The 227321-nt window shown below is 63.6% G+C and carries 205 protein-coding genes, 3 tRNA genes, 3 rRNA genes and 3 pseudogenes (2 of these 214 only partly in view); 124 read left to right on the top strand and 90 right to left on the bottom strand.

Annotated features, from left to right (window positions below; all coding sequences use genetic code 11):
• Positions 1 to 1018: the 3' portion of an FUSC family protein gene (locus tag LDZ27_RS20505; protein ID WP_244816684.1), read on the top strand. The gene continues 269 nt to the left of window position 1, outside the view; the window shows 1018 of its 1287 coding nt (coding positions 270-1287); its start codon lies beyond the left edge, outside the window; its stop codon occupies positions 1016 to 1018.
• 6 nt (positions 1019 to 1024) lie between these two features.
• Here LDZ27_RS20505 and zwf read toward each other — a convergent pair whose 3' ends face one another.
• The 4 genes from zwf to LDZ27_RS20485 all read right to left on the bottom strand — a co-directional run bounded on the left by zwf (position 1025) and on the right by LDZ27_RS20485 (position 6311).
• Entirely contained in the window at positions 1025 to 2500 is a 1476-nt protein-coding gene (gene zwf, locus LDZ27_RS20500; RefSeq protein ID WP_244816683.1) for a glucose-6-phosphate dehydrogenase, read from the bottom strand.
• 137 nt (positions 2501 to 2637) lie between these two features.
• Positions 2638 to 3537 (bottom strand): LysR family transcriptional regulator, encoded by a 900-nt coding sequence (locus LDZ27_RS20495; protein WP_244816682.1) that lies wholly within the window; start codon positions 3535 to 3537, stop codon positions 2638 to 2640.
• 74 nt (positions 3538 to 3611) lie between these two features.
• A complete protein-coding gene (locus LDZ27_RS20490) occupies positions 3612 to 5678 on the bottom strand; it encodes a pyridoxamine 5'-phosphate oxidase family protein (protein ID WP_244816681.1) in 2067 nt (688 codons plus the stop codon).
• 12 nt (positions 5679 to 5690) lie between these two features.
• On the bottom strand, positions 5691 to 6311 hold the full coding sequence (locus tag LDZ27_RS20485) for a glutathione S-transferase family protein (protein ID WP_244816680.1): 621 nt from the start codon (positions 6309 to 6311) through the stop codon (positions 5691 to 5693).
• Positions 6312 to 6466: 155 nt separating this feature from the next.
• Here LDZ27_RS20485 and LDZ27_RS20480 point away from each other — a divergent pair, with 155 nt between their 5' ends.
• Complete coding sequence (locus tag LDZ27_RS20480) at positions 6467 to 8521, top strand: AI-2E family transporter (protein ID WP_370653423.1); 2055 nt, start codon at positions 6467 to 6469, stop codon at positions 8519 to 8521.
• Positions 8522 to 8539: 18 nt separating this feature from the next.
• Here the strand turns inward: LDZ27_RS20480 and LDZ27_RS20475 are convergent, their stop codons facing one another.
• The 3 genes from LDZ27_RS20475 to LDZ27_RS20465 all read right to left on the bottom strand — a co-directional run bounded on the left by LDZ27_RS20475 (position 8540) and on the right by LDZ27_RS20465 (position 11133).
• A complete protein-coding gene (locus LDZ27_RS20475) occupies positions 8540 to 8773 on the bottom strand; it encodes a hypothetical protein (RefSeq protein ID WP_244816679.1) in 234 nt (77 codons plus the stop codon).
• Positions 8774 to 8916: 143 nt separating this feature from the next.
• The gene (locus LDZ27_RS20470) at positions 8917 to 9708 is read right to left on the bottom strand and encodes a 3-hydroxybutyrate dehydrogenase (RefSeq protein ID WP_244816678.1); all 792 of its coding nucleotides are present in this window, start codon (positions 9706 to 9708) and stop codon (positions 8917 to 8919) included.
• A 24-nt stretch (positions 9709 to 9732) separates the two neighbouring features.
• Positions 9733 to 11133 carry a GntP family permease gene (locus tag LDZ27_RS20465; protein ID WP_244816677.1) on the bottom strand — a complete coding sequence of 467 codons (1401 nt, stop codon included), beginning with the start codon at positions 11131 to 11133 and terminating at the stop codon, positions 9733 to 9735.
• Positions 11134 to 11412: 279 nt separating this feature from the next.
• Here LDZ27_RS20465 and LDZ27_RS20460 point away from each other — a divergent pair, with 279 nt between their 5' ends.
• Entirely contained in the window at positions 11413 to 12855 is a 1443-nt protein-coding gene (locus LDZ27_RS20460) for a sigma-54-dependent Fis family transcriptional regulator (RefSeq protein WP_244816676.1), read from the top strand.
• Positions 12856 to 12959: 104 nt separating this feature from the next.
• The gene (locus LDZ27_RS20455; protein WP_244816675.1) at positions 12960 to 13217 is read left to right on the top strand and encodes a hypothetical protein; all 258 of its coding nucleotides are present in this window, start codon (positions 12960 to 12962) and stop codon (positions 13215 to 13217) included.
• Positions 13218 to 13223: 6 nt separating this feature from the next.
• Here the strand turns inward: LDZ27_RS20455 and LDZ27_RS20450 are convergent, their stop codons facing one another.
• The gene (locus LDZ27_RS20450) at positions 13224 to 13793 is read right to left on the bottom strand and encodes a lipocalin family protein (protein ID WP_244816674.1); all 570 of its coding nucleotides are present in this window, start codon (positions 13791 to 13793) and stop codon (positions 13224 to 13226) included.
• A gap of 453 nt (positions 13794 to 14246) precedes the next feature.
• On the opposite strand from LDZ27_RS20450, the gene LDZ27_RS20445 reads away from it, so the two are divergent.
• Positions 14247 to 15221 carry an AEC family transporter gene (locus LDZ27_RS20445; RefSeq protein ID WP_244816673.1) on the top strand — a complete coding sequence of 325 codons (975 nt, stop codon included), beginning with the start codon at positions 14247 to 14249 and terminating at the stop codon, positions 15219 to 15221.
• 112 nt (positions 15222 to 15333) lie between these two features.
• Here LDZ27_RS20445 and LDZ27_RS20440 read toward each other — a convergent pair whose 3' ends face one another.
• The gene (locus tag LDZ27_RS20440) at positions 15334 to 15579 is read right to left on the bottom strand and encodes a DUF4148 domain-containing protein (protein WP_244816672.1); all 246 of its coding nucleotides are present in this window, start codon (positions 15577 to 15579) and stop codon (positions 15334 to 15336) included.
• Positions 15580 to 15856: 277 nt separating this feature from the next.
• On the opposite strand from LDZ27_RS20440, the gene LDZ27_RS28875 reads away from it, so the two are divergent.
• Positions 15857 to 15991 (top strand): hypothetical protein, encoded by a 135-nt coding sequence (locus LDZ27_RS28875; protein ID WP_255751457.1) that lies wholly within the window; start codon positions 15857 to 15859, stop codon positions 15989 to 15991.
• Between the two features lie 309 nt (positions 15992 to 16300).
• A complete protein-coding gene (locus tag LDZ27_RS20435) occupies positions 16301 to 16861 on the top strand; it encodes an NADPH-dependent FMN reductase (RefSeq protein WP_244816671.1) in 561 nt (186 codons plus the stop codon).
• Between the two features lie 79 nt (positions 16862 to 16940).
• On the opposite strand, the gene LDZ27_RS20430 is transcribed toward LDZ27_RS20435, so the two are convergent.
• The gene (locus LDZ27_RS20430; protein ID WP_244816670.1) at positions 16941 to 18434 is read right to left on the bottom strand and encodes a hypothetical protein; all 1494 of its coding nucleotides are present in this window, start codon (positions 18432 to 18434) and stop codon (positions 16941 to 16943) included.
• Positions 18435 to 18612: 178 nt separating this feature from the next.
• Positions 18613 to 20862: a hybrid sensor histidine kinase/response regulator gene (locus tag LDZ27_RS20425; RefSeq protein WP_244816669.1), complete on the bottom strand. Its 2250-nt coding sequence runs from the start codon at positions 20860 to 20862 to the stop codon at positions 18613 to 18615.
• A 693-nt stretch (positions 20863 to 21555) separates the two neighbouring features.
• Between LDZ27_RS20425 and LDZ27_RS20420 the strand changes: the two genes are divergently transcribed.
• From LDZ27_RS20420 to LDZ27_RS20390, 7 genes are all read left to right on the top strand, one after another.
• A complete protein-coding gene (locus LDZ27_RS20420) occupies positions 21556 to 21924 on the top strand; it encodes a response regulator (RefSeq protein ID WP_244816668.1) in 369 nt (122 codons plus the stop codon).
• A complete protein-coding gene (locus LDZ27_RS20415) occupies positions 21917 to 22540 on the top strand; it encodes a chemotaxis protein CheC (RefSeq protein ID WP_244816667.1) in 624 nt (207 codons plus the stop codon). The genes LDZ27_RS20420 and LDZ27_RS20415 overlap by 8 nt, the downstream gene beginning before the upstream one ends.
• Before the next feature lie 8 nt (positions 22541 to 22548).
• Complete coding sequence (locus LDZ27_RS20410; RefSeq protein ID WP_244816666.1) at positions 22549 to 23490, top strand: GGDEF domain-containing protein; 942 nt, start codon at positions 22549 to 22551, stop codon at positions 23488 to 23490.
• 214 nt (positions 23491 to 23704) lie between these two features.
• Positions 23705 to 24553 (top strand): presqualene diphosphate synthase HpnD, encoded by an 849-nt coding sequence (gene hpnD / locus LDZ27_RS20405; RefSeq protein ID WP_244816665.1) that lies wholly within the window; start codon positions 23705 to 23707, stop codon positions 24551 to 24553.
• Complete coding sequence (hpnE, locus tag LDZ27_RS20400; RefSeq protein ID WP_244816664.1) at positions 24553 to 25845, top strand: hydroxysqualene dehydroxylase HpnE; 1293 nt, start codon at positions 24553 to 24555, stop codon at positions 25843 to 25845. Before hpnD ends, hpnE begins: the two co-directional genes overlap by 1 nt.
• On the top strand, positions 25845 to 27824 hold the full coding sequence (gene shc / locus LDZ27_RS20395) for a squalene--hopene cyclase (protein ID WP_244816663.1): 1980 nt from the start codon (positions 25845 to 25847) through the stop codon (positions 27822 to 27824). Before hpnE ends, shc begins: the two co-directional genes overlap by 1 nt.
• Before the next feature lie 71 nt (positions 27825 to 27895).
• On the top strand, positions 27896 to 28552 hold the full coding sequence (locus LDZ27_RS20390) for a phosphorylase (protein WP_244817276.1): 657 nt from the start codon (positions 27896 to 27898) through the stop codon (positions 28550 to 28552).
• A gap of 635 nt (positions 28553 to 29187) precedes the next feature.
• Here the strand turns inward: LDZ27_RS20390 and LDZ27_RS20385 are convergent.
• Entirely contained in the window at positions 29188 to 30141 is a 954-nt protein-coding gene (locus LDZ27_RS20385) for an IS5 family transposase (RefSeq protein WP_244816423.1), read from the bottom strand.
• 393 nt (positions 30142 to 30534) lie between these two features.
• Here LDZ27_RS20385 and LDZ27_RS20380 point away from each other — a divergent pair, with 393 nt between their 5' ends.
• Positions 30535 to 32868: a filamentous hemagglutinin N-terminal domain-containing protein gene (locus tag LDZ27_RS20380; protein ID WP_244816662.1), complete on the top strand. Its 2334-nt coding sequence runs from the start codon at positions 30535 to 30537 to the stop codon at positions 32866 to 32868.
• Between the two features lie 164 nt (positions 32869 to 33032).
• Here LDZ27_RS20380 and LDZ27_RS20375 read toward each other — a convergent pair whose 3' ends face one another.
• Positions 33033 to 34037, bottom strand: coding sequence for a hypothetical protein (locus tag LDZ27_RS20375; RefSeq protein ID WP_244816661.1), 1005 nt, complete (start codon positions 34035 to 34037; stop codon positions 33033 to 33035).
• A gap of 290 nt (positions 34038 to 34327) precedes the next feature.
• Between LDZ27_RS20375 and LDZ27_RS20370 the strand changes: the two genes are divergently transcribed.
• Positions 34328 to 34693, top strand: a complete 366-nt coding sequence (locus LDZ27_RS20370; RefSeq protein WP_244816660.1) for a hypothetical protein — start codon at positions 34328 to 34330, stop codon at positions 34691 to 34693.
• Positions 34694 to 34957: 264 nt separating this feature from the next.
• Here LDZ27_RS20370 and LDZ27_RS20365 read toward each other — a convergent pair whose 3' ends face one another.
• Positions 34958 to 35944: a VacJ family lipoprotein gene (locus tag LDZ27_RS20365; protein ID WP_244816659.1), complete on the bottom strand. Its 987-nt coding sequence runs from the start codon at positions 35942 to 35944 to the stop codon at positions 34958 to 34960.
• Positions 35941 to 38601 carry an MMPL family transporter gene (locus tag LDZ27_RS20360; protein ID WP_244816658.1) on the bottom strand — a complete coding sequence of 887 codons (2661 nt, stop codon included), beginning with the start codon at positions 38599 to 38601 and terminating at the stop codon, positions 35941 to 35943. Before LDZ27_RS20360 ends, LDZ27_RS20365 begins: the two co-directional genes overlap by 4 nt.
• 249 nt (positions 38602 to 38850) lie before the next feature.
• On the opposite strand from LDZ27_RS20360, the gene LDZ27_RS20355 reads away from it, so the two are divergent.
• The gene (locus LDZ27_RS20355) at positions 38851 to 39468 is read left to right on the top strand and encodes a phospholipid-binding protein MlaC (protein WP_244816657.1); all 618 of its coding nucleotides are present in this window, start codon (positions 38851 to 38853) and stop codon (positions 39466 to 39468) included.
• 7 nt (positions 39469 to 39475) lie between these two features.
• Here LDZ27_RS20355 and LDZ27_RS29055 read toward each other — a convergent pair whose 3' ends face one another.
• From LDZ27_RS29055 to LDZ27_RS20345, 3 genes and pseudogenes are all read right to left on the bottom strand, one after another.
• Positions 39476 to 39682: a LuxR C-terminal-related transcriptional regulator gene (locus LDZ27_RS29055; RefSeq protein ID WP_370653447.1), complete on the bottom strand. Its 207-nt coding sequence runs from the start codon at positions 39680 to 39682 to the stop codon at positions 39476 to 39478.
• Positions 39683 to 39811: 129 nt separating this feature from the next.
• A pseudogene (locus tag LDZ27_RS29050) lies at positions 39812 to 40033 on the bottom strand (response regulator transcription factor); the annotation flags it as partial.
• A gap of 105 nt (positions 40034 to 40138) precedes the next feature.
• Positions 40139 to 41515: pseudogene (locus tag LDZ27_RS20345) on the bottom strand (cache domain-containing protein); the annotation flags it as partial.
• Between the two features lie 161 nt (positions 41516 to 41676).
• On the opposite strand from LDZ27_RS20345, the gene LDZ27_RS20340 reads away from it, so the two are divergent.
• The 4 genes from LDZ27_RS20340 to LDZ27_RS20325 all read left to right on the top strand — a co-directional run bounded on the left by LDZ27_RS20340 (position 41677) and on the right by LDZ27_RS20325 (position 44754).
• Entirely contained in the window at positions 41677 to 43761 is a 2085-nt protein-coding gene (locus LDZ27_RS20340; protein ID WP_244816656.1) for a carbon starvation CstA family protein, read from the top strand.
• A gap of 26 nt (positions 43762 to 43787) precedes the next feature.
• A complete protein-coding gene (locus tag LDZ27_RS20335) occupies positions 43788 to 43982 on the top strand; it encodes a YbdD/YjiX family protein (RefSeq protein ID WP_244816655.1) in 195 nt (64 codons plus the stop codon).
• Between the two features lie 146 nt (positions 43983 to 44128).
• Positions 44129 to 44362: a type II toxin-antitoxin system Phd/YefM family antitoxin gene (locus tag LDZ27_RS20330; protein ID WP_244816654.1), complete on the top strand. Its 234-nt coding sequence runs from the start codon at positions 44129 to 44131 to the stop codon at positions 44360 to 44362.
• Positions 44359 to 44754 carry a type II toxin-antitoxin system VapC family toxin gene (locus LDZ27_RS20325; protein ID WP_244816653.1) on the top strand — a complete coding sequence of 132 codons (396 nt, stop codon included), beginning with the start codon at positions 44359 to 44361 and terminating at the stop codon, positions 44752 to 44754. Before LDZ27_RS20330 ends, LDZ27_RS20325 begins: the two co-directional genes overlap by 4 nt.
• Before the next feature lie 68 nt (positions 44755 to 44822).
• Here the strand turns inward: LDZ27_RS20325 and hpnH are convergent, their stop codons facing one another.
• Positions 44823 to 45977 (bottom strand): adenosyl-hopene transferase HpnH, encoded by a 1155-nt coding sequence (gene hpnH / locus LDZ27_RS20320; RefSeq protein WP_244816652.1) that lies wholly within the window; start codon positions 45975 to 45977, stop codon positions 44823 to 44825.
• A gap of 13 nt (positions 45978 to 45990) precedes the next feature.
• Positions 45991 to 46959 (bottom strand): 4-hydroxy-3-methylbut-2-enyl diphosphate reductase, encoded by a 969-nt coding sequence (ispH, locus tag LDZ27_RS20315; RefSeq protein ID WP_244816651.1) that lies wholly within the window; start codon positions 46957 to 46959, stop codon positions 45991 to 45993.
• A 379-nt stretch (positions 46960 to 47338) separates the two neighbouring features.
• Here ispH and LDZ27_RS20310 point away from each other — a divergent pair, with 379 nt between their 5' ends.
• A complete protein-coding gene (locus tag LDZ27_RS20310; RefSeq protein WP_244816650.1) occupies positions 47339 to 48541 on the top strand; it encodes a glycosyltransferase in 1203 nt (400 codons plus the stop codon).
• A 27-nt stretch (positions 48542 to 48568) separates the two neighbouring features.
• Here the strand turns inward: LDZ27_RS20310 and LDZ27_RS20305 are convergent, their stop codons facing one another.
• Positions 48569 to 49093, bottom strand: a complete 525-nt coding sequence (locus LDZ27_RS20305; protein ID WP_244816649.1) for a hypothetical protein — start codon at positions 49091 to 49093, stop codon at positions 48569 to 48571.
• Positions 49094 to 49343: 250 nt separating this feature from the next.
• Complete coding sequence (locus LDZ27_RS20300; RefSeq protein WP_244816648.1) at positions 49344 to 51590, bottom strand: NADP-dependent isocitrate dehydrogenase; 2247 nt, start codon at positions 51588 to 51590, stop codon at positions 49344 to 49346.
• 26 nt (positions 51591 to 51616) lie between these two features.
• On the opposite strand from LDZ27_RS20300, the gene LDZ27_RS20295 reads away from it, so the two are divergent.
• Positions 51617 to 51784 (top strand): hypothetical protein, encoded by a 168-nt coding sequence (locus tag LDZ27_RS20295; protein ID WP_244816647.1) that lies wholly within the window; start codon positions 51617 to 51619, stop codon positions 51782 to 51784.
• 31 nt (positions 51785 to 51815) lie between these two features.
• On the opposite strand, the gene hpnA is transcribed toward LDZ27_RS20295, so the two are convergent.
• Complete coding sequence (gene hpnA, locus LDZ27_RS20290) at positions 51816 to 52826, bottom strand: hopanoid-associated sugar epimerase (protein ID WP_244816646.1); 1011 nt, start codon at positions 52824 to 52826, stop codon at positions 51816 to 51818.
• 169 nt (positions 52827 to 52995) lie between these two features.
• On the opposite strand from hpnA, the gene LDZ27_RS20285 reads away from it, so the two are divergent.
• From LDZ27_RS20285 to LDZ27_RS20265, 5 genes are all read left to right on the top strand, one after another.
• Entirely contained in the window at positions 52996 to 56178 is a 3183-nt protein-coding gene (locus LDZ27_RS20285; RefSeq protein ID WP_244816645.1) for a response regulator, read from the top strand.
• Between the two features lie 16 nt (positions 56179 to 56194).
• Positions 56195 to 57031 carry a protein-glutamate O-methyltransferase CheR gene (locus LDZ27_RS20280; protein WP_244816644.1) on the top strand — a complete coding sequence of 279 codons (837 nt, stop codon included), beginning with the start codon at positions 56195 to 56197 and terminating at the stop codon, positions 57029 to 57031.
• A gap of 2 nt (positions 57032 to 57033) precedes the next feature.
• Positions 57034 to 57654 (top strand): chemotaxis protein CheB, encoded by a 621-nt coding sequence (locus tag LDZ27_RS20275; protein ID WP_244816643.1) that lies wholly within the window; start codon positions 57034 to 57036, stop codon positions 57652 to 57654.
• Positions 57655 to 57674: 20 nt separating this feature from the next.
• A complete protein-coding gene (locus tag LDZ27_RS20270) occupies positions 57675 to 58814 on the top strand; it encodes a hybrid sensor histidine kinase/response regulator (RefSeq protein WP_244816642.1) in 1140 nt (379 codons plus the stop codon).
• Positions 58815 to 58897: 83 nt separating this feature from the next.
• Positions 58898 to 59194 (top strand): acylphosphatase, encoded by a 297-nt coding sequence (locus tag LDZ27_RS20265; RefSeq protein WP_244816641.1) that lies wholly within the window; start codon positions 58898 to 58900, stop codon positions 59192 to 59194.
• A gap of 125 nt (positions 59195 to 59319) precedes the next feature.
• On the opposite strand, the gene LDZ27_RS20260 is transcribed toward LDZ27_RS20265, so the two are convergent.
• The 3 genes and pseudogenes from LDZ27_RS20260 to egtD form a co-directional block, all read right to left on the bottom strand.
• Positions 59320 to 60951: a tetratricopeptide repeat protein gene (locus LDZ27_RS20260; protein WP_244816640.1), complete on the bottom strand. Its 1632-nt coding sequence runs from the start codon at positions 60949 to 60951 to the stop codon at positions 59320 to 59322.
• Between the two features lie 246 nt (positions 60952 to 61197).
• A pseudogene (locus LDZ27_RS20255) lies at positions 61198 to 62580 on the bottom strand (IS5 family transposase); the annotation flags it as partial.
• Between the two features lie 356 nt (positions 62581 to 62936).
• Positions 62937 to 63905: an L-histidine N(alpha)-methyltransferase gene (egtD, locus tag LDZ27_RS20250; protein WP_244816638.1), complete on the bottom strand. Its 969-nt coding sequence runs from the start codon at positions 63903 to 63905 to the stop codon at positions 62937 to 62939.
• Between the two features lie 277 nt (positions 63906 to 64182).
• Between egtD and rarD the strand changes: the two genes are divergently transcribed.
• On the top strand, positions 64183 to 65160 hold the full coding sequence (gene rarD, locus LDZ27_RS20245; RefSeq protein WP_244816637.1) for an EamA family transporter RarD: 978 nt from the start codon (positions 64183 to 64185) through the stop codon (positions 65158 to 65160).
• Positions 65161 to 65264: 104 nt separating this feature from the next.
• Here rarD and LDZ27_RS20240 read toward each other — a convergent pair whose 3' ends face one another.
• Positions 65265 to 65651: a hypothetical protein gene (locus LDZ27_RS20240; protein WP_244816636.1), complete on the bottom strand. Its 387-nt coding sequence runs from the start codon at positions 65649 to 65651 to the stop codon at positions 65265 to 65267.
• A gap of 319 nt (positions 65652 to 65970) precedes the next feature.
• Between LDZ27_RS20240 and LDZ27_RS20235 the strand changes: the two genes are divergently transcribed.
• Positions 65971 to 66285: a hypothetical protein gene (locus LDZ27_RS20235; RefSeq protein WP_244816635.1), complete on the top strand. Its 315-nt coding sequence runs from the start codon at positions 65971 to 65973 to the stop codon at positions 66283 to 66285.
• Between the two features lie 98 nt (positions 66286 to 66383).
• Positions 66384 to 66782 carry a hypothetical protein gene (locus LDZ27_RS20230; protein ID WP_244816634.1) on the top strand — a complete coding sequence of 133 codons (399 nt, stop codon included), beginning with the start codon at positions 66384 to 66386 and terminating at the stop codon, positions 66780 to 66782.
• 140 nt (positions 66783 to 66922) lie between these two features.
• Here the strand turns inward: LDZ27_RS20230 and LDZ27_RS20225 are convergent, their stop codons facing one another.
• The 3 genes from LDZ27_RS20225 to LDZ27_RS20215 all read right to left on the bottom strand — a co-directional run bounded on the left by LDZ27_RS20225 (position 66923) and on the right by LDZ27_RS20215 (position 69677).
• The gene (locus tag LDZ27_RS20225) at positions 66923 to 67309 is read right to left on the bottom strand and encodes a transglycosylase SLT domain-containing protein (RefSeq protein ID WP_370653422.1); all 387 of its coding nucleotides are present in this window, start codon (positions 67307 to 67309) and stop codon (positions 66923 to 66925) included.
• Positions 67310 to 67617: 308 nt separating this feature from the next.
• Complete coding sequence (locus LDZ27_RS20220; protein WP_244816633.1) at positions 67618 to 69027, bottom strand: DHA2 family efflux MFS transporter permease subunit; 1410 nt, start codon at positions 69025 to 69027, stop codon at positions 67618 to 67620.
• 101 nt (positions 69028 to 69128) lie between these two features.
• A complete protein-coding gene (locus LDZ27_RS20215) occupies positions 69129 to 69677 on the bottom strand; it encodes a phosphonate degradation HD-domain oxygenase (RefSeq protein ID WP_244816632.1) in 549 nt (182 codons plus the stop codon).
• A gap of 96 nt (positions 69678 to 69773) precedes the next feature.
• Here LDZ27_RS20215 and LDZ27_RS20210 point away from each other — a divergent pair, with 96 nt between their 5' ends.
• Positions 69774 to 70100, top strand: a complete 327-nt coding sequence (locus tag LDZ27_RS20210; protein WP_244816631.1) for a hypothetical protein — start codon at positions 69774 to 69776, stop codon at positions 70098 to 70100.
• 61 nt (positions 70101 to 70161) lie between these two features.
• Positions 70162 to 70719 carry a J domain-containing protein gene (locus tag LDZ27_RS20205; RefSeq protein ID WP_244817274.1) on the top strand — a complete coding sequence of 186 codons (558 nt, stop codon included), beginning with the start codon at positions 70162 to 70164 and terminating at the stop codon, positions 70717 to 70719.
• An 8-nt stretch (positions 70720 to 70727) separates the two neighbouring features.
• On the opposite strand, the gene LDZ27_RS20200 is transcribed toward LDZ27_RS20205, so the two are convergent.
• The 4 genes from LDZ27_RS20200 to LDZ27_RS20185 all read right to left on the bottom strand — a co-directional run bounded on the left by LDZ27_RS20200 (position 70728) and on the right by LDZ27_RS20185 (position 72364).
• On the bottom strand, positions 70728 to 70976 hold the full coding sequence (locus LDZ27_RS20200) for a hypothetical protein (RefSeq protein WP_244816630.1): 249 nt from the start codon (positions 70974 to 70976) through the stop codon (positions 70728 to 70730).
• A gap of 297 nt (positions 70977 to 71273) precedes the next feature.
• Positions 71274 to 71648, bottom strand: a complete 375-nt coding sequence (locus LDZ27_RS20195; protein ID WP_244816629.1) for a VOC family protein — start codon at positions 71646 to 71648, stop codon at positions 71274 to 71276.
• An 11-nt stretch (positions 71649 to 71659) separates the two neighbouring features.
• Positions 71660 to 71986: a hypothetical protein gene (locus LDZ27_RS20190; protein ID WP_244816628.1), complete on the bottom strand. Its 327-nt coding sequence runs from the start codon at positions 71984 to 71986 to the stop codon at positions 71660 to 71662.
• A 168-nt stretch (positions 71987 to 72154) separates the two neighbouring features.
• A complete protein-coding gene (locus LDZ27_RS20185; RefSeq protein WP_244816627.1) occupies positions 72155 to 72364 on the bottom strand; it encodes a hypothetical protein in 210 nt (69 codons plus the stop codon).
• Positions 72365 to 72589: 225 nt separating this feature from the next.
• Between LDZ27_RS20185 and LDZ27_RS20180 the strand changes: the two genes are divergently transcribed.
• From LDZ27_RS20180 to LDZ27_RS20170, 3 genes are all read left to right on the top strand, one after another.
• A complete protein-coding gene (locus tag LDZ27_RS20180) occupies positions 72590 to 73123 on the top strand; it encodes a DUF3280 domain-containing protein (RefSeq protein ID WP_244816626.1) in 534 nt (177 codons plus the stop codon).
• 130 nt (positions 73124 to 73253) lie between these two features.
• Positions 73254 to 74333: a beta-propeller fold lactonase family protein gene (locus tag LDZ27_RS20175; protein WP_244816625.1), complete on the top strand. Its 1080-nt coding sequence runs from the start codon at positions 73254 to 73256 to the stop codon at positions 74331 to 74333.
• Between the two features lie 121 nt (positions 74334 to 74454).
• Positions 74455 to 74865, top strand: a complete 411-nt coding sequence (locus LDZ27_RS20170; RefSeq protein WP_244816624.1) for a hypothetical protein — start codon at positions 74455 to 74457, stop codon at positions 74863 to 74865.
• Positions 74866 to 74888: 23 nt separating this feature from the next.
• Here LDZ27_RS20170 and LDZ27_RS20165 read toward each other — a convergent pair whose 3' ends face one another.
• Positions 74889 to 77234, bottom strand: coding sequence for a TonB-dependent receptor (locus tag LDZ27_RS20165; protein WP_244816623.1), 2346 nt, complete (start codon positions 77232 to 77234; stop codon positions 74889 to 74891).
• Between the two features lie 187 nt (positions 77235 to 77421).
• On the opposite strand from LDZ27_RS20165, the gene LDZ27_RS20160 reads away from it, so the two are divergent.
• Entirely contained in the window at positions 77422 to 78471 is a 1050-nt protein-coding gene (locus LDZ27_RS20160; protein ID WP_244816622.1) for a histidine kinase, read from the top strand.
• On the opposite strand, the gene LDZ27_RS20155 is transcribed toward LDZ27_RS20160, so the two are convergent.
• From LDZ27_RS20155 to LDZ27_RS20100, 12 genes are all read right to left on the bottom strand, one after another.
• The gene (locus LDZ27_RS20155; RefSeq protein WP_244816621.1) at positions 78402 to 79100 is read right to left on the bottom strand and encodes a response regulator transcription factor; all 699 of its coding nucleotides are present in this window, start codon (positions 79098 to 79100) and stop codon (positions 78402 to 78404) included. The two genes, LDZ27_RS20160 and LDZ27_RS20155, sit on opposite strands and share 70 nt — an antisense overlap.
• Position 79101: 1 nt before the next feature.
• Positions 79102 to 80292, bottom strand: coding sequence for a pyrroloquinoline quinone biosynthesis protein PqqE (gene pqqE / locus LDZ27_RS20150; protein WP_244816620.1), 1191 nt, complete (start codon positions 80290 to 80292; stop codon positions 79102 to 79104).
• Between the two features lie 12 nt (positions 80293 to 80304).
• Complete coding sequence (gene pqqD / locus LDZ27_RS20145; protein ID WP_244816619.1) at positions 80305 to 80613, bottom strand: pyrroloquinoline quinone biosynthesis peptide chaperone PqqD; 309 nt, start codon at positions 80611 to 80613, stop codon at positions 80305 to 80307.
• On the bottom strand, positions 80610 to 81344 hold the full coding sequence (gene pqqC, locus LDZ27_RS20140; protein WP_244817273.1) for a pyrroloquinoline-quinone synthase PqqC: 735 nt from the start codon (positions 81342 to 81344) through the stop codon (positions 80610 to 80612). The genes pqqD and pqqC overlap by 4 nt, the downstream gene beginning before the upstream one ends.
• Positions 81345 to 81389: 45 nt before the next feature.
• Complete coding sequence (gene pqqB / locus LDZ27_RS20135) at positions 81390 to 82310, bottom strand: pyrroloquinoline quinone biosynthesis protein PqqB (RefSeq protein WP_244816618.1); 921 nt, start codon at positions 82308 to 82310, stop codon at positions 81390 to 81392.
• Positions 82311 to 82341: 31 nt separating this feature from the next.
• Complete coding sequence (locus LDZ27_RS20130) at positions 82342 to 82911, bottom strand: cytochrome b (RefSeq protein ID WP_244816617.1); 570 nt, start codon at positions 82909 to 82911, stop codon at positions 82342 to 82344.
• Between the two features lie 62 nt (positions 82912 to 82973).
• Positions 82974 to 83795: a formylmethanofuran dehydrogenase subunit C gene (locus LDZ27_RS20125; protein ID WP_244816616.1), complete on the bottom strand. Its 822-nt coding sequence runs from the start codon at positions 83793 to 83795 to the stop codon at positions 82974 to 82976.
• On the bottom strand, positions 83792 to 84733 hold the full coding sequence (gene fhcD / locus LDZ27_RS20120; protein WP_244817272.1) for a formylmethanofuran--tetrahydromethanopterin N-formyltransferase: 942 nt from the start codon (positions 84731 to 84733) through the stop codon (positions 83792 to 83794). The genes LDZ27_RS20125 and fhcD overlap by 4 nt, the downstream gene beginning before the upstream one ends.
• A 5-nt stretch (positions 84734 to 84738) precedes the next feature.
• On the bottom strand, positions 84739 to 86448 hold the full coding sequence (locus LDZ27_RS20115; RefSeq protein WP_244816615.1) for a formylmethanofuran dehydrogenase subunit A: 1710 nt from the start codon (positions 86446 to 86448) through the stop codon (positions 84739 to 84741).
• Complete coding sequence (locus LDZ27_RS20110) at positions 86445 to 87740, bottom strand: formylmethanofuran dehydrogenase (protein ID WP_244817271.1); 1296 nt, start codon at positions 87738 to 87740, stop codon at positions 86445 to 86447. Before LDZ27_RS20110 ends, LDZ27_RS20115 begins: the two co-directional genes overlap by 4 nt.
• 215 nt (positions 87741 to 87955) lie before the next feature.
• Entirely contained in the window at positions 87956 to 89227 is a 1272-nt protein-coding gene (locus LDZ27_RS20105) for an IS256 family transposase (RefSeq protein WP_370653380.1), read from the bottom strand.
• 599 nt (positions 89228 to 89826) lie between these two features.
• The gene (locus tag LDZ27_RS20100) at positions 89827 to 90546 is read right to left on the bottom strand and encodes a HisA/HisF-related TIM barrel protein (RefSeq protein WP_244816614.1); all 720 of its coding nucleotides are present in this window, start codon (positions 90544 to 90546) and stop codon (positions 89827 to 89829) included.
• 13 nt (positions 90547 to 90559) lie between these two features.
• On the opposite strand from LDZ27_RS20100, the gene LDZ27_RS20095 reads away from it, so the two are divergent.
• The 3 genes from LDZ27_RS20095 to LDZ27_RS20085 are packed head-to-tail and all read left to right on the top strand — an operon-like array spanning position 90560 to position 93277.
• A complete protein-coding gene (locus LDZ27_RS20095; protein ID WP_244816613.1) occupies positions 90560 to 91597 on the top strand; it encodes an ATP-grasp domain-containing protein in 1038 nt (345 codons plus the stop codon).
• A complete protein-coding gene (locus tag LDZ27_RS20090; RefSeq protein WP_244816612.1) occupies positions 91594 to 92685 on the top strand; it encodes a hydantoinase/oxoprolinase family protein in 1092 nt (363 codons plus the stop codon). The genes LDZ27_RS20095 and LDZ27_RS20090 overlap by 4 nt, the downstream gene beginning before the upstream one ends.
• A gap of 4 nt (positions 92686 to 92689) precedes the next feature.
• A complete protein-coding gene (locus LDZ27_RS20085) occupies positions 92690 to 93277 on the top strand; it encodes an aspartate kinase (protein ID WP_244816611.1) in 588 nt (195 codons plus the stop codon).
• Here LDZ27_RS20085 and LDZ27_RS20080 read toward each other — a convergent pair.
• Genes LDZ27_RS20080 through pqqA form a run of 3 tightly spaced genes read right to left on the bottom strand, consistent with a single transcriptional unit; the run spans position 93268 to position 94690 of the window.
• On the bottom strand, positions 93268 to 93984 hold the full coding sequence (locus LDZ27_RS20080; RefSeq protein ID WP_244816610.1) for a (5-formylfuran-3-yl)methyl phosphate synthase: 717 nt from the start codon (positions 93982 to 93984) through the stop codon (positions 93268 to 93270). The genes LDZ27_RS20085 and LDZ27_RS20080 overlap by 10 nt on opposite strands.
• The gene (locus LDZ27_RS20075) at positions 93981 to 94565 is read right to left on the bottom strand and encodes a DUF447 domain-containing protein (protein ID WP_244816609.1); all 585 of its coding nucleotides are present in this window, start codon (positions 94563 to 94565) and stop codon (positions 93981 to 93983) included. Before LDZ27_RS20075 ends, LDZ27_RS20080 begins: the two co-directional genes overlap by 4 nt.
• A gap of 50 nt (positions 94566 to 94615) precedes the next feature.
• Positions 94616 to 94690 (bottom strand): pyrroloquinoline quinone precursor peptide PqqA, encoded by a 75-nt coding sequence (pqqA, locus tag LDZ27_RS28945; protein WP_008354335.1) that lies wholly within the window; start codon positions 94688 to 94690, stop codon positions 94616 to 94618.
• Between the two features lie 342 nt (positions 94691 to 95032).
• On the opposite strand from pqqA, the gene LDZ27_RS20065 reads away from it, so the two are divergent.
• Genes LDZ27_RS20065 through LDZ27_RS20030 form a run of 8 tightly spaced genes read left to right on the top strand, consistent with a single transcriptional unit; the run spans position 95033 to position 103629 of the window.
• On the top strand, positions 95033 to 96532 hold the full coding sequence (locus tag LDZ27_RS20065) for a form I ribulose bisphosphate carboxylase large subunit (RefSeq protein ID WP_244816607.1): 1500 nt from the start codon (positions 95033 to 95035) through the stop codon (positions 96530 to 96532).
• Positions 96533 to 96550: 18 nt separating this feature from the next.
• Complete coding sequence (locus tag LDZ27_RS20060) at positions 96551 to 96967, top strand: ribulose bisphosphate carboxylase small subunit (protein WP_244816606.1); 417 nt, start codon at positions 96551 to 96553, stop codon at positions 96965 to 96967.
• A 15-nt stretch (positions 96968 to 96982) separates the two neighbouring features.
• Positions 96983 to 97888: a CbbX protein gene (cbbX, locus tag LDZ27_RS20055; RefSeq protein WP_244816605.1), complete on the top strand. Its 906-nt coding sequence runs from the start codon at positions 96983 to 96985 to the stop codon at positions 97886 to 97888.
• Positions 97889 to 97899: 11 nt separating this feature from the next.
• Complete coding sequence (locus LDZ27_RS20050; RefSeq protein ID WP_244816604.1) at positions 97900 to 98994, top strand: class 1 fructose-bisphosphatase; 1095 nt, start codon at positions 97900 to 97902, stop codon at positions 98992 to 98994.
• 30 nt (positions 98995 to 99024) lie between these two features.
• A complete protein-coding gene (locus LDZ27_RS20045; protein ID WP_244816603.1) occupies positions 99025 to 99897 on the top strand; it encodes a phosphoribulokinase in 873 nt (290 codons plus the stop codon).
• Positions 99898 to 99938: 41 nt separating this feature from the next.
• Complete coding sequence (tkt, locus tag LDZ27_RS20040) at positions 99939 to 101996, top strand: transketolase (protein WP_244816602.1); 2058 nt, start codon at positions 99939 to 99941, stop codon at positions 101994 to 101996.
• A 10-nt stretch (positions 101997 to 102006) separates the two neighbouring features.
• Complete coding sequence (gene fba / locus LDZ27_RS20035) at positions 102007 to 103044, top strand: class II fructose-bisphosphate aldolase (protein ID WP_244816601.1); 1038 nt, start codon at positions 102007 to 102009, stop codon at positions 103042 to 103044.
• A 33-nt stretch (positions 103045 to 103077) separates the two neighbouring features.
• Positions 103078 to 103629 carry a thioredoxin family protein gene (locus LDZ27_RS20030; protein ID WP_244816600.1) on the top strand — a complete coding sequence of 184 codons (552 nt, stop codon included), beginning with the start codon at positions 103078 to 103080 and terminating at the stop codon, positions 103627 to 103629.
• Here the strand turns inward: LDZ27_RS20030 and LDZ27_RS20025 are convergent, their stop codons facing one another.
• The 3 genes from LDZ27_RS20025 to LDZ27_RS20015 are packed head-to-tail and all read right to left on the bottom strand — an operon-like array spanning position 103630 to position 107644.
• On the bottom strand, positions 103630 to 105030 hold the full coding sequence (locus tag LDZ27_RS20025) for a DUF6513 domain-containing protein (protein ID WP_244816599.1): 1401 nt from the start codon (positions 105028 to 105030) through the stop codon (positions 103630 to 103632).
• Complete coding sequence (locus tag LDZ27_RS20020) at positions 105009 to 105614, bottom strand: flavoprotein (RefSeq protein WP_244816598.1); 606 nt, start codon at positions 105612 to 105614, stop codon at positions 105009 to 105011. Before LDZ27_RS20020 ends, LDZ27_RS20025 begins: the two co-directional genes overlap by 22 nt.
• On the bottom strand, positions 105611 to 107644 hold the full coding sequence (locus tag LDZ27_RS20015) for a sigma-54-dependent Fis family transcriptional regulator (RefSeq protein ID WP_244816597.1): 2034 nt from the start codon (positions 107642 to 107644) through the stop codon (positions 105611 to 105613). The genes LDZ27_RS20020 and LDZ27_RS20015 overlap by 4 nt, the downstream gene beginning before the upstream one ends.
• Before the next feature lie 334 nt (positions 107645 to 107978).
• Between LDZ27_RS20015 and LDZ27_RS20010 the strand changes: the two genes are divergently transcribed.
• Positions 107979 to 108440: a dihydroneopterin aldolase gene (locus tag LDZ27_RS20010; RefSeq protein WP_244816596.1), complete on the top strand. Its 462-nt coding sequence runs from the start codon at positions 107979 to 107981 to the stop codon at positions 108438 to 108440.
• 15 nt (positions 108441 to 108455) lie between these two features.
• Here the strand turns inward: LDZ27_RS20010 and LDZ27_RS20005 are convergent, their stop codons facing one another.
• From LDZ27_RS20005 to LDZ27_RS19965, 9 genes are all read right to left on the bottom strand, one after another.
• Positions 108456 to 108854, bottom strand: coding sequence for a hypothetical protein (locus tag LDZ27_RS20005; protein ID WP_244816595.1), 399 nt, complete (start codon positions 108852 to 108854; stop codon positions 108456 to 108458).
• 85 nt (positions 108855 to 108939) lie between these two features.
• Positions 108940 to 109449 (bottom strand): formaldehyde-activating enzyme, encoded by a 510-nt coding sequence (gene fae / locus LDZ27_RS20000; RefSeq protein ID WP_244816594.1) that lies wholly within the window; start codon positions 109447 to 109449, stop codon positions 108940 to 108942.
• Between the two features lie 151 nt (positions 109450 to 109600).
• Positions 109601 to 110446 (bottom strand): triphosphoribosyl-dephospho-CoA synthase, encoded by an 846-nt coding sequence (locus tag LDZ27_RS19995; RefSeq protein WP_244816593.1) that lies wholly within the window; start codon positions 110444 to 110446, stop codon positions 109601 to 109603.
• Complete coding sequence (locus tag LDZ27_RS19990) at positions 110433 to 111380, bottom strand: RimK family alpha-L-glutamate ligase (protein WP_370653421.1); 948 nt, start codon at positions 111378 to 111380, stop codon at positions 110433 to 110435. The genes LDZ27_RS19995 and LDZ27_RS19990 overlap by 14 nt, the downstream gene beginning before the upstream one ends.
• A complete protein-coding gene (gene mch / locus LDZ27_RS19985; RefSeq protein WP_244816591.1) occupies positions 111353 to 112363 on the bottom strand; it encodes a methenyltetrahydromethanopterin cyclohydrolase in 1011 nt (336 codons plus the stop codon). Before mch ends, LDZ27_RS19990 begins: the two co-directional genes overlap by 28 nt.
• Positions 112364 to 112366: 3 nt before the next feature.
• The gene (locus LDZ27_RS19980) at positions 112367 to 113530 is read right to left on the bottom strand and encodes an ATP-grasp domain-containing protein (RefSeq protein ID WP_244816590.1); all 1164 of its coding nucleotides are present in this window, start codon (positions 113528 to 113530) and stop codon (positions 112367 to 112369) included.
• Positions 113527 to 114456 (bottom strand): NAD(P)-dependent methylenetetrahydromethanopterin dehydrogenase, encoded by a 930-nt coding sequence (locus LDZ27_RS19975; RefSeq protein ID WP_244816589.1) that lies wholly within the window; start codon positions 114454 to 114456, stop codon positions 113527 to 113529. The genes LDZ27_RS19980 and LDZ27_RS19975 overlap by 4 nt, the downstream gene beginning before the upstream one ends.
• A 45-nt stretch (positions 114457 to 114501) precedes the next feature.
• On the bottom strand, positions 114502 to 115530 hold the full coding sequence (locus LDZ27_RS19970) for a beta-ribofuranosylaminobenzene 5'-phosphate synthase family protein (RefSeq protein WP_244816588.1): 1029 nt from the start codon (positions 115528 to 115530) through the stop codon (positions 114502 to 114504).
• Between the two features lie 159 nt (positions 115531 to 115689).
• On the bottom strand, positions 115690 to 116073 hold the full coding sequence (locus LDZ27_RS19965; protein ID WP_244816587.1) for a 4a-hydroxytetrahydrobiopterin dehydratase: 384 nt from the start codon (positions 116071 to 116073) through the stop codon (positions 115690 to 115692).
• A 374-nt stretch (positions 116074 to 116447) separates the two neighbouring features.
• Between LDZ27_RS19965 and LDZ27_RS19960 the strand changes: the two genes are divergently transcribed.
• From LDZ27_RS19960 to LDZ27_RS19920, 9 genes are all read left to right on the top strand, one after another.
• Positions 116448 to 118256, top strand: a complete 1809-nt coding sequence (locus LDZ27_RS19960) for a methanol/ethanol family PQQ-dependent dehydrogenase (RefSeq protein ID WP_244816586.1) — start codon at positions 116448 to 116450, stop codon at positions 118254 to 118256.
• 126 nt (positions 118257 to 118382) lie between these two features.
• The gene (locus LDZ27_RS19955; RefSeq protein WP_370653446.1) at positions 118383 to 118766 is read left to right on the top strand and encodes a cytochrome c; all 384 of its coding nucleotides are present in this window, start codon (positions 118383 to 118385) and stop codon (positions 118764 to 118766) included.
• 60 nt (positions 118767 to 118826) lie between these two features.
• Positions 118827 to 119738: a substrate-binding domain-containing protein gene (locus LDZ27_RS19950; protein WP_244816584.1), complete on the top strand. Its 912-nt coding sequence runs from the start codon at positions 118827 to 118829 to the stop codon at positions 119736 to 119738.
• On the top strand, positions 119735 to 120499 hold the full coding sequence (locus LDZ27_RS19945; RefSeq protein ID WP_244816583.1) for a hypothetical protein: 765 nt from the start codon (positions 119735 to 119737) through the stop codon (positions 120497 to 120499). Before LDZ27_RS19950 ends, LDZ27_RS19945 begins: the two co-directional genes overlap by 4 nt.
• A 24-nt stretch (positions 120500 to 120523) precedes the next feature.
• A complete protein-coding gene (locus LDZ27_RS19940; RefSeq protein ID WP_244816582.1) occupies positions 120524 to 121498 on the top strand; it encodes a LysR family transcriptional regulator in 975 nt (324 codons plus the stop codon).
• On the top strand, positions 121495 to 122421 hold the full coding sequence (locus LDZ27_RS19935; RefSeq protein ID WP_244816581.1) for a quinoprotein relay system zinc metallohydrolase 2: 927 nt from the start codon (positions 121495 to 121497) through the stop codon (positions 122419 to 122421). The genes LDZ27_RS19940 and LDZ27_RS19935 overlap by 4 nt, the downstream gene beginning before the upstream one ends.
• A gap of 23 nt (positions 122422 to 122444) precedes the next feature.
• Positions 122445 to 123314: a quinoprotein dehydrogenase-associated SoxYZ-like carrier gene (locus LDZ27_RS19930; RefSeq protein ID WP_244816580.1), complete on the top strand. Its 870-nt coding sequence runs from the start codon at positions 122445 to 122447 to the stop codon at positions 123312 to 123314.
• Entirely contained in the window at positions 123311 to 124252 is a 942-nt protein-coding gene (locus LDZ27_RS19925) for an MBL fold metallo-hydrolase (RefSeq protein ID WP_244816579.1), read from the top strand. The genes LDZ27_RS19930 and LDZ27_RS19925 overlap by 4 nt, the downstream gene beginning before the upstream one ends.
• A gap of 43 nt (positions 124253 to 124295) precedes the next feature.
• Positions 124296 to 124604 carry an EthD family reductase gene (locus tag LDZ27_RS19920; RefSeq protein ID WP_244816578.1) on the top strand — a complete coding sequence of 103 codons (309 nt, stop codon included), beginning with the start codon at positions 124296 to 124298 and terminating at the stop codon, positions 124602 to 124604.
• A gap of 7 nt (positions 124605 to 124611) precedes the next feature.
• Here LDZ27_RS19920 and LDZ27_RS19915 read toward each other — a convergent pair whose 3' ends face one another.
• Positions 124612 to 125361, bottom strand: a complete 750-nt coding sequence (locus tag LDZ27_RS19915; RefSeq protein ID WP_244816577.1) for a Pr6Pr family membrane protein — start codon at positions 125359 to 125361, stop codon at positions 124612 to 124614.
• A gap of 145 nt (positions 125362 to 125506) precedes the next feature.
• On the opposite strand from LDZ27_RS19915, the gene phnC reads away from it, so the two are divergent.
• The 3 genes from phnC (at position 125507) to phnE (ending at position 128189) form a co-directional block, all read left to right on the top strand.
• Positions 125507 to 126361 (top strand): phosphonate ABC transporter ATP-binding protein, encoded by an 855-nt coding sequence (gene phnC, locus LDZ27_RS19910; RefSeq protein ID WP_244816576.1) that lies wholly within the window; start codon positions 125507 to 125509, stop codon positions 126359 to 126361.
• Positions 126362 to 126390: 29 nt separating this feature from the next.
• A complete protein-coding gene (gene phnD, locus LDZ27_RS19905) occupies positions 126391 to 127362 on the top strand; it encodes a phosphonate ABC transporter substrate-binding protein (protein ID WP_244816575.1) in 972 nt (323 codons plus the stop codon).
• Between the two features lie 86 nt (positions 127363 to 127448).
• On the top strand, positions 127449 to 128189 hold the full coding sequence (gene phnE / locus LDZ27_RS19900) for a phosphonate ABC transporter, permease protein PhnE (RefSeq protein WP_244817270.1): 741 nt from the start codon (positions 127449 to 127451) through the stop codon (positions 128187 to 128189).
• 35 nt (positions 128190 to 128224) lie between these two features.
• Here phnE and phnN read toward each other — a convergent pair whose 3' ends face one another.
• Genes phnN through phnF form a run of 3 tightly spaced genes read right to left on the bottom strand, consistent with a single transcriptional unit; the run spans position 128225 to position 130253 of the window.
• Entirely contained in the window at positions 128225 to 128782 is a 558-nt protein-coding gene (gene phnN, locus LDZ27_RS19895; protein ID WP_244816574.1) for a phosphonate metabolism protein/1,5-bisphosphokinase (PRPP-forming) PhnN, read from the bottom strand.
• A complete protein-coding gene (locus LDZ27_RS19890) occupies positions 128779 to 129498 on the bottom strand; it encodes a DUF1045 domain-containing protein (protein WP_244816573.1) in 720 nt (239 codons plus the stop codon). The genes phnN and LDZ27_RS19890 overlap by 4 nt, the downstream gene beginning before the upstream one ends.
• Entirely contained in the window at positions 129495 to 130253 is a 759-nt protein-coding gene (gene phnF, locus LDZ27_RS19885) for a phosphonate metabolism transcriptional regulator PhnF (RefSeq protein ID WP_244816572.1), read from the bottom strand. Before phnF ends, LDZ27_RS19890 begins: the two co-directional genes overlap by 4 nt.
• 157 nt (positions 130254 to 130410) lie before the next feature.
• Here phnF and phnG point away from each other — a divergent pair, with 157 nt between their 5' ends.
• The 9 genes from phnG to LDZ27_RS19840 all read left to right on the top strand — a co-directional run bounded on the left by phnG (position 130411) and on the right by LDZ27_RS19840 (position 138310).
• Positions 130411 to 130902, top strand: a complete 492-nt coding sequence (gene phnG / locus LDZ27_RS19880) for a phosphonate C-P lyase system protein PhnG (RefSeq protein ID WP_244816571.1) — start codon at positions 130411 to 130413, stop codon at positions 130900 to 130902.
• Positions 130899 to 131531 carry a phosphonate C-P lyase system protein PhnH gene (phnH, locus tag LDZ27_RS19875; RefSeq protein ID WP_244816570.1) on the top strand — a complete coding sequence of 211 codons (633 nt, stop codon included), beginning with the start codon at positions 130899 to 130901 and terminating at the stop codon, positions 131529 to 131531. The genes phnG and phnH overlap by 4 nt, the downstream gene beginning before the upstream one ends.
• Positions 131531 to 132628, top strand: coding sequence for a carbon-phosphorus lyase complex subunit PhnI (locus tag LDZ27_RS19870; RefSeq protein WP_244816569.1), 1098 nt, complete (start codon positions 131531 to 131533; stop codon positions 132626 to 132628). The genes phnH and LDZ27_RS19870 overlap by 1 nt, the downstream gene beginning before the upstream one ends.
• Positions 132625 to 133503 (top strand): alpha-D-ribose 1-methylphosphonate 5-phosphate C-P-lyase PhnJ, encoded by an 879-nt coding sequence (locus LDZ27_RS19865; RefSeq protein WP_244816568.1) that lies wholly within the window; start codon positions 132625 to 132627, stop codon positions 133501 to 133503. The genes LDZ27_RS19870 and LDZ27_RS19865 overlap by 4 nt, the downstream gene beginning before the upstream one ends.
• On the top strand, positions 133500 to 134270 hold the full coding sequence (phnK, locus tag LDZ27_RS19860; protein WP_244816567.1) for a phosphonate C-P lyase system protein PhnK: 771 nt from the start codon (positions 133500 to 133502) through the stop codon (positions 134268 to 134270). Before LDZ27_RS19865 ends, phnK begins: the two co-directional genes overlap by 4 nt.
• Before the next feature lie 10 nt (positions 134271 to 134280).
• Positions 134281 to 135057, top strand: coding sequence for a phosphonate C-P lyase system protein PhnL (gene phnL, locus LDZ27_RS19855; RefSeq protein ID WP_244816566.1), 777 nt, complete (start codon positions 134281 to 134283; stop codon positions 135055 to 135057).
• On the top strand, positions 135051 to 136184 hold the full coding sequence (locus tag LDZ27_RS19850) for an alpha-D-ribose 1-methylphosphonate 5-triphosphate diphosphatase (RefSeq protein WP_244816565.1): 1134 nt from the start codon (positions 135051 to 135053) through the stop codon (positions 136182 to 136184). The genes phnL and LDZ27_RS19850 overlap by 7 nt, the downstream gene beginning before the upstream one ends.
• 141 nt (positions 136185 to 136325) lie before the next feature.
• A complete protein-coding gene (locus LDZ27_RS19845) occupies positions 136326 to 137690 on the top strand; it encodes an MFS transporter (RefSeq protein WP_244816564.1) in 1365 nt (454 codons plus the stop codon).
• A 329-nt stretch (positions 137691 to 138019) separates the two neighbouring features.
• A complete protein-coding gene (locus LDZ27_RS19840; protein ID WP_244816563.1) occupies positions 138020 to 138310 on the top strand; it encodes a hypothetical protein in 291 nt (96 codons plus the stop codon).
• A gap of 97 nt (positions 138311 to 138407) precedes the next feature.
• Here the strand turns inward: LDZ27_RS19840 and LDZ27_RS19835 are convergent, their stop codons facing one another.
• A complete protein-coding gene (locus tag LDZ27_RS19835; RefSeq protein ID WP_244816562.1) occupies positions 138408 to 138842 on the bottom strand; it encodes a VOC family protein in 435 nt (144 codons plus the stop codon).
• Positions 138843 to 138951: 109 nt separating this feature from the next.
• Here LDZ27_RS19835 and LDZ27_RS19830 point away from each other — a divergent pair, with 109 nt between their 5' ends.
• Positions 138952 to 139878: a LysR family transcriptional regulator gene (locus tag LDZ27_RS19830; RefSeq protein ID WP_244816561.1), complete on the top strand. Its 927-nt coding sequence runs from the start codon at positions 138952 to 138954 to the stop codon at positions 139876 to 139878.
• 48 nt (positions 139879 to 139926) lie between these two features.
• On the top strand, positions 139927 to 141012 hold the full coding sequence (locus LDZ27_RS19825) for an FUSC family protein (protein ID WP_244816560.1): 1086 nt from the start codon (positions 139927 to 139929) through the stop codon (positions 141010 to 141012).
• A 12-nt stretch (positions 141013 to 141024) separates the two neighbouring features.
• On the opposite strand, the gene LDZ27_RS19820 is transcribed toward LDZ27_RS19825, so the two are convergent.
• Positions 141025 to 142920 carry a PAS domain S-box protein gene (locus LDZ27_RS19820; RefSeq protein WP_244816559.1) on the bottom strand — a complete coding sequence of 632 codons (1896 nt, stop codon included), beginning with the start codon at positions 142918 to 142920 and terminating at the stop codon, positions 141025 to 141027.
• Between the two features lie 388 nt (positions 142921 to 143308).
• On the opposite strand from LDZ27_RS19820, the gene LDZ27_RS19815 reads away from it, so the two are divergent.
• Complete coding sequence (locus LDZ27_RS19815) at positions 143309 to 145135, top strand: alkaline phosphatase (protein WP_244816558.1); 1827 nt, start codon at positions 143309 to 143311, stop codon at positions 145133 to 145135.
• 175 nt (positions 145136 to 145310) lie between these two features.
• Positions 145311 to 145547 carry a hypothetical protein gene (locus LDZ27_RS19810; RefSeq protein WP_244816557.1) on the top strand — a complete coding sequence of 79 codons (237 nt, stop codon included), beginning with the start codon at positions 145311 to 145313 and terminating at the stop codon, positions 145545 to 145547.
• Positions 145548 to 145580: 33 nt separating this feature from the next.
• Here LDZ27_RS19810 and LDZ27_RS19805 read toward each other — a convergent pair whose 3' ends face one another.
• Entirely contained in the window at positions 145581 to 147098 is a 1518-nt protein-coding gene (locus tag LDZ27_RS19805) for an MDR family MFS transporter (RefSeq protein ID WP_244816556.1), read from the bottom strand.
• A gap of 197 nt (positions 147099 to 147295) precedes the next feature.
• Here LDZ27_RS19805 and LDZ27_RS19800 point away from each other — a divergent pair, with 197 nt between their 5' ends.
• Both LDZ27_RS19800 and LDZ27_RS19795 read left to right on the top strand, forming a co-directional pair.
• Positions 147296 to 148651 (top strand): ATP-binding protein, encoded by a 1356-nt coding sequence (locus LDZ27_RS19800; RefSeq protein WP_244816555.1) that lies wholly within the window; start codon positions 147296 to 147298, stop codon positions 148649 to 148651.
• Positions 148652 to 148781: 130 nt separating this feature from the next.
• Positions 148782 to 149477: a response regulator transcription factor gene (locus tag LDZ27_RS19795; RefSeq protein WP_244816554.1), complete on the top strand. Its 696-nt coding sequence runs from the start codon at positions 148782 to 148784 to the stop codon at positions 149475 to 149477.
• 5 nt (positions 149478 to 149482) lie between these two features.
• Here LDZ27_RS19795 and LDZ27_RS19790 read toward each other — a convergent pair whose 3' ends face one another.
• The 3 genes from LDZ27_RS19790 to LDZ27_RS19780 form a co-directional block, all read right to left on the bottom strand.
• A complete protein-coding gene (locus LDZ27_RS19790) occupies positions 149483 to 149680 on the bottom strand; it encodes a DUF3563 family protein (RefSeq protein WP_244816553.1) in 198 nt (65 codons plus the stop codon).
• A 66-nt stretch (positions 149681 to 149746) separates the two neighbouring features.
• A protein-coding gene (locus LDZ27_RS19785) for an IS5 family transposase (protein WP_244816175.1) occupies positions 149747 to 150564 on the bottom strand; the annotation gives its coding sequence in 2 pieces (ribosomal slippage) (positions 149747 to 150216 and positions 150216 to 150564; 819 coding nt in all).
• 29 nt (positions 150565 to 150593) lie between these two features.
• Positions 150594 to 150788, bottom strand: coding sequence for a hypothetical protein (locus LDZ27_RS19780; RefSeq protein ID WP_244816552.1), 195 nt, complete (start codon positions 150786 to 150788; stop codon positions 150594 to 150596).
• A gap of 72 nt (positions 150789 to 150860) precedes the next feature.
• Between LDZ27_RS19780 and LDZ27_RS19775 the strand changes: the two genes are divergently transcribed.
• The 7 genes from LDZ27_RS19775 to LDZ27_RS19745 all read left to right on the top strand — a co-directional run bounded on the left by LDZ27_RS19775 (position 150861) and on the right by LDZ27_RS19745 (position 157264).
• Positions 150861 to 151226 carry a hypothetical protein gene (locus LDZ27_RS19775; protein WP_244816551.1) on the top strand — a complete coding sequence of 122 codons (366 nt, stop codon included), beginning with the start codon at positions 150861 to 150863 and terminating at the stop codon, positions 151224 to 151226.
• Positions 151227 to 151401: 175 nt separating this feature from the next.
• Positions 151402 to 152532, top strand: coding sequence for a DNA polymerase IV (gene dinB / locus LDZ27_RS19770; RefSeq protein WP_370653420.1), 1131 nt, complete (start codon positions 151402 to 151404; stop codon positions 152530 to 152532).
• Positions 152533 to 152720: 188 nt separating this feature from the next.
• On the top strand, positions 152721 to 153380 hold the full coding sequence (locus LDZ27_RS19765; RefSeq protein ID WP_244816549.1) for a hypothetical protein: 660 nt from the start codon (positions 152721 to 152723) through the stop codon (positions 153378 to 153380).
• A gap of 107 nt (positions 153381 to 153487) precedes the next feature.
• Positions 153488 to 154387 carry a TauD/TfdA family dioxygenase gene (locus LDZ27_RS19760; protein WP_244816548.1) on the top strand — a complete coding sequence of 300 codons (900 nt, stop codon included), beginning with the start codon at positions 153488 to 153490 and terminating at the stop codon, positions 154385 to 154387.
• Positions 154388 to 154424: 37 nt separating this feature from the next.
• A complete protein-coding gene (locus tag LDZ27_RS19755; protein ID WP_244816547.1) occupies positions 154425 to 155444 on the top strand; it encodes an ABC transporter substrate-binding protein in 1020 nt (339 codons plus the stop codon).
• A 120-nt stretch (positions 155445 to 155564) separates the two neighbouring features.
• Positions 155565 to 156389: an ABC transporter ATP-binding protein gene (locus LDZ27_RS19750; protein ID WP_244816546.1), complete on the top strand. Its 825-nt coding sequence runs from the start codon at positions 155565 to 155567 to the stop codon at positions 156387 to 156389.
• Positions 156386 to 157264 (top strand): ABC transporter permease, encoded by an 879-nt coding sequence (locus LDZ27_RS19745; RefSeq protein ID WP_244816545.1) that lies wholly within the window; start codon positions 156386 to 156388, stop codon positions 157262 to 157264. The genes LDZ27_RS19750 and LDZ27_RS19745 overlap by 4 nt, the downstream gene beginning before the upstream one ends.
• On the opposite strand, the gene LDZ27_RS19740 is transcribed toward LDZ27_RS19745, so the two are convergent.
• Positions 157259 to 158485: an MFS transporter gene (locus tag LDZ27_RS19740; RefSeq protein WP_244816544.1), complete on the bottom strand. Its 1227-nt coding sequence runs from the start codon at positions 158483 to 158485 to the stop codon at positions 157259 to 157261. The two genes, LDZ27_RS19745 and LDZ27_RS19740, sit on opposite strands and share 6 nt — an antisense overlap.
• A gap of 100 nt (positions 158486 to 158585) precedes the next feature.
• On the opposite strand from LDZ27_RS19740, the gene LDZ27_RS19735 reads away from it, so the two are divergent.
• Positions 158586 to 159389 carry an exodeoxyribonuclease III gene (locus LDZ27_RS19735; RefSeq protein ID WP_244816543.1) on the top strand — a complete coding sequence of 268 codons (804 nt, stop codon included), beginning with the start codon at positions 158586 to 158588 and terminating at the stop codon, positions 159387 to 159389.
• A 17-nt stretch (positions 159390 to 159406) separates the two neighbouring features.
• Here the strand turns inward: LDZ27_RS19735 and LDZ27_RS19730 are convergent, their stop codons facing one another.
• The 3 genes from LDZ27_RS19730 to LDZ27_RS19720 all read right to left on the bottom strand — a co-directional run bounded on the left by LDZ27_RS19730 (position 159407) and on the right by LDZ27_RS19720 (position 162410).
• Positions 159407 to 160012: a phasin family protein gene (locus LDZ27_RS19730; protein WP_244816542.1), complete on the bottom strand. Its 606-nt coding sequence runs from the start codon at positions 160010 to 160012 to the stop codon at positions 159407 to 159409.
• 138 nt (positions 160013 to 160150) lie between these two features.
• Positions 160151 to 160984 carry an alpha/beta hydrolase gene (locus tag LDZ27_RS19725; protein WP_244816541.1) on the bottom strand — a complete coding sequence of 278 codons (834 nt, stop codon included), beginning with the start codon at positions 160982 to 160984 and terminating at the stop codon, positions 160151 to 160153.
• Between the two features lie 46 nt (positions 160985 to 161030).
• Positions 161031 to 162410, bottom strand: a complete 1380-nt coding sequence (locus LDZ27_RS19720) for a nucleobase:cation symporter-2 family protein (protein WP_244816540.1) — start codon at positions 162408 to 162410, stop codon at positions 161031 to 161033.
• Between the two features lie 417 nt (positions 162411 to 162827).
• Between LDZ27_RS19720 and LDZ27_RS19715 the strand changes: the two genes are divergently transcribed.
• Genes LDZ27_RS19715 through LDZ27_RS19690 form a run of 6 tightly spaced genes read left to right on the top strand, consistent with a single transcriptional unit; the run spans position 162828 to position 169341 of the window.
• The gene (locus LDZ27_RS19715; protein ID WP_244816539.1) at positions 162828 to 163745 is read left to right on the top strand and encodes an STAS domain-containing protein; all 918 of its coding nucleotides are present in this window, start codon (positions 162828 to 162830) and stop codon (positions 163743 to 163745) included.
• A gap of 51 nt (positions 163746 to 163796) precedes the next feature.
• Positions 163797 to 164156 carry an STAS domain-containing protein gene (locus tag LDZ27_RS19710; RefSeq protein WP_244816538.1) on the top strand — a complete coding sequence of 120 codons (360 nt, stop codon included), beginning with the start codon at positions 163797 to 163799 and terminating at the stop codon, positions 164154 to 164156.
• Positions 164157 to 164178: 22 nt separating this feature from the next.
• The gene (locus LDZ27_RS19705; RefSeq protein WP_244816537.1) at positions 164179 to 164619 is read left to right on the top strand and encodes an anti-sigma regulatory factor; all 441 of its coding nucleotides are present in this window, start codon (positions 164179 to 164181) and stop codon (positions 164617 to 164619) included.
• Positions 164604 to 165671, top strand: a complete 1068-nt coding sequence (locus tag LDZ27_RS19700) for an ATP-binding SpoIIE family protein phosphatase (RefSeq protein WP_244816536.1) — start codon at positions 164604 to 164606, stop codon at positions 165669 to 165671. Before LDZ27_RS19705 ends, LDZ27_RS19700 begins: the two co-directional genes overlap by 16 nt.
• Positions 165671 to 167431, top strand: a complete 1761-nt coding sequence (locus LDZ27_RS19695; RefSeq protein WP_244816535.1) for an ATP-binding protein — start codon at positions 165671 to 165673, stop codon at positions 167429 to 167431. The genes LDZ27_RS19700 and LDZ27_RS19695 overlap by 1 nt, the downstream gene beginning before the upstream one ends.
• The gene (locus LDZ27_RS19690; protein WP_244816534.1) at positions 167428 to 169341 is read left to right on the top strand and encodes a response regulator; all 1914 of its coding nucleotides are present in this window, start codon (positions 167428 to 167430) and stop codon (positions 169339 to 169341) included. The genes LDZ27_RS19695 and LDZ27_RS19690 overlap by 4 nt, the downstream gene beginning before the upstream one ends.
• A gap of 32 nt (positions 169342 to 169373) precedes the next feature.
• Here LDZ27_RS19690 and LDZ27_RS19685 read toward each other — a convergent pair whose 3' ends face one another.
• Positions 169374 to 170168, bottom strand: coding sequence for a DUF1835 domain-containing protein (locus LDZ27_RS19685; RefSeq protein ID WP_244816533.1), 795 nt, complete (start codon positions 170166 to 170168; stop codon positions 169374 to 169376).
• A 225-nt stretch (positions 170169 to 170393) separates the two neighbouring features.
• On the opposite strand from LDZ27_RS19685, the gene LDZ27_RS19680 reads away from it, so the two are divergent.
• From LDZ27_RS19680 to LDZ27_RS19595, 18 genes are all read left to right on the top strand, one after another.
• Positions 170394 to 170852, top strand: a complete 459-nt coding sequence (locus tag LDZ27_RS19680) for a response regulator transcription factor (protein WP_244816532.1) — start codon at positions 170394 to 170396, stop codon at positions 170850 to 170852.
• The gene (locus LDZ27_RS19675) at positions 170845 to 171363 is read left to right on the top strand and encodes a glycine zipper domain-containing protein (RefSeq protein ID WP_244816531.1); all 519 of its coding nucleotides are present in this window, start codon (positions 170845 to 170847) and stop codon (positions 171361 to 171363) included. Before LDZ27_RS19680 ends, LDZ27_RS19675 begins: the two co-directional genes overlap by 8 nt.
• Positions 171364 to 171421: 58 nt before the next feature.
• Positions 171422 to 172669: an efflux RND transporter periplasmic adaptor subunit gene (locus tag LDZ27_RS19670; protein WP_244816530.1), complete on the top strand. Its 1248-nt coding sequence runs from the start codon at positions 171422 to 171424 to the stop codon at positions 172667 to 172669.
• 13 nt (positions 172670 to 172682) lie between these two features.
• A complete protein-coding gene (locus tag LDZ27_RS19665) occupies positions 172683 to 175868 on the top strand; it encodes an efflux RND transporter permease subunit (RefSeq protein WP_244816529.1) in 3186 nt (1061 codons plus the stop codon).
• Between the two features lies 1 nt (position 175869).
• On the top strand, positions 175870 to 177330 hold the full coding sequence (locus LDZ27_RS19660) for an efflux transporter outer membrane subunit (protein ID WP_244816528.1): 1461 nt from the start codon (positions 175870 to 175872) through the stop codon (positions 177328 to 177330).
• Positions 177327 to 178589: a paraquat-inducible protein A gene (locus LDZ27_RS19655; RefSeq protein WP_244816527.1), complete on the top strand. Its 1263-nt coding sequence runs from the start codon at positions 177327 to 177329 to the stop codon at positions 178587 to 178589. The genes LDZ27_RS19660 and LDZ27_RS19655 overlap by 4 nt, the downstream gene beginning before the upstream one ends.
• Positions 178582 to 180234: an intermembrane transport protein PqiB gene (locus LDZ27_RS19650; RefSeq protein ID WP_244816526.1), complete on the top strand. Its 1653-nt coding sequence runs from the start codon at positions 178582 to 178584 to the stop codon at positions 180232 to 180234. The genes LDZ27_RS19655 and LDZ27_RS19650 overlap by 8 nt, the downstream gene beginning before the upstream one ends.
• Positions 180234 to 180818 carry a membrane integrity-associated transporter subunit PqiC gene (locus tag LDZ27_RS19645; protein ID WP_244816525.1) on the top strand — a complete coding sequence of 195 codons (585 nt, stop codon included), beginning with the start codon at positions 180234 to 180236 and terminating at the stop codon, positions 180816 to 180818. Before LDZ27_RS19650 ends, LDZ27_RS19645 begins: the two co-directional genes overlap by 1 nt.
• 170 nt (positions 180819 to 180988) lie before the next feature.
• Positions 180989 to 183403 (top strand): penicillin acylase family protein, encoded by a 2415-nt coding sequence (locus LDZ27_RS19640; protein ID WP_370653419.1) that lies wholly within the window; start codon positions 180989 to 180991, stop codon positions 183401 to 183403.
• A gap of 183 nt (positions 183404 to 183586) precedes the next feature.
• Entirely contained in the window at positions 183587 to 183943 is a 357-nt protein-coding gene (locus LDZ27_RS19635; RefSeq protein ID WP_244816524.1) for a DUF4148 domain-containing protein, read from the top strand.
• 402 nt (positions 183944 to 184345) lie between these two features.
• Positions 184346 to 185879, top strand: a 16S ribosomal RNA gene (locus tag LDZ27_RS19630).
• A 65-nt stretch (positions 185880 to 185944) separates the two neighbouring features.
• Positions 185945 to 186021: transfer RNA gene (locus tag LDZ27_RS19625), tRNA-Ile, on the top strand.
• Positions 186022 to 186039: 18 nt separating this feature from the next.
• Positions 186040 to 186115 (top strand) — tRNA-Ala (locus LDZ27_RS19620).
• A gap of 346 nt (positions 186116 to 186461) precedes the next feature.
• Positions 186462 to 189343, top strand: a 23S ribosomal RNA gene (locus LDZ27_RS19615).
• A gap of 122 nt (positions 189344 to 189465) precedes the next feature.
• Positions 189466 to 189578: ribosomal RNA gene (gene rrf / locus LDZ27_RS19610) — 5S ribosomal RNA — on the top strand.
• Together the 16S, 23S and 5S rRNA genes with 2 tRNA genes alongside form the textbook arrangement of a ribosomal RNA operon.
• A gap of 166 nt (positions 189579 to 189744) precedes the next feature.
• Entirely contained in the window at positions 189745 to 190413 is a 669-nt protein-coding gene (locus LDZ27_RS19605) for a hypothetical protein (protein WP_244816523.1), read from the top strand.
• Positions 190414 to 190460: 47 nt separating this feature from the next.
• Positions 190461 to 191459, top strand: coding sequence for a LacI family DNA-binding transcriptional regulator (locus tag LDZ27_RS19600; RefSeq protein WP_244817268.1), 999 nt, complete (start codon positions 190461 to 190463; stop codon positions 191457 to 191459).
• 107 nt (positions 191460 to 191566) lie between these two features.
• Positions 191567 to 193351, top strand: coding sequence for an IlvD/Edd family dehydratase (locus LDZ27_RS19595; protein ID WP_244816522.1), 1785 nt, complete (start codon positions 191567 to 191569; stop codon positions 193349 to 193351).
• A 9-nt stretch (positions 193352 to 193360) separates the two neighbouring features.
• Here the strand turns inward: LDZ27_RS19595 and LDZ27_RS19590 are convergent, their stop codons facing one another.
• On the bottom strand, positions 193361 to 193699 hold the full coding sequence (locus LDZ27_RS19590) for a hypothetical protein (RefSeq protein WP_244816521.1): 339 nt from the start codon (positions 193697 to 193699) through the stop codon (positions 193361 to 193363).
• A 205-nt stretch (positions 193700 to 193904) separates the two neighbouring features.
• Between LDZ27_RS19590 and LDZ27_RS19585 the strand changes: the two genes are divergently transcribed.
• Positions 193905 to 195017, top strand: a complete 1113-nt coding sequence (locus tag LDZ27_RS19585) for an MBL fold metallo-hydrolase (protein ID WP_244816520.1) — start codon at positions 193905 to 193907, stop codon at positions 195015 to 195017.
• Between the two features lie 75 nt (positions 195018 to 195092).
• Here LDZ27_RS19585 and LDZ27_RS19580 read toward each other — a convergent pair whose 3' ends face one another.
• From LDZ27_RS19580 to LDZ27_RS19565, 4 genes are all read right to left on the bottom strand, one after another.
• Positions 195093 to 195254: a DUF1328 family protein gene (locus tag LDZ27_RS19580; RefSeq protein WP_035509367.1), complete on the bottom strand. Its 162-nt coding sequence runs from the start codon at positions 195252 to 195254 to the stop codon at positions 195093 to 195095.
• A gap of 249 nt (positions 195255 to 195503) precedes the next feature.
• The gene (locus LDZ27_RS19575; RefSeq protein ID WP_244816519.1) at positions 195504 to 195671 is read right to left on the bottom strand and encodes a hypothetical protein; all 168 of its coding nucleotides are present in this window, start codon (positions 195669 to 195671) and stop codon (positions 195504 to 195506) included.
• Positions 195672 to 196016: 345 nt separating this feature from the next.
• Positions 196017 to 196631, bottom strand: a complete 615-nt coding sequence (locus LDZ27_RS19570) for a LysE family translocator (RefSeq protein ID WP_244816518.1) — start codon at positions 196629 to 196631, stop codon at positions 196017 to 196019.
• A gap of 110 nt (positions 196632 to 196741) precedes the next feature.
• Entirely contained in the window at positions 196742 to 197770 is a 1029-nt protein-coding gene (locus LDZ27_RS19565; protein WP_244816517.1) for an aldo/keto reductase, read from the bottom strand.
• Between the two features lie 214 nt (positions 197771 to 197984).
• On the opposite strand from LDZ27_RS19565, the gene LDZ27_RS19560 reads away from it, so the two are divergent.
• The 3 genes from LDZ27_RS19560 (at position 197985) to LDZ27_RS19550 (ending at position 201684) form a co-directional block, all read left to right on the top strand.
• Positions 197985 to 200279, top strand: a complete 2295-nt coding sequence (locus LDZ27_RS19560; protein ID WP_370653445.1) for a VTT domain-containing protein — start codon at positions 197985 to 197987, stop codon at positions 200277 to 200279.
• The gene (locus LDZ27_RS19555; RefSeq protein ID WP_244816516.1) at positions 200276 to 201034 is read left to right on the top strand and encodes an endonuclease/exonuclease/phosphatase family protein; all 759 of its coding nucleotides are present in this window, start codon (positions 200276 to 200278) and stop codon (positions 201032 to 201034) included. Before LDZ27_RS19560 ends, LDZ27_RS19555 begins: the two co-directional genes overlap by 4 nt.
• Before the next feature lie 182 nt (positions 201035 to 201216).
• A complete protein-coding gene (locus LDZ27_RS19550; RefSeq protein WP_244816515.1) occupies positions 201217 to 201684 on the top strand; it encodes an HU family DNA-binding protein in 468 nt (155 codons plus the stop codon).
• Positions 201685 to 201773: 89 nt separating this feature from the next.
• On the opposite strand, the gene LDZ27_RS19545 is transcribed toward LDZ27_RS19550, so the two are convergent.
• On the bottom strand, positions 201774 to 202673 hold the full coding sequence (locus tag LDZ27_RS19545) for a LysR family transcriptional regulator (protein ID WP_244816514.1): 900 nt from the start codon (positions 202671 to 202673) through the stop codon (positions 201774 to 201776).
• A 133-nt stretch (positions 202674 to 202806) separates the two neighbouring features.
• Between LDZ27_RS19545 and LDZ27_RS19540 the strand changes: the two genes are divergently transcribed.
• Positions 202807 to 203538, top strand: a complete 732-nt coding sequence (locus LDZ27_RS19540) for an SDR family oxidoreductase (protein ID WP_244816513.1) — start codon at positions 202807 to 202809, stop codon at positions 203536 to 203538.
• Here the strand turns inward: LDZ27_RS19540 and LDZ27_RS19535 are convergent.
• Positions 203535 to 205097, bottom strand: coding sequence for a 3'-5' exonuclease family protein (locus LDZ27_RS19535; protein ID WP_244816512.1), 1563 nt, complete (start codon positions 205095 to 205097; stop codon positions 203535 to 203537). The genes LDZ27_RS19540 and LDZ27_RS19535 overlap by 4 nt on opposite strands.
• 179 nt (positions 205098 to 205276) lie before the next feature.
• On the opposite strand from LDZ27_RS19535, the gene LDZ27_RS19530 reads away from it, so the two are divergent.
• Positions 205277 to 206146 carry a proteasome-type protease gene (locus LDZ27_RS19530; protein ID WP_244816511.1) on the top strand — a complete coding sequence of 290 codons (870 nt, stop codon included), beginning with the start codon at positions 205277 to 205279 and terminating at the stop codon, positions 206144 to 206146.
• 1 nt (position 206147) lies between these two features.
• Here the strand turns inward: LDZ27_RS19530 and LDZ27_RS19525 are convergent, their stop codons facing one another.
• Positions 206148 to 207137, bottom strand: a complete 990-nt coding sequence (locus LDZ27_RS19525) for a glycerophosphodiester phosphodiesterase family protein (protein ID WP_244816510.1) — start codon at positions 207135 to 207137, stop codon at positions 206148 to 206150.
• 206 nt (positions 207138 to 207343) lie between these two features.
• The gene (locus LDZ27_RS19520; protein ID WP_244816509.1) at positions 207344 to 208513 is read right to left on the bottom strand and encodes a porin; all 1170 of its coding nucleotides are present in this window, start codon (positions 208511 to 208513) and stop codon (positions 207344 to 207346) included.
• Between the two features lie 16 nt (positions 208514 to 208529).
• Here LDZ27_RS19520 and LDZ27_RS19515 point away from each other — a divergent pair, with 16 nt between their 5' ends.
• A complete protein-coding gene (locus LDZ27_RS19515; RefSeq protein WP_244816508.1) occupies positions 208530 to 208811 on the top strand; it encodes a hypothetical protein in 282 nt (93 codons plus the stop codon).
• A 30-nt stretch (positions 208812 to 208841) separates the two neighbouring features.
• On the opposite strand, the gene LDZ27_RS19510 is transcribed toward LDZ27_RS19515, so the two are convergent.
• Entirely contained in the window at positions 208842 to 210152 is a 1311-nt protein-coding gene (locus tag LDZ27_RS19510; RefSeq protein ID WP_244816507.1) for a YihY/virulence factor BrkB family protein, read from the bottom strand.
• Positions 210153 to 210457: 305 nt separating this feature from the next.
• Between LDZ27_RS19510 and fdnG the strand changes: the two genes are divergently transcribed.
• The 9 genes from fdnG (at position 210458) to LDZ27_RS19465 (ending at position 222595) form a co-directional block, all read left to right on the top strand.
• Positions 210458 to 213526 carry a formate dehydrogenase-N subunit alpha gene (fdnG, locus tag LDZ27_RS19505; RefSeq protein ID WP_244816506.1) on the top strand — a complete coding sequence of 1023 codons (3069 nt, stop codon included), beginning with the start codon at positions 210458 to 210460 and terminating at the stop codon, positions 213524 to 213526.
• Positions 213527 to 213535: 9 nt separating this feature from the next.
• Positions 213536 to 214468 carry a formate dehydrogenase subunit beta gene (gene fdxH, locus LDZ27_RS19500; protein WP_244816505.1) on the top strand — a complete coding sequence of 311 codons (933 nt, stop codon included), beginning with the start codon at positions 213536 to 213538 and terminating at the stop codon, positions 214466 to 214468.
• Positions 214455 to 215105, top strand: coding sequence for a formate dehydrogenase subunit gamma (locus LDZ27_RS19495; RefSeq protein WP_244816504.1), 651 nt, complete (start codon positions 214455 to 214457; stop codon positions 215103 to 215105). The genes fdxH and LDZ27_RS19495 overlap by 14 nt, the downstream gene beginning before the upstream one ends.
• 212 nt (positions 215106 to 215317) lie before the next feature.
• Positions 215318 to 216358, top strand: a complete 1041-nt coding sequence (gene fdhE / locus LDZ27_RS19490) for a formate dehydrogenase accessory protein FdhE (protein WP_244816503.1) — start codon at positions 215318 to 215320, stop codon at positions 216356 to 216358.
• A complete protein-coding gene (gene selA / locus LDZ27_RS19485) occupies positions 216355 to 217812 on the top strand; it encodes an L-seryl-tRNA(Sec) selenium transferase (protein ID WP_244816502.1) in 1458 nt (485 codons plus the stop codon). The genes fdhE and selA overlap by 4 nt, the downstream gene beginning before the upstream one ends.
• Positions 217809 to 219734, top strand: coding sequence for a selenocysteine-specific translation elongation factor (gene selB, locus LDZ27_RS19480; RefSeq protein ID WP_244816501.1), 1926 nt, complete (start codon positions 217809 to 217811; stop codon positions 219732 to 219734). The genes selA and selB overlap by 4 nt, the downstream gene beginning before the upstream one ends.
• Before the next feature lie 37 nt (positions 219735 to 219771).
• On the top strand, positions 219772 to 221775 hold the full coding sequence (locus tag LDZ27_RS19475; protein WP_244816500.1) for a bifunctional DedA family/phosphatase PAP2 family protein: 2004 nt from the start codon (positions 219772 to 219774) through the stop codon (positions 221773 to 221775).
• A gap of 46 nt (positions 221776 to 221821) precedes the next feature.
• Entirely contained in the window at positions 221822 to 222445 is a 624-nt protein-coding gene (locus tag LDZ27_RS19470) for a DedA family protein (RefSeq protein WP_244816499.1), read from the top strand.
• 54 nt (positions 222446 to 222499) lie between these two features.
• Positions 222500 to 222595: transfer RNA gene (locus tag LDZ27_RS19465), tRNA-Sec, on the top strand.
• Positions 222596 to 223108: 513 nt separating this feature from the next.
• Here LDZ27_RS19465 and LDZ27_RS19460 read toward each other — a convergent pair.
• The 3 genes from LDZ27_RS19460 to LDZ27_RS19450 all read right to left on the bottom strand — a co-directional run.
• The gene (locus tag LDZ27_RS19460; protein ID WP_244816498.1) at positions 223109 to 224383 is read right to left on the bottom strand and encodes a CaiB/BaiF CoA-transferase family protein; all 1275 of its coding nucleotides are present in this window, start codon (positions 224381 to 224383) and stop codon (positions 223109 to 223111) included.
• Positions 224380 to 225363, bottom strand: a complete 984-nt coding sequence (locus LDZ27_RS19455) for a hydroxymethylglutaryl-CoA lyase (RefSeq protein WP_244816497.1) — start codon at positions 225361 to 225363, stop codon at positions 224380 to 224382. The genes LDZ27_RS19460 and LDZ27_RS19455 overlap by 4 nt, the downstream gene beginning before the upstream one ends.
• Positions 225364 to 225755: 392 nt before the next feature.
• Positions 225756 to 227321 carry the 3' portion of an FGGY-family carbohydrate kinase gene (locus tag LDZ27_RS19450; protein WP_244816496.1) on the bottom strand. The gene runs 63 nt beyond the window's last position, so 1566 of the gene's 1629 nt are visible here — the last part of the coding sequence; the start codon falls outside the window, past its right edge — the gene reads right to left on this strand; the stop codon is at positions 225756 to 225758.

Raw genomic sequence — 227321 nt, 5'->3', positions numbered from 1 at the left:
TGCACAGCGCGGCGTGCATCGCGTGCTCGGCACGGTGGCGGGCGGGTTGCTCGGCGCGACGGCGGGACCGCTGATCGGCGATGCGCCGTGGCTCTTCGTGCCGCTGCTCGGGCTGATTGCGGGCGTGTCGGTGTATCGCGCGCTGGTGTCGGATGCGGGCTACGCGTGGGTGCTGGGCGCGGTGACGGCGCTGATGGTGACGTTCGAAGCGCACCGGCTGATGTCGGCATCGGCGACGGCGTCGTTCGCGCTGCTGCGCGTGGCCGAAGTCGTCGCCGGCACGTTCGCGAGCGTGGCCGTGTCCGCGCTCTTTCATGCGGGCGTGCAGCACTATCGCGCCTCGCGCGGCGCGGCGACGGTATCGGGCGCGGCATCGACGGCGGATCGCGTGGACGGCGCACCGCACGATGCGCCGTCCGTCGCGGCGATGCCATCGGATGCGGCGCCGCCCGCGCGAACGCTCACCGCGACGCACGCGGCGCGCGCGGCACAGGCGGCGCTCGCGACTAGAAAGCGCCTCGCGTGGCATGCGGCGTGGGCCGTCGCGATACTGGCGGCGCTCGCGTATGCGTTGAATCTGCCGGGCTTCGCGCAGGCGATGGTGACCGCGATCGCCGTGCTGATTCTGCCCGCATCGGCGCTCGGCAAGCCGACGCAGCGGCCCGTCGCGGCGCGCATGGTTCAGCGGGCGCTCGGCTGTCTGCTCGCGGGCGCGCTCAGTCTCGCGCTGTTGCCGCTCATCGGCGACGACGCGCCTTTATGCATGCTCGCACTGTGCGCGGGCGTGTGGATCGGCTGTCATGTTCAGACGGGCTCGCAGGGCGCGAGCTATGTGGGGCGGCAGTTCACCATCGCGTTCATCATGGTGTTCGTGCAGGATCGCCACTGGTCGTCCGATCCCGTGCCCGCGCTGTTGCGGCTCGCAGGCATTCTGTGCGGAATCGCGGTGCTGGCGGGCGTGATGGCGGGGGGAAGGGCGCTCGCATCGCGACGCGCGGCGCGCCCCGCGATGCGCTGACGCGCCTTAGCCCTCTTCGGCCCAGGCGAGATTCTCGCGCGCCATCAGCGCCGACGATGCCGCCGGCCCGAACGTTCCCGCCGTATATCCGCGCGGCCGGTCGCCGAGTTCCTTCCAGCCGTTGAGAATCGGCTCGACCCACGCCCACGCCGCTTCCAGTTCGTCGCGACGCATGAAATGCGTGAGACGTCCGCGGATCACGTCGATCAGCAAACGCTCGTAGGCTTCCGCGCGACGCTGCGTCATGGCCTGCTGCAAGTCGAGATTGAGATTGACGGGCTGCATCTGCATGCCGCTGCCCGGTTCCTTCGCGAGCATCTGCAACTGGATGGACTCTTCCGGCTGCAACGTGATGATGAGCCGGTTGCCATAGTTACGCGGCCCGCTCGGGATGATGGAGAACGGCAGGTCCGCGAAGTCGATGACGATCTGCGATTGCCGCGTCTGCATGCGCTTGCCGGTGCGCAGGAAGAATGGCACGTTCGCCCAGCGCCAGTTGTTGATGTGCGCGCGCAACGCGACGAACGTTTCCGCGTGGCTGTCGGCCGGCACGTTGTCTTCCTGAAGATAGCCCTTGACCGGCTCGCCGCCGACCGCGCCCGCCGCATATTGACCGCGCACGGTGTCGCGCGCGATATCGGCGATGGTCATCGGGCGCAGCGATTTCAGCACCTTCAGTTTTTCGTCGCGCACGGCGTCGGGATCGAGTGAAACGGGCGGCTCCATCGCGACGATGCACAGCAGTTGCAGCAAATGGTTCTGCACCATGTCGCGCAGCGCGCCGGTGTGGTCGTAGAAACCCGCGCGGCTGCCGACGCCCACCGTTTCCGCCACCGTGATCTGCACGCTCTTGATGTACGGCGCCTGCCAGAGCGGGCCGAAAATGGGATTGCCGAAGCGCAGCACCATCAGGTTCTGCACCGTTTCCTTGCCGAGATAATGGTCGATGCGGTAGATCTGGTCTTCCTTGAAGTGCCGGCCGACCGCGTCGTTGATTGCGCGCGCCGACGCGAGATCGTGACCCAGCGGCTTTTCCAGCACGACGCGCGCACGATCGTCGATGATGTCCGCCGCCGCCAGGTTGTCGCAGATGGTCGTGAAAAGCTCCGGCGACGTCGACAGATAGAACACGCGCTGCGCGTTGGCGCGCGTGGCTTCGGCGAGCCGCCGGAAGTCATCGGGATTCTCGACATCGACGCGCACGTAATCGAAGAGCGCGAGGAATTTGTCCCACGACTGCGCATCGAAGGCCTTCGCGTCGATGAACGGGCGCGACTGCTGTTCCATGAAGTTCTTCAGATAATCTTCGCGCGTCCAGTCCTTGCGGCCGATGGCGAGAATGCGCGTGTCGGCGGGCAGATTGCAGTGCGTGTGCGCCATGTACAGCGCGGGCAGCAGCTTGCGCGCCGCCAGGTCTCCGCCGCCGCCGAAGATGATCATGTCGAGCGGGCGTTCGTTCGAAGGAGAAGTCGGGTTCGTCATGGTGCGTGAGCCGTTAAGGTTGCAGTGCGGACAAGAGAGCTATGTTGCATGGTTTGCCGCGATTTTGCACGCTCCGCCCGCTAACGCCCGTTCGATTCGCTTGGCTTTCGAATAGCGCCGCGCCGCGTTTAGCTCGGTCAACGTAACGATTCGTTAGCGCGCAACGTCGCCACGGCGAGATCGAGAAACGCGCGCACTTTCTGCGTGACGTGACGGCCTTCGCGATGCACGAGATGAATCGGCAGCGGCGGCGGCTCATAGCGGTCCAGCAGCGTCACGAGCCGCCCTTCGCGCACATGCTCCGCCACCTGATACGACAGAAGCCGCGCGATGCCGAAGTCCGCCAGCGCGGCGGCGATGGCCGAATCGTTCGTCGTCGTCGTGAAGCGCGGGCGCGCGTGCACGAGAACGGGGCGGTCGCCGTCGTGGAGACGCCATTCGGGCGGCGTGGACGATCCCGTCGACGCGATGATCGTATGCGCGGCGAGATCGTCCGGATGATCCGGCGTGCCGTGTTTCGCGAGATAAGCGGGCGATGCGCAGAGCACGCGCCGCACGCGCCCGACCGGAATGGCCTGCAACGAGGAATCCGGCAATTGCGCGATCCGCACGGCTACGTCGATGCCCTCGTCGACGAGATTCACCACGCGGTCGACGAACCAGCAGTTCGCATCCGCTTCGGGATAGCGCGAGAGATAGTCGAGCACGATCGGCGTGACGTGCAGCCTGCCGAAGAGCACCGGCGCCGTCAGCGAAAGCACGCCGCGCGGCGACGAATGCGTGCCGGCGGCGGCGAGTTCCGCGTTGTCCACTTCGCCGAGAATGCGCCGGCAATCTTCGAAGAAGCCGCTGCCCGCATCGGTGAGACGCACGACGCGCGTCGTGCGCGTGAGCAGCCGCACGCCGAGCCGCTCCTCGAGTTCGGTGACGACGCGGCTCACCACCGAAGGCGATACGTCGAGCTTGCGCGCGGCCGATGCGAAGCCGCCTGTTTCGACCACCGTGACGAAGGTGGACATTGCCTGAAAACGGTCCATGCCGGATGCGGATAGCGGGCGGAAGTTGCCGTGCATTCTCGGACATGGCCGCGCGTCCCGCAATCGCGGCTTCGTTACAGATCGAGTTCGAGCGTGCGTTGCGTGTCGGCGGCGGGCCGCGCGCAGCAGATCAGCGCTTCGTCGTCGCCGACTTCGAACGCCGGCTCGCTCGCATACGACACCGCGCCGCTCACGATGGGCGTCCGGCATGTGCCGCATGTGCCGCCGCGACAACTCGATTCCGCATCGACGCCGAGCGCCTGCGCGAATTCGAGCAGCGTGCCGCTATCGGGCGTCCATTGCGCGTCGCGCGCGGACTTCACGAAGCGCACCGGCACGGCTTGCGTGGCGGGCGGGCGCATCGGCGCTTTTTCGACGCCGCGATCCGGCGTGCGAGCAAGCGATGCGGGACCGAACGCTTCGGCATGAATGCGCGCATCGGCGATGTTCAGTGCGCGCAAGCCGTCGTACAGCGATTGCATGAACGCGCCCGGTCCGCACAGATAGAAGTCGTAGTCGTTGAAGGGCAGGAAGCTCGTCAACAGATCGATGTCGATGCGCCCCGACACGTCGTAATCGCGCTTGAACTGCGCGCCTTGCGTATCGCTCAGCACGCGGATCACGCGAACCGCGCCGCCCGCGCTTTGCGCGAGCGCGTCGATTTCGGCGGTGAACGCGCGGCTCGCGAGCGTGCGCGCCGACGCGATCAGCCATACCGGACGCACGCGCCGTTTGCGCAGCCCTTCGTAGACGACATGCCGCAGCATCGCGAGCAGCGGCGTGATGCCGACGCCCGCTCCGAGCAGCACGGCGGGGCGCGCTTCGAACGGATCGATCGTGAAGTTGCCCGCCGGCGCGCGCGCCTCGACGATGCTGCCCGTCTCCAACGTATCGTGCAGATAAGCCGACACGCGCCCCTCGCGCTTCACGCTGATGCGATACGCGCCGTCCGCCGGCCCGACCGACAGCGTGTACGTCCGCACGAGCGGCTTCGCGTCGCCCGGCAGCGTGACGCGCAGCGGCAAGTGCTGGCCGGCTGCGTGCGGCACGATGCCCGCGCCGTCCGCCGGTTCGAGCCAGAACGAGCGAATCGCATCGCTTTCATCGGCGATCCTGCTCACGCGATACGGCCGCCACGCATTCGCGAGCGCGGCCGCCTTCATGCGCTCCGCGGCCTGTTTCCAGTCGCCGGTCATCAGCGAATTGGGCGACGCGCCTTCCCGACGAGACGCCCAGCGCAGCGGCAACGCGTCCTCGCGCAGCACGATCCGGCGCGGCGTGAAGCGCCACAGCCGTTCCGCGCCCTGAAACGCGGCGGTTTCCGGCGAATCGTTCAGCACTTGCGCATCGCCCGTGAGTTGCAGCGTGTCGCCGGTTTCGAAGTCGGCGAAGAAGAGGCCCGCGCGGCCATTCACCGCGATATTGCCGAGCGTGTTGAAGAACAGATTGCCGGCGAAATCTGGAATGGTCAGCGTGCCGTCGTTCGAGACGCGCACGAAACCCGCCTTGCCGCCACGATGCGACACGTCCACTTGCCGATGCCCGTCCGCGCGGTCGAAGTACGACGCGACGAAGAACGTATCGGCGCGGTCGATCATCGCGCGCATGCGCGGCGATTGCGCATCGAGCAGGATAGGCGTCGATGAACCCGGCGTGTCGCGCACGAACGCGAAGTCGCGCAACTGGATGTACTGCGGGCAATTGCCGAAGCTCTGCTCGATGCCGACGTCGAACGCGTGCGTCTGCGTGCTCCTGCGACGAATCACGCCGTTCGCGCGATTGCGGCGGCGCGTGTGCAGTTCGATGCCGAGCAAGCCGATGGATGCGCCATCGGCGAGGCCGGCGTCGGCGGGATCGAGCGGATCGCGTGTGTGCGCCACGCGAAGCGTTCTGGCGTCCGGCGCGTGCAGAAAAGCCGGGCGGCCGGTGAGAAAGGTCGCCCAGGCGTCGCCGTCCTGATCGACGGTGCCGGCGGCGACGAACGGCAACTGCGCGAAAAATTGCCGATGCTGCTCCGGCATGTAGTCGCGCAGCACGCGCCGGCCCACATCGCGCATGCGCTCGTGCACGCCTGCTGCTGTCTGCATGGCGATTTCGCCGGAATGCCACGGCGATGCTTCGACGGTTGAAGTCTCGGACATGATGGTCGGCAGTCAGGCGGCGAGGCCCACGGCGGTCTTCTGGAAGCGCACGAAGCCCGGCAACGCTTCGATGCGCGCCAGCCACGCGTTCACATGGCGATAACCCGAGAGATCGACGTTGCCTTCCGGCGCGCTCGAGATATAGCTGTAGAGCGCGATGTCCGCGATGGTCGGATGCGCGCTGCCGATATCCGCGATCCAGTCGCGCGCTTGCAGCTCATCGTCGATGACTCTGAGCACCGCATGCGCGCGCGCGATGACTTCATCGGCATCGAACTTTCGGCCGAACACGGTGACGAGGCGCGCCGCCGCCGGTCCGAACGCGATTTGTCCCGCCGCCACGGAAAGCCAGCGCTGCACGGCGGCGGCTTCGGCGGGCGTTTGCGGCAGCCATTGCGTCGCGCCGGTTTTGCTCGCGAGATAAACGAGAATCGCGTTGGAATCCTGGATGATGTGATCGCCGTCGATCAGAACCGGCACTTGACCGAAGTGATTGAGGCGCAAGAATGCGGGCGATTTGTGCGCGCCGGCGGCAAGATCGACCACTTCTTCGTCGTGTTCAATGTTCAGCAGATGCAGGAAGAGCCGCGCGCGATGCGAGTGTCCCGACAGCGGATGGTGATATAGCTTCATGGAGCGTCTCCAGCGGTGCGGATCGGAGGGATGCCGATCTCTGGAACTCAGTATCGGGCGTTGCTCTGCGAAGCGGAATGGAAGCGGAAGTCAAATGACTGTTCGCGCTGCGAGAATAATCTCAGGCGCCCGTCTTCGGCACGCGTCGTGCTTCCATGAACGAGCATCCAGACGATCCAGACCTCATGCCGCCACTTCCCGGCCCGCGCCGGCCACCCGCGAAGATTCTGCCGCCCGATGCGCCGGGCCTGCGCGCGCTGGCGTCGCTGGTGGCGGTCGTCGTTGTCATTTGTGCCTTGTACTTCGGGCGCGCGGTGATGATTCCGATCATCCTCGCGATTCTCCTGAGCTTCCTGCTCGCGCCGTTCGTCGAATTCCTGCGGCGGCTGCGCTTCGGGCAGGTGCCGTCGGTGATCGTCGCGGTCGTCGTCGCGCTCTCGGTGCTGACCGCGGTCGGGGCGCTGATCGGCGCGCAAGTCGCGCAGCTCGCGGGCGATCTGCCGAAGTATCAGGTCGCCGTCGAGCGCAAGGTCGACAGCATCCAGCAGATGACCGTGGGCCGCGCCGACGCGTTCCTCGGGCGCGCATCGCGTGCGCTCAAGCGCCTGTCGCCCGCGCGCGAACAGGAGCCGCGCGCGAGCGAAGACAACCCCGCCGCCTCGCCGATCGACCAGCCGATGCCCGTCGAAGTCCACGAGCCGGCGCCGTCGCCGCTCGAACTGGCGCAGCGCTTCCTGTCACCCGTCATCAGCCCGCTTGAAACCACCGGCATCGTGCTCGTGGTCGCGGTGTTCATCCTCCTGCAGCGCGAGGACTTGCGCGACCGGCTGATCCGCCTTTTCGGTTCGCGCGACCTGCACCGCGCAACCACCGCGATGGACGAAGCGGCGCGCCGCCTGTCGCGCTATTTCCTCGCGCAGCTCGGCATCAACATGGGCGTGGGCATCGTCATTTCGATCGGGCTGGTGGTGATCGGCGTGCCGGGCGCGCTGCTTTTCGGCGTGATGACGGCGCTCTTGCGCTTCGTGCCGTATGTCGGCACCTGGATCGCCGCGCTGGTCGCGGTGATTTTCGCGGCGGCAGTCGGGCCGGGATGGACGATGCTCATCTGGACCATCGTGCTCTACGGCGTCACGGACATCGTCGTGGGGCAGATTGTCGAGCCGCTTCTCTACGGCCACAGCACCGGCCTTTCGCCGTTCGCGGTGATCGTCGCGGCGATCTTCTGGAGCTGGATCTGGGGGCCGATCGGCCTCGTTCTGTCGACGCCGCTCACGCTCTGCCTCGTGATTCTCGGGCGTCACGTCGACCGGCTCGAATTTCTCGATGTTCTCTTCGGCGACCGGCCCGCGCTCACGCCCGCCGAGAACTTTTATCAGCGCCTGCTCGCGAACGATCCCGACGAAGCGCTCGTGCAGGCGGAATCGCTGCTGAAAGAGCGCTCGCTGATCGCGTATTACGACGAAGTCGCGCTGGAAGGCTTGCGGCTCGCGCACAACGACGTGCTGCGCGGCGTGGTGACGGCCGATCAGTTGCGGCGCATCAACGAATCGGCGCTCGACATCATCGAAGGTCTGGAGGATACGGAGGACATCGCGCCCACGGTGCAGCGCCGCGAAGAGCCGCCCGCGAGCCCGACTTTGGGCGACGACGCCGCGAGCGTCACTTCGGAAATGCCGCCCGAGCGCTTCGATCCGGGCGCGGAAGGGCATACGGCGTCGGTGCTGTGCATCGCGGGCAGAAGCGAACTGGACGATCTCGCGGCGGCCATCGCCGTCCAGCTCTTTCGCAAGCACGGCCTCGGCGCGGACATCACGGGCTACGAGCGCTTCTCGCGCGGACGCTTCGGCGAAGTGGACCTCTCCGGCGTGACGATCATCTGCGTCGTTTCGTTCGATGCCGCCGAGTCGCCGCCGTATCTGCGCAATCTGCTGCGGCGCCTGCATCAGCGCGCGCCCGCCGCCGAGCTGATCGTCGGGCTCGTGGTCGCGGAAAGCCCGCTCCAGGGCGAAGTGCTGGTGCGAACGAGTTCGGCGGCGGTGTCGTTCAAGGAACTCGTCGATGCCTGCGTCGCCGCCGCGCGCCGCCAGTCCGCCGATGGCGTGTCGTGGGCCGGTCTCGACGCGCCGGCCGGCAAGGCGGCGAGCGCCGTTCCGAACGCGGCGGACGACGAACTCCCGGCCCTGCGAAACGCATCGAGCAGCGCGTAGCCAGCGCCCCGGCGAAGCCTAGCGGTTGCCGTCGAAGAGATCGTTCAGCATGGTGTCGAAGGAAGCCTGTGCATCTTCGAGTTCCTGCAGCGCGGCGTCGAACGTCTGCAGCGCCATCTGCGACGGCCGGCCATCGCCTTCGGGCGGAAACTGCGTTTGCAGGGCGAGAAACGCGGACTGCACCTGCCGCGTCGCGTTGACGATGCGTTCCATGGCTCGCGCTTCTTCCGCGCGATTGTTCTCAGCGGTCATCGGGGACACTCCTCGTGGGCAATGCTCCGATAGTACCAAGCGGCGCGCCCTTGCAGCCTGCGCGCGTCATGCATGCGTGCGTCGTGCATGCATGACGCGCGGCGGCGCGACGGTGAAGAACCCGTGCGGCGCAATGCCGCGTGTTACTGCGCGCTCCAGCCGCCGTCGATCTGCAATGCCGAGCCGCGCATCTCGCTCGCGGCATCGGAACACAGGAACACGGCCATGTCGCCGATCTGCTGCGGCGTGACGAACTGCGCGGACGGCTGTTTCTCGCCGAGCAGCTTCGCGCGCGCGGCATCGGCGCAAAGGGATTCGCGCGCGGCGAGATCGTCGATCTGCTTTTGAACGAGCGGCGTCAGCACGAAGCCGGGACAGATGGCGTTGACCGTCACGCCCGTGCGCGCGTTTTCGAGCGCGGCCACTTTGGTCAGCCCGAGAATGCCGTGCTTCGCCGCGACATACGCCGACTTGCCCGCCGATCCGACGAGCCCGTGCACCGACGCGATGTTGATGACGCGTCCCCAGCCCCGCGCGCGCATCGCGGGAAGCGCGACGCGCATCGTGTGAAACGCCGAACTGAGGTTGATCGCGATGATCGCGTCCCAGCGGTCGACCGGGAATTCGTCGATGGTCGCGACGTGCTGAATGCCCGCGTTGTTCACGAGCACGTCGAGCGCGCCGAAGCGCTCGGTCGCGAACGCGATCATCGCCTCGATTTCGGCGGGCTTCGTCATGTCGGCGCCGTGATGCACGGCCTGCGCGCCGGCCGCCTCGATCTGCGCGAGCGCGCCTTGCACGTCGCCGAAACCGTTCAGCACGAGGTTGGCGCCGGCCTGCGCGAGCGCGGTGGCGATGCCGAGTCCGATGCCGCTCGTCGAGCCGGTGACGAGCGCGGTCTTGCCGGCGAGCGTTTTCGATACGGATTGAGTCATGAGCGGATTCCTGTTCCTTAGCCTTTAAACGATGCCCGTCGCGTAGTACACGCCGATCACGAAGAACACCGCGAGCGTCTTGATGACGGTCACGGCGAAAATATCGCGGTACGACTCGCGGTGCGTGAGACCCGTCACCGCGAGCAGCGTGATGACGGCGCCGTTGTGCGGCAGCGTGTCCATGCCGCCGCTCGCCATCGCGACGACGCGATGCAGCACTTCGAGCGGAATGTGCGCGGCTTCAGCGCCCCGGATGAAGACGTCCGACATGGCCGCGAGCGCGATGCTCATGCCGCCCGACGCCGAGCCCGTGATGCCCGCGAGCGAACTCACCGAAATGGCCGCGTTGACGAGCGGATTCGGGATGCTCTTGAGCGCATCGGACACGATGAGAAAGCCCGGCAGCGCGGCGATCACGCCGCCGAAGCCGTATTCCGACGCCGTGTTCATCGCGGCCAGCAGCGCGCCCGCGACGGCGGCGCGCGTGCCCGGCGCGAAACGTTCCTTCACGCGTGGAAACGCGGTCACGAGCACGAGCAGAATGCCGAGCAGCAGCGCGCCTTCGACGGCCCAAATCGCGATGACGGGCTTGATCGCCGTCGTCACCGGCGTATGCACGCCGGGCAGCGCGCCGGGCGTGACCGTGTAGCTGTCGCCGTACCACTGCGGAATCCAGCGCGTGAGCGCGAAGTTCGCCACGCCGACGAGCACGAGCGGCGCGATCGCGAGCAGCGGATTCGGTAGATTCGTCGACTCGACGCGCTCCGGCTCATTGATGAGCGACGTGCCGTAGCCTTCGCCCTTCGCCATCGCGGAGCGACGCCGCACTTCGAGGAACGTGAGTCCCACCACGATGATGAACACCGAGCCGATCACGCCGAGCCAGGGCGCGGCCCAGCCGGTCGTCTTGAAGAACGTCGTCGGGATGATGTTCTGAATCTGCGGCGTGCCGGGCAGCGAATCCATCGTGAACGAGAACGCGCCGAGCGCGATGGCGCCGGGCATTAGCCGCTTCGGGATATTGCTCTGGCGGTACATTTCCGCCGCGAACGGATACACCGCGAATACGACGACGAACAGCGACACGCCGCCATAGGTGAGCAGCGCGCACACCGCGACGATCACCGCATTCACGCGCGATTTGCCGATGTAGCGGATCGCGGCGGCAACGATCGCCTCGGAGAAGCCCGACAGCTCGATCACCTTGCCGAACACCGCGCCCAGCAGGAACACGGGGAAGTAGAGCTTGACGAAGCCGACCATCTTCTCCATGAAGATGCCCGAAAACACCGGCGCGACGGCGGCGGGATCGGTGAGCAGGACGGCCGCTAGCGCGGCGATCGGCGCAAAGAGGATGACGCTGTAGCCGCGATAGGCGGCCAGCATCAGGAACGCCAGGGCGGCGAGCACGATGAGGAACGACATTGAGTCTCCATGATGGTTGTTCTTGGACTTTCGAGTCCGCGGCCGCTCTTGGCTGGGCCGTCGGCGGACGCCTCGATGCAGCTTCCGTGCCAACGCGCTCCGGGCGGGGCGGCGCGGGCATCGGCGACGTTGGGGTGAAGCGCTTTTAAGGCGCGCGTCTCTAAAGCGAGACGCATGCGCGCGGAATATCCCGCTGCGCGTTGCGGGACGAGCCTCGCAGTTGTCTCCAATTTGAGATACGCTTTCGCCGACAAGAGATAAACGGAGACGCGCAAGATCATGCGCAACGACTGGACCAACGTTCCCGCCGACTACAGCGACGTCATGCGCCGCGCGATGGAGTCGCTTTTCAAGACCTTCGAGAATTTGAGCGAAGGCACTTTTATCGTCGATGCGGACGCGCGCGTCGTCTGGATCAACAAGCGCTATGCGGCGCGCTTCGGCTTCTCCGATCCGACCGACGCCATCGGCCTCGATTGCGAAACGGTGATCCCGAACAGCCTCATGCGCGAAGTCGTCGCGACCGGCAAGCCCATTCTGCTCGACGTGCTGGAAACGGGCCGCGAGCCGCTCGTCGTCACGCGCCTGCCGCTGAAGGACGATCAGGGCGCGACCGTCGGCGCGATCGGCTTCGCGCTCTTCGACGAGATGAAGGCGCTCACGCCGCTCTTTGCGCACTATTCGCGCGTGCAGCAGGAATTGATCGCGACGCGGCAATCGCTCGCGCAGGCACGGCGCGCGAAGTACACGTTCGCGAGTTTCGTCGGCACGAGCGCCGCGAGCCTCGAAGTGAAGCGCCAGGCGCGGCGCGCGGCGCTCGTCGATTCGCCCGTCCTGCTGCTCGGCGAAACCGGCACCGGCAAGGAACTGCTCGCGCACGCGATCCACGGCGCATCGACGCGCGCGGCCAAGCCGCTCGTCACCGTGAACGTCGCTGCGATTCCCGACACGCTGCTCGAAGTCGAATTCTTCGGCGCGGCGCCGGGCGCGTACACGGGCGCGGAACGCAAGGGCCGCATCGGGAAATTCGAACTCGCGGATGGCGGCACGCTCTTTCTCGACGAAATCGGCGACATGCCGCTGCCGTTGCAGGGCAAGCTCTTGCGCGTGCTTCAGGACAAGGAGTTCGAGCCGCTCGGCTCGAATCGCATCGTGCGCGCGGACACGCGGATCATCGCGGCGACATCGGCGAATCTGCCGGCGCTCGTCGCGGCGGGGCGGTTTCGCGCGGACCTGTTTTATCGGCTGAATGTGCTGACGATCCACGCGCCGCCTTTGCGCGAACGGCTCGGCGACATCGAAGCGCTCGCCTACGCGATCCTCGAAGACCTGTCCGCCGAAGCGCGAACGGGGCGCATCCGCCAGTTCGTCCTGCACGACGACGCGTTGCGCCTGCTCGCCGCCTGCGCGTGGCCCGGCAACGTGCGCGAGCTGCGCAACACGCTCGAACGCGCGCTGATGCTCTCCGACAGCGAGCATATCGATGCCCGCGCGCTTGCCGGGTTCATCGATTCAAAACCGGCCGCGCTGCCCGCGCCGGCGGAACGCGCGGCGGCCGAGGCGCCCATGCCCTACGCGCAGGCGATGAACGACTTCGAGCGCCGCTTTCTCACCGACGCATTGCGCGCGAGCGGCGGGCGCGTGGCGGAGGCGGCAACGCGCATCGGCATCGGGCGCGCGACGCTCTACAAAAAGATCGCGGCGCTCGGTATCGCGGTGTGAGCGCGCGCCGGTGCGCGCGCGCATTCGGCGTGAAAGATTCGCGTGGCATACTCGCGCAATAAATCGAAATCAAGAATAACGGCCTGAAAACAAAGGGGTGCGGGATGAAGCGCGGCAAAAGAATCGGCCATATCGTCATGCTGGCTGCGGGCGCTTTGGCGCTTGCCGGGTGCAGCAGTTCCCCGCCGCTCTTTTCCGCCGACGGCCGGCCCACGCAGATGGTCACCTGCCCGGCCTACGGCGGCTGGCGTCTTTGCACCGACAACGCAAAGGTCGCGTGTCCGGCTGGCTACGACGTGCTCGACCAGTCGAGCGAGAACAACCAGAATTCGTTGCTGCTCGCGTGCAAGGCGAGCCAGTGATGCGCCTCAAGCGTGCTGCGTTTCGCGCAGCATCGTGACGTCGTAGCCGAGCGCGCCGGCGCGTGCGAGCAGCGTGCGGCGCAGTTCCGCCGACGGGCGCGCCTCGCGCGTGAGAATCCACAGATAGCGGCCGGTCGGCTCGCCGACGATGGACCATGTGTAGTCGTCGGCGTGGTCGAGAATCCAGTAGTCGCCCACGTAGAACGGGCCGAAGAACGAGACCTTGAGCTTCGTCCCGTTCGATCCCGTGACGATCTTCGCGCGCCCTTCCGATGCGCGATACGGTCCGTCGAGCCCGCCCTGCCGGCACGCGTTGACGATGGACACGAGGCCGTCCTCGCGCCGCGCGTAGTTCGCGGTGACGGCCTCCGCATTGCGCTCGAAGCGATTCTCATAGCGCGCGAACTCGAACCAGTGGCCGAGATAGCGTTCGACATCGACGGCTTTCGACGGCTCCGGCACATGCGCGTTGCCGCTTCGCTTTGCGCTGCGCGTGGCGAGCGCCGCGAGCGCGCCCAGCCCTGCGACCACGACGAACGCCGCCGCGCCGTAAGTCCAAGGTCTCTTCGATTTCATTGGCTCTGTGCGTTTTCGGGGGAAAGTGTCCGTGCAGCAATGGCCGTTCCGTCCGGTCGTGCTCCCGGAAGTTCTCACCGTCAGGCGGGATTGCGGGCGCGCGCCGTGTCGGCGAAAACCCGCAAGTCTCTGGGCCGATTGGTCTTTTTCGCTCGTCGGCTGCGCCGATCCACGCATTCGCGGGCGATCCCGAATCGTCTCACCTCAGCGTGCGCGAATCGATGTGACCGCGCCGGCCGTCCGGCTGCCCGCGCAGTCTCACGAAACATCGATATGCGACGAATCAAGGGCTTGCGGCCTACAAGCAACGGTTAGTCTCGCGTCCCACCGCCGCTGGAGTGAGCCGCCGTTGCTCTGGGCGTCTCACCGTGGAGCGGCTCCCGGATCGTCTCACCTTTTGAACTGCGGGTATTCTTGCGGCTCTTCCGTCCTTCGCGTCCGCGCTCGCCGCACATGCCATCGCCGGTTTCCTCGTCACTCGCCGCGCTGTCCGCGCTGCTCGGTCCGCTCGTCACCATCATCCTGCCCGTGTTCGGACTGATCTTCGCCGGCTACGCGTGCCGCAAGCTGAACAAGCTCGGGCCTGCCGCCGCGTCGGAACTGAACCGCTTCGTCGTTTATCTGGCGCTGCCCGCGCTTCTCTTCGACACGATGGCCCGAACGCCGCTGCGCATGCTCGATCAGCCCGCGTTCATCGCGGTGTTCGGTATCGGGTCGGCGGTCGTGTTCGTGCTCACGCTCGCGGTACGGCTCATGCAGTCGCGTCCGCTTGCCGATGCGAGCATCGACGGCCTCAACGCCGGATATCCGAACACCGGCTTCGTCGGCTTGCCGCTGTGTCTGCTGGCGTTCGGCAACGCGAGCCTCGCGCCCGCCGTCATCGCGACGATCATGACCGTATGCGTGATGTTCGGCGTGGCGATCGTGCTGATCGAACTCGGCTTGCAGACGGAAAGCCGCCTGAGCGCGACGCTGTGGCGCGTCGCGAAGTCGCTCGGCAAGAATCCGCTGCTGATCGCGCCCGTCGCGGGCGCGCTGATGAGCGGCGCGGGCATCGCGGTGCCGAAGGGCGGCGAAGCGCTCATCAAGCTGCTCGGCGGCGCGGCGAGTCCGTGCGCGCTGGTCGCGCTCGGGCTCTTTCTCGGCGCGAAGGGCGAGGCCCGCAACGCGCGGACGACCAGCGCGCTCGTCGCGCTGAAGCTGCTCGCGCAGCCGCTTCTGACGTGGTGGCTTGCATTCCACCTGTTCGCGCTGCCGCCGCTGTGGGCGAAAACGGCGGTGATCCTGAGCGCGCTGCCGACAGGCACCGGTCCGTTCATGCTCGCGGAGTTTTATCGGCGCGACGGCAGCGTGACGTCCAGCACGATTCTTTTCTCGACCGTGTTATCGCTCGTCACGGTCACGGTCTGTCTCGGCCTGATGCTTTGATGCGTTGATGCTTCGATTCGCTGGCGCGCTCGCGCTGCGAAAAAAACCTGGCGCGCGCGGCGTCGGGCGATACCACCTTCCGTTGCGATAGCCGAGGACTGGCCTCGATGCCTCACTGCGCGCCGTTGCCGGCACGCGCGCCGGTGCGCGCCTGCGCCTCGGCATGGCGTTCCTGATACGGACGCAACTGCGGGTAACTGAGCTGGTTGACAGCGTCGAGGTCGCCGGCGCGACGCGCGCTCGTCAGTTCCGCTTTGACTTGCGCGCGCGACTTTGCGCCATAGGCCGATTGCGCGAACACGGGCGATGCCCCGACGAGCGCCGACACGACGACGGCCACGGATAACGTGCGTTTCATGAAGAACTCCTGTTTTGCATGCGTGCTGCGTCTTGCGACGCGTGCGAGGAGTCTAGGACGGCGCGCGCTGTGCAAAAACAGCGCAGTCACCAACACATTGTTGTCGAATCCGGGGGAATGAGCGGCGACGCGGGGCGTATCGCCCGAACGCGCGCGGATTATCGCAATGCCAGCAAGAATGACTTGAGTGTTTCTCGCTTTTTCGGACGGACGCTTCGTCGCTACAGTTCGAGCCATCGATCGGAAGCGATCGCAACGAACCGACAGGAGATGTCACATGAAGCGCATTCTTTCCATCCTCGCCGCATCCATCGCGCTTTTCGCGGCCGCGGGCGCGGCCCAGGCCGCCGATTCGCAGCCCGCAGCGTGCCAAGGCCCGGCACCGCAGTGCAACGTGTTCTTCGGCCAATAAGACGCATCCGGCGCGCTCGACACGCCTTTCTACGCGATTTGTTTCGTCGATGAATCGAAATCGGAATGTACGGCGCAGTGGTTTCGAGTTATCCACAGTTTCTGTGGATAAACGTGGGGATAGCTGAGCGCAAAGCGAGTGTTCATGCGGCGCGGGCTGGACTGACCGATTCATCACAAAAAAGTGAACGCTCGGCCGGCGCCGCGCTCGCGTGACGCCCGCGCGACGCCGGGCCTATGATGTGCTCTCGCGTCTCTCCAGCAGTGACGCGCGCATCACCCACTTTCATCCTTTGACGGGGAAGATGTCATGGCCTACAAAATCGCGGTGGTCGTAGGAAGCCTGCGGCAAGGTTCGTTCAACAAGCAGCTTGCACACGCGCTCGAATCGCTCGCACCGGGCGATTTCACCTTCGAGCATCTCGATATCGGCAGCCTGCCGCTCTATAGCCAGGATTACGACAGCGACTTCCCGGAAGCCGCGCGCACGCTCAAGCAGAAGGTTTCGGAAGCCGACGGCCTCCTGTTTGTCACGCCCGAATACAACCGCTCGATGCCCGGCGTGCTCAAGAACGCGCTCGACTGGGGATCGCGCCCCTGGGGACAAAGCGCGTGGGGCGGCAAGCCGGGCGCGGTGATCGGCACATCGGTCGGGGCGATCGGCACGGCCATCGCGCAATCGCATCTGCGCGGCGTGTGCGCTTATCTCGACATCGCGCTGCTCGGCCAGCCGGAGATGTACATCAAGCACGACGAGAACCGCATCGACGCGAACGGCAACATCGTGAGCGACGACACGCGCAAGTACTTGCAGACCTTCATGGACAAATTCGCGGCGTGGGTGCGGACGCACGCGGCGCCCACCGCCTGAGGCATCGTTTCCTGCCGCGCAATGCGAACGGCCCGCGCAAGCGGGCCGTCGGGCGTGGGAAAAGCGGTCAGAGGCGATGCTATCCCGTCACGCGGTCCCAGCCGTGGCGGACGGCCGCCTTGAACCGCTCCCACGTATTGCCTTCGGGATGCCGGCTTTCCCAGTCCCGGCGCATCTCGTTTTCCATCTGATCGTCCCACGCGCGGCTACGGAAGCGCTCGTCGTTGCCGAGCGTCGCGCCGTAGCGATACGCGCCCTGATAGTCCTCATACGGCTCGCCCGTCGCCGCGTAGCGGGCGTCGTAATCCGCGCGGAAGTCCTCTTCGTACTCCATGTACTCGTTCGGCACGGTGCGCGGACCGAGCGGAACCGCCGCCTGCGATGCAGCCGACGTGCCGATCGGGTCCGCCGATGCGCCCATCGCGGGCATCGACTGCGACTGAATCTGCGTCTGCGTATTGAGTTGCTGCGGCTTCGCGGGTTCGTCGAGCGTGCTGAGCGGCTCGATGGACTCGATCGAGCCCCAGTCCGTCGCGGGATCGGGGACCGCGCCCGGCAGCGGCTCGCGCTCGCTCGCGCCGATCGGATCGCGGCCCGCGAGCGCATCGCGTTCCGACAGCGACGCGCCCAGCCCCTCGCCCAGACCCGCGCCCGCGCCGATTTCGGTAGCCGCCGCAGCGCCGATCGGAGCGGCGCCCGTCGTCGCGAGCGGATCGCGGCCCGTGACCGGATCACGCCCGGCAAGCGGATCGCGCGCGGCGGACTTCGTCTCGACCTGCTCGTACTGCGTCGCGGACGGCTCCGCCGAATCGCGCTGCGGACGCGTGTGAGGCATCAGCGGATCGTCGGCGGGATCGCTCACGTAGTCGCGCGAAGTCAGCGTCGCCGGGTCCGCGCGCGTGAACGCTTCCCCCAGCGTTTCCCCGAGCGTTTCCCCACGCGGTTCCCCGATCGGATCGATCAGCGGATCGCCGAGCGGCCCGGCAAGCGGATCGATGACCGGCTGCACCGCCGGATCGCCGACATCGGCGCGCGGATACGCCCGCGCGCGCGGCGCGTCGGTGCGCGGCTGGTTCACCGGCTCGCGGCCCGGCACGGCGCTGCCGCGCCCGAGACCCAGTTCGTCGAGCAGGGAATGATCGCGGTCGTCGCTTGCAGGCTGCGTCGTGGCCGCGCCGTGCGAGAGCGTCGTCCAGCTTGCCGCGCGTTCGTCGATGTCGATCGCGCCCTCGTCCGACAGCGTCGAGCGGGCGATGTCGGCCTGTGCCTCGCTCGGGGTATCGACGGCGACGAGCACCGCGCCGCGCCGCACGGCTTCCGAGTAATGCGCGACTTCCGGCGGCTGATCGCGCCCGCCGAAGAGCATGCTGAAAAAGCGCTCGATGTTCGCGAGGACGCCCGGTTCCGCGTGCGTCTCGGCATCGGGCATCGCGGATGGCTGCGCGGCGTCGTCCCGCTTCGGATTCGCCTGCAACTCGATGTCGCCGCTCGCGAATCCCGCGTTGATGAGGGCCGAGCGCGCGACCTCGGCCTGTGCGTAGGTGTCGAAAACTCCGATGACGGTGTGTCGCATGGTCGCCTCCTCTCGGACAAGCGGATTTCGCGGGTATCGGCAACGCCCGTTGCCGCACATGAGTCGAGGGTACGCAACAGACGTGCCGGACGGCGCGGCGCAGCGTCGCGGGCGGCGGGCTATCGCGAGCGAAGCCGGTTTTACAAACGCGCGTGCAAAAACCGGCGGCGCGCCGCTGTCATCGGTCAGCGGAACGCGACGTCTGATCCTCGCGGATGTCGCGCAGCAGCGAATCGAGGAGCGCAATGTCGAAGGGCTTCGACAGCACGCGCGCGTCCACTTGGCGCGCGCGGTCGAGTTCCTCCGCGTAGCCGGTGACGAGAATCACCGGGACGTGCGGCTCGAAGGTCTGCAGCGCTTCGGCCAGATCGATGCCGTTCATGCGCCCCGGCATGTGGATGTCGGAAAGCACGACATCGAAAGGAAAGCCGGATGGCGCAGGGCGGTCGCGCGCGGCTTCGAGGGCGGTCATCGCGGCGTCGGCGTTGAAAACGTAAGTGACGTGATGGCCCATCATGGTGAGCAGCGCTTCGGTGCCGGCCGCGACTTCCTCGTTGTCCTCCACGAGCAGCACGCGCAAGGCTTCGGCTTCTTGCGGCGGCGGCGCGGCTTGCTCGGGCGCGGCGCCTGGCGCTGCGCCGGCGCTCGCGCGCGGCAGATAAAGACGCACCGCCGTGCCCGCGCCGATGGCGCTGTCGATCGTCGCCAGCCCGCCCGCGCGCTCGCAGAACGCGAAGACCTGCGGCAGCCCGAGGCCGGTGCCGAGGCCCTTCGGCTTCGTCGTGAAAAGCGGCTCGAACGCGCGCGCGAGCACGTCGGCGCTCATGCCGACGCCGGTATCCTCGAAGGCGATCTGCACGAAATCGCCGATCAGCGGAAAGCCGTCCTCGTGCCGGAACCGGACGTTGCCGGCGCGCAGCGTGAAGGTGCCGCCGTTGGGCATCGCGTCGCGCGCATTCACGGCCACGTTGATGAGCGCGAGTTCCAGTTCGGCCGGATCGACGCGTATGGCCCACACGTCCGGGGCGACTTCGGTATTGAGCGCGACCTTCGCGCCGAGCGACGCGCGCAGCAGTTCGCGCCCGGCCGTCGCCCATTTGCCGATGCCGATCACTTCGCTGCGTAACGGCTGCTTGCGCGCGACGCCGAGCAGTTGGCGCGTGAGCGACTGGCCGCTCTTGAGCGCGCGCTCCATCGCGGAGAGTTCGCGGTCGAGGCCCGGCGCGCCGCGCCGTCGCGCGATCTGCACGTTCGTCGAGACGATCATCAGCAGGTTGTTGAAATCGTGCGCGACGCTGCCGACGAGATTGCCGAGCGCCTCCATCTTGCGCGCCTGCCGGTACGCGGATTCGATGGAGCGGCGCATCGACGCTTCCGTCTGCCAGCGCTCCCAGGCTTCTTCCTCGATGGCGAGCCGCCGCAGCGACTGGCCGATCACGCCCCACAGCACGACGCACGGCGCGAGGATCGAGAGCGCGAGCACGCTCAAGTGCCGGTACCACTGCGCCCAGATGGTCGGAAACGGATATCCGCTCGACACGTACACCGGATAGTTGCCGACGCGGCGAAACGCGACGATCTTCAACTGCTTGTCGAGTCCCGAGACCATCTTGACGACGCCGCTTCTGCGTCCGGCGCGATACGCGTCGCGCAAGGGCGAGCCTGGCGCGAGCGACATGCGGTCGGGCGGGCGCTCCGGATACCACGCGAGCACTTCGCCGTCGGCGCGCGCGAGACCGAGCGACACCGTCGCGCTGTCGCCGAGCAGTTCGCGGTAAAACGCGTTGAAATACGACGGCCGCAGCGCGATGGACACCATCCCCGCGAACCGGCCTTCGGGCGTGCGGCGCAGCACGGCCGTATTGAATACGCGCTCGCCCGCGACGCTGCCGATCATCACGCGCGAGATCCTCTCTTCTCGCGGGTCGTCGCGCAGGCCGGCGAAGTCTTCGCGTTGCCCGACCGAGATGTCGGGCGTCGGCCAGGCGCGGCTCGTGACGAGCAGCTTGCCATCGGCGCCGAAGACGGACGCCGCCGCCACTTGCGGGTAGCTGCCGATCATCCGGGCGAGGCGCTCGTGCAGGAGCGCGTCCGTATCGCGGATCGCGTCGGTGTCGAGATCGGCGAGCAGATCGACGATGCGCTCGTTCAGCGTGACGTTGAGATCGAACACCTTGAGCGCGTGCTCTTCCGCGACGCGTGCATTGCGTGCGACGGCTTCCGCCGCGGTCGTTTCGCGCGCGCGGTAATCGGAGATCGCGGTGACGGCGACATAGATGCACGGAAGCACGACGGCCGCGACGAGCAGCGCGTAGAGCGTCATGCGTTGCGCGGCGAAGTTGCGCTCGGGAACTACCGGGAAGGGCGGTTCGTCCTGCCTCGCATCGGCGGCAGCGTCGGCGTCGGACTCCTCACGTTGCAGCGTCATTTTGGCAGCGGAGTGGAAAACTTTACTGGAGGCTTCGCGCGTTGGCGTCCGGTGGGCGGGGACGGACCGTCGAGCGAGGTACGAAGGGTTTGTGGATGCACCAATCATGCCGAAAAGAACGCTTGGCGAAGCGACGCGCTGACCGAACGCGCGTGCGGCGCGCCAAGTTAGCGAGATTATCGGCAGCGCAAACGTACAGCGCAGAAGAGCGGCTCTTAAGCGATAGCGTGCGTGAGCAAAACATACTCACGCGCGCTTCGCCGCGAGCGTAGAAAACTCGCCGCACGCGTTTGGCGAGTTGCTTCGCTATTCGCTTCGGCCGAAAATGCAATCTTCCGACGATTGCGCCGCCAGAACGCAACATCCGGTGCCACGCGCGCGGGAAGTGTTATCGCAGACGAACGGCGCGCGAAGTGAGGCCAAGGTCCGGCGCCGACCGGGCGTGGACGAGACGAAGGCAGCGCATCGTGATGCCAGACGAGAACCGGCAACGCGCGCTCGCGCGCTGTCGATTGCACCCTCGGCGAAAGCCGCCGCGCCGCGCACGCCGCTTCCGGCCGATGGCATGGCGAAGAGCGCGAGACGCAACGCCCGTCCTAAAGATTTCGCGAGCGGCGCCGTAAACCCATGCGAAAGCACGACGTGTTTCCTGTGCCGTGCCGCGAGGCGCGCCACGCCATCATCCGACCTACGATGCCTTTGCCGATAGTCATTGCCGACGATTCCCTGCTTGCGCGCAAGGTGCTCACGCGCGCGCTGCCCGCGGACTGGGACGTCGAAATTTCCTACGCGACGAACGGACGCGAAGCGCTCGAGCTGTATCGGGCGGGACGCGCATCCGTGATGTTCCTCGACCTGACGATGCCCGACATGACCGGCTATCAGGTGCTCGACGCCTTGCAGCACGAAGACCTGAACACGTTCGTGATCGTCGTGTCGGCGGACGTGCAGCCGATGGCGCAGGAGCGCGTGCGCGCACTCGGCGCGATTGCCTTCCTGCCGAAGCCGGTAACGCCCGAGGCATTGCGTCCCGTTCTGAAGGAGTACGGTCTCCATGCTTGAACCCGCTCTCAACGAAGACCAGCGCGACGCCCTTCAGGAAGTCGCCAACATGGCGATGGGCCAGGCCGCGACGCGGCTGTCGAAGCTGCTCGGCACGTTCATCGAACTGTCGGTGCCGCGCGTGCGCGTGGTGAGCGTGGCGGAAGCGTCGGGCGCGCTCGCGGAGATGACCGGCATCACCGACACGGTGACGGCCGTGCGGCAAGGTTTCCGCTCGGACATCAAGGGCGAGGCGATCGTGCTGTGCAAGAGCGGCAGCGTCGACGATCTGTGCGCGCTCGTCGACGATCCATACACCAAATCCAGCTTCGAGGCGACGACTCGCACCGAACTCATCTTCGACGTGGCGACCGTGCTGATGGGCGCGTGTGTCTCGTGCATTCTCGACCGCCTGGGCCGCGCGCCGATCTTCTCGCCGCCGGGCATGCTGGGCCTCGAACTGTCGCTCGACCAAGTCTTTCAGCCCGCGATGCTCGCGTGGAAATCCGCGCTCCTGCTCGAAGTGAACTTCGCGCTGGAGGACCATAGCTTCCGCGCGCACCTCGTGATGCTCATGGCCGAAGACGCCATCGCGCGTCTGAACGAAGCGCTCGACGCGCTTCTTTCCAGCTTCTGACCGCCGACATGGAAGAACTGCGGCATGTGCTGAGCGAACTCGTGATCGAGCGCGTCGGATTCGGCATTTTCGTGCTGGATCGCGACCTGAACGTGCTCATGTGGAACCGCTTCATGGCCGATCACAACGGCAAGACGGCCGCGCAGGTCACGGGCAAATCCATCTTCGCGAGCTTTCCGGAACTGCCGCGCGTGTGGTTCACGCGCAAGGTGGAAAGCGTGTTCCAGCTCGGCAGCTTCGCGTCCAGTTCGCGGGAGCAGCGGCCGTATCTCTTCAAGTTCGATCACGACCGGCCCATCACCGGCGGCGTCGATTTCATGCAGCAGGACTGCACGTTCATGCCGCTCGTTCACGAGCGCGAGGTGCGCGCCGTCTGCGTGACGATTTCCGATGCGACGCACGCGAGCATGATGCAGCGCGCCCGCGACGAAGCGGTGGCGAAGCTGCAGGAATTCGCGGACCGCGACGGGCTGACGGGCATCGCGAACCGGCGCTACTTCGAACTGCGCCTGCGCGACGAATTCTCGCGCTGGCAGCGCTATGGCGGCGATCTGTCGATGCTGCTGTTCGATCTCGACCACTTCAAGCGCATCAACGACGAACTCGGGCATCTGGTCGGCGACACGGTGCTGCGCGTGATGGCCGAGCGCGTGGCGGCGGCGGTGCGCGTGCAGGACGTGTTCGGGCGCTTCGGCGGCGAGGAGTTCGCGCTGCTTCTGCCGTGCACGCATTTCGCCGATGCGATGATCGTCGCGGAGAAGGTGCGCCGCGCCATCGGCGAAACGCCGATCGACGTGCAGGGCGCGCGCGTGCCGGTGACGGCGAGCGTCGGCGCGGCGTGCGCGCGGCGCGACGTGACGTCGTCTTACGAGGCGCTCATCAACGAGGCCGATGCCGCGCTCTACGCGGCCAAACGCGAAGGCCGGAACCGGGCGGTCGGCTTCGAGTGAAGGCGGCGGCGCCAGCCGCAACCGCCGCGATTCATTGGTATACTCTCAGGCGCTTCCGGCTCCCTTTGCAGCGTTGTAGTGCAGCCGGCGCGCGCCGGCTTTCTCCTTCGATCATTCCATTGCAGCGCCACGTCGTTCCGCGCGCTTGCCACGATCGCCGGAACCGGCGCCCGATCTCTTAATTGCCCTTGGGGGCGCCACAGCGGAGTCCGTCTTGGCCGTTTCCAACATCATCGCCGACGAATCCACCACCGACGCCGCGAAGGCATCGTCGGGAAGTTCGTTTTATCTCGCGATGCGTATCCTGCCGGCTGCGCAGCGCGACGCGATGTATCAGATCTACGCTTTCTGCCGCGCCGTCGACGACATCGCCGACGAAGGCGCACTGCCGCGCCGCGAACGCGCGCTCGCGCTCGACCGCTGGCGCGAGGACATCGACGCCTGCTATCGCGGCGCGCCGAAGCGCTCGCTCGAAGCGCTCACGCGTCACATTCACGCCTTCCAGCTTTCCCGCGACGACTTCCACGCGGTGATCGACGGCATGGCGATGGACGCCGCCGGCGACATCGTCGCGCCCGACGAAGCCACGCTCGACCTTTATTGCGACCGCGTGGCGAGCGCGGTCGGGCGGCTGTCGGTGAGAATCTTCGGGATGCAGGAGGACGCCGGCCGGCGCCTCGCGCATCATCTCGGCCGCGCGCTGCAACTGACCAACATCCTGCGCGATATCGACGAAGACGCCGCCATCGGCCGCGTGTATCTGCCGCGCGAACTGCTCGCGCGCGAGGGCATTTCCACGAGCGATCCGGCGAGCATCGCCGGCGATGCGCGGCTGCCGCGCGTGTGCGCCGTGCTCGCCGAGCGCGCGAAGGGCCACTACGCGCAATCCGACGCGATCATGGCCGCTTCGCCGCGCCACGAGGTGCGCGCGCCGCGCATCATGTCGGCGGCGTATCGCGCGGTGCTCGACGCCAACCTGAAACGCGGCTTCGACCTGCCGCGCACGCGCGTGCGCACGCCGCGTGCGCGTCTGCTGTGGATCGTGGCGCGCAACCTCTTCTGATGTCCCGGCTGGTTCACGTCGTCGGCGCCGGCCTGGCCGGACTCGCCGCCGCGGTGGAAGCGCAACGGCGCGGCGCGCGCGTCGTGCTGCACGAGGCAGCGCCTCACGCGGGCGGCCGTTGCCGCTCGTATTTCGATGCAAAGCTCGGCGTGACCATCGACAACGGCGGCCATCTGCTGCTTTCGGGGTATCACGCGACGCTCGCCTATCTGCGCGCGATCGGTTCCGCCGACGCGCTCGTCGGCCCGACGCAGCCGGAGTATCCGTTTCTCGATATCGCGAGCGGGCAGGCGTGGACCATCCGCATGTCGCCGGGGCGCCTCCCGCGCTGGCTTTTCGACGCCGACGCGCGCGTGCCCGCCACGCAGCCCTCCGATTATCTGCCGATGCTGCCGCTCTTCTTCGCGAAGCCGGGGCGCACCATCGGCGAATCGATGCGCGCGCGGGGCCGCGTGTGGGACCGGCTCGCGCGGCCGCTCCTGCGCGCGATGCTCAACGCCGATCCCGCCGAGGCGAGCGCCACGCTCGCCGCAAACCTGTTGCGCGAAACGGTGGCGGCGGGCGGGCAGGCGTGCCGGCCGCTCGTCGCGCGAAACGGTTTGGCGCACGCGTTCGTCGAACCGGCGCTGCGGCTCTTGCAATACGGCGGCGCGGATATCCGGCTGGGCGCGCGCGTGGCGGGCATCGGCTATTCGGGCACGGATTCGAAGGAACGGGTAAGCTCGCTGGCTTTCGAGAACGCGAGCGAGCCCATTGCGGTAGGCGCGGGCGATGGCGTCGTGCTCGCCGTGCCGCCCGACGCCGCTCGCGCGCTCGTGCCGGGCGTTGCCGCGCCGGACGAATTCCGCGCGAGCGTGACCGTGCACTTCGCCGTCGATGTGCCGATTGCGCCGATTGCATCGGCCTCGGGGCGGCTGACGTTCTTCGCGAACGGCGTCGCCGACTGCCTCACGGCGACCGACGACCGGCTCACCGCGACTGTCGCGGGCGCGGACCGACTGCTCGCGACGCCGCACGACGAGATCGCCGCGTCGGTGTGGCCGGAAGTCGCGAAAGCCGCGCGCATGCCGACTGTGCCGATGCCGCCGTGGCAAGTCGTCGTGGAGCCGCGCGCCACGTTCGCGGCGGTGCCGTCGCAGGAAGGACAGCGCTGCGCCACGCGCACGCGCTGGCCCAATTTCACGCTCGCGGGAGACTGGACGGCGACCGGCCTGCCCGCGACGATCGAAGGCGCGATCCGCTCCGGCCAGAAGGCCGTGGATCTGCTGTTGAACCCATCGATGGAACGCTGATGAACGATTTATCCCTGTCGGCCGTGGGCGCTGCGGTGTCGCATGCCGCGCTGGACCACGCCGTCGCCGAAGCCACCGACGCGCTGCTCGCGGCGCAGCATCCCGAAGGCTACTGGCTCTACGAACTCGAGGCCGACGCAACGATTCCGGCCGAATACGTGCTGCTCGTCCACTATCTCGGCGAAACCGCCGACGACACGCTCGAAGCGAAAATCGGCCGCTATCTGCGCCGCATCCAGCGCGCGGACGGCGGCTGGCCGCTCTTCACCGATGGCGCGATGGACGTGTCCGCCACGGTGAAGGCGTATTTCGCGCTGAAGATGATCGGCGATTCCCCCGACGCCGAGCACATGCAGCGCGCCCGCCGCGCGATTCTGGCCGCAGGCGGCGCGGAAAAGGTGAACGTATTCACGCGCATTTTGCTCGCGCTTTTCGGCGTGGTGTCGTGGCGCGCCGTGCCGATGATGCCCGTCGAAATCATGCGCCTTCCGATGTGGTTCCCGTTCCACTTGTCGAAGGTGTCGTACTGGGCGCGCACGGTGATCGTGCCGCTGCTCGTGCTCAACGCGAAGCGCCCGAAGGCGCGCAACCCGCGCGGCGTGCGGATCGACGAAGTGTTCCGCAATCCGCCCGTGAATACGGGCATGCCCGAGCGCGCGGGGCACCAGGGACGCGGCTGGTTCACTTTTTTCCGCGTGGTCGATTCGGTGCTTCGCGTGGCCGATCCGCTGTTTCCCAAAGCCGGCCGCGAACGCGCGATCGATGAAGCGGTGCGCTTCGTCGACGAGCGTCTGAACGGCGAAGACGGCCTCGGCGCCATTTTCCCGGCGATGGCAAACTCCGTGATGATGTACGACGTGCTCGGCTATCCGCCGGAGCATCCGAACCGCGCGATCGCCCGCAAGTCGATCGACAAGCTGCTGGTCATCGACGAAGCCGAGGACGGCGAAGCGTACTGCCAGCCGTGTCTTTCGCCAGTGTGGGATACGTCGCTCGCGTCGCACGCGCTGCTCGAAACCGGCATGCCGAAGGCGCGCGCGGCGGTCGCGCGCGGGCTGGAATGGCTGCGTCCGCTACAGATTCTCAATGTGCGCGGCGACTGGGTTTCGCGCCGGCCGAACGTGCGTCCGGGCGGCTGGGCGTTCCAGTTCGCGAACCCGCATTACCCCGATGTCGACGACACCGCGGTCGTCGCAATGGCGATGGACCGCGCCGGGCGCGAGAACGGCACGGCGATGTTCGACGAAGCGATTTCGCGCGCGCGCGAATGGGTCGTCGGCATGCAGAGCAGCGACGGCGGCTGGGGCGCGTTCGAGCCTGAGAACACGCAGTTCTATCTGAACAACATTCCGTTCTCGGATCACGGCGCGCTGCTCGATCCGCCGACCGTCGATGTATCCGCGCGCTGCCTCTCGATGCTCGCGCAGCTCGGCGAAACGCCCGCGAACAGCGAGCCGGCACGCCGCGCGTTCGACTACATCGTGAGGGGACAGGAGCGCGATGGAAGCTGGTACGGCCGCTGGGGACTGAATTACGTCTATGGCACGTGGTCGGCGCTGTGCGCGCTGAACGCGGCGGGCGTCGAGCCGTCCGATTCGCGCATGAAGCGCGGTGCGGACTGGCTGATCGGCATTCAGAATGCGGACGGCGGCTGGGGCGAAGGCGGCGAAAGCTACAAGCTCGATTACCGCGGCTACGAACAGGCGCCGAGCACCGCATCGCAGACAGCGTGGGCGCTGCTCGGGCTGATGGCGGCGGGGCTCGTCGAGCATCCGTCGGTCGCGCGGGGCGTCGACTATCTCGTTCGCACGCAAGAGGCGCACGGCCTGTGGGACGAAACGCGCTTCACGGCGACCGGCTTTCCGCGCGTCTTTTATCTGCGATACCACGGCTATCGCAAGTTTTTCCCGCTGTGGGCGCTCGCGCGCTACCGCAATCTGACGCGCGAAGGGCAAACGCGCGTGACGGTGGGCGTGTGAACCCGCCCGACGCACGCGCCGCCGCCTTGTCTCGCGCTTCGGGCGGCGCGCCCGTGATCGCGGTGACGGGCATGGCGTTCGAGGCGAAGATCGCGCGCGGACGCGGCGTCGATGTCGTTTTCGCCGCGCGCGCCGACTGGCTCGAGCGCGCGCTCTCGGACGCCATCGCGCGAGGCTGCGCGGGGATCGTCAGCTTCGGGACGGCGGGCGGGCTTGCGCCGGATCTCGAACCGGGCGCGCTGATCGTGGCGCAGAGCGTGTCCGGTCCGCTCGGCACCTTCGCAACCGACGCCGCGTGGTCCGCGCGCATCGTCGATGCGCTCGCCGGCACGCCGGTGGCGCGACAGCTTCGGCGCGGGACGCTCGCGAGCGTCGGCGCGCCGGTCATGAGCGAGGCCGACAAGCGTTCGCTGCATTCGTCGACGGGCGCGCTCGCCGTCGATATGGAATCGCACATCGCGGGCGCCATCGCGACGGCGCGCGGCCTGCCGTTCGCGGTGTGCCGCGCGGTCGTCGATCCGGCGTGGCGCACGCTGCCGCCCGCCGCGACAGCCGGCTTGCGCGACGACGGCACCACGGCCATCGGCCCGATTCTGCGGGAACTCGCGCGGCAGCCGTCGCAGATCGGCGCATTGTTGCGCCTCGCCGGCGATGCCCGCGCCGCCCGCGCGACGCTTGTTCAGGCGCGTCACGCGCTGGAGAAGGCGCGGGCTTTGTCTTTCGGCTGATTTCGCGCGTGGTCTTTCGGTAGCGTCTGGGAAAACGCTTCGACGGATAGAGCGGGGCGGCATATGGACGCTGGACACGGTGCGCGAAAAGACCCGACTCCGGCGAAACGAAGCACTTTTGAAAAATGGCCGAGACCGGCTGCGGGCGCGACCGGCGCTGATCCAGCAAAACCCGCGCGACGGTCAAAACGGGCCGCATCGCATGCAACGAAAATGCTTTCGCCAAGGCGAACGCAGCGGTAACAACGTATCTTCTTCGCTCGATCTGTGGCGCGCCGCGACTGATAACGGCGCCGGCGGATAGATTCAATCTACTTCCGCAATAAGCCTTTCTTGCACCCGATGAAGCGGTCAAGCGAATGCCAGATTCTCTTTGGGACTCGTCGGAGCACTTCGACGCATACGCCGTGAAAACACTCAGTCTCTTTGCAAAAGCGTTAGGGAGCGTCTGCACAATGCGTTTCGAGGCGCATGCGACAGGCGTGGACGAAGACTCGTTGTAAACAGTATGCGTTGGAGCTCCACTTTCCCTCGCGCAAGCCTGTCGATTGCTGAATTAGGTCACCACGTCGATGCGGTTAAGAGGTTGTGACTTTTAGCAAGGACATGAAGGCCACGTTCATCTGGCGGCCTCTCTACGAGTGGCGTAGCGCGTTGCGCATCATCCATAGATTGCCCAACGCAAACAACGTAGTGATTTGAGCGGTATTCTTCGCCAGCCCCCGGTATCGCGTCTTCGTGTAGCCAAATTGTCGTTTGAGTATTCGGAAAGGATGCTCAACCTTCGCCCGAATACCAGCCTTCAGCCTTTCAATCTTGTCGTATATCGCGTCGACAGGGTCGTCTAGATTCAGTTTCCTGCGCTTGCTGGGCCGCATTGCAACGTGCCATCGGGCCGAACCCGCTTGCTCACGCTTTTCGATGCCCTGGTATGCGGCGTCGGCATAAACACTCGTCTCCTCCCCGTGCAACAACGCATGTGCCACATTGATGTCGTGCACGTTAGCTGCCGTGCCGATGACCGTGTGAACCAAGCCTGATTCTGCGTCCACGCCCACGTGGGCTTTCATGCCGAAGTACCAGTTGCGGCCTTTCTGAGTCGACTGCATCTCGGGATCGCGTGTGCCCGAGCCGTTCTTGGTCGAGCTGGGCGCCGCGACCAACGTGGCATCGACGGCCGATCCCGCCTTGAGCATCAATCCCTTGTCGCGCAATATCTCATTGACCACCGCCAGGATTTGCGCAGCGATCCCATGTGCTTCGAGCAGGTGCCTAAACCGCAGGATGGTCGTTTCATCCGGGAGGCGGGTCATCGCGCCGTCGAGACCCGCGAACTCCCGATACAGCGGCACATCGTAGAGGGCCTCTTCCATCGCTGGATCCGACAGACTAAACCATTGTTGCAGGAAGTGAATATGCAACATCGTCGCGATTGGAAAAGGAGGACGTCCGGCTTTGCCCTTTGGATAGTGCGGCTCGATCAACTCGATCAATCTTGACCATGGCACCACTCGTCTCATCTCGTCCAAAAACTCCCGCTTACGCGTTCGCTTGGTCGAAAGGTTCAAACCGAGATGAAGTTGCGTCATCACAATGCCTCCATGTCTGTAACGTCAATAGTAGCATTCCTAATCGATGCCATGACAGGGTTACGCAGAGTTTCCTTAGCGTCCGCGGCTCTTGCAAAATCGTTTTCACGCCCGCAAACATCGTTATGGCTAATGAGTCGATCGCGTTCTTTCTCTAGCCGATTGACGAGATAGTCGCCCGCAGAGCGGCCTGCTTCGCGCGATTGCAGAACCCATGCCAGTAGACGAACTTCCGGTGTTCGACCGTGCCGCGATTAATCTTGCGCAATGAGACAACGTACTCTTCAATAAAGCTTGCATGCGAATCATTGGTACTGCAGATCGAGAAGGCATTGATTCTTTGCCGGTTTTAACCGATCGATCGATTAGTTCGCACATCTTGAGGAGCTGGAAATGTCGCACGTCCGTTCCATCCGTTTCGCGTCGGACAAGCTATTGCCGTTGACTCTTCTGCGATACGCATTGGGCATGAGCGCTTGCGTCATTGGAGCGAACGGCTACTGCGCGGGACCGCTTCCTCAGGGCGGAAAGTTCATCGCCGGCGCCGGGACGATGCAGCCGATGGGCAACACGCTGGAGGTACGCCAGTCGTCGCCGCGAGCCGTCATTGACTGGCGCAGCTTCTCGATCGGCGACGGGAATCGCGTGGATATACAGAACGGCGCGGGAGCCACGCTTGGGCGGGTGAGCGGTGCGCAACGCTCCGTCATAGACGGCAGGCTCGATGCAACAGGTAGCTTCTACTTGATTAATCCGCAGGGCGTGCTGATCGGGCGCAGCGGCGTCGTCGATACCGGGGGGCGCTTCGTCGCGTCGGCGCTCGACATCGACAGCAATGCGTTCATGGCGGGCGGCCCGCTGACCGCCAAAGGCTCCGCGCAGGGCCGCGTGATCAATCTCGGGCGGATCGGCTCGCAGACCGGAGACGTGTTCCTTATTTCGCGCGACGCCGCCGTCAATGCAGGTTCGATCGACGCACCGCGCGGTACTGTCGAACTCGCGACGGGGAGCGTGTTGTTGCTCAAGGATTCGACCACCACCGCGCAGGTGTTCGTGATGGCGGGAAGCGCAGGGAAGGTTATCGACAAGGGCGCTATCCGTGCGGCGCAAATCAGCTTGCAAGCGGCGGATGGCAACGTGTACGCGCTGGCCGGACGGCACGGCGAACTTCGCGCGACGGGGACGGCCACGCGCGACGGACACGTGTGGCTCGTCGCGCAGCAAGGATCGGTCGCGGCGCACGACCGGATCGACGCGCGCGATGCGGACGGCAGCGGCGGCACGGTCGACATGCAGGCGAAAGCGCTCGATGTCAACGGCGTCATCGTCGATGCCGAGCGTTGGAATCTGACCGCGCCGCAGTTCACGTTGAATTCGGCCGCGACATCCGCGCTGGCAGCGAACCTGTCGCGAGGCACATCGATCGACGTGACGACGACCGGCCCGACTGCCGACATAGCGCTGCAGTCCACGCTGGCCTGGCGCGGCGACGCGTCGCTCACGATCGATGCGGGGCGAAGCGTCCTCATCGGTTCCCACGTGACGCTGAGTAACGTCGGCTCGGGCAATCTCACCTTGCGCGCCGATGCCGCCGGCGCGGGCAATGGAGGGGGCTTCGTCAATCAGGGCGCAATCGACTGGTCGAAGAGTCTGGGCAACGTGTCTATTCTTCGGGACATGAATGGAAAATATCTGTCGGGGACATTATCGAGTAATCCTGAATGGCAGGCCGCGGCGTTCAGTGGATTGAAGTCGCAGATCACCGCTTATCGTCTCGTGAACTCGTTTCAGGATCTGCTGAAAGTGGCGAGCGACATGGGCGGGGTCTATGCCCTCGGCAGAGATATCGATGCCGGATCGAGCATCACTGCGCTCGGTCTTTCGACTCGAACATCCTTTACCGGCGAGTTCGATGGCATGGGCCACGCGATTAATAATCTGAAAGTGTACGAGTCCGATAACACGTCCGTTGGTACAACGACCGATTACGCGGGACTTTTCGCGGTCATCGGCAAGACAGGCGTCGTTCGTAACCTGAACGTCGAAAAGGGTGAAGTCGTAACGATGTTCTCGCCCTCTGGCATCCTCGCGGGCCGTAACGACGGTCTTGTAACCCATGTCCATACATCCGGGAACGTTAGTACCGGCGATAGCTTTTCTGGCTCGGGCGGCGGTCTCGTTGCGGTCAACAACGGCACCATCGAGCGGTCGGGCAGTTCGGCGGAAGTGGGGTCATCGGGCGTGCTTGGCGGGCTGGTTGCAGAGAATCACGGCTACGTCATTCAGTCGTATGCGACGGGTTCGGCGGGAGGCGGCACTCACTCCGGCGGAGGTGGGCTGGTTGGCGCGAACTACGGCGTCATCACCCAGTCGTATGCGACCGGGACGGGCGGCGGGCTCAGCGGCGGCGGTCTCGTGGGGGATAACTACGGCAGCGTGAGCGAATCGTTCGCAAAGGGTCGCGAAACCCTGGTGCCATATCCGGGCGGGCTCATTGGATACAACTCCGGCTTTGTCGCGAGCAATGTCTTCTGGGACAAGCAAACGTCGGGCGTGTCAGTGGGAGCCGACGGCGGGACGCCGATTCCCGCCCAGAACGGTCTGACAACTGCGCAGATGTCGATGGCGTCGAGCTTCGGCCCTTCGTGGAGCTTCGGAGCGAACGGGACATGGGTCTTGCCGCCGGGCGCGACGCATCCGCAGTTGCGCTGGCAACTCGAGCATTGACGTTCGGCTGGTGGGTAGATGTATCGGAAGCCATCGGACATGAGCGACCCGCGCCGACGTTTTAATCGCTGCGCTCATCAATCTGCCCGATCGATGTTTCGGAGACCCCGCCGCGCCGCTTGCTGAAGAAGCGGGCGAGGTCGACGCCGAAGCGCGGACTGGCACTAGACGCCTGCGTTGATCTCGGCCGCCAAACCCTCGACATCCGGCGACACTTTCCCGTAGCAAACCATCGCGACATCGAGCGGATGATCTTGTACGCAACGCAATGCGCGCCGCACGGCCCGAATGATCCATTCGCGCTCGTTGCCGAACGCACCTCCGCCGACCGTCGTCAGAAACACCTTCGAATTGCCCGTCCGCCGATGATTGATCACGGCGGCCAGCAGCGCCGCCTCATAACTAGCTTCCAGAACCAGCGACGCAAACGGCGCCCAATCAGGACTAGGCGGGTTGTACGCAACCGGCAAGGCAGAGCACAAGGCTTGCGTCACGCGTTGGCCGGGCGGCGCGCCGTCCGCGGTGACCTCCGTGTCGCTATGCACGCCGATACGCAGCCGCTTGCGCAGTGCATCGCGTCCGGGTTCGTCGAGGCTTCGAATGCGCTGGCCGATCGCCTGCACGGTCCGCGGGTCCAGCAGCGCGTACCCGTTCTGCATCCGGATGCCGGGAACGCCTAGCGCCCGGTCGAGATCGTGCAATGCGTTGATCTGCCTGTCGCCGGTTTGCCCGTGCCGGCCATCGACGGGCGCAAGGTAGTTGCGGAAGACCGTGGCGGGCGCACAGGCCATCGCGCAGGCCGGCCCTTGCGTGAAGTCGTTCCGATACCGCGTGATGCCGTCCTCCGGTGCGACGCCGGGACCGACCATCTCGAGCAGATTGAACTGACTGGCGACCTGAATCAATGCGCCGTGGGCTTCGGGCCATGTATGAAGCGCATAGGCATCGGCGACGACGGTGCGCAGCGTAAGCCGCGTTCCGTCGGGCTTTGAAAGCGCCGCGACCTGCGCGCGAAGCTCGTCCAGACTGGGGACGCTCAGCGATCCGACATGAAACCGTCTTGGCGGATCGCTATCGGTCACCAAGTGCTCCGATTCGACACGGAAACGCTTTTGCGTCTCTTCATAAGTCGATTCGTTGAAGCCGAAAACTTGCTTGAACCACGTCATGCTCGTTTCTCTCTTTGACATGTCGAAGGGGACGTCACGGGGCGCGATGCCGGCGAGTTTCGCATGAGTTTCGAATATTCGAGTTCGTGCGCTGTTGCGCATTCGACAGCCGTGCGCAGTCCAGCAGACATTCGCGCGATGGCGCCGCCAACGCTTCGACCGGATGCACTCGTGTTCGGTCGAGGCGTCGATGAATTACAGCAGCGAGAGGAGTCTGCGGCATCGCAGAGACATGCTTTGTCCCGGTCCGCCGATAAGTTGATGCGCGTCGACGCCACCATGAAACGGATATGTCCAGAGACTTTCGTCTTTCCAAATCGAAAATCATGGCGCGAACTCATGCGCGTCTCGCCCGCGAGCGAGCATATCTTCAGAATGGGCATCTGTTCGGCGAATGCGCCCGTCCGCTCATGGGAGAAGGCGAACCGGTCGGGCACGTGCCCGACATGACAAGGGCGCTTGCCGAAACGCGAATCGCGCTGGAGCGCGCGTCGGCGGGAGGGTCGATGGTTTATGAAGCCGCTTTTTCCTATCGGAATGTGGTGGCGCGTGCGGATGGATTTGCGACCTGCGCCGACGGCTGGCACATGACGGAGGCGAAGGCGGCGAGTGCCATCAAGGACTACTCCTATCAGGATTGCGCCATTCAGGTCTGAGTCACCGAGGGCGCGGGTTATCCGGTTCGCAAAGTGACGCTGGCGTGCATCGACAGCCGTTTCGTCGATCCGGGCGACGGCGACTACGGCGGATTGCTCCGATATATCGAAATTACGGAGCAGGTCGCGCGCAGAAGAGCGGCGGTCGGTGGCAATCGTCGAAAACCTGCGCGCGGTGCTTCGCGCACGAGGAAACCGCGGAAGCAGCGCACTAAATACAACGGGCGCCGAGGCGCCCGTTGTCATTCTCACCGCATCCCCGCTTTACTTCTTCTCGCCGGGATCGTCGTACTGCGGCAGGCCTTGCGCCTTGCTCGAACTCGGCGATGGCGATGGCGATGGCGATGGCGACGGCGCGCTCTGCGTCTCGCCCGCGCCCGGAGCCGGCGATTTCGGTCCGATGCCGCCCGCCGGCGACGCCGCCGCGCCCGGATCGACGTAGTTCGGCAAACCCTGCTCCTCACTGCCGCCGCGCGGCGCGCTCGCACCTTCCGGCGCGCTCGCGCCTTCGTCGCCGTAATCCGGCAGCGTGGCCGAGCTGCCGCCGCCCGTCAGCAGATACTGGCGGCGCTGCGTGTAGGCGTCGCGCACGAACGCGTATTTGTCGAGCGCGGCTTGAGAGAGCAGGTCGGTTGCGCCGAGCAGGTCCGCGCGCGCGCTCACGAAATTCACGCCATAGAGCGGCCAGCGAATCTCGGAATCCGCATAGCTGACAGGATTCACACGCCAGTCGACGAGCCATGTCGTCGAGTCGCGCACCGAACTCGGACCGAGCAGCGGCAGCACGACATACGGGCCGGACGGCACGCCATAGTGCCCGAGCGTGAGACCGAAGTCCTGATGATGCTTCGGCAAGCCCGCCGGCGATGCAATGTCGATGAGACCGCCGATGCCGAACACCGAGTTCATCGCGATACGCATCAAGTCCTGCGTCGCGTCGGTGATCTTCAGTTGCAGCAGGTTGTTCGCGAAGTTGCTGAAATCGCCCAGATTCGAGAAGAAGTTGCTGACCGCCGTGCGGAACGGGCTCGGCGTCCAGTCGACATAGAACTGCGCGACGGGCCGCGCGACGTAGGTGTCCAGCCCGTCGTTGAACTTGAAGATCGTCCGGTTCATGGGTTCCAGCGGATCGCGCGGATTGCGGTCCGGACCGGTCGCGCAACCGGCTGTCAGGAGCGCGCCCGCGATGGCGAGCGTCGTCGCCATCTTGCGCAGCGGGGCAGCGGCGCTCGCCGCTGAAGCCATTGTCATTCTTCAATTCCTCTTAGATTGTCGTGCCGCGCGCTCGCGCGCAGCTTCGCGCGCTCGGCCGCGCGCACCTTGCGCGGCTTGCCCATCAGCACCGGCTGGAACACCACGGCGCCGATCAGCGTGCAAAAGAGCGACAACGCGAGAAGCCGTCCCATGCTGGATGTGCCCGGATGATGCGAGAACCAGAGGCTGCCGAAAGCCGTCGCCGTCGTTGCCGCGCTGAACATCACGGCGTGCGTGAGGCTCGATTGCAGAAGCCGCGTCTGTCCCGAGCGCCACGCCATCACGAAGTAAATCTTGAACGCGACGCCGACGCCCAGCATCAGCGGCAGCGCGATGATGTTCGCGAAATTGAGCGGCATGCGGAAGAGCACGCACAGCTCCAGCGTCACGATGGCCGAAACGAGCAACGGTACCAAAGTTCGCAAAACGTCGCCGAAACGGCGGAGCGCGAGCCACAGCAGCACCGTGATCGCGATGAGCGAATACAGCGCGGCGTGCTCGAAAGCCTGGATGATGACCTCGGCGGAGTGGCGCACCGAAATCGGCCCGCCGATTGCGTTCGGCTCGGCGTGCTGCACGGCGTCGGCGAAGCGCGCGAGCAGGTTGTCGTCGTTCGGATCGACGCCCGGCGGCGCTTTCGGCGACACGTTGACGAGCGCCTGCCCGTTCGCGGCGAGCCACGGCTGCACCATCGCGGGCGGCAGTGTCGCGCGCGTGATTTCGGCGGGCTGCAAAAGCGCGCGCAGTTGCGCAAGCGCGAGGCGCAACGGCTCGGCCATCGCGTGTTCGGCGCGGTCGCGCGCGGCGGCATCGGCGGCGGCGAGCTTCGCGAGCGTCTGCGACAGATGCTTCGCTTGCTCCGCGCCCGCGCCGGGATGCTCGTCGGCGGCAAGCGATAGCTGATTCGACACGCGCTTCAACGTCGCGACGCGGACCTCGTCCGTCACCGGCGAGGCGACCGGCTGATCGAGCGCGGGCAACAGTTGATCGGCGGCGGCCTTGATGAGTTCGAGCTTCTTCGGCTGATCGGCGGGGATCAGCGAGGAAAGCGTCGTCGCGCGCTCCACTTCCGGCAGCGCGTCGAGCTTGGCCGCGATGCGGTCGGCATCTGCAAGCGACGGCGCGAGCACGGCGACATCGTTCACGGCGGCTTCCGGCGAATCCTCGAGCGAGATGAGCGTCGCCATCGACTCCGTGTGCGGGTCCTTCAGATGCAGCGGGTTGAAGTCGAAGCGCAGATGAAAGAGCAGCGGCAGCGCGCCGATCACCACGACGAGCGTGCCGATCAGCACCGGCTTGCGATGCCGGTCGAGGAATTCATCGACGGGCGCGAGCACCGGGAAGCCGGGCGCCTTCGCCTCGCCGGGCGGCGCGAACGCTTTGATGAGCGCGGGCAAGAGCGTCATGTTGGTCACATAGGCGACGAACATGCCGACGCCCGCGATCAACCCCAGCTCCGACACGCCGCGATACGCGGTAGGCAGGAACGAGAAGAAGCTCGCGGCCGTCGCGGTGGCGGCGAGCGTGAGCGGCACGGCCACATGCCGCGCGGTTTCCGCGAGCGATACGTCGAGCCGCTTGTGCCGATGCCGCTCCTCGCGATACTTCACGCCGAACTGAATGCCGAAGTCGACGCCGAGGCCCACGAACAGCACCATGAACGCGACCGAGATCATGTTGAGCGCGTGAACCATCATGAGGCCGAGCGCGGCGGTGATCGAAAGCCCGACGAAGAGCGTGATGAAGACCGCGAGAATCATGCGCTTCGAGCGCAGCGCGACCCAGAGAATCATCAGCACGACGAGAAACGTGAGCACGCCGTTGAGCACCGCGCCGTCCTGCACGGAGGCGAACTCTTCGTCGGCGAGCGGTTGCGCGCCTGTGAGATGCAGACTCGCGCCGTATTTCTTGTCGAGCTGGAGCTTCGCGGCCACCGCGCGGATCTCGTCGGATGTGCCCGCCGCCGCCTTCAGCGCGTTGAAGTTCAGTTCCGGCAACACGGTGACGAACGCGCGGCCCGGCCCGTTGCCGCTGCCCGAATCCGCGACGTCGCGCCACGAGAACGCCGCCGGCTGATTGGCGAGCACGCGGTCGAGCACGGTCGCGCTTTTGCCGAGCAGACTAGCCGTCTGGCCGAGATTGACCTGACCGAGCATCAACGGCACATTGAGCGTCGTGTTGAGCGTCTGCGCAAGGCCGGTCAACGTCGGGTCGTGCGCGAGCGTGTTGATGAGCGGCCGCGCCTGCACGAGCTGCTTCGTGATCTGATCGACCTTCTGCGTCGGCAGATAGAGCAAGCCGTTGTGCGCGAAGAACGCGCCGCCTTCGGGCTGGGAAACCGCTTTGAAGCGGTCCGGCTCCTTCGCGAGCGCGGCGGCGAGTTCGCTCGCGGCGGCATCGGCGAATTCGGGCGCAGCCGCTTCGACGACGATCAGAAGCGTCATGCCGCGCTGCGGAAACGCGCGGTCGATCGCCTCGCTGCGCGCGGCCCATTCGGGCTCGGTTTCGATCAACTGGCTGACATCGGTACTGATCTTGAAGTGATGAACGACATAAATGGTGGAGAGGACGCCGAGCAGAATCGAAACGGCGATAATCCACGCCGGCCTGCGGATGGCAAGTGTGACGAAGCGGGTAATGTTGGACGTCAGCATGAAGACGCTACCTGTGTGTCCTGTTATTTTCGCGAACCGCATGAAGCGGGCCGCGTGATGCGCGCTGCCGGGTCCGTGCGCGAGCTTTCGCTGCGCCTGGCTGAACCGCGAGTCCAACGACGAGGGCAAATGCCGCGCAAGTATACCGGTCGGGGCCGCCGTGAACTGTCAGCCCGCTGGCGTGTCGATATACTGGCTCGATGGCCTGACGAGTCCGCGCCAACAATTGCACATTAGAGAACGGGTGCCATGAAACGCTATCTGTCTGTCTGCTTCGCTTTCCTCTTCGCCACGCTGTCGTTTTCCGGCGCGGCCCTTGCACAAACCAGTCCCGACGCGGTGGTCAAAAGCGCAGTCGAAGGCACGGTCGACGCAATGAAGGCCGACCCGCAAGCGCGCGGCGGCGACATGGCGAAGATCTCCCAGCTCGTGCAAACGCGCTTTCTGCCGGCCACCGACTTCCAGCGCACGACGCGCATCGCGCTCGGCAAGGCGTGGGCCAGCGCCACGCCCGAGCAGCAGAAGCAGCTTTACGACCAGTTCCAGACGCTGCTCGTGCGGACGTATGCCGCTTCGCTTGCGCAATTGCGCGACCAGGACGTGAAGTTTCGCTTCGATGCGCCGAATGTCGATGCCAGCGCGAAAGACGCGGTGGTCGAATCGCACGTCATCTCGACGGGCGGCGACAATCCCGTGCGCTACCGGCTCGGCAAGACCGCGCAAGGCTGGAAAATCTACGACATCGACATGATGGGCGCGTGGCTCATCCAGGTCTACCAGCAACAGTTCGCCGGCCAGCTTCAGAAGGGCGGCGTGGACGGACTCATCAAGTATCTGTCCGAGCACAACGCGCGCTCGGCCGGCTGAACCTGATTCAACCGCGCCGGTTTTCCACGGCGAACTTGATCAGTTCCGCCTGGCCGTCGATGGACAGCTTGCGCTTGAGGTTCAGCCGGTGCGTTTCCACCGTGCGGACGGAAAGCCCGTGCTGCTGCGCGATCTGCTTGCTCGACAAGCCCCGCGCGAGCGCATCGAGCACGTCGCGTTCGCGCGGCGTCAGGCGTTCCACCGGCGTTTGCATGGCGCGCGCCTGGATCATGCGGGCGGCCAGCCCCGCGCTGAAGAAGGTCTTGCCGGCGAGCACGGCGTCGATCGCGTGGATTATCTCGGCGGCGGGCGAATCCTTCAGCACATAGCCGCTCGCGCCCGCGCGCACGGCTTGCGTCACGTATTCGATGTTGTCGTGCATCGAGAGCATTAGCACGCGGATCGCCGGAAAGCGCTCGTGAAAGTGCGCCGCCAGCTCGATCCCGCTCATGCCCGCCATTCCCACATCCATCAGCACGAGATCGGGCCGGTTCGCTTCGTCGGCGGCGAGCGCGAGCGCTTCCGTGCCGTTGCCGGCTTCGCCCGTCACGCGTAAATGCGGCACCGCTTCCAGGCGCGCGCGCAGGCCGTCGCGCACCAGCGGATGATCGTCGACGAGAACGATTCGGGCGGGATCAGAGATCATCGGACAGTCCTTGCAGATTGGGCGCGCGAGCGGCAGCGGCACGGTCGCGGCGATGACCGTGCGCCCGAGTTCCGAGTGAATGGCGAGCGTGCCGCCGAGCGCGTCGAGCCGCTCGCGCATATTGCGCAGGCCGAGGCCGCTCGCGGGGTCGGAGAGTACGGCATGCGCGTCGAAGCCGCGGCCGTTGTCGCTGACGACGAGGCTGACCGCATTCGGCGCGATATCGATGCCGAGCGTCGCGCGGGCCGCGTTCGCGTGGCGCGCGATGTTGTTCAGCGCTTCCTGCGCGATGCGAAAGAGCACCGTGTTGACCGGATCGGGAAGCGCAGCCGCCTTTGCGCTCGCGGTCGATTCGAACCGCACGTCGATCCCGTTCTGGCCGTCGAGTTCGCGCGCGAGTTGCTCGAGCGCGGCGGCGAGGCCCAAGTCGTCGAGCATCGCGGGGCGCAGCGCGTGAGAAATGCGGCGCACTTCGCGCAGCGTTCCCGCGAGCCGTCCGAGTCCCGTGGACAACGCGGCTTCGGCAGCCGGTTCGCGCGCGGGCGAACGTTCGAAGCGCGCGAGCGCCGATTCCAGCAGCAGCTTCACCGACACTAGCATCTGGCTGATGCCGTCGTGCAATTCGCGCGAGAGCCGCGCACGCTCGTGCTCCTGCGATTCCACGACTTGCCGCGCGAGCCGCTTGAGCTTCGCGTCCGCGCTGCGATGCTCGCTGATATTGAGCACCGCGCCGCACACCGCGATGACCGCGAGCGCCGCGAGCGCGATGCCGCCGATCCACATCACCGTGCGGTCGATGTTCGCGGCCGCCTGATCGTCGATGCGCGCGAGCGCCGTCTCCACGTCTTCCAGATAGATGCCGGTGCCGATCATCCAGCCCCAGCGTGCGAGCGGCATCACGTAGCCGAGCTTCGGCGCGAGCTGGCCGGTGGACGGCCGCTGCCACACGTAACGCACGTAACCGCCGCCACGCGATGCCTCGCGAATGAGCTGCTGGATGGTGAGCGCGCCGGCGGGATCGCGCATCGTCCAGAGATCGCGGCCGACGAGATCCGGCTGGCGCGGATGCATCAGCGACTTGCCGCGCATCGTGTAGACGAAAAAGTAACCGTCGGGGCGGAAATCCAGGCGATGTAGCGCGTCGAGCGCGAGTTGCTGGCGCTCGCTTTCGCTGCGGGAATCGTTCGGCAGTGCGTCGTAATACGGTGCGACGGCGCTTTGCGCCAGTTCGACGTAATGCCGCAGCTCGATTTCCTTGCTCGACATGTACGCCGCCTGCAGCGTCGCGTGCTGCGCGTGCGCGAGGGTGGTCGCCTGCTGACGCACGCCGTATTCGATGCCGCCGATCGCGACGGCGAACGGCACGATCGCCAGCAGAAAGATCTTGGCTTTGAGCTTCATTACGCTGGAACGCTTGATGCTCTACGTAGTTCCACGTAGAGCGCGTAAGTAGTTGTCCGGTTGTGACGCGCCGGACGAAGGCGAATACTACACGCCCAAGGCGCTCCACGGCTCATGCCGCGTGGGCGACTATCGAAGGGCTACCAAAAAAAGGAGACACCATGAATCGGGCTTCCGGATTCCTGGTCTGGATTGCGCTCGCGCTCTTGGGCGCGTTCGCATTCGGCACCATCGCGCTCGCGCACGGCGAGCGTATCAGCGCACTCTGGATCGTCATCGCGGCGGTCTGCACTTATCTCATCGCTTACCGCTTCTACTCGCGCTTCATCGCGGGAACCGTGCTGCAACTCGACGGCCTGCGCATGACGCCCGCCGTGCGTCACAACGACGGCCTCGACTACGTGCCGACCAACAAGTACGTGCTCTTCGGCCATCACTTCGCGGCGATCGCGGGCGCGGGTCCGCTCGTCGGCCCGGTGCTCGCCGCGCAGATGGGCTACACGCCCGGCATGCTGTGGATTCTCGCGGGCGTCGTGTTCGCGGGCGCGGTGCAGGATTTCGTCGTGCTCTTCATCTCGACACGGCGCGACGGCCGCTCGCTCGGCGATCTCATCAAGATGGAACTCGGCACCGTGCCCGGCGTGATTGCGCTGTTCGGCACGTTTCTCATCATGGTGATCATTCTCGCGGTGCTCGCGCTGATCGTCGTGAAGGCGCTGACGAATTCGCCGTGGGGCACGTTCACGGTCGCCGCGACGATTCCGATCGCGCTCTTCATGGGCGTGTACACGCGCTTCATCCGTCCGGGGCGCATCGGCGAAGTGTCGATCATCGGCTTCGTTCTGCTGATGCTCGCTATCTCGTTCGGCGGACAAGTCGCGGCATCGCCGGCCATCGCGCCGTTCTTCACCTTCACGGGCGTCCAACTGACGTGGATTCTGATCGGCTATGGCTTCGTCGCCTCGGTGTTGCCGGTGTGGCTGCTGCTCGCGCCGCGCGATTACCTTTCGACGTTCCTCAAGATCGGCACGATTCTCGGCCTCGCGATCGGCATTCTGATCGTCGCGCCGGAACTGAAGATGCCCGCGTTCACGAAGTTCGTCGACGGCTCCGGCCCGGTTTGGGCGGGCAATCTGTTCCCGTTCCTCTTCATCACGATCGCGTGCGGCGCGGTGTCGGGCTTCCACGCGCTGATCTCGTCGGGCACGACGCCCAAGATGATCGACAACGAAGTGAACATGCGCTTCATCGGCTACGGCGCGATGCTGATGGAATCGTTCGTCGCGATCATGGCGCTCGTCGCCGCGTGCGTGATCGAGCCGGGCGTCTACTTCGCGATGAACAGCCCCGCCGCGCTGCTCGGCACCACGCCCGATGCCATCGCGCAGACGGTGACGTCGTGGGGCTTCACGCTCACGCCCGACATGCTGACGTCGACGGCGAAGGCCGTCGGCGAAACGACGATCGTCGCGCGTGCGGGCGGCGCGCCGACGCTCGCGGTCGGGATGGCGGAGATTTTGCATCGCGTGATCGGCGGCCCGGCGATGATGGCGTTCTGGTATCACTTCGCCATTCTCTTCGAAGCGCTCTTCATCCTGACCGCCGTCGACGCGGGCACGCGCGCCGGCCGCTTCATGCTGCAGGACCTGCTCGGCACGTTCCATCCGGCGCTGCGCCGCACGGAATCGCTGCCGGCGAATCTCGTCGCGACGGGCCTGTGTGTGGCGGCGTGGGGCTACTTCCTGTATCAGGGCGTGGTCGATCCGTTCGGCGGCATCAATACGCTGTGGCCGCTCTTCGGCATTTCGAACCAGATGCTCGCCGGCATCGCGCTGATGCTCGGCACCGTGGTCCTCTTCAAGATGAAGCGCGAGCGCTTCGCCTGGGTGACGGTGGTGCCGACGGTGTGGCTGCTCATCTGCACGTTGACGGCGGGCTGGCAGAAGATTTTCGACGCCAGTCCGAAGGTCGGCTTCCTCTCGCATGCCGCGCGACTGCGCGACGCCTACGACGCGGGCAAGGTGATGGCGCCGGCGAAATCGCTGCCGGAAATGCAGCGGATCATCTTCAACGATTACGTCGACGCGGCGCTTTCCGGGCTCTTCATCTTCGTCGTGGTGAGCATCGCGGTGTACGGCGTGCTGTCGGTGCTGCGCGCGCGTCGCGAGGCGCGTCCGACCGTGAGCGAAACCCCGTTCGAACCGTTGCCCGCTGGCGCGGGCGCGACGGTTCGCGCGGGCCACTGATCGGTTCGCACAACCAGGGAGCCGCCATGTTCAGCGATCTTCGGCAAGCGGGACGCTATCTCGGCCAGGCGATGCGTCTGATGGTCGGCATGCCTGACTACGATGCCTACGTCACGCACATGCAGACGACGCATCCGGACAAGCCAGTGCTGACGTATGCGGAATTTTTCCGCGAACGTCAGGAAGCGCGGTACGGGTCGGGAGCGGGAAAGTGTTGTTGATCTGATGCGGCTCGATGGCAATCCGAAAACGCGACGGTGACGATCCGTCGCGTTTTTTTATTGCCGCGCGCGGGAGGTGTCCGTTTTGCCTAATCTGTTCGGACGAGGCTAAAATGACTACTTTAATGTGACCACAGGGCGTTATCATGGCTGCGAAGCGAGTGTCGAAATCCGAGTTCAAGGCGAAGGCGCTTGAATACTTTCGGCTCGTGGAATCGACAGGAGAACATATGATCGTGACAGACCATGGAAAGCCCGTGCTGGAAGTGCGGCGGTATGACAGTACAGCCACGCCGCTCGAGGAGTTGCGAGGCAGCGTGTTGTTTTACGAGGACCCGCTGGAGCCGGTGGGGTTGGAGGATTGGGAGGCGCTCAAATGATCGTGCTGGACACGCACGCGCTCGTGTGGTGGATCGGCGGGGGCGCGCTCGGCAAGGAGGCTCGCGCTGCCATCGAGCACGAGTCGGCGACGGACGGGGAAATCCTCGTTTCGACGATCACCGCGTGGGAGATCGCGCTGCTCGTCAGGCGAGGCAAGCTCGCGCTGGCTATGGACGTCGGCGACTGGATCGACAAGGTGGGCCGGATCAACGGTGTGCGATTCGTGCCGGTGGACCGACGCATTGCCGTCCAGTCGGTCGATCTGCCGGGCGAACTTCACGACGATCCCGCGGATCGCTTCATCGTCGCGACGGCGCGTTCCCTCAGCGCCCCGCTCGTCACGAAGGACAGAAACATCCGCGCCTACGAGCACGTCAGAACCATCTGGTAGCCAAAACGAAAAAGGACGGATGACCGCACGGCCATCCGCCCTTCGACTCCATCCGCGCTGCCGCCGCGTTAGTGCGCCGCAGCCGCCGTCTTCGCGCCCTTGTTCTTCTTCGCGCGCCCGATCTCTTCCAGCTTGATCTCGACGTGCTTCGAGAACACGTATTCAGCCGGACGCTGCTTGTCGATCGGCAGTTCCTTGGCATACGCGCCTTCGGTGCGCGGTCCGCGCAGCGACACGCCGAGCGCCTTCAACGGATGCGCGACGGTGTCCATCACGGCGGTCGCCTCGAAGCCGCTGTGCACCATGCAGTCCGCGCACTTTTCGTAGTTGCCGGTGCCGTACTTGTCCCAGTCGGTGGTTTCCATCAGCTCCTTGAAGGTCTTCGCGTAGCCTTCGCCGAGCAGATAGCACGGACGCTGCCAGCCGAACACCGTGCGCGCCGGGTTGCCCCACGGCGTGCACTGGTACGTCTGGTTGCCGGCGAGAAAGTCGAGGAACATCGCCGACTGGCTGAACGACCAGTTCTTGCCGTTATTGCCGCGCTTGAAGATTTCGCGGAAGAGCGTCTTCGTCTTGTCGCGGTTCAGGAAGTGCTGCTGGTCCGGCGCGCGCTCGTAGGCGTAGCCCGGCGAGACGGTGATGCCGTCCACGCCCATCGGGCCGAGCGTGTCGAAGAACTTCGCGACGCGTTCCGGGTTCGCATCGTTGAACAGCGTGCAGTTGATGTTGACGCGAAACCCGCGGCGCTTCGCCTCGCGGATCGCTTTCGTCGCCTTGTCGTACACGCCGCCTTGCGAAACGGAATGGTCGTGCATGGCTTGATCGCCGTCGAGGTGAACGGACCAGACGAAATACGGGCTCGGCTGGTAATCGTCCATCTTCTTTTCCATCAGGAGCGCGTTCGTGCAGAGATACACGAACTTCTTGCGCTCGATGATGCCCTTGACGATCTGCGGCATTTCCTTGTGCAGAAGCGGCTCGCCGCCCGCGATCGACACGACGGGCGCGCCGCACTCGTCGACGGCGCCGAGGCATTCTTCCAGCGACAGGCGCTGGTTGAGAATCGGGTCCGGATAGTCGATCTTGCCGCAGCCGTTACACGCGAGATTGCAGCGGAACAGCGGTTCGAGCATCAGCGCGAGCGGATAGCGCTTGTTGCGCGTCAGGTGCTGCTTGAAGATGTAGGCGCCAACGCGGGCCTTCTGGAGCATCGGGATAGACAATTGCGTCCTCTCCTTATTCTTCGCGAATCGCCGCTGCCGTGGCCGGCATTGCGGCGAGCGGTTGCAGCAGTTTCGCGGGAAGTTTGAATTCGACCTTTTCCTCGCGGCCGTTCATCGTCGTGACTTCGACGTGCCCGAATGCGCGCAGGGCATCGATCACATGTTCGACCATTTCTTCGGGCGCCGAAGCGCCGGCCGTGATGCCGACCGTCTGCGCATGCGCAAACCATTCGGCCTGGATCTCCGAACCGTCCGCGACGAGGTAGCTCGGCACGCCGCTTTCGGCGCCGATCTCCCGCAGGCGGTTCGAATTGGAACTGTTGGTTGCGCCGACCACGAGCAGCACGTCCACTTGCGACGACAACTCGCGCACGGCGGCCTGCCGGTTCTGCGTTGCGTAGCAGATGTCCCGCGTGTCCGGGCCGACGATATCGGTGAAACGGCGCTGCAACGCGTCGATGATGCCGCGCGTGTCGTCGACGGAAAGCGTCGTCTGCGTCACGTAAGCGACCGGCGTATCCGGCGCGAGCGCCATCGTCTCGACTTCGGCCTCGCTTTGCACGAGCACGACCTGGCCGGGAATCTGCCCGACGGTGCCTTCCACTTCCGGATGTCCCGCGTGGCCGATCAGAATCAGCGTGCGGCCCTGCGCGACATACTGCCGGCCCTGAACATGAACCTTCGTGACGAGCGGGCAGGTTGCGTCGAGAACGTCGAGGCCGCGCGCGTCGGCATCGCGCTCGATGCTTTGCGCCACGCCGTGCGCGCTGAAAATGGCGACTGCCCCGTGCGGCACTTCGTCGAGCTCTTCGACAAAACGTGCGCCCTTGCCACGCAAGTTGTCGACGACGTGCCGGTTATGAACGATCTCATGCCGCACATAGACCGGTGCGCCATGCCGTTCGAGCGCCCGATCGACGATTTCGATCGCACGGACCACGCCCGCACAAAAACCGCGGGGTTGAGCAAGGATGATACGCATGTTCGAACGAACTCCGACTGGCGCGGGTTTCGGATAATCGGGCGCGCAATTCACGCTTTGGTTGACGAAAGACCGCATACGCAATGCCCGGAAAGCGCGTCAAAGCGGACCGGCGGACGGTCAGGTAATTTCGTCTGTGCGCCGGAGTTGACCGCGTATTCTAACGCGTTCCCTTTTTGAGCGCTTGCCGCCAGGCGCCTCCCGGCGTCGGGGCGGCGAAGCGGCCGGCAAAAAACGCCGATCGGCCAAAGCCATTAAACTGTCGGACTCTCGCGAGCGGTCACCGCGTTCGCGTCGTCGCCACGCGTCTTTCCGGCTCGACGCATCCCCGTTTTCCAAACCGAGCGCTCAGGCGCTGCTTCACGCTAATCGTCCATTCATGCTACTGATCGCCTGGCTGTCTTTCGTCATCTGGATCGTGCTGCTGTTCGCGCGCGGCGGCTTCTGGCGCGCGCAGCCTGCGCCGGCGCTGTCGGCTGCCACCGTGCATGCGGTCGGCAACGCGGAGATCGCGCGACGCGGCGCGTGGCCCGCGCTCGTCGCCGTGGTGCCGGCGCGCAACGAGGCGGACGTCATCGGGCGCGCGGTCGGATCGCTGCTGAAACAGGACTATGCGGGCGCGTTCCACGTCGTCGTCGTCGACGATCACAGCACCGACGGCACCACCGCCGCCGCGCTCGCCGCTGCGCGCGAACTCGGACTCGAAGACCGCCTGACCGTGCTGACCGGCAAGCCGCTGCCGCCGGGATGGTCGGGCAAGGTCTGGGCGCAGTCGCAGGGCGTCAACGCGATCGACTCGCTCGGTCTGCCCGCCGAATTCCTTTTGTTGACCGACGCGGACATCTACCATCCAGCCGATGCCGCGACGCAACTCGTCGCGCGCACCATTCTGGAAGACCGCGATCTCGTCTCGCTGATGGTGCGCCTGCGCTGCGATTCGCCGTGGGAGAAGGCGCTGATTCCCGCGTTCGTGTTTTTCTTTGCGAAGTTGTACCCGTTCGCGTGGGTCAACGACGCGCGCAAGACGACGGCCGGCGCGGCGGGCGGCTGCATGCTCGTGCGCCGCTCGGCGCTGGCGGAGGCGGGCGGCATCGAATCGATTCGCGGCGAACTCATCGACGATTGCAGTCTCGCGCAGCGCATCAAGCATCGCTCGGGACGCAATGGCGCGCGCCCGATTCGCCTCGACCTCGCGCAGAGCAGCGAATCGCTGCGTCCGTACGACGACTGGCGCGAGATCTGGAACATGATCGCGCGCACGGCGTTCACGCAATTGCGCTACTCGCCGCTGCTGCTCGCGGGCACGGTGCTCGGAATGGTGCTGATCTATCTGGTGCCGCCCGTCTTCGCGCTGACGTGGGGGGCGCGCGCGTGGCCCGCGTGCGCCGCCTGGGCGATGATGTGCGTCGCCTACGGCCCGATGCTGCGGTACTACCGGCGTTCGTTGCTGTGGGCGCCGCTGCTGCCGCTCGTCGCGCTGTTCTATGTATCGGCGACGATCGGCTCGGCTGTGCGTTACTGGAGCGGCAAGGGCGGGCAGTGGAAGGCGCGCGTTCAGGCGCCGACGCAGGAAGGATCGTAAGCGGCGCGGCGCGGCGCTCGTTCGGCGTTAGCGGCGCGTGAGCATGGCGTACAACTCGACGACCATGTCCGGCGAAAAGGTGAACGGCACCCAGCCGTGACCCGTGTGGCGCATGATGAGCAGGCGGTCGCCGTTGGCGTGCTTCTGCACCGCCATGACGGGATTCTTCGTCGCGGCGAAGCGCCAGCCGGGCGCGACGCCCATCGGCTGCTCGGCGGACATCGACGCCCGCACGTTCGCCAATTCTTCGATCAACTCGGATACGCCTTCGGGGTTCAACAGCACCGACTTGCCGCCGATCGTCATCTCGATCGTGTCGCGCTCGGGCCTCGACACCGTCAGCGTGGGCGGCGTCTCGGACTGCGCTTCGACAGCGGGCGCGGGCGGCGCGGCTTCGGCGCTGTCTTGTGCGCTGTCGTGCGCGCTTTGTTCCGCGCGGCTCGGCAGCGGCGCGGGGGCTTCATCGGCGGATTCCGTGGCGGGAGCGGCGGCGGCCTGGAGGAGCGTATCGAGGCTCGACTCCAGCGCGCCGAGCTGGTCATGTAGATTCATGCGATTTGTATGTCTTGCGAAGCTGGCAGCGAGGCAACGATTTTACCCGCTCCCTTACGCGCGAGCCGGCACAGCTTGTAACCAATTGCTTTCGAGCGACGAGGCGCACGGCGCGAATGCCGTGTCCCCTATGACGTCACGCCATGCAAAAGCCGTGACGGGAGACAAACGCGCGGCGCCCTCCGAAGCGATTCCGAATGGCGCCGCAGCGACCGGAACGCGGACCGTGCGGCCCGCGCCCCGTACAGCCTTACTTCGACTGCGCCTGTGCGAGCGCGGCGTTGAGCGTCTGGCTCGGACGCATCACGGCTGCGAGCTTCGCGTCTTCCGGCTTGTAATAGCCGCCGATATCCGCTTCGCTGCCCTGCACGACGGTCAGTTCCTCGATGATCTTCTGCTCGTTCTCCGCCAGGCTCTTCGCGAGCGGCGCGAAGAACGTGGCGAGTTCGCGGTCTTCCGACTGGTTAGCCAATTCCTGCGCCCAGTACATCGCGAGGTAGAACTGGCTGCCGCGATTGTCGAGCTGGCCGGTCTTCGGCGACGGTCCCTTGTTGTTGTCGAGCAGCTTGCCGGTGGCCGCATCCAGCGCCTTCGCGACGAGCTTCGCGCGCGCGTTGTTGCTCTTGATGCCGAGCTCTTCCAGCGACACAGCCAGCGCGAGGAATTCGCCGAGCGAATCCCAGCGCAGGTGGTTTTCCTGCACGAGTTGCTGGACGTGCTTCGGCGCGGAGCCGCCCGCGCCCGTTTCGTACAAGCCGCCGCCCGCCATCAGCGGAACGATGGACAGCATCTTCGCGCTGGTGCCGAGTTCCATGATCGGGAAGAGGTCGGTCAGGTAGTCGCGCAGGATGTTGCCGGTCGCCGAGATGGTGTCCAGGCCGCGAATGACGCGCTCGAGCGTGTAACGCATTGCGCGCACCTGCGACATGATCTGGATGTCGAGCCCTTGCGTGTCGTGATCCTTCAGGTACGTTTCGACCTTCTTGATCAGTTCGTTCTCGTGCGGACGATACGGGTCGAGCCAGAACACCGCCGGCATGCCCGAGTTGCGCACGCGCGTGACGGCGAGCTTCACCCAGTCGCGGATCGGCGCGTCCTTCACGAGACACATGCGCCAGATGTCGCCCTGTTCGACCTGCTGCGTGAGCGCTTCGATGACTTCGTTCGTCGCGTTATCGACGATGCGCGCCGTGCCGTCCTGCGGAATCTCGAAGGTCTTGTCGTGCGAGCCGTATTCTTCGGCCTTCTGCGCCATCAGGCCGACGTTCGGCACCGTGCCCATCGTGCGCGGATCGAATGCGCCGTTCGTCTTGCAGAAGTTGATGATTTCCTGATAGATGCGCGCGAACGTGCTTTCCGGAATCAGGCACTTCGTGTCTTGCGGACGGCCATCGGCGCCCCACATCTTGCCGCCGGCGCGAATCATCGCAGGCATCGATGCATCGACGATCACGTCGTTCGGCGCGTGCAGGTTCGAGATGCCCTTGGCGGAATCGACCATGGCGAGCGCCGGGCGATGTTCGTGGCACGCGTGCATGTCGCGGATGACTTCGTCGCGCTGCGATTCCGGCAGCGCCTCGATCTTCGAGTACAGATCGACGAGACCGTTGTTCACGTTCACGCCGAGTTCCTCGAAGAGCTTCGCGTGCTTCGCGAACGCTTCCTTATAGAACACCTTCACGGCGTGGCCGAAGACGATCGGGTGCGAAACCTTCATCATGGTCGCCTTGACGTGCAGCGACAGCATGACGCCGGTCTTGCGCGCGTCTTCCATCTGGTCTTCGTAGAACGCGACGAGCGCCTTCTTGCTCATGAACATGCTGTCGACGATCTCGCCATCCTGCAGCTTGACCTTCGGCTTGAGCACGATGGTTTCGCCGCTCTTCGTGACCAGTTCCATGCGGACTTCGCGCGCTTTGTCGTTCGTGATGGACTTCTCGCCGTGATAGAAGTCGCCGTGCTTCATGTGCGCGACGTGCGTGCGCGACGCCATGCTCCATTCGGCCATGCTGTGCGGATGCTTCTTCGCGTAGTTCTTGACGGCGAGCGGCGCGCGGCGGTCCGAATTGCCTTCGCGCAGAACCGGGTTCACCGCGCTGCCGAGGCACTTCGAGTAACGCTGCGCGATGGCCTTTTCTTCGTCGTTCTTCGGCTCTTCCGGGAAGTTGGGCACGTTGTAGCCCTTGCCCTGCAACTCCTTGATCGCGGCGACGAGCTGCGGCACCGACGCGCTGATGTTCGGCAGCTTGATGATGTTCGTGTCGGGCAGCTGCGTGAGACGGCCGAGTTCGGCGAGGTTGTCGGGAACGCGTTGCGCTTCGGCCAGAAACTCGGGGAATTCGCCGAGGATACGGCCCGCGAGCGAGATGTCGCTGGTTTCCACATTGACGCCGGCCGGCGTGGTGAACGTGCGGATGATCGGCAGAAAGGCGCTGGTTGCGAGCAGCGGAGCTTCGTCGGTCAGGGTGTAGATGATGGTGGGTTGCTGGTTACTCATCGCTTGTCTCGACATCCAGAAACGGGTTGAAAAAAACCAGAAAAGACCGCCGGCTGCTGTGGACACGCAACATGGTTGCTCGCGCCTTCCGGCATCAATCCGCTATTTTGCCTGATTTCGGGCGCGGCGCGTGCGAAAGCGCGCTCGCCGCCGGCGAGAAAACGACGCTTTTTTCTGCAATATCAGGTACTTAATATTTTTTAGGTCTTATAGAAGACTTAGGTGTCAGCGGGCGAGATAGCCGTTCTCCCGGAACCAGTCGAGCGCATCGCGCAATCCTTCGCGGTACGGCCGCGCGCGATAACCCAGTTCGCGCTCCGCGCGCGCCGACGTGAAATACATCTTGTTCTTCGACATGCGCAGGCCGTCGACGGTGACGAACGGTTCCTTGCCGCTCACCTTGGCGTACATTTCCGCGCCGATCGCGAGCGGATACAGCGGGCCGCGCGGCAGCGTGATCGTCGGCGGTTTACGGCCCACGAGCCCGGCGATGTCCGCAAGCATCTGCTGCAAGGGCAGATTCTCGCCGCCCAGAATGTAGCGCTCGCCGATTTCGCCGCGCTCCAGCGCGAGAAAGTGGCCGTTCGCGACATCGTCCACGTGGACGAGGTTCAGGCCCGTATCGACGAAAGCGGGAATCTTGCCTGTCGCCGCCTCCACGATGATGCGCCCGGTCGGCGTCGGGCGCACGTCGCGCGGACCGATCGGCGTCGACGGATTGACGATCACCGCCGGCAGCGCGTCGTTCGCGACCATGCGTTCCACCGCGCGCTCGGCGAGCACCTTGCTGCGCTTGTACGCGCCGATCGTGCTCGCGGCGTCGGACGGCTTTGTTTCGTCGGCGATCGCGCCGGAACTGTTCACCTTGAGCGTCGCGACGCTGCTCGTATAGACGATGCGCTCGACGCCTTCCGCGAGCGCCGCGCGCATGGTCGCTTCCGTGCCCTGCAGATTCGCGCGTTCGATCTCGCCCGGATCGGGCGCCCAGATGCGATAGTCGGCGGCGACGTGAAAGAGAAAGCGCACGCCCTTCAGCGCGGCGCGCATCGACGCTTCGTCGCGCATGTCGCCGACGACGATTTCGGCATCGAGCGACTCCACGTTCTTGCGCGGACTCGTCGCGCGCACGAGCACGCGCACGTCGAAACCGCGTTCGATGGCGAGCCGCGCAACCGCGGACCCGACGAAACCCGAGGCGCCGGTGACGAGCACGCGGGAGCCGGAAAAGTCAGTCATTATTACCTCGTGAAAAACCGCTTCCGCGCGACCGTTCGTAACTAGTTCCGCGCGCAAACGGCCGCTGCAATCGCCCGCAAAGCCCGATGTGACAAGGGCTTGCGGCTCGTGCTATGGTCCGTGCCTGCTGCGGGCGCGCGGCCCGCAAACCGAATTCCTCGCCTCGACGATGCCTCAAGACACTCGCAACCACGCTCTCTGGATTTACATCGCCATCGCGATCTCCCTTGCGGTCGTGTTCGCCATCGATCTGCTCACGCCGATGCGCGTCGCGATCTGGGTGTTCTACGTGCTGCCCGTCGTGCTCTCCATGTGGGTGGATCGTCCCGCGGTGCCGATGGTCACGGCGGGCGCGTCGTCGGTGCTGATGATTCTCGGCTATGCGCTCGCCACGGGCGACGCGTCCGCGAGCCACGAAGTCCTGCAGATCAATCGCGCGATGGGCATTTTCGTGCTGATCGTGCTGTCCGTGGTGGCGCATCTATATATCAAATCGCGGCTGGCCGTACAACGCACGGCGTGGCTGCAGGAAGGCATCGCGCAAATGGGACTGCAACTGCGCGGCGAGCAGTCTCCCACTTCGATCGGCGTCAGCATCCTGCGTTCGCTGATTCCGTATGTGAATGCGAAGGTGGGCGTCGTCTATGCGCTCGACGGCGACGCGCTCGAACGTGTCGCGGGCTGGGCGCTGCCGGACGAGGACGGCGCGCCGCGCCGGATCGCGCGCGGCGCGGGGCTGGCCGGTCAGGCGGTCGAGGAAAAGCGCGTGCTCGAACTGCGCGATGCGTCCGCGCATTATCTCAAGGCGGGGTCGGCGCTCGGCTCGGCGGCGTCGTCGCGTGTCGTCGTCGCGCCGCTTTTCGCCGACGGCGACGTGACGGGCGTGATCGAACTGGGCTTTGTCGGCAAGGAAGGCCGTTTCGACGATGGCCGCGTGCTGCTCGAAATGGCGTCCGAGGCGATGGGCATGGCGCTGCGCTCGGCGCGCTATCGCACGCGGCTCGTCGAACTGCTCGAAGAAACCCAGCGTCAGAGCGAAGAATTGCAGGTGCAGCAGGAAGAACTGCGCGTCTCGAACGAAGAACTCGAAGAACGCGGCCGCGCGCTGCAGGATTCGCAGGCGCGGCTCGAACAGCAGCAGGCGGAACTCGAAGAGACCAACGTGCAGCTCGAGGAGCACGCGCAGCATCTCGAGCGCCAGAAGACCGAACTGCTGCAGGCGCAGCAGGAACTGACCGCCAATGCGCTCGAAATGGAGCGCGCGAGCCAGTACAAGTCCGAGTTCCTCGCGAACATGTCGCATGAACTGCGCACGCCGCTCAATAGCTCGCTGATCCTCGCGAAGCTGCTGCAGGACAACAAGCAGGGCAATCTCACGGACGAGCAGGTGCGCTATGCCGCGACGATTCATTCGTCGAACAGCGACCTGCTTTCGCTCATCAACGACATCCTCGACTTGTCGAAGGTCGAAGCCGGTCAGATGGACGTGCAGTTCGCGCCCGCCGCGGTCGAGTCGCTGTTGCAGGCGCTCAGGCAGTCGTTCGCGCCGGTCGCGGAGAACAAGGGACTGTCATTCGTCACCGAAGTGGGCGAGGGCGTGCCGCAGTATTTCGTCACGGACAGTCAGCGGCTCCTTCAAGTGCTGCGCAATCTGCTTTCGAACGCGTTCAAGTTCACCGAGCGGGGCAGCGTGACGGTCGCCGTGCTGCGCGCGGGCGACAACGCGGTGCGCTTCGAAGTGCGCGATACGGGCATCGGCATTCCGCGCGACAAGCAGGACCTCATCTTCCAGGCGTTCCAGCAGGCGGACGGCACGACGAGCCGCCGATATGGCGGCAGCGGCCTCGGCCTTTCGATCTCGCGCGAGTTCTCGCGTCTGCTCGGCGGCTCGGTGCACGTATCGAGCGAAGTGGGCGAGGGCAGCGTGTTCTCGGTGACGCTGCCGATTGCCGCGCGCGAAGGCACCGTGACCGCGAAGCTCGACACCATCGGCCACATGAGCGAGCCGGAGCCGGCCGCCGTCGAGCCGCCGCCGGCCGCCGCGCCGGCATCGGCATCGGCATCGGCATCGGCATCGGCGCGCAGGCCCGCGCCGCCTCCGCCGCCCGCGCAGCCGCTTGCCGCGATGCCCGAGCCGCAAGGCATCGCCGATGACCGCGCGCATCGCCAGCGGCCGGATCGCGTGATTCTCGTGATCGAGGACGACCGGCGCTTCGCGGGCATTCTCTACGACCTCGCGCACGAACTCGACTTCGACTGCGTGCACGCGGCGACCGCGACGCAAGGCGTCGAGCTTGCGCGCTCGATGCAGCCGAACGGCATCCTGCTCGACATCGGCCTGCCGGATCAGTCCGGCCTTACGGTGCTCGAATGGCTCAAGCACGATCCGCTCACGCGCCACATTCCGATCCACATCGTCTCCGCGACCGATCACGCGGACGTCGCGCTGCATCTCGGCGCAATCGGCTACACGCTCAAGCCGAGCGCGCGCGACGAACTGGCGCAGGCCATCCGCAAGCTCGAAGCGCGTTCGTCGCAGGGCATGCGGCGCGTGCTCGTGGTCGAGGACGATCCCGCGCTGCGCCAGAGCATCCACGCGCTGCTCGCAAGCGACACGGTCGGCATCGTCGAGGCGGGATCGATTGCGCAGGCGCTCGATCAGATGAAGCGCGCGCCGTTCGATTGCGTCGTGATGGATCTCGCGCTGCCGGACGGCTCGGGCTACGAACTGCTCGAAAAAGTCTCGACGAGCAGCGAGTTCGCGTCGCCGCCCGTCATCGTCTATACGGGGCGGCAGATTTCGCAGGAGGAAGAGCAGCGCCTGCGCCGTTACTCGAAATCCATCATCATCAAGGGAGCGAAGTCGCCGGAACGCCTGCTCGACGAAGTGACGCTCTTTTTGCACAGCGTCGAAAGCGCGTTGCCGCCCGAACAGCAGCGCATGCTGCGCGCGGCGCGTCAGCGTGACGACGTGTTCGAAGGCCGCACGATCCTTCTCGCGGAAGACGACGTGCGCAACATCTTCGCGCTCTCGCGCGTGATCGAGCCGCTCGGCGCGACGCTCGAAATTGCGCGAAACGGCCGCGAGGCGCTCGAGGCGCTCGCGCGTCACGACAACATCGACCTTGTTCTGATGGACGTGATGATGCCCGAGATGGACGGCCTCACGGCCATGACCGAAATCCGCAAGCGGCCCGAGCATGCGCGACTGCCGATCATCGCGCTTACGGCGAAGGCGATGCAGAGCGATCGCGAAAAATGTCTCGAGGCGGGTGCGGACGACTACATATCCAAGCCCATCGACGTCGATAAGCTCGTGTCGCTGTGCCGCGTCTGGCTGCGGCAGCGCTGAACCCACACTGGACCTGATGAACGACAGCAAGCACGAGCACGACGCGACGTTCGACATTGAACTGAAGCTGATTCTCGAAGCCATCTATCTCAAGTATCAGCACGACTTCCGGCATTACTCGGTGAGTTCGCTGCGGCGCAGGCTCGCGCAGGCGGTGCACGATCTCGAATGCACGACGCTTTCGCAGCTTCAGGAGCGCATTCTTCGCGAGCCGGCGCTCTTCGGGCGTCTCTTCCAGTACCTCACGGTGCAGGTGAGCGAGATGTTCCGCGATCCGACGTACTTCCGCGCGATCCGCGAACAGGTGGTGCCGATCCTGCAGACGTATCCGTCGATCAAAGTGTGGGTCGCGGGATGCAGCAGCGGCGAGGAACTGTGGTCGCTCGCGGTGCTGTTCGCGGAGGAGGGCCTTTCCGAGCGCACGGTGTTCTATGCAACCGACATCAACGCCGAAGCATTGAGACAGGCCGAAAGCGGCATCTATCCGCTCGAGCGCATGGCGAGCTTCAGCCAGAACTATCTCGCGGCCGGCGGCAAGCGTTCGCTGTCGGACTACTATCATGCGGCGTATGGCGCGGCGAAGTTCTCCAACGAACTGAAGTCGCGCGTCGTGTTCGCGGACCATAGTCTCGCCACCGACAGCGTGTTTCTCGAAGCGCATCTCGTTTCGTGCCGCAATGTGCTGATCTATTTCGATCGCGCGTTGCAGGATCGCGCGCTCGGTCTCTTCAGCGATTCGCTCGTGCGGCGCGGCTTTCTCGGACTCGGCAGCAAGGAAAGCCTGCGCTTTTCGAAACACGCGGACCGTTTCGCGGACTTCAATACGCGCGAACGGCTTTATCAGAAGGTATAGCAATGAGTACCGCGCAACGCGCCCCGGATGCGTTCGACGCCATTGTGATCGGCGCGTCGGCGGGCGGCGTCGAAGCCCTCAATCTGCTGCTGCCCGCATTGCCGCGCGAGTTCGCATTGCCGGTGCTCGTCGTCGTGCATGTGCGGCAGGGGCAGCCGAGCCTGTTGCCGGGACTCTTCGCCGAGCGCTGCAAAATGCGCGTTCAGGAACCGTTCGACAAGGACGAGATCGCGCCCGGCACCGTGTATTTCGCGCCGCCCGGCTATCACATGATGGTCGAGGCGGAAGGCGGCGAGCCGCCCGGGATCGCGCTGTCGGTGGATCCGCCGGTGCGCTTCTCGCGTCCTTCGGTGGACGTGCTGTTCGAAACGGCGGCGCATGCGTATGGCGAGCGGCTGCTCGGCATCGTGCTGTCGGGCGCGAACGACGACGGCGCGCGCGGCGCACGCGCGATCTTCGACGCAGGCGGCATGTGCTGGGCGCAGGACCCGAAGACGGCGCCCGCGCCCGCGATGCCGGTTGCGGCCATCGCGGAAGGCGCGGTGCGGGACATTCTCACGGTCGACGACATGGCGATGCGGCTCGCTACGCGCATTGGCCGGAAGACGTCCGGCAGGCAATAACGAAGGCAAGGAGTCACCAGATGACGCAACCCATTCATGTGCTGATCGTCGACGACATCCGCAACAACATTACCGCGCTCGAAGCATCGCTCGCGCGGCCGGATCTCTCGGTGCTCAAGGCGGAATCGGGTCCGGCCGCGCTCGAGCTTCTGCTCAAGCACGAAGTCGCGCTCGCGATCCTCGACGTCAACATGCCCGGCATGGATGGCTTCGAGCTGGCCGAACTCATGCGCGGCAGCCCGCGCACCGCGCACGTGCCGATCATCTTTCTCACCGCGACCGCGCAGGACACGAACCGCACGTTTCGCGGTTACGAAGCGGGCGCCGTCGACTTCCTGTACAAGCCGTTCGACTCGCGCATCCTGAATTCGAAGGTGGATGTCTTCATTCAGATGGAACGGCAAAAGCAGCAGCTTGCCGCGCAACTCGCGACCGTGCAGCAACTGCTCGACGCAAACGAAATGCTGATGGCCGTGCTCGGTCACGACTTGCGCACGCCGCTTTCCGCCGTGATCGCGTCGGCGGAATATCTCGCGCGCTTCGTGAAGGACGAGAACGTGGCCAACATCGGCACGCGCATCAAGTCGAGCGGCATGCGCATGGTCCGCATGGTCGACCAGTTGCTGAACCTCGCGCGTCTACGCGGCGGGCGCGTGACGTTGCAGCCGCGCGCGGTGGAACTGGCGACGCTCGCGAAGAACATCGTCGAGGAATACGAGGCGCGCGTCGGCAAGGGCCGCATTTTCGTGCTGCGTCAGGGCGACACGCTGCTGCAAGGCGACGGCGATCTGCTTTCGCAAGTGTTTTCGAATCTGATCGGCAATGCGCTGCAACACGGACTCGAAGGCTCCGCGATACAGGTCCGGCTCGAAGGCAATGCGAAGGATGTGAGCATCGTCGTGCAGAACGCCGGCGAGATTCCGGCCGAAGTGCTGCCGAATATCTTCGCGCCGTATCGATCGGGGCGGCGTCAGCATGAATCGAGCGGGCTCGGACTTGGGCTTTACATCACGCGCGAGATCGCGGAAATGCATGGCGGCGAAGTGAAGGTGCGTTCGTCCGCCGAGGCCGGTACTGCGTTCGAAGTGACGCTGCCGCGCGTGGCGCGTCCGCATACGGGCGATCGCGCGGACATGGCGCAGCCGTTCCGTCTCAGTTGAGCTTAAGCACGAGTACGGGCCATACGCGCATTCGCCTGCGTGACTACAATGCGGCGTATGAACCCCCTGAGAGGAAATGCACGATGTCCGGCCCGGATCTGGATAAGAGAATCGAAACCTACTATGTGCGTGTGAAAGGCGTGGTGCAGGGCGTGGGCTTTCGCCATCACACGGTGAGGCGCGCGCATGCGCTAGGCGTGCGCGGCTGGGTCGCGAACCTCGACGACGGCTCGGTCGAAGCCGTCATACAAGGCGCGGCGAATCAGGTCGATCTCATGCTCGAGTGGCTCCGGCGTGGGCCGCCGCACGCGCGTGTGACGGATTTTTTTAGTGAAGAGCGGCATGTTGAGAAGCGGTATGAACGCTTCGAGCAACATTGAGTGTTGGGTTTTGCTATGGAATTGCCGTGCGAAGGTCGGCATAGCTTGCTTGATATCGACGAATTAACGCAGCGCCGCAGTTGCCCGGACGCGCTCCGACGCACACGCCCGCAGGCGTATCGAACCTATTGCTCATTGAGGCCGCTCATTGCACCCTCGCGCAAACAACGAGCGTCAGAAGCAACGTCACTGAGCGCGCGCACTGTGCGCTGAACGACATCGCTCCAGTCGTCGGGGCGGGTCTGCCTGAAAACGCGCGCCGACGGATACCACGGTGAATCCTCGCGATTCATCAGCCAGCGCCAGTCACTGTCGAACCGCGAGAGTATCCAGACTGGCTTGCCGAGCGCTCCTGCAACGTGCGCCACAGATGTATCTACGGTAATGACCATGTTCAGTTTCTGGACGATTGCAGCGGTGTCGGCGAAGTCTCTGACACTGTCCATCATATCCATCGGACGAAGTTCGGGCGGGATGTCTTGCAGTTGCTGGCGCGGCGCCCCCATTTGCAGGCTGACGAAAACGACGCCTGAAACCTTCAACACGTCGATCAAATCATGCAGACGCATCGACCTCTGATGGTTGCCGCCCGTCGGCACCCGACCTGGCCTCACATTTCCGAGATTCTCGGCGCCCGCCCAAACAATCCCGACCTTCATTCGCCCGTCGAGAGTCTGCCGGCTTAACGTGGCGTTCCATTGCTCGGTTAGCGATGCCGGCAAGCGTAAGTACGGAACCGCTGACGGAATATTCGCAAGCGTGATGCCGAGGTGATAGGGAACGCTCATCATGTAACACCAGACGTCGTATCCGATCGCCCTGGACGGTTCCCTCGCGTCGATGACCTCGTCAATACCGTCGACCGTCTGAAAAAGCCGGACGAGCGCACTGTCGCATACGACCGCGAGCCGCGATACTCCCAACGACTTCAGACGCGGCATAAAGCGCACGAACTGGATAGCGTCGCCCAGTCCCTGCTCGGGTGCAATAACCAGTGACTTGTTCGCGAGTGATTCGCCGTTCCATTTGGGTATGGGAATATTGCGTGGCGCCGCGTAAGGAAACTCGAAGTTTTCAATGTCCCATTCGTTTGATTCGATATAGCGCGACTCATAAAATCGCCAACCTTCCTGATAACGCCCCTGTTTCAGCAAGATCAGTGCGAGCAACAACTGCGCTGGCGGGTTCCCCGGCTTATATTCCAGTGCTCTGCGCACAAGCGCCTCAGCCTCGTCCATTCGATTGGAAGCCGCCAGTACGAGCCCGAGCGCCTGGTGGGATCGGTACAGCTTCGAATCTAATGAAATAGCCTTGCGGAGCACCACCTCTGCTTCGCGCAGACGCCCTTGAAGCCGCAAAACGTCGCCAAGCGCATAGCACTTTAGCGCCGAATCGGGCTGATAGCGCGTAGCGTTCTCTAAAGCCTTTTCGCTCTCGAGCCAGTGTCCTTCTGCTTTGTGTAACATGCCGAGGAGGTGATAAGCATCCGCATGTTCCGGCCGGAAAGTCAAAAAGCTCTGGATGCACGATATCGCTGCGGCATTGCGCCTTAGGTCGATCAGCACGAGTGCAAGATTGAAGAGCACATCTGCGGAACCGGGCGCGAGGCGTACCGCATTTCGCAATAGCGATTCTGCTTCCTCAAACCTGCCGGACTGCCTTAAGAAGACGCCCAGATTGTTATGAGCGGCAGCGGAATCTGGATGCTGGCGCAGCGTCGCTCTTAACGCAATTTCGACGCTGTCGATACTCGGCATTTGAGGCATTGATTATGAACAATGGATTTTCGTCGTGCAGTGGTGTCGCCACTGCACTGCACTGCTCCGCCAGACGAGGCGGCTTTTCGTTGAACGAACGGGTCAGTACTTGAATAGTCTCACCTGCAAAATTCGATCTCGCTCGCGCGTGCTCCCGAGTGGTCGATCGGGGCGCAGTCCCACCTTTCCATCTCGGACGGTCGCGCGGGGCGCGAACAAGGCTTCGGGCGAGTCTTTGAACCAGCAGCGCAGCCACGCAAGAACAAAAAATATGGGCGCAAGCCCCAGGCGGACGATGGCGCGCAACAGCCAGCGCAAGTTGTAGCCCGCCGCGCACAACACTGCGTGTAACGCGTCGCCGATTTGCCCTTTTAGCCAGCAACGCCGCATGCCGTGCTCCTGTTTTACGTGCCCGATGATCGGCTCGATCGCTTGGCGGCGCTTTAACCACTTTCGCTGCGTACTGCTTAGCGCCTTGTGTTTACCTCGATGAATCAGCTGCACCGGCGCAACATCGGCATCCACACCGCGAAATCCGAGGTCGGCCAGCACGATCTTCGGCGTCGGCGTGCCCGGCAAATCCTGCAGCAAGATGTTCGTTTGTTCAAGTTGCGCGGCCAGCGTGTGCCCGTCGTAAGGGTTGCCTGCAAACGAGCGCGCACCGACGATCAGACCCTGCTTCTCCGTGATCGCGAGACTGACTTTGACACCGAATTCGTAGGGCTGGCGGGCCTTGCCTTTGGATATGCATTCCACTTCTGGCGCGTGAAGCGCGTAGAGTTTGTGCTTGTCCTTCGCACGCTGACGGCAGATACGCCAGGCGCGCTCCAGCCAGATTCGCAAGGATGCCTGTTGCTCAGCGGATGCACCCGATAATTTGCGTTCGATGTCACGCAGCAATCGTCCGAGTATCGTGCGCTGACGCTTGAGCACCCGGCGCAGACGCTTGAACTGTTTGGCATGCGCATAGCCGCCTGCCCGGCGACGCAACTGTTTCCCCTCGCGCTGGTAGGTCTGCTTGAGCGTCAGTCCGGCGCGTTGGGCGAGCCTTGCGAGTTTTCCTCGTGCAACCTCCAGCAAGCGGCTGTCAGTCGGGTAGGCAATTGCTTTCTCCTGGACCGTCGTATCGACAATCACGCGCTCGAACTCGGCCGGCCTTACGGCTTTCATTTGCACGGCCGCCGCAATTGTTGTCGCGAGCATCTCCTCGACGCCGGCTTCGCCCAGCGCCTGCCGAAAGCGCACGAGGTTGGTCGGATCGCATGGCAGGCGCGGCTGGAAATAGTCCTCGCCGCAGAAGTACTGGAAGTACACGTCTTGTGCCCAGCGCTCGCAAACCGACTCATCACTTTCGTTGTATGCGTGCTTCAGGTAGAGCAGTCCGACCATCAGCCGGGTCGACAGGCGCGGACGTCCGGCAGCGCTATGGCCCGCGCCCGCCAGCTTGGGCGCCGTGCCGAACAGATCAACCTCTGCGCTCAGCCGGCCTTCGCGAGCACGCCGCTCGAAGATCGGTGTCAACGTCGCTTCTATCGACGTCCAGGGCATTCGGTTAGCCAGTACGGCCAGCGGGTGCCGCAAATCGATCATTGCATCCAGGCGGCTGCGGAAGAAATCCGGTGTGCTCATCGGCGCTTCTCACTCCCAGAACATAGGCCAATTCCATATTGGAACTGGGAGTTCCGCAACCCTCTGTTTGCACCTATTACCACGCAGCGCCTGGCTTCACGGCATTCTGCAAGACCGACTGAATAACGGCCGTGTCAGCAAGATGCGCCGGCCGTTCAATATTAGTGAATCGCACTAGTGGATGATAAGGTCATCCTATCTAATGTATTGTCAACGATTGTCGCGCGACGGCGGGATTCAAAACGGCAAGGCGACTTGGATGTCTTCGGAGTGCACCGCCCCACGCGAATATTTATTTTTTAGCGCAGAGCGGCACGTCGAGAAGCGATGCGAACTGCTTCGAGCAACACTAATCATTAACGCGCGACAAGCAGACTTTCAGCGAACTGCCATTCGTCATCGCGCCATTGATGCGTGCATTCGAAGCCTGCATCTTCCGCAATCGGCGCGACTTCTTCCGCTGCGTATTTGTGGCTGCTTTCGGTCCAGATCGTTTCGCCTTCGCGAAAATCCACGCGCAGGTTAGCGTCCTGCACGTGCACCGTTAGCGCGCGCTTGACGCGCAAATGCATTTCGATGCTGCGCGCATCTGGATTGAAGCGCGCGACGTGTTGGAACGCATCGAGCGGAAAGTCCCCACGCAGTTCACGGTTGATGCGCGCAAGCAGATTCAGATTGAAGGCCGCCGTCACGCCGATGGGATCGTCATAAGCGGCGATCAGCGTCGGCAGCGGCTTGATAAGATCGGTGCCGAGCAGAAGCGCGTCGCCGGGTTCGAGCATGTCGCGAATCGAACAGAGGAATTTAGTCGCGGCAAGGCGCGCGAAATTGCCGATCGTGCTGCCTAAAAAGAGCACCAGAAGCCGCTCGCCTTCGCTGCGCCTGGCGCTCACTTCCGCAAGCCCTGCAAGATAATCGCGCTCATAACCGACGATTGAGATGCGCTCGATATCGCCAAGTTCGCGACGGCACAATTGCAAAGCCGTGCGCGAAATCTCGATGGGGTAATACGCGGTCGGCTGCTTCTTGCAAAGCGCTTCGAGAATGCGGCGTGTCTTGCGCCCGCTGCCGCTTCCCAATTCGGCCACTTTGACGTTGTCCGGCAGCGCCGCGACGATATCCGCCGCATGCGCCTTTAGAACGCGCTCTTCCGCGCGCGTGACGCCGTATTCCGGCAAGGCGGTAATGACCTCGAAGAGCGCGGAGCCGACTTCGTCATACAAATACATGGACGGCAACTCTTTTTGCGGCTGCTTGGAGAGGCCGGCGTGAACGGCCTCGGAAAAAGCGCTGGAAAAACGGGGCGACAAGGCAGGTTGAGTCATGACGTCTCCATCGATGCGGCGTGTTCTTCGCGTGCTGGCTTGAGCCAAACCCGGCGTTTGGATGCTGCAGATGCTTTGACGTGAGCGGCGGTTGAATCCTGCGTAGCGTCGCTCGACTTCGTGTCGTGAACGGTTAAAGACAGGCTTGCGGAAGACAAGTTCAGGCGGCTTCGTGCGTTACGGCCCAAGCAAAAGATGCGCGCGGCTTAGCGGCGTATAGAATGCGCGTTCCTGCTCATCGGCTTATGCAATTACTTAGCGCGCCGCGCCTCCATTGATGAACCAGCACGTCCTCGGGCGCGGCATAGCGCTTTCCGTCACAGCATCCATGCTGTTCGCGCTCATGTCGGGCTATACGAAATGGCTTGCGCCGCTCGATGGTCTCGACATTTTCGCGTGGCGCATGGTATGGACGCTGCCCGGCGCGTTGCTGCTCGTCGCGCTTCGCAAGCGCTGGCCGCAATTATGCGCGCTCATCGCGAACATCGCCAAAAGCGTGCGCCTCTTCGCGGCCTTTGCAATCACGGCTGCGTTGCTAGGCGTGCAACTCTGGATATTCCTTTGGGCGCCGTTGCATGGGCGCGCGCTGCAAGTTTCGCTTGGCTATTTTCTTCTTCCCCTCGCGATGGTGCTTCTCGGGCGCTTTTACTACCGCGAGCGGCTTGACGGTCTGCAATGGGCCGGCGTTGTCGCGGCGGCCGTGGGCGTGGCGCATGAACTGATCGCGACGCATGCGTTCGCCTGGCCGACGCTCGTCGTCATGCTCGGTTATCCGCCGTATTTCGTGGCTCGGCGGCGGCTGAATGTGGATCCGCTCGTGGCGTTCGCTGTCGAAATGTTGCTGCTCGCGCCCGTCGGGTTGATCGTGCTGATCGCGCGTGGCTCGTTCGGGGTCGTCGCCGGTGCGCCTCTCTTGTCGATGGCGTTGCTGCCGGGCCTTGGCGCATTGAGCACCATCGCGCTCGGCTCGTATCTGCGCGCAAGCCGTTACTTGCCGCTCGCGCTGTTCGGCATTCTTGGATATGTCGAGCCGGTGTTGCTCGTCGGCGTCGCAGTGTTGTTGCTTGGCGAGCCTTTCTCGGCGAATCAGCTCGGCACGTATGGGCCTATCTGGATTGCGGTCGCTCTGACCGCGGTGCATAGCGCGCGCCTGCTATCACGCGAACGCGCGCAACGCGCGACGTTGCCCGTCAGCGAGCATCACGCGAGCGTGGAGCATGAGATCGGCGCGGAAGAAATCGAGCGCGTCGGTTGATCTTTGCATGGCGTCTGCGCAGAAAAAAGGCGAGCCCGAAGGCTCGCCCGACACAACACACGGATCGTTCAGATGCCGTGCGCGATGCGATAACGCAGGCCTCCCTACTTCTTCGCCGCGTCGACCTTCGCATCGGCAGCCGCCTTGTTCGCGTCGCTTTGAGCCTCGACTTTTTCTTTGTCGGCTTTGGCTTGTGCCACGTTGGCATCCTTCGCTGCGTCCTGCTTCTTCTTGTCGGCCTTGGACTGTGCAGCGTGTTTTTTCTTGTCGGCTTTCGCCTGTGCCTTGGCGGCTTCACCGCGGGCGTCGGAGGTCTTGTCCGACGTGGTCGCCTGCGCTGTTTTCGTGACGTCCTTGTTGGCGTCGGCTTGCGCCTCGGCCTTTGTATTGTTGCCGTTGACTTGCGCTTTATCGGCATGCGTCGCAGCCGTTTGCGCGAAAACGGAAGTGACGAGCAGCGTGGATGCGAGAGCGGCGACGATTTTCTTCATGATGTTCGACTCCTTGATCCTATGTCCTTGACGACGCATGCCACGATCGGCATGTGACGATGAAAACGCGGCGTCTCGCCCGGCCGTTGACGTCTTTCGAGTGACGAAGCGTAACCAAACGCGAGCAAATGAAACGGCAAGCGGTAAAAGCGCCTGCTTGCCCATCGCGAACGTTACGCGCGTTACATAAACCGTTCGGTCTCCGAATGAACCGGATTTGTAAGCGCTGAAATGCACCGTTACCAACTGCTGCAGTTATTTCTCGCGCGGCTGCTTAACATGGCTTCATGACCCGCCTAACGGGATTGGAGAGAAGCTCATGAAACGCGCGGCACTCGTGTTTTTGATGATTGGTAGCTTGTCGGTGGCAGGGCAGGCGTCGGCACACGGACACGGCGGCGGTCGCGGTGGCGGTGACGGCGGCGCTATCGTCGGCGCATTGATCGGCGGGGCGGTGCTGGGCGCGCTGGTGACGTCGGTCGTCAATGCGCAGCCGGCCTACTCGCAGCCGGTGTATGCACAGCCGGCCTATGCACAGCCCGCGTATGCGCAACCGGCGCCGCCGGCCGGCTACTGCTATGACGGCTATCGACGCGCCTACGTGCCTTGCGCGCCTTCCGGCTACGGCTATTGAACGTGCGAGCGGACGCGGCACGCTGCTTGCGCCCGGAGTATGCGGTTGGTTCAGCCGATGAACTGGATCAGCCGGCACGCTAACTCTGGAGACTTGCAATGAAAGCGATTACGACGAAGCTGGTGATTTCGGCGCTGGTGCTAGGCCTGTCGGGCGGCGCCTATGCGCAGGCGGGCGGCGGCGGAGGCGGTGCGGGCGGTGGTGGTAGCGCAGGCGGTGGCGGCGCGGGCGCAGGAGCGGCAGGCGGCGGCATGGGCGCGGGCGGCAACGGCTCGGCGGGCGCGGGTACCGGCGCGGCGGGCAAGGGCGGCGGCGTCGGAATGGGCGGCACCGGCATGGGCGGCGCGACGGACGGCTCCACCGGCACGGGCGTCAAGAGCGGGATGGGCAACAACGGCGCGAACAACGGTATGGGCCAAGGCACCATGCAACGTAGCACGCCGGGCAGCTCGCGAAGCGCCAGTCCCGGTGGAATGTCGAATGGAAATTCGCAGTAAGTGCGTTTAATGCCGACGCGAGCGGCTAAGGCCGCGTGTCAGCGCGCGAAGCGGGTGCGATCGCCGTGTTGGGTACGGCATCCGCCACGCGGCGGCGCTTGCAAGAAAAAGAAAAGAAGCGCGAACGAAGAACGCGCGATTCACTGAACGGACAAAGCCTGGACAGATGCAGCCGGCTCGAACGCCTTAACGCGCAAGCTGACTTTCTCTGCATAAGCGCGCGATCTGCCGTAATTCTTGAGCGCGGTATCCATATCGCCTTGCGCGGATTTCATATAGCCATGAAGGATGGCCGAGCCTACTTCGATGTTGGCTTCAGGCTCAGTCAAGTCCACGTTGCGCACGAGTTTCTTGTGCGCCGAAGGCACCACTTGCATAAGGCCCGTCGCATTGTTTGCGCCTATGGCCGTTTCCTTGAAGCGTGATTCGATCGAGATGATCGCAAGCAGAAGCGCAGGCGGAAGCGAGTATTTCGACGCCGAAGCCATGACCGCGCTTGCGATGGTTTGCGCCTTTTCGCGCGCCACGCCGAACTTGCGCGAGATGACGTCGGAAATCTTGTGGCGCGCCGCGTCGACTTGCGGATCCTGCTGAGCGGCTTCTTGCGACGCGGCGATGGGCGCCGAGTCGATTTCTTGAGCTAAAGCGGCTTGCGCGGAGATCAGCAATACGGCGAGTAGGAGAAATATGCGGCGCATCGGACTTAAGAAGAAAGCGGAGCCGCATTATATCGCCATAAAAAAGCCTTACCGATCATGGACTTGTCTTAAATTAGACCAAACGTTTCGCTTGCGGAAAGAATTACCCGACAAGCACCTTGAGCGCGCCGGCCGTCTCAAGCACGCTCGGCGCGCTTGGTGGCCGGCGCGGAGATGCCCTCGCCGGCGTCCGCAGACAGCCGCATGAACATCGGTAGAGACGCAAGCACGACGAGCGCCGTCGCGATGAATGCGCATGCGAGCTGCCAGCGCTCCGTATGCGCGCTGTCCGACATCAGCATCGTCGCCTGAATCGTTCCGGCGGCGACCGTCACGCCGAGCGCCTTCATCAATTGCTGCGCGGTGCCCTGAAACGACGTAGCCGCGGCAAGACGCGGCTTGGGAACGTCGGCGAAAGCGAGCGCGCCCATCGTCGCGAAACTGAGCGACCGGCCAAGGCCGCCCACGAGCAGCAGCACGAAGATGGCGCTTGCGGGCCATGCTTGCGACATCGTCGAGCAGACGGCCAGCACCGCCGCGAAGCACACAGTGCCGGCGCACAGCACAGCGCGCACGGAAAAGCGCCGCAGCGCGAGCGAGGTCATCGGCCTCATGCAGAACGAGCCGAGCGCGCTCGCGAACGTGACGAGCCCGCTTGCCGACGCGCTATAACCGAACCCCGTCTGCAACGTGAGCGGCACGAGAAAAGGCAGCGCGCCCGCACCCGCGCGAAAGAGACTGCCGGCGACCGTCGCCGCATGGAACGTCGGAATGGAAAGAAGCGAAAAGTCGATGGCGGGATTCGGCGTCTTACGGCAATGCACGACCGTCGCCCAGAAGAGCAGCAGCCCGACTGCCACGCACACCCACGGCACGCCTGGGGGCAATACGCCGCGCCCCGCGCTTTCTATGCCGATCATGAAGAGACTGAGCGATGCGCCCGAAAGCACCATGCCGCGCAAGTCGGGCGGCGTGCGGCTTTCGGGCGGTGAGGGCGGCAGCAGTTTCCACGTCAAGAGCAGACCCGCGATGCCGACCGGCACGTTGACCCAGAAGATGCTGCGCCAGGAGAGCGCGTCGGTGAGGAAGCCGCCTAGCGGCGGACCGAGCAGTGGGCCGACGAGCGCGGGCATCGTGAGCCACGTCGTCGCCTGAAGCAATTCTTCGCGCTTCACGCCGCGAAAAAGAATGAGACGGCCGACCGGGACCATCATCGCGCCGCCTAAGCCTTGCACGATGCGCGCGGCAAGCAGTTGCGGCAGTGTCGACGCTGCCGCGCACGCGATGGACGCAAGCGTGAACGTCGCGATGGCCCACATGAAAACGCGGCGCGCGCCGAAACGGTCGGCTACCCAGCCGCTGGCGGGAATAAAAACCGTGAGCGCGACGAGATAAGCGGTGATTGCGCTGCTGAGATGGACGGCATCGACGTGAAGATCGCGCCCCATCGTTGGAATGGCGGTCGCGACGATGGTGCCGTCCATGTTCTGCATGAAGAGCGCGCTTGCGACGACGGCCGCCGTGATGCGAAAGTTACCGCCCTTCATGATGCGTGGCGCGCAAGCGGGCAAGAACGCTGCGGCCGAATGTCGATGGTCTGGTGAGCGTGCATGCACGCCAGTTTAATCGAACGTTCCTCTGCGCGTCGTCACGCCAACGCGATGCTCGCCGCGATTTCCAGATAGTGACCAAGCGGCGGCGTGACGCGCTGCGCGTCCTTTGCATCGTCGTCCCAGCGGCGCAACGCGATCGCCTCTTGCGCATAGGGCTTCGCGAGAAATGCGCGCGCTTGCCCGGCATCGAACACGCCGCCCTGCAATCGCAGGCTTCGCACGGAATCCGCCGATAAACGCGCGTGATACGCGGGATCGATCGCGCAGAGGCAACGCTTCGCATCGACATGCAGGCGAATCGGTTCGAGTACGGCATCCGAAAACACGGGCCGCAAGAATGGCAGCGCGAAATACTGATGCATGTCGTCGATGCCGCGCGCGCTCGGCGTCTCGCCTTGCTGATTCAGCAAGTGGCCAAGATCGTGCAGCAGCGCCGCGACGGTCGATTCGCGGCTCGCGCCCGCCTCTTCTGCGAGCGACGCGCTCTGCAACGCGTGCTGCAACTGAGTCACCGGCTCGCCGCTATAGGCCATCGAACCGTAAGTGTCGAAGAGATGCCGGATGTCGTCGAGAGAAAGGGCCATCGAAAGAAAGCGGTCTCGCGCGTATGCTTGATGAAATGTGAAACGATAGATTGTGCCCGCGCATTGTGACGCGCTCATGGCGCAGCGCTTGCCGTCATGCCATTTTTCTTTAGCCGACGCCCCGAACTCACGGGATTGGACCGCATTGCGCGAAGCGATGTGCGGCGGCTTGCCTGGTACTTTGCGCAAAGGCACTGGACGCTTCATGCGCCCGCGTTCGCGTGGCTCGTCTTCGTGCTGCTGCATACGCAATACGGTTTCGTCGCTGACCGCGGCGATTATCTCTATGCGACGGCCGCGTTCTTCATCGTGGCGGTAATGGTGATTCGGCTGCATATCGCGCGCTATTTGCGGCCCGCGCGCGCCATTTATGATCTGCTCGGCCCGAGAAGCATTCGCGCGATCGCGCATATGCGTCGCTAGAAGGAAAAGTCCCTATTTCCAGCGTGCTAGGATGCAAAGCGTTTCTTATCCGGGCACGCTGATGGTCACGTTATACGAAACGCTAGGCGTGGAGGAACACGCCACCGAGGAAGAGATCAAGCGCGCGTATCGCAAGGCTGCGATGCGCTGTCATCCTGATCGCAATGCCGGCAACGAAGATGCGGCACGCGCGAAGTTTCAGGAAATCAAGGAAGCCTACGCCATCCTCTCGGACCCCGCGCAACGCGAGGTGTACGACCGTACTTTTGCCGAAGAGGTCGAGCGTTGGGAAGCGCGCATGCGCGAAGAAGAGGCCGAGCGAGAAGCGCTTTACGCGAAGCGCGTATCGCTGGCGATGCGCTTTGCGTCGCAAGGACATAACCGCGATGTCGTCTTCGGCGTGCTTATCGGGCATGACTGCGACGAAGAGACCGCGCGCCGCGTTGCCGAGAGCGTCGTGGCGCTTCACGAGTCGCGTCAGGCACCGGTTGCGGAGCCAGAAAAGGCCGATACGGACAACGCCGATACGGACGAAGCGCCCGAGGCGCCGGCCAAGACTAACGCGCCTAATCCGTGCAACGCGATGTGGTTCCAGTTCTTCAACAACCTGCGGCTTTGATCTGAGCCCTAAGCAGCAAGCCTCTCCCCGCGCATGTTTCCTCTTTGCGGCGCGGGAGGATACACGCACCAGTGGCCGTCGTCGTGACGGAAGAAGAACAATGCTTTCGATGCTGCACCGTGCAAGGTCTCCACGCATACGTAGCGCCGATGATCGTTACGTGTCCTGCTGAACTGCGTGACATGCACCGGCTCGTTTGCCGGTGCCAGCCACTTTTCAACCTGGTATCGAAGGGATCGTTCGTTTGTGCATTTCATCTGAAGTCTCCTGCACGCGGCGTGCAAGCGTGTTTACGGCTTAAAGCGATCCATCCTTTAAGCCGCGCACGCATCACGCTGCCGCAACGCACCACGCTCGTGATAAAGCGCATTAACTCTACGCTTCGAAGCCGTATGCCATGCACCCTTTGGTGAAATAGCAACAGCACGAAATCGATGCTTTATCGTCATGCGGTGCGGCGCTCGGGTCTGTGCGCGAACGGTCATATGAATACGCCGGTGCGTGCTTCAACCCTCACTAACTCATAAGCCAATACCGTGCCCGCAAGCCCGGAATCAAAGCGGGCGGGCGAAGCTGAGTTCGTGACCGTCGGGATCGGTGAGATGAAAATAGCGCTCGTTCCAGGGCGCATCGCGCGGAGCGAAGTGCGGTTCGATGCCGTTCGCCCTGACCTTGCGATAGAACGCATCGACGTCGGAGACATGGATGATGACGCGGCCCCACCAACCGATAGCGCCGTGCGTTTCACTCGTGATGTTGAGAAACGAATGACCGAGCGCGAAGGACGTGAACGGCTCGCCGGCGCCGCCATGAACGATGCGAAAGCCGAGCGCCTCATAGAACCGCACGGCGCGAGCCATATCGTGCGTGGCGAGTGTGATGGCGCTCAGGCTCTCGACGCGCGCGTCGTCGTCATCGGAAAGAGGCATGCGTATGCTTGTCAGCCGGAATGGTGATGATGCGAGACGATCGACAGCACCGACAGATCCGGATGCGTGCCATCGACGATGCTCTTGCCTATATGCCGCGCTTCTTCCGCGGCTTCGTCAGCGGTCTTGAACGCGTCGTCGCCGTCGGCGTGAAAGTGAACCGCTTCGCCGGGTGCGTCGGCATTCGCGCCATGCAGACACACATGACCGATGTATGTATATCGCTCGGGCGCTTGCGGCGATGCATGATCGGGCGCGGATTTGCGTTGCGCGAGCACGTAGATGTCGAAGCCCTCGTACTCGAAGACTTGCCATTGAGAAGCAGAGTCGCCGGACATGATCGCCTTCCTCTCGTCCCATGTGAATGGGGCGCATCGGTTGCCGTAATGACAAGGCAACGTTACTCCAGTCGGCGCGGCGAATCCATCAGGGAAGGCGCGGAGCGCTTGCTATGCGCTTAAGCGGCTCCGCGCGAATGCCGGTGCTTCGATGGAACACAGACGAGCTCAAAGGAGATACGGCCCACCGACGCGGCCCTCGAAGATGGCGATGTTCATCTGCCAGTCGTCGATTGTCGCGGTCGAGCCGCCATCGACCGTGGCGGCGACGGACCGTCCACCGGAAACTTGCTGCATCTGTTGCCGCGAAAGCGCGGCTTCATCCGGGCGAGCGGCTTTGTCCTGAGAAAGATCCGCTATGACGAGAGTGCGTTTCATGATGGTCTCCTTGACCGGTAGCTCCGAAGGAACGAGCATGACGATGCTCGCCCATCATTTTGCAAGGGCTATGCCAGTGCGCGGCGCGCGCGCTTTCCGCATACGCAGCGTGCCTGCGCGCGTCTTGCTCGAAGCGGCGCGTCACGTTATGTTGGATGCGCGCAGACAACTCATGCACCTGGTGTTGGCGCAGCGGCCAAGACTTGTTCATCGGGGAACGCACTCATGACATGCATCGTTCGTGTATTGAGCGTAGCCATCGTCGTCATCGCTCTTTGCAGCGGTTACGCGAAGGCGCAAGGCGCGCAACAGTCCATCGCCTTGCTGGATTGCACGCTCATCGATGACAACGCCGCCTATAACGACGCGCAAATCAACCGCATCCAGAGCGAACGCCTTGCGATGGTGAGCGAGGCGCTGCGCAAGGACGTGCGCGATCGCGCGCTCTTTGACGTCGCCAATAATTCGAAGGTAAGCAAACTCGTCGCATCGCTCGAAAGTGCGCAAGACATCAACGCGTGCAATGGCTGTGAATTGCGCGTGGCGCGTGAGCTCGGCGCGACGCGCGTCGGCGTGTGCTGGGTGCAGAAGATCAGCAATCTCATCCTGAACATCAATCTGCGTGTGGAAGACGCGAGCAACGGCACGACGCTCTTTCAGCGTTCCGTCGATATGCGCGGCAATACCGACGAATCGTGGCGGCGCGGCGCTAAAGCGCTAATCGATCTGCTGGGAAGCGAGGCATCCGCTTTGCGCTAGGACACGGCCCTTGCACAATTCGGGAATTTCTCCCTCTTCCCGACGTTGCGCGCGCGGCGTTTCCTGAGCTAAGTTGCCTTCTGGGGCAGACTCGAGAACGATACAAAAAACGTTTAGCGGGAGACGACTCATGCAAGTCAGCATCAATGCGGCGCGCCTTGCATGCGCGTCCTTCGCAACGCCAATCGTGTTGCTGGCGGCAAGCCACGCGCAGGCCGCGACGCAAGCGCAAACGGCCACACAAACGGCCTATGTGACGAGCGAAACCGCGGGGATCGGCGTGATCGATCTCGGCAATCTTGCGCTCGCGAAGACTTTCGATGTCGGCAAGGACGGACCGCGCGGCCTTAGCCTCAACAAGGACGGCACGCGCCTTTACGTCGCGAATAAATCGACGGGCGATCTATCGGAAATCGATACGTCCTCTGGCAAGGTGATCAAGCGCGCAAAGATCGGCAAGAACCCGGAATTCGTGCGCGTGCTGGGCACTTACGCCTACGTCACCTACGAACCCGGCGAATCGGGCGGGCCGCCCAAGGCGGGCGAACCGGAAAAGGACGACGACGCCAACTCACCGCCGGCCGAAATCGCTATCGTCGATCTCAAGACGATGAGAGTCACGCATTCCGTCAAGAGCGGCCACGAAACGGAGGGCGTCGAGTTTTCGCCGGACGGCAAGCTGATTCTGGTCACGAACGAGGGAGACGACACGGTCTCCGTGTATCGCGTCGGCACGGGCAAGCCGGTACGCACGGTGAATCTGCCGAAGGGGTCGCGCCCGCGCGGCATCAAGGCAACGCCGGACGGCAAGCAATATGTCGTCACCCTCGAGAACGCCAATAAGTTCATCGTGCTCGAAGGAGACGATCTCAAGACCGTCAAGACCGTCGATACCAAAGCCGGTCCCTACGGCGTTTCATTCGATCCTTCGGGCAAGCGTTTGCTCGTGGCCGCATCGCGCGACAAGACGCTGCAGGTCTTCGACGGCTCGACCTATGAGCATATAAGCGATGTGCCGATGGGACAGCGCTGCTGGCATTTCAGCTTCACGCCGGACGGCACGAAGCTGCTGCTTGCATGCGGCCGCTCGAATGCGGTCTATGTGCTGGACGGTTCGACCTATCAAACCGTGAAGCAGATCGGCGACTTGCCGCTTGCGTGGGGCATCGTCACGTATCCGCCGAGCGCGGGGTCGATCGTGGGACGCTGACACACTGACCCTCGGACGCGCACGGCCATTTCGTTTTTTGCGGCGCGTCATTGCGCATTCGACCTCGCGTGGCGTCGTTAGCGGCTGCTAGTATCAGGTAGGCTCGCCGGCGAGGAAAAACATGCTTACATTGGCCGAGGCGTTCGACGCAATCAGCGACACACCCGCGCGCAAGCGTCTCTTGATCGCGGCACAGGGTGACGCAGGAAACTGCCGGTGGCTGCCCGCATACATCGGCAGACGAGGGGAGTTTCGCTGCTCCCAAAGCGAAGAGGCAGGCATCGAACTGGAGGACGATGCCATCGACGCGCTCCGTCTTTTCGACGCCGGCTCGCTTTCCTCTTGCGCGCTGGTGGTCCATTTGGGTGCGCCTGGCGTCGGCGCAATCGTGATGGGCCCCGACTCGCCAAGCGATGCCATGCGCATGCTCGAACAGCTCAAGGCGCATGCGTTAGGCCGTTTCGTCGAAAACTATCTGGCTGAACTCAAGCAGCGGCCGCCCGCGAAAATCTATCCGTTCAGGCCGCGTTGAAGGCAGGTTCTCCTCGAGCCGCTTCACTTCCACGCGTAGCGCAGGCCGACCCATACGCCGCGCGGCGCACCAATGCCGAGAAATTGCTCGTTGACCGTATCGGTCGGACTGAATGTGTGGTTCGGCCCGTTGAAGAAGTTCTCGCCGAGAATCGCAAAGTTCGCATAGCGCTTGTTGAGCAGATTCTTGACGGTGGCATAGACCTGCAATTGCTTCGTCACGTTATATGTGGTGTCGAGGTCGATAAGGAAATAGCCTGCGATGCTGCCATTCGCATCCTGATTGTTCTCGTCGCCGCGCGCGAAGATATTGCTGCGATACGTGAGATTGGTGCCGACATTCCATCGCGCAATCGGGTTGTAATCGAGGCGCATCTTGACGGTATTGGCCGGAATGCCCGGAATGCGATCGCCCGAATGCACGGTGATATTGCCGCCATCGTCCGCGCTGGAGTTGCTCGAACTGCTTTCGGTCCATGTCGAGCGATACGTCGCGTTCACATAGCTGTAGCTCGCGGCGACACCGAGCGGACCCCATTGCGTGCGTCCCGCAAGCTCGAAGCCCTGGCGACGCGTCTTGCCGACGTTCTGGAAATAGCCGAGCGTGCTGGACGCGCCCTGGCTGCTGACGAACTGAATGTCGTCGGAGAGCGTCGTGCTGTATGCGGCGGCGCTCCATGTGGTCGCCTGGCCGATGTGTCCTCGCGCGCCTATTTCGAAGGTGCGCGAGATAACGGGCCTGAGATCGGGATCGGCAATGAAATCGTTCGGCAACGAACAGGGCGCGTTCGGGTCCGCGCACGCGAGTTCGATGGCGGTCGGCGAGCGCATGCCTTCGTTGTACGTTGCATAAGCGGTGAAAGACGGCGCCGGATTCCAGTTGAAGCCGATAGCGGGATTGAAGCGTGAGAACGTGTGCTTTGCATCGAGCAGCGGCTGCACGCCGCTTTCGTCGCCGATGGTCGCCTTCGACCAGTTATAGCGGCCCGCGAGCGTCATCGACCATTGCTCGGTGAACGACAGCGTGTTCTCGAAGTAGATGCCCCAGTTCTCGTTGCGCGTCTTTGCATCGGTGCCTTGCACGAATGGACCGATGCCGACCGTCGCGCGGCTTCCCGTGAATTCGGCGGGCTGCGACGACTGCGTGAAATGCGAGTTGGCGAAGTCGCCGGCGGCGCCAAGAATCAGCTGATTGTCGAGGCCGAAGAGCTTGTTGAGCAGCGTGAGCTGAAGGCTTGCGCCATAGCTGTCGGTGACGATCACCGATTGATCGTTGGTCGCCTGCGTGAGATCGACATCGTCGTCGCCTAGCGGTTCGCCGAAGTCGTCGTTGACGTTGCTGCTCACGTTCTTGTTGCGATAGTGGCGGTAATACACGTTGCCGCTCAATTCGACATTGGGCGAGAAGTAATGCTCGCCCGAGAAGGTCAGATAGCCGACCTGATTCTCATTGGTATCGGGGAACGTGTACGCCTGTTTGTAGTTATCCAGGAACGATCGTGGAATGGTCTGCGATCCATGGAGCGTGTTGTCCGCGCCGCCCATCGAAAGCGAGAGCGTGGTATCGGCGTCCGTATAGCGCAGCTTGCCGAATGCCTGACGCAGGCGGCTCGAATTCTGGGCGGCCCAGCCGTTGTCGTTCGTGACGTTGGCCGTGAAGTAGTAATCGACGTTGCTGCCGATCACGCCGCCTTGCTCGATTTGCGCCGCCTTTCGTCCCCACGATCCCCCGCTAATGTCGATATTGCCGCCCGGATTGCTGCGCCCGTTCTTGGTCGTCACAGCGACCGCGCCGCCGAGTGTATTCAGGCCGAAGGTCGGATTCGATCCGGGGATGATCTGCATCGTGCTGATGGCGGCTTGCGGAATGAGGTCCCAGTTGACGACATCGCCGAACGGTTCGTTGATGCGCACGCCATCGAGAAACACGGACAAACCCTGCGGCGTGCCGAGCAGCGGCGAAGCCGTGAAGCCTCGATAGTTGATGTCCATCTGCGACGGATTGCCTTGCGCATCGTTCACGTCCACGCTCGCGAGGTTCTTGCGCAAATAATCGCTGACCGTAGCGGCGTGCTGCGCCTGTATGTCGTTGCCCTTGATGGTCTGCACATTCGCGGGCACTTTTTCGAGTGGCGTGCCTACGCCGACGAGCGGCGTCGTGCCCACGACGATGATGGAAGGCAGTTCCGTGTTCGGCGGCGCGCTCGCGGCGACGGGCGCAACGGCGGATGCATCTGCGTCGGGGGCGCTCGCCGTTTGCGCCCATGCGCCGACCGTGATGCTCGCGAACGCGCCGCCGAACAAGAGCCGCAAGCGCGCTCGGGGTTTGAACCGATGCGCGATGACAAAGCGGCGCGGCATGCTGTCCATGTTCGTCTCCTCTCGTCGTTGTAGTGTCGCTGCAATCGTTCTTTCAGGCTTCTTTAAGACGATGAACCTTTTATTGAAAGGGTCGCACAAGAATTCGCAGACGCACCGGGAGCCTTTCCCGATTCACGAGGGAAGCGTTCCCAAAGCGCCCGGCGACTCGATAACGCACGCAAAGAGCGCGCATAGAATGGACGCCGTGACGCCATCCGATTCCTTGCCCCCTCACGCCCATGCGCACGCCGACCGCGCGCCGCGTTCGACGGCTTTGCGCGATCTCGTGTGCGTGCTCGCGGTGACGGCTATCGCGGGCGCTGTCTTCGCCATCTTCGACTTCAGTGAATTCACCTATCGATGGACGCGCAGCGCCGAGCGCTTTCAGCTCGATGAATTGCCCGCGACGCTCTTCGTGCTTGCCACTGGATTCGCATGGTTCGCGTGGCGGCGTTATCGACAGGCAGAGCGCGAAGAGCGCCGGCGTCGCGCGTTGGAGGAAAAGGCGGAACATCTGCTCGCGGAGAACCGGCGGCTCGCGAATCAGAGCATTGCGGCACAGGAAAGCGAGCGGCGTCATCTCGCGCGCGAACTGCATGACGAACTGGGGCAATATCTCAACGCCATGTTGCTCGATGCCGGCCGCATTCGCGATCTTTCCGCTAACCGGGAAGCGGAAATTCATCGGCGCTCTTTAGCCCTGATGCAAAGCGCGAAGCATGTGTATCGCGAGATCGGCGGCATGATTCGCAAGCTGCGGCCCATCGGTCTCGACGAATTCGGCTTGCCGACGGCGCTCGAACATTGCATCGAAGGCTGGCGGGAGCGCCTGCCGCAAGCGAGCTTCACGCTGACAGTGGAAGGCGACTTCGACGGCCTTGTCGATGCGCTCAACATCGCGCTCTATCGGCTGGTGCAAGAAGGGCTCAACAACGTGTCCAAGTTCGCTCGCGATGCGCGCGTCGAGATCTTTCTGGTCCGCACGCGGAACGACGCAAAGCGCATGGATGAGATCGTCGTCACGATGGCCGATGACGGCCCCGGCATCGACTTGTCCATTCCGCGCAAGGGTCTGGGGCTCGTCGGCATGCGCGAGCGCGTCGAGGCGCTGGGAGGCGAGTTCGAGATCGCAAGCAGCCCCGGCCAAGGCTTTCTCTTTTGCGCGCGCGTCCCGGCTCAGGCGGGACTGCCGAAACCTTGCGAGCCGAATGAGGCTTCTTGCGAACCGGCGAAATCGGCGAAATGAAGCCCTAAGCGATTAGCGATCTGCGCGAGTTGTACGCCATTATCTGCGCCGAATTTCTGACGTATTACCGATTGATGATTCGCCACGGTCTTCTGACTCAGGCCCAGTTTTTCCGCGATGCTCGGCAACGTATAGCCTTGCACGAGCAGGCGCAGCACTTCGAATTCACGCGGCGACAACTGGCGTCCCGGCGGGCCGTCCTGAATGGTGGCGCGCAATGCGAGCGACTGCGATATGTCGGGGCTCAGATAGCAGACGCGGCGCGCAACCGAGCGCACCGCTTCGACGAGCACATCGGGCGCGCTCGCCTTCGTCACATAACCGCGCGCGCCTGCATCGAGCGCGCGGCGCACGAAAATCGCTTCCTCGTGCACGCTGAAGATGAGCACGCGCGCATGCGGCTCGCGCGCGAGCATGCGCCGCATCGCTTCGATGCCGCTTGCGCCCGGCAATGCGAGGTCCATTACCACGACATCCGGCTGCAACGCGCAGAACTTCTGATAGGCCTGCGCAGCATCCGCCGCTTCTCCCGCCACGCTGACATCAACGCTCAATTCGAGCAGACGCTTATAGCCCTCACGCACGACGGCGTGGTCGTCCACCAGCAGCACGGAGATATCGGCGGCCATGCTATTTTCCTTCGATGTCCGAATCGTTGTTTCGAAGCTCGGATGCGATGCGCCGCGCGTTCGCGTCATTGCGAAACACGATCGGCTGTTCGCGCGGCTCCTGCCTTTGCGAAGCGGCACGCACGACTTCGATCACGCGCTCATGGTGCGGAGACTTGTCGCAGACAGGGTCGGCATTCGCGGGATCCTGCGTCAGCAGATACGCCTGGCACCGGCAGCCGCCGAGATCGATGGCCTTCTCGTCGCAACTGCGGCACGGCTCTTTCATCCAGCCGAAGCCGCGAAAACGGTTGAAGGCATCGCTTTCGTACCAGATGTCCTTGAGCGGCATGTCGGCCACGTTCGGAAACGAAAGGCCCGGCAGCGAACGCGCCGTATGACACGGCAACGCAGCGCCATCCGGCGCGATGCCGAGAAACACCGAGCCCCATCCGTTCATGCAGCGCTTCGGGCGACGCTCGTAGTAATCCGGCACGACGAAGAATATCTTGCACTTGTCGCCGATTTCCTTGCGATAGCGCTCGACGACCGCTTCCGCTTCCTGCAATTGCTCGGCAGTCGGCATGAGTTGCGCGCGGTTCGCATGCGCCCAGCCGTAATACTGCGTGTTGGCGAGTTCGAGATATTCCGCGCCCATTGCGAGCGCCATATCGATGATGCGGCCGATATGCGGCAGGTTATAGCGATGCAGCACGCAATTGAGCACCATCGGAAAGTCATGCGCCTTGATGAGATTCGCGACACGCCTCTTCAGGTCGAAAGTCTTCGTGCTCGAGAGAAAGTCGTTGAGTTCCTGAGTCGAGTCCTGAAACGAGAGTTGAATGTGATCGAGGCCGGCGTCCTTGAGCGCCGTGAGACGCTTGTCGGTAAGACCGATGCCTGACGTGATGAGATTCGTATAGAAGCCGAGCTTGCGTGCTTCGCCGACGAGTGTTTCGAGGTCGTCGCGCAAGAGCGGCTCGCCGCCGGAGAAGCCGAGTTGCGCGGCTCCGAGCGCGCGCGCCTGACGCAGCACGTCGAGCCATTGCGCGGTGTCGAGTTCGCGTGCGTGATCGGTGTAGTTCACCGGGTTGTAGCAGAACACGCAGTGCAGCGGGCAGCGATACGTCAGTTCGGCGAGCAGCCACAGAGGCGGCGCAATGGCCACGCCTTCGTGCTCCGGCTTCGCGATGGGTTCGGATAGATCGGTCATGCTCGTGCCTCGTTACTCCAGCCAGCCGCGCGAACGCGCACCGGCGATGAACGCGCGGACGTCGTCGCCGATGCCGCTTGCGCCGAACGCCGCTTCGAGATCGGCGATGAGCGCGGGAATATCGCGCGTGCCGTCGCAACGCAAGAGAATCTGCGCGGCGCTCTCATTGAGCTTCACCATGCCCTCGGGATAAAGCAGCACGTGTGCATCCTGCGCCGGTTCCCATTGCAGGCGAAAGAGGCGCTTCAGCTTCGGCTGCAATGAATCGTCGGGCGCCGCGACCGCTTCGCTCACGCGCTGTGTGGGATTCGTGTCGCTCATGACGGAAAGGCCTTTTCGATCGAATCGAGCATGGTCCAAAGAATGTCGAGCTTGAACTGCAGGATGTCGAGCGCGCGCTGTTGCGCTTCGCGCGTCGTGAAATGCGCGAGCGTCACTTCGAGCCCATGTTCGACATCGCGCTGCGCAAGCGATACGCGCGAGCGGAAATAGGCGAGGCCATCCGGCTCTATCCACTTGTAATGCTCGGGCCAGGTCGCGAGCCGGTCCTTGTGAATCTGCGGCGCGAACATTTCCGTCAACGAAGAACACACCGATTCCTGCCACGGCGCGCGCCGCGCGAAATTCACATAGGCATCCACCGCGAAGCGCACGCCGGGTGTGACGAGATCGAGCGACCAGAGATCGTCGCGCGAAAGGCCCACTGCGTCGCCGAGGCGCGCCCATGCTTCGATGCCTCCGGGCTGGCCTTCATAGCCATCGTGATCGAGTATGCGCAGCACCCAGCGGCGACGCGTTTCGCGATCGGGGCAATTGGACATCACCGCTGCATCCTTGAGCGGGATATTGATCTGGTAATAGAAGCGGTTCGCCACCCAGCCGCGTATCTGCTCGGGCGAGCATCCTCCGCTATTCATCTTCACGTTGAACGGATGATGAATGTGATACGCCGTGCCCTTTTTGCGCAGCCGTTCCTCGAACTGCTCGCGCGTCCACGCGGGGCCCGGCTCCTTCAATGCGGTGAAATGCGGGCCGGTCGTGGGGTTCAGCATCGGCGCAAAAGCGTTGTCAGGCATTCATGATTCTCCGCGATATCTTCATAGCTCGATGCTCATGCCGTCGTGCGCGACTTCGATGCCATGCTCCGACAACATGCGTCGTTCGGGCCCGTCCTCGATCAGGATCGGGTTCGTGTTGTTGATGTGGATAAGCACTTTGCGCACGTCGGGGCGTTCGATCGAATCCAGCACTTCGATCATGCCGCCCGCGCCGCTTTGCGCGAGATGACCCATGTCCGCGCCGGTCTTCTTCGTGAGACCCAGTCGGATCATTTCGTCGTCGGTCCATACGGTGCCATCGACGAGCAGAAGGTCCGCCGCGTTCATGGCATCGAGTATGTGCGGTTCGAGCGCGCCCAGCCCCGGCGCATAGAACGCGCGCTTGCCGGTAGTGTCGTTCGTGAACATGAGTCCGATGTTGTCGCCGGCTTCGGGCGCTTCGCGATGCGGCGAGTAGGGCGGCGCCTTGCTCGATAGCGGCAGCGCATGGATGCTGACGCGCGGCAACTCGGGCACCTTCAACGCGGCGCCATCGAGCGCGATACGTCGATGCTCGACGCCGCAGTAATGCGAGAGGATCGACGTGATCGGAAAGCCCGTCGACAGGTCCTGCCATACGGCGTCGGTCGTATAGAGCGGCAACGGCGTGCCGCGTTCGCGCAGCATCAGAAGGCCGGTGACGTGATCGATCTGCGCATCCATCGTGATGACCGCCGCGATGCCGGTGTCGCGCACGCGGCGCGCGGGCTGCAATTCGGGGTTCGCCGCGATCTGCGCGAGTATGTCGGGCGATGCGTTGACAAGCAGCCAGTCGTCGCCGTTATCGCTGATGGCAATGGATGACTGCGTGCGCGCGCGCGCCGCAATCGTGCCGCGGCGCACGCCGTCGCAATTGCGGCAATTGCAGTTCCATTGCGGAAAGCCGCCGCCAGCCGAAGAACCGAGCACGCGTATCTTCATACGGCGCCTCCGATGAGGCACGATGCGCGGCTCATGGCCACATCCTCCTCAAGAGTCCGTCCTTGTCGATGAGTTGATGCTTCATCGCGCCGAGAAAGTGCAGAACGACCAGTGCGGCCATGATCCACGCAAGATAACCGTGGATGCCGAAGAAGAGCTCGCGCATGGCTTTGTCGTCCCATCCCCATTGTGGCAGAAGCACGCCCCAGAGGCGCGTGCCGAACTTGTTGAACGACGAACCGAGGTAGCCGGTAAGCGGCATGGCAATCATGCCGACGTATAAAAGGCCCTGCGTGGTGCTCGCGGCGGCGCGTTGCCACGCTCCCATCGGCGGCAGAGGCGGCCGGCCATAGGCCAGGCGTACCAAGATGCGGATCAGCACCAGCAGGAAAATCGTAATGCCGAGCGACTTGTGGAAGTTGATGAGCGTCGACTTGAAAGCCATTCCGCGCGGCAAGCCCACCATATAAAAGCCTATGCAAAGCATCGCGATGATGCAGACCGCGATGATCCAGTGCAGCGCAATGAGCGGCCGCGCGAAGTGCTCGTGTGCGACGCGCGTTTCGTCTTGCGTCGCGGCCGCAGTCCGCGCAGCAGTCATGGCGTGCCTCCTCGATCAAAGGGCATTCGTGCGCCGAATACAACTCCATTGTTCTCGTCCCTTCATGAATTGGCGATAAGCAATTCCCCCCGTCCGTCCACGGCGAGATCGCCCGCATAGCGCCTCGGTAAAGCTTTGCCGTCGAGCGTCGCAAACGGCGCGCGTTCGCGGGCGAGCATGCGCGTGAGTAGAAGCCAGAAGACGTCGAAACCGCGTTTGCCTTCGGTGAATGTCGGCTCCATGCGGGGTGGCGCGTTCAATAGTACGACCGTGCCGCGCCGCATGCCATAGCCGACGCGCGCGCCCGTGTGTCCCGCGATGCATACGGTGCCCGCAATGAGCCGCGATGCCGCGAAGTCGCCCGCATCGCCGCCGATCATCACGGTGCCGCGCCGCATGCGATCTGCAAGACGCGCGCCAGCGCTGCCGTGCACCGCAAGCACGCCGCCGTTCATGCCTTCCATGTCGCCGGGAAGCGCGCCCGCTGCAAAGTCCCCGACGTTGCCGTGCACCGTTACGCGGCCGCCTTGCATCTCGCAAGCGACGAAATCGCCGGCATTCCCTTGTATCGCGAGGACGCCGCCTGTCATGCCGATGCCAGCGCAATCGCCCGCATCGCCGTGGATGGTGAGCGTGCCTTCGCTCATCGACGCGCCCAGCCGATCCAGCCATCGCGCGTCGCCCTCGATGACAAGCGACGGCGCTTGTGCATCCGCTTGCGCGATGTCGAATACATCGCCTAACGCGCATGTCTCGCCATGCCCTTGCAACGTGAGGCGCGCCAATGCCTCAAGCGACAACTCCGCTAGAGCGTGAGGCAGTAATTTCGACGCATCGACGCGAAAGCCTGGCGCATTTTTTACGCGCAACGTAATGGCGTTCATGCGCCGCTCCCCGCGATGCCCGCCGCCAACTCATGCAACCTGAAGTGATAAGGCCCGAGCTTGCCGCCGTAGTTTCCCGCCGAAATGCGAAGGACGCCGCGTGCATGTCCCAACGATGTCGCCGCCGCAATGCCCGCTGTCATCGCGGCGCTCACGTCCGCATCCGTGAGACCGTCGATCACGATTTCGAGTACGCACGCGACTTCGGGCGTCAATTCGCTCTTACTCGACAAGCCGACGAGCGTCGGGCAAAACGCATCGTTCGTGGATGCAGTCGCGCCCGCGTATTTGGAGCCTATCTTGGAGCCTGAACGCACGACGCCGCCGGGAAACGGCGTAATGACGTTCGGCAGCGCATGCATGGCATCGACGGCTGCTTCGGCGGCGGCTAGCGCGCTGTCCACGTCGCTTGCGAGAAAAAGCAGATTGCCACCGCCCACGGCCTTGACCGTGGCCGTGAACTCTTCGCAGACGAATTCGCCGTCCATGACCGGCACGCGCCAATAGCGCGTGGCACCGAGCACTTTCGATATCTGAAAGCCGTCGCCGAAGAAGCGCAAGCCCGCGCCGAGCGGGGCGTTGTCGGAAAGCGGCGCGCGGCTCGTTGCACGATCGATGCCGCCATAGACGGCCGTTGTCGGACACGTCAGCACGCATTGCCCGACGCGCCGCGCGATCTGTTTTGCAAGCTCTTTCGACGACACCGCGAACATCAGCACCGATACGCCCGGCCGTCCATCGGGCGTTTCGTCGCCTGCGAGATCGCGCTCGATGCCCGCTTCGCATCCGCAGTCGATCACGGAGGTTGCAAAGCCCGTCAACGAATTGGCCGCGTGACGCGCCCATACCGGCGTATGCGCGGTGATGACGAGACGCGTCGCCTTCATCGGGAAGGCTTCGGCGAAGGTATCGTCGATTTGCGTACCGTTGATGCGCATGACGGTCATGGCCGATTCGCTCCATGGCCTGCCAGACATGCAACCGGCAAGAGCTTGCCGCCGTTGCAGCATGCGCAGATTTCGTCTTCGCCGATGGCGACGTTGTCGAAGCGGCCCGCAAGATTCGCCTGCGTGAATTCGCGCACGCGCGCCTCGATTGCGCGGTCATAGTCCGGCTGAACGTAATGGATGCCGCCCGTTGGCGTCGTCAGTAAAGTTCCATCGCGTGCGATTAGTTCGCCATCCTTGAGAACATAGGCGGGAGACGTGAACATCCGCTCGCGGTCGGCGTCCTCGCGATACACGGCGATATCGGCCGCCGCGCCGGCGCCGAGGTGTCCGCGATCTTTGAGTCCGAGCAGACGCGCCGGGCCTGCGCGCGTGATGATCGCGATGTCGTAGAGCGAGAACTCGCGCTCGATGCCGCCGAGCACGCTCAGCGCTTGGGCGTCGGCGTCGAGCGTTGCGAGCCTTTCGTCGCGGAACGACTTGTCCATCAGCAGCCGGATGAGATGCGGATAACTCGTGAACGGCGCGCCGTTCGGATGATCCGTGGTCATCGAAACGCGCCACGGATCGTCGACGAGCAGGAATATCTCCAGCCCGATGATCCATTGCAGCGCATTCACGAAGCTCTCTTCGCGATACCGAAACGGCAGCACGCCGCAGCCGCCGTCGCATTCGATATCGCCGAGCACCCATTTGCGCGGACGCGCAAGCGGAGCGTTACGAAACTGCATCATCGTGTCACCGGAAGCCGTGACGGTTTGTCCGAACATGATCTGGCCGACGTCGATGCTCACGTTGGGCCGCGCATTGACTGCTTCGGCAATTGCGCGCGCGCCCGACGAGAACTTGCGCGGGCCTTCGGTGCCATAGCTATGAAACTGGATATGCGTGAGGTGGATGGGCAAGCCTTCGGCGGCATCCATCGTGCCGATTGTCGTTGCGACATTGCCCGGTACGCCGAGATTGCTTGCATGCACATGAAGCGGATGCGGCACGCGCAACTCCGCGAGCGCACGCGTGAGCGTCTTGAGCACATCGCGCGGTGTGACGCCGTAATGCACATGCGCTTCGTCGAGATCGAGCGAGCGCTGGTTGAACTTGAACGCGGAGATGCCGCCGGGATTCACGACCTTCACGCCAAGCGCCTTGCTCGCGTTGATGGTCCAGCCGACGTAATCGCGCATGCGTTGGAAGTCTTCGCGCGCACCGAGCATCTGCAGGAACAGTTCGTCGTTGCCCATCATCACGTAGGCGCCGTGATCGATGATCGGCGTATCGCCCATTTCCAGATGCGTATGGCGCGCGTTGGAGCCGATCATCGCCGGTTCGAACGCGGCGGTGTAGCCCATTTCCGCATAACGATAGCCGGTCGCGAGCGTGCCCGGCGTGCAGGTGCCGCATGAAGGCAGCCGCATGTAGCGGCCTTCGCCGGGTCTGTTCGCGATTGCGCGCGCATCGTTGCGATGATCTTCCGGTAGCAGAAGACGCGAGAGATTGGTCTTTCCGCCGCCGATGTGCGAATGCAGATCGATGCCGCCTGCCATGACCACCATGCCGCTCGCATCGAAGTCGCGCTCGGGGGGAATGGCTTCGGCTGCCATGTCCTCGACGATGCGGCCATCGCGTATGAAGATATCGCGCCGCTCGCCGTCGATGCCGTTCGTCGGATCGTAAAGCGTGCCGCCTCTCAAGCGCGCAACGCTCATGAGGGCCTCCTTGCGCGAAGCTGCTTTACGAGTTCGCTCGCAACGGCGGACACGGTCGGCAAGCCGACATCGCGCGCGGCGACGAGCGGCGCGACAACCGATGTGTCCATGCGAAAGAGATGCGCGCTGCTATCGACGCCGGGCGTCGCGACGGGAATGAAGACGGTCGGCGCCGCGCGTTCGTCGAGCGTCGTCGCCGGATGACCGAGCACGATGGCGGGCGTATCGTCGGCGAGCGCTGCGGGCAAGGGCTCGGGCGCGAAGCTCGACACCCATAGCAGGGCGTCGATTTCGCGTCGATGCATGAGCGCATGCGTGTCATAGCGATGCGGATCGTAGTCGAGCGGCAAGCCGAAGGCGACGCGCGTGCGCAGCGGAAAGCCCGAGAGCCACGTGACCGCCTGATTCACCGACATTGAGCCGTCGTCGCCCGTGAGTGCGAGCGCGCCCGCGCGCACGGTGCGGTTGATCGTCTTCACGATGCGATGAATCGCTTCGATCGCGAGCGCCGCATGCGGGCCGGGCAGCGCGGCGGGTTCATAGACGAGCGCGGTGTAATGCGCTGCGCGGATGCGATCGATCAGACGTTGCAGCGTGCGCGCCGTTTCAGTATCCGCGAACGCATCGGGCTTGCGGCCTTCGACGAGTGCGGACCAGAGTGCGAGCGTATCGAAGGCATCGGCGTTTTGCAGCGTGGCGTCGGTGTGCGTGCCGGCAGCTGGATCGACGTTGCATCCGACAAAGACGATGTCGACATCGCGAAGCGCCGTGTCGATGCGTTCATAGAAGCGCGGATAGCGGCGCGACGGCTCGCATGCGAACACGACGATGAGATCGGCGCGCGAGCGCACTTCCGAGAGTGTCGTGAAGAGCGCGCCGCGGTCTTGCAGCGCGAGTGTGGCCGCACAGAGCGCGTCGCCGTGCAGATGGTCGAGTATGGCGCCGCTGTGAGCGGCGAGTTCAAAGAGTGCGCGCGCGCCGGCCACGTCGGTTGCCAGTCCGCCGAAAAGCGGCTGCCGTGCGTGCGACAGAATCTGCGCGGCTTGCGAGAGCGCCGACGCGAGATCGGTGGCTTGGCCATCGATCGTCGGCTTGCGGTCTGCATCTTGTGCGCTTGTTCGCGCAAGCGATTGCGCGAGCCGCGGGCAGGACGTGTTCGTGGCGGCCAGGCGTGCGTCGGCTGTGACGGTCAGGTATATGTCGTCGCATAGCAGCGGGCAGAATGGACAGGTCCAGGTTTTTTGCACGGCGGTGCTGAGCTTGTTTCTCTTTGGCTCGGAGTGGGCGTTTATAGCAATGTGTATGCCGGTTTTTGTTTTGGTGCTTAGTTTTCGTGGCGGTCTATTGGCGTTGCCCCTGTGCGGGGCGGCAGTCACTTTCTTTGCTGCTGCAAAGAAAGTAACCAAAGAAAGCAGCTTTTTAGCCCGCAGCAGAGAGTGCGTGTGCAGCTTGCGGAAGGGCATTGGCGAACCTATCCGCGTTTTTGTGGGCGAGGCGGTTAGCGGAGTTACCCGCGTGCGTTGGTAAAACGCTCTCCAAACAGAATAGCGAACTGGTTCATGGCGGAGGACCAGTCAAATGCCGCCCGTACCGACTTCGCCAGCACATTGCGCAATGCCAGCCAAAGCAGCTTGATGGCGGCCTCGTCGTTGGGGAAGTGGCCGCGCGTCCTGATGATCTTGCGCAGTTGCATGTTCAGACTCTCAATGGCATTGGTGGTGTACACCACCCGGCGTATCGCCGGGGGAAACACAAAGAACGGTGTGACGTTCTCCCATGCCCGTCGCCATGACTGCACGATGGTCGGATACTTCGCGCCCCATGGCCCTTCGGCAAAGGCCTCCAGCGCCTGCTGCGCGGCCTGTTCGCTGGCCGCCCCATAGATCGGACGCAACGCGGCGGCGACGCTTTTACGGTCCTTGTAGCTGGCGTATTCCAGGCTGTTGCGGATCAGGTGCACGATGCAGGTCTGCACGGCCGTGCGCGGGTACGCTGTGCCGATCGCCTCGGCCAGCCCCTTCAGGCCGTCGACGACCGCGATCAGGATGTCCTGGCAGCCCCTGGTCTTCAGTTCATTGAACACCTTCAGCCAGAACTTCGCGCCTTCGGTCTGCTCGATCCACAGGCCGAGCACGTCGCGCTGGCCGTCGGCCTGAATGCCCAGCGCCAGATACACCGCCTTGTTGCTCACCACGCCGTCGCCACGGATCTTCACGCGCAGCGCGTCGAAGAACACCACCGGGTACATCGCCTCGAGTGGACGGCTTTGCCAGGCCAGCGTTTCAGCCATCACCTCATCGGTGACCGAACTGATGAAATCGGGTGAGACCTCGGTGCCATAGCTTTCGGCCAGAAATGCCTGAATCTCGCGCACGCTCATGCCGCGTGCGTACATGGCGATGATGCGCTCGTCAAAGCCCGCGAAACGGCGCTCGTGCCTGGGAATCAGGATCGGCTCGAAGCTGCCTTCACGGTCGCGCGGCAGATCGACCCGCACCGCGCCGCGCTCGGTGATGACGGTCTTGCCGCTGGCGCCGTTGCGTTCATTGGTCTGCTCGGCAGGCTTGGGCTGGCCGGGCCGGTAGCCCAGATGCATGCTCATTTCCGCGCCCATCGCGCGTTCGATGAGCGCCTTGTTGAACGCCAGCATCAGGTCCTGGACCTCACCGGGCGTCATCGGACCCTTCACCAGCTCATCAAGCAGCGCTTCAGGCAACTCAGGCAGCGGCCCGCGGGCCGCTGCCTGGGACGCGACGGTGCGTTTCTTCTTCATCGGCATATCCATGACTTTTACCTCTCATGATATGCCTCGCCCACGGAATTACGGATAGGTCCGCATTGGCACTCAGATCAATAAAGAGCCTTGAATGACTCTCCGCGCCCGCTGAGCGCCACGTCCTGCGAGCCCCTTGGCTCGATAACACCGAAGGTTCGCGAAGGTATGCGTGCTTGTCTTCCCGCGCGAGCAAGACCATAGCGACAGGCAATTCATGGACGTCCGTCGCTGACTAGCGACGGGGCCGAAGGCATAAGCGCAAAACGAGGATGTGGTGTTAACGAGCCAAAGGGCTCGGAGGACGTGGCGCTCAGCGGGCGTGGAAGGTCATTCAAGGCTGTTTATTAACCGAGTGCCAATGCTTCTTCGCGAGCTACTCACACATTCCATGCTCCGGGCTGAAAAGCTGCTTTCTTTGGTTACTTTCTTTGCAGCCGCAAAGAAAGTGACCCCCGCCCCGGGGAGGGGCAACGCCAATAGACCGACATGAAAACTAAGCACCGAAACAAAAACCGCAACACGAGTGCAACACACTGTCACGCAACAAAGAAAGAAACGAAACGAAACGAACAATCAAAACCCATTGGCATAAATATTGAGTCTCACAAAAACGAAGAAACCCTGAGCAAGGTCCGATCATGAAGAGCAGAAGCAACGAGCCACCCTTGCGCGCCGCGCTGCGCAACAACGCGAAGATCTTCATCATGTCGCACGCCGCCCGCCCCGAACACCGAGCGGCCACCGGCAAGACCACGGACAGCGTCGAACGTGACGAGATCAGGGCCACCCGCAGCGCCAACGTGATCGAGCGTCATGACGATCACCCGCGACGGCCACAGTGCGCAATCGATACACGATGCGCCGAGCGCGCGTCCTCCCCGATAGTCGAGCGAAAGAATCGGCTCATAACCGGCCGCGCCGGCATGCGCGAGTGCGCGTGGATCGAGCAAGGTCTCGGTGCCGAACACAGGCACGAGCGTCGCGGGACGACCCGATCGCGTCGAGCGAAGAACGTCCTGCATGAGCGCGTGCATCGACGAAAACTCGGTGAAGCCCGCGTCGAGCCATATTTCGACGCCCGCGCCGAGTGAATCGCACAACATCGCAAGCATGCCGATGTGCGCGCCGCGCCCGAGAATCGCGCCGAGATCGGCCACGTACAACGTGCAAGCGCCAGTCGCGGCAACGAGCGCGCGGGCCACATCGTGCGGATCGCTCGTCGCGCACAACGATGACTCGATCGGACGATAGCGCGACCGCTCGCCGCGCACCGCGCGCACCGCGTGAGCGTCGAGCAGATCAAGAACCGGTATCACCTGCATGGATGGCATCCCCTTGACCAGACTATTCGTGTTCGAGTATCTCACCGGCGGCGGCATCGATCCCGATGTCGCAAGCGCGGGCAGCTTCGACGACCTGAGCGCGCTCATCGTCGAAGGCCGCGTGATGCGCGATGCAATCGCCGCCGACTTGCGCGCGCTGCCCGGTATCGAACTCACCGTCGCGAGTTCGCGCTTCGAGCAAACGCACGCGCTCCCGCGCTGCACGTATCGACGCGCGGAGCCGGGCGAGCCCATCACGCGCTTCGTGGCGCGCATGGCGCGCGAGCACGATTACGCCATCGTCGTCGCGCCCGAATGCGATGGCCTGCTCCTGCGCATGCACGATGCCGTCGGCGCGGCGCGCTGGCTCGGATGCGAGAAAGAGGCCATTCGCGCGGCATCGAGCAAGAGCGCGACCGCCGCTTGCCTCGCGGCGCAGGGCATCGCGGCAACGCCCGCGCTTCAACCGGAAGACGCGGCGGCAAGCGGCGCACGCCAATGGGTCGTCAAGCCCGACGACGGCGCCGGCGGCCTCGACACGCATCTCTATGACGATTTGCATGCTGCCCTCGCGGAATACGACGCGCGCGCGGCAGCAGGGCGCAGTCCCGTGCTGCAGGAATGGATCGACGGTGAACCGCTGAGCCTTTCGCTCATCTGCGACGACGCCGCGACGCAGCTCGTATCGGTCAATCGTCAGCGCATCGGTCTGTCGGATGCGGCGCGCACGAATCCGCATCAGCGCATCGTTCAGTTCGATGGCGTCGATGCCGATGCGATCGATCGCAACAGCACGCAAGGCCGCGTGCTCGAACGGCTTGCCATGCGTGTCGCGCGCGCGCTGCCGGGCTTGCGCGGATTCGTGGGTATCGACGTCGTATGGCATCGCGAACGCGGGCCTGTCGTCATCGAAGTGAATCCGCGCCTCACCGTTGCCTATGCGGAATTGAGCCGGACGCACGAGCTCGCCGCGCGCCTGCTCGCGGCGCATCGCGTGCCGGGGTTTCAGCACGATGCCCCTTCGCTGCGCGCATGCGGGGCATCGTCATGACGACGCGCGGCGGCATCGCGACGGTCTTCGGCTGGGACGTTGGCGGCGCGCACGTCAAGGTGTCGATGGTCAGCGCGGGCGCGCTCGCCGATGTCGCGCAATGGGCGTGTCCGCTGTGGCAAGGCATCGCGCATCTCGAACGCGTCATCGACTGCGTCTTCGAGCGCTGGCCGCAAGCCGCCGATGCGTGCGCGCGTCACGCCGTCACGATGACAGGCGAAATGGTCGATCTCTTCGCGGACCGCGCAGAAGGCGTGCGCATGCTCACAGGCGCCATCTCGCGACGGCTCGGTGCGCGCACGCTCTTTTATGGCGGCGAGCGCAACTGGCTCGCGCGTTCCGCATGCGCGGACGGCTGGCGCAAAGTGGCGTCCGCGAACTGGCTCGCCACGGCCGAATGGGTCGCGACGCGCATGGACCATGCATTGCTCGTCGATATCGGCAGCACCACGACGGACATCGTGCCGATCGTCGCGGGCCGCGTCGCCGCGCGCGGCACGAACGATGCCGAGCGTCTCGCGAGCGGCGAACTCGTGTATCAGGGCGTCGTGCGAACGCCGTTATGCGGCGTCGCGCATCGCATCGCGTTTCGCGGCGAAAGCACGGGCGTCATGAACGAATGGTTCGCGACGACGGCGGACGTCTATCGTCTGACAGGCGAGTTGTGGGCCGGCCACGATCAGCATGCGAGCGCGGACAACGGACCGAAGACCGAGGCCGCGAGTTGCGCGCGCATCGCACGAATGATCGGACGCGATGCAATCGATGCGAGCGCCGACGAATGGCGGCGTTTCGCGTTGCAGTGGCGCGATGAACAGTTGCGCGCAATCGAAGCGAATCTGCATCGCGTGAGCGCCCAGCACGCGGCGCTTGCGAGCGCGCCTGTCGTCGGTGCGGGATGCGGACGCTTTCTCGCGGCGGCGCTCGCGCAAAGAGAGGCGCGCGGTTACGTCGATTTCGCGCGTCTTGCAGGCGTGTCCTCAGCGGACGCGCAATGCGCGCAGTGGGCATCGACGTGTGCGCCGAGTGTCGCGGTGGCGTTGCTTGCGGCATCGCCGATAGAAGCGGTCAACATCGAACGAGGATAATGGCATGTGGGTGGTCAAGATCGGGGGAAGCCTGAGCCACGATCCCGCGCTGCGCGAGTGGTTGACGCGGCTTTGGGAAGTGGGCGGCGGGCGCGTCGTGATCGTGCCGGGCGGCGGCGATTTCGCGGACGCGGTGCGTCAATATCAGCGCGAATGGCGCTTCGACGATCTCGCGGCGCACAACATGTGCCTGCTCGCGATGGCGCAGTACGCGATCCTCATGCAAGGCGTGCTGCCCGAACTCGTGCTGGCATCGAACGAAGAGCGGATTCGCCGCGCACTGCGCGATGGTCGCGTGGCTGTATGGGTGCCGACCGATCTCATCCGCACGACGCCCGATTCCATGACGAACTGGGACACGACATCCGACAGCCTTGCCGCATGGCTTTCGACGACGCTCAACGCGGAGCGCCTCCTGATCGTCAAGTCATGCGACGTGGGAACGCAGGCGCCGCTCGAAACGCTGGCGGCAAGCGGTATCGTGGACAAGCGCTTTCCCGCTTACGTGAAGGACGCGAATTATCTCGTCGAAGTGTTCAACAAGGGCGATGCGTCCATCATGCGGGATCGCCTGCTCGCGTTTCAGGCGTGAGCCGTATCGCCGTCAATCTCGCGCCCGCCATGCAGCGCGCGCGCCCACTTCTGCACGCGCAGCGGGTCGAGCCTGCCCGTGCGTCCATCGCGTTCGTCGCATAGCGCGCCTCTGAAGCCCGCGATATCGGGCGCGAGCGCGCGGATGCGTTCGAGATCGGACCAGCCGAGCGAGCCTGCGAGCGCCGTCATCGCGCCGCGCGAACGCGCTTGTCCGATGCATGCCGCAAGCGTCGCGACATCGACGCAATCGAACAGCGTGCGGCCGTTCTTCGCCGCCGTATCGAACACGATGCCGACGAAGCCCAATTGCGCGGCGAGCGCGGCCACCTCGCGATCGACGCCATCGTCCGATAACAGCACGGGCACGACCGTCGCGGGCAGGCTCGCAAGATGACGCAGGCATGCGGCGGCCGCCGGTCCGGGCGCGACGCCCACTTTCACGTAATCGACGCCGCTCGATGCGACTTGCAGCACGCGATGCGTTATGTCGTCGAGCGCATCGTTGGGCAGGTCGCCGATGGTCGCGCTGATCGGCCGTATCGCATACTGCGCGCGCAACGCGCGCACGATCCGCGCGATATCGTCGAAAGCCACGCCGCCTAACGCGCCCGCGTGCGGTTCCTTGAGGTCGATCAGTTCGGCGCCGGCTTTCGCGGCATCGAATGCTTCGTCGGCTGAGCGGACGCTCGCGAGCAATGCGGTCATCGGGAGATTCCAGGATCGGAGAGATGGGTCATGCGGTGCCGTTCGATTGCCTGCAACAACCAGCTCCATGCGATGCGCTCCGCATCGCCCGCCGTCTTCTCGATGGCAATGCGCAAGTAGTCGATCTCGCTATCCACCTTTTCCGGCGGCAACATGAAAAGACGGCTCACGAGAATCGCGCCTTCGACGACTGCCGCTTGCGCGCGGTTGAAGCCGCCAAACGGCGCATGCGTTTCGCGATGCACGCACGCCATGCGCAATACGGGACGCGTCTCGTCGTCGAAGAGTTCGTCGAGACGCAGCTCCGTATGCGCGAGCGTGTCCGCGAGCCGCACGCCTGCCACGACGCTCGCGGCGCGCGTCGGCCAGTCACGCTCGATGCCCGTCACGCAGCCCGCGAAAACGCGCACGTCCGTCGTGAAGTTGATGACGGCGCTCTTCGTCGCGATCACGTTATCGAGCGTCGCCGACGGGCGAAACGGCGCGAGGATCGCAAACCCTTCCTCGAAGCGCACGCCCATTGGCGCGATATGCGGCGTGCCGTCGCGATCCGCGGTGGTGACGATGGTCTCGTAGATCATGTCCGGTCCGCGCGAAGCAGGGTCGCTTCGCGCGGGATGCATGCGCTTCTTCAGCGCGTGGCGATATACATCGTGATTTCAAAGCCGAAACGCATGTCGGTGAAGCTCGGCGTGGTCCATTGCATGAGGTCTCTCCTTGGGTGATGAACGATTGAAATGAAGCGTTCGATGCGGACGTCGCGATCCGTCACACGGACCGCGCGCCGGCTAAAAGACGCAAGCGCCATGCCAAAGCGTCGGCACGCTTCGCACGCAAGCACTGTGACGGAAACGCAGCAAAGTGTCCCGCCTGCGCGCGTGACGGTGAATAAGCGATCGCTTAGGCTCGCGCAAGAAATTCGTGAATTCCCAACGAGTGCGCCCGCGCCTACTCTGCAATCACAGCAGGCGCATCACATGAACGCGACGGTCGCCCGGTGGCTTCGAGCGCACGTCGTTCCCGTCACCCCTCTCATCGAGGAAAAGGAATGAACGACTTCAGCAAGGCCGCGGTGGAAGCGGCACGCGATTCATCCGGTTCGTCCGCTCCGCGTTCGCGCTATGCGGCGGGCGTGATGAAGTATCGGGAGATGGGTTACTGGCAGCCCGACTACGCGCCCAAGGAAACGGACATCATCGCGCTCTTTCGCATCACCCCGCAGCCGGGCGTCGAGCCGGAAGAAGCGGCGGCTGCGGTGGCTGGGGAATCGTCCACTGCGACGTGGACCGTCGTATGGACCGACAGACTGACCGCGTGCGACATGTATCGCGCGAAGGCGTATCGCGTGGAACCTGTGCCGAATGCGCGCGCCGACGAGCCGCAATACTTCGCGTATATCGCGTATGAACTCGATCTATTCGAGGAAGGGTCGGTTGCGAATCTCACGGCATCCATCATCGGCAACGTATTCGGCTTCAAGCCGCTCAAGGCGCTGCGTCTGGAGGACATGCGCATTCCCGTTGCGTACCTCAAGACCTTTCAGGGACCGCCTACGGGCATCGTCGTCGAGCGCGAACGGCTCGATAAGTATGGCCGTCCGCTGCTCGGCGCAACGGTGAAGCCGAAGCTCGGGTTGTCGGGCAAGAACTATGGCCGCGTTGTCTATGAAGGTCTCAAGGGCGGCCTCGATTTCCTCAAGGACGACGAGAACATCAATTCACAGGCATTCATGCATTGGCGCGATCGCTATCTCTTTTCGATGGAAGCGGTGAACCGCGCGCAGGCCGAGACCGGTGAAATGAAGGGCCACTATCTGAACGTGACGGCGGGCACGATGGAAGACATGTACGAGCGCGCCGAATTCGCGAAGGAACTCGGCTCGTGCATCGTGATGATCGACCTCGTGATCGGCTGGACCGCGATTCAATCCATGTCCCGCTGGGCGCGCAGGAACGACATGATCCTGCATCTGCATCGCGCGGGGCATGGCACCTATACGCGGCAGCGCAATCACGGCATCTCGTTTCGCGTGATTGCGAAGTGGCTGCGCATGGCGGGCGTCGATCACGCGCATGCGGGAACGGCGGTCGGCAAGCTGGAAGGCGATCCGCTTGCCGTGCAGGGCTATTACAACGTGTGCCGCGAAGCGCGCAATCCGGTCGACCTCGTGCGCGGCATCTTCTTCGATCAACCGTGGGCGGGCTTGCGCAAAGTGATGCCTGTGGCGTCCGGCGGCATTCACGCGGGGCAGATGCATCAGTTGCTCGACCTCTTCGGCGACGATGCGATTCTGCAATTCGGCGGCGGAACGATCGGGCATCCGCAAGGGATACAGGCCGGCGCAACCGCCAATCGCGTCGCGCTCGAAGCGATGGTGAAAGCGCGCAACGAAGGGCGCGACATCGCGAACGAAGGGCCGGACATTCTCGAAGCCGCCGCGCGCGGGTGCACGCCGCTCAAGCTCGCGCTCGATACGTGGCGCGATGTCACCTTCAACTACGCATCCACCGATACACCCGATTTCGCGGTCACGCCATCCGTGGCTTGAACGGTCAAAGGAACCGACATGCACATCACACAGGGAACGTTCTCTTTTCTTCCGCCTTTGAGCGATGAGGAAATCCGCGCGCAGATCGACTACGCGCTGAATCAGGGATGGGCCTGCTCGGTCGAATTCACCGACGACCCGCATCCGCGCAACACGTACTGGGACATGTGGGGCCTTCCGATGTTCGACCTGCACGATGCGGCCGGCGTCATGATGGAAGTGAACGCTTGCCGAAAGACCTATCCGCGCCTTTACATCAAGGTGAATGCGTTCGATTCGGTGCGCGGCTTCGAGACGATGCGGCTCTCGTTCATCGTCAACCGGCCGCCCGACGAACAAGGCTTCCGCTTGCAGCGTCACGATGAAAAGAGCCGCGTGCAACGCTATGGCATTCGTACCTATGCCACCGATCGTCCGGCGGGCGAGCGGTATTAATCAGGAACCCGTAACATGACCGAAGAAGCCACGATCGAAGAAGCCGCTGACCTGATGGCGCTTTATCGCGAATCGCGCATCGGCGAAGTGCTTGCCGAACTGGACCGCGATCTCATAGGCCTCGCGCCAGTCAAGACGCGCATCCGCGAAATCGCCGCGCATCTGCTGGTGGAACGCGCGCGCGAAACGCTCGGCATGGCGAGCGGCGCACCGACCTTGCACATGTGTTTCTCGGGCAATCCCGGCACGGGCAAGACGACGGTCGCGCTGCGCATGGCGCAAGTGCTGAACCGGCTCGGCTACATTCGGCGCAATCAACTCGTGTCCGTCACGCGCGACGATCTGGTCGGCCAGTACATCGGCCATACCGCGCCGAAGACGCGCGAAGTGCTCAAGCGCGCGATGGGCGGCGTGCTTTTCATCGACGAAGCGTACTACCTGTATCGCCCGGAGAACGAGCGCGACTATGGGCAAGAGGCCATCGAAATTCTGCTTCAGACGATGGAGAACCAGCGCGACGATCTCGTTGTGATTCTTGCGGGTTACGAGTCGCGCATGGAGACGTTCTTTCGCAGCAATCCGGGCTTTCGTTCGCGCATTGCACATCACATCGTCTTTCCGGATTACGCGCCGCACGAGTTGCTGAAGATTGCCGAACACATGCTCGCGGACATGCACTATCGCTTCGACGACGATGCGCGCCGCGCGTTCGAAGAGTATCTCGAGCGGCGCATCCATCAGCCGAACTTCGCCAATGCTCGCTCGGTGCGCAATGCGCTGGACCGCGCGCGTCTTCGTCAGGCGAACCGGCTTTTTGCGGCAGCCGAACGCGGCAGCGGCCCCGCCGACATCAACGCACTGATGCTGCTCGATCAATGCGACATACGCGCAAGCCGCGTGTTCACCGAATCGCCATCGTGAAGGAGGGCGCCATGCAGGACGGACGCACGACGTTGTCGAAGTTCCTGATCGATACGCTCGATCGCAAGCCCGGCCCGCATGCGGCAAGCGGCTTGTCGGCCTTGCTCGTCGATGTCGCGGCATCGGTGAAGACGATCGCGGCGGCGCTCACGCGCGGCGCACTCGGCGGTCAGCACGGCTCGGCGCACAGCGTCAATACGCATGGCGAAGAGCAGAAGAAGCCCGACCTCGTGGCGAACGAAATCTTCCTGCAACACTGCGAATGGGACGGCCTGCTGGCGGGCATGGTGTCGGAAGAAATGGAAGGAGTTTATGCCGTCCCCGAGCCTTATCCACGCGGCGATTATCTGCTTGCCTTCGACCCGCTCGATGGATCATCGAACATCGATATCAATGGCGTCGTCGGCTCGATTTTCTCGGTGCTCAAAAGAAGTGGCGCCCGGCAGGATGCGCCGGACGAAGGCGAATTCCTTCGCCGCGGATGCGAACAGGTCGCGGCGGGCTACGCCATCTACGGTCCTTCGACAATGCTCGTGCTGACCGTCGGCAATGGCGCGCATGGCTTTACGCTCGAACGCGATGTCGGCAACTTCGTACTGACGCATTCGGATATCCGCATCCCCGAAGACTCGTGCGAATTCGCAATCAATGTATCCAACGAACGCTTCTGGGAACCGCCCGTGCGCCGCTACGTTCAGGAATGCAAGGACGGCCGCACAGGATGCCGCGCGCAGGACTTCAACATGCGATGGATCGCGTCGATGGTCGCGGAAGTGCATCGCATCCTCATGCGCGGCGGCGTGTTCATGTATCCGCGCGACTTCAGGACGCCATCGATGGAAGGCCGGCTGCGAATGCTCTACGAAGCGAGTCCGATGAGTTTCGTCGTCGAACAGGCGGGCGGGCTTTCGATCACCGGACGCGAGCGCATTCTCGATGTGATGCCGCGCGCGCTGCATCAGCGCGTGCCGGTGATACTCGGCTCGTGCAACGAAGTCGCGCGCATCCAGCGGTATCACGGCGAATACGACCGCGGCGAGGACAAGCCTTTCACGTCGCCGCTCTTCAACGAACGCTCGCTCTTTCTACCCGAGACGTCCGCATGAGTTCGAAGATAACGACACAGGGAGACGCGCATGTCCATCAAGCATCCGATCATCGCCGTGACCGGTTCGAGCGGCGCGGGTACGACCACCGTCATGAAGAGCTTCACGCACATCTTCAGGCGCGAGCGCATCAACGCGCAGATCGTCGAAGGCGACGCATTTCATCGCTATGACCGGCTCGGCATGCGCGAAGCGATGAAGCAAAGCGAGCGCGACGGTCAGCACAATTTCAGCCACTTCGGCCCTGAAGCGAACCTGCTCGAAGAGCTCGCGCAGCTCTTTGCGACCTATGGCGAAAGCGGACGCGGCCAGTTTCGCCGCTACGTTCACGATGAGACGGAGGCCGCGCATTACAGGCAGGACGCGGGCACGTTCACGCCGTGGGAGGATATCGCGCCGGATACCGACATGATCTTCTACGAAGGCCTTCACGGTGGCGCCGTCACGGAGAAGGTGGATATCGCGCGTCATGCGGACTTGCTCGTCGGCGTGGTGCCGATCATCAATCTCGAATGGATTCAGAAGCTGCACCGCGATCAGACGATGCGCGGCTATTCGCATGAAGCGGTGGTGGATACGATTCTGCGCCGCATGCCCGATTACGTGAACTACATCTGCCCGCAGTTCTCTCGCACGCATGTGAACTTCCAGCGCGTGCCGACCGTGGATACATCGAACCCGTTCACTGCGCGCGAGATTCCTCAGCCCGACGAGAGCTTCGTCGTGATTCGTTTCGCGAAGCCGAGAGGTATCGACTTTCCGTATCTGCTGACGATGCTGCACGACTCGTTCATGTCGCGCCCGAACGTGATCGTGGTTCCCGGCGGAAAGATGGGTCTTGCGATGCAGCTCATCTTCACGCCGATGATCCTTCAACTACGCGACCGCCGCGCGCGCGCCTGAGCCGCTAGTACCGATTTCTCATTGCAGACAAGGAGGCATTCATGAATGCCGTTGCCGATGCTTTGCCGAGGACATTTCGATCGCCCGATACGCGGCAGATGGCCAACGCGTTGCGCATGCTCGCAGTGGATGCGGTGCAGCGCGCGAACTCGGGTCATCCCGGCATGCCGATGGGCATGGCCGAAATCGCGGTCGCGCTGTGGACGCGGCATCTCAAGCACAATCCCGCCGATCCAGACTGGCCGGACCGCGATCGCTTCGTGCTGTCGAACGGACATGGCTCGATGCTGCTGTATGCGCTTCTGCATCTCACGGGCTATGACTTGGCGATGGACGAGCTTCGGCGCTTCCGTCAGTTCGGAAGCAGGACGCCGGGACATCCGGAAGCGGGCTTGACGCCCGGCGTCGAAACCACGACCGGACCGCTTGGACAAGGCTTCGCGAACGCGGTGGGCATGGCGCTCGCGGAAACGCTGCTCGCGCGGGAGTTCAATCGGCCGGGGCATGAGATCGTCGATCATCGGACGTATGCGTTCGTCGGCGATGGCTGTCTGATGGAGGGCGTGTCGCACGAGGCGGCGTCGCTCGCGGGAACGCTGCGGCTCAACAAGCTCATCGTGCTGTATGACGATAACGGCATCTCCATCGATGGTCATGTGCAAGGCTGGTTCACCGACGACACGCCTCAACGCTTCACATCATATGGATGGAACGTGATCGCGCCGGTAGATGGTCAGGATGTCGAATCAATAGACGAAGCGATCGAGCGTGCGCGTAGGTCGGATCGTCCGACGCTCATCTGTTGCAAGACGACCATCGGCCACGGCTCGCCTTCGATGGCCGGCACGCATGACGTCCACGGCGCGCCGCTCGGCGCGAGCGAAGTGCAGGCAACGCGTCGCTCGCTCGACTGGCCGCATGCGCCGTTCGATATTCCCGCGCACATTCGTGAACTTTGGAACGCGCGAGACCAGGGCCAGACCGCGCAGAAAGACTGGATGCGCCGCATGGACGCGTATCGGCGAGCGTATCCCGCGCAGGCGGCTGAGTTCGAGCGACGCACGCGCGGTGCGCTGCCCGCGAACTGGCGCGATGCGGCACATGCGCTCCTGCGCGAAACGAATCGCGCGCGGCAAAGCGTTGCGACGCGCAAGGCATCGCAACTCGCCATAGAAGCGCTTGCACGCGTCTTGCCCGAACTGCTCGGCGGATCGGCGGATCTAACGGGATCGAATCTCACGCGCTGGAAAGACGCGGTGGACGTGAGTGCATCGTCGGGTAAAGCGAACTACATTCACTACGGCGTACGCGAGTTCGGCATGAGCGCGATGATGAACGGCATCGCGCTGCATCGCGGCTATCTGCCGTTTGGCGGCACGTTCCTCACATTTTCCGACTATGCGCGCAATGCGTTGCGCATGGCCGCGCTGATGAAGACGCGCACGGTATTCGTCTTCACGCACGATTCCATCGGCCTCGGCGAAGACGGTCCGACGCATCAGCCCATCGAGCATGCGGCGAGCTTGCGCATGATCCCCGGCCTCGACGTCTGGCGTCCGTGCGATGCCGTCGAAACCGCGCAGGCGTGGATCAGCGCAATCGACCGCGACCGGCCCTCGTGCCTGCTTCTGTCGCGCCAGAGCGTGCCGTTTGTCGAGCGCGACGAGGCGCAGATAGACGGCATCGAGCGCGGCGGGTACGTGCTCGTGGATTGGCCGGGAGCATGTGAGCGCGATGCGCGGCGTGTCGTGTTGATCGCGACCGGATCGGAGGTCGCGCTCGCGATGCAGGCGGCCGAACGGCTCACGCGCGAAGGCATTCTTGCGCGCGTCGTGTCGATGCCGTCCTCCACCGTGTTCGACCGTCAATGCCACGCGTGGCGCGAGCGCGTCTTGCCGGAAGGCGTGCCGCGCGTGGCGATAGAGGCGGGCGTCACATCGTTCTGGCGGCAGTACGTCGGATTGAAGGGCGGCGTTGTCGGCATCGACCGGTTCGGCGAATCGGCGCCCGCTGAAGATCTGTACGCGCACTTCGGCGTGACGCAAGAGGCGCTCGTGGAAGAGGCGCGGCGCGTGGTTCGAATTCACCATAATAGTTAGGAGAACGACAATGCCATTGATCGCACTGAGGCAATTGCTGGACCACGCGGCGGAGCATGACTACGGCGTGCCCGCATTCAACGTGAACAACATGGAGCAGGTCCACGCGATCATGCAGGCCGCGGAAGCCTCGAATAGCCCGGTGATTCTTCAGGCGTCGGCGGGCGCGCGCAAGTATGCGGGGGAGCCGTATCTTCGCCACCTGGTGCTCGCGGCAGTCGAATCGCATCCGGATATTCCCGTGGTGTTGCATCAGGATCACGGCGCAAGCCCCGCCGTGTGTCAGCAGGCTATCCGCTCGGGCTTTACGTCGGTCATGATGGACGGCTCGCTCATGCCCGACCAGAAGACGCCCGCCGATTACGAATACAACGTGGACGTGAGCCGCCGCGTGGTGGACGCGGCGCATGCGGTCGGCGTGTCGGTGGAGGCCGAACTAGGCTGCCTCGGCTCGCTCGAGACAGGCCGCGCGGGTGACGAAGACGGCGTAGGCGCGCACGGCACGCTTGCACACGAACGCTTGCTGACCGATCCCGACGAAGCGCGCGCGTTCGTCGAAGCGACCGGCATCGATGCGCTTGCCATTGCCATCGGCACGTCGCACGGCGCATACAAGTTCAGCCGCGAGCCGACGGGCGATATTCTCGCCATCGACCGCATCGCACAGATTCATGCGCGCATTCCGGACACGCATCTCGTGATGCATGGATCGTCGTCCGTGCCGCAGGAATGGCTCGATGTGATCCGCGAACATGGCGGCGAGATTCCGTCGACGTTCGGCGTGCCGGTGGAAGAGATTCGGCGCGGCATCGCGAACGGCGTGCGCAAGGTGAACATCGACACCGACATTCGTCTCGCGATGAGCGGCGCCATGCGTCGCGCGATGGCGTCGGCCAAATCGGAATTCGATCCGCGACACGCGCTCAAGGCGGCGATCGCGGCAGCGCGCGATCTATGCATCGAGCGGTTCCACGCCTTCGGCAGCGCGGGGCAGGCGGACAAGATCAGACCGCTTTCGATGGAGAAGATGGCGCTGCGGTATCAATGACGCAAGCAGAGCCATAGCCATACGGGAGCGCTCATGCCGACTCAATCACCACCCGGCGAACTCGGCGCATCGGCGAGCGCTTTCTCGCTGCTGGCAACGGACGGCAAGCGCTACACGCTCGACGCGCTCAAAGGCAAGAATGGGCTCGTCATCGCGTTCATGTGCAATCACTGCCCCTACGTGAAGGCGGCGATGCCCGGTTTGATACGCGACGCATGCGCGCTCATTGAAATGGGCGTGAACGTCGCGGGCATCAACTCGAATGACGCGAGCGTCTACACCGACGATACCTTCGAGCGCATGATCGAGCAGGCGAACGCATGGCGCTTGCCGTTCCCCTATCTTTGCGACGATACGCAGCAAGCGGCCCGCGCATACGGCGCGGCATGCACGCCCGAATGCTTCGGCTTCGACGCGGACTTGCGGCTCTGTTACCGTGGCCGCGTCGATGCATCGCGCAAGGAGCCGTTGCCGGATGCTCGCCGCGACATGCTGGAGGCGATGCGCGCGATAGCGCATGGAAGCGCAACGCATGATCCGCAGTATCCGGCGCTCGGATGCTCGATCAAGTGGAAGCACCGCTGATCAGCGCTTTTTCATCGTCGCGCCCGGCGCGCACCATGCGGCAAGGTCTTCGTCGGGACGATCCACCTCGCAACCCCAGTCGAGCGGCTGATCCTGATCGAAGCGCTTGCCGAGTTGCCACGCTATCTCCGCGCGCGCGAGTTGCACGCCCATGTAGAACGCATGGCCGCCGTCGGCTTCGAGCCTGAGTTGCGGATAAAGCGCGAACGGATCGGTGGCAATGCGATGTCCCTCGCGGTTATAGACATGAATGCCTTGCGCCGACACCTGCACGCGGAAGTTCGGATCGCGCACGGCGGCGGCGAGCGCATCGATTTCATCGGCGCTATAGGGAAACGGCTGCTTCGCATGCAGCGCGGACAGATCGCCCGTCATGCCTTTTGGAAGCGTCTGCGTTTCGCGCGCGGCGTGCATCACGCGTCGCGCGACATCGGCTTCGCGCACGGCGCGGCGTGCATGCAGGCTCACCGATGTGGTGAGCACGGCCGCCACGCGCAATTCGGCCGCCATGCCGAGCAACACCGCGTTGATGCCGCTCGTATCCGCTTCGGTCAGTTCGGTAACGTTGCCGATGCCCATCATGATCGGCACATCGGCATGGCGTTCGCGCAGCGCGACATAGCGGGCGATGGATGCCGCAAGCCCGAACGGAATCGGATCGAGAATCGGATCGGCGAGGAACGGGCGATTGCGCTTCTGCATCGCGTCGATGGCCGCGTCGAGCGATGCCATGTCGTGCGGTGCGCGCGGCACGAGTATCGGCGTTGCGCTGCATTCGTCAGTTATCCATAACGTATCGGCGTTGAGGCTCATCAGATAATCCGCGCCCGCGCGCGCGCCGCGCACGAGTTCGTCCGCGAGCATCGAATCCACGCTCACGCGATAGCCCTGTTCCTTCAGCATCGCGACGGCGTCTTCCAAGTGCGGGAACGGCGTCTCCGGCAGGCAGCCAATATCGATGACGTCCGCGCCCTGGCTCGCATACGCGCGCGCGCGAGCCGCGATGCCATCGAGATCGAGGCGCGGTGCATCGACGATCTCCGCGAAGATCTCCGTCTCGTAGCGCGACAGGTCGATATGCCGCGCCTCGCGCCCAAAGAACTGCGGCAAGTCCTTCACTTCCTCGGGGCCGCGCTCCACTGTCACGCCGTAATGCGCGGTGAGCGCATCGAGATCGCCCCGGCATCGTCCCGGCACGATCATGCGGCTCGTGCCTTCGGTAAGCGGCACCATAACGCGGCGGCGGATCATGTCGGCGGTCATGAGACCCGCGACTTGCAGCCCTATTTCGCGCACTTCCCAGGTGAAGGGCGTTTGATCGGCGGACGGCGCAATGCCTTCGAGCACGCGGTGAAGGCTCGGCTCGGCAAGCCGGCCCGTCAGGAAGACGATGTGTTCCATGCGAGCTTGAGGTCCGTGAGCCGACGCTCGAGCGCGGCTTTCAGGTCGTCGAGCGTGCGCGCGACGGTCGTATGCTCGATGCGTGCAAGCCGCTCCACGTTCTCGAACTCGATGGCGCGCGGCCTCACTTCGACCCATTCGTGCGGCGTCTGCGTCATAACGCTCGGCGCGGTATCGCATGCGAATACGATGCCCGGCACGCATTGCTTGCCGGCTTGCGCGAAGAGATTCGTCGGCAGCGTATCCGATATGCCGAATGCGCATTTGGCGACCGTATTGCTCGTGGCCGGCGCGATCACGACGGTGTGATAGTCGCCGTTATAGAGCATGCCGACAGGCACGCTGCTCGCGCTGTTATCGCGAAAGACCTTGAAGCGCTCGCGCAGCCTCTTGATGGGCCAGCCGTAAAGCGGCAGCACTTCTTCGCCCGCGCGCGAAAGAAAGAGATCGCAACCGGGCAGACGCAAGGCAAGCTCGATCGACTCTTCGATCATGTGACCGGAGCCCGTCACGCACCACGCGAAGCGCGCGTCGGGCTTGAACTCGTCGAGCCGTCTGACGGGCGCGGGCGCGGGCTGCGTCATGCGTCGTGCGGCGCGGCGGAATCGTGCGACAGCCTGATATGCAGACGATGCATCTTGCGATACAGCGTATTGCGGCTGATGCCGAGCACCTTCGCGACATTGCTCACGTTCCAGCGATGTTCGTCGAGTAGAAGCAGCACGGTCTCGCGCTCGCGCGCCTGAATCGCGTTGAGCGCGGGCGTGATCGCATCGTCGGTGAGATGCGTGAGCGGCGCGGCGGGCGCGCTCGCCGCAGCGGGCGCACGCGCGCCGCTCACGATGTCGGGCGGCAGATGCGCGCAGCGTATCTCGGGGCCGTCGCACAGTGCGATCGCCATTTGCAGCACATGCCGCAATTGCCGGATGTTGCCGGGCCACGGATAGCTCAGCAGCGCTTGCCGCGCTTCCACGCTCAATGCGGGCGGATCGGCGGATTCCGTTTCGAGGATATGGCCGATGAGCGCAAGCGCATCGGCGCGTTCGCGCAACGGCGGCAGATTGATCTCGATGCCATTGAGCCGGTAGTAGAGGTCCTCGCGAAACATGCCGGTCTGCACGAGTTCCGCGAGATTGCGGTGGCTCGCCGAGATCAACTGAAAGTCCACTTTTACAGTAGTTTCCGCGCCGAGCGGCGTGACCTCGTGTTCTTCGAGGACGCGTAAAAGGCGCGCCTGAAGCGCAAGCGGCATGTCGCCTATTTCATCGAGGAAAAGCGTGCCGCCGTTCGCCTGCACGATCTTGCCGCGACGTCCTTCGCGCTGCGCGCCGGTGAACGCGCCTGCGCGATAACCGAACAACTCGCTCTCGATGAGATTCTCCGGCAGCGAAGCGCAATTCACCGCGACGAACGCACCGGTTCCGTTCGGGCTGATGCTATGCAGCGCATTCGCAAACACTTCCTTGCCGGTGCCGGTTTGTCCGCGAAGAATGATCGGAATCTTGCGTTGAATCACGCGCGCGGCAAGCTGAATCTGCGAGGCCATGCGCGGGTCGCCGAACTCCAGATGCGCGAGCTTGTCCAGACGGCCCGCGCCTGCGTCGTCGCGCGCTTCCTTGCGCGTGGCCCTCGAACGCGTGCTGAGCGCGGAATCGTTCATGAGAATGCGCGTCGCGCCATTCGACGCTTCGCGCGGCGTTTGCGCCGTGAGAAAGAAGCGGCTGTTCGCCTTCGCGCTATAGACCGTCACCGGGTGAAACGAGCCGCGAATGCTGCGCGCGATCATGTCTTCCAGCGACGCATTGAACGCCTCTTCGATGCGCTTGCCGCATAGCTCCGAAGGCGAGCGCAGGTCGAGTTGAAAGAGCGCGCTGCGGCTCGCGGCGAGCACGACGCCTTCATCGCTGACGGCGAGCTTGCCGGCATGCAACGTGCCGACGAACTCGGGCCGGCTATGAAAGTGAATCATGTTCGCGTGCCGATACCGCGCATCGATCAGACGATTTTCGATCATCTGCCGCGACATGCCGACAAGCACCAGCGAGTGCTGCTGCAAGAGCTTCGAGCGGCTCGTCACATCGAGCACGCCGACCACTGCGCCGCGTTCGTCGAAGATGGGCGCGGCCGAACAGGTGAGCGACGTATAGCGCGGATAGAAATGCTCGTGCTGACATACGGCGATGCAGTCGCGCTCCACGAGACACGTCCCCATGCCGTTGGTGCCGGCTTCGCGTTCGCTCCATAGCGCGCCGACGCGCAGGCCATCGGCGGCGACGGCTTCGCCGAACGGCACCGACGACACCTGATGCACGATCACGCCGTCGGCATCGACGAGCACGACCGCGAGTTCAGGGTCCGCGAGTTGCTGATAAAGCGTCGTCATTTCGAGCTTCGAACACGCGATGAGATCGCTCGCGGCTTCGCGGCGCTCGGTGAGTTCGCGCTGCGTGAGCACGGGCGGCATGACGAAGCGGCCCGGATCGAGATGGAATTCGGTGAGGCAGCGCATCCACGACTGGGCGACGGAATCGCTCGCGCGCCGCGAGGCCAGCGGGTTATTGACGATGTTCAGCACTTCCCGGACATGCGTGTCTACGTCAGCGAGCGACGACATGAGGGCGTGTCTCCGTGGCGTTAGCGTGATGTTCGCGGCAAGCGCGGCCATCCGACGCCGAATCCGTTGTGAGTTCCGCTGGCGCTGCGGCTGTCATGATGCAGTCGTGCCACTGCACGCTTCGCGCGCCTCGGGCCGGGTTTCTACGTAGATCAGGGCGTTGTTACCTGCTCCGTCCCGTCCGGCTCCAAAAACTCTACATCCTAAGACGCGCCGGTTCAATAAGTAGTCGCATAGAGGCCCGGCCTTGCGCGCGGTTTTTGCTTGTCTCTTGCGCTTGTTTTGCGCTGCACGTCATCACTTCAACGGGGGCCGCTCGCGCGGCGACACGCACATGGGCCGATTCGATCCGATCCGCGACACCTTGCCCGCAACCGTCGAACATGCTGCGATGGACATCGTCTATATCGAGGGAATGACCGGGCATACCGTGATCGGCATCGACAAGAGCGAGCTGCACGATGCGCAGCCGGTGCGCCTGAGTCTCGCGATCGGCGTGCCGTCACTGCGCGCATGCACGACGGATTGCATCGACGACACCGTGAATTACGCGGCCGTGCGCGAAGCCATTCACGGTCTGCTTGCTTCACACGGCGTGCAGTTGCTCGAAGCGCTCGCGGAGCGCATCGCGCAGATGGTCATCGCGGACTTCGGCGCGCATTGGGTGAGGGTAACGCTCGCTAAACCCGCGAAATTCGCCGATATCGAGGCGGTGGGCGTGGTGATCGAGCGCAGGCGCGCATCGTCGGCCGATGCGGGGCTCGGATGGTTCGGCCTTGGCTACGTGCCGCGCTGAACGTGCGATGCAACGCTATTTTCCGGCCGATGCGCCTTGCCCGATGCCGCACGCCTTGAACGCGTCGCGCTGAAGGTCGCGGAACTTTTTCGTCTGCGCCTTTGCGCGATCCACGCGAAATTCGGCGCCGCCTTCGCCGCCGAGCGTCGCGTACTTGGAGAACGTCGACTGCTCGACGAAATCGTCGTAGTTCAGCACTTGCGCGATCTTGTCGATGGCGCACGAGCACTTGTAGACGTTCACGAAGTCGTGGCCGTTGTCGTCCATGCAGCCGAGCACGTATTCGACGCGTCCTTCGGTCGGATAGTCGTGTCCCTGCGCCGGGGCGCTGGTCGCGGCAAGCGCCAACGGGCAGAACAACGAAAGGAACGAAGCGCAGGCCAGCACCGCGAGCGCCGGGCAAGGTTTAGTCATTCCATGAGCCTCTTTCCATTTTCGATGATGAAAGGCCGGCGCGCGACGTTGCGATGCGCCGGCCTTTGCGGGCATGACGTTTTACTCAGGCAGCCGCGAACGGATGCGCGACCTGTGATTTTCTCGACACCACTTCCGACGCCTTCGGCTCGCCGGCCACCGCGCGCTTGATCGATTCCTTCGTGGCCTGATAGTTGAACTCCTGAATCTTCTTGTCGTCGGACGCTTCCCAGTGGATGAATACGCCCACGCAGATGAAGAGATCGTCGGCTTCGTCGGCGGGAATGGTGCCGTCCTCCACGCTGTCGGCTACCGCAAGCGCCACCGCGTGCTGTGCCGGACCGAACATCTGCACCGCCTGCTTCGCGCCCTTGATCGTGACCTTGTTGAAGAGAATCGTGTTGGGCTTCGTGATGAGATTGGGCGCGACCACGGCGAGCAGCGACGTGAAGCCGTCCTTGTTATTCGTGAGCGCGTGACAGAACGCGGTCTCCGCAGCCGAACCTCGCGGTCCGATGATCAAGTCGATGTGCGCAACCTCGTTGCCATCGCCGACGAGCGACTCTCCTATCAGGACGCGGTTGATCTTGGCCATGCTGTTCCTCCAGTGATTGGTTCTTGGGACGATCGACCTGCTTTGCACTTGCCTTGCACTCGCGGCGGCAACGCTCGATACCCCCAAGTCGACAAGAGCGCGCATGAGGGCTGCATGACCGCGCACGTCCTAAACATGTTCCGTGCCAATCTCATGCGTCATCGTGCACACGCGAGGTCATGAGCGCGACGAAGAGCGTCGCCACCGCGAGGTCCGCGCTCGTGCCGGGGTTGATGCCGCGCATCTTCAGATGCGCGTCCCACGCGTCGAGTTCGGCCGTATCCGCGCGACGGCCGTTCGCGAGCCAGCGTGCGCGATGCGCGGCGGCATCGCGCGTGACACTTTGCGCCATCGCCGCGCCGTGCTTGCGCACTATGTGCGAATCCGGCCAGCGCGAGAGAAACGCGAGGAACGCATCGAGCATGGCGGTTTGTTCATCGGCGACGCTTAGGGCTTGCGCCGCTTCGAAGACATCCGCGAAGCCGTTCGCGTATTGCCGCGCGATGCTGTCGCGGTCCGCGGCGAGCGTCATCGCGGCGCGCAGGCCGACGGTCGGCGGCGCATGAACGGACTGCTCGGGCGCGTCGCCGAGGCCGCCGGGATTCGCAAGCGCGATCGCACGATAGGCGAGGCGCGCATCGTCGATGTCGAGTGAGGCAAGCACGCTTTGCGTGGCGGCGTGCCAGTGTTTTGCATGGGTCGCATCGGTAGCGAGCGTTTCGAGCGCCACGCACAACGGCGCGGCCAGCAGCACGATGCCGAGATTCGTGTTGCAGCCGACGGCATCGGAAGTGCGGCGCACGGCATCGAGAATGCGCGCGCCGACGCTCGCGCGCGGCGTAAAGAGGCCCGCTGCCGCCGTCTCCGCGCTTGCGATGAACTGCGCGGCGCTCATGCCATGCCCCGCGCTCGCGACGCTCACGTTGCCCGGCTTCTTCGTCTCGACGTCAAGGCAGCATGCGCGCAGGAACGCGCGGCGCGCGTCAGGCGCTTGCATCGCCGCTGGCAAGCGCGAGCTTGCGTTGCGTTGCAGCGAGTTTGCGATCGAGCAGATCGTCGACGAGGCGCGCCGCGATATCGAGCGGCGTCACCGATTGCAAGCCGCGCCATGCCGCGACGCCGTTCACTTCGAGCACGAGCGGACGCTCATCGCATGCGATCAGATCGACGCCCGCGTAATCGAGGCCGAGCGCGTTGCTCGCGCGCACGGCGGTATCGGCGAGTGCGGGCGTGAGTTCGGCCGGCTCGCAGCGCGCGCCGCGCGCGAAGTTGTGAATCCAGCCATCGCCGCCCACGCGCTTCATCGCCGCGACCGCTTCGTTGCCGATCACGAGCACGCGCCAGTCGAAGCCGGGGCTGCCCGCATCGATATAGCGCTGCAAATAAGCCACTTCGTTGAATCCGGCGAGCGATGGCAACGCGATATCGGGGCGCTCAAGGCCCTTCCCTTGCGATCCGAAGAGCGGCTTCATCACGACCTTGCGGCCCGCCGCCGCTTCGCGCATCAAGACGCGCTGCGCGAACGCGGCCGATTCGCAGGTCCACGTCGCGGGCGTCGGCACGCCGTATCGGTTGAGCAGGAAGCTCGTCATCGACTTGTCGACGCTGCGCTCGATGGCGCGTGCATCGTTATAGACCGGCACGCCGCATTCGCGCAGCGCATGCAGGATGCCGAGCCGCAGCGTCACTTGCTCGAACGTGCCGCCCGCGATGCCGCGCACGAAAACCGCATCGGGCAGCGCGTGTCCGAAGCCGGGAATCGCGAGGCCATGCGGCGCCCATGTCGTGTCGATGCGGCAGTCCGCCAGATCGACGCAACGCGCGTCCACGCCGCGCGCGCGGAACGCTTTCTTCAGACGGCCGGTGTGCCAGCCGGTCTCGTCGGTCATGATCGCGATGCGTGTCATGGCGTCTCTTGCGTGACGTGCCATTGCGCGCCGATGAGCGCGCGATTGAGCTTGCCGCCGCGATGCGTCGCGCCGCTTTCGAGGCTCGACACCCATGCTTCGGCGGGCGCGAAAAGCGCGGCATCGATCTGATAGAAGTCGTAGTTAAACGACTTGAAGATGTCCGCGAAAGGTTGCCCGTAATCGCGCGCATTCAGCGACGGCAGTTCGGCGGCAAGGCGCTTCGCGGCTGCATCGCTTTTCACGGTGAGATGCACGCGGCCGCCGTAAAGAATCGCGTCGTTCGTGCGGCCCATTGCGGCGATGCCATCGGGCGCGGGCGGCGGCAGCGGCGCGCTGCCGCTTGCGTCGACGATCTCCGAAAGATCGACGCCCAGCACATGCGTCTTGTGCAGCGCAACTTCGACGACGCGCGCCACGACCTGCACCGTGCCCGCGACAGAGTGTGTCGGCGTCACGGCGATCACGAGATTCTCCGGCGCGAGGCCGCAATCGGCGAGTACTTTGTCGATGACGACTTGCGGCGGCAGCCGGTCCACTTCCATCACGAGCGCGCCGCGATCATGGCGATCGCGATAGCCGAGTTCGTCGAAGAGCGGTTCCTTGCCCGCGAGTGCGCGCGCCGGTCCCGAGCCGAGCGAGAAGAACTTCTTGCCGCCGGTCTGCTCCTTCGTGGCCGAAAGGCTCCAGCCCGCGTACTGACTGCCGAGGCATGCAAGCACTGGATGGGACGTGTGCACTTCGATGAACGTCGGCCATAGCGGGTCGGAATCGAAGGCGGCGCGGCGCGTCACATGCCCGAGCCCGCCCATGCAGATGCGCGCGATCAGCACGCCCGCATCGACGCTGCCCGCCGCGTTCACGCCGGCATCGACGATGATCGTGCCGCCCGCCGTGCGCGTGACATCCACGCGAAGCCGTTCGTGATGCTCGATCAACTGCGCGACGAGCGGCGCGCTCATCGCGTTGACGCTCAGCGCAGCGGGCAAAGGAGAGGATGTCGTCATGACTCAGAGAGTGTCCATGCGTTGCAGAACGCGCGTGCATTGCGCGTCGAGTTCGATGCGCAATGCATCCAGTTCGGATGCGGCGGCGGTCATCGTGCAAACGGGCATGCCCGCCTCGATGCGCGCGCCCGATAGCGGCACGTCATGGCATGCGGAATCGTCGAAACAGGCGTCGCTGAACGCGCCCGATACGGTGAAACTTCGCGGCGCGAAAACCACGCGCTGTCCCGCGATCAACGGCGGCCGCATGAGGGCCGTGTTCGCGCGCGGCAACTCGCCGTCGAGACACGCTTCGAGATGCGCCCCGATCAGGCCGTGCGGCCACGCGTTCGGCCATGCAGCTTCGTAAAGGGCCATCGTCGAGGAAGGGCGCGTGTTGATTTCGAGCACCTGGAACGTGTCGTCGTCGAGCAGGAAGTCGATGCTGTTGAGTCCCGCGAGATCCGTTTGCCACACGATCGTTTCGATGGCGGCGACGATGCGCGCGGCCGTATCGCGCGGCAACATGACGGGGCCGAGCGAACCCGCGTGCACGAATGGAAGATGGCCCGCTGCCACCGTGAGCTGTTCCGCGAAACCGATGACCGCCGCCTCGCGCCGCGCGCCGATGAAGAGCGCCGACATCGAACGGCCGTGCGAAAGACGCTGGAAATAGGCATCGGAAGGCATATTGCCGATGTCCTCCGCCCGTTCGATATGCGTGCCGCCGCAGCCATCGGAGCGCTTGACGAGCCAGCCGCTCGCATCGGCGGGCGCGGAGAAACGCACGTCCGGATGCGCGACATGCGCTTCGTCGAGCAACGCGAAGAAGCGTCGCGGATCGCGCACGCTTGCCGATTGCGCGCCGTTGCCGATGAAACGCGGCACGCGCGGCGCGCGGCTCAGCTCGATGGCGAGCGGCTCCAGTCCGCTCGTCACGATGAGGCCCAGCATGCGCGGCAGGCGCGCGGCTCGCTCCAGCGCATCGTAAAGACGCGCGCGATCGATGGAGAGACCGTCGCCGCCGATATCGAACCACATGCCCGCATGCGCGCGCGTATCGCGGTCGCCGAAGATGTCGAGCGCGACCACGTTGAGGCCCGCGCGCGCCGCCGATTGCGCGAGCAGACGCGCGGACAGTCCCGCAACCGCGACGCGGGGCGCACGCGCGGCGTCGTGCAGCATCATGAGCCTTGTCCCGCGACGATGGCGCGCGCTTCGTCGAAGGCTTCGGGAAAGCCGAGATACACGGGCTTGCCGCCGGTTCGCATCCGCACGAAGAGCCGATGCTCCGCCTGATACTTCACGTTGCCGATGGCGAGCGCGCCGATGCCGATGGCGTCCGCGCGCGGCGCGCCGGCGAGCGGCTTGCCGTCGTCCATCACGTTGACGCCCGCGATGCCTTCGGGCGGCACGGCGTTGACATCGGCGGCGATCAACATGTGCTTCGCGTGCGCGAGGTCGGCGGCGCTCATCACCTGAACGCCGGCGACGGCGGTGGCGAAGACGATCTCCGCGCGCGCGAGTTCGCGATGCAGTTGCTCGGGCGCGCCGGTCGCGACGCCGCTCGTGGCGATATCGAAGCGCCGGTTGATCTCGTCGCTCACTTGCGTGGCGCGCGACTGGCTCGAATGGCTCGCGACGGCGACGTCCGCACCGAGCGATGCGGCCATCGCCGCCGCCACGCGCCCGACCGCGCCGGTGCCGCCGAGGATCAAGAGGCGCTTGCCGTCCAGCCCGACGCTGTGCCCGGCCTTCAGATGCTTTTCCGCGAGCGCGACGAGCGCGGCGGCTGTCGTGTAAGCGCCGCTCGGGTCGGCGAACACGGAGACCTCGAAGGGCGGCACCATCGCGTTGCGCGCGCGTTCTAGCATGTCGGCGGCGAGCATCACGTCGCGTCCGCCGATGAAGATGCCGGTGCGCGAGACGCCCTTCGGCCCGCGCGAGAAGATCGCGTCCTGCGTGAGTTGCACGACGCTCGCTTCGTCGACATTGCAATACGGCACGAGGATCTGATAGCCGGCATCCGCCGCCATGTTCACATCGAATGGACTCATCTGCGGCGTGCTCGTGAACATGTGCAGCACGTACGGTCTTTCGGTCGCTTCGGGCATGGTGGGCTCGTATCGATGATGATGAGTGCCGCGTGCGGCGAGAAGTCAGGCGGCATCCGCATCGTGCTGCCGGCGGGCGGCTGTATGCCACGTCGCGCCACGATTGCGGGCGGCGGCGATGGTGAACGCGAGCGGCGCCTGCCGCGATGCGCGCTTAGCGGCTGCGAGCGCGCGCTCCGCGTGCTGTGCGCTTCGAACGAACGCGAAGCCGACCGGTCCCCACGACGTCTGCCCGATGCCGGCCTTCTGCTCGGCGGCGACGGCTTCGAGCGCGCGCGCGACGGCGGGACTCGCGAACACGCCGCCCTGCACGGGCGCGAAGTATTCGCCGATGGTCTGCTGCATGTCGGAGATGGCGTCGGCGAAGGTATCGAAATCGCTTTCCGCGACGGCGGGCAGGATACGCATGAGCACGAGATGCGAGAGGTGCGCGGCGAGCGTCGCGGGGAAGGGCGCGAGTGCGGCCAGGCTGCGTTTTTCGGCATCGCCGTGCAGGCCTACGCGCGACGTGTCGTCGATGAGCAGGACGCGCCACGCATCGGGAAACGGCTGGCGCGCGAGCATGGGCGGCAGCGTGGCCGCGTTCGTCCGGGCGACGCTGCGTCCGCCATCGACGATCAGTCCGCCGTGTTCGAAGCCGTGAATGCCGATGCCGGAGCGCGCGCCGCGGCCGAGTATGCGGGCGATGTCCGCGGTGCCGATGTCGTGGCCGGTGAGACGCGCGAACGCAGTGCCGAGCGCGAGGGCGAGTTGCGTGCCGGAGCCGAGGCCCGTATGCGGGCGGGGCGTTTCGTGCACGTCTATGTCGACGGGATGCGAGACGTTGAGCGCTGCGTGCAGTTGCTTGAGAGACGCTTGGATGCGGTCGTGCTGGGCCGGGCTTGCTGCGCCTTCTATGTGCGCCTCGTGCTGCGAGCGACGCGCGGTGATGCGCGTGGCGTGTGCATCGATGACGAGGCCCACGCTACCGAAGGCGCGGCCGAGCGAAGCGTTCGGATCGATGAAGCCGAGATGCAGCCGGGCTGAGGCTGCGATCGTGATCGCCGGGGGGGATAGACGCGTGGGGGCGGTCATTGGTGGTTCTTTTTCCTGCCGGGGGCTTGGGTTTTTGCTTTAGGCAAGAGGTGTACCAATCTGCTTTTTGTTTCGGTGCTTAGTTTCGTGTCGGTCTATTGCTGTTGCCCCGCCCCGCATAGGGGCAACGCCAATAGACCGACACGAAAAATAAGCACCCTAAGAAAGGCGGTCGTACTTGACATACCTAAACCGCTGATCATCGGAAGGCGTCCCCTGAAGAGGACCACCCTCAACCCCCGGCTGCCACTGAACGACCTCTTCGATCTTGGAAGCAAGCGCGAAATCCTTATCGGTGATTCCTTTAGCCGAATGCGTCTTGAGCTTGACGACAACGAACGCATAAGAGACGGTGAGATCCGGATGATGCCAGGCTGCCTCGGCCAGATGCCCAACGGTATTCACGACCATGAGCGTGCCTTTCCAGCCTTCGGTTCTGAACTTGCGCCGAAGCCACCCATCTTCGAGATACCAGTGCTTGAGCGGACCGTTCAGACGCTGCTGAACCTCATCGTCCGAATAGACTTTTTCTGCTTGAGCCATGACAGAGTCCTCAAGAGATACGTCAAGCGTCAAGTATGCGCGCAGCACGAGCCGCAAGCCAAAAAGTCCGCTGCTGCGCCGCGTCAAGCAGTGAAGGCCGAACCCTTGTCCCAGCAACACGCACTGTATTTGACACAGTATGTATCGCGACAAAGCCACTACGCCGGACGGAAAACGCGCTTTCACGCGCGTGTCGCAATGCGCGCGAGCGCACGCGAAACCGGCATGGAATATGCAATCGGCGTCGATACGCAAGCGCCCGGCTATGGACCGGGCAAAGCGAAAAGATCGTTACCCGCATTGAGAAGGCGCGCGCGATGCAACCGGTAGCGTGGTCATTCCTGGGTCGGAGGCATCACCATTCTGGAGGAGACATGAACTTACGCACCCTGGTTCTTGGACTGGCGGTGGTCGCGACGGCAGGCCTGAATTCCTACGTGGCGCAGGCCGATCCGCAGCTCGACAGCCTGATCAAGAATCCCTCGAACTGGGCGGCGCAAGCGGGCGATTATTCGAATCACCGCTATAGCACGCTCAAGCAGATCAACGAAAACAACGTCGGCAAACTACAGGTTGCCTGGACCATGTCCACCGGCGTGCTGCGCGGCCACGAAGGCTCGCCGCTCGTCATCGGCGACACGATGTATATCCACTCGCCATTTCCCAACAAAGTCATTGCCATTAATCTCAAGGACCAGACCTTCATCTGGCAATATCAGCCGAAGCAGGATCAGCAAGTCATTTCGGTGATGTGCTGCGATACCGTCAATCGCGGGCTCGCCTACGGCGACGGCAAGATATTCCTTCAGCAAGCCGACACCAAGCTCGTCGCACTCGATGCAAAAACCGGCGACGTCGTATGGTCCGCGCAAAACGGCGATCCGAAGAAAGGCGAAACCAACACCAACGCGCCACATGTTTTCGGCGACAAAGTCCTGACCGGCATTTCGGGCGGCGAGTTCGGCGTGCGCGGACGACTCATTGCCTACAACATCAAGGACGGCAAGGAAGTCTGGAAAGCCTATAGCACCGGCCCCGACGATGAAATGCTGCTCGACCCGCAGCAAACGATGACCTGGACCGACGGCAAGATGACGCCCGTCGGCGCGGATTCGTCGATCAAGAGCTGGCAAGGCGACCAGTGGAAGTGGGGCGGCGGGACCACATGGGGCTGGTATGCATGGGACCCGAAGCTCAACCTTGTCTACTACGGCACGGGCAATCCCGGCACATGGAACCCTTCTCAGCGGCCAGGCGACAACAAATGGTCGATGTCCATCTTCGCGCGCGATCTCAATACCGGCAAGGCGAAGTGGGTCTATCAAATGACGCCTCACGACGAATGGGACTATGACGGCGTCAACGAGATGATCCTCTCGGACCTGACCATTGGCGGCAAGCGTGTGCCGGCCATCGTCCACTTCGATCGCAACGGCTTCGGCTATACGTTGAATCGTGAAACGGGCGAACTGCTCGTCGCGCAGAAGTACGATCCGGCAGTGAACTGGGCCGATAGCGTCGACATCAAGAGCGGCTTGCCGATTCGCAATGCAGCGTATTCGACGCAAAAGGCCGGCGCCGATCACAACGTGAAGGGCATCTGTCCCGCTGCGCTCGGTTCGAAGGATCAGCAGCCCGCCGCATTCGATCCGAATACGAGCCTGTTCCTCGTGCCGACGAATCACGTCTGCATGAACTACGAGCCGTTTCAGGTCGATTACGTTGCCGGTCAGCCGTATGTAGGCGCAACGCTGGAGATGTTCCCCGGTCCCAACGAGAACGGCGCGATGGGCAACTTCATCGCGTGGGATGCGGCCAAGGGCAAGATCGCATGGTCCAAGCCCGAGCGCTTCTCCGTATGGTCGGGCGCGCTCGCGACCGCAGGCGGCATCGCGTTCTACGGCACGCTCGAAGGCTACATCAAGGCCGTGCGCATCAAGGACGGCAAGGAGCTGTGGAAGTTCAAGACGCCTTCGGGAGTCATCGGCAATGTGTTCACCTACACGTTCCAGGGCAAGCAGTACGTTGGCGTGTATTCGGGCATCGGCGGCTGGGCGGGCATCGGCATGGCGGCGGGCCTGGAAAAGTCGACGGAAGGTCTGGGCGCGGTAGGCGGCTATAAGGACCTCGCGAAATACACGGCACTCGGCGGCACGCTCTTCATATTCGCCATCCCGAGTTGATGCACGTAGCTTGAGCAACGATGCGCGGCGGCACGCGATGCCGCCGCGCAAACCGATTTCTGATTACCCGATAAAAGCAACTAAGGAGACAAGCGCATGAAAGGCCGATCACTCTTGATGCTGTCGATGGCGCTTGCGGCGTCCACCATTGCGTTTGCCCAGAACGACGCGGGGCAGATGAAGCCGGTGGCGTACAAGGTCGTCGACGGCAACAAGGTCGACAACGATACGTTGCAGGGCTGGCGTACCTGGCGCGCGCTCGCGTGCGAACGTTGTCACGGGGCGAAGCAGGAAGGTCTGGTCGGCCCGTCACTGGTCGATGCTTTCAAGACGCTCGACAAGGACGAGTTTCATCGCACCGTGTTCGGCGGACGCGTCGACAAGGGCATGCCCGATTTCAGCGCGAGTCAGATGATGCAGAAGAATTGGGAGAACCTCTACGCGTATCTCAAAGGGCGTTCAGACGGAAAGATCAATCCGGGCGACTTGCAGGCGATCGATGCGAAGTGACGGCCAGGCGCGTTGCATTGCAGGCGACGTTCGATGTTTGCGTTCATTCCCGGAGGCTTCATGAATCACCGTAACGCGAGACGCAGCGCGTGGTTGCGGCTTTCGATTGCACTGGTCGCGGCGCTTGCGGCAAATGTGTCTCATGGGCAAGGCGCGGGCGCTCCGCCGCCGAACCTGCCGAATAACGACGGCGCCGATGGCGTGCTGCGCGTGTGCGCCGACCCGAACAACATGCCGCTCTCGAACCAGAATGGCGAGGGCTACGAGAACAAGATTGCGAGCCAGATGGCGAGCGACTTCGGCTACAAGCTCGAATACACGTATTTTCCGCAGCGCATGGGCTTCGTGCGCAATACGCTGCGCCAGAAAGTGCCCGATACGGAACGCTACAAGTGCGATCTCGTCATCGGCGTGCCTAAGGGCTATGAACTCACCGCGACCACGCGGCCTTATCTTCATTCCACTTACGCGATGGTTCTCGCGAATCGCCCCGAGTACGCGAGCATCAAGACGCCTGCCGACTTGATGAACCTGCCGCCCGATCAATTGAGGAAAATGAAGCTCGGCATCTTTGTCAAAAGCCCCGCGGTCGATTGGCTGCTAAGGAATAACCTGATCGATCAGGCGGTCTCGTATCAGGGGCAAAGCGGCGATCCCGAAGCGTTTCCGGGCGAAATGATCGAGCACGATCTCGCGAAGGGTAACGTGGATGCCGCATTCGTTTGGGGGCCCATAGCCGGTTATTTCGTCAATCGTTCGGATAACAAAGTAAGGCTCGTTGCGTTTCCGCCGCAGCCGAACATTCGATTCGACTTCGAGATATCGATGGGCGTGCGCTATGGCGAGAAGGCATGGCGCGATAAGGTCGACAACTGGATCGCATCGAATCAGCCGAAGATCGACCAGATATTGACGAGCTATCAGGTGCCATTGCTGCCGTTGCAGCCCATGCAGCCGGCGCAAGCGCAATGAAGCCCGCAAACGCAGTGGCGCTCGCCATGCTGATGGCTGGGTGCGCGCTCTCGACGGCGGCGTTCGCGGCGGCACCGGCGCCGACGCCGGCCTCGACGCCGGGCGGGGAGATCGCGCCGGCCGAGCGCCTGCTCTTCATGCAGCCCCATATGACGGGCGTGGAGCCGCAGACCGAACTGGATTACGCGCTGGACTATTCAGGGCCGCCCGTAAAGGTGAGCGATACGTTGCGCGTGATCGTGACGAGTCCCGGCAACAGCAAGAACGACGCGCGCGTAACCGATCGCACAGGCGATGTGAAAGTGCCGGGCGGCTTGCCGTGCAATCCGGTCATCATCTATTTTCTCGAGCACGACATTGCAGAGATGGAGCAATTGACAGGCGGGCAGCGGCGCTACTTTCAGCAACGCGTGAGGCTCGCGCTCGCAGCGGGTCCCGCCATCACGCCCGTATCCGGCGATGCCCTCGGTATGCAAGGCGCGAAGCACGTCAAGGCGCGGCAAGTCGTTATTCAGCCTTACCTGAACGATCCCAACGCGGAGCGCTTTGCGCAATACACGGGCAAGCGCTATACGTTCGTGATCGCTGACGACGTGCCCGGCCGCGTGCTGATGATCCGCACGGAAGTGCCTGGCGCAAACAACGATTTCGCGCATCCAGTGCAAACGGAAACCATTGCCTATCAAGGCACGCTCAAGAACATCACCCCGCCGGGACAGGCGCCTGTCAAGGCGGGAAACGTGCCGCGCGCAAGCCGGTGAGTCGTCTTTCTTAGCGGGTCGCGCATGAATTTCGTCCGCTCGCTCACGCTGCGTCAGCTTCAAATCTTCGTGATTACCGCGCGTTGTCCCAGCTTCGCGCGCGCGGCGGAAGAACTGCATTTGACGCAACCCGCCGTGTCGATGCAGATCAAGCAACTCGAAGACGCGATTGGCCTGCCGCTTTTCGAACGCGTCGCGCGCCGTCTTGCGCTAACCGAAGCGGGCGAACGATTGCAGCATCACGCGAGCCGCATCCTCGGGGAAATCAAGGATGCGGAAGACGCGATGATGTCGCTCACGCAAGCGGACAGCGGGTCCATTGCAGTCAGCATCGTGAGTTCGGCGACCTACTTCGCGCCCAAGCTGCTTGCACTGTATTCGCAGCAGTATCCGAGAGTGAATGTGCATTTCTCGGTCGGCAATCGTGAGACGCTGCTCAGGCTCCTGCAGGACAACGCCACCGATCTCGCCATCATGGGCCGTCCGCCGCCCGAGCTGGGCACGACCGCGGAGCCGCTTGCCTGTCATCCGCATGTGATCGTGGCGCCGTTGTCGCATCCGTTGCGGCATGCGCGGCGTTTCGATCTTCAGGAGCTTGCGAGCGATACGTTCCTTCTGCGCGAGCCGGGGTCGGGCACGCGCGCCGTCGCCGAACACGTCTTCAGGCAGAACCTGTTCGTTCCATCGCGCAGCGTCACGCTGGGAAGCAACGAGACCATCAAGCAGGCTGTCATGGCGGGCATGGGCGTGAGCCTTATTTCGCTGCATACGCTAGGCCTCGAACTGCGCACGGGCGAGATTGCCGTACTCGATGTGAACGGCACGCCGATCGACCGGACATGGCAACTCGTGCATTCGCGCTCCAAGCAATTGTCGCCTACGTGCCTTGCGTTTCGACGCTTTCTGCTCGAACACGCCGAGCCGTTTCTCGAACGCGAATTCGCGCCTTTCGGCTTGCTGCGCTCGAAACGTCTTGCCGATGCGGAAAACATCCGATGACTCGTGTGCGAGCGTCGTGCGCGCTGGCGATTCTCGCGCTTTGCGTCGCGAGCGCGCGTGCGCAGACAACGCTCGCGGTGCAGCAGATCGCGCCGGGCATCTACGCGCATCGCGGCCACGACGATGTGGCGACGCCCGCAAATGGCGGCGATATCGCGAACGTCGGCTTTATCGTGGGATCGCGCTGCATCGCCGTCATAGATACGGGCGGCACGCTTGCAGAAGGGCGCGCGCTTCGCAGTGCGGTGCGCAAAGTGTCGTCGCTGCCGGTGTGTTATGTCATCAACACGCACATGCACCCGGATCATATCTTCGGCAATGCGGCCTTCGTGGACGATCACCCGCAATTCGTGGGCAGCGCACGGCTCGCGCAAGCGGAAGCGGCCCGGGCGGATAACTATCTGCGGGCGTTGAATCGCGAACTCGGCGACGCCGCGCGAGGCAGCCGGATCATTGCACCGACGCTTACCGTCGAAGGGGAGTTGCGGCTCGACCTGGGCGACCGCGTTCTCACGCTTCAAACATGGAAAACAGCGCATACGAACAACGACATCACGGTATACGATGAGAAGAGCGCAACGCTGTGGCTTGGCGATCTGCTTTTCGTGCGATGCATTCCTGTCATAGACGGCAGTGTCATTGGCTGGCTCGACGACATCACGCGCATTAAGCAGATGAATGTGCGACGCGCGGTGCCGGGGCATGGTCCGCTCGACGCGCCGTGGCCTGAGTCGCTGCAAGCCGAGGAACGCTACATTTCAGCGCTTGCGCGCGATGTACGCGCCGCGATCAAACGCGGCGAGACGATTCAGCAGGCCGTGGATTCGATAGGCGTCGATGAGCGTAAAAAGTGGCTGCTCTATGATGTCTATCATCGTCGCAATGTGACGGCGGCTTATGCGGAACTCGAATGGGAGCCGTAGCCTAGCCGGCATCGGAGGACATCATGCTGATGCATTCAACTCACGTCGCGCGCGCACGAACGATGGCGCTTGCGGCGTCGCTCGCCATGCTTGCGCCGTGCGTCGCGCACGCGGCGCATCCCGACGACGATCCCGACAAGGTCGCGCGCTGGCTGGACTTCAAGGAAGGCGCATTCAAGGGACGCACGATCGATACGCATGGCGATGCCGTCATCAAACTGGACGCCCCCGCGCGCGCGGCGGATGCCGCCGTGGTCCCGATTGCAATCAGCGCGCAATTCGCGCAGACGCCCGAGCGCTTCATCAGGAAAGTCTATCTTTTCATCGACGAGAATCCGGAGCCGTATGCAGGCTCTTTCGAATTCACGCCGGAGTCCGGGCTTGCGAGCATCGAAACGCGCGTGCGCGTGGAAGACTACACGTTCATGCGCGCCATCGCCGAAACCAGCGACGGGCATCTCTATAGCGCCGTGCGCTTCGTGAAGGCATCGGGTGGCTGTTCCGCGCCCGCCGACAAGGACGATGAAGCCGCCGAGCGCGCAGCGGGCGCAGTGCGTTTGCAGGCCGAAGGCAAGGCCGTTGCCGGCAAGCCCGAGCTTGCGCAACTCATGGTCCGGCACCCGAACCGCACCGGCATGGCGATGAATCAGGTGACGCGCAATTACGCCACGGCCTATTTCGTTCGCAAGGTGGCGATTACTTATGCAGATAAGCCTGTCATGACCGCGAACGTCAATTTCTCGATTAGCGAGAACCCGAATTTCCGCTTTTATTTCTTGCCGGGCGCTAAGGGCGAGCTCAAGGCGCATATCGAGGATACGAAGAATAAAGCGTTCGAAGCAGCCGTCGGGATAGATGCGCAAGCCGGCGCGCAAGCATCGGCGATGAAATGACGCAGCGCTGCGTCAAGGCGTTTATCGCTGCATGCGTGATGGCGTGGATATGGCTCGCTCACTCGGCAATGGCGGCGCTGGCCGGCATGCCGGCGCCCATCGCGATTGCGCCGGGGGTCTATGCGTTCATCGGCACGGGCGATGCCGTTGCGCCCGAGAATCACGGCATCGTCGCGAATAATGGCTTCATCGTGGGGACGAATGGCGTAACCGTGATCGACACCGGGCCGTCGTATCGATATGGCCGCGCGATGATCGAAGCCATTCGCAAAGTCACGCCCTTGCCGGTGAAGCTCGTCATCATCACGCATCAGGCGCCCGAATTCGTATTCGGTGCAGCGGCGTTTCGCGACCGCGACGTGCCGATACTCGCGCATGCGCGCGCTGCGCAATTGATCCGCGAGCGCTGCGCCATTTGCCTCGCGAATCTAAGACGAACATTAGGCGACGACGAAATGGCGGGCTCGCGCGTGACCGTGCCCGAGCGCACCATCGAAGGCACGACGGAAATAGAAAGCGGTGGACGCAAGCTGCAACTGCTGCATTTCGGGCCGGCAAGCACGCCAGGCGATCTTGCCGTGCTGGACACGCAATCGGGCGTTCTCTTCGCGGGAAGCCTCGTGTCGAACGGTCGGATTCCGGAGCTGCGCAACGAGCAGATACCCGGCTGGCTCGGCGCGCTGGAAAACCTGCGCGCACTCGACCTCACGACTGTCGTTCCCGCGTTCGGCCCGCCATTGCGCGGCGACGACATGCTGCAAACAGGCGTCTATCTGCGCGAACTCGATGCATCGGTCAAACGCGCCTACAAGAGCGGCATGGGTTTGACCGAGGCCATGCATTCGGTGCAAGTGCCCGCGTTCAGCGGCTACAAGCTCTATGCGACGGCACAGCCGCAGAACGTGCAACGCATCTATCTTCAGTTGGAGAAGCAGTAACGGTTTCGCCCTTTGACTTGGACACTAATCAGGAGACACCACGATGGCTACACTCGTTGCGCTCTACAAAACGCCGTCCGATGCGCAGGCATTCGACGCACACTACACATCGACGCACGCACCGCTCGCGAAGAAAATGCCCGGCGTTAGAAGTTATACGGTGAGCGCCGGACCCGTTTCGGTCGCGCAGGGCGAATCGCCTTATCACCTTGTCGCGCTTCTTCAATTCGATTCGCTCGATGCCATTCAGTCGGCGCTAGGCTCTCCCGAAGGGCAGGCGACGGCAGCGGATCTCGCAAACTTCGCGCAGGCCGGCGTCGAATTGCTGATGTTCGATACGAGAGACGCCTGAGCGCAGTTCAACGAGGCGCGCCCGGATCGGTCATGTCTTCGCTGGATTCGACTTCCGGGTCGGGCACGCTCAAATCGTCGCGCCGATGATTGACGAAGAGAAAGAAGCTCATCAATACGAGAAAGCCCGCAACGAGCAGCGTTGCATTGAAGAACACGCGTTCATAGCCGAGTTCGGCCACGTTGATGAACCAGTATGGATAGAAGTCCGACGAACTGCCTCGCCATAGCGTGACGAACAGATAGCAGAGCGGATAAACGAGCCAGAGCGCGCATCGTCGCCAGGAAAGATGAAAGCGCGGCACGAATAGAAACCAATATAACGCGGCCAGCGCCGGCACGACCGTATGCAGCGATTCGTTGACGAGCGCGCGATATCCCGTTGGCGACCAGAGAAACCGCAACAGCGCGTTATAGGCGATGCCGACGAACGCGATATAGACCACAACCGCAGTGACGACCGTCGGCCGCCTAAAAAAGCGCGCGATGGGCGCACGCGCGCGCGTGGCGACACAGGTGAAGCTAATGGCCGTGAGCAACACCGTGAGGTTCGTGAGATAGCTGCTCATGCGCGCGAGGCCGTCGATGACGGTCAGCCCGCGACCGAGCGAACGCGCGATGGTGAGATCCGTCTGCGCCGCGATGGCAAGCCACGCAATCATCGCGATGGCGGCTGCGAGCGCTAACGACGCAGTGCTCGGCGTATGAAGCGGCAATTCTGACTCGTGCCGCCGCGAGGTTTTCTTGGGGAAGGACATGCGGCCATTTTATCGGCGCATGCATGAGCGTGCAGGTGATGTATTCATCTAGACGTCTCATCGGCGTCACCGTCTCGTCATGTTGGCTTCCTAGAATCTGCCAGACGTCTTAGCGCACCGTCGTGCGCGGCAAATCGAGGAAGCCATGAACGCAATACGCATCGAGCGTCTTAGCAAGACGTTCCGAAATGGCCGCAAGGCGCTCGACTCGATCGATCTGCGCATCGAGGAAGGCGAAATGGTGGCGCTCATCGGTGCATCGGGATCGGGAAAATCGACCCTGTTGCGGCATATCGCGGGCTTCATCGCAGCGGACCCGGCGCCCTCGCATGTGACGCTGCTCGGCAGGCCGATTCAGCAGAACGGCAAGATCGTGCGTGAAGTGCGCGCCATTCGCCGCGATGTCGCCTTCGTATTCCAGCAATTCAATCTCGTCGGGCGTCTTTCGGTGATGACCAACGTGCTCATCGGCGCGTTGTCGCGCGTGCCGTTGTGGCGTCGCTTGTCGGGATGCTTTCCGCCGCGCGAACGCGCGCTTGCGCTCGATTCGCTCGCGGCAATGGGCATTGGCGATCACGCGTTCGAGCGCGCGAGCAATCTGTCGGGCGGGCAACAGCAGCGCGCCGCGCTCGCACGCGCACTCGTGCAGCGCGCGCGCATCGTGCTTGCCGACGAGCCTATCGCATCGCTCGATCCCGAATCGGCGCGGCGCGTGATGGAACTCATGCAGTCGCTCAATCGCGATCACAAGCTGACGGTGATCGTGTCGCTGCATCAGATCGATGTCGCGATGAAGTATTGCGCGCGCACCGTTGCGCTGCGCGACGGGCGCGTGGTCTTCGACGGCCCTTCGGAGCGGCTCACGCCCGACGTGCTGCGCGACCTCTACGGCTCGGCTGCGAGCGAACTGCTCGCGAGGCCCGCCGCGCAGGAACGCCACGATATCGAGCCTTCGCCAGTGGCCGCGTTCTCTTCCATCGCGCCGGCTGTCGGCTCCTGAACCATCCTCATTCACTCTGGAAAGCAAACATGAAATCAGCACGTATCTTCGTGGCTGGCGCTGCTCTGGCGTCATGTCTTCTGAGCCAGGCGGCGCTTGCCGAAACGCTCAACTTCGGCATCATTTCCACGGATTCGTCGGCGGCGCTCAAGCAGCGCTGGCAGCCGCTCATCGACGATCTCAACAAGCAGACGGGTCTCGACGTGAAGGCGTATTTCGCCACCGATTACGCGGGCATCATCGAAGCCATGCGCTTCAACAAGGTGCAGATCGGCTTCTTCGGCAATGCGTCGGCAATCGAAGCCGTGGACCGTTCCAAGGGCGAAGTCTTCGCGAAGGTCAAGTACAAGAGCGGCGAGGCCGGCTATTACTCGGTGCTAATCACGAACGCGAACAGCAAGTGGAAGAGCCTCGATCAGGTGCTGAAGAATAGCCACGAAATCAACTTGGGCTTTGGCGATCCTAACTCGACGTCCGGCACGCTGGTGCCTTCGTATTATCTGTTCGCGAAGAACGGCTTGTCCGCGAAGACGTCGTTCAAGAGCGTGCTGCCTTCGAGCCATGAGGCCAACATGCTCGCGGTCGTCAACGACAAAGTGGACGTCGCGACCAACAATACCGACATGCTCGATACCATCAAGACGGAGCATCCGGAACTGTATTCCAAGGTGCGCGTGCTGTGGAAGTCGCCGCTGATTCCGTCGGACCCGCTCGTATGGCGTCGCGATTTGCCGCAGGCAACGAAGGACAAGCTGCGCAATTTCTTCGATCACTATGCGCAGAAGGACCCGCATGAACAGGCTGTGATGACGGCGATATCCGGCTATTCCGGCTTTGCGGATTCATCGGATGCGCAATTGGTGCCTATTCGCCAGATGGCGCTCTTCCAGAAAAAAGAGCAAGTGCAAAACGACGCGCATCTCGACGATGCCGACAAGAAAGCCCAGATCGCCACGCTCGACCAGAAGCTCGTGGCGCTCGATAACGCGGCGGCGAAGTAATGAAGCCGCTCGACGTATCCGCGTTCGAGGCCGGCGCGAGCCGGCCTTCGGCAACGAAGACGCACGCGCAAGCCAAGCGAAGCTGGATGTCGATCATCGGCTGGATGGCGCTGATTGCCGTGCTAGGGCTTTCATGGCAAAGCGCGGACATGCGCCCGCTCGACTTGTTCAGCGCATCGGGCAACATGAGTGAGTTCGCACGCGACTTCTTTCCGCCGGACTTCAGCGAATGGCGCACCTATATGCACGAGATGATCGTGACGCTTGCGGTCGCCGTGTGGGGCACCGCGCTTGCGCTGGTATGCGCGGTGCCGTGCGGACTGCTGTCCGCGCAGAATATCGCGCCCGTGTGGATCGCGCAGCCCGTTCGCCGCTTGATGGACGCATGCCGCGCGATCAACGAGATGGTCTTCGCGATGCTCTTCATCGTCGCGGTGGGGCTTGGGCCGTTTGCGGGCGTGCTTGCGCTTTGGGTCCATACGACCGGCGTGCTCGCCAAGCTCTTCGCCGAAGCGGTGGAAGCCGTCGATGCGCGCCCTGCCGAAGGCGTCCGTGCAACAGGCGCAAGCAGTCTCGATGAAATCGTCTATGGCGTGCTGCCGCAAGTCATGCCGCTATGGATTTCATTCGCGCTTTATCGCTTCGAATCCAACGTGCGCTCGGCCATGGTGGTGGGTATGGTCGGCGCGGGCGGCATCGGCGTCGTGCTTTACGAGGCCATTCGATCATTCAACTATGCGCAGACGGCAGCGGTCATGCTGATCGTCGTGGTGATCGTTTCGCTCATCGATCTGATGTCGGGGTGGATCAGAGAGCGCGTCATCTGATGTGCAACGCATGGGCTCTTGCGAGCCCATGCGCTTTATCGCGCGGGGTCGCCCACCACATCCAGAAGCCTGGCGCCCGCATCCGCAAGCAAGCCCGAATTGTCGATACGCACCACGCGCGCATGCCCAGGCAGCTCGAATGCAGGCTTGCGCGCGAGCCGCGCTTCGATCTGCCGCGCATCCTCGCGACCGCGCCGTGCGAGCCGCGCGGCGAGCACGGCGGGCGCGGCATCGATATGAACGAAGCACGCGTCGGGATAGCGCGATAGCGCGGTCTCGGCATGCTGGCGCGAGCCGTTCACGACGACCGGCACGCCACGCGCAAGCCACACATCCACTTCGATGCCGATTCCATAGCGCAGACCGAGGCTTTCCCAATGCATCGCGAAGAGGCCGTGCGAGAGGCGCGACGCGAATTCGTCATGCGTGAGCGCGATATGGTTCTCGCCATCGCCGATTTCGCGCGTGATGTAGCGATGCGCGAACATCACGCTTGCGCCCACACGTTCGCGTGCGAAGCTCAGTAACGAATCCTTGCCCGCACCCGACGGGCCCATCACATAGATCAGTTTTGCGCTGTCTGATTTGCTCATGCCTTGTCCTGTGCAGTGTTCGCGATGTTCGCAATGTTGGTGAAGGGCAGGCGCTGCCATAGCATGAATGGCGCGCCCGGCTGCGGCTCGACGAACAGCGCCGCGCCGTGAATGGGCAATGGTCCGAGCCGCTCGATGCGGCGCGTCCACTCGCTTGCGATAGTTGCGCGCGCGTGGGCGTCATCGAGTGAATCGGAAAGCGTCATATGAAAGCGATATTCCTCGAGCACATACGGATAGCCCCATTCGCGCAGCAACGCGATCTGACGCGCGCTCATGCCCGGGCTCACGCGCCGCTCGATGCTCTCGGCGGAAGGGCGCGCACGCACGGAGGCAAGTGCATGCAGCGCGCTTGCGGCCATCGCGCGCAGGCGTTCGTCGTCGCTCGCGTGCGCCGGGCGCAATGCAACGAAGCGGTTCAGTTGCGCGGCACGCACCGGCATCTCGAAGCGCGGCGTCGCGCTCGCCCACGCCTGCGCTGCGGCGAGCACGTCGGCAGGCGTAACGCCGCGCGCGCAATGAAAGGGCGCAACGATGGTCGCGTGCCAGCCATAGCGACGCGGCGCTTCGGTCCATGCGTGCACGCCCGTCTGAATCGACAGGCCACTTTCCGCGTCGCGGCCGAGCCATTCGCAGCCTTCGCGCCACCATGCCGACGATGCGGGCGGCGCGTAATACAGCGCGATGCGTGGATTGTTCGTGATCGCGGCGGTCATAAGTCGTGCTCGACCATCAACTGCACGCGGTCCGCCGCGAAGTGCGTCACGCCGTATTTGACGGGCACGCCTTTCTCGTCCACGTCCACGTTCTCGACCCACAGCACCGGCTGCTGACGGTTGATCTGCAAACGCCGCGCGACGTCCGACGATGGCAGCACGCTGCCGATACGGCTCCATTTGCGCGTGTAGTCCTTCACGCCGAAGCGCGCGAGCGCCGCGCTCACGCCGCCCGCCGCTTCGACGACCGCGGGAAGGTCCGCAAAACGCGCGGCGGGATACCAGTTGCGCGCATAGGTGAGCGGTACGGCGTCGGAATCGTGGCGCGTCTCGATCTGATAGACGAGCGTGCCGGCGCGCACGCCGAGCGCCTTCGCGACGACCGGGTCCGCCTTCACGCGCTCCGACGAGAGCACGACGCCCGCGGACGCGTGCTTCTGACGCCGCAGGTTCTCCGTAAAGCGCGTGCGCCGGCCGATCTGATAGTCGATCGCGCCTGGCTGCACGAAGGTGCCACGGCCTTGCTCGACGCTCACGAGGCCTGTTGCCGCGAGCCGCAGCATGGCACGGCGCACGGTATGACGATTCACGTCGAAGCGTCTTGCAAGCTCCGCTTCGCTCGGCAATCGGCCTTCTTCGCCGAAGCTCCTGGCCGCGATTTCCGCCGACAGTATCTGTTCGATCTGCCGCCAGACCGCGACTCCTGCGCCGCGTTCCACGGCATGCCCCGGCGCGGCGTTCTCGTTCGATGTCATGTGGGTGTCATTCCCTTGGGTTTGAATATCGTTCTCTCGGATTGTAGTGCGCGGCTCGTGATAAAAGTGTGAATGCGTCGATGTGTAGACGTATAGACGTTTAGATGAAAACACGAGTAGCATACGATGGCCGAATCGTTCAACGACAGGGACCGCCATGAGCATTTCAAACGAGCCGCTGGATGCGGCTCAATCGACGGCGCGCCGCGAATGGATGGGCGTGCTTGCACGCACACCGCGCGAGCATCTCGAGGCCGCGCTCGATGCGGCGCTGCAAGGCGCGCGCGTGCCCGCCTATGACTGGCTGCGCGCGCCGGAGATCGGTCTCGCGATGGTGCGCGGGCGCATCGGCGGAACGGGCGATGCCTTCAATCTTGGCGAAGTGACCGTCACGCGCGCCACGTTGCGTCCCAAGCTCGACGACGGCCACGCGCCGGTCGGCGTTGCCGTGCACATGGGCCGCGACAAGGCGCGCGCAACGCTCGCGGCACTCGCGGATGCCTTGCTCCAGACGCCGGCGTTCGCGGAGCGTCTGCAGACGCGTCTGATCGCACCGCTCGCCGCGCGCATCGCGGATGAACGGCGGCGCAAGGAAACCGAAGCGGCATCCACGAAAGTGGAGTTCTTCACGATGGTGAGAGGCGAATGATGCAGATCGACATGACCACGCTCGTGCCCGGCTTCAACGACACGGTGCATGATTCGCAGCGCGTGTTCCGCGCGTTGCTCGAAGCGCTGTCGCGGCCCGGCAGCATCGTTTCGATCGATGCCGCGTTGCCCGGCAATCATGCGCTGCGCGACGGACTTGCCGCGCGCGTGCCGCTTGCCGCATTCGCGTCCTTGCTTGCGCTGACGGATTACTCGACGCCGGTTTTCATCGAACGTGACGAACGCGACGAACGCACGCTCGCCGATGCGCTGCGCTTTCATACAAGCGCGCCGATTGCGGAAGAGCGGCGCGAGGCCGCGTTCGCCTATATCGACGACATCCACGCCATGCCTTCGCTCGATGCGTTCCCGCAGGGCGATCCCGAAACGCCTGAAGGTTCCGCGACGCTTTTCATTCGCGTGCCGTCGCTCGACAAAGGCGAGCCGCTCGTGTGGAAAGGGCCCGGCATCGCGGAACAACGCACCGTCGCGATTGCGGGCGTGACGCGCAAGTTCTGGCGCGAACGTGCCGAACTGACCGCGCAGTTTCCGTGCGGCATCGATTGCTATTTCGTCGCGGGCGGATCGCTTATCGGCCTGCCGCGCACGACGCAAGTGGAGGTGAGCTGATGTATGTCGCTGTGAAAGGCGGTGAACGCGCCATCGAACGTTCATGGGAACTGCTCGCGAAGAGGCGCCGCGGCGATGCGGCCACGCCCGAGCTTTCCGTCGCGCAGATTCGCGAGCAGTTGCGTCTCGCGGTGGCGCGCGTGATGACCGAGGGTTCGGTCTATGACGAAGAACTCGCGGCGCTCGCGATCAAGCAGGCCGCGGGCGATCTCGTCGAAGCGATCTTCCTTTTGCGCGCCTACCGCACGACGCTGCCGCGTCTCGGCTACACGGTGCCGATCGATACGGAAGCGATGTGCGTCGAGCGCCGCATTTCGGCCGCGTTCAAGGACATTCCCGGCGGACAGATGCTCGGCAGCACGTATGACTATACGCAGCGCCTCATCGACTTCTCCTTGCTTGCCGAAGGAGAGGCGCTAGCCGATGCAACGTCGGCGCATCATTCAGAAGCGGACGCAATGCCGCGTGTGCTTGCGTTGCTCGACAAGGAAGGGTTGATCGAGCAGGAGCGCGCGCAGCCGCATGCGCCGGAACCCGGCGATCTCTCGCGCGAGCCGCTTTCCTTTCCCGCCGATCGCGCGACGCGCCTTCAAAACCTCGCACGCGGCGACGAAGGCTTCCTGCTTGCCGTGGGCTATGCAACGCAGCGCGGCTACGCACACAGTCATCCTTTCGCGGGCGAGATACGTCATGGCGACGTGGCCGTGCAAATGCACGTCGATGAACTGGGCTTTGCCGTCGATATCGGCGAGATCGACATCACCGAATGTCAGATGATCAATCAGTTCGCGGGAAGCGGCGACGTGCCGCCGACCTTCACGCAGGGCTATGGGCTCGCGTTCGGCCACTCGGAGCGCAAGGCGATGGCAATGGCGCTCGTCGATCGCGCGTTGCGCGCGCAAGAGCTGGGCGAAGCGGTGGAATCGCCGACGCAGGATGCCGAGTTCGTGCTGTATCACAGCGACAACGTGGAGGCCTCCGGCTTCGTGCAGCATCTCAAGTTGCCGCACTACGTGGACTTTCAATCGGAACTCGAATTGTTGCGGCGCTTGCGCGCATCGCATGGCAACCAGGAAGACGAGGAGAACGCGGCATGAGCACGCAAGAAGCAAACACCGCACTCAGCGAAGGCTATAACTTCGCGTATCTGGACGAGCAGACCAAGCGCATGATTCGCCGCGCACTGCTCAAGGCCGTGGCCGTGCCGGGGCATCAGGTGCCGTTCGCATCGCGCGAAATGCCGCTTCCTTATGGATGGGGCACGGGCGGCTTGCAAGTGACGTCCGCGATCATCGGCGCAAACGACACGCTTAAAGTGATCGATCAGGGCTCGGACGAAACGACCAACGCCGTGAACATTCGCCGCTTCTTTGCGCGCACGGCGGGTGTGGCGACCACTACGCGCACCGCCGACGCGAGCATCGTGCAGACGCGCCACCGCATTCCGGAAACGCCGCTCACCGACAAGCAGGTCATCGTGTATCAGGTGCCGATGCCCGAGCCGCTATTCCGTCTGGAACCGCGCGTGACCGAATGCAGGAAGCTGCATGCGCTTGCGGATTACGGTCTCATCAACGTGAAATATTATGAGGATATCGTTCAGCACGGCAGCATCGCGACGACGTATGACTATCCGGTGCTCGTGAACGATCGCTATCTGATGTCGCCTTCGCCGATCCCCAAGTTCGATAATCCCAAGATGCACATGAGTCCGGCGCTGCAGTTGTTCGGCGCGGGCCGCGAGCGGCGCATCTATGCGATTCCGCCTTATACGAAGGTGAAAAGCCTCGATTTCGAGGACCATCCTTTCAGCGTGCAGAAGTGGGACCATGCGTGCGCGCTGTGCGGTTCGCGCGAGAGTTTCCTCGATGAAATGATCGTCGACGATCAAGGCACGCGCATGTTCGTCTGTTCCGATAGCGACTACTGCCATAGCCGTCGCGATGAAGCCGAAACGGAGGCCGCGCAATGAACGCGTTGCTCGAAGCGAGGGGTCTAACTAAACGTTATAGCGGGCGCGGCGGCTGCGTCGATGTGGATCTCGACGTGCATGCGGGCGAAGTGCTCTGCATCGTGGGCGAATCCGGTTCCGGCAAATCGACCTTGCTGAACGCGCTCGCGTTGCGCGCCGGCATCGACAGCGGCACGCTGAACTATGCGACGCGCGAAGGCGAAACGCTCGACCTGCTCACGCTGAACGAGCCGGGAAAGCGGCTCTTGTCGCGCACCGAATGGGGCTTCGTGCATCAGAACGCGCGCGACGGGCTGCGCCGCAACGTATCGGCGGGCGCGAACATCGGCGAGCCGTTGATGGCCATCGGCGCGCGCCACTATGGACGCTTGCGCGAGACGGCATCGGACTGGATGACGCGCGTTGAACTGGATGCCGCGCGCATCGACGAGTTGCCTTCCGCGTTCTCCGGCGGCATGCAGCAGCGCCTGCAAATCGCGCGCAATCTCGTCACCGGACCGCGTCTCGTCTTCATGGACGAGCCGACCGCGGGCCTCGATGTCTCCGTGCAGGCGCGCCTGCTCGATCTTTTGCGCACCCTGACCGGCAAGCTGCATCTCGCCGCGGTGATCGTCACGCATGACATCGGCGTGGCGCGCTTGCTCGCGCATCGTCTGATGGTGATGAAAGACGGACGCGTGGTCGAAAGCGGCCTGACGGATCAGGTGCTCGACGATCCGCAACATCCCTACACGCAGACGCTCGTGGCGTCCGTGCTGCCCGTTTGAGGTGCGACAGATGACCATGACCGATGAAGAAGCATTCGCCACGCGCGACGCATTGATGCTGCGCGCATGCGGTATCGAGAAGACCTTTACGCTGCATCAGCAGGGCGGCGCGCGCATTCAGGCACTCGCGGGCGTCTCGCTCGATGTCGAGCGCGGCGAATGTGTCGTGCTGGCGGGCGCATCCGGCGCGGGCAAGAGCACGCTTCTGCGCTGCATGTACGGCAATTATCTGGCGACGCGCGGGACCATCGCCGTGCGCGACGACAGCCGTGCCGCACGCTATCTCTCGCTCACGCAAGCCGCGCCGCACGACATCATTCGCCTGCGCACGACGACGCTCGGCTACGTGAGCCAGTTTCTGCGCGCGATACCGCGAGTCTCGTCGCTCGATCTCGTCGCGGAGCCGCTCGTCACGCGCGGCGTGGACGAAGACGAAGCGCGCGAACGTGCGAGCATTTTGCTCGAGAGACTCAATGTGCCGCGCCGCTTGTGGGCGCTTGCGCCCGCGACGTTTTCCGGCGGCGAGCAGCAGCGCGTGAACATCGCGCGCGGATTGATCGCCGCGCATCCCGTGCTGCTGCTCGACGAACCCACCGCATCGCTCGATGCCGAGAACCGCGATGTCGTCGCTCAACTCATCGTGGAAGCGCGCGAGCGCGGCGCGGCCATCGTCGGCATCTTCCATGATGAAGACACGCGCGAACGGGTTGCCACGCGAATAGTGCGACTTCATTCGCCATCCTTAACATCATCCACGAAAGAAAGCGGAGCGTTGCAGACATGCTGATCAAGAATGCGCAGATCGTCACGCGTGACGAAGCGTTCACGGGCACCGTGCGTATCGAGGACGGGCGCATCGCCGATATCGCGCCGGGCAATACCGCCGCGCGCGATGCGGCCGACTGGGACGGCGACTATCTGCTGCCGGGCCTGGTCGAACTGCATACGGACAACATCGAGAAGCATCTCGCGCCGCGTCCCGGCGTGCTGTGGGATCACGAAGCCGCGATCATCGTGCATGACGCGCAGGTGGCTTCCGCCGGCATCACGACCGTGTTCGATGCGCTCGGCGTCGGCTCGCGTCCCGAAGATGGCGTGCGCGGCCGCGAGCTTCAGGTGAAGTGCGCGCAGGCCATCGGCCGCTTCGTCGATGAAGGGCTGCTTCGCGCGGATCACTTCCTGCATCTGCGTTGCGAAGTCGGGACCACTGATGTCGTCGACATCTTCGATTCGCTCAGCGCGCACCCGCTTTTCAGGCTCGCTTCCGTGATGGATCACACGCCGGGGCAGCGCCAATGGCAGGACCATGAAAAGTGGCGCAAGTATCAGGAGCGTCATGGCAAGTGGACCGACGAACATGCGAACGCGGTGCTCGCGCAACTCGCCGAGCATCAGGCGCGCTTTGCGGCGGCGCATCGCGCGCAGATCGTCGCGCGTTGCAATGAACTGAAGATCGCGCTGGCAAGCCACGACGATACGCTCGTCGAACACGTCGACGAAGCAGCGCGCGACGGCATCGTGCTCGCGGAATTTCCGACCACGCTCGAAGCGGCACGCGCCGCGCGCGAGCATGGCATCGCGACGATCATGGGCGCGCCGAACGTCGTGCGCGGCGGCTCGCATTCGGGCAACGTGTCGGCGCTCGAACTGGCGCGCGAAGGGCTGCTCGATATCCTGTCGTCGGACTACGTGCCGTCGAGCTTGCTGATCGCGGTGTTCGCGCTGGTCGAAAAGGCAGGGTGGAGCTTGCCGCGCGCGGTCGCAACCGTCTCGTGGACGCCGGCTCATGCGGCTGGCCTGCACGATCGCGGCGCGATTGCGTTGGGCTTGCGCGGCGACTTCGTGCGGGTTGCATTAAGGGATGGCCTCGCGGTGCCGCGCGAAACCTATCGCGCGGGGCGGCGCGTCTGTTGACGAACGCTTGCGTCAGCACCGGGTATCCCCGCGTTGCGGCGATGCCCGTTGTTGCGTACTCTCACGCGAAATCGCATAGTTCGCTATGTGAATCGCTGTTCGCATAGCGAACATTCATCGTCTCCATTCAGAGGGAATGAAGTGAGCAGAAGTCCAAGCGTGAACGTGCAGACGTTCATCAACGAGCATCCGTTCTCGCCGTTTCAGTGGCTCATCTTCGGGATGTGCTTCGTCATCGTGCTGCTCGATGGTTTCGATACCGCGGCGATCGGCTTCATTGCGCCGTCGCTCGTCACCGAATGGCAGATCAGCAGGCCCGCGCTCGCGCCCGTTCTGAGCGCGGCGCTTTTCGGTCTCGCGGCGGGCGCGCTGCTTTCCGGGCCGCTCTCCGACCGCCTCGGCCGCCGCGCGATGCTGTTGTCGTCGGTGATCCTCTTCGGCGTCGCGTGCTTTGCATCGTCCTATTCGGGGAGCATCACGCAATTGACGACGCTGCGCTTCGTCACCGGCCTCGGGCTCGGCGCGGCCATGCCGAATGCGGTCACGATGATGAGCGAATTCTGCCCCGACAGCCGGCGCGCCACGCTCATCAATCTGATGTTTTGCGGCTTTCCGCTGGGCGCGGCATTCGGCGGCTTCCTCGCTGCATGGATGATCCCGCACTTCGGCTGGCGCAGCGTGCTGTTGCTCGGCGGCGTCGCGCCCCTTGCGCTCGGCGTGCTGCTGCTGCTCACGCTGCCGGAATCGGTGCGCTACATGGTGGCGAAGTCGAAGCCCGTCGAGAAGATTCGCGCCACGCTCGCCCGCATTTCGAACGACGCGCATAACGCAGGCTCGTTCTTCATGACCGAAGCGGCGCCGACCGTGCAAGGGCAAAGCGGCATGAGCGTGGTGCTGTCGCGTTCATTCGTGGTCGGCTCGGTCATGCTTTGGCTCGCCTATTTCATGGGCCTCGTGATCTTCTATGCATCGATCAACTGGATGCCGATCCTGCTCAAGGAATCGGGTCTCAGCCCGCAACGCGCGACGCTCATTTCCGCGTTGTTCCCGCTTGGCGGCGTGGGCGCCGTGCTGCTCGGCGTGCTGATGGACAAGTTCAACGCGAACCGCATCATCGCCGCCTGCTATGCGTTGACGGCGGTGAGCGTGTATTGCATCGGACAGGCGGCGGGCAATGTGGGTCTGCTCGTGCTGGTCGTGTTCGTTGCGGGCGTGTTGATGAACACGGCGCAATCGTCGATGCCCGCGCTTGCAGCCGCCTTCTATCCGACGCAAGGGCGCGGAACCGGCGTCGCCTGGATGCTGGGTATCGGACGCTTCGGCGGCATTGCGGGGTCGTTCCTCGTGGCGGAACTCACGCGCCTGCATTTCACTTTCAGCGGCATTTTCGCGGTGATTGCGGTCGCCGGCCTCGTTTCGGCGGTCGCGCTTCTCATCAAGCAGGCGGCGCATCCGCATTCGGCGCTCACGAGCGATCTCAAGGCGACGGACGCTGTCGGGCACTGAGCGCCTCGTTCCTCGCAAGCTGGCGTATCGCTCCGCATGGCATTGGCCGTGCGGGGCGATTTTTTTTGCGGCTCTGGAGGCGGCGCTCCAAATTCAATCGGGTAACTAACTATTTCCTGTCGCCGCGACGTTCCGGCAAGGTTCGGCTACCGGCGCGGCGCGCGAGGCCGCTCCCTTTCACGACGCTTCGTGGATTCGGGCAATCGTCAGATCGTGGCACGCGTCATGCTGTGTATCCGGATGCGACCAACCGCCCGATTCGACGGGCGGCCAGCATGCAGAACAAGCTGCACGAATCGCATTCGCAAACCGCAAAGGAGTCACACGACATGAAACGTATCGCTCTCTCCTGCGCCGCCGGCGCATTCGCTCTCGTCTGCGCATCCGCTTTCGCGCAAGACAATCCGCCGAGCTCCGCCACGGGCCTGCAAGCCGGCGACAACGCGCAGACGACCACGCAGGGCGCAGGTTCGTCCGGCTCGTCGCACAAGTCGCACGCGAAGCGCTCGCATCACAGCCATTCGTCGACGAACAGCAGCGGTTCCTCGACGACGCCCGGCGGCACCGCGACGCCCGGCGGCCCCGGCGCGCCGGTCAGCGCAAGCGGCTCGGGCCAGTAATCGTTACGTTCTCGCGATGTAAAAACGGGACGCCCGCGGGCGTCCCGTTGTCATTTCAGCGCCTGCCACGCGGCCTGTCACGCAACGCAGCGGCGCATTATTTCGCAAACAGCGACGCCATGTCCGCGAACGCCTTCACTTCCACCGCGTTGCCCGACGGATCAAGGAAAAACATCGTCGCCTGCTCGCCCACTTGTCCCTTGAAGCGCACATGCGGCTCGATGATGAAGCGCGTGCCCGCCGCCTTCAGCTTCTCGGCCAGCGTCTCCCATTGAGGAATGGACAGCACGACGCCGAAGTGACGCACCGGCACGGCGTCGCCATCGACGGCGCTCGTCGAGCGATGACCGACCTCGTCCGGCGCAAGGTGCGCGACGATCTGATGCCCGTAGAAATTGAAGTCGATCCAGTCCTCCGAACTGCGTCCTTCGGGGCAGCCAAGCAAGTCGCCATAGAACTCGCGCGCGGCGGCGAGGCTATGAACGGGAAACGCTAGATGGAACGGCGGCATGTTTTCTTGCGGCGTGCTCATGTGAAAAGTCCTTTGGACGAGAAGCGAATCCGCGTAGTTTATTCATGAAGATAATCCATGAAAAACGATATATTGCGGGACTGAGCCACAACGAAATCGATCAATCCAAATGCTGCGCGAACTCAGGACTTTCATCGCCGTGGCGCGCCACGGCACCTTCGCGGGCGCGGGCGCGCATATCGGTCTCACGCAATCGGCGGTGAGCGCGCAAATGCAGCGCCTCGAAGCGCATCTCGGCTTTGCACTCTTCGACCGGACGGGCCGCTCCGCGACGATCAACGCTGCGGGCCGCCGCACGCTCGAACTCGCGGACGAACTCATCGCGCTCTATGCGCGTCTTGCCGAACCCGAAGGCGACGAAGGGCGCGGCGGCACGCTGTCGGTGGGCGCGATTGCATCGGCGCATGCGGCGCTCTTGCCAAATGCCATCGCCGCGTTCAGGCGCGCATTGCCCGCATGGCGCATCCGTCTCGTGCCGGGCGTTTCGCTGAACCTGCTTGCTCAGGTCGATGCGGGCGAAACCGACATGGCCGTCATCATCCGTCCGCCTTTTTCGCTCCCGTCGGAGCTGAAGTGGCGCACGCTCGTGGCGGAGCCGTTCGTGTTGCTCGCGCCTGCTGCGAAGAAGCGCGTGCCGTGGCGCGAACTCATCGAGACGCAGCCCTTCATTCGTTATGACCGGCGCTCGTTCGGCGGACGACAGGTGGATGTATTCCTGCGCAAGAAACGCATTGCCGTGCGGGATGCAATCGAAGTCGACGAATTGCAGGGCATCGCGCAACTCGTCGCGCGTGGAATGGGCGTGGCGCTCGTGCCGCAATCGCCGGGCATCGGCGCATGGCCGCGCGGCGCAGTGGCGCTCGATCTCGGCGACGACACGTTTCATCGCGAGATAGGGCTTGTCGAGCGTGCGCGGCGCGCGCGCCATGATGCGGCGACGCATCTTGCCGAATGCATCGTCAAGGCGGCGGCGCATGAGTCATCGAAGCGCGATACGTCGAGCGCGAAGCGCGCACCGCGAAAAAAGACCGCCTAGAATGCGATGCAGACACGGCATGCGCACGCCGCTTCAAGGTCAATGGCGATGAACGACGAACCGAACGATCAGGTGAACTTCCCTCGATACGCAGGCTCGATCCTCGCATGGCTCGATCGCGCGGACCCCGGCGCGCATCGGCGCATCAAGGGCTTAAGGCTCGTGACGGCATACGGTCTGGCTGCCGCGCTCGGGGCCTTGCAGGACGTCACGCGCGATGTGCCCGCGGGCGTATCGGTGGGCTCGCTCGCTGCGGCTTTTGCGCTGTGGGCGAGCGTGTCCGAGGCCCGCGCGCCGCGCGCCGAGTCGAGCCGCGATCTTGCCGTGTTATGCGTCGCGGCAGCGTTGGGCGCATGCAGCTTTGCGTTGCTCGCGCCATTGTTTCGTGAGGCAGGACGCGGCGGCGCGGAGTTCGTGCTTGTCTCGGGCGCGTTTTGCGTGGGCTATCTCAAGCGTTTCGGCGTGACGGGCGCGGGCATCGGCTCGCAGCTATACATCGGTCAGCTCGTAGCGTATTCGATGAAGCTCGCGCCGATGGACGCTTGGGCCATCGCGCTTGCGCTGCTCATTTCGATGATCGCCGCCATCGTGCCGCGCATGTTGAGCGGGCCTGCGGAGCGGCCTGTCGTGCTGCCCGCGCTCGCATCGGAGCCTGCGTATGCGAGGCGCGCGGTATCGCCCGCATTTGCGATGGGATTGCAGGCTGCGAGCGGCGCGCTCGTCGTTGCGCTCCTCAACGCGATATTCGCGCTTGCCGAATCCGCGTGGGCCGTCACCGCGTGCGTGTATGTGGTCGCGACCTCGGCAGTGGGAACAGCCGAGCGCGTGCGACGGCGCATCTACGGCACGCTGGTCGGCGTGCCGGTCGGTCTCGCGTGCCTGCCGCTTGCCGAGCATGCGCCGCTCTTAGTGTGGGCGATGGCGGCCGGCGCGATGATCGTCTATGCGATGGCCTTGCCGGATCGCTATGACATCGCGTGCGGCGCGTTCGCTTTCGCGCTCATCGTGACGCTTGCCGCAAGCGGCGTTCATTCGATCCCGCTGCTTGCCGCGCGCGCATGGGAAACGTTGCTTGGCGGCGCGCTCGGACTGGTGTCGGCGAGGCTCGTGTTTCCATTGCGGCTCGTGCGTTGAACGTCGGCACGCTCAACGTCCGGGCGCGCCTTCGATTGCAAGTTCGATGACCGCGTCGAGATTGTCCATATCGACGGGCTTGACGAGATGCGCGTCGAATCCCGCTTGCTCGGAGCGTTCCCTGTCGCTTGCCTGACCGAAGCCCGTCATCGCGACGACTACCGCGCGGCCGCCGATGCGCTTCGAACGCATGGCTCGCAAGACGGAATAGCCGTCGATATCCGGAAGCGCGAGATCGAGAAAGACGAGATCGGGCGGAAAGTGGCGCACCACATCGATGCCTTCCCGCCCGCGATATGCGATGCGGACTTCATGCCCCTTCATTTGCAGCAGCATGGCGAGGCTATCGGCGGAATCGCGATTGTCGTCGATGACGACGACACGCAGCGCACCGCGCGTCGCAGCCGTGTTGCCGGCGCTATCGGCAAGCTGCGGATCGGGCACTTCGTCTTCCAGTGCGAAGGGCAGGCGCACGGTGAACGTGCTGCCCTGATTCGCTCCGGGGCTTGCCGCCGAGATTGAGCCGCCATGCATCTCGACGATGGAACGGCACAGCGTCAGGCCAATGCCAAGCCCGGCGTCGCCAGGATTGAGATACTGGTCTTCCTGCACGAAAAGATCGAAGATGGCCGTCAGCCCCTTCTCCGAAATGCCGCGGCCCGTATCCATCACCTTCAATAGAAACGCATTGCGCTCACGCTCCACTTGCAGCGTGATGGTGCTGCCGTGCGGCGAAAATTTCGATGCGTTATTCAGCAGGTTTTGCACGACCTGAACGAGCCGCGTTCTGTCGCCGGTGACGTGAATCGGCTCTTCGGGCAGCGCCGTGACGACGCGTTGGCCGCGACTCACGATATAGGGATGAACGAGTTCGATGCTGCGCTCGACGATGTCGCTCACTTCCACGCGCGCCATGCGCAGATCGATCTTTCCCGTGGTGATGCGGCCCATGTCGAGCAGATCGTCGACGAGGCGCCCGAGATGCGATGTCTGCCGGTCGATGATGTCGCGGCAACGCGCAAGATGCGGCGGCAGCGATGTTTCCATCTGCATCACGCCCACTGCATTGCGCACCGGCGCAAGCGGATTGCGCAATTCATGCGCGAGCGTCGCGATGAATTCGCTGATTCGCCGCGACGACACTTCCAGTTGTTCGAGCCGCTTGCGCTCGCTCATGTCGCGTGTGACTTTCGCAAAGCCGCGCAGCACGCGTTGCTCGTCATACACCGCCGTGATCGCCACGCTCGCCCAAAAGAGCGAGCCGTCCTTGCGCACGCGCCAGCCTTCCTTTTCGACGCGCCCCGCGCGGATGGCGGTTTGCAGTTCGATTGCCGGGACATCGGCGGCGACGTCTTCGGGGCAATGGAGAACCGAAAAGTGCTTGCCGACGATCTCCGAAGGCTGATAGCCCTCGATGCGCATCGCGCCCGTATTCCAGCTCACGATATGGCCTTCGGGGTCGAGCATGAAGATCGCGTAGTCGGTCACGCTTTCGACGAGCAGCCTGAAGCGCTCTTCCGATAGCCGCAGCTTTTCTTCCTCGGCGCGCTTGGTCGTGAGGTCGCGCGTGTACTTTGCGTAGCCGATGATTTCGCCGCGTGGATCCCGCGCAGCGGTAATCACGACGTTGGCCCAGAACATCGTGCCGTCCTTGCGCACGCGCCAGCCTTCGTCTTCGAAACGGCCGGTGGCGAAGGCCTGCTTGAGTTCGTAATCGGGCCAGCCGCGCGCAACGGATTCCGCCGTATAGAAGCGCGAAAAATGCTGCCCGATGATTTCGTGGGCCTCATAGCCCTTTAATTTCCGCGCGCCCGTGTTCCAGCTCGTGATGCAGCCGTTCAGGTCCAGCATGAAGATCGCGCAATCTTCGATGGCATCGACGAGCGCGTGATAGCGCCAGTCGCTCATGGTGGGCTCGTCGCGCTTGACGAGTCTTGGCTTGGGCGCCGGAGATGCTCCCGATGTCGTCATGGTTCTGATCGCGGGGCCTGTAATAGACGGAAGGTCGCGGATGAAGCAGGGCGGCAGCAGAACGGATGCAATGCTGCGCGCTTGCGCAATCCACGTGATGCCGACAGTTTAACGCGTGCGCCCATTCGTCGAAGAGTTGCACGTCGTTTGCGAACGATCGTTCTAACTCGAATACATCCCAGGCGCTTGAAAGGTTCTTGACACGCACATTCGCCATTTATAGCTTTAAGGTATTCGCCCTAAGCCTAGAGCCGCTCATCCGTCGGACTTGACGCTCGACACCAGCGTGCATGGCGCAACGCCAGGTTCGTTCACGGAGGCTCTCATGGATCGTCGCCGGTTCTTGTCCTTGTCCGCGTTTTATACCGTCGCGGCAGCGACCGGCACGCTCGCCGCATGCCACGGGTCCAGCAACGACAACGGCGGCGGCAGCTCGGGCAATGGCGGAACGCCGCCGCCCTCCGGCGCTCATGCGTTTGCGCAAGGCGTCGCAAGCGGCGATCCGCGCGATACGTCCGTCGTGTTCTGGACGCGCTGCGTCGCCAATGCCAATCCAAGCGCATCGCAGGCGGCGATCGCGCTGACATTGCAGGTCTCGCCATTGCCCGATTTCTCGCAGCTCGCGGCAAGCGTTCCGTTAAGCGCCGTCGCCGACTATGACTTCACCGTGCGCGCGAAAGTCACGGGCCTGACCGCGAAGACGACGTACTACTATCGCTTCGTCGCGGGCGGCGATATCAGTGCAACAGGCACCACGCGCACCGCAGCCGCCGCTAACGACGCGCTCCCGCAACTTCGCTTTGCGTGGTTCGTCTGCCAGAACTGGAGCGTGAATCACTGGCAAGCGCTTACGTTGCTCGCCGCGGAAACGGATCTCGACTTCGTCGTGCATCTGGGCGACTACATCTATGAGACCGTCGGCGCGCCGAACGAGACGAATGCATCGGAACCGGCGCATCCGCCCATCACGCTGCCCGATGGCGTGCCGCTTTCGGGCGGCGGCGTCTATGCCAATACGCTCGCGGATTACCGGACGCTTTATCGCACGTATCGGGGCGATGCGCGGCTGCAGACGGTTCATGCGCGCTTTCCGGTCATCGCGATTTGGGACGACCACGAGTTCTCGGACGACTGCTGGCAGGACCATCAGACCTACACGAACGCGAACGTGCAGCAGACCGCGCGCCGCCGCAACGCGAATCAGGCGTGGGCGGAATACCTGCCGGTGGATTGGGGCGATGTCTCGTTCGATTTGCGCAACGCGAATTACGACAACATCCGCATTTATCGCGACTTCCACTTCGGCTCGCTGCTGCATCTCGTCATGACCGACGAGCGGCTTTATCGCGACGATCATGTGGTGAGCGAAGCGGCCATTGCGCAATCGCTCGGCCATGATCCCGTCAACGGCAACGATCTCGTCGGCTCACGTTACTTCGTGCCGCAGCAAGTGCTTTCGCAATTCGAGGCGCAAGATACGCAGCGCCTTGGCCGCATGCCCTCGATACTCGGTCCCACTCAGACGCAGTGGTGGAAGGACACGTTGAAGGCGTCCGCCGCGACGTGGAAAGTCTGGGGCAACGAAGTCATGATGAACCGCATGTGGCTCGACCTGCGCTCGATCGCGCCCGCGCCCGACAATGTCGTCTTCGTGCTGGATGGCGATGCATGGGACGGCTATCCGTCGCACAAGGCCGATCTCACGTCGTTCCTGAAGGCGCAAGGCATTGCAAACCTCATTGCGATCACCGGCGACCTGCATGCGTTTCAGGCAGGCATCGTGCGCGATGTGCCCGATCCCGCAACGGGCACGCCCGTCATGGTGGACCTGATGTCGGCGGGCGTCAGCAGCCGGCCGTTCTTTCAGGACGCGACGACCTATGCGGCAGGCATGCCGCTCGCATCGCTTCTTACGTCGTCCGCGCTGCTCGACAGCTTCATCCAGCGGAACAATCCGGACATGCTCTATGCGGACCATGACGGCATCGGCTACGCATCGGCGACCGTCACGCCTACGCAGTTCGTCGCCATCTTCAACAAGATGAAGGGATTGAACGCGGATGGCACTGCGCCGCAAAGCCCGCTTGCCAAGCGCACGCGGCTCACGATCAATGCGGGGACCGTTGCAATCGCCGTGCAGGACAACGTCTGATTGAGCAAAGCGCTTCATCCACGAAGCGCTTGCCCGCCCATTGGTATCCGCGCTTCTGGGGGGATTTCATCGTATCGGCACGCACGTAGACTGCGTGCACATTTCGAAGGTCGCTTGCTGAAGGCAGTGCAGGAAGGCCGATGAAGTGGATAGGTGAAACCTCAAGGAGCACACCATGATCGGCAAACTCAGCGGCCTTATCTTCGTTGCGGCGTCCCTCGCCGCGTCCTATGCACTCGCAAGCGGCTATGGTCCCGCGCCGTTTTACGTTCCGGAGACCGGCGCGCCTTCGTCGCAACAAGGCATGAGCACGCAGAGCATCGCGGCGGATCAGGCCGCGACGCAAAGCAATGACGACGCGAGCGTGTCCAAGGACAAGCAGGACAGCCCGCTCATTCAGGCGCAGGACTAAGACGCTTGCAAGGCATCGGCGCTCGATATTCGCTCAAGCGTCGATGCCGATGTGCGTATGCGTGGCTTCGTCGCCCTTTGCAACGCTCCCGCGCAATCGCCCGATTTCGATGGCCGGCATGAACAGCATCGATATGACAGCGCCGAACGCAATCACGAACATGGATGTGAACGTCAGATGCAATGCGTGATGCAGCGCAAACCGAATCGCACTGTTGCTCTCGAAGTTGCCCGGCGCGGCGGATAGCAGCCGCTTGAGTTGATCCGCGCTCACTGCCGGCAATCCGCTCGCATGCGCGAGGCCATAGTTTTGCACCGCGCCGAACACCGCCGCGCCGAGCGTGTTGCCGAGATTGCGCGCGAAGAGATTGGATGCGGTCGCGCTGCCTCTCTCCGACAACGTGACGATCTCCTGAATGAGAATGAGGCACGAGACGCTCAGCATGCCCATGCCAAAGCCCATGATCGCGGAGCCGACACCGGCCCACACCGGATTGCCTTGAGGCGTGAGCAGCACGAACGGAATCGCGCCCAGCGGAAGAAACAGTGTGCCGCCTATGAGCAGGCGGCGCAGTCCGACGCGAGTGAACGTGCGCGACGTGAACGTTGCGCCGCTTGGCCAGCCGATCATCATCATCGTGAGCGCGAAACCCGCTTCGACAGGCGAACGGTGCATGACGCCCTGCACGTACATCGGCAGGAAGGTGGTCAGGCCCATCAATGCCATGCCCGCGAGCAGGGTCGCCGCATTGCCCGCCGCAATCGGTCGATGCGCCCATAGTCCGAACGAGATCATCGGGTCGGCGGCGCGCCTTTCCTGCAGCACGAAAAGCACGCTCGCCACGACGAACACCGCGATTTCCACGCCGACTCGCGCATGGTTCGGGCTGCCCGCATCGGTGAGCGCCATCATCAGCGAGGCAATGGCGGCCGTGAACAGGAATGCGCCCGCGAGGTCGATGGCGGGGCGCTGGTGCTGCTGTTGTTCATGCAGGAACAGAACGAAGAGCAACGCGGCAAGCACGCCGATAGGCACGTTGATCCAGAAGATCCACGCCCACGACAGATGACGGATGAGCAGGCCGCCAGCCATCGGGCCGAGCACCGCGGAGACCGCCCATACGCTTGCAAGATAGCCCTGCACTTTGCCGCGTTCCCTTGCAGGGTAGAGATCGCCGACGACGGTCAGCGCTACGGGCAGGATCGCGCCGGCGCCCACGCCCTGTACGAGCCGGAAGACGATCATCGCGGGCATCGACCAGGCGAAGCCCGCGAGCACCGATCCGATCACGAAGATGGCGATGCCCGCGAGCATTGCCGGTTTGCGGCCATAGATATCGGCAAGTTTGCCGAATACGACAGTGAGCGCGGTCTGCGTCAGTAAAAATGACGAGAAGACCCAGCTATAGAGATTGAGGCCGCCGAGCTGCGTGGCGATTTGCGGCATGGCGGTGGAAACGATCGTGGCTTCGATCGCTACCATGGCCATCGACGCCATCACCGCGCCAATAACGAGGGGACGAACGGTTTGCTTGGACTGGGGCTGGGGCATTCGGCTTAGGGCTTAGAGCTTTGATAGAAATGCGCCGCGATATTCGAGTTATTTATGCGGCCGCTGCAAGACACGCCATCGTATCCCGATGCAGGCAAGGCTGCTTGCGCCTACCGCAGTCATCCGCGGTTTATGCCGCCGAGTAGAATCGGGCTGACAAGCGCCTTGCCCATTCATTCACGACGAAGCGCACTCCCATGATCAAATCGCTAAGAAATCAGCTGGTGATTGCGCTGGGTTTGCTCGTGAGCGTAATCGGCATTGCGCAAGGCATCAGTTCTTATCAGTTGTGCAAGGCCGGCATGAGCGCGCTGCTCGATCTGCGGCTCGAACAGGTGGCGGCGCGCATGCGCGATGGCTTTGCCGAGGGCATTCCCGCGAATCCCGCGCGCGGCTCGCAAGATGACCGCGATGTCGTCGTCGTCGTGTGGAAACCGGGGCTGGATGGGCCGTTTCGCACGACGGACCCGTCGCTGCGCTTCTCGCCCGATGCACAGCCGGGCTTCTCTAACGCGACGGTCAACGACGAACCCTGGCGCATCTTCACGCGGCAGGAACCGACGATGACGATTCAGGTTGCGCAACGCTCATCGGTGCGGCGCGCGCTTTCGGAGGCAAGCGCCACGAAAACGCTATGGCCTATCGCCGTTTTGTTGCCGTTGATGTGGATGGCAGTCGCGCTCGTCGTGCAACGCTCTCTGCGCGAACTCAATAGGCTAGGCCAGGAAGTGCAGGCAATCGATGCCGGTCACTTGCAGCCGCTGCCGACTGTCGGCGTGCCCGCCGAAATCTCTCCGTTCATTCATTCGATCAACACGATGATCGAGCGGCTTGCGAAGTCCATCGAAAGCGAGCGCAAGTTTATCGCCGATGCCGCGCACGAATTGCGCACGCCGCTTACCGCGCTTCAGCTACAGGCGGATAACTTGGCGCCGCATATCGCGCCGGGCAATCGGGAACGTTTTCAGGAATTGCGGCGCGGCATTGCGCGCAGCGGCAGTCTCATCACGCAACTGTTGCGTTTGGCGCGCGCCGATGCGCCGATGAACGGCAGCGCTCTTTCGCGCGTGGATGTATCGACGGTTGTAAGAGACGCAGTGGCGGATGTCTTGCCGATTGCCTTCGAGCGCGGCCTCGATCTCGGCGCGGGAGAAGTCTTTAGCGCACACGTTCGGGCGCTGGAAACGGACATCGGCATGGCGGTAAAGAACTTACTTTCGAACGCGGTCCGCTATACGCCCGATGGCGGCACCATCGATCTGCGCATGCGGCGCGACGAGGACTTGATCTGGGTGGACGTCATCGATACAGGGCCGGGCATCGCGGAAGAAGCTCTGCCTCGCGTATTCGATCGTTTTTTTCGCGCCAATGCGGACATAGAAGGAAGCGGCCTCGGGCTTTCGATCGTCAAAGCCATCGCCGCGCGCTATAACGGAGAAGTGTCGCTGCGCAATAGGAGCGATGGGAGATCGGGCATCGTCGCATCCATTGGCTTTCCCTTGGACGAAAACATCGAAGGCTTCGCTAAGAGAACGAGTGCGGCTACTGCCTGAGAATGGCGACTACAATGCATTCGCCGCTTGGCGCGAACGCTGCGAATCAATCGATCGTGCGCTTCGCTCTTTGCGCTGACGCCAGCACGGCGGCGCGTTGCCGTGTCCACTGCGGTGTGCAAGGTGCAACATGCGAATTCTTCTGATCGAAGACGATGTGCAAATCGGAACGAGCCTCATGCGCGCGTTGAAGGATGCCGATTACGCCGTCGATTGGGTGCGCGATGGCAGCGCGGGCCGCAAGGCCATGGATGCCGCCGACTATACGGTCGTGCTGCTCGATCTCGGCTTGCCGGGCCTGAGCGGCATCGAGCTTTTACGGCAGGCGCGCAGTGCGGGCAATGCGACGCCCGTACTCATTCTCACCGCACGCGACGATCTCGATACGCGCGTGCAAGGCCTGGATCTCGGCGCCGACGACTATCTGCTCAAGCCCTTCGACATGCCTGAACTGCTTGCCCGCATTCGCGCGGTGCTGCGCAGGAAAGCCGGTTATGCGGTTTCCCGTCTTGGCGATGAATCGATCAATCTCAATCTCGACCAGCGCACGCTCACATGCGGCGAAACCTCGGGCGTGCTGTCCGCGCGCGAATTCGCATTGATGCACGCGCTGATGGAACGCCCCGGCACCATTTTCTCGCGCGATCAACTGGAAGACCGCTTATATGGCTGGGGAAAGGAAGTCGAAAGCAATGCGGTTGACGTGCTCATTCATTCGGTGCGCAAGAAATTCGGCGCGAGCGTGATTCGCAACGTGCGCGGCCTCGGCTGGACGGTCATGCTTGGACAAGCCGGACGTGAAGCGGCCCGCGACGAAGCGAAATAGCGACGCTAGAAACGCAATGCATCGTCGCGCGGTTTGATCGCGCCGCAGAACGGCAGGCTATCAATGCGATCGCGATGCTCGACGATTCTCATGCGATGCTCGAGATCCGCCAGGTCGCTCGATGAAGCGAGATAGGCGTCGATTGCGCGGTCTTCCCTTGTATGAAAGAGATCGCCGAGAGATTTGGAAAGTCGTTGGAACATGATGGACTCCGTCGTTGAGAACGACGTCCGCGCTCGCCGGTTATGGCGTATGACTTAAAGGCCAGTTCAAAAAGCGCGCTCCGTTCGGCTGAAGATGTTCCAGCAGACGAGTGCGCAGGCTAGCTTTAAGAAAGCTTCGTGAATGTCAGCGCGGCGTTCGAAGCGAGTGCGGAGGCGACGGAAACCATGGAGCCAAGAATGAGTCCGTTCGACGACCCAACGGAATTTGCCGAGGCCGCTGCCGTGTTCCGTGCGACGCCTGGCGATAACCGGTTGGATGCCGCGCTCGCGAAGCCGGCGGCGATGCGAGTCAGAATCGTAACCACGGTCGGCGTAGATGACCTTGGGCTTGCGAAGCGGTCGGCCGCGAGTGCCACGAATCGGCGGGATGGCGTCGACCAGCGGAAGCAGTTGGGTGACATCGTTGCGGTTTGCACCGGTCAGAATCGCGCTGACTGGAACGCCGTTGGCGTCTACGAGGACGTGGTGCTTGGAGCCTGGTCGCGCACGATCGGTGGGGTTTGGCCCAGTTTTTGGCCCGCCCCAACGGCTCGCACGGACGATGAATCGACAGCCGCATGTGAGAAGTCGAGCTGGCCCGACTCGCGCAGCTTGTCGAGCAGCAGCCCATGCAATCTGTCCCACACCCCGGCCTGCTGCCAGTCGTGCAACCGACGCCAGCAGGTCGCGCCAGAGCCGAAGCCTAGCCGCGTCGGTAGATGGTTCCAACGGATACCTGTCTTCAGAACGAGCAGGATGCCATTCAATGCTGCACGGTCCGAGACCGGTAGGCGCCCGGGGTAACGCTTGCGTCGCGGTCTGGGCGCTGGAAGTAGTGGTTCGATCAGTGCCCACAGTTCGTCATCGATGATAGGTGCCGGCATTCCTTGATCCGTTGTTCAGGCATCCAAGGTTAACCGTTTCGAAGAAAAGTAAACAGCCCTTCCGAGCTCTTTTTGAACTGGCCTTTTAAAGCGGCCGCCGATGCAACGAAGGTTAAGCCGCCCGACTTAGCCGTAAATGAGCCGCCATGAACCGTTCGGCGGCGCACGGTGCGTTCTCTTTCAGGCACTGCCGCGTCGCACCATCCCGTGCTATCGTGTTTCATACGGATTTCATACGCAACGGGAGCGCATTCGCTTACGCGCTTCTTGCCGAAACGTGCTTCGTGAAGGCCGCCATGAACGATCTGCCTCGTACCCTCAGTGCCCGCGATCGAGTCGAACTGCTCTGCTGGCTTACATGCGGCAGCCTCGGCGCTTTTTATCTCAATGGCGACTGGCCGGCGGCGGCGTTTCATGTGCAAGCCGCGCATAAATGGCTGGACAGACACGAACGGCTTGCCGACTGGCTCACGGTTGCCAAGCTCGCCGCCCTTGCGCGCGATCTTGCCACGCGCCATTGCGCGCTTCTCGAAGCGGACTGGGCACGCGACGCCGTGGAAGAAATACTCGACAGCGAAGACCTCAATTATCAGTCCGATGTCGTGAGACAGGTGTTCGACGACTGCCGCCGCGCGCTTGCGCCCAAGCATTTGCCCGAATAAGTAGCCTAAGCGCGCGCTGGCGCAAATCCCTGTATGGATGTACAGTGAGGCCATTTTTTCGACAGGGCCTCAAGGCGCTTTTGCGCCAGCCTCTTTGCCGTCGATGGACGCTTCGTCTTCCGCTAACGCCAAGCTGCATTCGCCTAACGCATCGCGCCGCATCGCGCATCTGGACATGGACGCATTCTTTGCGTCCGTCGAACTGCTGCGCTATCCCGAGTTGCGCGGTGAGCCGGTGGTCGTCGGCGGCGGGCGCAACGCGACGCCCGAGACGCTTCCCGACGGCACGCGCCGCTTCCAGCGCTTGCGAGATTACGCGGGCCGCGGTGTCGTGACGACATCCACTTACGAGGCGCGCAAGTTCGGCGTGTTCTCTGCAATGGGCATGATGAAGGCCGCGCAACTCGCGCCCGACGCCATTCTTCTGCCCACTGACTTCGATTCTTACCGGCATTATTCGCGGCTCTTCAAGGCGGCCATCGCCACGTTCACGACGCAAATAGAGAATCGCGGCATCGACGAGATTTATATCGACGTCACGGATATGCCGGGCGATTCCGCCTATATCGGCCAGCGCATGAAAGACGCCGTGCGCGAAGCGACAGGCCTCACGTGTTCCATTTGCATCGCGCCGAACAAGCTGCTTGCGAAGATCGGCTCCGAACTCGATAAGCCCGACGGTTTGACGATTCTCACGATGGACGATTTGCCGACGCGCATATGGCCGCTCGCCGCGCGCAAAGTGAACGGCATTGGGCCTAAGGCAAATCAAAAGCTGGCCGCAGTCGGCATCGTGACGGTAGGGGACATCGCCGCAGCGGATCTGGCGCTCTTGCAGACGCATTTCGGCCCGACCTATGCCGCCTGGCTCGCGCGCATCGCGCAGGGGCAGGATGAACGTCCAGTAGTCGTTAGTTCGGCGCCGAAATCCATGAGCCGCGAGACGACATTCGAGCGCGACCTGCATCCAAAGCATGATCGCGCGACGTTGTCTTCCGAATTCACCGGCTTATGCAAGCGCGTCGCCGATGATTTGCAGCGCAAAGGCTATGTTGGCCGCACAGTGGGCATCAAGCTGCGGTTCGACGACTTCCGCACGGTCACGCGCGACTTGACGGTTCCGGTCGCCACTGCCGATGCGAGCGAGATTCGCCGCGCGGCGACCGAGTGCCTGAAGCGCATTGTGCTGGACCGAAAGCTCAGGCTTCTCGGCGTGCGCGTAAGCGCGCTTCATGCAGCGGACGAAAGCGGCGGCTTCATCGCACCGGTGCAAGTCGAGTTGCCGTTCGACGCACTGGAAGATTAATCGTCTTACGGTTCTGCTTCGTCATTCTTTAGAAGAATTAAACAAATTCTTCCTTGGTGAAGCGCCACACATACATCGATAAATCTCACCGATAAGTTGTTGGCGTGCCCCGCTACGAAGGGCACGCTTACTAAGCTCGCCTATCGGTCCGCTCTCGCGGTCCATCGGCATAGTTCGGGAGAGCGATATTGATCAAGCGGACGTTGGTCTACGTGGCGAGTTGCGCGCTAGGCTCGGGGACGGCTGGAGCGCAGGAGGTTTTCACGCAAGCAGGCACGCAAGGCATCGGTATCGGCGCAGCGTATTCTTTAGGGCCGCGCTTTGGCGTGCATGCGGATTTCAACGGCATCGACTTTCATCACGACATTTTCCTTGGCGGCAATCGCTATAAGGACGATGCTCGCTTGCGGCAAGGCGGCGTCTATCTGGACTATTTCCCGCTGGAACACCGCGGCTGGCGGATAACAGCGGGCGTGCGTTTCAACGACGATTCCATCGAGGCGGTGTCCTCGCCCGATAACGGAACCTACTCGTTCGACGGTAAGCGCTATCCCGCGCCACCCGGTGCGACGGCGACCGCGACCGCGAAGTATCCGCTTGCAATGCCTTACTTCGGCATCGGCTTCGGGCACAAGCCGCAAGGCAAGGGCTTTGGCTTCATTGCCGATATCGGCGTCGCTTATGGCGAACCGCGCACGAGCTATACGCTCTCGCCCTCACTTTCCGAAATGGTCGGACCAGCGCAGAGCGCGACGCTCGTCAGCACGGGCGAGCGGGAAGTGCGCGACAAGGCATGGCGGTTCCGCTGGTATCCGGTCGGACAAATAGGCATTTCATACCGGTTCTGATGACGCGGCTTTAGCGTGGCGACGGATAAGGAAATCGCATATCGTTCGTTGCCCGCCGCGCGCGCACGGCGTAGATTCGTCGTCTGTTCGCCGTTTTCAACATAATCGTGACGACTCTTTCTCTCATTGACGATGCGCCTTCCGAAGGCGTCGCGCAACGCATCGACATTCGTGCTTTCGACGCTCCCCTGGGCGCCGAAGTCATCGGGCTGGATTTGTCGAAGCCGCTATCGCAAGCGGACTTCGCGCGCATTCACCGCGCGCATCTCGACCATCACGTCCTCGTGTTCCGCGACCTCGACATCACGCCGGAACAGCAGATTGCCTTCAGCCGGCGCTTCGGCCCGTTGCAGATTCATGTGCTGCATCAGTTCGGGCTTGGCGGACATCCCGAGGTGCTGATCGTGTCGAACATCATCGAGAACGGCAAGCCGATCGGACTGGGCGATGCCGGTCATTTCTGGCATTCCGATCTGTCGTACAAGGAGAAGCCGAGCCTCGGTTCGATGCTGCACGCGCAGGAGTTGCCGGCGACGGGCGGCGATACGCTTTTCTCGAATCAGCATCTCGCATGGGACACGCTGCCTGCGCATTTGCAGAAAGCGGTGCAAGGGCGCGCGGCGGAACACACGTATCTGGCCAAATACGCGGAGTTGCAAAAGCGCAGTCCGTGGCGTCCGAATCTGACGGCGGCACAGATCGCCGAGGTGAAGCCCGTGGTGCATCCGATCGTGCGAACGCATCCGGAAACGGGACGCAAGGCGCTTTTCGTGAGCGAGCACTTCACGACGCGCGTAATCGGCATGCCGGAGGACGAAAGCCGCGTATTGCTCGATGAACTCTTTGCGCATAGCGTGCGTGCGGACTTCGTTTATCGCCATGTATGGCGCGATCGCGACATGGTGTTCTGGGACAACCGCTCGGTCATGCATCTCGCCGCAGGCACGCCGGACGATCAGCGCCGCAAGCTGTACCGCACGACCATAGAAGGCGATGCGCCGTTCTGACAGCCAGCACAAATAGTCCTTCGAATACGGGGTTTCAATGCAAGTTCGACAACGGAAGGGCGCACTGCGCGCGCTCGCGGCGGCACTCGTGCTGTCGCTTGGGAGCACATGCAGCGCGTATGCAGAGGGCACGCTGCGCATTGCCGAACAATATGGCGTGGTCTATCTGCTGCTCAACGTGGCGCGCGACCAGAAGTTCATCGAACAGGAAGGCAAGAAGCAGGGCATCGACATCAAGGTGGATTGGGCGAAGCTCTCCGGCGGCGCGAGCATCAACGATGCGCTGCTTTCCGGCTCGGTCGATATCGCCGCTGCGGGCGTGGGGCCATTGCTGACCATCTGGGATCGCACGCATGGACGTCAGAACGTAAAGGGCGTGGCGTCGCTTGGCAATTTGCCGTATTACCTCGTATCGAATGACCCGCGCGTGAAGACCATTGCGGACTTCACGGACAAGGACCGCATTGCGGTGCCGGCGGTCGGCGTGTCGGTGCAGGCGCGCATTCTGCAATACGCGGCTGCCAGGACTTGGGGTGACAAGCAATACGATCGCCTCGACAAACTCACTCAAGCGATGCCGCATCCGGATGCCGCTGCGGCCATCATCGCGGGCGGCACGGAGATCAACGCGCACTTCGGCAATCCGCCTTTTCAGCAGCAGGAATTAGCGGGCAATCCCAAAGCACATGTCGTGTTGAACTCCTACGACGTGCTCGGCGGCCCGAGTTCCGCAACCGTGCTTTACGCGACGGAGAAGTTTCGCGACAACAATCCAAAGACGTACCGCGCATTCGTCGATGGCCTCGCCGATGCTGCACGCTTCGTCACGCAGCATCCCGAAGCGGCTGCGGATATCTACTTGCGCGTGAATCAGGCCAAGCTCGACCGCAATCTGCTCATCAAGGTCATCAAGGACCCTTCGGTGCAGTTCAAGATTGCGCCGCAGAACACCTTTGCGCTTGCGCAATTCATGCATCGCGTGGGCGTCATCAAGAACGAGCCTAAGTCCTGGCAAGACTATTTCTTTAGCGATCCCGCCACGCGAGACGGCAGCTAAAAGGGCATAGAAGCCGCACGACGCGCTTATCCGCGATCCTGCATTGGTTATTCGCAATCATTGTTTAGTCCGCGCCGCGCGCCCCGGTATCTTCTTGGTTTGCATTCGGGCAAGACAATCATGGCTGCAAACCCTCATGTGCTTTATCCAGCCGAAGACGGCCACGCCCTTGCGCCGAGCGGCAAGTTGTTGAGCGCGCGTAACGTCACGCTCGAATATCGCACGCCGGAACGCCTCGTGCGCGCAACGCACGACGTGAGCTTCGATGTCTACGGCGCCGATCGCTTCGTCCTGCTCGGGCCGTCCGGCTGCGGCAAATCTACTCTGCTCAAAGCAGTCGCCGGCTTTATCGAACCCGTTGCGGGCAGCATCGAAATAGACGGCGAACGCGTGAGCGGGCCGGGCGCGGATCGTATCGTCGTGTTTCAGGAGTTCGATCAGCTTCCACCCTGGAAGACCGTTCTACAAAACGTCGCCTTTCCACTGCGCGTCGCGAGAAAGCTAAGCCGTGCAGAGGCGCGCGAGCGTGCCTTGCATTCTCTCGACAAGGTCGGCCTTGTGCGCTTTGCCGATGCTTATCCGCACACGCTTTCGGGCGGCATGAAGCAGCGCGTTGCCATTGCGCGTGCGCTTGCCATGCAGCCGCGCGTTTTGTTGATGGACGAACCCTTCGCCGCGCTCGATGCGCTCACGCGCCGCCGCATGCAGGAAGAGTTGCTGCGTCTTTGGAGCGACGAGCGCTTCACGCTTTTGTTCGTGACGCATTCGATCGAAGAGGCGCTCATCGTCGGCAATCGCATTCTGCTTTTGACGCCGCATCCGGGGCGCGTGCGCGCGGAATTGAACAGTCATCAGTATTCGCAGGAAAGCGTGGGACGCGGCGACTTTCAGCAAAGCGTCGCGCGTATTCATCGCCTGCTATTCGAAGAGGAACATGCGCGATGAGCACGCCGCAATTGATCGAGCCGCCCGTGCGGCCCGAATTCGAAGTCATTCCCTCGCAACCCGACGGCATCGCTCACGAAGCGCCTTTGCCGCTCGGCAAAGGCCTGGCGGACCGCGCGTGGCTGCGCAAGACGCTAGTTGCATTCGTATTGATCGCCATCTGGGAAGCGGCCGCCCGTTTCGTCGATAACGACCTGCTGTTGCCGACCTTTAGCGCGACATGCATGGCTTTCGTCCAAGGCATCGTTTCGGGCGAACTGATTGAGAAGGTCGCGATCTCGATGTCCGTTCTCTTGCGCGGCTACGTGCTCGGCGCGGCGCTTGCATTCGCGCTGACTTCGCTTGCAGTGTCGACACGCATCGGCCGCGACATTCTTTCGATGCTCACGGCGATGTTCAATCCGCTGCCGTCCATTGCGCTCTTGCCGCTTGCGCTGCTGTGGTTCGGGCTTGGCACCGGCAGTCTTCTTTTCGTGCTGGTGCATTCGGTGCTTTGGCCGCTTGCGCTCAACACATATGCGGGATTTCAGGCGGTGCCTTCCACCTTGCAGATGACAGGGCGCAATTACGGGCTGACAGGCTTGCGGCACGTCGTGCTGATTCTCGTGCCTGCGGCGTTGCCTTCCATTCTTGCCGGCTTGCGCGTGGGGTGGGCTTTTGCATGGCGCACGCTGATTGCGGCGGAACTCGTGTTCGGCGCGAGTTCGGGCAAGGGCGGCCTTGGCTGGTACATCTTCCAGAACCGCAACGAGCTTTATACCGACCGCGTGTTCGCGGGGCTTGCAGCGGTCATCGTCATCGGGCTTGCGGTCGAACATCTCGTGTTCGATACCATCGAACGCGTGACGGTGCGGCGCTGGGGCGTTCAGTCATGAAGCCGGGCGCGCGCGTCGCAGAAAAACCCACGCATTGAACGCCGCACCGGCGAACATCAGGACGCTCGTCATCACAAAGACCGAACGCATGCCCGAATGCGCCGCGATGAAGCCGCCCGCAAGCGGCCCCGCGACCTGCCCGACATATTGCGCGGAAGTCGCATAGCCGAGGATATAGCCCGCCGTGCTGTCGGGCACGTTATGGCGCACCACGCTCGTGATCGCGGGCAAGAGACCGCCTAGCGCGAGGCCCATCAAGAAGCGCAGCGCGACGAGCTGCGTACCCGTCGTCACGAACGTCTGGGGAATCAGCAAAACACCGCACAGCGCAAGACATGCAACGATCACCTTCGTCGCGCCGATGCGATCCGCGAGTCTGCCGACGCGCGGCGCTGCCAGCACGCTGCCCAACGCGGCGGCGGACATCACGAAGCCCGCGACGAGCGTCACGCTCTTTTCATCCGTGACGAGCTGCGAAACGTACACGGTGATGATCGGCTCGATCGACATGTTCGCGAACATCAGGAGCATGGCGCTCGCGAGCATCGCGATGACGGGTGTGAGCGCCGGCACGTCGCGCCAGCCGCCGCTTCGTGTGCCTTTTGCATGAGAAGGCGCGCGACGCTCTTCCTTGACGAGAAGCGTCGTCATGATGAACGAGCAGAAAATCAGGCCGCCCGCGAGAAAGAACGTCGCACGAATGCCGATCAGCCCCGGCAGCACGCCGCCTGCGAGGGGGCCGACGAGATTGCCCGCCATCATGCCGGCGGCGTGCGTGCCGAGCGCCCATGCCGTTCGATGCCTGGGCGTCTGCGTCGCGATCATCACGATGGCGCCGCTCGCATAGCCGCCGACCAGCCCCGCGAGAAAACGCATCGCCACCAGTTGCCAGACCGTCTGCACGACGCCGAGCAGCGACATCGTGATCGCCATGCCGAGGCTCGCGCGGATGAGTATGGGTTTCCTGCCATAGCGATCCGCGAGCCGGCCCCAAAGCGGGGCGACGAGACCGGCCGCAAGGAATGTCGCGCCGAAAGCGACGCCTGACCATTGCACGGCGGCATCCACAGATTTCGCGCCGAGCTGTTGCACGTAAAGCGGCAGAAAGGGCAGCAGCAACGTCATCGCCATGATGGTGGTGAACGAGCCGAACACGCAGACGTACAGATTGCGCTGCCAGTGCGCGGAACCATCCGGCTGCGGCGGGGCGGATGCGGACATGTAAGCGGAATGCCTATGAAGTGAATGCCGCAGATTATCGCGTGGCGGCACGCATCGTGCATGGCGTGCAACATCGATGACACCGGAACCCTCACGCCCGATGAAGATCGCGACTTTCAATATCAACGGCATCCGCTCGCGTATCGACGCGCTGATTACGTGGCTCGAGCGCGAAGCGCCCGATATCGTGTGCTTGCAGGAACTCAAGGCGACGGACGCGCAATTTCCTGCCGCGGCGATCGAAAACGCGGGCTATGGCGCGCTATGGCATGGGCAAGCATCGTGGAACGGCGTCGCGATTCTGGCGAAGGACACGCAACCCATTCTGAGCCGCCGGGGTTTGCCGGGTGGCGAAGACGACACGCATAGCCGTTATATCGAAGCGGCCGTGCATGGCATTCTGGTCGGCTGTCTTTACCTTCCTAACGGCAATCCGCAGCCGGGGCCGAAATTCGATTACAAGCTCGCGTGGTTCGAGCGCTTCAACGCGCACGCGGCGAGCTTGCTCAAGAGCGGGCATCCGGTCGTGCTCGCGGGCGACTATAACGTCGTGCCGACCGACGAAGACATCTATAACCCGCGCTCATGGCTCAAGGACGCGCTGCTTCAGCCCGAAAGCCGTGCGGCCTATGCCAGGCTGCTCGCGCAAGGCTGGACCGATGCGTTGCGCAAGCACTATGGGAACGAACGCATCTATACGTTCTGGGATTATTTTCGCCAGCATTGGCAGACGAATTCCGGGCTTCGCATCGATCACCTTCTGCTGAGCAAGGACCTTGCGTCGCGGCTACAGGATGCAGGCGTCGACAAATGGGTGCGCGGCGAACCGCACGCGAGCGACCATGCGCCCACGTGGGTCGTGTTGAAGGAACCGCGCGCACGGAAAAAAGCGTCAGCCGAGTGACGCTTTGCGCGAGTGCGTCAGACGGGGCGTCGCGACGATGCGCGCGCAGCCTTCGCGGTCGCGTTTTCGGCGGCTTCGCCTGGTTGTTTCGCCGCGCTGCTCGACTCGTTCGCGATCTGGCCGCTCGCGTCCAGAATGACGCCGCTCGTCTGCTGTGCCGCTTCGCTTGCGGTTTCCGCGAGGTTCGTCACGACGAGACTCGTCTCTTGCGTGGCTTCCTGCGCGGCTTCGTGCGCTGTTTGTTGCGCTTCGTTTGTGCCTGCATCGGCAAAGCCCTTGAGCGAGATGCCGTTACGCTCGTACTGGCTGCGCACTTCGCCGATGATGTCCGCTTCCGTCGACGTGATGATGGACAGCACATGCTGCCCGTAAGAAGCCGCTTTCTGCGGAAGCTGCGCGAACATCACGGACTGCCAGGCGAGCACGTCGCCTGCGCCCGTTTCGTCGCCGCCATGCAGAAGCGAATTGCTTTCCTCGAGGACCTTGCGCACCGTTTGCACGTTCAATTCGGCAAGCGCCTGCATGCCGCTGGCAAGACGGTCGCTTGCATTGAGAAACGCCTGAAGATTGGCACGCGCGATCGAAGGAATCTGGTAAGCGCTAAAACCCGGATACTGGAACATTGACCGCTCCTCTTGTAAGAGTCCAAAGACAATCGGTAAAGAAGCAATGGCGCTGAAACCCGCGCCGCACGAGTCTTTGAGACGAAGCGCGCGTGCGGCGGTTCCCAATTGCAGCCGGAACTTTTCGAGCACGGTCGGTCAGGTTGCGTCGTGAAGTTTTTGCTTGCCGCGCGTGTCGAGCGTCGCCAAAAATTGCATGACGTGCGCGCGTCCGCCTTTCTCCCAGACGTCGAGATGATCCGCGCCTTCTATCAGCGCCAGATGCTTTTCGCCTCGCGCGGCATCGAATAGACGTTGAAAATGCGCGGGTGGAATGACGAGATCCCGCTTGCCGCCATAGATGAAAATCGGCGCGCTGATCGATGCGATCTTGGAGAGATTGTCATAGCGGTCCTTTGCCAGATAGCGCACGGGAAACAGCTTGAATCGCACGGCCGCCACATCGACGATGCTCGTGAACGGCGCTTCGAGCATCAATGCATCGATGCGCGATTCGCTTGCAAGCTGCGTGGCCACGCCGGAGCCGAGCGAATAGCCGTGCAGCACGATCGACTGCGAACGCGCGGCGGCATAGGCGTAAGCGGCGCGCGCATCGGCATAGAGGCCCGCTTCGTGCGGCTTGCCCGGGTTGCCGCCATAACCGCGATATTCGGCAAGCAATACGCCAAAGCCCGCTTCGATCAACTCATGCGCGATATGCGCGCGCTGCGTGAGGTCTTCGCCATTGCCGTGAAAGAGCAGCACGGTAGGCGCTTTATCATCGGGCGGCGCTCTATAGCGCGCGACGAGATCGAGCCCGTCTTGTGTCGTCACGACGATGCGTTCGGTGTGATCGTCGAGCGCGGCATCGACGATGCCGGACAGATTTTCGAGCGGATAGACGAGGCGCCCCTGCATCCAGTAGAGCGCGGCGACGGCAAAACCATAAGCCAGCGCGATGCCTGCTAGAAGAATCCAGAATGCTTGAATCATGAATGGCGGCGATGATGTCGTCATAGCCGCATGATAAGCGCGCGGTTCAGTCCCGCGCGCGTGCGCCCCCATCGTCGCCCGGGTGCAGGCTCAATGGCATGTCCGCCGCAAGCTCGCGCTCCACTTCATCCGTCGTTTGTCCGCGATTGAAAAGCGCGTTCAACGCAATGGCCAGAATCGCCGTGAGCGTGATGCCGCTATGTGTCAGCGGCCCGGTCCACGCGGGCATATGCGCGAAGAAAGTGGGCGCGGTCAGCGGAATGACGCCCACGCCAAGACTGATCGCGACGATGAGCAAGTTGTTCTTGCTGTCGAAATCGACCTTGCCGAGAATCTTCACGCCCGTTGCCGCGACCATGCCGAACATCGCGATGCCCGCGCCGCCCAGCACGACCACCGGTATCGACGCGATCAGATTCGAGAGCTTCGGCAAGAGTCCGAGCAGCATCAATATGACGCCCGACACGGCCACGACCCAGCGGCTTTTCACGCCCGTGATGCCGACAAGCCCAATGTTCTGCGAGAACGACGAATGCGGGAACGTGTTGAAGATGCCGCCGATCACCGTGCCGAGGCCATCGGTGCGCAAGCCGCGCGTCGCGTCGGCGCGTGAGACCGGACGCTTCGCCAGATCGCCGAGCGCGAGGAACATGCCGAGCGATTCCACCATGATGACGATCATCACGAGACAAAGCGATGCAATCGCCGCGAAATCGAACGTCGGCATGCCGAACGCAAACGGGCGCACGGGCGCGAACCATGCGGCGCGGCCGATGCCCGAGAAGTCGATGAAGCCGAGCGGCAGCGCGATGGCAAACCCTATCGCCATGCCGAGCAGCACCGAGATGTTCGCGAGAAAGCCCTTCACGTACTTGTTGATGAGAAGGATCACGAGCAGAACGACAGCCGCGACCACGAGATTCCTCGGATCGCCGAAATTCGCCGAGCCGCGCCCGCCGCCCGCCCAGTAGATCGCCACCGGAAAGAGCGTCATGCCGATGGTGAGAATGATCGTGCCGGTCACGATCGGCGGAAAAAAGCGCATGAGACGGCCGAAGAACGGCGCAATCGCAACGGCAAAGACGCCCGCCGCGATGGTCGCGCCGAAGATCGCGGGCAGCCCCGCGCCGGATGTGGCCATCGCGACCATCGGACCGACGGGCGCGAAGCTCACGCCCATGATGACGGGCAGCCGTATGCCGAACTTCCATACGCCGATGCATTGCACGAGCGTGACGACACCGCATGCGAAGAGGTCCGAGCTGATGAGAAACGCGACCTGCTCCTTTGGCAGCTTGAGCGCCGCGCCGATGATGAGTGGCACCGCGATTGCGCCCGCATACATGACGAGTACGTGCTGAATGCCGACCGCGAGCATCTGACCGAAAGGCAGCACTTCGTCGACGGGATGAATCGTTTGGCTCATGTGCGCTCCAGCGGCGACTGCGTTAGGAATCGCGACGTTTGATGCTTCGCGTGCGACCCAGTATTGCATTCGCCGATACGCAAAAAAATATTCGCGCTGCTATACGCGGCATTGGAAGCGCGGTTTTCGCGTAATGGGCGTTTTGACCGACTGAGTCGGACATACGAGCCGGACTCGGCACTTATTGCCGGCGCGCGACACAGGGTTCGTTTATTCGTCCAAACAATTTCCGAAAGTCCTGCAAAGCAAGGCTCCATGCACTGTCGATTTTCGAGATAGCGTGATACATTCCGAGCGCCTTTGCGTTGCATCGTCGCGGGGCGCGATATACGCAGCCTTCATGTTGCAGCCAGGCGAAGCACCCCGGACCGGTGCTTCTCACCACCATATAAAACATCATTCGCACAGGAATCTCGCATGGACATGGTCGGCGGAACGCGACTCGCGCAGGTATTCACCTCCAACCAGGCGGAACTCCTCGCGGAATGGATCACGCAGCAACACGCCATCGCGTCGCGGCGCGGGCTCGTCGGCGAGGCGGAGTTGCGCAACCAGTTCGCTCAGTTCATCTCGCTTATGCTCGCGGCGCTCGCGGCATCCGATCGCGTCGACTTCAAGCTCGCGAACTGGCAGGAAGTGCGCGCGTTTCTCGCCGACATGTCCGGCCAGCGCGCGCGTCAGGGCTTCTCGCCGGTCGAGACCGCGATGTTCGTGTTCTCGCTCAAGAAGCCGCTGGTCGCGCGTCTGCGCGAGCACCTGAAAGACGACCCCGCGATGCTCGCGGACCTGACGTGGACCATCAGCTCGCTCTTCGACGAACTCGGCCTCTTCACCACCGAAGTGTTCCAGGCGAGCCGCGAACAGGTCATCGTGCGCCAGCAGCAGGAACTGCTCGAACTGTCGACGCCCGTCGTGCAACTGTGGGACGGCGTTCTCGCGTTGCCGCTCATCGGCACGCTGGACTCCGCGCGCACGCAAGTGGTGATGGAAAACCTGCTGCAGAAGATCGTCGAAACGGGCGCTGCCATTTCCATCATCGACATCACGGGCGTGCCGACGGTCGATACGCTCGTCGCGCAGCATCTGCTCAAGACGGTGGCGGCGGCGCGCCTGATGGGGGCGGACTGCATCATCAGCGGCATTCGTCCGCAGATCGCGCAGACCATCGTGCATCTCGGCGTAAACCTGTCCAACGTGACGACCAAGGCGACGCTCGCGGCCGCGTTCGTCGTCGCGCTGCAGCGCACCGGCAAGTCGGTGACGGTGGCGGGCGCGCAGGAAGGCGCGGCGCGCAACGGCGCGGCCGGCATGCACGATTCGTCGCTGTCCGAATGACGGCGCGCGCGGTCTTTCACAGCATGCAACGCGACTGAACAGGGTCAGGCGATGGAACGCATTCCAATTCTCACGATGGGCAAGCTCTTGCTCGTCACCATTCAGGTGGACATGCACGACCGGCTCGCGCTCGCGCTTCAGGACGATCTGACGAGCCGCATCGTGAAGGACGGCGCGAACGGTGTGCTCATCGACATCTCGTCGCTCGATGTCGTCGATTCGTTCATCGGCCGCATGATCGGCAACACGGCGGCGATGGCGCGCGTGCTCGATGCGCAGACGGTCGTCGTCGGCATGCAGCCTTCGGTCGCGATCACGCTCGTCGAACTCGGACTCACGCTGTCGGGCGTGCGCACGGCGCTCAACGTCGAAAAGGGCATGGCGCTCCTCACCGGGAGCGGCCCGGCCTGACGGCCGCGCGCCAAGCACATTCATGATCACCTTCGATCCTTCGGCAGCGCAGGCTGCCTCGTCACCGTCCGAGACGCTGCCGATCCGCTCGGACGAGCAGATCGTGCGGCTGCGCCAGTTCGTGCGTGAAAAGGCGGTGGCGCAGGGCCTTTCCCTCATCGATCAAACGAAGTTCGTGACGGCGGCGAGCGAGCTGGCACGCAACACGCTCATCTACGGTGGCGGCGGCGACGTGCACTGCACGCTCGTCGAGCGCAATGGCCGCCGCGGCCTGAGACTCGAATTCGTCGACAACGGACCCGGCATTCCCGATATCGCCCGCGCGCTCTCGGACGGCTTCACCTCGGGCAGCGGCCTGGGGCTCGGCCTCGGCGGCGCGAAACGCCTGTGCGACGAGTTCGATATCCGCTCGGCGCCAGGCGAAGGCACGCACGTCTCGATCACCAAATGGAAACCGTTTTGAAGGAATCGATGGCCGCGCAGCAGCGCTACGAGATCGCCGAGGCGAGCCAGGTTGCCTTCGCGCGGCGCTCGATCGGCGAACTGGCTCGCGGACTCGGTTTCGGCGAGACGCCCGCGGGGCAACTGGCGATCGTCGTCACCGAATGCTGCACCAATCTGCTCAAGCACGCGGGCAGCGGCGAGCTGCTCGTGCGCCCGCTGATGGACGGCGGCGAGCGCTACGGCATCGAGCTTCTGAGCATCGATAGCGGCCCCGGCATTCACGATCTCTACCGCTGTTTCGAGGACGGCTACACGACGGCGGGCAGCCCCGGCAACGGCATGGGCGCGATCCGGCGTCTGTCCGACGAACTCGATCTCTGGAGCATGCCTGGCCACGGCACGGTCATGCGCGCGGTGTGCTGGAGCAGCGCGCGCGCGAGCTCCGCGGTGCCGGCGCGCGTTACCTACGGCGTCGTGAATCTGCCGCTTCAGACGGAAACCGTCAGCGGCGATGCCTGGGCGTGCGCGCCGGGCGAGCGCGATTTCACCGTGCTCGTCGCCGATGGCCTCGGCCACGGCCCGCTCGCGAACGTCGCGGCCATCGAAGCGGCGCGCGTGCTCGGCATGCCCGGCATGCATGACGACACGCCGCTCCAACGCATCATGGAGGCAGCGAACGAAGCGCTGCGCCCGACGCGCGGCGCGGCGGTCGGCATCGCGCGCATGCCGTCGGTCGTGTCGGCGGGCGGCCTGGCGGCGAACGTCGCGTTCACCGGCATCGGCAATATCTCGGCGAGCGTGTGGACCGAGGAGACGCACCGGCATCTCGTCTCGCACAGCGGCATCGTCGGGCATTCGGCGCGGCGCATGCAGCAGTTCGAGGTGCCGTATCCGCCCAACGCGCTGCTCGTGCTGCATTCGGATGGAATCGGTTCGCGCTGGGACCTCGCGCGTTATCCGGGTCTTGCCGCGCGGCATCCGTCGCTCGCTGCGGCGGTGCTCTACCGGGACTATTCGCGCGGCCGCGACGACGTCACCGTGTTCGTCGCGCGCGCAGCCGGAGGCGCGTGATGACGCTCTCGCTCTACTCGATGCAGATCGACGGCGAGCACGATATCGTCATGGCCCGGCGCAAGGCGCGCGATGCGAGCGCGGCGCTCGGCTTTTCCGCGCAGGACCAGACGCGCATTTCCACCTCGGTGCTCGAAGCGGCGCGCACGGTGCTCACGGCCGGGCCGCACGCGCGCGCCGATTTTTTCGTCGATGACGCGGCGTATCCGCCGCGCTTCGTCGTGCGCTTTCTCGCGTGCGCGGGCGCGGGCGAGCGGCTCCGCGCGGCGAAGAACGACCATTCGCAGGCGGCGCTCGGCCTGCTTGCCGCGCAACGCCTGATGGACCAGTGCGCGATCGCCGACGAAGCCGATGGCGGCACGTCCATTTCGCTCGCGAAGGCGCTGTCCGAAACCGCATCGTTCGATGCAGCCGCCGCACAGTCGATCGGCGCGACGCTTTCGCGCTCGGACAACGAAGACTCGACCGCCGAACTCGCGCGGCAGAATCGCGAACTGATCGGCGCGCTCGCCGATCTGCGCGAGCGCCAGGAAGAACTCACGCGCCTCACGCGCGAACTCGAGGACACGAATCGCGGCGTCGTCGCGCTTTACGCGGAACTCGACGCGCGCGCGGATCATCTGCGCCGCGCGGACGAATCGAAATCGCGGTTCCTGTCGAACATGAGCCACGAATTCCGCACGCCGCTCTCGTCGATCCGCGCGCTTTCGAAGCTGCTGCTGGAACGCATCGACGGCGATCTGACGGAAGAGCAGGAAAAGCAGGTGCGCTTCATCCGCAAGGCCGCCGAGGATCTTTCCGAAACCGTCGACGATCTGCTCGATCTTGCGAAGATCGAAGCCGGCAAGATCGAAGTGCGCGCCGCCGAATTCGAAGTCGATACGCTTTTTTCCGCGCTGCGCGGCATGTTGCGGCCACTCACGCCGGGCGGCGCGGTGGAACTCGTTTTCGATTCCTGCGAAGGCCTGCCGCCCATTCGCACCGACGAGGCCAAGGTCGCGCAAGTGCTGCGCAACTTCGTCTCGAACGCGCTCAAATTCACCGAGCGCGGCGAAGTGCGCGTATCCGCGACCTACGACAAGGCGCGACGCCTCATCACGTTCGCGGTGAAGGACACGGGCATCGGGATTGCGGCGGAACATCAGCAAGTGGTGTTCGAGGAATTCGGCCAAGTCGAAAACAGGCTCCAGCAATACGTGAAGGGCACGGGACTCGGGCTGCCGCTGTGCAGGAAGCTCTGCAAGCTGCTCGGCGGCGATGTCTCGCTCGAAAGCGAAGTCGGGCGCGGCTCGACATTCATCGCGACGATACCCGCGTTCTACGGCGCGGCCGACAGCAAGCACGACGCCGACGCGCACGGCGACCCGCGCGCGACGGTGCTGCTCGTCGCGAGCAATCCGATCGAGCGGCTCGACTGCGAGGCGGCGCTTAGGCCGTCGCCGTATCGCACGGTGAGCGCGGCGACGCTCGACGAAGCGAGCCGCGCGCTCTCGCGCACGCCGCCCGCCGCGCTGCTTCTGACCGTGCGCCCCGCGCCTTCGGAAGCCTGGATCTGGCTCGCGGCGCTGCGCGCGCAGGCGGCGACGCGCAACATTCCCGTCGTCGTGCTCGGCGAGGCCGACGACCGCAACGAAGCCGAAGCGCTCGGCGCGGCGGCATTCATCCAGAAGCCGATTTCCGGCGGCGAACTGGCGGGCGTGCTCGACATGGTGTCGAAGGCCCTGAGCGGCTCTCGTCGCGCGGAAGGAACGGCATCATGAAAAGCGACTGGAGCGACGTTCTGATCCTCAACGTCGACGACAACGACGGGGCGCGCTACGCGAAAACGCGCATCCTGTCGCGCGCGGGTTTCAACGTGATCGAAGCGGGCACCGGCACCACCGCGCTCGAGCGCGTGCGCGCGGAATCGCCGGATCTCGTTCTGCTCGATGTGAAGCTGCCCGACATCAACGGGCTGGAAGTGTGCCGGCAGATCAAGGCGTCGCCGCAGACGCAGAGCACGCTCGTGCTGCAAACGTCGGCGGCGGCCGTGCATAGCCTCGACCGCATTCGCGGTCTGGAAGGCGGCGCGGACAGCTATCTCACCGAGCCGGTGGAGCCGGCCGAACTCATCGCGCATGTGCGCGCGCTATTGCGCGTCCGGCTCGCGGAAAACGCGCTGCGCGAGAGCGAGGAGCGCTTTCGCCAGCTTGCCGACAATATCGACGACGTCTTCTGGATGCTCGATCCCGCCGCGAATCGCCTGCTCTACGTGAGCCCGGCGTATGCGCGCCTCTGGAGTTCCGGCGAGGGCGCGCCCACGCCGCAGCCCGGCCCGGAACACTGGTCCGGCGAGATTCATCCGCTCGACCGCGAGCACGTGGCGGCGGCTTACCGGCAGTTGCTGGCAAGCGGCGCGCCGTATCACGTCGAATTCCGGATCGCGCGCGCGCAAGGCGGGCCGCGCTGGGTGGCCGAGCGCGCGTCGCTCGTGCGCGGCACGGATGGCCGGCCGGCGCGCATCGCGGGGATCGTCAACGATATCTCCGAGCGCAAGGCCGCCGAAATGCTGCTGCGCGATGCCGACCGGCGCAAGGACGAATTCCTCGCGATGCTCGCGCACGAATTGCGCAATCCGCTCGCGCCGATCCGCAACGCGGTCGATCTGCTCGATCCCGAGCGCGCGCCGTCGGCTCATCACTTTTCGACGGTGCGCAACATCATCGACCGGCAAGTGCGGCATCTGAGCCGCCTCGTGGACGATCTGCTCGATGTCGCGCGCATCACGCAGGGCAAGGTCACGCTGCGCCAGGAGACGGTGGACATCGCGGCGGCGGTGGACGCGGCCATCGAGACGGCGCAGCCCGCGCTGCAGAGAAAGCGCCACAGACTCACGACGAAGCTCGCGGATACGCCGCTCTATATCGTCGGGGACAGCGTGCGGATCGCGCAGGTGTTCGGCAACCTGCTGTCGAACGCGTCGAAATACAGTCTCGAGGAAGGCGAAATCGCCATCGAGACCGCGCAGTTCGGCGACGAAGTCCGCATCACGGTGCGCGACAAGGGCATCGGCATCGCGGCGGACATGCTGCCGCATATCTTCGATCTCTTCGTGCAGTCGGAGACCTCGCTCGAACGCTCGGAGGGCGGGCTCGGCATCGGCTTGCCGCTCGCGAAGACGCTTGTCGAGCTGCAAGGCGGGCGCATCGAGGCGTATTCGGCGGGGTCGCACCGCGGCAGCGAGTTCGTCGTGTGGCTGCCGCTCGCGCAAGAGCCGGAGATTGCGCCCAGCCGCGCCGAAGCCGCGCCGCCGCGCGTGAGCGGGGGCAAGCGCGTGCTGCTCGTGGATGACAGCGTCGACGCGGCGACGGCCATGTCGCTCTTGCTCGAAGCCGATGGCTACGACGTGCGCACCGCGCACAATGCCGCCGACGCGCTCGCCATCAGCGATACGTTCGCCCCGCAGATCGTGCTGCTCGATATCGGCTTGCCCGGCATGGACGGATTCCAGCTCGCGGCGGAGATGCGCACCCGCGCGGTCACGGCGGATGCGCTGCTGATCGCCGTGACGGGCTACGGCCAGGCGCACGACCGCCAGCGCTCGAAAGAGGCCGGCCTCGATCATCATCTGGTGAAGCCCGTGCCGTTCGCGGAGATTCAGCGGGCGGTGGAAGGGCGCTTCGAGCTTTAGGCGCCGCTTGGATCGGACGCTTATTTCGACGCTTATTTCGACGCTAGCCAGACCGAGTTGAGATCGCGCGCGTCGCCTTGCGCGACCGTCAGCTTTCCCCGCGCGATGAGTTGCGCAAAACGCCATTTGCAGAAGAGATCGCTGCGGCCCGAGCGAGCCATCGCCGCGCCGAGGATGTCCGCGCTCGCGAGTTTCACGGGCGTCGAGGGCGTCGCGTGGACGAGCGAGGCGAAGTCCGCGTCGTAGTGATCGATCGGATAGGACGCGAGCCGGCCGTTCTCCGCCACGCGCACCGAATCGCCGTCGTTTCTCAGCGCCTGCCATTCGTTCGCGAGTTGCGCGCGCAGTTCGGGCGTGGCCGTCTTGCGTCCGGCGACGAGCGCCGCCGCCTGCCCGACGCCCAGCGCGAGCGCCTGACCCTTGGGTATCGCGCGGGCAAGCTCGCGCAAGCTCACGCCGATCTCGCTCACGTTCGCCGCCGCGTCCTTCAGCCACCAGTGCGCGCGGCGTCGCAACGCCTGCTCCACGTCGCCGTCGTCCGCCCAGATCACGACCTCCGTCGCGTCGCGCGCAATCGACGCAAGCCGCTCGTTCATGTCGCGCAGCTCGCCGTACCAGTCCATCGCCGCTTCGTCTTCCTGATCGAAACCGCCGCACGCGAAGAGCGCCTTCATGAAACGCACGCGCGCGTCGGGCGTAGCGGTGTCCACGTCGGCGAGCGGACCGATGGACGCATCGTCGAGGATGTCGATAACGGGATCGCGCAACGCGGCGCGCAGCATGGCGGCGGCCGATCCGCCCTGGCATACGTGATGGATGAGTGTCATCGTTGTCCTCTCTTCAGCCGCGCGCCCGCATCGAGGGCCGCGCAAAGCCGCCGACTATAACGGAACCGGCATCTCGAATTTAGCGCGCGGCGAGCGCCGCCGCGCTGCGCGCGTAGGACCAAAGTCCAATGTTTTTGCGCGCGCCGCGACCTAGACTGCTTCTCGAATCCAACGGCCGATGCGCGTGTCCCGCGCATTGCGTGCTGTCCGACTTTCATTAGCGCGATGAGCGAAGCGAAGCCACATGTGGCCGTGGTCGACGACGACGAATCGGTGTGTCGTGCCCTCGCGCGCCTGTTGCGCTCGGCGGGCATGAGCGCGCTGACCTTCGGCTCCGGCGACGCCTTGCTTGCCGCGCTCGCCAAGGGAAGCCAAGGGCATGACGCGCATGACCCGCCGCCCGACTGCATCGTGCTCGACGTGCAGATGCCCGGCATCAACGGCCTCGAAGTGCAGAGGCGGCTCTCGCACGCGGACGTGCCGATCGTCTTCGTCACCGCTGACGACGATCCTGCCATGCGCGAATCGGCGATGGCCGGCGGCGCGGCGGCATACCTGCACAAGCCGTTCGACGACGAAGCGTTCATCGGCGCGGTGCGCGCCGCGATTCAGGCGGCTAGGGCGCGAACGAGACGCCCCCCGCCGATGCGAGACGACTTCGACAAGGAGCATCGAGATGACTGATTCGCATCTGTTCAAGGGCGCGCATGACGGCGCCCCGCGTTCGCGCCGCGTCGCGCTTGCCGCGCTCTCTTTCGCGGCGCTCGCTTCGCTCAACGCGCCCGCGCAGCAGCAGATTTTTTATCCCGCGCGCGGACAGAGCCAGAGCCAGCAGAGCAACGACATCGGGCAGTGTCAGCAGTGGGCGAAACAGAACACCGGCATCGATCCGATGACGGTCGCGCAACAGGCCAACCAGCCGCCGCCGCAGCAGGCGCAGGGCGGACGCGTGCGCGGCGCGGCGGGCGGCGCGGCGACGGGCGCGGCCATCGGCGCGATCACCGGCGATGCGGGCAAGGGCGCGGCGGCGGGCGCGGTCGGCGGCGCGATGATCGGCGGGGCGCGCCAGCGACAGCAGCATCGCGCGCAGGCGGCGCAGCAGCAGGCAAACCAGCAGCAGACATCGCAGGAGATCGCGACCTTCAATCGGGCGCTGTCCGCCTGCATGTCGGGGCGCGGCTACACGGTTCAGTAGGGTCCGTTCGACGCTCGCGCCTCCGGGAGAGCGCGGGCGCACATCCTTGGAGGCACTCATGCCGACTCCACGCTCGCGGATGATCAACGCGCATCGTTCGACGCCGGCTTCGCTCGCGCGATGGCGTCGCGCTTTCGCGATCCTGCTTGCGCTCGCCGCCGCCGCGTGCAACAAGCCCGTGAGCGTCCCCAAGGCACAGGCGCCCGAAGTCACGGTGATGACGGTCACGCAACGCAATACGCCCGTCACGTTCGAGTTCGTCGCGCAAACGCAGAGTTCGCGTGAAGTGGAAATACGGGCGCGCGTCGAAGGCTTTCTCGACAAGCGCCTCTATACCGAAGGCTCGCTCGTGAAAGCGGGACAGGTGATGTTCCAGATGGACAAGAAGCCCTTCGAAGCCACGCTGCAGACGGCGCGCGGCCAGCTTGCGCAGCAGCAGGCGCGTCTGACCGTCGCGGAGGCGAATCTCGGGCGCGTGCGCCCGTTGCAGGCGCTCAACGCGGTTAGCAAGAAAGATCTCGACGACGCCATCGGCAATGAAAAATCGGCGCGAGCGGCCGTGATCGCCGCGCAGGGCGAAGTCACCAACGCGGAGCTGAATCTCGGCTACACGACGATCAAAAGCCCGCTTACCGGCTTGTCGAGTTATGCGCGCATGCAGGAGGGCAGTTATCTCTCGGCGGGGCAGTCGAGTCTCCTGACTTATGTGTCGCAGCTCGATCCCGTGTGGGTGAACTTCAGTCTTTCGGAGAACGAAATACTGAGCAACCGCGACCAGATAGCGAAGGGTCTGCTCAAGCCGCCGTCCGACAACCGCTATGTCGTCGAGGTGATTCTCGCGGACGGGTCACGCTTTCCGAATACGGGACTCGTCGATTTCATCAATCCGTCGTACAGCAAGGATACGGGCACGTTTCTCGTGCGCGCCGTGCTGCCGAACAAGGAGGGCGCGCTGCGTCCTGGCCAGTTCGTGCGCGCGCGCGTGCATGGCCTGAGCCGTCCGAATGCGATTCTCGTGCCGCAGCGCGCGGTTTTGCAGGGCGCGAAGGCTCATTACGTGTGGCTGCTCGACAAGGACGGCAAGACCGCGCATGAGCAGGTCGTGGAAGTGGGCGAATGGCTCGGCAACGACTGGTTCATTCCGCAGGGCCTGAGCGCCGGCGACCGCGTGATCGTCGACGGCGCCATTCGCGTGGCAGCAGGCGTGCCGGTGAAAGTGACGGGCGAGGCGTCGGATGCGGCGTCGAACCCCGCGGCTGCGAGCGCGCCGGCCGTCGCCGTCAAGCCCTCAAGCCAGCCTATGTGAGCGACGAGCGGCCATGAAATTCTCCCACTTCTTCATCGACCGGCCGATCTTCGCGGCGGTCGTCTCGATCGTCATCACGCTGGCTGGCGCGATCGCGATGGTGCAGTTGCCCATCGCGCAGTATCCGGACATCACGCCCGCGCAGATCACCGTCTCCGCGCAGTATCCCGGCGCGAGCGCGGATGTCGTGACTAACAACGTGGCTGCGCCGATCGAGCAGCAGGTCAATGGCGCGGACAACATGATCTACATGAACTCGTCGAGTTCATCGACGGGGCAAATGACGCTCAACGTGTTCTTCGACATCGGCACGAACCCGCAACTCGCGCAGGTGGACGTGCAGAACCGCGTGAATCTGGCGCTGCCGCAGTTGCCGCAATCGGTGCAGGCGCAGGGCGTGCAGGTGCAGAAGAAATCGTCCGCGTTCATGATGGTGATTGCGATCTACTCGCCGACGAATCGCTATAGCGCGAGTTATATCGCCAACTACGCGAACGTCTACGTGCTCGATGCGTTGAAGCGCGTGCCCGGCGCGAATCAGGCAAGCATATTCGGGAGTCCGGATTATGCGATGCGCATATGGCTGAAGCCCGACCGCATGGCGCAGCTCGGCGTCACGGCGACCGAAGTGCAGAGCGCCGTGGCGAACGAGAATCAGCAGTTCGCGGTCGGCAGCATCGGCCAGTCGCCGACGGGCAGCCCCGTGCAGCAGTCGTTTGCGGTGACGACGACAGGCAGGCTCGCGACGCCCGCCGAATTCGAGGACATCATCATTCGCGCGCAAAGCGGCGGCGCGGCCATCGTGCGCCTGAAAGACGTGGCGCGCGTCGAACTCGGCCAGAAGGACTATTCGATCCGCAGCCGCTTCCAGGGCAAGGACGCGACGGTGATCGCCGTGTATCAGCAGCCGGGGGCGAATGCGCTCGATGTATCGAAACAGGTTCGCGCGACGCTCGAACAGATGAAAAAGTCGTTTCCCGAGGGCATCGACTATCGCATTTCGATGGATACGACCGAGTTCACGCGCGCTTCCATCGCCGATGTGATCCACACGTTCTTCGAGGCGCTCGTGCTCGTGGTCATCGTCGTGTATCTGTTTTTGCAGAGCTTTCGCGCGACGCTCATCCCGGTGCTCGCGGTGCCGGTGTCGATCATCGGCACTTTCATGGGCATGTCGGCGCTCGGCTTTTCGATCAACATGCTCACGCTTTTCGGCATGGTGCTCGCCATCGGCATCGTCGTGGACGATGCGATCGTCGTGATCGAAAACGTCGAACGCAACATGACGGTGCATAAGCTCCCGCCCAAGGAAGCCGCCAAGCGCGCGATGGACGAAGTCTCCGGGCCGGTGGTCGCGATCGTGCTCGTGCTGTGCGCCGTGTTCGTTCCAGTGGCGTTTCTCGGCGGCATCACAGGCCAGCTCTATAAGCAGTTCGCCATTACGATCGCGATATCCGTGGTGTTTTCAGGGCTCGTCGCGCTGACGCTTTCGCCGGCGCTCGCGGCACTCTTGCTCAAAGAAGATCACGGCAAGAAGAAAGCGCGCTTCTTCGTGTGGTTCGAGAACGGCTTCGCGAAGATGACGCGCGGCTATGCACGCTCCGTCGCGCTCATCATCAAGCGCGCGTTCGTCGCGCTGCTGTTTTTCGCGGGCATGATCGTGCTGTCGGTCTATATGGTGAAGACCATTCCGACGAGCTTCCTGCCTGCGGAAGATCAGGGCTATCTGCTGGGCGCGGTCATCATGCCGGATGCCGCAAGTCTCGACCGCACGGGTCAGGTGTCGGAGCGCGTGACCGACTACTTCATGAAGCAGCCCGCCGTCGACAGCATCACGACCGTCGATGGCTTCAGTCTGCTCGACGGCCAGACGAAGAACAATGCGGGGACCTTCTTCGTCGGCTTCAAGAACTTCGACGAACGCTATTCATCGGCCAACATTCGCACGCAGAATGCGCGCGCGGTGCTGATCGACGCTTATAAAACGCTCTCGCAGGTGCGCGCGGGCATCGTCGTGCCGGTGAATCCACCTTCGATTCCAGGCCTCGGCACGACAGGCGGCCTGGAAATGTGGATTCAGAACAAGGGCGATGCAAGCATCGGGCAGCTTGCGGACGTGGTGCGCCAGTTCGTCGGCAAGGCGAAGCAGCGCGCGGAGCTGTCGGGCGTGACGTCCACGTTCAACGCGAGTTCGCAACAGCTTCAAGTTGACGTGGACCGCTCCAAGGCGGAGACGCTCGGCGTTCCGGTGCAGGACGTATACGGCGCAATGCAGACGATGTTCGGTTCGCTCTACGTCTCGCAGTTCAACAAGGACAGCCGCCTGTGGCAAGTGATCTTGCAGGCAGAATCGTCGGAGCGGCGCACGCCTGACGATCTGAATCGCATCTTCGTGCGCGGCACGTCGGGCGAGATGGTGCCGCTCAAGTCGGTCGTTACATACAAGTACGTGACCGGCCCCGATCTCATCACGCGCTTCAACAACTTTCCGGCGGTGAAGATCACGGCCAATCCCGCGCCCGGCTATAGCACCGGACAGGCAATGGCCGCGCTCGAAGAAACTGCGGCGAGCGTCATGCCGAGTGACTTCGGCATCGGCTGGAGCGGGCAGGCTTACGAAGAACAAAAGTCGGGCGGACAGTCGGCGATGGTCTTCGTATTCGGCCTCGTGATGGTCTTTCTGATTCTTGCCGCGCAATACGAGAAGTGGTCCTTGCCGGTCGGCGTATTGCTCGCCGTGCCGTTCGCGCTGTTCGGCGCGTTGCTGGCCATTCTTATGCGCGGCCTCGACAACAACGTGTATTTCCAGATCGGCCTCACGATGCTCGTTGCGCTCGCCGCGAAGAACGCGATCCTGATCTTCGAGTTCGCCGTGCTGAACCGCGAATCGGGCAAGTCCATCTACGAGTCCGCGATGACCGCCGCCGAAGAGCGTCTGCGGCCAATCGTGATGACCTCGCTCGCGTTCATTCTCGGCTGCGTGCCGCTTGCGATTGCGACGGGCGCATCCGCGAATAGCCGTCATTCGATCGGCACCGGCGTGATCGGCGGAATGCTCGCCGCGACGCTTATCGCGGTGTTTTTCATTCCGATGTTCTTTTACCTGATCGAGACGTTGAGCGCGAAGCTCAGCGGAAAGCAGAAGCGCAGCGCAGCGCCGATGCCCGCATCGCCTCCCACGGCGCATGGGAGCGAATGACATGCATCCGACTTCCTTTCGCGCGCTCGCCATGCTTTGCACGCTCATGCTCGATGGCTGTCTGCTCGGCCCGAATTACGAGCGGCCATCCGTGGATACGCCTGCCACGTTTCGCTTTGCGGAGGCGCAGACGAAGGAAATCGCCGATACGGTCTGGTGGGAGCAGTTTCAGGACCCGCAACTCAATCAATTGATCGACATCGCGTTGCAGGAAAACAAGGACGTGAAGGTCGCGGCAGCGCGCGTCGATGAGTTTCTGGGCCAGTTTCAAACCACGCGTTCACAACTGTTTCCGCAGGTGGGCGTCGGCGTGAACGCAGAGCGCGAGCGCTTGCCGTTGGGCTCGGCGCAATTGCCGCCGGGCGTCGGCCCCGTCATCGATCAATATCAACTGGCCTTGAATGCGTCGTGGGAGATCGACGTATTCGGGCGCTTGCGCCGTCAGACAGAAAGCGCGCGTGCGGCGCTGCTTGCGAGCGAAGAAGGACGTCGCGCGACGATTCTCTCGCTCGTGGCATCGGTCGCGTCGACGTATGTCACGCTGGTATCGCTGGACCGGCAGCTCGATATTGCGCGCGCGACGACGAAAAGCCGCGCCGATGCCGTCGATGTGTTCAAGCTGCGCTTCGAATACGGTGCGGTATCGCAAATGGAGCTTGCGCAGGCGCAGTCGGAATATGAGGCATCGGCTGCGACCATTCCGCAGTTGCAGGAGCAGATCGCTACGCAGGAGAACGCGCTTTCCATCCTGCTTGGCCGCAATCCGCAAGCGATCACGCGCGACCGCGAACTCGATGATCTCGCCACGCCGGTCGTGCCACCGGGTTTACCGTCGGAACTGCTCACGCGGCGTCCGGACTTGCGGCAGGCCGAGCAGAACCTGATTGCCGCGAATGCGCAGATTGGCGCCGCGCGCGCGCTCTATTTCCCGTCAATTTCACTGACAGGTCTCTTCGGCACCGCGAGCACGCAGTTCTCGCAGTTGTTCAAGGGGCCGGCACGCCTATGGTCGTTCGCGGGCGCGGCCACGATGCCCATCTTCACGGCGGGCGGCATCGGCGGTCAGGTGAAGGCGGCAGAGGCGCAACAGCAGCAGGCGCTTTTCACGTATCAGAAGGCGATACAGGCAGCATTTCAGGATGTCGATGATGCGCTCATCACCATGCAGAAGACACGCGAGGCGCTCGCCGTGCAGGGGCGCGAAGTCGATGCGTTGCGCACCTATGCGAACCTCGCGCGCCTGCGTTACGAAGGCGGCTATTCCAGCTATCTCGAAGTGCTCGACGCGGAGCGCAGCCTCTTTCAGTCGCAACTCTCTTACGCGCAGACGCAAGGCAACGCGTTGACGTCGGTCGTATCGCTCTACAAGGCGATGGGCGGCGGATGGGTAAGCGACGCGGAGCATCGCACCGGCGTCGCCTATGGCGACAATGGCGCGCCCGCGAAGGCGTCATCGCCATGAACGGGCGGCCCAGCGCGTGTCTCGTCGCATGTCACGAGTGCGATCTTCTTCAGCGCGAAACGGCGCTTGCGCGAGGCGGCGTTGCCCGCTGCGCGCGATGCGGCGCACAGCTCTATCGCGACCGTCCCGATGGACTCAACCGCGCGCTTGCCTGCACGCTCGGCGCACTCGCAGCCTTTGCGATTGCGAATGCGTATCCCATCGTCGGACTCGATGTGGGCGGCACGGTCGTGCAGACCACGCTGCTCGGCGCGGTGCGCGTGCTGTATGTCGAAGGCATGTGGCCGCTTGCAGCGCTCGTGTTCGCGACGTCGTTCGCCATGCCGCTGCTGGAGATGAGCGCGATGACCTTTCTCCTTCTGCCGATGCGTTTCGGTCGCACGCCGCTTGGTGCGCGCGCAGCGTTTCGCGCGCTGCATGCCGTGCGTCCGTGGGGCATGACGGAAGTATTGATCCTTGGCTTTCTCGTCGCGCTCGTAAAGCTCGCGCATATCGCGAGCGTGTTGCCGGGCATCGCGCTCTTCGGGTTCGGCGCTGTGATGTTGCTGATCTCCGGCGCGTCGGCATCGTTCGATGCGCGTGAGTTCTGGACACGGATAAGCGGTCATGCGGCCTTCGTCGCCGATCGTTCGATTCGCGCACGCACCGCGGCAGAAGCGCGGCTCTTCGTCTGTCACGACTGCGCGCTGCTCTCCAAAGTGCCGCCCCATGCGAGCGAAGGCCGCTGCCCGCGATGTCATGCGCGGCTGCATGTGCGCAAGCCCGACAGCATCGCGCGGACATGGGCGCTTCTTATCGCTGCAATGGTGCTTAACGTGCCCGCGAACGTGCTGCCCGTGATGTACACCAGTTCGCTCTTTGGCGCGCAGGACGACACGATCATGAGCGGCGTCGCGTATCTGTGGGTCTCGGGATCGTGGCCGCTCGCGATCGTCGTGTTCATCGCGAGCATCGCCGTGCCGATGCTCAAGATAGTCGCGCTGGTGCTGCTTGTGACGAGCACGCAGTTTCATTCGCGCTGGATGCCCGAGCGCCGCACGCGCGTTTATCGCATCGTCGAGTTCGTCGGACGCTGGTCGATGCTCGATATCTACGTCATCACCGTGCTCGTTGCGCTCGTGCAGTTCAATGCGCTCGCGACGATCCATGCGGGCACCGCTGCCATCGCGTTCGGCGCAGTCGTGGTATTGACGATGCTCGCGGCCATGACGTTCGATCCGCGTCTCATGTGGGACGCCGCCGGGGACGACGATGGCTGAGCCGCCCAACACGTCGCGCGAGCCCGATGACGATCTTCCGCAAGCGTTGGCCGAAAGACGTTCGCGCTTCGGCGTATCGCTGATCTGGCTGGTGCCGCTTATCGCCGTGCTGATCGGCGGCTGGCTTGCGGTGCACGCGATCCTGGAAAAAGGGCCGACGGTGACCATCAGCTTCAAGACGGGCGAGGGACTCGAAGCGGGCAAGACCAAGATCAAGTTCAAGGACGTGGACATCGGCACGGTGAAAAGCGTGGTGATCGCGCCGGATCAGAAGCATGTCGTTGCAACCGCCGAACTCTCGAAGAATGCGCAGCAGATGCTCGTCGACGATACGCGCTTCTGGGTCGTGCGGCCGCGTATTTCCGGCGGCACGGTGTCGGGTCTGAGCACGCTCATCGCTGGGTCGTATATCGGCATGGACGTCGGCGCGAAGACGTCGAAGCGGCGCGATTTCGTGGGTCTCGAATCGCCGCCCGTCATTACCGCGGACGTTCCCGGCAAGCAGTTCGTGCTGAAGAGCGACACACTCGGCTCGCTCGACGTCGGCGCACCGATTTATTTTCGTCGCCTGCAAGTGGGGCAAGTCACGTCATACGAACTCGACGCAGACGGTATGGGCGTGACGCTGCATGTATTCGTGAACGCGCCTTACGACAAGTACGTGAAGATGGATACGCGCTTCTGGCAGGCAAGCGGCGTCGACGTGAAACTCGATTCCACCGGCGTGAAGATGGACACGGAATCGCTCGTGGCGATACTCATTGGCGGCCTCGCTTTCGAAACCCCGCCGCCTGCGCCGGGCATGGCGGACGTATCGGACGTTCCTTCCGCCGACGCCCCCGCGCCGCAGGGCCATACGTTCGGCCTCTTTTCCACGCGTGCGGAAGCAATGAAGCGGCATGACGTCATCGTGGATTCATACGTGTTGAACTTCAAGGAATCGGTGCGCGGACTTTCCGTGGGCGCGGAAGTGGAGTTTCGCGGCATCGTGCTCGGCGAAGTCACCGCAATCCAGACGCGCTACGACCCGGTCAAGCGCGAGTTCAGCATTCCCGTGCGCGTGAACTTTTATCCGGGACGCTTCGCAATGCGTGCGCAGGAAGGCAAGCAGGGACGCGTCGTCAAGGACCGGCGTCAATTGCTGCAATATATGGTCGAGCATGGCTTTCGCGCGCAGCTTCGCACCGGCAGCATTCTGACCGGACAGAAATACATTGCAGTCGATTTCTTCCCGAGTGCGCCGAAGGCATCGCTCGTGTGGAATGCCGATCCTCCGGAACTGCCCACGGTTCCAGGCGGCCTGCAATCGCTGCAGGATTCGATACAGGCGCTCGTCGCCAAGCTCAACAGGATTCCGTTCGACGACATAGGCCGCGACGTGCGTTCGACTTTGCAGGAAGCGAATGCACTGGTGAAGACGCTCGACACCGAGATCGCGCCCGAAGCCCGCGCGACGCTCGGAGCCGCGCGCGATGCGCTCAACGCTTCGAGCCGCATCATGCAAAGCGATTCTCCGTTGCAGACCAACGCCGCAGATACGATGCGCGAACTCGGGCGCACTGCCGCCGCGTTCCGCAGTCTCGCTGAATATCTGGAACGGCATCCCGAAGCGATTCTGCGCGGCAAGCCGGAGGACGGGAAGTGATGCGCCGCTCGGTTCTTTCATCGGCTGCAGCGAGTGTGCTCGTGCTTGCAGCGTGCAGTTCTCCGAGGGCTGCGTTCTATACGTTGAGCCCGGACGCCACGCTCGAACGCGGCGCCGCTGACGCGTCGGTGCGCGTGACCGTGGGACCGGTCACGGTGCCCGATCTCGTCGACAAGCCGCAGATAGTCACGCGGCGCGCGCAGAACGAAGTGATCGTCAACGAATACGCGCGCTGGGGCGAACCGCTCAAGGAGAACATCGCGCGCACGCTCGCGGCGGATCTGTCGCGTCTGCTTGGCGTGGATAACGTGACGGTGTATCCATACGGCGCGGACGTGAAGGCGTATCAGGTGCGCGTCGATGTAATGCGCTTCGAATCGATTCCCGGTGACGCCGTGACGCTCGATGCGATATGGACGATCCGCGCCCCCGATGGCGCGTCGCGCTTCGAGGGTCATTCCATGATCCATGAGGCCGTTGACGGCAATGGCTTCGACGCGATCGCGGCTGCGCATGGCAGGGCGCTCGCCCAGATGAGCAGGCAGCTTGCTGCGGCTATCGCGCAGATGCCGCACCTGCGTTAGCACTTCGCGGGCGCATTCAATTTCCTTTTATTGGTTCGGCATCCGAAGGAATGCAATCGACGACGGGCCAGTGACATTGCGTTTATCATGTCGACGGACGGCGATGCACCGTCATCGTCGCCCGTACTCGCGCCTGAAGAAACCGCGAACACAAGAACGGAGACAGATACATGGTGACGAAACGCAAGCTGGCGGCGCTCATCGGCGCTTCGATGTTCGGCGCGTTCATTGTGGCAAGCGCGCATGGCGACGACGCGCCCGTCGAGACGATGCGCGTAGCAGGTCTCTCACAACCGTCGGATATTCTCGTAGACCATTGGGGCGTGCCGCATATCTTCGCCGCCAACGATAGCGATGCCTTCTTCGTGCAGGGCTTCAACGCGGCGCGTGATCGCCTCTTCCAGATCGATTTGTGGCGCCGGCGCGGACTCGGGCAGCTTGCCGAGGTGTTCGGGCCGGCATACGTGGAGCAGGACAAGGCGACGCGGCTCTTTCTTTACCGCGGCGACATGTCGACCGAATGGAAACGGTACGGCCCCGATGCGAAGCCCGCAGCAACGCGCTTCGCAGCAGGCGTCAACGCGTATATCGACTGGCTGGCGGCGCATCCGGACCGCATGCCTTACGAGTTTCGCGAGATTGGCTACTGGCCCGCGAAGTGGCATGCCGACGATGTCGTGCGAATTCGCAGTCATGGACTCACGCGCAATCTGACGAGCGAAGTGGCGCGCGCCCGCGTCGCATGCAAGAGTTCGCTCGATGCGGATTCGGTGCGTTTCGGCTTGCAGCCGCCCTGGAAGCCGCAGATGCCTGAAGGGCTGGACTCATGTTTGCCCGACGACGTGCTCAAGGTCTTCACGCTCGCCACGCAGAGCGTGCGCGTCACCAAGGAATCGCTCAAGAGCGCGGATGCATCGACGACCGTGATCGCTGCGGCCGACAACCCCGAAGAAGTCACCGAGGGCAGCAATAATTGGGTGATCGCGCCATCGAAATCCGCGACGGGGCGCGCGATCATGGCGAACGATCCGCACCGCGCTTATGCTGCGCCGAGCTTGCGCTATATCCAGCAGATCAGCACGCCGACGCTCGATATCATCGGCGCGGGAGAGCCATCCGCGCCGGGCATTTCGATTGGTCATAACGGCGCCATCGCATACGGTCTCACGATCTTCAACATCGATCAGGAAGACCTTTACGTGTACGCGACGAATCCATCTAACGCGCGCGAGTATCGCTACAAAGGAGCGTGGGAGCCGATGCGCATGGTGCATGAAACCATCGAGGTGCGTAATGCGCCGCCGGTTGCGGTCGATCTGCTGTTCACGCGGCATGGTCCCGTTATCTATAGCGAGGAGGGCAAGCATCGGGCGTTCGCCGTGCGTACCGCGTGGCTCGCGCCTGGCATGTCGCCCTATTTCGACTCGATGCGCTACATGCGCGCGAAGAACTACGCGCAGTTCAAGGCTGCGCTTGCGACGTGGGGTGCGCCGACCGTCAATCAGGTGTACGCGGATACGGAGGGCAACATCGGCTGGGTACCAAGCGGTTTAGCGCCGATTCGTCCGAACTGGGATGGCCTTATGCCCGTGCCCGGCGACGGCCGTTACGAATGGGCTGGCTTCTTGCCGCGCGATGCAATGCCGTCGACCTATAACCCCGCGCAAGGCTACTTCACGACATCTAACGAGATGAATCTGCCCGCTGGCTATCCGTATGCGCAGCGCAAACTGGGCTTCGAATGGACGAATGGCTCGCGGCATCAGCGCATCGACGAGGTGCTGAAGTCATTGCCCAAGGTGTCGATCGAAGACTCGGAACGCTTGCAGAACGACATCGTTTCGATTCCGGCGCGCAGGCTCGTCTCGCTGCTTGCGCCGCTATCGAGCGACGACGCCGATACTCACGCGGCGCTTGCGTTGCTCAAGGGCTGGGACGCGCGCATGGACGCCGATTCGCCGCAAGCCGCGCTCGAAGAAGTATGGCTTTCGAGGCATCTCGGGCGCGCATTCAAGCAGGCGGTGCTGCCCGCTGATGCCGCGGATTCCTTTGGCGCACCGGACACGGCAGTCATGCTCGATACGCTCGAACATCCGGAGCCGCGTTTCGGCGCGGATGCGCAAAGCAAGCGTGACGCCATGCTCATGTCGAGCCTTCGCGATGCATATGCCGAGATGATTCGTCTTCAGGGCGACGATGCATCGCATTGGAAGTGGGGCGGGCTTCAAACCAATCTCAACGCGCATCCATTAGCGGATGCCGTCGACGCGAAGACTCGCGCCAAGCTGAATGTCGGTCCGCTAGGCAAGGGCGGGAGCGCTTATACGCCGAATCAGTCGACATACCGCGCAAGCGACTTCCGCGAAACGAATGGGCCGTCGTTTCGCGTCGTAGTCGATGTGGGCAATTGGGACAACTCACGCGCCGTGAACTTGCCGGGGGAATCAGGCGACCCCGATGATCCGCATTACCGCGACCTCGCGCAGATGTGGCTCGACGGTCGGTATTTTCCTTTGCTCTACTCGCGTCAGGCCGTCGAAGCGGCGACCGAAAAGCGGGTACATCTCGGGCCCAACGCGCAGTGAGTGTTTCCGGCGTGACATCGCGGGAATAGATTGCGATGCGTCCGGGTTAACCAATCGAAGCCTCAACGCTTGAAACCTAGGGCGAGCGGATGGGGCGTAACGGAGCATGTTCCGTTGCGCCCGGTGAGGTTCGTGGATCGCATGCGATCCAGGTCAACTCATTCCTGTCGGAGTCTGCACATCATGAATTCTTTTGCCAAAGTCGTCGTATCGGTCGCTGTCGTTATTGCACCGACGCTCGCGTTCGCACAGAGCCAGGACGCACCGCTCACTCGTGCACAAGTCAAAGCCGAGCTTGTTCAACTCGAGCAGGCGGGATACTCCACAGCGTCAGGCGACAACGCGACTTATCCCGCGGACATCCAGGCGGCCGAGGCCAAGGTCGCCGCGCAACACGATGTCAGCGAGGCCAATGAAGCGTATGGCGGCATGCAATCGGGGGCGGGTGCATCGGGGGGCGCTCAGCGCGGATCGTCCGCGAAGGAATCGGCGGCATGCGTCGGGCCAGCCGGATTCTGCGCGGCTTACTTTGGGAGCTAAGCTAAAGACTGCTTCGGGTTCAGGGAAAAGAAACGGTGTGGCGGTTGTTTTTACCGAAACCCTCTTGGCGCCAGGTCGATAAAAATAATTTCGAAAAGGGGTTGACCTGGCTGTCTTGCGCCAGTCATAATTCGCCTCCCGTTGAATGACGGCGCGCAAGAAACGAAGCGAATCGCTAAAAACTCTCTGCGCAATGCTCTTTAAAAACTAACAGCCGATAAGTGTGGGCGCTTGATGGCGAGTGCGGTTTCAGTCTTTCGGGGCTGAGGCGACAAGCAAAAGTAATCAAGAGTCTCACACGAAGTATCAGAGGAAGGTTGATCCGTCTTAGGATGGATTAATCATCGTCAGTACGTTGAGTGAGCGACCGGTTCTACGGAACCGAAAACAGTAACAGGCATTGAACTGAAGAGTTTGATCCTGGCTCAGATTGAACGCTGGCGGCATGCCTTACACATGCAAGTCGAACGGCAGCACGGGGGCAACCCTGGTGGCGAGTGGCGAACGGGTGAGTAATACATCGGAACGTGTCCTGGAGTGGGGGATAGCCCGGCGAAAGCCGGATTAATACCGCATACGCTCTAAGGAGGAAAGCGGGGGATCTTTCGGGACCTCGCGCTCAAGGGGCGGCCGATGGCAGATTAGCTAGTTGGTGGGGTAAAGGCCTACCAAGGCGACGATCTGTAGCTGGTCTGAGAGGACGACCAGCCACACTGGGACTGAGACACGGCCCAGACTCCTACGGGAGGCAGCAGTGGGGAATTTTGGACAATGGGGGCAACCCTGATCCAGCAATGCCGCGTGTGTGAAGAAGGCCTTCGGGTTGTAAAGCACTTTTGTCCGGAAAGAAAACCGCCGCCCTAATATGGTGGCGGGATGACGGTACCGGAAGAATAAGCACCGGCTAACTACGTGCCAGCAGCCGCGGTAATACGTAGGGTGCGAGCGTTAATCGGAATTACTGGGCGTAAAGCGTGCGCAGGCGGTCTGTTAAGACCGATGTGAAATCCCCGGGCTTAACCTGGGAACTGCATTGGTGACTGGCAGGCTTTGAGTGTGGCAGAGGGAGGTAGAATTCCACGTGTAGCAGTGAAATGCGTAGAGATGTGGAGGAATACCGATGGCGAAGGCAGCCTCCTGGGCCAACACTGACGCTCATGCACGAAAGCGTGGGGAGCAAACAGGATTAGATACCCTGGTAGTCCACGCCCTAAACGATGTCAACTAGTTGTTGGGGATTCATTTCCTTAGTAACGTAGCTAACGCGTGAAGTTGACCGCCTGGGGAGTACGGTCGCAAGATTAAAACTCAAAGGAATTGACGGGGACCCGCACAAGCGGTGGATGATGTGGATTAATTCGATGCAACGCGAAAAACCTTACCTACCCTTGACATGGTCGGAACCCTGCTGAAAGGTGGGGGTGCTCGAAAGAGAACCGGCGCACAGGTGCTGCATGGCTGTCGTCAGCTCGTGTCGTGAGATGTTGGGTTAAGTCCCGCAACGAGCGCAACCCTTGTCCTTAGTTGCTACGCAAGAGCACTCTAAGGAGACTGCCGGTGACAAACCGGAGGAAGGTGGGGATGACGTCAAGTCCTCATGGCCCTTATGGGTAGGGCTTCACACGTCATACAATGGTCGGAACAGAGGGTTGCCAAGCCGCGAGGTGGAGCCAATCCCAGAAAACCGATCGTAGTCCGGATCGCAGTCTGCAACTCGACTGCGTGAAGCTGGAATCGCTAGTAATCGCGGATCAGCATGCCGCGGTGAATACGTTCCCGGGTCTTGTACACACCGCCCGTCACACCATGGGAGTGGGTTTTACCAGAAGTGGCTAGTCTAACCGCAAGGAGGACGGTCACCACGGTAGGATTCATGACTGGGGTGAAGTCGTAACAAGGTAGCCGTATCGGAAGGTGCGGCTGGATCACCTCCTTTCTCGAGCTTCGCACACTAAATTAAGCGCTCACGCTTATCGGCTGTGGTTTGAAGAAACAGGCTTTGGGTCTGTAGCTCAGTCGGTTAGAGCACCGTCTTGATAAGGCGGGGGTCGTTGGTTCGAATCCAACCAGACCCACCACGAGTCAAGCAAGACACGGGGGGATTAGCTCAGCTGGGAGAGCACCTGCTTTGCAAGCAGGGGGTCGTCGGTTCGATCCCGTCATCCTCCACCAAGTCCTCAATGCTTAGGGTTGAGCTCAAGAGAGAGCGAACCTTAAGCATTGGCGATTGCGAGCCAGTTGATGCTGTTGGGTAGTGAAGTGACCCGATCGGCTAAACGTTCTTTAACAATCTGGAAGAAGTAGTAAAGAGAATCTGCGAAAGCACTTAGAGATGGGTGCGAGTAGGAGATTCAGGGTAGTGATTGTATCAAGTATGAAAAGGTAATCGAAAGATTGCTTTGGAATACGGCACACACGTAGTGTGGGGTTCACGTAAGTGCTAAAGCACTAACGCGGACCGACACGCGAATACTCAGCCTATGGCGGGGCGGCTCGATGGGAGACGCACTCGTTATAGGGTCAAGCGAACAAGTGCATGTGGTGGATGCCTTGGCGATCACAGGCGATGAAGGACGCGGTAGCCTGCGAAAAGCTTCGGGGAGCTGGCAAACGAGCTTTGATCCGAAGATGTCCGAATGGGGAAACCCACTCCGTATGGAGTATCCATGACTGAATCCATAGGTCATGTGAAGCGAACGCGGTGAACTGAAACATCTAAGTAACCGCAGGAAAAGAAATCAACCGAGATTCCCAGAGTAGTGGCGAGCGAAATGGGATCAGCCTGTACTCTTTATCTGTGTTGTTAGCTGAACGCTCTGGAAAGTGCGGCCATAGCAGGTGATAGCCCTGTAAGCGAAAACAGCGTGGAAGAACTAGGGGTACGACAAGTAGGGCGGGACACGTGAAATCCTGTCTGAAGATGGGGGGACCATCCTCCAAGGCTAAATACTCGTGATCGACCGATAGTGAACCAGTACCGTGAGGGAAAGGCGAAAAGAACCCCGGGAGGGGAGTGAAATAGATCCTGAAACCGCATGCATACAAACAGTCGGAGCCTGGAAACGGGTGACGGCGTACCTTTTGTATAATGGGTCAGCGACTTACGTTCAGTAGCGAGCTTAACTGATTAAGGCAGGCGTAGCGAAAGCGAGTCCGAATAGGGCGATCAGTTGCTGGGCGTAGACCCGAAACCAAGTGATCTATCCATGGCCAGGTTGAAGGTGCGGTAACACGTACTGGAGGACCGAACCCACTAACGTTGAAAAGTTAGGGGATGAGCTGTGGATAGGGGTGAAAGGCTAAACAAACTTGGAAATAGCTGGTTCTCTCCGAAAACTATTTAGGTAGTGCCTCGTGTATCACCTTCGGGGGTAGAGCACTGTCATGGTTGTGGGGTCCATTGCGGATTACTACGCCATAGCAAACTCCGAATACCGAAGAGTGCAATCACGGGAGACAGACATCGGGTGCTAACGTCCGGTGTCAAGAGGGAAACAACCCAGACCGCCAGCTAAGGTCCCAAAGATTGGCTAAGTGGGAAACGAAGTGGGAAGGCTAAAACAGTCAGGAGGTTGGCTTAGAAGCAGCCACCCTTTAAAGAAAGCGTAATAGCTCACTGATCGAGTCGTCCTGCGCGGAAGATGTAACGGGGCTCAAGCCAGTCACCGAAGCTGCGGATGCGAGTTTAACTCGCATGGTAGGAGAGCGTTCCGTAAGCCTGCGAAGGTGCGTTGAAAAGCGTGCTGGAGGTATCGGAAGTGCGAATGCTGACATGAGTAGCGATAAAGGGGGTGAAAAGCCCCCTCGCCGTAAGCCCAAGGTTTCCTACGCAACGTTCATCGGCGTAGGGTGAGTCGGCCCCTAAGGCGAGGCAGAAATGCGTAGCTGATGGGAAGCAGGTCAATATTCCTGCACCATTGTTAGATGCGATGGGGGGACGGATCGCGGAAGGTTGTCCGGGTGTTGGACGTCCCGGTCGCTGCATTGGAGAAGGCACTTAGGCAAATCCGGGTGCGCAATTCAAGGGTGTGGCGCGAGCTTCTTCGGAAGCGAAGCAATTGGAAGTGGTTCCAAGAAAAGCCTCTAAGCTTCAGTCTAACGATGACCGTACCGCAAACCGACACAGGTGGGCGAGATGAGTATTCTAAGGCGCTTGAGAGAACTCGGGAGAAGGAACTCGGCAAATTGGTACCGTAACTTCGGGATAAGGTACGCCTCTGTAGCTTGACTGGCCTGCGCCAGGAGGGTGAAGAGGTTGCAATAAACTGGTGGCTGCGACTGTTTAATAAAAACACAGCACTCTGCAAACACGAAAGTGGACGTATAGGGTGTGACGCCTGCCCGGTGCCGGAAGATTAAATGATGGGGTGCAAGCTCTTGATTGAAGTCCCGGTAAACGGCGGCCGTAACTATAACGGTCCTAAGGTAGCGAAATTCCTTGTCGGGTAAGTTCCGACCTGCACGAATGGCGTAACGATGGCCACACTGTCTCCTCCCGAGACTCAGCGAAGTTGAAGTGTTTGTGATGATGCAATCTCCCCGCGGCTAGACGGAAAGACCCCATGAACCTTTACTGTAGCTTTGCATTGGACTTTGAACCGATCTGTGTAGGATAGGTGGGAGGCTATGAAACCGGAACGCCAGTTTCGGTGGAGCCGTCCTTGAAATACCACCCTGGTTTGTTTGAGGTTCTAACCTTGGTCCGTGATCCGGATCGGGGACAGTGCATGGTAGGCAGTTTGACTGGGGCGGTCTCCTCCCAAAGTGTAACGGAGGAGTACGAAGGTACGCTAGGTACGGTCGGAAATCGTGCTGATAGTGCAATGGCATAAGCGTGCTTAACTGCGAGACCGACAAGTCGAGCAGGTGCGAAAGCAGGTCATAGTGATCCGGTGGTTCTGTATGGAAGGGCCATCGCTCAACGGATAAAAGGTACTCTGGGGATAACAGGCTGATACCGCCCAAGAGTTCATATCGACGGCGGTGTTTGGCACCTCGATGTCGGCTCATCTCATCCTGGGGCTGTAGCCGGTCCCAAGGGTATGGCTGTTCGCCATTTAAAGAGGTACGTGAGCTGGGTTTAAAACGTCGTGAGACAGTTTGGTCCCTATCTGCCGTGGGCGTTGGATATTTGAAGGGGGCTGCTCCTAGTACGAGAGGACCGGAGTGGACGAACCTCTGGTGTACCGGTTGTCACGCCAGTGGCATCGCCGGGTAGCTATGTTCGGAAGAGATAACCGCTGAAAGCATCTAAGCGGGAAACTCGCCTTAAGATGAGATATCCCCGGGGCTTCGAGCCCCTTGAAGGGTCGTTCCAGACCAGGACGTTGATAGGTCAGGTGTGTAAGTGCAGTAATGCATTGAGCTAACTGATACTAATTGCCCGTAAGGCTTGATCCTATAACCGGTGTGTCTTAACCTGCGCCGGTTGAGTAAGCGACTGTGCCCAAACCAGTCACTACCCACTACTTCTTCCCAGATTGGTCGTGGCGCACCCCCGTGCGACGCGACAACCCGTCATGCCTGATGACCATAGCGAGTCGGTCCCACCCCTTCCCATCCCGAACAGGACCGTGAAACGACTCCACGCCGATGATAGTGCGGATTCCCGTGTGAAAGTAGGTAATCGTCAGGCTCCTCATGCAGCAACGCAAAAACCCCACCCCACAAAGGTGGGGTTTTTGCATTGGGACGGTGAGACCGCGAGAGGACTTCCACCGGTGACGTCCGGGCGCTTCGAATCTGTCGGTAAAATGGCACGGCAAGGTGATTAACGTCACGCCGACCCTACCGGAGCGCATATGAGAACGAGCCTGTTGATCGCCGCCGTCACCGTCGTGCTGCTGACTGCGGCCTGCGGCAAGAAGAACGATGCGAGCGAGTCCACATTGGGCGACGCCATTTCCGCCGACATGAAGACGAACCGCGGCTTGCTGTGTCTCAACAGAAGCGGACGCGGCCCTTTCACCTTCCCCTCCACTTACAGCAACCGCGACCTGAACGAGTATTCAGCCGCGGCCTTGCGCGAGCAACTCGCTGCGCTGGAAAAAAGCGGCCTGGTCGCGCGATCGGCGACGACGCCGGCCAACGCGAACGCCAACGCGAACGCCAACGCCAACGCGAGGCAAAATGGCATCGCATACAGCTTGACGGGCGAAGGCCAGAAGTACGCCGTCGAAACAGTCCGGCAGGCGGGCGACCCGAACGTCACCGCCGACTCTCGCGCCTGGATGCTGTGTTACGCGCGCGTCAAGCTGGACAAGGTCGTCGCGTGGGCGGAGCCGGACGCGACGGCGCACCGCTCGGACGTGACCTACACGTACAAACTCGACAACGTCGCGCCGTGGGCCGACGACCGCGACATCAAGCGCGCGTTTGCCGATCTCACAGCCGCCGACCGCGAAGCGGGCGAAACGAAGCTGCACGTCACGCTCGAACAGCGGCCCGACGGCTGGGCGAGGGTCGATTGAGCAACGTGTCCGCTTCCTTCGACGATATCAAGTCCGGCCCACCGCGTATGTCCGATGTGGCGCGCCTGGCCGGCGTCTCCAAGATGACTGTGTCGCGCGTGCTCGCGGGGCATAGCGTTGCCCTTGCAACGCGCGAGCGCGTGCAGAAGGCGATCGACGAACTCGGCTATGTCGCCGATGCCGCCGCGGGCGCTTTGTCCTCGGGGCGCTCCGAGTTCGTTGCCGTGCTGGTGCCTTCGCTTGCGAGCTCCAATTTCTCCGATACCGTTCGCGGCCTCTCCGCCGCGTTGGAGCCGCACGGCCTGCAATTGTTGATCGGGGACACCGACTATCACCTCGACCGCGAGGAACGGCTCGTGCGCTCGATGCTGCGTCATCAGCCGCGCTGCATCGCGCTGACCGGCTCGCGACATACCGAGGCGACGCGCACGCTGCTGCGTCGCTCCGGCGTGCCTGTCGTCGAGATGTGGGACGCTCCTGCTGATCCGATCGACGCCGCCGTGGGCTTTTCCAACGTCAATGCGTCGCGCGAGATGGTTCGTTATCTCGCGCAGCGCGGCCACACGCGCATCGGCTTTCTGGGCGGCGCTAGCGAACTGGACCGGCGCGGCCTGGACCGGCTCAAGGGCTTTCGTATGGAGATGAAAGCCCTTGGCCTCGACGCCGAACGCGTGATTCGCCTCGGCGATTCCCCGATCACGATGAGTCACGGCGGCCCTGCGATGACGGCGCTCCTCGAAGCATGGCCCGATACGCAAGCCGTGATGTGCGTGAGCGACATGTCGGCGTTCGGCGCGATAATGGAATGTCATCGACGCGGCATAGCGGTGCCCGATGACATCGCCGTGGCCGGTTTTGGGAACTTCGAAGTCGCGGCATGCTGCATGCCTTCCATTACGACCGTGTCCGTCGACGCATATGGCATCGGCTTGCGCACCGGAGAGGCGCTGCTTGCGGCGCTCCAAGAACGCGATCAGGGCGCGGGCAGGCGCACGAGCAAACGCATCAGAATCGGCTATCAGGTGGTATCCCGCGCGAGCGCCTGAGCACGCGAGCGCCGCGCCAATGCGTGCTACCATACTCGCGATGTTACCGGTAACGGAAGGCTTGGGAGAGCGCCGCGCCGCGAAACCCCTCACTGAAGAGAGATGCCATGTCGCAACAGACACCCCGCCGCCTGCGCAGTCAGGAATGGTTCGACGATCCCTCGCATGCCGACATGACCGCGCTCTATGTCGAGCGCTTCATGAATTACGGCCTCACGCGCGAGGAACTGCAATCGGGCCGGCCTATCATCGGCATCGCGCAGACGGGCAGCGATCTTGCGCCATGTAATCGTCACCACATCGAACTGGCCGCGCGCACGAAGGCCGGCATTCGCGACGCAGGCGGCATTCCGATGGAGTTCCCCGTGCATCCGCTCGCGGAGCAGAGCCGCCGTCCGACCGCCGCGCTGGACCGCAATCTCGCGTATCTGGGCCTCGTCGAGATCCTGCACGGCTTTCCGCTCGATGGCGTCGTACTCACGACCGGCTGCGACAAGACCACGCCCGCCTGTCTGATGGCGGCGGCCACCGTCGATTTGCCCGCCATCGTGCTGTCCGGCGGTCCCATGCTCGACGGATGGTACGGAGGCAAGCGCGTCGGTTCCGGCACCGTGATCTGGCACGCGCGCAATCTGCTCGCTGCGGGCGAGATCGATTACGAAGGCTTCATGCGACTGACGACGGCCTCGTCGCCGTCCATCGGGCACTGCAACACGATGGGCACCGCGCTCTCGATGAACAGCCTCGCGGAAGCGCTCGGCATGTCCTTGCCGACGTGCGCGAGCATTCCCGCCGCCTATCGCGAGCGCGGGCAAATGGCTTATGCGACGGGCAAGCGCATCGTCGATGTCGTGCGCGAGGACTTGCGCCCGTCGAAGATCATGACGCGCGATGCATTTCTCAACGCGATCGTCGTTGCCTCCGCGCTCGGCGCGTCGACCAATTGCCCGCCGCATCTGATCGCGATTGCGCGGCATATGGGCATCGAGCTGAGTCTCGAAGACTGGCAGCGTTACGGCGAGCAAGTGCCTCTCATTGTCAATTGCATGCCTGCGGGTGAGTACCTCGGCGAGAGCTTCCACCGCGCGGGCGGGGTGCCAGCCGTGATGCGTCAACTGGATGCCGCCGGCCTCTTGCGCCGCGAATGCCTGACGGTATCGGGCCGCATGATCGGCGAGCATGCCGATGAAGCGCCGGTCGCGGACCGCGAAGTGATTCGGACTCCGGATGATCCGCTCAAGCACGGCGCGGGCTTCATGGTGCTCTCGGGCAATTTCTTCGACAGCGCGATCATGAAGATGTCGGTCGTGGGCGAAGCATTCACAAAGACGTATTTGAGCGCGCCCGGCGCGGAGAACGTGTTCGAGGCGCGCGCCATCGTCTTCGACGGTCCCGAGGACTATCACGACCGCATCAACGATCCCGAGCTCAATATCGACGAGCACTGCATTCTGGTGATTCGGGGCTGCGGCACGGTCGGTTATCCCGGCAGCGCGGAAGTCGTCAACATGGCGCCACCGGCCGAACTCATCAAGCGCGGTATCGATTCGTTGCCCTGCATGGGCGATGGCCGTCAGAGCGGCACCTCCGCGAGTCCGTCGATATTGAACATGTCGCCGGAAGCGGCTATCGGCGGCGGGCTCGCGCTCTTGCGCACGAACGACCGCATACGCGTCGATCTCAACGCGCGCTCGGTGAACGTGTTGCTCGACGAAGCGGAACTCGAAAGCCGCCGCGAGCAGGCCGCTTTCGCCGCGCCCGTCGCGCAGACGCCGTGGCAAGAGCTTTACCGCCAGACGGTCGGACAGTTATCGACAGGCGGCTGTCTCGAACCCGCGACGCTGTATCTCAAGGTGATCGAGACGCGCGGCAATCCGCGGCATTCGCACTGACGCAGTCATTCAGACGCGGGCATCGCGGCTTCGCATGATTTTTCGCGCAGTTTTGAGCGCCGGTATCGTGCCGCTTTCGATGTAGTGCTGCACGGCATCGGCCGCTTCATCGTAGTTGCGCTCGTCCAGCCAATGCCATACCGCTGCGAGATAAAGGCCTAGCCCCGCATGCCCGCAGTGTGCGATGACATCGCCGATGCCTTCCGCAAGCGCCTGATCGCGGCCGCTCGCCGTGAACGCGCTCGCGATATGCGAGGCGCTGCGCGAAACCAGCATCGCGTGCAGAGGGTGAAGTTTCGCGTTGAACGCGCTCGAAGCGTGACCTCGGAACGTGCTGCTGCTGCCCATGAGGGCCCCCGTATATAGATGCGGCGTGCTGCGTCGTTGCTGACGCGCCGCCGCTGGTTTTTGATGCGTGGGTCTTTGCAAGAAGCAGGCCACGGCGCGGTTCTTGCGGCGAGGCGTCGCGCGTGCATATGCGCGCGAAACGTTATGGCGTTTCTTCATTAAGTATGAAGAAAACGGCATAGACACGTCACTCGCGGGGACATCGATGCGCCCGAATCTCGCTCGACAACGACTAAGCGTCGCGTGCTGCGTACTTTCACTGCTTGCCGGCTGCTCGGGCGCAACGCACGCGCGTGGTGAAGAACCGGCTCCCGCAGCGACCGGCGAGCCGCAGCCGCTTCATCATGCAAAGCGCACGTCATCGGGTTACGAGAACAACTACGGACACTTGCCGCGCGAGTCGTTTCTCAAATGGCAATGGGAGCGCTTCACGCAAGGGCTTCCAAAGCCACCGGCGAACGGCTACCGCTTCCCGATGGTTCATCCGGACATTGCGTTCCTCAAGTCGAACCGGACGGTCGATACGCTCACCTGGATAGGCCACGCGAGTGCGCTCTTGCAAGTGAACGGCGTGAACATCCTGACCGATCCGGTTTTCTCCGAGCGCGCGTCGCCGTTCTCGTTCATCGGCCCCAAGCGCAAGATGCCGCCCGGGCTAACGCTGGATCAGCTACCGCATATCGACGTCGTGCTCATCTCTCACAACCATTACGACCATCTGGACAAGCCGAGCGTCGAGGCGTTGAACCGTCAGGCCGGCGGCCCGCCGCGCTTTCTCGTGCCGCTCGGCGTGAAAGCATGGATGGCGAGCGTCGGTATCACCAACGTCGAAGAACTCGACTGGGGCGATGAAACGCACGCAGCCGGACTCGATATCTGGTTCACGCCCGCGCAGCACTGGTCCGCGCGCACGCCCTTCGATCGCGCCGAAACCTTGTGGGGAAGCTACGTCGTGAAGACGCCGGCGGGCGCGCCACATCCGTTCTCGTTTTTCTTCGCGGGCGATACCGGCTATTCGCCCGACTTTCGCGATATCGGCGCGCGCTTCGGCGGCTTCGATCTCGCATTGATTCCGGTGGGCGCCTATGACCCGCGCTGGTTCATGCACGCGCAGCACGTCGACCCGGAAGAAGCCGTGCAGATCTTCAAGGATATTCACGCGAAGCGCGCCATCGGCATTCATTGGGGCACGTTCGAACTCACCGACGAGCCGCTCGACGAACCGCCGCATCGTCTTGCCGATGCCGTGCGCAACGCCGGTCTTCCCGGCGATGCATTCACTGTCCTCGAGCATGGCGAAACGATTCGGGTTCCTTAACATTGCGCGATAAGCAAGACGCGCGGGCGATAAACCCGCGCGTTTCTCATTGCATGGCGTGCGATGCTGCGATCGTCATCGCCTGAAGACGCCGAGCAGCAGCGTGGCGAGGAAGATCACGATAAAGATGAAGAACAGGATCTTGGCGATTTCCGCCGCGCCCGTTGCGATCCCGCCGAAGCCGAAAAAGGCCGCGATGATCGCGATGATGAAGAATATGACAGCGTAACGGAGCATGAAGCCTCCCACGGGGATCGGTTGGTAGTTCGATTCGCAGCGGACTGACACCGTTGCCGCCTTCGCTCATCGGTCGTGCCGCGCTTTTGTTCACGCTCTTCGGCGGCACGAGGGGTAGAGCAACTGCTGTGCCCAGTTCGACACATGGGTTCGCGCCCAGCGGATGCAAAAACGCCGCAAGGCCCGCTGAAACATGGGCGATTGCGGCGTCGGGGCGCACGCGGTAAGCGGCGCATGCGGCTCTTAGGACTAGCGGCCGGGTGTGCGATCGGAGTCGGCTTCGTCGTCCTCGTCGTCTTCATCGTCGACGCGGTTCGCATCCGGCAGATGGTTCTTCAACTCATCGCGCTCGATCTGATCGGCAAGGTCGAGGGACTTGCGCGTGGCGGGACCGGACGGGCGGTTGGCTCCAGACATGGCGTACTCCTTGAGCAAATTTCAAAGCCGCGCCGCAATAATCGGCGCGAACCGACGAACAAGAGAAGGCATCACGCACCGGGCGATGAATCGCCTTAAAGGACCGCTTAGGGAAGGTGAGGTCGCGATCGTTCGTCCGACAGCGCTGATGAACAAGGACGAAACCAGGGAGTAGAAACGCCTTCCCATTCTTTCAAGCGGAACGGCAAGTTTTGCCGGGCCGGTGCGAAGGTTCAGTATGCACCGGTCCGGCTGCGTGGCAAAGCGCTTTGTCGTCGCGGGTCCGGTACACGAATACGCGCGATGTAGCGATGAAACGCTGTGCGCTGCGTTTCATCGTGCGCATCATTCGAACAGATGCGCAACGATCGGATAGAGCGACAACACGAGCAACGCGGCCATGCTGAGATTGAATGCGCGCAGCAGGCGCGGCTTCGCGAGAACGCGGCGCAGCGACATGCCGAACGCCGCCCACGCGGTGATGCACGGCAAGCCGATGACGACGAACACGAGCGCCATCAGCGCAGCGTTGAGCGAAAGGCTCGCGTGCAGATGAATGGTCGTCGCGGCAGTCAGCACCATCATCCACGCCTTCGGATTGACCCATTGGAACGCGACGGCTTCGTGAAAGCGCATCGGGCGGCGCTCCGCATCGCGCATTTGAACGGACGACGACGTGCCGATCTTCCACGCGAGATACAGCAGATACGCGACGCTCGCCGCTTCGAGCACGGAATAGAGCCACGGCAGACGGCCGAATGCCTCAGCGAGTCCGAAGCCCGCGGCCATCATCAGAAGCGCAACGCCCGCGCTGATGCCGAGCACATGCGGCACCGTGCGCTTGAGCCCGAAATTCACGCCCGAAGCGAGGAGCATCGTGTTGTTCGGGCCGGGCGTGATCGTCATGACGAGCGCGAAGAGCGCGGCGGCGGGAAGGGCGTTGAGCAGGTCGGATGGCATGGCGCGGCTCCTGGAAGAATCGATTTGCGGCAGTGTACGGACTGTGATCTGTACAGTACCGGTACAGCTTCGCAAAAGATTTCCGGTACGGCGCGCCACGCCGCCATGCATCACACCGGGAAGGGATTGCGCTCCGCGAAGCCTTCCTGATGCCAGTACGGATAAGGCGGTCGCACCTTACTCGCCTCGTCGAGCCGCGCGACCTGCTCAGGCGTGAGGTTCCAGCCCACCGCGCCCAGGTTCTGCCTGAGCTGCTCTTCGTTGCGCGCGCCGATCAGCACGGTCGCGACGGTCGGGCGCTGAAGCAGCCAGTTCAGCGCGATCTGCGGCACCGTCTTGCCGGTCTCCTCGGCGATGGCATCGAGCGCATCGACGACGCGATACAAATACTCGTCGGGCACGGGCGGCCCCATGTCGGCGGTTTTATGCAGACGGCTCGACGCGGGCAGCGGTTCGCCGCGCCTGATCTTGCCCGTGAGACGCCCCCATCCGAGCGGACTCCAGATGACCGCGCCGACACCCCGATCGAGACCGAGCGGCATCAGTTCCCATTCATAGTCGCGGCCGATAAGCGAGTAATACGTCTGATTCGCGACATAGCGCGGATAGCCATAACGATCCGCTACGTCGAGCGATTTCTGCAGATGCCAGCCCGAGAAATTGGACACGCCCGTATAGCGGATCTTCCCCGCGCGCACGAGATCGTCGAGCGTGGAGAGCGTCTCTTCGACGGGCGTTTTCGCATCGAAGCCGTGCAACTGAAAGAGGTCGATGTAATCGGTTTGCAGGCGCTTCAACGCATCGTCGACTGCCTTGATGAGATGAAAGCGCGATGAACCGACGCTGTTGGGATCGTCCGCATCGAAACGAAAGGTCGCCTTCGTCGAAATGATGGCCTTGTCGCGCCGGCCCTTCAGCGCTTCGCCGAGAATCGATTCCGACGCGCCGCGCGAATAGATGTCCGCGGTGTCGAACATCGTGACGCCCGCATCGAGGCAAATGTCGATGAGCTGACGCGCTTCGCTTACGTCCGTCTCGCCCCACGCCTGAAAGAATTCGCCTTTGCCGCCGAAGGTGCCGGTGCCGAAACTCAATACGGGAACCTTGAAGCCCGAAGCGCCTAGATGTCGATATTCCATTCTCGTGTCCTCATGGGTTGTGAACTGACAGGCAAACGATGTCGCTCACGCGAGACTACCGCAATGGTCGCATGCGCGCAGACGTGAGCCATATACCGCGAAACGCGGGCATGCGGCTTGCAAACTGCTAACGCGGCAACTCACTCATGCAGTTCATCACGGAGAACGCTTGACCGACACATCCGCGCGCGAGCCGCGCGCCAACGCCATGACGATGGAGCATCGCGACGCATCTTTCTTCGAGCCGGGACGCAACTGCGCAAGCGTGCGTCATGCGGACCGCTTTAGCCTGCTTATCGACGGATCGGATTATTTCAGCGTGCTGCGCGAAGCGATCACGCGCGCGGAACGCACCGTCTTTATTCTCGGCTGGGATATCGACAGCCGCATGAAGCTCACGCCCGAAGGCGCGGACGATGGCTATCCCGAAGCGCTCGGCGACTTTCTGCATACCATCGCCGCCGAGAAGCGCCGGTTGCGCATCTACATTCTCGCGTGGGACTTCGCGATGCTCTACGCGTTCGAACGCGAGTGGCTGCCGGTCTACAAAATGGGCTGGCGCACGCATCGGCGCATCGCGTTTCAGATGGACGGCAAGCATCCGCTCGGCGGCTCGCAGCATCAGAAGATCGTCGTGATCGACGACCGGCTCGCGTTCGTCGGCGGTCTCGATCTCACGCGCTCGCGCTGGGACACGCCCGCGCATGCGCCCGACGACCCGCATCGCCGCGATGCGAACGGCATCGCATATCAGCCGTTCCACGACGTGCACACGATGTTCGATGGCGACGCGGCGCGCGAGATCGGCCAGCTTGCGCGCGAACGATGGTCGCGCGCGTGCGGCAGGCGGCTCGCGATTCGCGCGCATCGCGCGGCGCTGCGAAACGATCCGTGGCCGCCTTCGCGCGCCGTCGATCTCGAAGACGTGCGGCTCGCCATTTCGCTGACGGAGCCGGCCTATCTCGGCCGTCCCGCCGTGCAGCAGATTCGCGCGCAATATCTCGATGCGATTGCCCGCGCGCGGCGCAGCATCTATATCGAGAACCAGTACTTCACATCCGGTTCGATCGGCGCGGCGCTATCCGAATCGCTCGCGCGCGAGGACGGTCCCGATGTCGCCATCGTCGTGCCGCGCAATCAGAGCGGCTGGCTTCAGGATGTCACGATGGGCGTGCTGCGCGCGCGCCTGCACACCATTCTCAAGAGCGCCGACCGTCACGGACGGTATCGGCTGTTATGCCCGAGCGTGCCGGACCTGGGCGAGCAGATCGTCAACGTTCACAGCAAGCTGATGATCGTGGATGACGAACTGCTGATCGTCGGTTCCGCGAACCTGAACAATCGCTCGATGGTGCTCGACAGCGAATGCAACGTGTCGATCGATGCCGGCGCGGACATCCGTATCCGTCGCGCGATCGCGAAGATGCGCGACACGCTGCTCGCGGAACATCTCGGCTGCAATATCGAAGACATCGTGCGCGAGCGCGATGCGCGCGGCGGCATGAATGCGGCCATCGCTGCGCTTTCGCGCGACCGCGACGAACATCGCACGCTGGTGCCGCTCGATCCCGTGGTGTCGCGCGAACTGGATCAACTCATTCCGCCCGACGCGCTCATCGATCCCGAGACGCCCATCGCGCCGGACGAACTCGTCGACCAGTTCGTGCCCGCGGAAAGGACGCGGCCGCTCATCGGACGCTTCGCGCTGCTCGGCGTGCTCGCGCTGATCTTCGTCGGCATCGCGGCGCTCTGGCACTGGACGCCGCTTGGCGACTACGTGAATCTCAAGTCGCTCACGAACGCGACCCGGCGTATCGACGCGCTGCCGCTCGCGCCGCTCTGTATCGTGCTGTGTTACGTGGCGGCCGCGCTCATCTCCGTGCCGATCACGGTGCTGATCGCGACGACCGGCCTCGCGTTCGGCGCGGGATGGGGCAGTCTCTATGCGTTCTCGGGCACGATGATCTCGGCCGCCATCATGTATCTGCTCGGGCGCTGGCTCGGACGGGACGCCGTGCGCAAGCTCGCGGGCGCGCGCGTGAACCGGCTGTCCGAACGCGTCGCGAAGCGCGGCATCGTCGCCGTCGTGGTGTTGCGGCTGCTGCCCGTCGCGCCGTTTTCCATCGTCAATCTGGTGGCGGGCGCGTCGCATATACGCATGCGCGATTTTCTTATCGGCACGCTGCTCGGAATGGGGCCGGGCATCTTGCTGACCGTGGCGTTCGCGCATCAGCTCGTGGCTTCCCTGCGCCGTCCGACGGTCGGCTCGTTCGCGGTGCTGATCGGCATCGGCGCGGTGCTGATCGGCGTGTCCATTCTGTTGCAGCGCTTTCTTGGGCGCGGCGATCATCGCGAAGAAAAGATCCACGAAGGCGCACCGAGCGACGAGGACAAGTCGCGTGCAAGCGACGAAGCCGCGCGCGCGAGCCTGCTGCGCGAGCGCAACGCGATGCCAGGCGACCGCGCGCAAGACGCCGTGCCGCGCAGCGAAAACGAGGTGAACTCATGACGTTGATGCACGACGCCGGAATCGATATCGAAACCGCGAAGGTCGCGCGCGCGAAGGAGCTGCGCATCGCGACGTACAACCTGCACGGCGCAGTGGGCATCGACGGCAAGTTCGCGCCCGAGCGCATCGGCGAAGTGCTCACCGAAGTCGATGCCGACATCTTCGCGCTGCAGGAAGTGCCGCTTGGCGGCAGCGGTTCGCCCGACGTGCTGCACGTGCTGCAGAGCATGACGAACCTGCACGCCGTTGCGGGACCGACGCTCGACACGCCCGAGCGGCGTTACGGCAATGCGGTGCTGACGCGCTATCCGGTGCAGGCCGTTCGCACGCTCGATCTCTCTTTCAGAAGCCGTGAGCCGCGCGGCGCGCTCGATGCCGACATCGATTGCGGCGGTGAGACATGGCGCGTCGTGGCGACGCATCTCGGGCTTGCATCGAGCGAGCGGCGCACACAAGTGGAACAAGTGCTGCAGAGCTTCGATACACCCGCGCTTCCCGTCATTCTGCTCGGCGATCTCAACGAATGGTTCGTCTATGGCCGCACGCTGCGGCGTCTCGTTACGCACTTTCATCGCGCAAGCGCGTTGCGCACGTTTCCGACGCGCTGGCCGCTCTTCGCGCTCGATCGCATCTGGGTGCATCCGGGCGAACGGCTCATGCGTGTGGATGTGCACCGCACGTCGCTTTCGCGCATTGCATCCGATCACTATCCGCTCATCGCGCACATCGCGCATCGTCGGCTCGATGAAGCCTGATGCATGTCGAGTGGCGCACATGTCAGCATGACGCCACGCGTTGCTCCAGAAAACCCCTGAAAAAACGATATAAAAACGCAAAAGACTCGCACGAACGCGTCCGGCGTATGTAGAATCCGGCGTGATACGCACGCATCGGTGCGGACGTATTCGATATCAACGACCAAACAGGTAGGAGAAACATGCCGACTTCCGCAAAAACCGCTGCTAAGAAAGCCCCGGCCAAGAAGGCCACGGCAAAGTCCGCCGCACCGGCAAAGAAAGCAGCAACGAAGGTTGCCGCGAAGAAAGTAGCCGCCAAGAACGTTGCTGCGAAGAAGACCGCGGGTACGCCGTCGCCGATCAAGGACACCTTCACGAAGGCATCGCTCGCCGCGCATCTGGCAGACCGCGCCGAAGTGGACGTGAAGGCAGTGAAGGCCGTGCTCGTCGCACTCGAAGACACGATCCTCGGTTCGGTTCACAAGAAGGGCGCTGGCGAATTCACGCTCTCCGGCCTGTTGAAGATTTCCGCACAATCCGTCCCGGCCAAGAAGAAGCGCTTCGGCAAAGACCCGTTCACGGGTGAAGAACGCTGGTTCCCGGCCAAGCCGGCAAGCGTGCGCATCAAGGCGCGTGCGTTGAAGAAGCTGAAGGACGCAGCGGCTTAAGGTTCTGTACGGCGTTCGACTTTTTCTGTCGATGCCAAAAGAAAGCCAGCTTTCCTCGCGGAAAGCTGGCTTTTTTCATATGCGTTGATTCAGACCGCGCTTCCGGTCTGCTGAAAGACTGACGCGACCCACTCCACGAAAACCCGCACGCGCGCGGACAACTGCCGGCTTTGCGGATAAAGAACCGATACGGGCATCGGTGGCGGAGGATGATCGGTCAGGACGCATTGCAGACGCCCATCCGCAAGCGCATCGTCGATGTGATAGCGCGGCACCTGCACGATGCCGAGTCCCGCAAGCGACGCCTGCGTATAAAGCTCGACGCCGCTCACCGCGATAGCCGACGCAAGCTCCACGGTCTCGATGCGTCCGTGCACCGCGAATTCCAGCGGCAATGCGCGCCCCGTTGCGCTCGATAGATAATTCACCGCGCGATGTGATGCGAGCGCATCCAGACTCTTCGGCGTGCCATGCCGCGCGAGATACGCGGGGCTCGCCACCGTCACCTGTTCGAGCAGTGCGACGCGCCGCGCGATCATCGACGAATCCTGCAACGTGCCCGCGCGCAGCACGCAATCCACGCCCTCGCGCACGAGATCGACGAGCCTGTCGTCTTCACCAATTTGCAGTTCGATCTGCGAATACCGTTCAAGAAACGCAGGCAACGCAGGCACGATGAAATGCCGCGCAAGCGTGCCTTGCAGATTCACGCGCAACAGGCCCTTGGGTTCCGCATGCCTGAACGATCCCTCGGCTTCTTCGAGGTCCTGAATCAGGCGCACGCAGCGCCGATAGTGCGCTTGCCCATCATGCGTGAGGCGCACGGTGCGCGTCGTGCGTTCGAGAAGGCGCGTGCCGAGCCGCTCTTCCATGCGCTTCATCAGGTTGGTCACGGTGGCGCGCGGCATCTGTAAATCGTCGGCGGCTTGCGTGAAGCTGTGCCGCTCCGCAATGCGCACGAACACCTGCATTTCTTGAAAGCGATCCATTTGCGAAGGGCTTCCGTCTTATCGTTCGATTGTTGAAGCAACTGGAACGATGATACTAAGCCACGCACGATGATCGCCAAAGACGAATGATTCATCATGCTTCGCATCCGGCAGTCAACTTGGGGAGCAAGCGATGAATGAGAAACAGGGCAAGCGTGTTGCCATCGTGACGGGCGCATCGCGCGGCATCGGTGCGGCAATCGCGAGGCGGCTCGCGAGCGACGGCTTTGCCGTCGCGGTCAACTATGCGTCGAGCGCGAACGAAGCCGATGCGCTCGTCGCGGAGCTAGACGCGGGCATCGCGGTGAAAGCGGACGTGGCGCATGCCGACGACGTGCGGCGCATGTTCGATGCGGTCGAGGCGCAGCTAGGCAAGGTCGATGTGCTGGTGAACAACGCGGGCGTTCTGAAGACCATGCCGCTCGCCGACACCAGCGACGCGCTCTACGACCGCACGTTCGATATCAACGTGCGCGGTACATTCAACACGTTACGCGAAGCGGCATCGCGCATGAACGACGGCGGACGCATCGTGAACTTCTCGAGCACCACGCTCGCGCTCAACATGCCCGGCTACGCGGTCTATAACGCGACGAAAGCGGCCGTCGAAGCGTTCACGCACGTCTTTGCGAAGGAATTGCGCGGGCGCGGCATCACGGTGAATGCCATCGCTCCGGGACCGGTGGCGACGTCGCTCTTTCTCGAAGGCAAGAGCGACGAACAGATCGCGAGCTTCGCGAAGATGCCGCCGCTGGAGCGGCTCGGTCAACCGGACGATATCGCGTCGGTCGTGGGGTTTCTCGCCAGTGCGGACGCGGGCTGGGTCAACGGGCAAGTGTTGCGCGCGAATGGCGGCTTGGCTTAAACGGGCAGCGCGAGCTGTGCCGCGTTCGTGACGTCGCTCGCGCGACGGCGCGGCGCAGCACGCTTTTCGTTCGATGCGGCGAGCGTCGGCATCGCTTGCTGCATGACGAGATCGAATGCGGGACGCGCATCGCAGGCAAGCCATTCGAGCTGTCCGCAAGCGAAGCGTTTCGCGAGCAGCGCATAGACGTCGGCATCGAAAGGGCGCGGCGACGGTGCGTGCCCGAGCAGCGCCGCAATGTCTTCGCGCGTTGCACAGGTGCCGACGTAACACCAGCGGTCGATCACATGCCACGCTTCGCGGCCGGTTTGCGCATCGCGCTCGGCAATCGCGACAGCGCCTTCGTGCGGCCAGCGCACGACGCGCGCAGGCTCGAGCGCTTCGAGCGCGCGCGCCGCGTGATGCGCGAGCGTCTCGGCGCCCGCGCATGCGCCCAGACACCGCTTCACCTGATAGCCGAAGCAGCCGCGCATGCGTCCCGGCGGCGCTTTTTCGAGGCCCAGCGTCGCGGGACAGAGCGTGTGTTCATCGGCGAGATGGCGCATGAACCCATGCGCCTTCGCTCGCGACGCGAACACGCCGAACAGATGCGGCTCGCGCGACAGATCGCGCTTGTCGGCGCGCAGAAGAACCGGCGCGGGCGCGCCCGGCAGCCATTGCCATGCACACGTAGCCGATGCGCGCTTGAGCAGGCGATTGTGCACCGGCTGCAAGTCCTTCACGAGCTTCGCTTCGAGCAGCAGCGCGCCGAGTTCGCCGACCGTCTCGCGATAATCGATGCGACGGATCGCCTGCGATATCGACAGGTCCTTCGCCAGCCGATGATCGCCCGAGAAATGCGCGGCCACGCGCTGCTTCAGATTGATGCTCTTGCCAATATAGAGCGGCACGTCGTCGTCGCCATGAAAGAGATAGACGCCGGGCGCGGACGGCAACGCATCGAGCGCGCCTTCGGGCAGCGCGGCGGGCAGACTCGCGCGTTTCACGAGCGTCTTCACCGCGGCATCGACGAGTTCCTGCGAATAAAGCTCGTGAATCTTCTGCCAGAACTGCCACAGGAGGTCCGCATCCGCGAGCGCGCGATGCCGTCCTTGCGGCGCGAGATCGAAGCGCGCGATGAGCGCATCGAGACCATGCCGCTCGACCGACGGAAAAAGCGCGCGCGAGAGCCGCACCGTGCATAGCGTATCCGCGCGAAAGGCGATGCCCGCGCGGCGAAACTCGTTCTTGAGAAAGCCGTAGTCGAAGCGCGCGTTGTGCGCGACGAAGAGCTTGCCGTTGAGCCGTTCGGCAAGCGCGGGCGCGAGCGATTCGAACGTGGGCTGCCCGCGCAGCATGGCATCGTCGATGCCCGTCAGCCGCGAGACGAAAGGCGGCACCGGCATGCCCGGATCGACGAGCACGCTCCATTGCTCGATGCCCGCCGTGCTCGCTTCGACGACGCCGATTTCGGTGATGCGATCGGCCGTCGCGTCGCTGCCCGTGGTTTCGAGATCGACGAACACGATAGGGCGCGCGAGACCGGCGAGCAAGGCATCGGCGAGAGAATCCTGAGGCATCGGAAACAAAAGGAAAGAGCGAGACAGGCGCCGAGTCTAGCGCGAAAACGCGCATCGCATTGCGCGCTCAAGCGAGCGCATGCGCGTGCCGATATTGCGCACATAAGCACGCGCGATGCGATGCGCGAGCCCGATTAGTACAATATTGGTTTGGTTTTTTGATTTTCGGAAATATCGACATGACTTACTGCGTGGGCATGTGCGTGGACGAGGGCCTCGTGTTCCTGTCCGACACGCGCACCAACGCCGGCGTCGACCACGTCAGCGCCGCTCGCAAGATGGCCGTCTTCGAGCAGCCCGGCGAGCGCGTGATCGTGCTGCTCGCGGCGGGCAACCTCGCCCTCACGCAAGCGGTGACGCAACTGCTCGCGGAACCCGCCGACCCCGACGCGCCCACGCTCTATAGCTGCGCGACGATGGCGGAAGCGGCGCGCATCGTCGGCGATGCGGTGCGCGAGGTGCATCGGCGCGATGCGCTGTCGCTCGCGGAATTCAGCGTCGACTTCAACTGCAGCTTCATCCTCGGCGGACAGATTCAGGGCCAGGGCCCGCGCCTGTTCATGGTGTACGCGGCGGGCAACTTCATCGAATCGACGCGCGTTTCGCCGTATTTCCAGATCGGCGAATCGAAGTACGGCAAGCCGATCATCGATCGCGTCATCACGCCCGCTTCGCCGCTCGATGAAGCCGCCAAATGCGCGCTCATTTCGATGGATTCGACGCTGCGCTCCAATCTCTCGGTCGGTCTGCCGCTCGATCTGCTCGTCTACGAGAAGGACGCGCTGCGCGTCACGCGCTTCGCCACGCTCGACAACGACAGCGCGTACTACCAGATGATCAACCGCTCTTGGGGCGAGCGCCTGCGGCAGCTTTTCGGCGAGATTCCGAATCCGACCTGGACGGATCTCGCGAACGTGCCGCTGCGCCCGCGCGAATCGCGCACGATGGTGCCGCGCCTCGTGATCGGCGATCTTCCCGCCGCGTCCGATGCGCCCGCGCAGACACTCGCGCAAAATATCGACGCGGCGGGCAACGCGCCGCACGATTGAGTCAGCGCGCGTCGGCGGCGCATTGCGGCGTTGCCATTCCAGCTTCGCCCGTCATGCCTGCCTTGATCGCCTGCAACTTGCGCGGCGAGTCGGCGAGCACCGCGTCGATGCCGAGACACGCGGCGGCGCGATAGTCCGCGGCGTCGTCGATGCCGATTGCCATGACGTGCACATCGCCATGCGTTCTGAAGCACGCGAGCGCCTCGTGCGTCCAGAGCTGCGCCGTGACGGGCGAGCGCGCCTCGCCGAGCGTGAACGTCTCCGTCAACTCCATCTGCCTTTTCCACTCGAATGCGGCCCACGTGCCGGGCTGCGGCGGGTCGATGCACGCGTGAGCCAGCGCGACGCCCGCGAGCCGTCCACGGGTCGCATCGCGCGATTCGAATAGCCGCGCGCGAGGATAAGCCGCGAACGCCGACCGGTACGCGGCATCGGTCGAATAGATCAGCACGCGGCTCCATGCGTTTTCGTCGGAAAGCACGCGGGCGACGGCCGCCGCTTGCGGCTCGGCGGGCAGCGCTTTCATGTCGAGGATGACGGGCGTCGATGCCGGAATGGCACGCAACGCTTCGCGCAGCGTCGGAATCCTGAGCGGATGCGCGCGATAGGGAAACGTCTTCGCGCCGGTGGCATCGGTTCGCGCGAAATTCCATCCGGCGTTGAGGCGTTCGAGCGCGGTGAAATCCGTGTCGGCGACGGCGCCCGCGCCGTCCGCGTCGTCGGTGTTCGCCGACAGCTTCGCCGGGCGATACAGCACCGGAACGCCGTCGTGCGTGAGCTGCACCGAGAGCCAGATGGCGTCTGCGCGATGCGCGAGCGCGCCGGCGATGGCGAGCAGCGTGTTCTCGGGAAAGTCGGCGGCGCCGCCGCGATGGGCGACGATCATCGGCAGGGCGGGCGAAGCATCGTCCGCAAAGGCGCGGATCGCGCCGCACGCGAAGAGCGCGGCAACGGCGATCGGGCGAAGCGCAGCCAGCGCGCGTGAGGTCATCGACACAACTCCGTAACGCGATATCGAGAAGCGAAGTACGGCATTCATTCTGCCGATGCCGCCGATCGGCTGCGCGCGCTGCGACGATTCATCACGGATTCATCGCGCAAAAAAAACAGCCATCGGAAAACCGATGGCTGCTCGAGATGCCGCTGTCCGTCGACGCGGCACTCGCGTGCCACGCCGATCGGTTGTTACTAGTGCTATTAGAACTTGTGACGCATGCCGATGATGACGATGCCTTGATGGTTGCGGCCGCTTTCGTAGCCATACGAACCGATCGAAGCCTGCGCCGCCACCGGAGCGCCGGTCGCCGCGTCGCGCTGCGTGCCGCTTGCGTGCTGATATGCGCCGACTGCGTACAGGTCCGTGCGCTTCGACAGCGAGTAGTCCGCGCCGACGCTTGCCTGGTGGTAGGTCGCCGACGTGTCGCCCGACGCCTTGCTGTACGTGTAGCCCACGCCAACCAGCAGAGCCGGCGTCGCCTGGAAGTTCACAAAGCCGTTGCCGATGTTGAACTTCTCGTTCGATGCGAACGTCGAGAAGCCGTCACGACGATACTGCGCGTTGCTGTACGAACCGCCGACCGTGAATGCGCCGATCGAGTACTGGATCGCGCCGCGTGCGATGCCGATCGAGTGAGCCGAAGCGTAGCCGTTGTTGATCGGGCCGTCGAACAGCGGATCCGACGACGGGCTGTTCCAGCCGGTGCGCGCGCCTGCTGCGAGCGGCGTGTTCGGGTTGCTCGTGAAGAAGTAGCCGCCTGCGATAGCCAGCGGGCCGTTGTTGTACGTCGCGGCGCCCGACCACGTCTGGCCCTGGCCGGTTGCACCAGCGAGGCCCGAGAAACCATACAGGCCTTCGAACTGGAAGCCCGCGAAGTTCGGCGAAACGTACTTGACGGTGTTCGACGTGCGCAGCGAGTTGTCGTAGTTGTCGACGTCACCCGGCGTTGCGAAGACCGCGCCCCAGTAGTTGTCGGCGGTGATGCCCTGAACCATGTCGACGAGCGGGTCGTACTGACGGCCCAGCGTCACGGTACCCCATTGCGCGCCCGACAGACCGACGAATGCCTGACGGCCGAATTCGCGACCGCCTTGTCCCAGACGGCCCGTGCCGACGTCGAAGCCATTTTCCAACTGGAAGATCGCCTTCAGGCCGCCGCCGAGGTCTTCCTGACCCTTCAGGCCCCAGCGGTCGCCGGACAGGTTGCCGTTGATCATGCCGAACAGCTTCTGGCCGTTAGCGTTGGCGTTGCTCACATAACCCAGACCGGCATCGATCACGCCATACAGCGTCACGCTCGTTTGTGCCTGTGCTGCGCCAGCCGCGCCGAGCAGGGCCAGCGAGAGGGACGTCAGTGCGAATCGTTTCATCGAATTCTCCACGCGAATGATTAAAATCGTTGTTACCGGCGCAGAGAATAACGCAACGTTTCGTTACGTTAGAAACGAAAAAAATAGACTGTCTCCAAAAACACACACTGCGGCGGAACGCCCGCCGATAAACGGTCTCAGCGACCCGTCAGCGGATTTTTTCGACGACATGCACGCGCAGGAAAAGTTCCGCGCCCCGTTTCGCGAGCCGACGATTGTGCGTCGCGCGTCCGCTCGATTGGCGTCGATTCGGATAACAAAGGCGCGCATCGCCGTGCCATTTTTCGCTTCAGCGTGACAGCGCCATAAGTGACGAGCCGGTGAAGCGTCAGCCGTCGCCATCGCGCCGGGAAAGCAGCGCCACGGCCACGCCCGCGCCTGCCGCGACGAGCACCGCGCGCCACGGATGGCGCCTCACTGCCGCATTCGCCTGCGATGCCTTGCGCCCGGCGCCGACCATCGCGGCTGCGGTCGCGCGCGTCGCTTTCGTCTCGGCCCGTGCGACTTTGCGCGACAGTTCGAGCGCGAGCCGCATGGCGAAGATCGTCCCGCCGGCTTGCGCCGTCAGGGAGCGCGCGCGGATGGCCGGCGGCGTGGAGGCATCGGCGGTTACGGACGCCGCGGCGTTCGGCGCGACCGACCGCGCCGTGGATGCAGCAGCAGCGGCAGCGGCGTTCGGCACGGCCGCGCGCGTCGAAGCGGCGAGCATCGAACCGATTTTCGCGCGGCTGCCCGGCGGCACGCGGCCATTGTTCTGCATGCCCCAAGCGCCGCGCGGATCGTGCATGCGCGCGCGGGCTGCGGAAAACTCGGCGCCGAGCAGCAAGACCGCCGCCGAGAAATACAGCCACATCAACAGCACCGCGAGCGATCCGGCCGCGCCGAATGCGCTCGCCGTGCCCGCATGAGTCAGATAGAAAGCAAAGAGCTTCTTGCCCGCCGAGAAAAACAGCGCGGCCACGAGGCCACCGACGAGCGCATCGCGCCATTGCACCGGCGCATCGGGCAGAAACTTGAGCAGCGCGCCGAACGCGACGGACAGAATGGCGAGCCCCGCGACCATCTGCACGATATCGCCGATGATAACGAACGGCGAATTGCCCCACAGCCACAAGCCGACGGCCTGAATCGCGGTATCCAGCACGAGCGAGACGATCAATAGAAACGCGACGCCCAGCACCAGCCCGAAGGACACGAGCCGCACGCGCACCATCGCGAGCACGCCCGAGCGCGTTTCTCCGGCAAGCGGCCAGACGATGTTGAGCGCCGTATTGAGCGACGAAAACGTCGCGGACGCGCCCACCGCGAGCAGCACGAACGAGATGATCGCGGCGATGCCCGTCCCGCCGCTGCGATGCGCGTTCTCCACGATGCTCTGCACGCCCGCCGCCGCCTGATCGCCGATCAGACCGTTGACCTGATGGAAAAGCTGCCCGCGCGCCGCTTCGGGGCCGAACACCCAGCCGGCGACGGCGATCACCATGACGAGCGTCGGCGCGAGTGAAAACGCCGAGTAGAACGCGATGCTCGCGGCCATCGCGGCGCAGCGGTTCTCGGAGAACTGCTTGAGCGCGCCGATCACCCACGACGCATCCTTTTTGACGGCGGCCTCTAATCTCTGCGTGGAAACGGAGCTCATGACAGGTCTCTCAGTCGATCGGACGCTGGCGGCGCGGGATTTCCCGCGTCGCACGCGCCCGCGGGCGGTAAATGCAACCGGTCGAGCAGGTTCCGTTCCAAGACAGCGTGCGCCAGGTAAGCGTCTACATAAGAAGGTTGCTATGATCGCGCCTGTTTGCAAAAAGGCGCCGCATTGCTGCGCGCATCGGCATTATCCGCGCCGCACGCCGCGCCCACAGAGCGAACGTCGTGCGTTAAAGCCCGTCGAGGCAAAACGCACACCTATACTGCAGAGCACCCCACTTACGACGCGCCGAGGCCACCATGCTTCAAATGTCACGGCGACAGTTCCTCAAGGTTTCCGCGAGCACGCTCGCCGGATCGAGCCTCGCAGCATTGGGCTTTTCTCCGGCACCCGCGCTCGCCGAAGTCCGGCAATACAAACTGTCGCGCACCACTGAAACGCGCAACACCTGTCCGTACTGCTCGGTCGGGTGCGGCATCCTGATGTACGGCTTGGGCGACAACGCCAAGAACGCGAAGGCCAGCATCATCCATATCGAGGGCGATCCGGATCATCCGGTCAATCGCGGCACGCTGTGTCCGAAGGGCGCCTCGCTCATCGACTTCATTCATAGCCCGAGCCGGCTGCTGTACCCCGAGTACCGCGCGCCGGGTTCGTCCGAGTGGACGCGCATCTCGTGGGACGACGCGCTCGACCGCATCGCGACGCTGATGAAGGAAGACCGCGACGCGAACTTCGTCGAAAGCACGCCGGACGGCAAGAAGGTCAACCGCTGGCTGACGACGGGCATGCTCGCGGCGTCGGCGGGAAGCAATGAAGTCGGGTACCTCACGCACAAGACTGTCCGCAGTCTTGGCATGCTCGCATTCGACAATCAGGCGCGTGTCTGACATGGCCCGACGGTGGCAGGTCTTGCCCCGACGTTTGGCCGTGGAGCGATGACGAACCATTGGGTCGACATCAAGAACGCGGACGTAATTCTGGTGATGGGCGGCAATTCGGCCGAGGCGCACCCGTGCGGTTTCAAATGGGTGACCGAGGCGAAGGCGCACAGAAAGGCGCGGCTGATCGTGGTCGATCCGCGCTTCACGCGCACGGCATCGGTGGCGGATTTCTACGCGCCGATCCGCACCGGCACGGACATCACCTTCCTTGGCGGCGTCATCAATTATTTGCTGACGAACGACAAGATCCAGCACGAGTACGTGAAGAACTACACGGACATGTCGTTCATCGTGCGCGAGGACTTCGCGTTCAAGGACGGCGTGTTCTCGGGTTACGACGCGGAGCATCGCAAGTACGACAAAACGAGCTGGGACTACGAGCGCGGTGACGACGGCTTCGTGAAGGTCGATCCCACGCTGCAACATCCGCGCTGCGTGTACAACCTGATGAAGCAGCACTACGCCGCCTACACGCCCGAAATGGTGACGAAGGTGTGCGGCACGCCGACCGACAAGTTCCTGAAGGTCTGCGAGATGCTCGCATCGACCGCGCAGCCGAACCGCGCCGCGACGGTGCTGTACGCGCTCGGCTGGACGCATCACTCGGTCGGCGCGCAGATGATCCGCACCGGCGCGATGGTGCAGCTTCTGCTCGGCAATATCGGCATTGCGGGCGGCGGCATGAACGCGCTGCGCGGGCACTCGAACATTCAGGGCTTGACCGATCTCGGCCTGATGTCGAACCTGCTGCCCGGCTACATGACCTTGCCGATGGAAGGCGAGCAGGACTACGACGAGTACATCACGAAGCGCGCGACGCAACCGCTGCGGCCGAACCAGCTGAGCTACTGGAAGAACTATCGCGCGTTCCATGTGAGCTTCATGAAGTCGTGGTGGGGCGACAACGTCACGCCCGAGAACAACTACGGGTTCGACTATCTGCCGAAGCTCGACAAGTCCTACGACATGCTGCAAGTGTTCGAGCTGATGGCGCAGGGGAAGATGAACGGCTACATTGCGCAGGGCTTCAACCCGCTCGCGGCCGCGCCCAACAAGGCGAAGATCAGCCTCGGGCTGTCGAAGCTGAAGTGGCTCGTCGTGATGGACCCGCTCGCCACGGAAACGTCGGAGTTCTGGAAGAACCACGGCGAATTCAACGACGTCGATTCGTCGAAGATTCAGACCGAAGTCTTCCGTCTGCCGACGACGTGCTTCGCGGAAGAGCGCGGCTCGCTCGTCTCGTCGTCGCGCGTGCTGCAATGGCACTGGCAGGGCGCGCAGGCGCCGGGCCAGGCGCGAAGCGACATCGAAATCATGGCGGGACTGTGGCTGCGCATGCGCCGCGCGTATCGGGAAAAGGGCGGCAAGTATCCCGACCCGATCCTCAATATGACGTGGCCCTATGCGGACCCGGAAAGCCCGACGCCCGAAGAGATCGCGATGGAGTTCAACGGCCGCGCGCTCGCGGACGTCACCGATCCGACCGACAAGACGAAGATCGTCGCGAAGAAGGGCGAGCAGTTGTCGAGTTTCGCGCAGTTGCGCGACGACGGATCGACGGCGAGCGGCTGCTGGATCTGGTGCGGCTCGTGGACGCAGGCGGGCAATCAGATGGGCCGGCGCGACAACGCCGACCCGACCGGCATCGGCCAGACGCTCGGCTGGGCGTGGGCGTGGCCGGCGAATCGCCGCGTGCTGTACAACCGCGCATCGTGCGATGTGAACGGCAAGCCGTTCGATCCTTCGAGAAAACTCGTCGGCTGGAACGGCAAGGCGTGGACCGGCGCGGACGTTCCGGACTTCAAGGTGGACGAGCCGCCCGAGAACGGCATGAGCCCGTTCATCATGAATCCGGAAGGCGTGGCGCGTTTCTTCGCCCGCGACGGCATGAACGAAGGCCCGTTCCCGACGCACTACGAGCCGTTCGAGACGCCGCTCGGCTACAACCCGTTCTTCCCGGAGAACAAGGTGGCCACGAGCAATCCGGCCGCCCGCGTGTTCCCGGACGATCGCGCCGCGTTCGGCACCGCCGACAAGTTCCCGCATACGGCCACGACGTATCGCCTGACCGAGCATTTCCACTACTGGACCAAGCACGTCAAGCTCAACGCGATCGTGCAGCCGCAGCAGTTCGTGGAGATCAGTGAGAATCTCGCGAAGGAAGTGGGCGTGGTGGCGGGCGATCGCGTGAAGGTATCGAGCAATCGCGGGCATATCGTCGCGGTGGCGCTTGTCACCAAACGCATCAAACCGCTGACCGTGGAGGGCAAGAAGGTGGAAACCGTCGGCCTGCCGCTGCACTGGGGCTTCAAGGGCCTGACGCAGCCGGGCTATCTCGTCAACACGCTCACGCCTTCCGTGGGCGACGGGAACTCGCAGACGCCGGAGTTCAAGTCGTTCCTCGTCAAGGTCGAGAAGGCATAAGGAGACGACATGGCTCTGCAATCGCTCGACATCAAGCGCGTCTCCGCCACCACCACGCCGCCGCCGCAAGCCCGCGAGCCGGTGACGGGCACCGTCGCGAAGCTGATCGACGTGTCCAAGTGCATCGGCTGCAAGGCCTGCCAAACGGCGTGCATGGAATGGAACGACCTGCGCGACGAGGTCGGCCACACGACCGGCGTCTACGACAACCCGCGCGATCTCACGGAACATTCGTGGACGGTGATGCGCTTCACGGAGTACGAAAACCCGAAGGGCGACCTCGAATGGCTGATCCGCAAGGACGGCTGCATGCACTGCGAGGACCCGGGCTGTCTGAAGGCGTGTCCGTCGCCGGGTGCGATCGTTCAGTACACGAACGGCATCGTGGATTTTCACGAGGAAAACTGCATCGGCTGCGGCTATTGCGTGACGGGCTGCCCGTTCAACATTCCGCGCATCTCGAAGGAAGACAACCGCGCGTACAAATGCACGCTCTGTTCGGACCGCGTCGCGGTCGGGCAGGAACCGGCGTGCGTGAAGACGTGTCCGACCGGCGCGATCATGTTCGGCACCAAGGCCGACATGCACGAGCAGGCGGCCGAGCGCGTGGAAGACCTGAAAGAGCGCGGTTTCGCGAACGCCGGCTTGTACGATCCGCAGGGCGTGGGCGGCACGCACGTCATGTACGTGCTGCATCACGCGGATCAGCCGGGTCTGTATCACGGGCTCGCGGAGAATCCGAGAATCAGTCCGCTGGTGTCGGTCTGGAAGGGCGTGACGAAGCCGCTCGCGGTCGCGGGCATGGCGCTCGCCGCGCTCGCGGGCTTCTTCCACTACACGCGCATTGGGCCGAACGAAGTAAGCGCGGAAGAGGAAGCCGAGGCGCAACGCGAGGCGGACGACGCACGCAACGACAAGGAGCGTTCGAATGAAACACGATAGCGAAGTGCGCGACGTGCGCGGCAACCGCCTGATCGTGCGCTACACGCCGAATGAGCGCACGAACCACTGGATCACCGCGATCAGCTTCGTGCTGCTCGCGCTGTCCGGGCTCGCGATGTTTCATCCGTCGATGTCATGGCTGTACGCGCTGTTCGGCGGCGGGCAATGGACGCGCATCCTGCATCCGTTCGTCGGCTGCGTGATGTTTCTCTCGTTCCTCGTGCTCGCGCTGCGCTTCTGGCATCACAACTATCTGGACAGAAGCGACGTCCAGTGGATGAAGCAGATCGACGACGTGCTCGCCAACCGCGAAGACCGCCTGCCCGAGATCGGCAAGTACAACGCCGGCCAGAAGCTCGTGTTCTTCGTGATGGTGGCGAGCCTGCTGCTGCTGCTCGCGTCGGGCGTGGTGATCTGGCGCGCGTACTTCGCGTTCTACTTTCCGATCACCGTGATCCGCCTCGCCGCAGTGGTGCACGCAGCGACGGCCTTCGTGCTGATCGTGTCCATCATCATCCATATCTATGCGGGAATCTGGGTGAAGGGATCGATCGGCGCGATGGTGCGCGGAACCGTGACCTACGGATGGGCGAGGAAGCACCATCCGCGCTGGTTCAGGGAGATCATTGGGAAGTAACGTTGCGGCTCAGGCAGTGACGACGTAGTGACCGAACCGCTCGCGTCCCGAACAGGCCGAGCGGTTCTTTCTTGCATATACGCCGATTTGACCCTCGCTTGCGGCATCCGATTACGATCCGGCAAGCTGCTATCCTTGACCCACACCCTTACCCCGCTTCCCCGCGCCGCGCGCCTTTGCGCCGCACTCAAGCATTCCGAGGAACAACCCAAGTGGTTCAACGCATACTCGAAGCCGGCTCGATCGAATCGCTCGATCAGTCGGCCATTCCCCGCCTGCGCATGCCCGAGCGCGCCACCGTTTTCAGCGCGCGCGCGGCGCGTCTGCGCCAGCTCGCCGATGCAAGCAATCCCATCGCGGGCTATCTGCGTCTGATGGCCGCACTCGCCGACGCGCAGCAGAACGTCCTCGCGCAATGCTCCGCGCCGGAGCCGTCGCGCGAGTCGATCGCGCTCAATCAGCGTCATTCGATGCCCATCGTTCCCGCGCTCGCGGATTCGCGCGATCCCGCATGGCGCGACGTGCTGTTCATGCTGCTCGACCGCATCGAGGCGGCGGGCGCGCTGACGCCGCCGCTCGTGCAGCTCGTCGCGCATCTGCGCACGATGGAACCCGCCGCGCTCGACGCGCAGGCCGACGCCGTCCTCGCGCTGCGCTTCGCCGAGGTCGAGCCGGCGGCGGCGCCGTTCATCATGGCGGCGTTGCAGGTCGTATGGACCGATGTCGCGAGCCGCATCGACGCGAAGGAAGTGCCGTATCTCGACACGGCGGGCGTGTGTCCGGTCTGCGGCACGATGCCGGTCGCGAGCGTCGTGCGCGTGGGCGGCGTGCACGACGGCTATCGCTACGTGCAATGCGGCCTGTGCGCGACGGAATGGCACGTCGTGCGCGCCAAATGCTCGAATTGCGATTCGACCAAAGGCATCGCCTATCACGCGATGGACGACGCCGCGCAAGCCCCCGACGAAGACGAACAGGCGCGCGCCGAACGCGCGCGAGGCGCGGCGCTGAAAGCCGAGTCGTGCGACGAATGCGGCACGTATCGCAAGATCGGCTATCAGGACAAGGCTTACGACTTCGAACCTTTCGCCGACGACCTCGCGAGCCTCACGCTCGATCTCCTGATGGGCGACGCGGGCTTCAGACGCCCGTCGCCGAATCCGTGGCTGTGGCCGGAAGCGGGCGAAGAATCGGGCGAAGAATCGGGCGAAGGAACGGGCGACGAAGCGGGCAAAGCGGGCGACGAACGATGAGCGACGTAACCGGCGGCGACGGCAACGAACTGCGCGCGCTGATGGCGCGCGTGCCGTCGGTCGAGCGGGTGCTCGCATCGGCGGTGTTCGAGCCGCTCATCGACGAATACGGACGCACGCAGACGCTCGCGGAACTACGCACGACGCTCGACGCGTGGCGCACCGACGCGCAGGCGGGCCGCGCATCCGTCGATGCGCTCACCGACACGATGCTCGGCCACGCCGTCAGCCTGCGGCTCGCAAGACGCGCGCAAAGCCGCGTGAAAAGCGTCTTCAATCTGACGGGCACGGTGCTGCACACGAACCTCGGCCGCGCGCTGTTGCCTGACGAAGCCGTGCGCGCCGTCGCGGAAGTGCTCACGCGCCCCGCGAATCTCGAATTCGATCTGGATACCGGCGCGCGCGGCGACCGCGACGACCTCATCAACGATCTCGTCTGCGAGCTGACGGGCGCGGAAGCGTCGACCGTCGTGAACAACAACGCGGCTGCCGTGCTGCTCACATTGTCGGCGCTCGCCGCGAGGAAGGAAGTGATCGTCTCGCGCGGCGAACTGGTGGAGATAGGCGGCGCGTTCCGCATTCCCGACATCATGAGCCGCGCCGGGGCGAAACTGCGCGAAGTCGGCACGACGAATCGTACGCATCTGCGCGATTACGAAGACGCGATCGACGCGCGAACCGCGCTCCTGATGAAAGTCCATTGCAGCAACTACGCGGTCACGGGTTTCACGAAGGAAGTGACGACCGCCGAACTCGCGCCGCTCGCGCGCGAGCGCGGTTTGCCCGTCGCGGTCGATCTCGGCAGCGGCACGCTCGTCGATCTCACGCAGTGGGGCCTGCCGCGCGAGGCGACCGTGCGCGAGACGGTGCAAGCCGGCGCGGATCTCGTCACCTTCAGCGGCGACAAGCTGCTCGGCGGCCCGCAGGCAGGGCTGATCGTCGGGCGGCGCGACCTCATCGCGAAAATCAAGAAGCATCCGTTGAAGCGCGCGCTGCGCGTCGGCAAGCTCACGCTCGCGGCGCTCGAAGCGGTGCTGCGCCTGTATCGCACGCCGGAGACGCTGCAGGCGCGCCTCACGACCTTGCGCCTGCTCACGCGTCCCGCCGACGCCATGCGCATGGCCGCCGAGCGTATCCAGCCCGCTTTGCAGCGCATGGCGGGCGAGAGCTTCGCGGTGACGACCGAGCCGATGTTCAGCCAGATCGGCAGCGGCGCGTTGCCCGTCGACGTCTTGCCGAGCTACGGTCTCGCCGTGCGGCTCGCAAGCGGCAAGCGCGCGGGCGGCCAGTTGAACCGCATCGAAAAGAAACTGCGCGCGCTGCAGAGGCCGGTGATCGGGCGCATCGCGGACGGCGCGCTCTGGCTCGATCTGCGCTGCCTCGAAGAAAGCGGCGAGCTCGCGTTCATCGCGCAATTGCAGCTGGACGCGCAAGGCCGGAGCGACGGCGCATGATCGTCGGCACGGCGGGGCACATCGACCACGGCAAGACCACGCTCGTGCGCGCGCTGTCCGGCGTGGACACGGACCGTCTGAAGGAAGAGAAGGCGCGCGGCATTTCCATCGAACTCGGTTATGCATATGTGCCGCTCGACGATGGCGGCATGCTCGGCTTCATCGACGTGCCCGGCCACGAAAAGCTCGTGCATACGATGGCGGCAGGCGCGTGCGGCATCGACTTCGCGCTCGTCGTGATTGCCGCCGACGACGGCGTGATGCCGCAGACGCGCGAACATCTCGCCATTCTCGGCTTGCTCGGCGTGACGCGAGGCGCCATCGCGCTCACGAAGACGGACCGCGTCGCTGCCGCCCGCGTGCGCGAAGTGCGCGCGCAAATCGAAGCGTTTCTCGCGCCGACGCCGCTTCGCGATGCGCCGGTCTTCGACACGAACGCCACCGCCGCGAACGATGCCGGCGTGGCCGCGCTCGATGCATTCCTGCGCGACGCCGCCGCGCACTGGCGCATGCGCCGCGACGATGGTTTTTTCCGGCTCGCGGTCGATCGCGTGTTCACGCTCGCGGGGCAGGGCACCATCGCGACCGGCACGGTGTTCGCGGGCCGCGTGAATACGGGCGACGTGCTTGCGCTCGCGCCGCGCGCATCGGTCGAGGAAGTGCGCGTGCGCGGCATTCACGCGCAGAATCGCCCGGCGCAGGCGGGGCGCGCCGGGGAGCGCTGCGCGCTGAATCTCGCGGGCATCGACAAGGACGCGCTCGCGCGTGGCGACTGGATCGTCGATGCGCGCATCGCGCGGGCGTCGGAGCGCATCGACGTCGAATTGACGCTGCTCGCGGACGCGGGCCTCACGCTCGCGCACTGGACGCCGCTGCATGTGCATCTCGGCACGACGCATCGCGTGGCGCACGTCGCGCTGCTGGAAGCCGACACGCTTGCGGCGGGCGCGGCGGCGCGCGTTCAGCTCGTCTTCGATCAGGCCGTCTGCGCGCTGCCGGGCGACCGCTTCATCGTGCGCAATGCGCAGGCGAGCCGCACGGTCGGCGGCGGCCGCGTGCTCGATCCGTTCGCGCCCGCCCGCAAGCGCCGCACGCCGCAACGCCGCGCGTGGCTCGATGCGCTCGCCGCGTGGCTCGACACGGCCCGCGCCGATGCGCTCTTTCGCGAAGCGCCTTACGGCTTGCCGCGCTCGCTCATCGAGCATCTGGTCGGCATGCCCGCGGCGTCCGTCGCGCTGCCTGAAGGCTTGCGCCGCGTGCCTCTGCACGACGACGCGCTACTGATCGCCGCCGCGCACTGGGATGCGCTCGCCGCGCGTCTCACCGATGCGCTCGCCGCCTTTCACGCACGCTTTCCCGACGAACAGGGCCCGGACGCCGCGCGCCTGCGCCGCATGGCCGCGCCGCTCGCGCCGGATGCGCTGTGGCGCGCGCTCGTCGATGACGCCGTCGCGAGCGGACGCGTCGCCCGAAAGGGTCCGTGGCTGCATTTGCCGTCGCATTCGGTCGCGCTCGACGCGCGCGAGGAGGCGTTGGCGGGCGCGGTACTGGCGTCGATCGAGCGCGGCCGCTTCGAGCCGCCGTGGGTGCGCGATCTCGCGAAGACGCACGGCGCGCTCGAAGACGACATGCGCCGCCTCCTGCGCAAGCTCGCGCGGCGCGGCGACGTGTTCCAGGTCGTGCGCGACCTGTTCTATTCGCGCGCGGCCATCGGCGAACTCGCGCGGCTCGCTGCGCAACGCGCGCGCACGCGGGACGGCGCGGCCAACGCCATCGGCGCGGCCGATTTCCGCGATGCGAGCGGTCTTGGCCGAAAGCGCGCGATTCAGGTTTTGGAGTTCTTCGACCGCGTTGGATACACTCGCTTTCACCGCGATCTGCACCTTTTGCGCGCCGACAGCCGCTGGCACGAATCGGGCTAAAGAGGCGGCAGTTCCAGCCGCGCGCGAGCCGAATACGATGGAGCACGCCTACTACCATTTGCTGCATCTGCTCTCGGGCCATCCCGAATGGACGCTCGCGGTGGTGCTCTTCGCGTCGTTTCTGGAATCGGTGGCCTTCATCGGCACATTCGTGCCGGGCAGCACGGCGATGTTCATTGCCGGCGCGCTCGTCGGCGCGGGCGCGCTGAATCTCGGCTGGGTATTCGTCTGCGCGATCGCAGGCGCGATTGCCGGCGACGCCGCGAGCTTCTGGTTCGGCACGCGCTACGCAAACGCCATCGCGCAGATGTGGCCGTTCCGGCGGCATCCCGGCGCGCTCGCCGCCGGCAAGAATTATTTCGATGCCCACGGCGCGAAGAGCGTCGTGCTCGCGCGCTTCGTCGCGCCGATGCGCGCGGTCGTGCCGGTCGTCGCGGGACTGTCGGGCATGACGCCGGCGCGCTTTCTCGCCGTGAACATCGTGAGCGCGCTCGTCTGGGCGCCGCTGCATATCCTGCCGGGCGTCGTGTTCGGCGCGTCGATCGAACTGGCGGGCGCGGTGTCGATCCGGCTCGTGTTCATTCTCGTCATCGTCGCGGCGCTCGGCTGGCTCGTCTTCAATCTGGCGCGTGTCGTCGTCGCGCACGCGAAGGGCTGGACGCTCGCCTCGCGCGAAAGACTGCTCGCGTGGGCGCAGCGCCGCGACAGCCTGAGCGCGCGCCTCGTCTCGCGCGCGCTCGATCCCGGCAATCCCGCGACCGGGCTCATCGTCACGATTTCCGCGCTGCTGCTCGCCTCGGCGGTGCTCTTCTTCTACGTGATGTCGAACGTGACGCACGGCTCGTCGCTCGTGCAGGTGAACGCGTCGGTTTATCGGCTGCTGCAATCGTTCCGCTCGACGTGGGCCGATGCGATCCTCGATGGCGCCGCCGCGCTCGGCAGCATGTTCACGTTGCTCGCGCTCGCCGCGACGGTCATCGTGTGGATGATCGTCGAGCGGCGCTGGCGCACCGTCGCGTACTGGGTCGTCGCGGTGGTGTTCTCGCAACTGCTCGTCGTGGCGATCCGGCTCGCCGCGCACCGCACGATGCCGCTGCCCTTCGGCCCCGTCGAGCGCCCGTTTCCGAGCCCGCATCTCGCGGCCACGGTCGTCATCTACGGGTTTCTGGCGTTTTTGCTGCTGCGGCGCGTCGGCATGCTGACGGGCGTGTTCGTCGCGACGGCGACCTCGGGCATCGTCACGGCGGTCGCACTCGCCGGAGTCTACTTCGGACGATTCACCATCTCGGATGCGCTCGGCAGCACGGCGCTCGCGGCCGCGTGGGTGTTTCTCATCGCGCTGACGGCAGTGTGGCGCAATCCCGGCAAGCCGAGGCCGCGTCCGCTGATGCCGGTCGCGGTGCTCGTCGTCGTGAGCGCGAGCGTGGCGCTGCAAGTGAGCGACGCGACGCAGGCGCACAGCGCGACGCCCGCGACTATCGTCATCACGCCGATTCAGTGGACGGACAGCGTGTGGCGCACGTTTTCCTGTTACCGGTCGAACATGGAAGGCGACCGCCGCGAGCCGATCACCGTGCAATGGGCCGCGACGCCGCGCGAGATACGCGCGCAGCTCGCGCGCCGCGGCTGGACCGAAGTCACCGGCGTGACGATGAAGAGCGTGATGTCGGTGGTTTCGCCGAACGCGCCCGCGACGGCGCTGCCCGCGCTGCCGCGCCTCGATAACGGCGAGCCGTCGAGACTCGTGTTCACGCGCTCGCATCGCGGGCAGGACGAACGGGACGTGCTGCGCTTCTGGCCGACGCGTTACGCCGTGAAAACCCGCGCCGGCGCGAATCCGACCCCGATCTGGCTCGGCTCGGTGGTTCACGAGCGGCTGCGGCGTCCGTCGTGGCCGTTCAACGTGCTGCGTCCGGACCGGCGCGTCGATCCGATGGCGTCCGTGCGCGGCGACGGCTCGCCGTGGGAGGGCATCGAAATTGCGAACAGCGCGGGATGCGGCAGCGTGCCGGTGATGCTCGTCGAGTCGAGGCCCGAATGAAGGTGCGAAGACGCGCTCGCGCAAGCGGGCGACGCAGAGGTGGCCGTTGATCCAGATTCCGCCATCGGCCATTGCGCAATGGGGCGCGGCCGCCGTGTTTGGCAACGTGCTGTTGACGCGGCTCGGCGTGCCGTTGCCCTCAGCGCCGCTCTTGATCCTTGCCGGGTCGATGATCGCGAGCGGGCGGCTTTCGTTCGCGCACGTGCTGCTCGCGGCGCTGTGCGGCGCGCTGCTCGGCGATGGCGTGTGGTTTTCGGCGGGGCGCGTCTATGGGCGGCGGCTCGTCGCCGCGCTCTCGCGCCGGTCGTATGCGCTCGATTCGGGCATGAACCGCGCGAGCCAATTGTTCGAGCGGCATGGCGCGCCGATCGTCGCCGTATCGAAGTTCGTGCCGGGGCTCGGGCTGGTCACGCCGCCGCTGATGGGCACGACGGGCATCGCGGTATTGAGCTTCTTTCTGTGGGATACGGCGGGCATCGTCGCGTGGGCGGCGTTCTGGCTTCTGGGCGGCGCGCTCTTTCAGCGCCAGTTGCACTACGCGCTCGTCGAGTTGCAGATGCACGGCGCGACGGTGATCGACCTGCTCGTGCTCGTCGGCTTGCTGTATGGCGCGTACAGGCTGCTGCGGCGGCGCGAGCCGCCTGACCGTTCCCGCGACGACGCGCGTTGATGCCCGCGCCGCTATAATCGGGCGCTCTTCTTTCGGTTCTCTTTTCCGCTCAGAGGAAGGCATTCGTATCCGGTGGTACGGCTGAGCTTCAAACTCAGTTGGGGGTGTCAGACACTCCCAGGTCGGTTCGACTCCGGCTGCTTTCCGCCATTGAACGGTTGCTTCGTCTGCGTGGGATCGCTGTCGAGTTCATCAATGAATCTCGTATACGGCACGAATTGCTTGTCTCGATATGCCACTCCAATCCTCCAACAGGCCGCCTGGTCAGCGCTGTGTAAGTACCGCGCCGCCTCGCCGAACTTGCACTGATTCCTGCTCTCTCGAACACGATCCGCTCGATTCTGCGGCGCGACCGATTCACGCCGTTAGTCAGCAATTCGTCCCGCGCGCGCAACACCTCTTCGTCGAAACTCTGGCCGTCGATCCGCGAAATGCCTGGTAGCCAGAAGGCGCTTTTTTTCCAATCTTGCGACGTCGAAACCGACTGTAATTGAAGGCCAGGCAGCGGCCATGCAGCAACGCGATCAATAATCCGGAGCGACCGGCCGTACATCGGCTGATTCGCAAATCCATCAGCCTTGAGCACGCCGGGCAAGAGCACTCTAGCGGCGCCAGACGTTTTCTTCTGCGGACGAAACACCGGTCCGCACTCCGCTCATGCGGTCAGGCGCTCGCCAGTTCGTTGGCAGAAGGATTCGACGCATCGCCGGATCCGTCTGCCTGACACTTAACGACGCCAGCGTCGGTCAGTTGCCTGAGGTCTTCTAACGAGTAGCCCAACTGCTGAAGCAGAGCACGGGTGTCCTGACCGAGTGAAGGCGGCGCGGCGCGCAATTTCAACCGTTCGCCTCCAAGCGTCAGGGGCAGCAATGCTGTTTTCGTCGACACTGGCTGGCCGGCACCGCTCGCGTCAGGCGGAAGCGTGACGTCGGCGAGGCCGCCCGTTGCAAGAAGATGCGGATCGTCGAATAGCTCGTGCGGCCTCGTAATTGGCGCATAGGGCAACCCGCAGCGCTCGAAGATCGCGCTGATCTCGGCGGCGGAGAAAGCTTTCATGTGCTCGCGAAGTTGCGGCATCAGCCATTCCCGAGCTTGCACACGCTGATTGTTGCTGGCGATACGCTCATCCTTTCTCAACGCGTCGAGGCCGAACGCGTCGCAGAAAAGCGCCCATTGGGTATCGGAGACAACAGCCAGGAAAATCTGTTCGTCGTCTTTCACCGAGAAAACATCGTAGACAGCCCATGCTGAGATGCGGCTTGGCATCGGCGCGGCGGCCTTGCCGGTGACCGCGTATTGCATCATGTGCTGGGCGACGAGGAACACGTTGTTCTCGAACAAGGCGCTTTGCACTTCTTGTCCGCGTCCGGTGCGCTCCCGCTGCGCCAGCGCGGCCATTGCGCCGATCGCGCCGAACATGCCGCCCATGATGTCGTTGACGCTCGTGCCTGCGCGCAGCGGTCGCCCCTCCGGGCCGGTCATGTACGCGAGGCCGCCCATCATCTGCACGACTTCATCCAGTGCGGTGCGATGGTCGTAGGGGCCGGGCAGGAAGCCTTTGTGCGATACATACACGAGACGGGGATTGAGCGTGGACAGCGCGGCGTAGCCGAGGCCGAGCTTGTCCATCGTGCCGCGCTTGAAGTTCTCGCTGAAAACGTCCGCGCCGGCGAGGAGCTTGTGGACGATTTCCACGCCGCGCGGGTCTTTCAGATCGACGGCGATGCTTTTCTTGTTGCGGTTGAACGTGCCGAAGAAGCCGGCCCCCGAGCCTCGGAGGTTGCGCGTGCTGTCGCCCGTGATCGGTTCAACCTTGATCACCTCGGCGCCGAGGTCGGCCAAGACCATGCCGCACGTCGGCCCCATCACCATGTGCGTCATTTCGACGACACGAACGCCGCTGTACGGCAAAGACTGGTTCGATTGCACTTCGCTCATTGCGCGACTCCCGACAAACAGCCTTCCGGTTGCGGCGCGCTCCGTGCACGCCCGTCTGCATACGAGAAGCCCTTCGGCAAACCTGCGTCTTGCACGTGTCCGTAGAGCGCTTCGCCCGGAAGCCCCTCAGCGAGGATTGCGCGCGCGGAAACGAGCTTGTCGATGTCGACGCCCGTGTCGTAGCCCATCGCTTCGAGCAGGAAAGCCAGATCTTCAGTGACGATATTTCCCGTTGCGCCGGGCGCATACGGACAGCCTCCGAGGCCGGCTTGACTCGAATCGATCGTGGTGACGCCGACGTCAAGTGCTGCGACGACATTGGCGAGGCCTTGCCCGCGCGTGTTGTGAAAGTGCGCACCGCCTGCCTTGTCTCCAACTTCGGATTGCAGCCGACGGAACAGGCGACGAACCTGAACGGGGTTGGCGTAGCCGCTCGTATCGGAAAGACCGATTTCATCGACGCCGCATTCGGCCATCGCACGGCACATGCGGATCGTTTGGTCGTCGGTCACCGTGCCCGCGATCGTGCAGCCGAATGCAACCGACATACCCGCTTCAATCTGGACGCCGGGAAACTGCTCGTCGCGCAATGCGACGATGTTGCGTACCTCTTCGATCAGTTGCCCGGTGGTTTTACGGATATTGGCCAACGCGTGCTCATTGGTGACCGAAACAGGCAGCGTGACCTTATGGACGCCTGCTTCAAAGGCGCTCCGGGAGCCGCGCAGGTTGGGAGCCAAGACAGCGACTTGCAGGCCCGGAATGCTCAACGCGTGCGCCACGACTTCGCGAATGTCGGCCATCTGCGGCAAGAGCTTGGGCGGAACGAACGAGCCCACCTCGATTTCCTTCAGCCCGGATGCTGCCAGCGCGGAGATCCATCGGAGTTTGGCGGCCGTTGGCATGATGCTCTTGATGCTTTGCAGGCCGTCGCGCGGCCCGACTTCGCTAATCAAAATCTGAGGGCGTGAAGTGCTCATGTCGCTCCTTGGTTCTGTGCGATAGACCGTCGTTTCGCTGAAGAGAACTATAGGCGTGTGGAGTGTCCAACATAAGAGGGGTTAACCCCGGATTTTAGAACTGGAGTTCTGTCGAATAGAACATTAGATCCAGAACCGCATCGGCGTCCGTGGCGGTGTTTGACTCGCATTGAGGCTGCCGGGACCGCAAGGCCGCTCCGATGTTCTGGCAGTGACCAGCGCCCCGCAGGTGCGGCAGCGGTTATCAGGCCATCCACCGCGCCAGCGCACATTTCCGTCGATGTCGTCGACGGGCGTTGGTTCCGGTGCACTGAGAAGTCGTTGCCTGTCGCCTACCGAGTGAGGCGGTTGCACGCCGCGCAGACACGCGTCGTTCCAGTTCGCGCTGACGGCTAACGAATCTCCCTGGCGAGCGCCTGCAAGCGCGTGAAAGCACTGAACCGCGCATCATGCAAGGCGCGTACATCGCCATGCGGTTCGTAGACTTTGCCTACCTGAGACATAACGCCCATCGCAGTCCCGACATCGTCGAATTGGCCGCCCGCCACGGCGCCAAGAATCGCGGCGCCGAGAAGAACGGGCTCCTCCGCGAGCGCGGCCAGCACCGGCTTGCCTACGGCATCGGCGAGCAACTGACGGACGAGATCATGTCGCCCCGCGCCTCCGCTGATCATCACGCGTTCGATTGGTGCGCCCGCCGACGCCTGCGTCTCGACTATCTGGCGCAAGCCATATCCGATACTGCAAATACCCGCGATATACAGCGATACCAGACTGTCGAGGTCGGTTTCCATGCCGAGGCCCGCGATCACGGCTCGCGCATGTGGGTCGGCGAAGGGTGCCCGGTTGCCCAGGAATTCAGGAACGACATGCACGCCTTGCGCCAGTTTCACCACGTCGGACAATGTGTCGGATGCCTGCGTCGCGAGATTGGCGAGCATCGCGGGCAGTGACTGTCCCACTTCCTCCGAACGGCTTCGCGCCTCGGCGGTTGCCGGGTGCAGCGTGAGCAGCCGTTCGATGGCGGCACCCGCGACGGACTGACCGCCCTCGTTGAGCCAGGCGTTCGGGATCATCGCCGAAAAATACGGTCCCCAGACGCCGGGAACAAACACGGGCTCACGCGTCGTCGTCATTGTGCAGGACGACGTTCCAAACACATAAGCAAGACACGCTTCGGGTTCGCCTTCGGCACCCACCGTACCGATACCGCCCGCGTGCGCATCGATCACGCCGGCGGCAACCGGCGTTCCCGCGCGCAAGCCGAGTTCCGCAGCCGCCTCTTCGGTCAGGCCGCTTCCCAACGGCGTGCCGGGTTCCACCACGTTCTGACCGATGCGGACAAAGCCTTCGTCGGCGAGCTGCCCGAGTCCGACGCTGCGAAAATAGGTGCCGTCCCAACGGCTTTCGTGGGCAAGGTAGGTCCACTTGCATGTGACCGTGCACGTGGATCGGGAGAGGTCGCCGGTCGAACGCCACGTCAGAAAGTCGGTGAGATCGAAGAACTGCCACGCATCGTCGAATACGGCGGGGCGATTCTCCAGAAGCCACAGCAGCTTCGGCGTCTCCATCTCCGGAGATATCTTGCCGCCAACATACTTCAGGACATCGTGCCCCGCCGCGTTGATGCGTTCCGCCTGCTCAACGGCGCGGTGGTCCATCCAGACGATGATGTCGCGCTCTGCCTCCTCCGAGGGCCCCACCGGCAGCGGCTTGCCGCCGTCGCCCAGCACGACCAGCGAGCAGGTGGCATCGAATCCGATTCCGACGATCCGCTCGGGTGGTACATCCGCCTGCGCGATGGCATCCCTGACCGCGTGACACACGGCGTCCCAGATTTCGGTGCTCGATTGTTCGACGATGGACCCGCTTGCGCGATATAGCGTGATGTCGTACTTCGCCGTCGCCAGCATTCGACCGTCGAGGTCGAAGACGCCCGCGCGCGCGCTGCCGGTGCC

Source organism: Caballeronia sp. Lep1P3, assembly GCF_022879595.1.
Taxonomy (GTDB): domain Bacteria; phylum Pseudomonadota; class Gammaproteobacteria; order Burkholderiales; family Burkholderiaceae; genus Caballeronia.
The sequence above is the reverse complement of the archived record's forward strand: the minus strand, read 5'-3'. Positions and strand labels throughout refer to the sequence as shown.

Bases quoted from the DNA above. Each gene is read 5' to 3' on its own strand.
- LDZ27_RS19795 (WP_244816554.1), top strand. From the start codon at position 148,782: ATGCGAATTCTTCTGATCGAAGACGATGTGCAAATCGGAACGAGCCTC.
- LDZ27_RS19535 (WP_244816512.1), bottom strand. From the start codon at position 205,097: ATGCCTCAGGATTCTCTCGCCGATGCCTTGCTCGCCGGTCTCGCGCGC.
- LDZ27_RS20305 (WP_244816649.1), bottom strand. From the start codon at position 49,093: ATGAATCTACATGACCAGCTCGGCGCGCTGGAGTCGAGCCTCGATACG.
- LDZ27_RS19565 (WP_244816517.1), bottom strand. From the start codon at position 197,770: ATGGAATATCGACATCTAGGCGCTTCGGGCTTCAAGGTTCCCGTATTG.
- LDZ27_RS19920 (WP_244816578.1), top strand. From the start codon at position 124,296: ATGGCTACACTCGTTGCGCTCTACAAAACGCCGTCCGATGCGCAGGCA.
- LDZ27_RS19970 (WP_244816588.1), bottom strand. From the start codon at position 115,530: ATGACCGCCCCCACGCGTCTATCCCCCCCGGCGATCACGATCGCAGCC.
- selA (WP_244816502.1), top strand. From the start codon at position 216,355: ATGAGCGACGTAACCGGCGGCGACGGCAACGAACTGCGCGCGCTGATG.
- LDZ27_RS20275 (WP_244816643.1), top strand. From the start codon at position 57,034: ATGAGTACCGCGCAACGCGCCCCGGATGCGTTCGACGCCATTGTGATC.
- LDZ27_RS20240 (WP_244816636.1), bottom strand. From the start codon at position 65,651: ATGAAGAAAATCGTCGCCGCTCTCGCATCCACGCTGCTCGTCACTTCC.
- LDZ27_RS19545 (WP_244816514.1), bottom strand. From the start codon at position 202,673: ATGGATCGCTTTCAAGAAATGCAGGTGTTCGTGCGCATTGCGGAGCGG.
- LDZ27_RS20495 (WP_244816682.1), bottom strand. From the start codon at position 3,537: ATGGACCGTTTTCAGGCAATGTCCACCTTCGTCACGGTGGTCGAAACA.
- LDZ27_RS20410 (WP_244816666.1), top strand. From the start codon at position 22,549: ATGGAAGAACTGCGGCATGTGCTGAGCGAACTCGTGATCGAGCGCGTC.
- LDZ27_RS20375 (WP_244816661.1), bottom strand. From the start codon at position 34,037: ATGACGTGGTTCAAGCAAGTTTTCGGCTTCAACGAATCGACTTATGAA.
- ispH (WP_244816651.1), bottom strand. From the start codon at position 46,959: ATGCGTATCATCCTTGCTCAACCCCGCGGTTTTTGTGCGGGCGTGGTC.
- LDZ27_RS20285 (WP_244816645.1), top strand. From the start codon at position 52,996: ATGCCTCAAGACACTCGCAACCACGCTCTCTGGATTTACATCGCCATC.
- pqqB (WP_244816618.1), bottom strand. From the start codon at position 82,310: ATGAAGATACGCGTGCTCGGTTCTTCGGCTGGCGGCGGCTTTCCGCAA.
- LDZ27_RS19665 (WP_244816529.1), top strand. From the start codon at position 172,683: ATGAAATTCTCCCACTTCTTCATCGACCGGCCGATCTTCGCGGCGGTC.
- LDZ27_RS20130 (WP_244816617.1), bottom strand. From the start codon at position 82,911: ATGACTGCTGCGCGGACTGCGGCCGCGACGCAAGACGAAACGCGCGTC.
- LDZ27_RS19675 (WP_244816531.1), top strand. From the start codon at position 170,845: ATGACTGATTCGCATCTGTTCAAGGGCGCGCATGACGGCGCCCCGCGT.
- LDZ27_RS19840 (WP_244816563.1), top strand. From the start codon at position 138,020: ATGAAACGTATCGCTCTCTCCTGCGCCGCCGGCGCATTCGCTCTCGTC.
- LDZ27_RS20415 (WP_244816667.1), top strand. From the start codon at position 21,917: ATGCTTGAACCCGCTCTCAACGAAGACCAGCGCGACGCCCTTCAGGAA.
- LDZ27_RS19475 (WP_244816500.1), top strand. From the start codon at position 219,772: ATGGAGCACGCCTACTACCATTTGCTGCATCTGCTCTCGGGCCATCCC.
- LDZ27_RS20220 (WP_244816633.1), bottom strand. From the start codon at position 69,027: ATGAAGGGCGGTAACTTTCGCATCACGGCGGCCGTCGTCGCAAGCGCG.
- LDZ27_RS19810 (WP_244816557.1), top strand. From the start codon at position 145,311: ATGATCGGCAAACTCAGCGGCCTTATCTTCGTTGCGGCGTCCCTCGCC.
- LDZ27_RS19710 (WP_244816538.1), top strand. From the start codon at position 163,797: ATGGAACGCATTCCAATTCTCACGATGGGCAAGCTCTTGCTCGTCACC.
- egtD (WP_244816638.1), bottom strand. From the start codon at position 63,905: ATGACTCAACCTGCCTTGTCGCCCCGTTTTTCCAGCGCTTTTTCCGAG.
- fdxH (WP_244816505.1), top strand. From the start codon at position 213,536: ATGGCTCTGCAATCGCTCGACATCAAGCGCGTCTCCGCCACCACCACG.
- LDZ27_RS19525 (WP_244816510.1), bottom strand. From the start codon at position 207,137: ATGACCTCACGCGCGCTGGCTGCGCTTCGCCCGATCGCCGTTGCCGCG.
- LDZ27_RS19510 (WP_244816507.1), bottom strand. From the start codon at position 210,152: ATGAGCTCCGTTTCCACGCAGAGATTAGAGGCCGCCGTCAAAAAGGAT.
- LDZ27_RS19815 (WP_244816558.1), top strand. From the start codon at position 143,309: ATGGATCGTCGCCGGTTCTTGTCCTTGTCCGCGTTTTATACCGTCGCG.
- LDZ27_RS20215 (WP_244816632.1), bottom strand. From the start codon at position 69,677: ATGGCCCTTTCTCTCGACGACATCCGGCATCTCTTCGACACTTACGGT.
- LDZ27_RS19865 (WP_244816568.1), top strand. From the start codon at position 132,625: ATGAGCACGCAAGAAGCAAACACCGCACTCAGCGAAGGCTATAACTTC.
- LDZ27_RS19685 (WP_244816533.1), bottom strand. From the start codon at position 170,168: ATGACACTCATCCATCACGTATGCCAGGGCGGATCGGCCGCCGCCATG.
- LDZ27_RS19550 (WP_244816515.1), top strand. From the start codon at position 201,217: ATGCCGACTTCCGCAAAAACCGCTGCTAAGAAAGCCCCGGCCAAGAAG.
- LDZ27_RS19945 (WP_244816583.1), top strand. From the start codon at position 119,735: ATGAAGCCCGCAAACGCAGTGGCGCTCGCCATGCTGATGGCTGGGTGC.
- LDZ27_RS19990 (WP_370653421.1), bottom strand. From the start codon at position 111,380: ATGGCACGTCACGCAAGAGACGCCATGACACGCATCGCGATCATGACC.
- LDZ27_RS19650 (WP_244816526.1), top strand. From the start codon at position 178,582: ATGGCTGAGCCGCCCAACACGTCGCGCGAGCCCGATGACGATCTTCCG.
- LDZ27_RS19890 (WP_244816573.1), bottom strand. From the start codon at position 129,498: ATGACCGCCGCGATCACGAACAATCCACGCATCGCGCTGTATTACGCG.
- LDZ27_RS20270 (WP_244816642.1), top strand. From the start codon at position 57,675: ATGACGCAACCCATTCATGTGCTGATCGTCGACGACATCCGCAACAAC.
- LDZ27_RS19775 (WP_244816551.1), top strand. From the start codon at position 150,861: ATGAACGATCTGCCTCGTACCCTCAGTGCCCGCGATCGAGTCGAACTG.
- phnC (WP_244816576.1), top strand. From the start codon at position 125,507: ATGAACGCAATACGCATCGAGCGTCTTAGCAAGACGTTCCGAAATGGC.
- LDZ27_RS20235 (WP_244816635.1), top strand. From the start codon at position 65,971: ATGAAACGCGCGGCACTCGTGTTTTTGATGATTGGTAGCTTGTCGGTG.
- LDZ27_RS19735 (WP_244816543.1), top strand. From the start codon at position 158,586: ATGAAGATCGCGACTTTCAATATCAACGGCATCCGCTCGCGTATCGAC.
- LDZ27_RS19560 (WP_370653445.1), top strand. From the start codon at position 197,985: ATGGAGCATCGCGACGCATCTTTCTTCGAGCCGGGACGCAACTGCGCA.
- LDZ27_RS20425 (WP_244816669.1), bottom strand. From the start codon at position 20,862: ATGACGCTGCAACGTGAGGAGTCCGACGCCGACGCTGCCGCCGATGCG.
- LDZ27_RS20080 (WP_244816610.1), bottom strand. From the start codon at position 93,984: ATGACCGCATTGCTCGCGAGCGTCCGCTCAGCCGACGAAGCATTCGAT.
- LDZ27_RS20105 (WP_370653380.1), bottom strand. From the start codon at position 89,227: ATGCCGATGAAGAAGAAACGCACCGTCGCGTCCCAGGCAGCGGCCCGC.
- fba (WP_244816601.1), top strand. From the start codon at position 102,007: ATGCCATTGATCGCACTGAGGCAATTGCTGGACCACGCGGCGGAGCAT.
- LDZ27_RS20160 (WP_244816622.1), top strand. From the start codon at position 77,422: ATGGACGCCGTGACGCCATCCGATTCCTTGCCCCCTCACGCCCATGCG.
- hpnA (WP_244816646.1), bottom strand. From the start codon at position 52,826: ATGACTGACTTTTCCGGCTCCCGCGTGCTCGTCACCGGCGCCTCGGGT.
- LDZ27_RS29055 (WP_370653447.1), bottom strand. From the start codon at position 39,682: ATGCAAACGCCGGTGGAACGCCTGACGCCGCGCGAACGCGACGTGCTC.
- LDZ27_RS19570 (WP_244816518.1), bottom strand. From the start codon at position 196,631: ATGCCATCCGACCTGCTCAACGCCCTTCCCGCCGCCGCGCTCTTCGCG.
- LDZ27_RS20455 (WP_244816675.1), top strand. From the start codon at position 12,960: ATGAAGCGCGGCAAAAGAATCGGCCATATCGTCATGCTGGCTGCGGGC.
- zwf (WP_244816683.1), bottom strand. From the start codon at position 2,500: ATGACGAACCCGACTTCTCCTTCGAACGAACGCCCGCTCGACATGATC.
- LDZ27_RS19695 (WP_244816535.1), top strand. From the start codon at position 165,671: ATGACGCTCTCGCTCTACTCGATGCAGATCGACGGCGAGCACGATATC.
- phnF (WP_244816572.1), bottom strand. From the start codon at position 130,253: ATGACATCGAACGAGAACGCCGCGCCGGGGCATGCCGTGGAACGCGGC.
- LDZ27_RS20335 (WP_244816655.1), top strand. From the start codon at position 43,788: ATGTTCAGCGATCTTCGGCAAGCGGGACGCTATCTCGGCCAGGCGATG.
- LDZ27_RS19585 (WP_244816520.1), top strand. From the start codon at position 193,905: ATGCGCCCGAATCTCGCTCGACAACGACTAAGCGTCGCGTGCTGCGTA.
- LDZ27_RS19590 (WP_244816521.1), bottom strand. From the start codon at position 193,699: ATGGGCAGCAGCAGCACGTTCCGAGGTCACGCTTCGAGCGCGTTCAAC.
- LDZ27_RS20060 (WP_244816606.1), top strand. From the start codon at position 96,551: ATGCACATCACACAGGGAACGTTCTCTTTTCTTCCGCCTTTGAGCGAT.
- LDZ27_RS19715 (WP_244816539.1), top strand. From the start codon at position 162,828: ATGGACATGGTCGGCGGAACGCGACTCGCGCAGGTATTCACCTCCAAC.
- dinB (WP_370653420.1), top strand. From the start codon at position 151,402: ATGGACGCATTCTTTGCGTCCGTCGAACTGCTGCGCTATCCCGAGTTG.
- tkt (WP_244816602.1), top strand. From the start codon at position 99,939: ATGAATGCCGTTGCCGATGCTTTGCCGAGGACATTTCGATCGCCCGAT.
- phnD (WP_244816575.1), top strand. From the start codon at position 126,391: ATGAAATCAGCACGTATCTTCGTGGCTGGCGCTGCTCTGGCGTCATGT.
- LDZ27_RS19705 (WP_244816537.1), top strand. From the start codon at position 164,179: ATGATCACCTTCGATCCTTCGGCAGCGCAGGCTGCCTCGTCACCGTCC.
- LDZ27_RS19495 (WP_244816504.1), top strand. From the start codon at position 214,455: ATGAAACACGATAGCGAAGTGCGCGACGTGCGCGGCAACCGCCTGATC.
- LDZ27_RS19825 (WP_244816560.1), top strand. From the start codon at position 139,927: ATGAACGACGAACCGAACGATCAGGTGAACTTCCCTCGATACGCAGGC.
- LDZ27_RS20260 (WP_244816640.1), bottom strand. From the start codon at position 60,951: ATGCCGAGTATCGACAGCGTCGAAATTGCGTTAAGAGCGACGCTGCGC.
- LDZ27_RS20310 (WP_244816650.1), top strand. From the start codon at position 47,339: ATGCTACTGATCGCCTGGCTGTCTTTCGTCATCTGGATCGTGCTGCTG.
- LDZ27_RS20185 (WP_244816627.1), bottom strand. From the start codon at position 72,364: ATGAAACGCACTCTCGTCATAGCGGATCTTTCTCAGGACAAAGCCGCT.
- LDZ27_RS20005 (WP_244816595.1), bottom strand. From the start codon at position 108,854: ATGACTAAACCTTGCCCGGCGCTCGCGGTGCTGGCCTGCGCTTCGTTC.
- LDZ27_RS20380 (WP_244816662.1), top strand. From the start codon at position 30,535: ATGTCGCACGTCCGTTCCATCCGTTTCGCGTCGGACAAGCTATTGCCG.
- phnL (WP_244816566.1), top strand. From the start codon at position 134,281: ATGACCATGACCGATGAAGAAGCATTCGCCACGCGCGACGCATTGATG.
- LDZ27_RS20355 (WP_244816657.1), top strand. From the start codon at position 38,851: ATGAAACGCTATCTGTCTGTCTGCTTCGCTTTCCTCTTCGCCACGCTG.
- LDZ27_RS19700 (WP_244816536.1), top strand. From the start codon at position 164,604: ATGGAAACCGTTTTGAAGGAATCGATGGCCGCGCAGCAGCGCTACGAG.
- LDZ27_RS19755 (WP_244816547.1), top strand. From the start codon at position 154,425: ATGCAAGTTCGACAACGGAAGGGCGCACTGCGCGCGCTCGCGGCGGCA.
- LDZ27_RS19820 (WP_244816559.1), bottom strand. From the start codon at position 142,920: ATGAGCGACTGGCGCTATCACGCGCTCGTCGATGCCATCGAAGATTGC.
- LDZ27_RS19995 (WP_244816593.1), bottom strand. From the start codon at position 110,446: ATGCAAGCGCCTGACGCGCGCCGCGCGTTCCTGCGCGCATGCTGCCTT.
- LDZ27_RS19915 (WP_244816577.1), bottom strand. From the start codon at position 125,361: ATGTCCTTCCCCAAGAAAACCTCGCGGCGGCACGAGTCAGAATTGCCG.
- LDZ27_RS20205 (WP_244817274.1), top strand. From the start codon at position 70,162: ATGGTCACGTTATACGAAACGCTAGGCGTGGAGGAACACGCCACCGAG.
- LDZ27_RS19870 (WP_244816569.1), top strand. From the start codon at position 131,531: ATGTATGTCGCTGTGAAAGGCGGTGAACGCGCCATCGAACGTTCATGG.
- LDZ27_RS20195 (WP_244816629.1), bottom strand. From the start codon at position 71,648: ATGCCTCTTTCCGATGACGACGACGCGCGCGTCGAGAGCCTGAGCGCC.
- shc (WP_244816663.1), top strand. From the start codon at position 25,845: ATGAACGATTTATCCCTGTCGGCCGTGGGCGCTGCGGTGTCGCATGCC.
- LDZ27_RS20015 (WP_244816597.1), bottom strand. From the start codon at position 107,644: ATGTCGTCGCTCGCTGACGTAGACACGCATGTCCGGGAAGTGCTGAAC.
- LDZ27_RS19580 (WP_035509367.1), bottom strand. From the start codon at position 195,254: ATGCTCCGTTACGCTGTCATATTCTTCATCATCGCGATCATCGCGGCC.
- LDZ27_RS19925 (WP_244816579.1), top strand. From the start codon at position 123,311: ATGACGCAGCGCTGCGTCAAGGCGTTTATCGCTGCATGCGTGATGGCG.
- LDZ27_RS19645 (WP_244816525.1), top strand. From the start codon at position 180,234: ATGCGCCGCTCGGTTCTTTCATCGGCTGCAGCGAGTGTGCTCGTGCTT.
- LDZ27_RS19555 (WP_244816516.1), top strand. From the start codon at position 200,276: ATGACGTTGATGCACGACGCCGGAATCGATATCGAAACCGCGAAGGTC.
- LDZ27_RS20210 (WP_244816631.1), top strand. From the start codon at position 69,774: ATGCCATTTTTCTTTAGCCGACGCCCCGAACTCACGGGATTGGACCGC.
- LDZ27_RS19530 (WP_244816511.1), top strand. From the start codon at position 205,277: ATGACTTACTGCGTGGGCATGTGCGTGGACGAGGGCCTCGTGTTCCTG.
- pqqC (WP_244817273.1), bottom strand. From the start codon at position 81,344: ATGCTGAACCCCACGACCGGCCCGCATTTCACCGCATTGAAGGAGCCG.
- LDZ27_RS20325 (WP_244816653.1), top strand. From the start codon at position 44,359: ATGATCGTGCTGGACACGCACGCGCTCGTGTGGTGGATCGGCGGGGGC.
- phnH (WP_244816570.1), top strand. From the start codon at position 130,899: ATGATGCAGATCGACATGACCACGCTCGTGCCCGGCTTCAACGACACG.
- LDZ27_RS20450 (WP_244816674.1), bottom strand. From the start codon at position 13,793: ATGAAATCGAAGAGACCTTGGACTTACGGCGCGGCGGCGTTCGTCGTG.
- LDZ27_RS20490 (WP_244816681.1), bottom strand. From the start codon at position 5,678: ATGTCCGAGACTTCAACCGTCGAAGCATCGCCGTGGCATTCCGGCGAA.
- LDZ27_RS19955 (WP_370653446.1), top strand. From the start codon at position 118,383: ATGGCGCTTGCGGCGTCCACCATTGCGTTTGCCCAGAACGACGCGGGG.
- LDZ27_RS19635 (WP_244816524.1), top strand. From the start codon at position 183,587: ATGAATTCTTTTGCCAAAGTCGTCGTATCGGTCGCTGTCGTTATTGCA.
- LDZ27_RS20470 (WP_244816678.1), bottom strand. From the start codon at position 9,708: ATGACTCAATCCGTATCGAAAACGCTCGCCGGCAAGACCGCGCTCGTC.
- LDZ27_RS19670 (WP_244816530.1), top strand. From the start codon at position 171,422: ATGCCGACTCCACGCTCGCGGATGATCAACGCGCATCGTTCGACGCCG.
- LDZ27_RS20165 (WP_244816623.1), bottom strand. From the start codon at position 77,234: ATGGACAGCATGCCGCGCCGCTTTGTCATCGCGCATCGGTTCAAACCC.
- LDZ27_RS20090 (WP_244816612.1), top strand. From the start codon at position 91,594: ATGACGACGCGCGGCGGCATCGCGACGGTCTTCGGCTGGGACGTTGGC.
- pqqD (WP_244816619.1), bottom strand. From the start codon at position 80,613: ATGAGCGACACGAATCCCACACAGCGCGTGAGCGAAGCGGTCGCGGCG.
- LDZ27_RS19600 (WP_244817268.1), top strand. From the start codon at position 190,461: ATGTCCGATGTGGCGCGCCTGGCCGGCGTCTCCAAGATGACTGTGTCG.
- LDZ27_RS20115 (WP_244816615.1), bottom strand. From the start codon at position 86,448: ATGAGCGTTGCGCGCTTGAGAGGCGGCACGCTTTACGATCCGACGAAC.
- LDZ27_RS20155 (WP_244816621.1), bottom strand. From the start codon at position 79,100: ATGGCCGCCGATATCTCCGTGCTGCTGGTGGACGACCACGCCGTCGTG.
- LDZ27_RS20170 (WP_244816624.1), top strand. From the start codon at position 74,455: ATGCTTACATTGGCCGAGGCGTTCGACGCAATCAGCGACACACCCGCG.
- LDZ27_RS19725 (WP_244816541.1), bottom strand. From the start codon at position 160,984: ATGATTCAAGCATTCTGGATTCTTCTAGCAGGCATCGCGCTGGCTTAT.
- LDZ27_RS20370 (WP_244816660.1), top strand. From the start codon at position 34,328: ATGTCCAGAGACTTTCGTCTTTCCAAATCGAAAATCATGGCGCGAACT.
- LDZ27_RS20445 (WP_244816673.1), top strand. From the start codon at position 14,247: ATGCCATCGCCGGTTTCCTCGTCACTCGCCGCGCTGTCCGCGCTGCTC.
- LDZ27_RS20265 (WP_244816641.1), top strand. From the start codon at position 58,898: ATGTCCGGCCCGGATCTGGATAAGAGAATCGAAACCTACTATGTGCGT.
- phnE (WP_244817270.1), top strand. From the start codon at position 127,449: ATGTCGATCATCGGCTGGATGGCGCTGATTGCCGTGCTAGGGCTTTCA.
- LDZ27_RS19605 (WP_244816523.1), top strand. From the start codon at position 189,745: ATGAGAACGAGCCTGTTGATCGCCGCCGTCACCGTCGTGCTGCTGACT.
- LDZ27_RS19575 (WP_244816519.1), bottom strand. From the start codon at position 195,671: ATGTCTGGAGCCAACCGCCCGTCCGGTCCCGCCACGCGCAAGTCCCTC.
- selB (WP_244816501.1), top strand. From the start codon at position 217,809: ATGATCGTCGGCACGGCGGGGCACATCGACCACGGCAAGACCACGCTC.
- LDZ27_RS19680 (WP_244816532.1), top strand. From the start codon at position 170,394: ATGAGCGAAGCGAAGCCACATGTGGCCGTGGTCGACGACGACGAATCG.
- LDZ27_RS20480 (WP_370653423.1), top strand. From the start codon at position 6,467: ATGAACGAGCATCCAGACGATCCAGACCTCATGCCGCCACTTCCCGGC.
- LDZ27_RS20190 (WP_244816628.1), bottom strand. From the start codon at position 71,986: ATGTCCGGCGACTCTGCTTCTCAATGGCAAGTCTTCGAGTACGAGGGC.
- LDZ27_RS20435 (WP_244816671.1), top strand. From the start codon at position 16,301: ATGGCCTACAAAATCGCGGTGGTCGTAGGAAGCCTGCGGCAAGGTTCG.
- rarD (WP_244816637.1), top strand. From the start codon at position 64,183: ATGAACCAGCACGTCCTCGGGCGCGGCATAGCGCTTTCCGTCACAGCA.
- LDZ27_RS19595 (WP_244816522.1), top strand. From the start codon at position 191,567: ATGTCGCAACAGACACCCCGCCGCCTGCGCAGTCAGGAATGGTTCGAC.
- LDZ27_RS19750 (WP_244816546.1), top strand. From the start codon at position 155,565: ATGGCTGCAAACCCTCATGTGCTTTATCCAGCCGAAGACGGCCACGCC.
- LDZ27_RS19780 (WP_244816552.1), bottom strand. From the start codon at position 150,788: ATGAAACACGATAGCACGGGATGGTGCGACGCGGCAGTGCCTGAAAGA.
- LDZ27_RS19935 (WP_244816581.1), top strand. From the start codon at position 121,495: ATGACTCGTGTGCGAGCGTCGTGCGCGCTGGCGATTCTCGCGCTTTGC.
- LDZ27_RS20440 (WP_244816672.1), bottom strand. From the start codon at position 15,579: ATGAAACGCACGTTATCCGTGGCCGTCGTCGTGTCGGCGCTCGTCGGG.
- LDZ27_RS20280 (WP_244816644.1), top strand. From the start codon at position 56,195: ATGAACGACAGCAAGCACGAGCACGACGCGACGTTCGACATTGAACTG.
- LDZ27_RS20475 (WP_244816679.1), bottom strand. From the start codon at position 8,773: ATGACCGCTGAGAACAATCGCGCGGAAGAAGCGCGAGCCATGGAACGC.
- LDZ27_RS20100 (WP_244816614.1), bottom strand. From the start codon at position 90,546: ATGCAGGTGATACCGGTTCTTGATCTGCTCGACGCTCACGCGGTGCGC.
- LDZ27_RS20200 (WP_244816630.1), bottom strand. From the start codon at position 70,976: ATGAAATGCACAAACGAACGATCCCTTCGATACCAGGTTGAAAAGTGG.
- LDZ27_RS19455 (WP_244816497.1), bottom strand. From the start codon at position 225,363: ATGAGCACTTCACGCCCTCAGATTTTGATTAGCGAAGTCGGGCCGCGC.
- phnK (WP_244816567.1), top strand. From the start codon at position 133,500: ATGAACGCGTTGCTCGAAGCGAGGGGTCTAACTAAACGTTATAGCGGG.
- LDZ27_RS20485 (WP_244816680.1), bottom strand. From the start codon at position 6,311: ATGAAGCTATATCACCATCCGCTGTCGGGACACTCGCATCGCGCGCGG.
- LDZ27_RS20175 (WP_244816625.1), top strand. From the start codon at position 73,254: ATGCAAGTCAGCATCAATGCGGCGCGCCTTGCATGCGCGTCCTTCGCA.
- LDZ27_RS28875 (WP_255751457.1), top strand. From the start codon at position 15,857: ATGAAGCGCATTCTTTCCATCCTCGCCGCATCCATCGCGCTTTTCGCG.
- LDZ27_RS19720 (WP_244816540.1), bottom strand. From the start codon at position 162,410: ATGAGCCAAACGATTCATCCCGTCGACGAAGTGCTGCCTTTCGGTCAG.
- LDZ27_RS20020 (WP_244816598.1), bottom strand. From the start codon at position 105,614: ATGACGCAGCCCGCGCCCGCGCCCGTCAGACGGCTCGACGAGTTCAAG.
- LDZ27_RS19730 (WP_244816542.1), bottom strand. From the start codon at position 160,012: ATGTTCCAGTATCCGGGTTTTAGCGCTTACCAGATTCCTTCGATCGCG.
- fae (WP_244816594.1), bottom strand. From the start codon at position 109,449: ATGGCCAAGATCAACCGCGTCCTGATAGGAGAGTCGCTCGTCGGCGAT.
- LDZ27_RS20300 (WP_244816648.1), bottom strand. From the start codon at position 51,590: ATGAGTAACCAGCAACCCACCATCATCTACACCCTGACCGACGAAGCT.
- LDZ27_RS19790 (WP_244816553.1), bottom strand. From the start codon at position 149,680: ATGTTCCAACGACTTTCCAAATCTCTCGGCGATCTCTTTCATACAAGG.
- LDZ27_RS19660 (WP_244816528.1), top strand. From the start codon at position 175,870: ATGCATCCGACTTCCTTTCGCGCGCTCGCCATGCTTTGCACGCTCATG.
- LDZ27_RS19950 (WP_244816584.1), top strand. From the start codon at position 118,827: ATGAATCACCGTAACGCGAGACGCAGCGCGTGGTTGCGGCTTTCGATT.
- LDZ27_RS19655 (WP_244816527.1), top strand. From the start codon at position 177,327: ATGAACGGGCGGCCCAGCGCGTGTCTCGTCGCATGTCACGAGTGCGAT.
- LDZ27_RS19960 (WP_244816586.1), top strand. From the start codon at position 116,448: ATGAACTTACGCACCCTGGTTCTTGGACTGGCGGTGGTCGCGACGGCA.
- LDZ27_RS19835 (WP_244816562.1), bottom strand. From the start codon at position 138,842: ATGAGCACGCCGCAAGAAAACATGCCGCCGTTCCATCTAGCGTTTCCC.
- fhcD (WP_244817272.1), bottom strand. From the start codon at position 84,733: ATGCGCATCAACGGTACGCAAATCGACGATACCTTCGCCGAAGCCTTC.
- LDZ27_RS19520 (WP_244816509.1), bottom strand. From the start codon at position 208,513: ATGAAACGATTCGCACTGACGTCCCTCTCGCTGGCCCTGCTCGGCGCG.
- LDZ27_RS20180 (WP_244816626.1), top strand. From the start codon at position 72,590: ATGACATGCATCGTTCGTGTATTGAGCGTAGCCATCGTCGTCATCGCT.
- LDZ27_RS20430 (WP_244816670.1), bottom strand. From the start codon at position 18,434: ATGCGACACACCGTCATCGGAGTTTTCGACACCTACGCACAGGCCGAG.
- LDZ27_RS19975 (WP_244816589.1), bottom strand. From the start codon at position 114,456: ATGCCCGAAGCGACCGAAAGACCGTACGTGCTGCACATGTTCACGAGC.
- LDZ27_RS20330 (WP_244816654.1), top strand. From the start codon at position 44,129: ATGGCTGCGAAGCGAGTGTCGAAATCCGAGTTCAAGGCGAAGGCGCTT.
- LDZ27_RS19640 (WP_370653419.1), top strand. From the start codon at position 180,989: ATGGTGACGAAACGCAAGCTGGCGGCGCTCATCGGCGCTTCGATGTTC.
- LDZ27_RS19930 (WP_244816580.1), top strand. From the start codon at position 122,445: ATGCTGATGCATTCAACTCACGTCGCGCGCGCACGAACGATGGCGCTT.
- LDZ27_RS19740 (WP_244816544.1), bottom strand. From the start codon at position 158,485: ATGTCCGCATCCGCCCCGCCGCAGCCGGATGGTTCCGCGCACTGGCAG.
- LDZ27_RS19800 (WP_244816555.1), top strand. From the start codon at position 147,296: ATGATCAAATCGCTAAGAAATCAGCTGGTGATTGCGCTGGGTTTGCTC.
- LDZ27_RS20365 (WP_244816659.1), bottom strand. From the start codon at position 35,944: ATGACAATGGCTTCAGCGGCGAGCGCCGCTGCCCCGCTGCGCAAGATG.
- LDZ27_RS20045 (WP_244816603.1), top strand. From the start codon at position 99,025: ATGTCCATCAAGCATCCGATCATCGCCGTGACCGGTTCGAGCGGCGCG.
- LDZ27_RS19940 (WP_244816582.1), top strand. From the start codon at position 120,524: ATGAATTTCGTCCGCTCGCTCACGCTGCGTCAGCTTCAAATCTTCGTG.
- LDZ27_RS19745 (WP_244816545.1), top strand. From the start codon at position 156,386: ATGAGCACGCCGCAATTGATCGAGCCGCCCGTGCGGCCCGAATTCGAA.
- cbbX (WP_244816605.1), top strand. From the start codon at position 96,983: ATGACCGAAGAAGCCACGATCGAAGAAGCCGCTGACCTGATGGCGCTT.
- LDZ27_RS19850 (WP_244816565.1), top strand. From the start codon at position 135,051: ATGCTGATCAAGAATGCGCAGATCGTCACGCGTGACGAAGCGTTCACG.
- phnG (WP_244816571.1), top strand. From the start codon at position 130,411: ATGAGCATTTCAAACGAGCCGCTGGATGCGGCTCAATCGACGGCGCGC.
- LDZ27_RS20125 (WP_244816616.1), bottom strand. From the start codon at position 83,795: ATGAACGCCATTACGTTGCGCGTAAAAAATGCGCCAGGCTTTCGCGTC.
- LDZ27_RS19515 (WP_244816508.1), top strand. From the start codon at position 208,530: ATGATTAAAATCGTTGTTACCGGCGCAGAGAATAACGCAACGTTTCGT.
- LDZ27_RS19460 (WP_244816498.1), bottom strand. From the start codon at position 224,383: ATGAGCGAAGTGCAATCGAACCAGTCTTTGCCGTACAGCGGCGTTCGT.
- LDZ27_RS19830 (WP_244816561.1), top strand. From the start codon at position 138,952: ATGCTGCGCGAACTCAGGACTTTCATCGCCGTGGCGCGCCACGGCACC.
- LDZ27_RS20025 (WP_244816599.1), bottom strand. From the start codon at position 105,030: ATGGAACACATCGTCTTCCTGACGGGCCGGCTTGCCGAGCCGAGCCTT.
- LDZ27_RS20465 (WP_244816677.1), bottom strand. From the start codon at position 11,133: ATGTCGTTCCTCATCGTGCTCGCCGCCCTGGCGTTCCTGATGCTGGCC.
- LDZ27_RS20340 (WP_244816656.1), top strand. From the start codon at position 41,677: ATGAATCGGGCTTCCGGATTCCTGGTCTGGATTGCGCTCGCGCTCTTG.
- pqqE (WP_244816620.1), bottom strand. From the start codon at position 80,292: ATGACCGATCTATCCGAACCCATCGCGAAGCCGGAGCACGAAGGCGTG.
- LDZ27_RS19805 (WP_244816556.1), bottom strand. From the start codon at position 147,098: ATGCCCCAGCCCCAGTCCAAGCAAACCGTTCGTCCCCTCGTTATTGGC.
- LDZ27_RS20385 (WP_244816423.1), bottom strand. From the start codon at position 30,141: ATGACGCAACTTCATCTCGGTTTGAACCTTTCGACCAAGCGAACGCGT.
- hpnE (WP_244816664.1), top strand. From the start codon at position 24,553: ATGTCCCGGCTGGTTCACGTCGTCGGCGCCGGCCTGGCCGGACTCGCC.
- LDZ27_RS20030 (WP_244816600.1), top strand. From the start codon at position 103,078: ATGCCGACTCAATCACCACCCGGCGAACTCGGCGCATCGGCGAGCGCT.
- LDZ27_RS20010 (WP_244816596.1), top strand. From the start codon at position 107,979: ATGGGCCGATTCGATCCGATCCGCGACACCTTGCCCGCAACCGTCGAA.
- LDZ27_RS20420 (WP_244816668.1), top strand. From the start codon at position 21,556: ATGCCTTTGCCGATAGTCATTGCCGACGATTCCCTGCTTGCGCGCAAG.
- LDZ27_RS19980 (WP_244816590.1), bottom strand. From the start codon at position 113,530: ATGATGCTGCACGACGCCGCGCGTGCGCCCCGCGTCGCGGTTGCGGGA.
- LDZ27_RS19690 (WP_244816534.1), top strand. From the start codon at position 167,428: ATGAAAAGCGACTGGAGCGACGTTCTGATCCTCAACGTCGACGACAAC.
- LDZ27_RS20085 (WP_244816611.1), top strand. From the start codon at position 92,690: ATGTGGGTGGTCAAGATCGGGGGAAGCCTGAGCCACGATCCCGCGCTG.
- LDZ27_RS20230 (WP_244816634.1), top strand. From the start codon at position 66,384: ATGAAAGCGATTACGACGAAGCTGGTGATTTCGGCGCTGGTGCTAGGC.
- LDZ27_RS20390 (WP_244817276.1), top strand. From the start codon at position 27,896: ATGGCGTTCGAGGCGAAGATCGCGCGCGGACGCGGCGTCGATGTCGTT.
- mch (WP_244816591.1), bottom strand. From the start codon at position 112,363: ATGACGACATCCTCTCCTTTGCCCGCTGCGCTGAGCGTCAACGCGATG.
- LDZ27_RS19540 (WP_244816513.1), top strand. From the start codon at position 202,807: ATGAATGAGAAACAGGGCAAGCGTGTTGCCATCGTGACGGGCGCATCG.
- LDZ27_RS20065 (WP_244816607.1), top strand. From the start codon at position 95,033: ATGAACGACTTCAGCAAGGCCGCGGTGGAAGCGGCACGCGATTCATCC.
- LDZ27_RS20460 (WP_244816676.1), top strand. From the start codon at position 11,413: ATGCGCAACGACTGGACCAACGTTCCCGCCGACTACAGCGACGTCATG.
- phnN (WP_244816574.1), bottom strand. From the start codon at position 128,782: ATGAGCAAATCAGACAGCGCAAAACTGATCTATGTGATGGGCCCGTCG.
- LDZ27_RS20360 (WP_244816658.1), bottom strand. From the start codon at position 38,601: ATGCTGACGTCCAACATTACCCGCTTCGTCACACTTGCCATCCGCAGG.
- LDZ27_RS20075 (WP_244816609.1), bottom strand. From the start codon at position 94,565: ATGATCTACGAGACCATCGTCACCACCGCGGATCGCGACGGCACGCCG.
- LDZ27_RS19965 (WP_244816587.1), bottom strand. From the start codon at position 116,073: ATGGCTCAAGCAGAAAAAGTCTATTCGGACGATGAGGTTCAGCAGCGT.
- LDZ27_RS20050 (WP_244816604.1), top strand. From the start codon at position 97,900: ATGCAGGACGGACGCACGACGTTGTCGAAGTTCCTGATCGATACGCTC.